Genomic DNA, 229,791 nt, shown 5'->3' on the forward strand with positions numbered 1-229,791 from the left:
GTGAGGGAGTGCGGTGTGAGCGAACGCGGTGCGACGTTCGGCGAGGTCTTCGCGGTCCGGGAGTTCCGGGTGCTGTTCGGCAGCTTCGCGCTGATGATCGCGGGCGACTCGGTCAAGATGCTGGCGCTGTCTGTGCTGGTGTACGCGCGGACCGGGTCACCGGGGCTGTCGGCCGCCGCGTACATGGCCGGGTGGCTGCCGTACATCCTCGGCGGGATGTTCCTGCTGTCGCTGGCCGACCGGCTGCCCGCCCGGACGCTCATGGTGACCGGGGAGCTGGTCAGGGTGGCGGTCTGCCTGGCGCTCGCCTACGGAGGGCTGCCGGTGTGGGCGATGCTGGCGCTGGTGCTGGTGACGGGGCTGTTCTCGCCGGTGTTCGGCGCGGCGCGCAGCGCGATGCTGCCCGAGGTGCTGCCGGGGGACGGGTTCGTGCTGGCCCGTTCCCTCATGGGGGTGACCTCGGCGGGGGCGCAGATCGCGGGGCTCGCGCTGGGCGGGGCGTTCCTCGCGGCGGCGGGGCCGGGCGGCGCGCTCGGGGTCACGGCGGCCCTGGCGGCGGTGGCCGCGGTGGTGCTCTGGGTGGGACTGCCGAGCCGGCCCGCCAGGAACGCGGCGGCCGCGGATCAGGCCGGGGACGGTCCCGTGAGCCGGCCCGCCGGCGGGCCCGGGGAGGGGACTCCAGATGGTGCGGTGCGGGCGACGCTGCGGGTGAACGGGCTGCTGCTGCGGGACCGGCGGGTGCGGGGGCTGCTGCTGGCGAGCTGGCTGCCGCCCGCGTGCCTGGCCGGGGCCGAGGCGATGGTCGTGCCGTACCTCGGCGGACAGGGACGGGCCGGGACGGTGCTGGCGGCCGCGGCCGTGGGCATGGCGGCCGGGGAGTTCGCGGTCGGCCGGTTCGCGGCGCCCGGACTCAGGGAGCGGCTGTCGCTGCCGCTGGCCGTGCTGCTCGGACTGCCGTGGCTGGGGTTCCTGGCCGGCCCGGAGATGGGGTGGGCGTCGGTGCTGGCGGCGGTGGCCACGGCGGGACTGGCGTACCAGCTCGGGTTGCAGCGCAGATTCCTGGAGGCCGTGCCGGAGGAGGCGCGCGGGCAGGCGTTCGGGCTGCTGTCGGCGGGGCTGATGACCGGTCAGGCGGCGGGCGCGGCGCTGGTGGGGGTGCTCGGCGAGGCGGCCGGGCCCGGGGTGGCGATCGCCGCGGCGGGCGCGGCCGGTGTCGTGGCGGCGCTGGCCCTCGCCCGCGTGCTGCGGCCCGCGGCCGACGGCGGTCCCGTACGGGAGGTCACGGGGGCAGCTCACCCGAGCCGCGAGGGATGAGGCGCACCGGGAGGGTGACGTGCCGCGGCTGGTCGCCGCCGCCCGACAGGCGGCGGAACAGCAGCTCGGCGGCGATCCGGCCCATCCCCGCCGGGTCCTGGGCCACCACGGTCACGCCGGGTGTCAGCAGGTCGGCCAGCTCGAAGTCGTCGAACCCGGCCATCGCGACCGGCCGCCCCGTCGTCGCTCCCGTCCCTCCTGCCGTCGTTCCGTGCGCCGCCACCCGGCCCTCCAGTGCGCGCAGCGCCGTCACCGTGAGCCTTCCGTTGCCCGTGAACAGCGCCGTGGGCGGCCGGTCCAGGGCCAGCATGCGGTCCAGGTCGGCCCGCACGCCGTCCGGCGAGGGCGTCCGCATCGACACCAGCCGCTCGTCGTACAGGTGGCCCAGCGCGGAGCGGTAGCCGTGCAGCCGCCGCGCGGCCGTGAAGATGGACGGGTCGTCGCCGAGGAAGGCGATCCTGCGGTGCCCGTGCGCGAGCAGGTGCCGGGTCGCCAGAGCCGCGCCGCCCGCGTTGTCGCACAGAACGGTGTCCACGTCGATCCCGGGCCCCGGCGGCCGGTCCGCGAACACCGCCGGCGTGCCCGCCTCCAGCTCCTGCCGCAGGTAGGAGTGGTCGTGCCCGGCCGGCACCACAATGAGCCCGTCGACCCGGCGCGCGCAGAACGTGCGCACCAGCTCCCGCTCCCTGGCCGGGTCCTCGCTCGACGACGCGCTCAGCAGCAGGCAGCCCCGGCCGATGACGACGTCCTCGACGGCCCGGCCGAGCGCCGCGTAGAAGGGGTCCGCGAGGTCCTCGATGACCAGGCCGACGGTGGACGTGTGACCCCTCCGGAGCACGCGGGCGCTCTCGTTGCGGCTGTAGCCGAGGCGGTCGATGGCCTCGCGCACCCGCTCGGCCGTGCCGGGGTGGACGCCGGGCTCGCCGTTTACCACCCGTGACACGGTCTTGAGCGCCACGCCGGCGGCCGAGGCCACGTCCTTCATCGTCGGTCTCACGCCTGGATCATTTCCCATGCCGGCGATGTGGACAACGTTGTCACCTCGGCCGGCACGGTTGACCTTGGAGTGCAGACTGCTGATACCTTAGGTAAGGCTTACCTATCGAGGCGGGGGTGCGACGGCGTGGTGACGACCGAGGTACGCGATGTCACCGAGGTGCTGGAGCGCGTCGCGGCCGAGCGGGGCGGGGTGATCGGCGTCCCGCCGGGCCTCCTCGTCACGCCCGACGAGACGTGGACGCCCGCCACCGAGCTGCTCCGCCCGCCGTACACACTGCTGGACGAGCTCGTGGAGCAGACCGCCGCCCGCTGGAACGCCCCGCGCCACGTCGGCGCGGCGCTGCTCTGGAAGACGTACGGCTACTGGCACACCATGCCGATGGCGCTGGCCTGGGCGCTCGGCGCGCCCATCCCGGTCATGCCGCTCGCCGAGACGTACTTCAAGGTCTCCGAGGCCGGGGTGACGATCGGGGCCACGCGGGTGCGCCACGGCTCCGGGCCGGAGGCGATCCGCGAGGCGCTCGCCGAGTCGCAGGCGCCGCTGGTGCGGATTCTCAGCGGGATGGCGAAGGTGGGCGAGCGCACCCTGTGGGGCTCGACCGCCGAGGCGTTCGCCCACCCGCTGACCCTCATGGTGCCCGGCGACTACATGGCGCTGCTGCGCGCGATCGGGCGGCCGGTCGACGGGCTCGTCGAGCCCGCCGGCGACGCGTACTTCCGCAGGACCTGCTGCCTGTGGGTGACCCTGCCCGACGCCGAGGCGTGCGGAAGCTGCTGCGTGCTCCGCCCGCGTCCGTAGCCTCTCCTTCCGTGGCCGGCTGTCTTCTCAGTCGGCCACGGAAGGAGAGGGCCGTCGCCTCAGGCGACGGCCGCGTCCCCCAGCTCCGGCTCCGGCGACGTCTGTGTGCCCGCGCCGCTCCGGGCGACGGCCTCGTCGGCCGGCGGCGCCATGTCGTCGAGGGGCCGCAGCTCGTCCGCGTAGCTGACCGAGACGCGGCGCATCACGCCGGTGCCGTCGATCGAGTACTGCCCGAGCCGCCACAGCGGCGGCGAGTACGCGTGGATGGAGACGCTGCCGTCCGTCGCGCCCGTCAGCCGGTGGATGTGGTCAGGACCGAACGAGAACGAGCGCCCCTCGGGCACCACCGTCTCCAGGTGCTCTCCGCCGATGCGCGGGTTGCACTCCAGCAGCGCGCCCCGCACCACGTGCACGGCCCCGGACGACACGTCGTGGTCGTGCCAGCCCGTGTCGTCCTCGGGCCGCCAGCACAGCAGCCACACGTCCACGTACGCGTCCCGGTAGAGCGAGGCGTAGTGCCGGCCGCCGTCGGCGGGGAAGTCCACCTCGTGCTCCCACTCCTCCGGGTGGGCGGCCAGCGTGTCGACCAGGCCGCGCAGCTCCCGCCGGTCGAGCGTCCGCTCCGGCAGGTCGGCACAGACGCCCCCGTCCTGGGGCTGGCGCGCGCTGCCGTGGTCGATGGCCGGGCCACTGGCGGTGTCGACGGCCAGGTCGCTGATGGTGCCGGTGGGTCGAGTGCCCTCGTTCACGTACGAGTCTCCTTTCTGGCGAGTAGACGACGGGGGTTGGTGACCCGGATGGCGTGCGCGGCGGCCTCGCCGAGGCCCGGGTCGGGTGCGGTGGCGTAGGGGGCGTCGGAGCCGTTGACGACGACGTCGACGCCCAGTTCACGGACGATCGCGTCGATCGCCCTCGGGCCGTACGAGGAGGTCTCCACGAAGATGCCGGGATCGACCCGGCCGCGCCCGCCGCCGCCCCGGGCGATCAGGCGCTCGGAGTGGAGCGGCGCGAGGCCCGCGAGCAGCGCGAAGCACACGCGCAGCGCGGGGTGGCGGGGGCGGACGACGGCGTGGAAGTGGTGCCAGGCCGCGTGCATCTGCTGCACGTACGGCACGACGGCCGGCCACCACGGCGGCGTCTCGCCCGCCTGCGGCTGCACCGGGCCGCCCGGCTGGGGCGGGACAGCGGGGCCCGGGTGGACGAAGAGGGGCAGGTCGCGGTCGGTGAGGACCTTCAGGAGCCGGTCGTCCGGAACCGCCGTGGCCGGGATCTGCAGCCCGGCGAACCCCCGGTCGAGGTCGCGCGCCAGGCGGCCGGGGTCGGGGTCGGCGTGGCAGGTGGCGGCCCACGCGCCGAACGGCTCGCCCAGGCCGAGCGCGCCCTCGTGGTAGGCCTCGATCAGCGGCCAGGACTCCTCCGGCGGCAGGAGCTCGATGCCGAGCGGGCTCGACAGCGACACCAGCGCCAGCTCCAGCCCCGTGGTGTCGCGGGGCCCGTGATCGGCCGGGTTCACCTCGTAGGGAGGCTCGCCGTCGAGGTGCAGGGTCCAGCCGTCGAGGCGGGGAGGGGCCGTGCGGGCGCGCAGAGCCTCGATGAACTCGGGCGTCCACAGGTGCTGGTGCACGTCGATGGTCACGCTTGATCACCTCCTCCCGGCATTTCCTACTGATAATATAGGTTACTGATCGACCGGAACGCCACGAAGGGTGGTGAACCGTTTCAGTGATACGGTTCAGTGAACCGCTTCACCCGCGACATGTCAACGGGTGAGGACCGCGACTCTCCGCGGATGCGGGTTTCTGTCGGCGCCACGCAATAGGCTGATTCAATGCCCCGGAAGAGAGCGACGATCCGGGAAGTGGCCAAGGCGACCGGCCTGTCGCCGGCGGCCGTTTCCTACGCGCTACGTGGCCTGCAGGTCTCCGAGGAGACCATGGAGCGGGTGCGCGCCGCCGCCGACGAGCTCGGCTACGAGGCCGATCCCATCGCCCGCGCCCTGGCCAGCGGGCGCACCGGCATGATCGGGCTGCTGTGCGGCTCCCTCGAAGACCTCTGGCAGCAGTCGCTGGCCGTCGGCATCAGCAGAGGGCTGCGCGAGAAAGACCGCTACGCCCTCATCCTCGACGCCGTCGGCGACCCGGCCCGCGAGCGGGCGCTCGCCCAGCAGCTGCGCGACCAGCGGGTCGACGGCATGATCGTGCAGCCGCTCGACCCGGCGGCGCCGTTCTGGCCGGAGCTGTGCGAGACCGTGCCGGTCGTGGCGATCGGCGACTCGCTGGCGGGCACGGCCGCCGAGGTCGTCTTCGACAACCGCAGCGGCGTCACGCTGGCCCTGGAGCACCTGCGCGAGCTGGGGCACCACCGGGTCACCGTGCTGACCCCGACCCGCGACAGCACCCCCGACCGCCCCGCCGACGTGCACGTCACGGCCGAGGCCGAGCGGCTGGGGCTCGACATCGAGGTGGTCATCTCCGCCCACGGCCTGACCGCCGCCACCGAGGCCGCGCACCACGCGCTGCGTCCGGGCGGCCCCTCGGCGGTGTTCTGCTTCTCCGACTCGATCGCGTACGGGGTCTACGCGGCGGCCCGGGATCTCGGCCTGTCGGTGCCCGGCGACATCTCGGTCATGGGATACGACGACCACCCGATGTCCGGGCTGCTCACGCCGGGGCTCACCACGGTGGACTGGAACATCGACGGCATCGTCAAGGCGGCCGTGCGGCTGGTGTCCGCGGCGGCCGACGGGGGCGCGCGCCGCCGCCGCGTCGTCCAGCGCCCGACCCTCAAGGAGCGTGGCTCGGTCCGCGACCTGACCTGATCGGGAGGGAGCGCGGCTGGTTCCGTGGCCTTGCCTGAGCGGGAAGGAATGCGGCTGGTTCCGTGGCCTTACCTGAGCGGGCCTGGCGTCAGGTGGCGGTGGCGGGGGTGAAGAGGGCGGCGGCGCGGGCGGCGACCGACTCGCCCGCGACCTCCAGAGGCTCGGTGGTGCGCAGCGCCCGGCTCAGCACGAACGCGCCCTCCAGCGCAGACAGCAACGTGATCACCAGCTCGCGGGCCTCCCGCTCGCCGGCCCCCGCCCGGGTGAAGAAGCCCGTGCCCAGGGCGATCCACTCGGTGAAGACGTCGGCGGTGGCCTGGCGCAGCGGCTCGCTGGTGCTCGCCACCTCCAGGGCCACGGTGGCGATCGGGCAGGCGTCGGCGTAGCCGGTCTCCACCAGGGTGCGCGCCGCGCCCGCGAAGAAGTCGCGGACCCCCGTCGCCGGATCGGGCGCTTCCTCCATGACGGCGGTGAACAGTCGCCCGTACCCGGCTCCCGAACTGCGCACGACCTCGGCCCCGAGCTGCTCCTTGCCGCCGGGGAAGAAGTGGTAGACGGAGCCGAACGGCGCTTCGGCCTCGGCCACGATCTGCTTGAGCCCGGTGCCGGTGTAGCCCTGACGCCGGAACAGCTCGGCGCCGGCGGCCATGATGCGCTCCTTGGTGGACGGTCTGCCCGTCGCGGGGCCTGCGTTCATGGTCGCTACTCTATCGCTAGAGCGATCTATCAAAAACGATCATGTGTCGTGTACGGAACGGAGGCGGGAGTGCCGGAGATCGAGCTGAGCGCGGGAGTCATCGAGTACGAGGACACCGGGGGAGAGGGGCCGGTCGTCGTCTTCCTGCACGGGCTGACCATCGACTCCACGGTCTGGCGGAAGGTCGTCCCCGGGCTGGCGGGGGAGTACCGGTGCGTGCTGCCCACCCTGCCGCTGGGCAGCCACCGGCGGCCGATGCGGCCCGGCGCCGACCTGTCGCTGCGCGGCCTCGCGTCGCTCGTGGGCGAGTTCCTGGAACGGCTCGACCTGCGGGAGGTGACCCTGGTGCTGAACGACTGGGGCGGCGCGCAGGTGCTCGTCTCCGAGGGCCGGGCCGAGCGGGTCGGGCGGCTGGTGCTCACAGCGTGCGAGGCGTTCGACAACTACCCGCCGGGCCTGCCGGGCCGCGCCATCGCCACCGCCGCGAAGATCCCCGGCGGGCTGTGGCTGACCATGCGGGCGTTGCGGCTTCGGGCGGCGCGCCGGGCGCCCGGCGGATGGGGATGGATGAGCAAGCGGCCGATCCCGGACGAGATCATGGACGGCTGGTTCCGGCCGGCCACGACCGACCCGGCGATCCGCCGCGACCTGGCCGCGTACGTCCGCTCCACCCCGCCGAAGGCGGTGCTGCTCGAATGGGCGGAGCGGATGCGCGCCTTCGACCGGCCGGTGCTGGTGGTGTGGGCCGCGGAGGACCGGCTGATGCCACGCGAGCACGGCCGCAGGCTGGCCGCGCTGTTCCCGGACGCCCGGCTGGTGGAGATCGGCGACAGCTACACGCTCATCCCGGAGGACCGGCCCGAGGCGCTGGTGGAGTCCCTCCGCGACTTCCTGACCGACTGAAGACCGAGCCGCCCAGGGGAGCTCACAAGGCGGCGGGCGTGCGGAGGGCGGACAGGGCGGCGTCGAGGTCCTGCGTCAGGGGGCGGTCCGGGGCCGGACCGTGCAGGGCTCGGGTCGCGGCGACGCGTTCGCAGGCCAGCACGATCTCGTACGGCTCCACGCACCGCAGCGCCTGCCGGGCCGCCTGGGTGGCGAAGCCCGCGTGGTCCTCCGTGCCCAGGGAGATCACCGCCGTGCCGGTCGTCACCGGGGCCGCCAGGTGGCGCAGCTCGGCGAGGGCGTCCTGGGCGACGTACTCCAGGATCATCGCCCCGGACGCCCCCGGACGGTCGGCCAGGAACGGCAGCCCGCCCGTGTGGGCGGGGTCCATCAGCGTGGCCAGCCGGGCCGTGCCGAGCTGCGCCGTCTGGACCAGGGCGGCGCGCAGCGCGTCGAGCGCGAGGGCGACCGGGGCCGAGTGGAAGTTGCCGTTGTGCCAGGCGAGGGAGCCGGAGATCAGGGGGTTCTCGGTGGCGGCGTTCAGGTCGGTTTCGACCGTCTGCTCGGCCCGGCCCAGGACGTCCAGCACGGCCCCGTGGACCTGGGCGAACGCCCGGTAGCCGTACGGGTCCTGGACGCGCGCGGGCGGGCCGGGGGCGTGCAGCGCGCGCAGGCGCTCGGCGACGGCGGCCTGCCCCGGGTGCGGGCGGGCCTCCTGCACGGCGGCCGCCAGCGGCTCAGCCGAGGCGCCGGCCGCCGCGAACGACAGGGCGGCCACGCCGACGGCGGCGTCGAGCAGCTCGCGCAGCCGGTGGCAGGCGATGGCGGCGTCAGCCAGCGTGGCGGCGCCCGAGCTGATGAACGGCAGCGCGTCCTCGGGAGCCAGCGCGAAGAGGGGCGGCCCAGCCGTGACGGCCGGGGCGTCCGCAGCGGACCGCGTCTGTGAGTGGTGCCAGGGGAGCTCGCCGACCAGGCACAGCGCCGTGGTGGCCAGGGCCGTCAGGTCGCCGGTGCCGATGGCGCCGTACGTGCGGACCGGCGGCGTGAACCCGGCGTTGATCGCGTACGCGAGCACCGGCAGCACCTCGGGGTCCACCCCCGCTCCGCCCGCCAGGAGCTGGTTGAGCCGTACCGCCAGCATGGCCCTGGCCCGTTCGGGCGGCACGGGCGGCCCGGCCCCGCACGCGTGGCTGCGCAGCAGGTCGTGGCCGCCGTGCTCGACCACCACGTCCTTGTTGGCGCCGACGCCCGTGCCCCGGCCGTACACCGGCCCGGTCAGCTCCCGGGCGGTGGCCCACGCGGCGCGCGCCAGTCCGGCCGGGCCGGCGACGACCTCCACGCGGCGGTGCGCGGCCGCGTGGACGCCGGCGCAGCTCAGCCCGGTGCCGTCGAGGGTCAGCCGGTCCACGTCGTCAGTCGCCGTCCGGGATGATCATCCCGAGCACCCAGCTCACGACGCTGATGATGATCGCGCCCCAGAACGCGGCCGGGTAGAAGTCGTCCACGTGGAAGGGGATGTCGAGCTGCCCCGCGATCCAGCTCGTCAGCAGCAGCATCGCCGCGTTGATGATGAGCAGGAACACCCCGAGCGTCAGAACGATGATCGCGCAGCCGAGTGTCTTGACGATCGGCTTCACGATGGCGTTGACGATCCCGAAGATCAGCGCCACGACGAGCAGCGTGCCCCAGTACGTGGGGGAGTTCTCGGCGGTGGTGACCCGGATGCCGTCGAGGAACTGGATGGCGACCCACAGGGCGACCGCGGCCGCCAGGGTCCTGATGATGAATCTCACGCTGGGAGATCCTCCCATTCCGGCAGGTGGGCCGATAGGGGGCGAGGGGCTTCGACACTACGCGGTCGGCGATCACGCCGCGCCGTCGCGGTCTTTACGGACTCCGGGGACAGGGCGGGGCGGCCGGGGTGGTGGCCGCCCGTTATCGCGTGCTCTCGGAGGGAATGAGGGCCCTGGGAGGAGATCAGATGAACACCGAGGGCCTGGAGTCGTTGCCCGCCAGCGAGCTGCACGATCGCGCCGTCCGTTACGCCGTGCGCCACGGGGATCTGGGGTTCCTGTGGAACCTACTGAAGGTCATCCCCGCGGCGGAGGCGAGCACCGGGAACGAGCCAGAGACGGCCGCCGACCTCAGCCGCGTCTCCGCCCTGCTCAGCGACGCCCTGGCGGCCGGCGAGGGTGAGCTCGGCGACGCGCTCCGCCCCATCTACATCGAGTACCTGACCAGGCACCCGGACGCCTAGCGCCGGCCCGCCCGGGGTGGCCGGCCGTCATCCGGCGAGACGGGTCTCCACGGTCTGCGCGGCGAAGCCCGGGGTGACGTACTCCTGCCCGTCCCGCTCGATGATCATGGTCTGGTACGGCCCCCGCGAGGCGGTCTCGGCGGCGAAGCGCCGGGCGCGGACCGGCCCCATGGCGTACATGGCGGTGGCGTAGGCGTCGGCGACGCCCAGATCGGGGCCGATCACGGTGACGGAGTTGAGGGTGGCGAGCCGCGCTCCCGTACGGGGATCGACGACCGGTGAGGCGCCCGAGGTGGCGATCCCGAGGTCGTGCGCGGCCACCACCGCGCGCACCAGGCCGGTGCGCGGGTCGCGGACGCCGACCTCCCAGCGGCGGCCGGGCGCGGCCGAGCCGCGCAGCCTGATGTCGTCGCCCGCGTCGATGCGGTGGTCGCCCGCGCCGGTGTTGGCCAGGGCGCGCGACAGGCGCTCCAGCGCCCAGCCCTTGACGTAGCCCGACGGGTCGATGACGCCGTTGATGCGGGGCTCGAACCAGCCGTCGGTGGCGGCGCTCAGCTCGTCGCAGCGGTGCAGCACCTCGATCAGCTCGGGGATCTGCTCGATGGTCCGGCCGCGGTTCAGCCGCGCGATCTGGCTGCCCTCGTGGCGCGGGTCGAACGTGTCCCCCACCCAGCGCAGCCAGGCGAACGCGTTGTCGAGCAGGGGCGCGAGCTCCCGGGTCGGCAGCGGGGTGCGGATGTCCACCTTGACCCGCATGCCGGCGATCATCTCGACGCGGGTGCTACCGGGAAAAGTCGTCACCTTGCCTCCTAAACCGCCTGCCGGGCTGTAACCCTCCCATATCGTGCGTAATGCGGCGCTAAACCCAGGTGACCGGCGCAGGCCTGGACATGGAGACGGGCACGTCGCCGGCACCGCGGCCGGCGACGTGCCCGATCCGTGTGGTGCTAGCCGAGCCCGTAGGCGCGGGCGACGGTCTGGTCGGTGGTGTTGCCCTCGGTGTCGGTCGCCTGGACGCGGAGACCGACGGTGCCGGTGCTGCCGGCCAGCGGGGGATGGACGATGACCGCGGTGTAGGAGGTGGCGTTCTTGCGGGCCGTGGCGACCGGCTGCCAGTGGGCACCGTCGTCGAAGGTGGCCCAGAGCTTGAGGCCGGTGAGCTTCGCGTCGGGCCGGTCGTAGGACCCGTGATAGCCGGTGATCGTGATCCGCTGCGGCCTGGCCGCCGGGGCCCGGTTGTCCAGTCCGAGCCCCGCGTCGTAGCGGAGGTTGAGCTTGCGGACCGGCTCGCACGGGGTCAGCGCGCTCGAGTAGAACCAGCCGACGCACAGGCCGTCCGCGGGTGTCTGCATCCCGCCCGTCGGGCGCTTCGAGCGGAACGTCCAGGTCGTCGCCACATCGGTCGCGTAGCGCTGCAACGGGTTGGGCGTGTGGAAGGTGTCGGTGAGCCGGTACTCGGCCTCCCCCTCCGGCAGGGCGTACCTCGGCATGGTGATCATCACGGGCCCGCTGATATCGCCGGTCTGGAGCGGGATCTCCTGCCCGTCACGGGAGAGGTGGAGTTCGTCCTTGCCGCCGACCGCGGAGTAGAAGTTCGCGTTCCAGGTGAACGCCTCCTGATGGTTGCGCTCCGGGTCCATGACCGGCAGCGCCGCCAGGAAGAGGTCACCGGTACGGCAGGGGAAACAGGTGGTCGTGCCGCTGTTGTTCACCTGGTCCGTGAACACCGGGGTGCCGGGCACGCGCGGCTGGGCCCCCCAGCTCTCGGTCTTCGCGCCCGCGGACGGGAAGATGTCGACGGCGGTCGCCCACAGCGCCCTGCGGCGGTCGTAGTCGTCGCCTCCCTCGTCGTAACCGACCTGGGTCTCCCGGGTCCACGCCACGTCAGGTGAGACGGGGCCCACGTACTCGGTCAGCTCGCTCTGCGCGCGCCGGGTGTTGGACAGGCCCCACGATCCGAGCAGCAGCCCGGGACGGGTCAGGACGGTCGTCGACCAGGTCAGGGCGGCCGTGCCCGGCCGGTCGGCGTGGATGCGGTTCGCGATCTCGTACAGGTTCCGCCTGCCGACCTCGTAGTCGAGCCGGGCGGGGATGCGGTCGCGCTCGTGGAAGAGCAGCGAGTAGACGTACGGGCTGTTCGTGACGCCCTCGGCCTGGACGGTCGCCGGCCGCCGGGCGAGCAGGCCGGCCAGCGCGCGGCCCTCCTCCGCGGGCAGGCTCATGGTCGGGATCGGATAGGTCGGCCAGTACCCGGCCGGGTCGAGGAAGGCCCGGTTGACCGCCCCGTAGCCGAGCACCCCGACGGCGCCCGCGGCGGCGGCGGCCTGGATCCGGTCGAGGCCGTCGCCGGTGCAGATCATGGTGGGGCACAGGTCGCCGAGGTCGAGCAGGACGAGTTTCCCGCGGACGTCCACGCCGGCCAGGTCCGCGGCCTGGCCGTGGCCCGCGTACGCCAGAGGGATGGTGCGGCGCCCGTCGAGCTTGGGCCGTTGCGGCTCCAGGTCCTGGTAGCGCGGATGCAGGGTGCGCCTGTCGCCCTCCCGCACGGTCATGCTGATGACGGGGGCGCCGCGCATGAACTGGCCCGCGACGTGGAAGGTGCCCTGAGTGATCTTGCGCGTGGGCAGCAGCCAGTAGTTGTGGAGTCCGTACGCGGGGTAGGAACTGTCCACCCGCACCCAGCCGATGCCGTTCGCCGCTCTCCGCTCGTAGGAGTACTGCGAGGTGTAGATCTCGGAGGGCCGTGGCGTGCGCTGGGTGACCCGCCGCGCGCGCCGCAGGTCAAGGGTGACCGTGGTGTCCTTCGTGACCTCGAACTGCGGATCCGTCGGCAGGGAGATGTTCCACTCCCCGTCGCCGCCCCGCCACGCGACCGCCGAGTTCACGCTGTAGGTGCCGGGGTAGACCTTCACCTCGGCCTCGGGGCCGGGCTCGGGGTAGTGCTCGATGTCGAGGTCGTCGCGCTCGTCGGTCCGCAGGATCGCCCAGGGGATCGTCGTCACGTCGGTCGCCCCGTCCGGGAGCACCATCCGCGTCCGCACGGTGACCTTCCTGGGCTCGACGAACGCGCCCACCGCAGCGTTCACCCGCACGTCGCCGCTCTCGTCCGACGCGTGCACGAAGCCCTCGTACCACGTGGCGGGGCCCGACGGATCGAAGGTGACGGTCACGGGCGCGCTGCCGTGGGCCGGGACGGTGACGGTGTCGCGGTCCAGGGAGAGCGCGCGTGCGGGTGCGGTTCCCTGGTGGGCGGTGACGCCGGCGCGCAGGGTCAGCGTCACCGGCTGGTCGCCGTCGTTGGTGTACGTGAGCGTCCTGGTGACCGGCCCGGTCTGCGGGTACGGCAGGAATCCGAAGTCGAGGTTGCCCGGCCCGTGGACGGACTGGCGTACGGCACGGGCCACGTCGACCCGGCCGGCGCCCTGCTCGTAGGCGGAGCGGCCGGTGTCGCGGGCGGTGCCGATGAGGGCGGCCTTGAGCCGGGCGCCGGTCCAGTCCGGATGCGCTCCGGCGAGCAGCGCCGCGGCGCCCGCGACGTGCGGGGTGGCCATCGAGGTGCCCGACGCGCTCGTGTACCTGTCGTCCACGGGCGTGCCCATCCTGGTTCCCGCGGCGCGGGCCGCCACGATGCTCACGCCGGGGGCGACGATGTCGGGCTTGAGGCCGTAGTCGCCCGGTACGGGGCCTCTGCTGGAGAAGTCGGCGAGCTCGTCCGACCCGTCGACGGCGCCGACGGTCAGGGCCGACGCGGCCGCGCCCGGCGTGTTGATCGTCCGGCTCTCGCCGTCGTTGCCCGCGGCGATGACGAACAGCGACGTCGACTGCGCGCTGAGGTTGTCGACCGCCTGGTTCATCGGATCGTCCCGGCTCGGACAGCAGCCGCCGACACTGATGCTGATCACTCGGGCCTGCTGGGCGACCGCCCACTCCATGCCGGCGATGATCGCCGAGGCGGTGCCCGTCCCGGAGTTGTCGAGCACCTTGCCGACGAGCAGCGAGGCCTCCGGCGCGACGCCGGTGTACTTGCCGCCGGAGGCGGCGCCGGTGCCCGCGATGATCGAGGCGACGTGGGTTCCGTGTCCCTGCCCGTCCTGCACGCTCGTCTCGTCGGTGAAGTTCGCGGTTGCCTTGACGTGGCCGGCGACGTCCGGGTGGGCGAGGTCGACACCGGTGTCGAGCACCGCGACCTTGACGCCCGCCCCCTTCTGCCCGGTGGCCCACACCTCCGGCGCGCCGATCTGCGGCACGCTCCGGTCGAGCGCGACCCGGATCCTGCGGTCCAGCCAGATCGACGACACGCCGCGGTCGAACGTGGCCGCGCCGCTCCTGGCCGTCTGCGGGGAGTCGACGGCCGACCAGAACTGCCCGGCCGCCTTCTTGTCGACCCGCACCGCCGCGCCGTCCACGCTGGGCAGCCCGCGCGGAGCGGAGGTGGCCGGGAGGGCGTCCGCCTGCGCCGACAGGGCGCCCGCGGCCTGCCTGGCGTGGCCGTACCGCACGATCAGCGGCAGACCGGCGCTCTCCCGGTCGGTGTAGCCGTTCTTCGCCAGGTACGCGACGTCGAACAGGCTCTTGTCCAGCCGGCCGGCCGCCACCAGCCCCATCACATCGGCGGGGAACACGTAGGAGGCGTCCCGCTCCCGTACGGAGATGAAGGCCACCGGAGCGCCGTCCGCACGCCTGGCGGGTTTCACCTGGGTGCGCGGGCTGCCGTCGGCCGCGGTGCTGTAGGAGACCACGTCGCCGGTGATCAAGGTGACCTTCTCCGGCTCCTGACCCGGCAGCCCGGCCGGTGGGGACGGGAGAGCGGTCCGGCTGGAGGCGGACGGGCCGGGAGACGGCGACGGCGTCGGGGGCACGGCCATGGCGGTGGTCAGCACCAGCCCCAGCGCCGTCAGCCCGGTGGTTGGTTGTCGCCAGCGGTGACGAGTCATGGTTCTCCTCGCGGGGGTGGCAGGCGTGATCGACTCCCCGCACCATGACAGGCCCATAAATATCTTGAAAAGACGACCTGTTGTCCTTTTCCCGCCAATGACGGGAAAAGGACGGCGTGAGCGCCTCGCTGTGGCTGATCATGGATGCATGCTGCGCATCCTCGGCCTGTCAGCGTCGGAGCAGGCCCTCTACGAGGCGCTGGTGGAGCACGCCCCCGTCACCGTCGAGGAGCTGGACCGGCTCGCCGCCGCGCACGCGCCGCCCGGGCTGGCCGGCACCGTCGCCGTCAGGCTGGAGGACCTCGGCCTGATCGCCCGCCTGCCCGAGGACCCGCCGCGGTTCGCCGTCGTACCGCCGGAGATGGGGCTGGAGGCGCTGATCAGCGAGCGGGCCCGCGAGCTCGCCGACGCCCGGCTGCGCGTGGCCCAGCTCGCCGCCCGCTATCACCGGAGCACGGCCGCCCAGGGCGCGGGCGGCCTGGTCGAGGTGGTGATCGGGCGGGAGGCGGTGCTGGACCGGTTCGAACAGCTCCAGCGCGGCACGCGCGGGGAGATCCGCGTCTTCGACGCGCCGCCGTACGTCGGCGTCGTAGGAGGCAACAGCCAGGAGTTCGACCTGTTGCGGCGGGGAGTCGACTACCGCGTGGTCTACGACCGGCGGGCCATCGAGGTGCGCGGAACCCTGCGGGCCATCGCGGACTACGTCGCCGCGGGCGAGCAGGCGCGTGTCGGCGACGTGCCGATGAAGCTGGTGCTCAGCGACTACCCCATGGCGCTGGTGCCGCTGCGCCACGACCTGCACATGGTCGAGTCGGCACTGGTCGTGCACGAGTCGGTCCTGCTCGATGCCCTGGCGGCGCTGTTCGAGATGTACTGGGAACGCGCGGTCCCCCTGCACGTCAGCCACGGCCGCGCCCGGCTGGCCGAGACGACGAGCCCGACCGGCACGCAGCGGGACCTGCTGGCCCGCCTCGTGGCAGGCCAGACGGACAAGGCGATCGCCGCCCATCTCGGCTGGAGCGACCGCACGGTACGCCGCCACGTCCACGCCATGATGATCCGGCTGGACGCCCGGACCCGCTTCCAGGCCGGTTACCAGGCCGTCCGGCGGGGCTGGCTCGCCGACCAGAAGGGCTCCCAGGATGACCCGGCCTGACGCGCCCGGCGACCGGCCGCCCCGAGCCCTGGGCGCGGCCGGGCAACCGGGGGCTCTGGGCCCGGCCGGACTCGGCCCGGAGGAGGAGGCGGTGTACGAGCTGCTCGTCGACCGCTCCCCGGCGACCCTCGCGGCGCTGTGCGCGGCGGCCGGCCTGCGCCCGGATCTGCTCCTGACCGTGCTCGGCTCCCTGGAGGCCAAGGGGCTGGTCACCAGATCGTCGTCCGGCGAGCAGGCCCGCTACGCCGCGGTCGCGCCGGAGGTCGCCCTCGACGTGCTCCTGGTGACCACCGAACGGCAGCTCCTGCGGGCCCGCGAGCACGCCGCCGAGCTGGACCGGGCCTTCCAGCGCCGCAACACCCGGAACACGCCTCCGGTCATCGTCGAGGTCGTGACGGGGAGGCGGGCGGTGCACCAGCGGTACGCGCAGATCCAGCGCGCGGCCCGCCACCGGCTGCGCTGCCTGTCCAAGCCGCCGTACTTCGACCCGTCGGGCAGCATGGCGGCGCAGCGCGAGCTGCTCGGCCGGGGTGTCGCCACCCGCATGATCTACGAGCGGGAGTTCGTCGACCGGCCCGGGGCGCTGCGCCAGATCGAAACCATGATCGGGGCGGGCCAGCAGGCGCGCGTGCTGCCCGCCCTGCCGATGAAGCTCTACCTCATGGACGACCGGCTGGCCCTGCTGCTCCTGCGGCACCAGCCGGACGATCCGGACGCCGACGCCGCACTGGTCGTTCACCCCTCCGGCCTGCTGGAGGCGCTGAGCAGGCTCTTCGAAGGGCTGTGGCAGCGAGCGCTGCCGCTGGGCCTGCGCTCGGCGGCCCCCGGCCAGGCGCCCTCCCGCACGTCTCCGGCCTCGCCCGACGACGAGCGCCTGATCGCCCTCCTGGTGGCGGGCCTCACCGACGAGGCCATCGCCCGCCAGCTGGGCATCGGCTACCGCACCGCGGAGCGCCGCATCGCCGACCTGATGAGCAGGCTCGGCGCCCACACCCGGTTCCAGGCCGGGGTCCAGGCGGCCTTCCGGTACCCGCATTCGGCGGAGGGCTGAGTCCCGTTCGCGGCTGGGCGGCTCCGGGCGTCCTCGGCCCCGCGGTGGGCGCTCCGGGTGTCCTCGGCCGGGCGCTAGGCGCTCTGGGTGTCCTCGACCCGGCGCGGGGTGAGGCGGAAGAGGCCGGCTTCGGCGTCGGCGGTCCTGATCCGCGCGCCGGGCACGGCCAGGCGGGACAGGGCCCCGCGGACGTACCTCCGGAAGGGGCGCGGGCCGGCCACGACCACCTCGCGGGTGGCGATGTCGGGCACCTGGCGCCGTAGTCCCGAGGCGCTCACCCGCTCCTTGACGCGGGGGTCGTGCTCGTCGCCGACGACCACCAGCAGGCCGTACTCGGCCTGGAGATCGCGCAGCTCGGGGGTCAGCCGGTCGGCCCGGTAGATGACCACGGTGTCGTCCGCGCGGCTCGCCAGCAGCTCCCGCAGCCGGGCCGGGACGAGGCCGGACGCGACGACCAGGACGCCCTGCGCCGGGGGCGGCGTGGTGTGGTGCCAGACGGCCATCACGGCCGCCATGCCGTACAGGATGAGGGAGCCGGTGCGGCTGAGACCCGTCACGTACGCGGTGGAGCTGAGCTGGTGCACCGGCACGAGCACGCCCGCCAGGTACGTCGCCAGCCGCAGCCGCTGCCGGGCCGCCTCGGAGCGCAGCAGGTCCGCGGCCTTGACCGACAGTAACCCGAGGGTGACGAGTAAGGCCGCCATCGCGTAGGCCGTGGGACGCCACGGGTACCCGAAGCCGGGCTGGATCGCACCGAACTCCGCCACGGCGACCCCGCACCAGAAGAGGACGGGCCACTGATCCGTTTTCGCCTTACCAACCATGACATTAACGATGCGTGCCGAACATGAGAGGTATCTGAGTAGGGTCTAAATCATGGCTAACGTGCGTGTTGAGCGGACCGATGACGGCGGATTCAGGGCGACCAACGCCCGCGGCGCCGAGGTCCGGATGGGCGGCGGCGACGAGGACGGGGTCTTCACGCCGGTCGAGCTGTTGCTGGCCGCCGTGGGCGGCTGCAACATCGTCACGGTGGAGCCGCTGACCGCTCAGAGAGGGCACCGGCTGGTGCGCCTGGCGATGACGGTGGCGGCCGAGAAGGCGGAGCCGAACCGCCTCGGTCCCGTGACGATCACCTACGACGTCGAGCTGCCGTCGGAGGAGGCCGGCGAGGTTTACCGGGCCGTGGCGGAGCGGGTGCACGAGAAGTACTGCACGGTGAGCCGGTCCCTCCAGGAGGGCACGGAGGTCCGGTTGGAGCTTTCATAGCCGGATTAGGGCGATATTCGACCCCGTTATGACGCGTCCGTTGCATTCCGCTCGGTAGTGTCGAGGCAGGTCAGAAGGTACGCCGACTGGCCGGAACAGGCTTTTACCGAGCGGACGCGGAGGGGGACCGTGGTCCGCAAGTGCGGGACCGCCGGCGTTTTGGGGGAAGCGTCGGCCTGGACCGCCTTCGATCGGGGCCGGGCAGGTTTTGGGGGAACTGCCCGGCCCCGATTCATGCCCGGAGCCAGGCGTCACGGCCGTCCCGTGAGCTCATAAGGTTCATCCGTGACAAAACTCCTCATCGACTGTGACCCCGGCATCGACGACGCCCTGGCCCTCGCCCTCGTGGCCGGCTCCCCCTCCCTGGAGCTCGCCGGCGTCACCACGGTCGGCGGGAACGTGGACCTCGCCCTCACCACCGCCAACGCGCTGGCCCTGAGGGAGTTCCTCGATCTCGGGGAGGTGCCGGTCGTGCCGGGCAGCCCCGGCGCGCTGCTGCGGAACGTCATCCGCGCCGACCGGGTCCACGGCAGCTCCGGCCTCGGCGACGCCGTCCTGCCCCCGGCCACCCGCCCCGCCGGGGACGGGCACGCGGTCGACTTCATCGTGGAGACCCTGCGCGCGGCCCCCGGCGAGATCACGCTCGTGGCCATCGGCCCGCTCACCAACATCGCGCTCGCAGTGCGCAAGGAGCCGCGCGTGGTGGAGTGGGCCCGCGACTTCGTGATCATGGGTGGCTCGTACACGCGGGGCAACACCAACCCGGCGGCCGAGTTCAACATCCTCGCCGACCCCGAGGCCGCCGCCATCGTCTTCGACGCCGGCTGGACGGTCACGATGCTCGGCCTGGACGTCACGCTCACCGCCCTGGTCACCACCGACGTCCTGGACCGCGTGCGCCCCTTGGGCCGGCTCGCCGAGCTGCTGGTGGTGCCGGCCGCCACGGCGTACGGCATGGTCACGGCCGACGGCGGCCCGGCCATCCACGACGCCTGCGCGATCGCCTACGTCCTGGACCCGTCGCTGTTCACCTGCGTGCCGGCCGTGGTCCAGGTGGAGACGGCCGGCCGGTACACGTCCGGGATGACCGTGACGGATTTCAAGGTGGGCGACCGCCGGTCGAACGCCCTGGTCGCGACGTCGCTGGACGTCAAGAGGTTCTGGGACGTGGTCCTGGACGCGTACGCCGGGCTGGCCGCCCGCCTCGGCTGAGTGTGCGGGTGGTCCGTGGCGGCTGCTACAGTTACACCTGTTGCGGGCGCCGCTAGCTCAGTTGGTTAGAGCAGCTGACTCTTAATCAGCGGGTCCGGGGTTCGAGTCCCTGGCGGCGCACCTCGATGAGGAAGCCCCGGCTCACCTTGAGTGAGCCGGGGCTTCTTTCGTCACCCGCCGTCCCGTCGTTCATGTCGCCCGAAAAAGGGCTATGTCGCATGTCGTGTCCCCTCGCCTGGTGAAGAGTGTCTCCTGACGAGTTTCCTGACGAGAGGACTGACATGGGTCTCCAGGCCAGCCGGCGTGACGTGTTGAAGGCGGCGGCAGGGGTGGCCGTGCTCCCCGCCCTCGCGGGCCGGGCATGGGCGGCGGAGCGGGTGGCGGCGCCGTTCCGGCATCCCGGGCTGCTGCACACCCAGGCCGACTTCGACCGGATCGCCGCGGCCGTGCGGGCCGGGGCTCAGCCGTACAAGGCGGGGTGGGAGAGGCTGGTGGCCAACGGGCGCTCGGCGAGCACCTGGAAGCCGCGCCCGCTGGCGACCGTGGTGCGCGGCGGCGACGGGCAGAACTACCCGCAGCTCTACAACGACATCCACGCGGCGTACCAGAACGCGCTGCGCTGGCGGATCAGCGGCGACAAGGCGCACGCCGACACCGCGAGCGCCATCCTCAACGCCTGGTCCGCCACGCTCAAGACGGTCACCGGCAACGCCGACCGGTTCCTCGCCGCCGGCATCTACGGCTACCAGTTCGCCAACGCCGCCGAGCTGATGCGCGACTACCCCGGCTTCGAGGTCGCGCGGTTCCGCACGATGCTGCGCACGGTCTTCCACCCGCTGAACGAGGACTTCCTGACCCGGCACAACGGCGCCTGCATCACCAACTACTGGGCCAACTGGGACCTGTGCGCCATCGCCTCGGTCATGGCCATCGGCGTCTTCTGCGACGATCGGGCGATGTTCGACCGGGCCGCCGACTACGTCAGGAACGGCAAGGGCAACGGCTCGATCATGAACGCGATCCCGTTCCTGCACCCCGGCGGCCTCGCCCAGTGGCAGGAGAGCGGACGCGACCAGGGGCACACCATGATGGGCGTCGGCCTGATCGGCACGATCGCCGAGATGGCCTGGAACCAGGGCCTCGACCTGTACGGCCACGCCGACAACCGGATCATGAAGGCCGCCGAGTACATCGCCCGGTACAACCTGGGCCAGTCCGTGCCGTTCACCACCTACACCTGGGGCACCGGCACGAACTGCGCCCGCCGCGAGCAGACCGTGATCTCGGACGCCGGACGCGGCCAGGACCGGCCGGTGTGGGAGCTGCTGTACAACCACTACGCCAACCGCCGGGGCCTGGCGGTGCCGTACACCAAGGCGTACGCCGAGCGGGTGCGCGCCGAGGGCGGCGGCGGCGACTACGGGCCCAACAGCGGAGGGTTCGACCAGCTCGGCTTCGGCACGCTGCTGTTCACCCGCCCCGCCGCCACCACCGGCGGGGCCCTCCTCCAGACGGGGACGACCCGGCGGCTCCTGTCGATCAACTTCTGGGACGAGGGGATCGGCGCCTCCGGGGCGCTCGGCGTCCTGGGCGCGGCCGCGCCCCTCCAGGTCGTGCCGGGCCTGGCCGACGCCAAGGGCTACTCGTTCGTGGACGGGGACGGGCGCTTCCTGCGGCACAAGGACTTCCGGCTGAGGTTCGACGGCGACGACGGCAGCGCGCTCTTCGAGCGGGACGCGACCTTCCACGCCCGCGCGGCGGCGGGCTCAGGGAGGGTGCGGCTGGAGTCGGCCAACTATCCGGGCCGCTTCGTCCGCCATCGCCACCACCAGCTCTGGCTCGACAAGGACCAGGACACCTCCGCCTTCCGCGCCGACAGCACCTTCCGGCCGGCCGCTCCCTGACCGGCCGCACCTACCGGCCCTTCGGCGACCGCCAGGCGGCCGCGGGGTGGACCTGCGACAAGGCGCTTATGGTTCGGTTGCAGGTCCACACCGAGTGCTTCACCGGCGTGCGGGATCAGCCGCCGACGCCGCCGTCGGGGCCCTCCCGCATCACGGGGCCGCCGGGAACGACCTCGCATGGCGTCACCGGGCCGGTCGCGACCCGGTAGCGGGCACTGGCCATGCTGTTGTCCCCATCTTCCTCGTACCACATGGTGTAGACGAAGGTCTGCTCCGGCTTGATCTGCTCCGGATGCAGCCTCCAGTAGTCATCCTCCCCTTCAGCCGGTGGTTCGGTGGTGAGCAGGGCCGGATTGTCCGGCAGGTACGTGCCCCGGGGCTCCTTGCATTGCTTGCCGGCCGGCAGGAAGGTCACGCTCGCCTGCACGCCGAGGTTGCGCAACTGGTGTTCGATCACCTCGGGTCGCTTGTAGTCCCTGACGTAGATCTTGATGGACCCGTCCGATTCGCGGATCACCGCGTTCGCCGGGGCGGCACCCTGGCCCAGCAGCACGGGGACGCCGATCGCCAGTGCGGCGGCGGCTGCGGTCCCCAGGACGGCCAAGCCCAGCCAGCGACGGCGCGGGCTTACCGGTGCAGCTGCGGGCTTCTGCTCGATCATGGCCATGAGGTGTGCCTTTCGGAGTGAGTGCCGGGCGGCAGGAAGGTCGCGTTCTTCCGGAAGCTCGTGGTCAGTCACAGCTCCTCTCCCTTCTTGCGGAGCGCTGAGAAGCGCTCACTCCATCTGTGTCCGGGCCGTGGTTCGGGTTCCTTTTCCAGGAGCCTTTTCAGGCGGCTTCGAGCCCGGGACAGCCGCGAGCGCACCGTGCCCACCGGGACGCCCAGGGCGACGGCCGCTTCCTCGTAGGTCAACTCCGACCAGACGCAAAGGGCGAGGACTTCCTGGTCCGCCGGCGGCAGCCGGTCCATCAGCGCCAGGATCTCGCGCATCCGGTGCTCGTCGTCGATTCGCCCGGCGATGTCCTCGGCAGGGTCGGGTTCGTACGCCTGGGGCGGGAGCTGTTCCAGTGCCGCCTTGTGGCGGCGCAGCGACCGGTGCCGGTTGCGCAGAACGTTGTTGGCCACGCCGAGCAGCCAGGGGAGCGCGCTTTCGTGGCGGATCCGCACCTCGCCCCGCCGCCGCCACGCCTCCAGGAACACCACCGAGGTGAGATCTTCGGCGGCCGACCAGTCCGCGGTACGGCGGAAGCAGTGGTTGTAGACGTCGCGCGCGTACTTGTCGAACAAGGCCCCGAAGGCATCGCTGTTCCCCTCGGCCGCGCGGGACCATAATTCGAGATCAGTGCTCACGCCAGGTCTGTGTCCGCACGTCGGGTCCAGTTCCCTGTGACAGCCGCCACAGGCGATCAAGCTCCCGCTGGCCGATTTCGGACCGGCGCCATGCTTCCCGCGCCGTGGGTGTCCAGGGCCGACGGGCGTCCACCGACGCGGCCGCGCCCCGGTACAGTCCTCCAGGGCCGCTACCAGGACGGCATTTGCGCCCGGATGCAAGATCTGTCTCTCCAGCGCTAACGGTGGAGACCTACGACGGGGCCGCGTATGTCGGGCTCCCGCCGTCCCTGATGAAGGACGTGCGGGTGCCTGGCGTGCCGGCTCTGCCGTGGGTCTCCGAGTTTCCCGAGACCAACGTCCGGACGTATGTCCACGAGGCCCAGGGACGTAGCGGGCTATGGTTCCTCTCGCCGGACGCCGGGCGGTTGCCGGCCGCGTTGGGGGGCCGGGCCGGGTTCTGGCTGCCGTACTACCGGTCTGAGGAGCAGTCCTTCTAGAGCTCGCTGCCGGGGCACTTCGCGAAGTTGATGCCGGGTCCGTACTTGACATTCGCGGCCGACATCCAGCCCCACGTGCGGGTGCCCTTGATCTGCATGTAGCCCCACGGTGTGCCGTAGCTGTTGATCACCCAGCAGTGAACCCACAGCTTGGTGCCTTTGGGGACGTTCCTGATGGTGGCGCACCTGCTGCCCTGGTAGGGCCCGGCCTTGAGGTTGAACGAGCCGGTCATGGTCACGTAGCCGGGGTCCCGGTTGGCCACCCGGGGATGCGGGCAGCCGAGCTCGGTGGTGGTGGCGCTCGCGGCGGGGGCGGCGACGAGGGCGGTGGCGGTGATGGCGCCGGCCGCGACGAGGGCCTTGAGTGTCTTCATGGTTGACCTCCTGCTTGAGTTCGTGGTGACATCGTGCGTTCCGGGCTGTTGAGACGGCGTTGAGTCCGTGTTGAGGCCGGTGGACCCCGAAGGGAGCGACCCTTCCGGTTCGCCTTCTTCTCCTGTGCCTCTCGCCGCGCCCGATGGCCAGGCACATGTCGCTCGCGCCGTTGACGTATGCCCCGCCGGGCCCGGCGGCGGCCAGGTCACACGTGCGTGTGACTTGGCCCCCTGGCGGTTCTCAGCGGCAAGCGGTCCCGTGACCGCTTGCCCGCCGAGGCCTGTGCCACCAGGATCGTGGCGGCAAGATTGTTCGGCATCCCTCATCGGGCAGGCGAACAATGCTTTCTCGGCGAACGGATACTCTCCGCGCCTCCCCAATCGGTGGCAGCGGCTCCTGACTACCTGATCGACCTTCCCGCGGGCTCTGGTCAACGGCCCGATCCCGGCAACCGCAGACCCTCGTCGCCCTCGCCGAGGAGGATCGGTGGCGGTACCGGTGCCGGCGGCTGTGGGCCGGGTCCACGGGGGCGCGGGAGGACGCCGACGCCGAGGTACTGCGGTTGCCCGTCGAGCCACCACGTTGTCGCACCCGCGAAGGCTAGCTGGTCGTGCCGGGCGGCTGGACGCCGGCGGCGAGGGTGGCGCGGACGGTCATCAGGGCGAAGCCGAGCAGGTTGGTGCCCCGCCACGTCGAGGGGCGGGCGGCGCGTTCGTCCGTGGCCGTGAGGCCGATGCCCCACACCCGGTCGTTCGGGGCCGCCTCCACCAGGACGCGCCCGGCCGTGCCCGCAAGGAAGCCGCCCAGCTCCGCGTCCTGGCCGAACTTGGCGAGGTTGCCCCGGACCACGATGTCGAAGCGGCGGGCGTTCCACTGCTCCTCGTCGAAGTTCCGCACGGTACGGCCGAGCTTCTTGGCCTCGCCCGGGTGGCTCGCGGCGAGGATCGCCTCCGCCGTCTCGTCGTCGCCGAACAGCCACGCCTTGCCGGCCATCATGTAGTGCTCGGCCGAGGCGAACGTGTGCCCGTCGCAGGTGAAGGCGGCCGGCCACCACTGCGACAGGCAGCCGGGGCCGACGCCGCCGTCGCGAGCCGGGCGGTGGCCCCAGAAGTAGAGGTAGCGCAGGGTGCGACCGGCCTGCTCGGCGGCGACGGCCTCGTCGAGGCTGAGCGGGAGGGGGAGGGAGCTGGACATGGGGATCACCGTGGCACAGGCGCGCGTCCACGGTCGAGGGATATTTCGTTGGTGAAGGGGGAGCACACCCCGCACCTCCGGGACCGTCGTGAGTGGTCGCGCGCGGCCGCGGTCGGGTGGCTGCGCCGGAGGTGGGGGCGTCGCTCGTCGTGAGGCGAGAAGCGGCGTCAGGTGCCGTCGATGAGGCGGATGGCGATGGCCGGGCTGAACTGGCCGGCCGGGACGCCGGACGCGATGCCGCAGTTGCCGTCCGAGTCGCCGGGCACCTTCACCCACAGCAGCATCTCGGCCGCCCCGCCCGCCTGGGCCGGGACGCCGAGCTTGCGGCCGGCCGGGTTGCACCACTCGCCGTTGGAGCCGTTGCCGTTGCGGCTGGTGTCGATGACGTACTTGGCGGTGCCGCCGAGCGCGGAGTTGACGGCCTTGGCGTAGGTCGCCGACTCGCTGGTGGTGTAGTAGTTCGAGACGTTCACCGAGAAGCCGCGGATGTTGCGCACTCCCGCGTTGGCCAGGCGCGTGGCCATGGTGCCCGCCGCCACCCAGCCGGAGTTGCCGCCGTCGAGGTAGGCCCACGTGTTGGCGGCCTTGTCGCGGAACTGCTGGGTGGCGTACGTGAGCATGCGGTTGCGCTCCTGGACGGCCGCGTCGCTCATGCAGTTGAAGTCGCCGAGGCTGTCGGGCTCGATGACGACGACCGCGGGGCGGCTGCCGACGGCCGAGGCGAAGGCGGAGATCCACGTCTTGTACGCGGCCTCGCTCCCGGCGCCGCCGCCGGAGTGGCCGCCGCAGGCGTCACGCCCGGGGATGTTGTACGCCACGAGGACGGGCAGCTTGCCGGCCTTGTCGGCGGCGGCAACGTAGGAGGACACGGCCGAGCCGATGTCGCTGTTCCAGTTGCCGAACCAGCGGGCCATCGGCTTGGACGCGATGGCGGACTTGATGCGGGCGGCGCGGGAGTCACCGGAGTTGTCGCGCACCCAGATGGCCGGGTTGGAGCCGGGGTCCACGTAGAAGCCGTCGGTCTGGGCGAGCGGGCCGGAGCCGGGCTTCGGGGTGGTGGTCGCCGTGGACGTGGGCGTCGGCTTCGGCGTGCTCGTCGGCTTGGGGCTCCCGGTCGGCGTAGAAGTCGGCGTAGGAGCCGGGGTGGCGGAGGACGTCGCGGTGAGGGAGATGTTGTCCACGGAGAAGGTGAACCCGGCGTTCTTGCCGAGCTGGAAGGACACCTGCCCGCCGGTCGTGGCGAGGGTGGAGGTGAAGGGGAAGCTGTAACGCTTGCTCGTGGTGCCGAGCGAGAAGGTCTTGGTGAGCGTCCGCGTGTACGGCGAGGCGGCGAGCTGCACGGTGGTGACGGCGCTGACCGGCGCCGAGGCGGAGGCGTCGAAGGAGAGCGTGTAGGCCTTGTCCTTGGCCAGCGTGATGGCGTTCTGGCCGATCATGGCGTCCCAGGGGTTGGCCGTGCCGCCGGTCACCTTGACCTGGAGCCGGCCGCCGCTGACGGCCATCGAGGTGCCGGCGGAGCCCCACCAGGGTGTGGTGCCGCCGGCGAAGGTGCCGTTGACCACGAGCTCGGTCGCCGCGGAGGCGGGTGTGGTGACGGTGGCCGTGGCCACCGTCGCGGCCGAGGCGGTGATCGCCAGCACGCGGGTTAACAACCGCATGTATTCGTCCTTTCGGGCGATGCAATAACGGAGCCCCCACTATCACAGGAGACCAATGATCATGTGGCGAAATGTCGGAACATGGGGTGGGGCGGGCTAAGGGGGCCTCGCGCCGGGTAAGGGGTATGGGCGCTGGTCGGAAGGGGTTCAAGCGGCCCGGGTGATCTGGTAAGAATGATCCACGCTGAGGAGGGTCCGCGCATGGATCTCGTACCGCTCGAACTCGAAGCGCTGGACCCCCGGGTCGCCGTTGTCGGCGGCGACAGGTGGCTCGAACGCCTTCACCGGGGCGCCCGCTGGACCGAGGGCCCCGTCTACTTCCCGGCGGGCCGCTTCCTCGTCTGGAGCGACATCCCGAACGACCGCATGCTGCGCTGGGACGAGCTGACCGGCGCCGTCGGCCCGTTCCGCGAGCCGGCCGGCTACACCAACGGCAACACGCTCGACCGCGAGGGTCGCCTGGTCTCCTGCGAGCACGGCGCCCGCCGCGTGACCAGGACCGAGCACGACGGCTCCATCACCGTGCTGGCCGACCGATGGCGGGGCAAACGGCTCAACAGCCCCAACGACGTGGTGGTCCGCTCCGACGGGTCCGTCTGGTTCACCGACCCGCCGTACGGGATTCTCAGCGACTACGAGGGACACCGCGCCGACCAGGAGATCGACGGCTGCCACGTGTACCGGATCGACCCGGTCACCGGCGAGCCCCGCGTCGTGGCCGACGACTTCGCCCGGCCGAACGGGCTGGCGTTCTCCCCGGACGAGAGCCGCGTCTACATCGCCGACACCGAGCGCGACCACGTGCGGGTCTTCGACGTCGACGACGACGGCAGCCTGTCGGGCGGCAAGGTGTTCGCCGAGCACACCGGCAAGGGCGGCTTCGACGGGCTGCGGCTCGACGACGCGGGCCGGGTGTGGGCGGCCGTCGGCAGGGCGATCCACTGCTACGACCCCGACGGCACGCTCCTCGGCCGGATGATCCTGCCGGAGGCCGCCTCCAACCTCGTCTTCGGCGGCCTCAAGCGCAACAGGCTGTTCATCACCGCGACGACGTCCGTGTACTCGATCCTGCTGAGCGTCAGAGGAGCCCGCCCGGTGTGGGCGAGCTCCTGAAAGACGTCCCGGCAGGCTAGGCGAACGCCCACGCGAACAGGTGGATCTCCCCGTCCTCAGGGGTGGAGAACGTCACGCTCTTCACCGTCTTGGCCGGGTCCAGCGCGATCGGCTGCGCCGCGAAGACGTGCGCGCCGATCGGCTGCAGCGCCCACGACCCCCAGAACAGCCGGTACGGCGCGCTGGCCACGATCTCGTTGCCGAACGCGGGCTGCTCTCCGCCGAAGTCGAGGATCCACTCGCTGAAGCCGAGCTTCCCGGTGCCGGTCGAGCCGTCGGTGTAGGTGACGGTCACCTCCGACTCGGGCCAGCCGTTGACCCCGGCCCCGAGGAAGGCGAGCTTGGTGGCCCCGGCGGGCGCGGCCATCTCGATCGGCTGGGTGCCGGGCCGCAGGTTGTCCCACTGGCCGGGCTTGCGGCTCGGCCAGGTGAACGTGAAGCCCTTCCAGGCGAACGTGCCGCCCGGCTTGAGCCCGGCGTCGGCCAGGGACTGCGCCGGGTAGCTGAAGCCGGGGCCGTCGATGTTGGCCTCGTCGGGCACGGCGGCGTCGCCGATGCCGGAGTTGTTGTGGTACCAGGCGATCGTGCCGCGCTTGGCCACGTTGAGCCGGGTACTCGCGGTCACTCCGCTGCTGCTGCTCCCCGCCGGGTTGTCCACACTGATGGGCACGGTCACCAGGTTCAGCGCGGTGCCCGCGGCCACGGAGATCCGCACCTTCACGGCGGCCCTGCCGCCGGCCGGCACGCTCAGCGTCCCGCTCCCCGGTGACACGATGATGCCCGCAGGCGGCTTGGCCTGCCATGTCACGGTGGCCGCCGCGCCGAGCGACTGCACCGACAGCTCCGCGTCGACCGCGCCGCCGGGCTCGACGGGCGCGGCGCCGGGGGTGAGGCCGGCGACGTACGGCTTGGAGCCCTGGCCGAACGAGGGCGGGGCGTTGCGCGGGTCGGCCCCGAAGGTCAGGTTCGGCGACGAGCCGAGCGTGAAGTCGAGCCGCCCGCCCTGGGTCGCGAACGACTCCGGCAGCCACGCCTTACCGGTAGCCACGCCGTTGACCCGTAGCGTCTGGATGTAGCGGTTGGCCGGGTTGGGCGCGCTGACCACGATGTCGCCCGCCGGCCGGGAGACCGTGACCTTGTCGAACAGCGGTGTGCTGACCAGCAGCTCGGCCCGGCCGGGGATGGCCGGGAACAGGCCCATGGCCGACCACACGTACCACGCGCCCATGGTGCCGAGGTCGTCGTTGCCGACGAGCCCGTCCGCGCCGGAGGTGAACAGCTCCTGCTGCACCCGGCGCACCACGTTCTGCGTCTTGTACGGCTGCCCCGCCCACGCGTACAGCCACGGCGACGGCAGCGCGACCTCGTTGCCCAGGTACGCGTACGCCTCGGCCGGGCCGGCGTTGAGCTTCTTGAAGTAGCCGTCGAGCCGCGGGATGACCTTGCTCAGGCCGCCCATCGCGGTGAACAGGCCCTGCGGGTTGTGCGGCACCATCCAGTGGTACTGGGCGCCGTTGCCCTCCATGTAGACGCTGGGCGCGGCCGGGTCGAACGGCGCGATGAACGACCCCTCACCCATGCGCGGCTGGATCCAGCCGTTGCCCGGGTTGTAGAGGTTCTGCCACGACTGGGCGCGCTTCATGAACTCCGTGGCCGTCGCCTGGTCGCCGAGCCGGGTGGCGAGCTGCGCGATCCCGAAGTCGGCCACGGCGTACTCCAGCGTGGAGGACGGGTCGGACGGGACGAAGCCCTTGGCCATGTAGTCGGCGTTGCCGGGGCGCTCGTCGTACTGGGCCTCCGGGTGGCCGATGTCCTGCGGACCGACGCGCCGGGCGGCGGCGGCCATCGCCTTCAGCGCCGCCGCCGAGTCGAAGCCGCGCGCCCCGAAGGCGTACATCGTGGACAGGATGGAGTGGTACGGGTCGCCGACCATGACCCCGGTGACGGCCGTCTGGTGCGACCAGCGGTCCCAGACGTTGCCCAGGGCCTGGGCGTTGTCGTACATCGACTGGGCGATGTCGGCGGCCACGTCCGGCACGAGCAGCGCCAGGAGCTGCACCTCGGTCCGGTAGATGTCCCAGCCGGAGAACGTGGCGTACTGGTGGTGCCCCGCGCGCACGGTCCTGGGCTTGCCGTCGAAGCCGGTGTAGGTGCCGTCCACGTCCTCGAAGACGTACGGCTGGAGCAGCGTGTGGTACAGGTTGCTGTAGAACGTGCGGCGCTGGTCCTCGGTGCCGCCGGCGACCCGGATCTGGCCGAGGCGCTTGTCCCAGACGGCGGTGGCCTCCTGGCGCACCTGGTCGAGGGCCTTGTCGCCGATCTCCTTGTCCAGGTTGTTCCGCGCGCCGTCGATGCTCACGTACGACAGGCCGACGCGCATCTGCACCGGCTTGGCGGGGTCGAACTCCAGGTACGCCCCGGAGCCGGGCCCGTTGACGGTGACGTCGGTGCCGGTGACCAGGTCGGCCCGGACGCGGGCCTTGGAGGCGTCGTTGGAGATGGTCTGCGTCCCCGGCCGCACCTCGTCGTTCTTCCACGTGCCGTAGCCGGTGAACGGCTGGTCGAACGTGGCGTGGAAGTACACCTTGTACCGGAGGGGCGGGCCGCAGAAGCCGCCCGTCTTCACCCAGCCCTCGACCGTGTTCTGGCCGATGCGGGTCTCGCCGTCGTCGATGCCGTTGATGGAGCCGCTGGTGTTGAGCAGCAGCGTGGCGGGCTTGCCCTGCGGGAAGGCGAAGCGGGCGACGCCGGCGCGGGCGCTGACCGAGATCTCCGTGGAGATTCCGGTGTCGAGCGTGCTGCTGTAGTAGCCGGGCGCGGCCTTCTCGTTCTCGTGCTTGAACGTCTGGACGTAGTCCATGCCGTGGGTGGCGGGCGAGCGGGCGATCTTCCCGGAGAACGGCATGACCGGGAAGTCCTGGGCGCCGTTGCAGCCGGGCCCGGAGATGTGCGTCAGGGAGAAGCCGCGCAGCCGGTTGTCCTCGTACTGGTAGCCGCCTCCGGCGTCCTCGACCGTGTCGGGACTCCACTGCATCATGCCGAACGGGAGAACGGCGCCGGGGAACGTCATGCCGCCGCCCCCGCCGTGGCCGAAGTCGGTGGCCGCCTCCTTCGTGCCGTGGAAGACGTTGACCAGCTCGGTCGGGCTGACGTCGACGCCCACCTCGGCGGCGGCGGTCACGGGGGGCGGGGCGCCGGGCGGCAGGGCCAGGGCTGCCAGCAGAACGGTGACGGTAGGTAAGGACCATGGGGACATGGCGGGCCTCCAGAAGGCGGTTTGCAGCATCGAAACGCCGATCACCGGAGGCGGTCAACGAGCAGAAACGGCGGGCAGAGCCTGCCATCGGCGGGGGCCGTCCGCGGCTCGAATAGGGGTTGGCGCGCGCCCGGGGTCGTTGGCACATTCGCAGGAGGCCCCTGTGTCGCACCCAGCCGGAGGAGATCCCGCGATGACCGTCCCGCCCAGGCGCCGGCCCGCGCGCCGCGGGAGCCGCTCCGACATCCCGCTGTGAACCCTGCCGTCCAACAGGAGGCACCATGTCCCATCTCGCCCCGTCCCATCCCGCCCCGGCCCAGGCTTCTTTCACGCAACAGGTCACCGCCGTCCTCGTGGGCGGACCCGACCACCTGCCGGGGGACCGGCGCGTCCAGCGGGTCAGCGCCGGCACCGACACGCTCAAGCTGCCGCACGGCGCCGGGTACGAGCACTTCCGGCACCACGGCGAGAGCACCACGGTCGACGGCGTGGACGCCCTCGTCTTCCAGTGGGTCATGCACACGGCCATCGCGGAGTGACCCGCCGCCTCCCCGGCCCCTCCGGGGGCCGGGGTCCGGCCGCGTCAGGCCTGGCGGCTCATCAGGTCGGCGGGCAGCTCGGTCCGGCGGGTGACGTTGAGCTTGCGGTAGATACGGGTCAGGTGCTGCTCCACTGTGCTGACCGTGATGAACAGCTTGCCGGAGATCTCCCGGTTGGAGTAGCCGTCGGCGGCCAGCGCCGCGACGCGCCGCTCGGCGTCGCTGAGCACGGGCCGCACGCCGCCCTGCTCCGCCTCGCCGTCCTCGTCCTCGCCCGGCGCGAGGTCCGGGTCCAGGACCGTGATCCGGCACTCGTCGGCCAGGGCGCGCGCCCGCCGTCCCACCATCCACGCGCGCCGGAACTCGCCCATCGCCCGGTACGCCTCCGTGAGCTCGCCGAGCGTCCTGGCCAGCTCGTACCGGTCGCCGCTCGACTGGAGCAGCTCGGCCGACTGGCGCAGCATCATGACGCGGTGGCGCGGCTCGCCGACGGCGGCCAGCAGCCGCAACCCCGCCCCGTGGACGCGAGCGGAGCGGCGGTCGCAGCGGGCGAGCTGGTCCTCCACGAGCACCCGCGCCTCCTCCGGCTCCTCCAGCCGGATCAGCGCCTCGGCCACGTCCAGCCGCCACGCGATGAACCCCGGCGCGTCCAGCCCCCACGCCCTCATGAGCTCGCCGCACAGCCGCAGGTCGCGCAGCGCCTGCCGGGGCTGGCCGGCCATCAGGTGGAAGCGGCCCCTGCCGTACAGGTAGTGCAGGCCGAACCGGGTCTCCAGCATCGCCTCCGGCACCGGCCGGTCCGCCTGGGGCAGGAACTCCTCGAACCTGCCCATGGCCGCGCCCGCCAGCAGCAGGCTGCCGATCGGGCCGCCGACGGCCACGCCCCAGCTCCCCGGCGGGATGATCTCCAGAGCGCGCCGCGCGTCGTCCACCGCGCCCGCGAGGTCGCCCCGCCGCAGGTGGATCTCCGCGCGGATCGCGGACAGCCGGGCCTGTCGGCTGGGGGCGTGGCGGGAGGCGGCCTCGGCGATGAACGCGTCGCACCACGGCGCGGCCCGATCCGCCCGGCCTGTGTAGGTGAGGGTGAGCAGTGCGCTCTCGACGGTGTCCATGGACATCTCGTCCAGGCGGCAGCCGCGCAGCACCCGCTCGGCCGTGGCCGCCGGCTCGTCGGGGCACTCGTCGGCCAGCGCGCGGGCCAGCGCCCCCGCCGACTCCAGGCGGCGGCCGACGCTGAGCGAGTGCGCCGCGCCGCTGGCCTGCTCGTCGCTGAGCTTCGGCAGGTGCGGCAGGAACGACGGGTAGCTGCTGCGGAACCAGGCGCGGGCGGCCGCCAGCTCGGCCACGGTCTCGCGGTCCGGCTCCGCCAGCTCGCCGAGGCGGGCGAGCACGTCCTTGGCGTCGGTGTCGTGGCCGTGCCACAGCAGCGCCTTGGCCAGCACCACGGCGTCGCCGCCGCCCAGGTGGCCGTTGCGCAGCGCGGTGGTCAGCTCGGCGAGGTGGCCGGCGGGGGTGCTCGGGTTGATGCGCCACTTGGCGCGGACCAGCGTGGTGGTGATCCGGGCGCGCCGCCGCTCGTCGGCGCACGCCTGCCAGGCCAGCTTGAGGTACTCGATCGCGGGCTCCACGTCGCCGTCGCGCAGCGCCTGCTCGGCGGCCTCCTCCAGGACGGGCAGCGCCCACGGGTGACCGGCGTGGCCGCCCCGGATGAGGTGGTCGGCCACGGCCGCCACGGGGGCGCCGTCGTGGTAGGCCAGCTCGGCGGCGCGGCGGTGCAGGAGAGCGCGCTCGGCGCCGTCCAGCCCGGCCAGCACCGCGGCCCTGGCCGCCTCGTGCCGGAACCGGCCGCCGTCGAGCAGCCCGGCGCCGGTCAGCGCCTGCTCCGCCCGCGCCGCGTCCAACTCGCCCTCCAGCCGGTCCGGCTCACCCCCGTACAGCCGGTCCGTCTCCACACGTGCGGTCGTGTCTCCACGCCCAGCCGTCTCCGCACGTGCGGTCGTGTCCCCACGCCCAGCCGTCTCCCCAGCTGCGGTCGTCTCCGCGCGTCCGGTCGTGTCCCCGGTGTCGGCGCGGCCGAGGAGGCGGGCCGCGGCGGCGGTGGTCCCGGCCACGGCCAGCGCGCGGGCCATGAGCAGGGCCTCCGGGCCGGCGCGGTGCAGGCAGGCGACGACGGCCTCGCCGTACCTGTCGCCCGGGGCGCCGGTGTCCTGGAGGTCCTCCAGCGCGGCGTCCACGAGCAGCCGGTTGCCCCCGCTCACCTCGTGGCAGCGCGCCGCGAACCGGGCCGCCGCCTCCTCGCCCGCCAGCCGCGCCACCCGCTCGGCGACGCCCTGCTCCGTCAGGTGGCCGAGCCGCACCTGCCGGCAGTGCGGCTGCCTGAGGACCTCGGTGTGCAGGAGGTTCGGGAGGCGGGCCTGGTGTCCGGGCGTGCCGAACACCAGCATGATCCGCGCGTACTTCACCCGCCGCGCCAGGTACGACAGACAGAGCTGGGAGGCGCGGTCGGCGTGGTGCATGTCGTCGACCGCGATGACCAGCGGGCAGCGCTCCGACAGCTCCAGCAGCACCGTGCAGAGCGCGTCCACGATCTGCACGTCCACGTGCTCGATCGAGTCGGCGCGCGGGTCGCTGGAGATGTGCGCGCGGGCGCCCTCCTGCAGCAGGCGCAGCGTGGTGGCGCGGTGCTCCTCGGTCATCGGCGCGTTGTGGAGGAGCTGCGACAGCACGCCGAGGGGCAGGTCGCGCTCGGCCCGCGAGCCCATGGCGCTCAGCGGCAGCGCGCCGTGCTCGAACGCGTCGTCGGCGAAGCCGTACAGCAGCCGGCTCTTGCCGGTGGCGATGGCGCCCGTGACCAGGGCGATCCGGCCGCGGCCGGCCACCGCCTCCGCCAGGAGCCCGTGCAGCAGGGCCATGGCCTGCCGTTCGTCGTCCACGGCCATGATGGCCCTCCTCGGTGTCGTCGGTGGTGGGGCTCGCGGCCGGTCAGTGACCGGCCGGTTCCAGCGGGCGCCGCCGGGTGGGGCGGGCCGGGGCGGCGCCGCTCGCCGGGGCGGCGGCCGTCCGGTCCGCGAAGGCGCCGTCAGCGAAGGCTCCGTTGTCGGTGAGGCGGCCCTCGGCGGCGTGGTGGTCGCCCGCGTGGTGGTCGGCGGTGTGATGGTCGTGGGTGTGGTGCTCGCAGATGTGGGACTCGGCGGTGTGGCGCTCGGTGGTCGCGAGCAGGCGGGCGCCGGCGGCGCGGACCGCGGCGTACGCGGCGGCGGCGACGTCGCGGCCGATGCCCGCCCCCCACGCCACGGCGCCGCCCGCTCCGCACTCGGCGTAGATCACGACCTCCTCCGGCGCCCGGCCGCCCAGCGCGGGCCGGTGGGGCGTCAGGTGCTGGTCGTCCAGCGCCGGCGCGGTGCGGTGGACCGCGCGCACCTCGATGCCCCACGGCGCGAGCACCGACCCGATCGTGCGGACCGCGTCCGCGCGCGCCCCGCTCACCTCGAACCCGCCGTCGACGTACAGCGTCGCCGTCACCGGCTCGCCGCCGGCCGGCAGCGGCTCGGCCGGGTCGCCGCGGCGCAGGTACTCCTCCTCGAACAGCGCGCCGATCCGGCTCGGCGACAGCTCGCCGCCGCCGTCCTCGGCCGTGGCCTGGACGCGGGCCGCCAGGTCGGCCTGCAGGCCGCGGGGCAGGTGCAGGCCGTGCCAGGCGCTCATCACGTACGCGACGCCGCCCTTGCCGGACTGGCTGTTGATCCGCACGACCGCCTCGTACGTGCGGCCCACGTCGGCGGGGTCCACCGGCAGGTACGGCATCCGCCAGGGCAGGCCGGCGGCGGTGACGCCGTCCTCGGCGGCGCGGCGCTCCCGGTCCTCGAAGCCCTTGTTGATGGCGTCCTGGTGCGACCCGGAGAAGGCGGTGTAGACCAGGTCACCGCCGTAGGGGTGGCGGGGGTGGACGGGGAGCTGGTTGCACAGCTCGACGGTGCGCCGGACGGCGTTGATGTCGGAGAAGTCGATGCCCGGGTCGATGCCGTGGGCGTACATGTTCATGCCGAGCGTCACCAGGCAGACGTTGCCGGCCCGCTCGCCGTTGCCGAACAGGCAGCCCTCGATCCGCTCGGCGCCGGCGAGCAGCGCGAGCTCGGCGGAGGCGACGCCGGTGCCGCGATCGTTGTGCGGGTGGACCGACAGGCACACGTGCTCGCGGCGCGACAGGTGCCGGCCGAGCCACTCGATCTGGTCGGCGAAGACGTTCGGCAGGGACCGCTCGACCGTCGTCGGGAAGTTGAGGATGATGCCCCGGCCGGCGGCGGGCTGCCAGACGTCCATGACGGCCTCGCAGACCTCCAGCGAGAAGTCCAGCTCGGTCTCGTTGAACAGCTCGGGGGAGTACTGGTAGCCGAGGTCGCAGTCGCGCAGGGTCCGCTCGGCGTGGTCCATCATCACCTGTGTCGCCCGGACCGCCAGCTCCTTGCAGCCGGCCCGGTCGAGGTCGAAGACCACCTGGCGGAACTGCGGCGACGTCGCGTTGTAGATGTGGATCATGGCGCGGGGCGCGCCCCTGAGGCAGTCGAGGGTGGCCGTGATCAGCTCCTCGCGGGCCTGGGTGAGCACGGTGATCCGCACGTCGTCCGGGATGTGCTCCTGCTCGATGAGCAGGCGGACGAAGTCGTGGTCGTCCTGGCTGGCCACCGGGAAGCCGACCTCGATCTCCTTGTAGCCCATGGACACGAGGAGGTCGAACATCATGAGCTTGCGCTCGGGGCTCATCGGGCGGGCCAGGGACTGGTTGCCGTCGCGCAGGTCGGTGGACAGCCAGCGCGGCGCCGAGCCGATCCGCCTGCTCGGCCAGGTGCGGTCGGTGAGGTCGAGAGGGGTGAATCCGGTATAACGTTCTGCACCCTGCATCGTCGGATTTCCTTTCCGGGAACACGGCTTCGCCAGGAGGATCGCAACGGGACAATCGCGTGCGTGGTCGCGGGTCTTCCGCTTTCGCCGGCCCTGGAGCTAGAGTGCAAATTCCGGAATAACACGGTGTTGATGTTCGGTGCCACTGGGGGAGAGGGGCCGGTCATAATCTCGTGTGATGGCCCTGAAGCTATAGGGGTCGCCGGGGCCCGGCAAGAAGGTGGACCAGGAGTTCAGGGGCGATATCCAGGGGGAGTACGACCGGGTATCGAAAGGCGCATCCCGGCCTACACCTTTCGGGTTACTCCCTTAACCGCTGCCCGGTCCTGAGGTCACAATCCGGGCTATGGCCGCTCCTTGGACACCTCCGGCCCCCCGTCCCCTTCTCTTTCCCGTCGGCGTTCGCGTGCTCCTGCTGTGCGTCGCCGAGGCCCGGCCCGGAGTGCTCGCCGTGTCGGCGCTGCGCTACCTGTCCGGAATGGCGCTCGTACTGCCCGCCGTCCCGGCTCCCGAACCTGCGAAGGTCGTGCAGGGCGCGATCGCGTGGGTCCTGTCGATCTTCGCGGTCTACCTGTTCAACGGCGTCACGGACGTGGCCGAGGATCGCATCAACGGGTCCGGCCGGCCCATCGCGCGGGGCGACCTCGATCCGCGGGTCGCGGCGGTGGTGGCCGCGGCGGCGGGCGCGCTGTCGCTCGCGGTGACGGCCGGCCTGCCGCACCCGATGGTGTGGATCATCGCGGGCAACCTCGTGCTGGGATTCCTGTACTCGGGGCCGCCGCTGCCGCTGAAGGACAGTTGCGGCGGCACGGTCGCGGTCCTGTGCCTGTCGGGGCTGCTGTCGTACGCGGGGGGAGCAGTCGTGGCGGGCTCGGCCACGTATGAGGTCGTGGCGGGCTCGGCCACGTATGAGGTCGTGGCGGGCTCGGCCATGGTGCGCGTCGTTCCCGTGTCGCCGTCGCTGCTGGTCTTCGCCGCGGCGGCGACCTGCTGGATGGTGCTGGTGGGCGTGCCCGCCAAGGACCTGTCGGACATCCCGGGGGACACGGCGGCGGGCCGGCGGACGCTCGGGGTGCTGATCGGTGAGCGGAGGTCGCGGCAGGTGATGATCGCGGCGGCGCTGGCGGTCCTGGCCGCGTTCGGGCTCGCGGTGGTACTCCTGGAGGTGCCCCTGGTGGCGGTGCTGGCGGTCATGGCTGCCGGGGTCGCGGCCGTCGCGGTGGCCGGAACGGTGACCGGAAGGATGGCCGGAACACTTGCTGCCGGAAAGCGTACAGGTAGTGCCGGTCGTGGCGCTCGACGCCGCCCTTACCGGGCATTCATGTTAACGCAGCATCTACTACACATTACCCCTCTTCTGACTAATATATGGCCATAAGTGTTGCATTAGTGTGCCCGCTGCGCGATGCTAGGGTCACTCGTGCACTCCCCATGGCGGAGGGTGGACCTTGGACGCGGCACACGGGGCGGCGGAGGATCCGGCGAGATTCGTCGAAGCATGTCGCGAAGAAGTTCTGACGGAATTCGAAATCGCACTTCGGACCAGCGGAAACGCCCTCTTCACCGATCCGGTCGCCAGGGGCCAGGCGCTGTCCACGGCTCGATACGTGCTCGACGACGTCGCGGCTACGCTACGCGCCGGAAAGATACAGATAAGTAGTCTTTCCAAATTGCATGCATGGGAGGTCGGGAACGCCCGGGCGGCCAGCGGTGTGCATCCGAAAACGTCACTTGAGGCGGGCTCACTTTTCTTCCGGATAGCGCTTTCGCACCTCACCCGGTGTATCACCGCTGAATGCGTCTCGCCGGCCGAGGGATTCGTGCTGGCCGCGACCGGCCTGGAGGCGAGCCTGTCGCGCCGCATCCGCGAGGCCGCCGACAGCTACCACGGCTTCCTGCTCAACCAGGTGCACGAGGCCCAGGAGGACGAGCGCCGCCGGATCGCCCGTGAGCTGCACGACCGCATCGGCCACGGCACGAGCGTCGCCCACCAGCAGCTCGCCCTGTCGGAGGCGTACCGCGCGACCGATCCCGCCCGCGCCTCCGCCAAGATCGTGGTCGTGCAGCAGGCCATCCAGGAGACCATGGAGAACCTGCGCCAGATGACCTCCGAGCTGCACCCGCAGACCCCGGTGAAGAACCTGGAGAAGTCGCTGCTGGACTTCCTGGAGGCGGTGGGCGACGACTCCGTCTCCATCGCGTTCGACGTCAACGGCGACGAGTCGTGGGTGGGCCCCCACGTGCTGGACGAGGCGTTCCTCATCCTGCGCGAGGCCGTGCGCAACGCGCTCACCCACGGCGACCCGACGATCATCCTGCTCAAGGTGGACATCGCCCCGCACGAGCTCGTCGCGTCGGCCCGCGACAACGGGCGGGGCTTCGACCCGGCGAACGCGCGCGAGCGCGGCGGCGTGGGCCTCACCTCCATGCGCGAGCGCGCGGAGCTGCTCGGCGGTACGGTGACGGTCTCCAGTGAGCCCGGCGGCGGATGCCTCGTCGAGCTGTACATCCCACTCAGAGGACAGGCCGGTGGACCGGACGACGCCTAAGCCCATCTCCGTCGCCTTGGTGGACGATCACACGCTGTTCAGGGAGGGCCTGCGCGAGATCCTCGAGACCTTCGGCGGCATGGACGTCGTGGGCGAGGCCGGCGACTCGGGGGCTGCGGTCGCCCTGGTCGAGGCGACGGAGCCGGACGTCGTGCTGCTCGACGTGGAGATCCCCGGGGACGAGGTCACCGAGACCGTGGCCCGGATCCGGCGGCTGTCGCCGGAGACGCGGATCATCATCCTCAGCATGTACGACGGGCCGCAGCTCCTCACCCGGCTGCTCGCCGCCGGCATCCGGGGTTACCTGCACAAGAGCGTCCACCGGGACGAGCTGATCGCGGCCGTGCGCAGCGTGTACGACGACCAGTCCAGGCTGGTGCTCGCGGTGTCGCGCAACAGCCTGGCCCACGTGGAGGCGCCGACCGCCGGGGTGCTGTCGGACAAGGAGCTGGAGGTGCTCCAGCTCGCCGCGCAGGCGCTGAGCAACAACCAGATCGCCCGCCGCCTGGGGCTGGCCGAGGCGACGGTGAAGCGCCACATGCGCAACATCTTCCTGAAGCTGAACGCGGTCTCGCGCATCGACGCGGTCAACAAGGCGCTCGCCGGCTCGCTCATCATGCCTCAGACCAGGGGGGACGGCGACTGATCCCAGCCGTCGAGGGGGAAGACGCCGGCCAGCTCGTCGCGGGCCTCGGACGGCAGCTCGACCGCGCAGGCGGCGAGGTTCATCTCCAGGTGGACCTGGCTGCGCGTGCTCGGCACCGGGACGGTGTACTCGCCCTGCGCCAGCAGCCAGGCCAGCGCCAGCCGCCCCGCGCTCAGGTCGAGCCGCGCGGCCACGGCCTCCAGCGCCTGCAGACCGGTGCAGCGCCCGCTCTGCCCGGGCCCGAAGCGCGGGTCCGCGAGCCGCCAGTCGCCCGGCTCGAAGCGGGCGTCCACCCTGACCCGGCCGGTGAGGAAGCCGCGGCCGAGGGGGCGCGCCGCCACCAGCGCGATGCCCAGCTCGCGCACCGCGGCGAGCAGCGCGGGGTCGGCGTACCGGCCCCAGACGGAGTACTCGGCGCTCAGCGCGGTGACCGGGTGGACGGCGTGGGCCTCGCGGAGCTGCCGCAGCGTGCCGTTGGTCAGCCCGACGTAGCGGATCTTGCCGGCTCGCACCAGCTCGGCCAGGCGGCCCATGCTCTCCTCGACCGGCACGCGGCCGTCGCGGCAGTGCAGGTAGTACAGGTCGATGCGGTCGGCGCCGAGCCGTTGGAGTGAGGCGTCGCAGTCGCGCTCCAGCGCGCCGGGGTCGTCGTCGTAGCGGACCCGGCCGCCCGCCTCCACGGCCCGCACGCCGCCGCGCGTGCACAGCACCACCTCGTGCCTGCGCCTGGCGACGGCCCGCCCGATGAGCCGCTCGACCCGGCCCGCCGCGTAGAAGGCGGACGTGTCGACGAAGGTCACCCCCGCGTCGAGCGCCCTGCGGATCAGCCGGTCGGCCTCGCCGTCGTGCACCTGGCCGTACGCGCCGGCCAGGGCCAGCGAGCCCAGCCCGATGGAAGAGACGACCGGCCCCGTCCGGCCCAACCTCGTGTAACGCACCGAAATCCCTCCGTGCGCCTTTCCCGATCACCGGAGCCGACGGGGACCGGGGAAATCGGGCAGCGAATGCGGTCTTGCGCGAGAGACCAGGCGCGGCTGTCGATTAGCGAGCTTCAGTGTTACCCAATGGTAGGGGAAGCTGAAGCAGAAGCAACGGCACCACCCCCTATTCACCCCCTAATTGTCAGCATGGACCCATAAAGAGTTTTGTCGGCCTTTTGGGTTATCGGTGGGATTAGCTACTGTGCGGGTGTTCCGTGCTGACGGGCGTGAGGAGGTCGTGTGATCGAGAAGATCCTGCCCGCGACCGTCAAGGCATTCGACGCCTTCAACGATCCACCGGAGGCCGCCCTCTTTCCCGAGGAGGCCGAGCTGGTGCGGCGGGCCGCGGACAAGCGCCGCCGCGAGTTCACCACCGGCCGCCACTGCGCCCGCAAGGCCATGGAACGGCTCGGGCTGCGCCCCGTCCCGGTGCTCAGCGGCGCCCACGGCGAGCCGTGCTGGCCGCACGGCACCACCGGCAGCATCACCCACTGCGCCGGCTACCGGGCCGCGGCCGTCGGCGCGTACCCGGCGCTCATCGGCATCGACGCCGAGCCGGACGCCCCGCTGCCGCCCGGCGTGCTGGAGGCCGTCTCGGTGCCCAAGGAGCGGGACATGGTGCGCCGGCTGGGCGAGCGGCACCCGGGCACCGCCTGGGACCGCCTGCTGTTCAGCACCAAGGAGTCGGTCTACAAGGCATGGTTCCCGCTGGCGGGGCGGTGGCTGGACTTCCAGGACGCCGCCGTCACCGTGGACCCGCTGCGCGGCACGTTCACCGCGCACCTCATGGTGTCGGGGCCGCGCTGGCAGGGGGAGCGGCTGACCGGCTTCACCGGGCGCTGGACGGCCGGCCGCGGCCTGCTCCTCACCGCCATCGCCGTGGTGGGCGTCCCCCGGGCCGCCGCCGCGGCGGGCTCGCGCCGGGTGGAGGCCCGGTCATGAGGTTCGGGGTGGTGCTCATCAGCGAGGGCGGCACGCGCGCCCGGTGGACGGCCACGTGCCGCCGGGCCGAGGCCCTGGGTTACGACGTCATCGCCGTGCCCGACCATCTCAACCTGATGGCGCCGTTCCCCACCGCCGTGCTCGCCGCCGAGGCCACCGAGCGGCCGGTCATCGGCACGTACGTGCTCAACGCCTCCTTCCACCGGCCCGCGCTGCTCGCCCGGGAGGTGGCCACCGTGGATCTGCTCATCGGCGGCCGGCTGGAGCTGGGGCTCGGCACCGGGTACGTGCGGGAGGAGTTCGAGGCGGCCGGCCTGCCGTTCGGCGCGGGTCACCGCGTACGGGCGCTGGAGCGGCTGGCCGGCGAGCTGGACGGGCTCCTGGGCGGCCGGACGCCGCCGCTCATGATCGGCGGCCACGGCGACCGCGTGCTGCGCCTGGCCGCGCGGCGGGCCGAGATCGTCAGCTTCACCGGCGCGCCGTTCCGCCCCGAGTACGGCAGGACGGCGCTCGTGGACGCGGCCGAGCTGACGCGGCGCGTCGTCTTCACCCGGGAGGCGGCCGGGCCGCGCGCCGCGGGCCTGGAGCTGAACGTGCTGTCCAAGGCCACGGTGCTGACCCGCGACCGCCGGGCGGGCGTGGAGAGCCTGCGGCGCTACGCCCCCGACCTGACCACCGAGCAGCTCCTGGAGGTGCCGACGCTGTTCGCCGGCACGCCGGAGGACATCGCCGAGCAGGTGCGCCGGCACGAGAAGACGTTCGGCTTCACCTACTTCACGGTCATGGAACCGGCCATGGACGACTTCGGGAAGGTCATCGAGCTCCTCCGCTGAGCAGCGGCACGCGCGGCTCGTACGGCGTCGCGGGCGGCCGGCCACCCGGCACCCCGTACGAGGGGCCGTGGGCCAGGCCGTGCAGGCAGGCCGTCAGGCTGCGGGCCTCCACGTTGAGGTAGTAGCTGTGCCGCAGCAGCTCGTCGATCTGGTGCAGCGCGAGCCAGCGGAACCCCGGGTGGTCCGGCAGCGGGTCCTCGTCCGTCTCGGCCACGACGTAGCGATTGCGCGCGTGGTAGAACCGGCCGCCCTCCTCCGACAGCACGGTGTCGAACCGGAGCCGGGCCCGCGAGGAGCCCCGTACGGCGTCCAGCACGACGTCCACCAGCGGCGGGCGGGCGGCGGCCGGCAGGTGGTCGTAGTTACCCGGCGTGCACTGCACGGTCGGCGCCAGCTCGACCACGTCGGTGTAGCCCGGGTCGACGCGTGCCTGCACCAGGGCGTGCACCACGCCGCCGATCCTCCTGACCAGGAACGCCACCAGGCCCGTGCCCACCGGCGCGAGCATCGGCTGCGACCAGCCGGCCACCTCCCGGCCGCGCGCCTCCACCCGCACCCCGATGACGTCGAAGAACCGGCCCGTCTCGTGGGAGATGCGCCCGCCGGAGCGGCGCCAGCCGCGCACCCGGTCGAGCGGGACGAGCGCGGCGCGGACGTCGGCCGTGGAGCGCAGCCCGCTGAGCCAGCTCAGGATCTCGCCCAGCTCGTGGCGGGCCCCGCGCGAGGCGTCGCGGGAGCGCGCCACCGCGCCGGCGAAGCCGGCCTGTCCGGCGCCCTCCGCCACCCGCTGGGGCGGCAGGCAGGACAGCACGGTCCTGGCGTCCATGTTGACCCGGTCCGGCACCCCGAGCAGCCCGTACACCCGCGCCAGCGGCAGCCAGCGGAACCCCTCGGCGGCCTCCACGTGCCCCGGGGCCTCCACGACCATGTTGCGGTTGCGCTTGCGGTAGAACCACGCGCCCTGCTCCGACTGGCGCGTGTCGGCGAGCACCCGGCCGCGCGGCTCCCGGAAGAGGTCCAGGTACGGCACCGCCCGCCCCTGGTGCACCCGCGTGTAGTTGCTCCGCGTGGCCTGCACCGTCGGCGACACCTGCGGCCCGTCGGGGTTGCCCGGCTCGTTCTTGGCCTGCATCAGCGCGTACGGCACCCCGTCCACCCGCTTGAGCAGGATGCCCAGGATGCCCGTCTCGGGCTGGTTGATGATGGGCTGCGTCCAGGCCGGCACCGGACCGGCGGGGCGGTGGACGTCGAGGCCCTCGACGGTGAAGAAGCCGCCGCTGTCGTGCCGCAGATTGCCCGTCGCCGGGTCCGCGTGCCAGCCGGGCAGCTCCTCCAGCGGCAGCCGCGCCACGTCCATGAAGGTGTGCCCGGCGACCTCCTGGAGCCAGTCGTGAACGTCGATGATGGCAGGCTCCTCACCACGGCGGTCCCGTCACGGCGGGCCGTTCCAACCGTCCGTGGCCGAAGCTGTCACGCCCCGCGGCGCCGCTCAACCCCTGCCCGCCCCGTCCCCCACCCCAGGCGCGGGCACGGCCCGGGAGCCCCGGCAGGATAGGGGTTCTTCGGTGGGCGGCCCCTTCGTAGCCTTCTAGGGTGGACGCCATGACCGATCATCGGGACGTGCGAGCCAGTGACCAGGACCGCGAACGGGTGGCGGAGACGCTTCGCGTCGCGGTCGGCGACGGACGGATCACGCTGGAGGAGCTGGACGAGCGGATCGACCGGACCTACCGGGCGCGCACGCTCGGGGAGCTCGACGAGGTCGTGGCCGACCTGCCGCGGGACGGCGCGCTGCCCGCGGTCGTCACCACCGCCCCGCTCCAGGGCTTACCCGGGCCCGCCGAGCTCCAGCTCCACACGGGCAGCGGCAAGGTCGCGCAGGTGGGCCGCTGGGCGGTGCCCCGGCACATCAGCGCGAAGGCGGGCCGATGGGGCACGGTGCGGATCGACTTCACCCTCGCCGATTGCCCGCACCCGGAGGTCCATCTCGACGTGGAGATCACCTCGTGGTTCGGCGACATCGTGGTCGCGGTCCCACGCGGCTGGCAGGTCCGTGACGAGCAGGTCGTCCGGCGATGGATGGGCGCCGTCCACAACCGCCCCCCGGCGCCCCTCGCGCCGGACGGCGTCACCGTACGGCTCACGGGCTACGTGCAGACGGGAGACGTCTGGGTGAGGTACCGCCGGCCGGCCACGTGACGGCCGCCCGCAACCTGAGGAGGAACGCATGGCGTGCCGGATCTGTTCGGGCCGTCTCCACCAGTTCGCCGACTTCGGAAGCCAGCCGGTCTCGGACGCCTTCGTCACCCCCGGGGACCCGCGGGAGGAGTACGTGTTCCGGCTGGCCGTGGGCGTCTGCGAGGACTGCTCCATGGTGCAGCTCCTGGAGGAAGTGCCCCGGGAGCGCATGTTCCACGACGGCTACCCCTACCTGTCCTCCGGCTCCGCCGTGATGCGCGAGCACTTCTGGAGCCTCGCCGAGCGGTTCCTCGCCACCGACCTGGCCGGCGACGACCCGTTCATCGTCGAGCTGGGCTGCAACGACGGCACCATGCTCCAGCGCGTGGCCGAGGCCGGGGTGCGGCACCTCGGCGTGGAGCCGTCCGGCGGGGTCGCCGACCTGGCCGCGGCCAAGGGCGTGCGGGTGCGCAAGGACTTCTTCGAGGCCGCCACGGCCGCCGCCGTGCTCGCCGAGGACGGGCCGGCCGATGTGATCTACGCGGCCAACACCCTGTGCCACATCCCGTACATGGACTCGATCCTCGGCGGCGTCGCCACGCTGCTGCGCCCGGACGGCGTGTTCGTCTTCGAGGACCCCTACCTCGGCGACATCGTCGAGCGCGCCTCCTACGACCAGATCTACGACGAGCACTTCTACTTCTTCTCCGCCCGCTCGGTGCGCGGCATGGCGCGGCGGCACGGCTTCGAGCTGGTCGACGTGGAGCGGCTGCCGGTCCACGGCGGCGAGGTCCGCTACACGCTGGCCCGGCGGGGGGCGCGGACGCCGAGCCCGGCCGTGGCCGAGCTGCTCGCGGCCGAGGACGCCGCCGGCGTCAGCGACCTCGCCACGCTGACGGCCTTCGCCGCCCGCGTGGCCGACAGCCGCGACCGGCTCGTGGCGCTGCTCACCCGCCTGCGCGACGAGGGCGCCCGCGTGTACGGCTACGGCGCCACGGCCAAGAGCGCGACCGTGCTCAACTACTGCGGCATCGGCCCGGACCTCGTGTCGTTCGTGTCCGACACCACCCCGGCCAAGCAGGGCAGGCTCACGCCCGGCTCGCACATCCCCGTGCGCGGTCCCGAGGCGTTCGCCGACCCCTATCCGGACTACGCGCTGCTGTTCGCCTGGAACCACGCCGAGGAGATCATGGCCAAGGAGGAGGGGTTCCGCGAGGCGGGCGGCACGTGGATCCTCTACGTGCCCGAGGTCCGGCTGGTCCGCGCCTGATGAGCGCCCTGACGAGCAACGGCATGAGGCACCGGCGGCTCGCGGTGGAGGGGGCGGTCGAGTTCGTCCCCGAGGTGTTCCACGACGAGCGGGGCGACTTCGCCTCGCCGTACGAGGAGCACGTCTTCGCGGGCGCCGTCGGGCGCCCGCTCTTCCCCGTGGCGCAGGTCAGCCGGAACGTGTCGCGGCGCGGCGTCGTGCGCGGCGTCCACTACACGCTGGTGCCGCCCGGCACCGCCAAGTACGTCTACTGCGCGGCGGGCCGGGTGCTCGACATGGTGGTGGACCTGCGCGTGGGCTCGCCCACGTTCGCCCGGTGGGAGGCGGTCGAGCTGGCCGCCGACACCGCCCGCGCGGTGTACGTCCCGCCGGGGGTCGGCCACGCGTTCGCCGCGCTGGAGGACGGCTCGGTGGTCAGCTACCTGCTGTCCAGGGAGTACCGCAAGGAGCACGAGCTGACGCTGTCGGTCTTCGACGAGGAGCTCGGGCTGCGGCTGCCGTCCGGACTGGGGCCCCTGGTGCTGTCCGAGCGCGACCGGCTCGCGCCCACCCTCGCCGAGGCGGCGGCGCGCGGACTGCTCCCCGAGTACACGCGCTGACCAGGCCGGCGCCCGCCTGGGATGACCTGCGGAAAACCACAGGTATGTCCGGGTGCGCGCTGGTGGCCCGCCGCAGGCGGCTGCTCAGCCTGCCGCGGCTGCTCGCCGCCGCGGCGTCGGCCGCCGTGCCGCCGGTCGTGTCGGTGATCGCCGCGCAGGGGCTGTGGGAGCTGCTCGTGGCCTGGCGCCCGGCGTACGACGGGATGGGCGGGCTGCTGCATCGGCCGGAGGCGTTCGAGGCAGCCGTCGCGGTGCTGTCGGGCCTGGCGTTGCTGGGCTGGTACCTGCCGCTGCGGCGCAGGCTCGGGCCCGCCGCACTGGCCGTCGGGGCGCTGGCGTGGCCGGCCGGGCTCGGCCTGCTGTGCGCCCAGGTGGCGCCCGGGGCCTCCTACGTCTTCACGCTGCCCGCGCTGCTCTGCGCGCTCGGCGGGCTGGCGGCCCTCCTGCTCCCCGGACCCGCCTGGGCGCGGGTCGCCGCGACGACCCTGGGCATGGTGACGGCCGTGGCGCTGCTGCCCGTCCTGGCCGGCAACGCGTTCGACGGGATGGGGCTCGCGCTCGGCGGAGCCGGCGCGCTGGTGCTGACGATCTTCGGGATGACGGTGCTGCCGGTCGCGGAGCTGTTCCTGCCCGGCCTCGACCGGGGGCTGCGGCGCGGCGCCGCCGCCGCCGTGCCCCTGACCGCCGCCGGGCTGGCCGTGGCGCTGGTGGGCTGCGGGCTGGCGGTGGACGGGTTCGACGCGGACCATCCGCGCCGCACGCACCTGGCGTACGTCATGGACGCCGGCACCGGGACCGCCCGGTGGGTCAGCGCCGACGAGGAGCCCGCCGCCTGGACCAGACGGTACCTGTCCGGGCGCGACGTCACGGCGCTGCCGCCCGGCTACGCCCGGGGCACCCTGTGGACCGGCGCCGCACCGGCGATCAGGGCCGACGGCCCACGGGTGTCCGTGCTGGGCCGCGACGGTGACACGATCCGGCTGCGCGTGACCGGCGAGCGGGGGACGCGCTCCGTGACGCTGCGGGCCGACCGGCCGATCAGCGAGGCCACGGCGTCCGCCGGCGGGGCCCGCCCGGTGACCGTCCCCGTCACGGGCACGCGGGCCGGCACCTGGCCCGCCAAGATCCGCTTCCGGGGGATCCCCGCGACGGGGGCGCGGATCACGCTGCGGGTGCCGGGCGGTGGCCGGCTCCGGCTCACCGCGATCGGCGAGTCCGACGGGCTGTCCACGGTGCCCGGCTTCGTCCCCAGGCCCCCGGGGCTGGTGGCGGCCACGCGGGAGGACGGCGACCTCGTCGCCGTCACGCGCACCTACACCCTCTGACCAGGCACCCTCTGACCAGCCACGCTCTGATCAGGACCAGCGCCGGAGGACCTCGCGCAGGGCGTCGATGACCTTGTCCTGGACGCCCCGCGGCAGCGACGGGTACATCGGCAGCGAGAAGATCTGCCCGGCCAGCTCCTCCGTCACCGGCAGGCTGCCCGGCCCGTAGCCGAGGTGGGCGAAGCCCGACATGGTGTGCACCGGCCACGGATAGCTGATGTTGAGGTGGATGTCGTACGCCCGCAGCGCCTCGATGATCTCGTCGCGGCGCGGGTGGCGGACCACGTACACGTAGTGGACGTGCTCGTTGCCCGGCGCGGTGACCGGCAGCACCAGGCCGGTGCCCGCCAGGCCCTCCTCGTAGCGGGCCGCCACCGCCCGCCGGTCCTCGACGTAGCGGCCGAGGCGGCGCAGCTTGCGGCGCAGGATCTCCGCCTGCACCTCGTCCAGCCGCGCGTTGTGGCCGGGCGTCTCCACGACGTAGTACGTCCGCTCCATGCCGTAGTAGCGCAGCCGCCGCAGTGCCGCGTCCACCGCCTCGTCCGAGGTGATCGTCGCCCCGCCGTCGCCGTACGCGCCCAGCACCTTCGTCGGATAGAACGAGAAGGCCGCCGCGTGGCCCATCGAGCCGGCGTGCCGCCCGTGGTGCAGCGCCCCGTGCGCCTGCGCGCAGTCCTCCAGCACCGCCAGGCCGCGCTCCTCCGCCAGCCGGAGGAGCGGGTCCATGCCCACGCACTGCCCGTACAGGTGGACCGGCAGCAGGCAGCGCGTGCGCGGCGTGACGGCCGCCTCCACCTGCGACACGTCCATCAGGTACGTCCCCGCGTCGACGTCCACGAAGACCGGCGTCGCGCCGACGGCGTCGATGGCCACCACGGTCGGCGCGGCGGTGTTGGACACCGTCACCACCTCGTCGCCGGGCCCCACGCCGAGCGCCTGCAACCCCAGCTTGACGGCGTTGGTGCCGTTGTCCACACCCACGCAGTGGCGCGCGCCGTGGCTGGCGGCGAACTCCTCCTCGAAGCGGCGCACGCTCTCACCGAGGACGAGCTGCCCCGAGCGGAACACGGTCTCGACCGCGTCCATGATGTCGTCCCGTTCGGCTGCGTATTCCGGCAGATAATCCCAGACGCGGGTGGGCATCGGCGGTCCTCCTCCAAGGGTCGGCCCAGGATAAACACCCTCCTCCAGGCCGGTGGAACCCCTAGAAAAGGGGGCCGGTTGAGGGGGCGCCTAGGGGTGACGCGGCTCGCCGGCGGTCCTTTAGCTTTGCGGTGGAGAAATCCTCACGCGCACCAAGCCGAGAGAATTCACATGACGCGGCATTATCTCTTCATGTGTCAGCCCGATCACGGCCATGTCATTCCCAGTCTCGCCGTGGTCGCAGAATTGGTTCGCAGAGGGCACAGGGTCACGTACCTCACGGGGGGCGGCATGGCGCCGCTGGTGGAGGAGACGGGCGCCGGCCTGCTCTGCTACGACTCGATCTACGCGGGGGCCGACCTGCGGGCGCTGGAGAGCGACCCGCTGGCCCTCGTCTCGCTCTTCCTCGACGAGAGCCGGGCGATGCTCGACGCCGCCGACCGGCTGCTCACCGACCGCCCGGACCTGGTGGTCTACGACCTGACGGTGCTGCACGCCGGACGCCTCCTGGCCAGGAAGCTCGGAGTCCCGGCGACGCAGCTCATCCCGATCTTCGCCTCCAACGAGCACTACTCCTTCCTCGGCTCCGTCTACGCCGGCGAGCGCTCCGGCCCGGACCTGCCCGGATGGGTGGACGGCATGCTGGCCAGGACCCGGGCCCTGGCCTCCGACCACGGCGTCGAGGCCGACCCGGCCGAGCTGTGGTGGGAGGTCCAGGACTCCAACCTGGTCAGCCTGCCGCGCTCGTTCCAGCCGTCCGGGGACACCTTCGACGAGCGGTTCGCGTTCGTCGGGCCCTGCCTGGGCGAGCGCGGCTTCCTGGCCGGGTGGGAGCCGCCGGACGACGGGCTGCCGGTCGCGCTGCTGACCTTCGGCACCGTCGCCGCGGGCCGGCCCGAGCTGTTCCGGACCTGCGTGCGGGCCTTCGCCGAGCTGCCCTGGCGCGGCGTGGTCACCCTGCCCCCGGGCATGGACCCCGGCTACCTCGGGCCGCTGCCGCCCACCATCGAGGTCCGGCGCTGGGTCTCGCACGTGAGCGTGCTCCGGCACGCCACCGTCGCGGTCACCCACGGCGGCCTGGGCACCGCCATGGAGGCCCTGCACTGGGGCTGCCCCATGGTCGTCGTCCCCGCCACCCCCATCGACCGGGTGGCCGCGCGCCGCGTGGAGGAGCTGGGCCTCGGCCGGGCCATCGACCCGGACACGCTCACCCCCGAGGGGCTCGTCGAGGCGGTCCTCGCGGTCGCGGGCGACGAGCGCGTACGGCACGGCGCGCAGGCCATGCGGCGCGACATCCGGCGGGCGGGCGGCACCGGGCGAGCCGCCGACCTGCTCGAAGGCCGCCTGACGGAGGTGATGGCCTGATGGGGTCGCCGTCGTTCGAGTTCCGGGTGCTCGGGCCGCTCACGGTGCTGAAGGACGGCGCCGAGCTGCCCATGAGCGCCAACCGGGAGCTGGCCATCCTGGCCAGCCTGCTGCTGAACGCCAACCGCGTCATGAGCGTCGAGCGCCTGATCGAGGCCGTCTGGGCCGGCTCGGCGCCGCGCAGCGCCTGGCGGCAGGTCGCCATCTGCGTCTCCCGGCTGCGCCGGAACCTCGGCGCGGGCCTGATCGAGACCTCCAGCCCCGGCTACCTGCTGCGGGCCGCCCCGGACAGCATCGACTGGGTCAGGTTCAAGGCGCTGGTGGCGCAGGCGCGCGGCCACGCCGCCGCCGGGCTGCGCGAGCAGGCCGTCCAGGTGCTGCGCGAGGCGCTCGCCCTGTGGCAGGGCACCCCGTTCGAGGACATCAGGGGGCTGCGCTACGACGTGGCCCGGATGGCCGAGTCGCGGCTGGAGGCGCTGGAGACGTGCCTGGAGCTGGAGATCGAGCTCGGGCGTCACCACCAGGTGATCCCCGAGCTGCTGGCCCTGGTCGCCGAGTCGCCGTTCCGTGAGCGGGTGCGCGCCCAGCTCATGCTGGCGCAGTACCGCGCCGGTCGCCGCGCCGAGGCGCTGCGCACCTACCAGGAGACGCGCCGCTACCTGCTGGAGCAGATCGGCCTGGAGCCCGGGCCAGCGCTGCGGCGGCTGCACGAGCAGATCCTGCGGGACGAGTCCGCGCTGATGCGGGCGCCCGCCCAGCGGCCCGCGCCGGGGCACGTCGTGCCGTGCCAGCTCCCGCCGCAGGTGCTGCCGTTCGTGGGACGCGAGGAGGAGCTGGACGCGCTCAACACCGCCCTGCGGCCCGATCCGGGTGTGGCGGTGCCGGGCGTGATGGTGCTGAGCGGGCCGGCCGGGGTGGGCAAGAGCACGCTGGCGCTGCGCTGGGCGCACAGCCGGATCGACTGGTTCCCCGACGGGCAGCTGCACGCCGACATGGCCGAGGTGGGCGCGGGGGGTGACGGGCCAGGCGGCGGCCTGGACGCGGTGCTCGACCGCTTCCTGCGGGCGCTCGGCGTGGCGGGGGCCGACCTCCCGGCCGGGCGCGCGGAGAAGCTCGCGCTCTACCGCAGCTGTACGGCGCGGCGGCGGCTGCTCGTGGTGCTGGACGACGTCCGCGACGGCGACCAGGCGCGGGCGCTGCTGCCCGGAGGCGCCAACTGCCGCGTGGTCATCACCAGCACGGACCCCCTGGACGACCTGGTGGCCCGGCAGGGGGCGCACCGGGAGTTCCTGCGGCCGCTGCCGGAGGACGAGGCGCGGGAGCTGGCCGACCTGCTGGTGGACACGGCGGTGGGGGCGCAGGCGGTGTCGGAGCTGGTGGCCACGTCCTGCGGGAGCCCCTTGTCGCTGCGGCTGGGCGCCGCCCGCCTCCAGTCCCGCCGCCCGGCGCGCAGCGGCTTCGGCTGACGGTCCACCGGCCGGGTTCCGGGGGCGCGCCACGGTCTCGTGACCGCGGCGTGCCTTCGCCGTACGGTTCGGGGCGGTCAGGGGGTGCGGGCCAGGATGGCGGCGAGAGCGGCGGCCAGGGCGTCGGGGGAGGCCGGGCCGCCGGGGCAGCGCCAGCCGACGTGCCCGTCCGGCCGCACCAGGACCGCGCCGCCGGCCTCCAGGCCGTACTCCTTGGCCCACGTCGGCGAGGTGAACGGGCCGGACACGTGACCTTCGGAGGCGGGGGCAGGGCGGGTGGAGGCGCCCGTGGTGGAGACATCCGTGGTGGTGACCTCCACCGCCGTGACCGGCACGCCCGCCCGCGAGGACGCCTCCGACGCGGCGGCCGGCCAGCCGGCGTCCGCCGTGGCCAGCAGCGTGAAGCACGGCCCCAGCAGGTCGAGGGTCGAGACCGGGCCGTACGGGCTCGACAGCCAGACGTGCGGAGCCCGGTGGCCCGGCCGCGCCGTGGGCACGTACGTGCGGTAGGGGTCGTCGGGCGCCGGGGCGGGCGTCCCGTCCGGGACCACGGCCGCCGAGTCGTAGTGGAAGCCCAGCACCAGCCCCTCCGAGCTGCGCCGCCCGGCCTGCTGCTCGATGGCCTCCCGCATGGACAGCCGCCCCTCCATCATCTGGAAGGTGATGAACGCGTTGTGCAGGCTCTCGTCCACCGTGCGGGCGCCGATGGGACGGCGCTCGGGCGCGTAGGTGTCGAGCAGGGCCGGGCCGGCGGCGCCGCGCAGGACGGCAGCGAGCTTCCAGGCGAGGTTGTGGGCATCCTGGATGCCGCAGTTCATCCCGAAACCGCCCTGCGGCGTGGCCACGTGCGCGGCGTCACCCGCGAGGAACACCCGCCCCGCGCGGAACGAGGCCGCCACCTTGGCCTGCTGGAGCCAGGGCAGCACGCCCAGGATGGTGACCGGCAGGTCGGGCACGCCGACGGCGGCGCGCACGGCGGCCAGGCAGACGTCCTCGGTGAAGTCGTCCGGGCTGCCGCCCTCCTCGGGCTCGTAGCCGGTCTGCACCATCCACCGCCGCCGGTGGTCGACGGCCTCCACCGCGCACGGCGGATCGGTGAGGAAGGACAGCGCGGCCCGCCGCTCGGGCGGCAGGAAGCCCAGGTCGGCCTCGAACATGATGCTGATCATGTGGCCGAGCGGCGGCGGCCCCTCGGTGGCGATGCCCAGCTCCTCGCGGATGCCGCTGCGGCTGCCGTCCGCCGCCACCAAGTACGAGCAGCGCACCAGCGTCTCGCCGGACGCCTCCGACACGACCGCCTCGACGCCGTCCGGCGTCGCGCGGAAGCCCGTCATGGCGGCGCCGTACCTGACCTCGGTGCCGGGCCGCGACTCGGCCAGCCGGCGCAGGATGACCTCCAGCAGGTCCTGCGAGCACAGGAACATGTAGGTGGGGCTCTGCGGGGCGTCCCGGCGCAGCGCGGCGGCGGACCTGACGAAGTCGTCCGCCGTCAGGGAGCTGCCGACTCCCACGGCGAGGAACTCCTCGCGCGGCATGCCGGCCCGCTCCACCTCCTGCTGGATGCCCCAGGCGCGGAAGAGCTCCATCGTCCTCGTGGTCACGAGCCGGGCCTTCGGGAAGATTGACGTGCCCTCATGTTTTTCGACGAGCAGCGTCGATATTCCGTGCCGGGAGAGCTCGATGGCGGCGGACAGGCCGACCGGGCCGCCGCCGACAATCAGAACTTCCACCTCCCGTATTTCTGTGTCAACCACCTTCATGGCGCCAGAGTCATTCATCGCCATTGTTCCAGTCAATGCGCGGATAACCGAGTGATACAGGCGTGATGTCAGCGCTTAGTAGCTTACTGACTGAAGATCCGGATAAGCCGATCCGCGATTGTCTCAATTCCTGGAGACGGATGATGCTTTTCGCACAGGGCTCCGTGGCCGTGGTGACGGGCGGCTCACGCGGCATCGGCCGGGCCGTCGCGCTGGACCTGGCCCGTGAGGGCGCCCACGTCGTGGTCAACTACTCCCGCTCCGAGAGCGACGCCAAGGAGGTCGTCGCCCGGATCGAGGAGGAGGGCGGCAGCGCCACCGCCGTGCAGGCCGACGTGACGGACGAGGAGTCCGTACGGCGGCTCTTCCGCGGCGTGCGCACCGACCACGGCCGGCTCGACGTCCTCGTGACCAGCGCCGGCATCACCCTGGACCGCTACCTCCTCACGATGAGCCTCGACCAGTTCCGCGCCCCCGTGGACACCAACCTCGTCGGCACGTTCCTCGCCTGCCGCGAGGCGCTCAAGCTCATGCAGCACCAGCGCCGCGGGGCGATCGTGACCCTGTCGTCCTCCAGCGGGCTCGACGGGGGCTTCCCCGGCCAGACCAACTACGTGGCCTCCAAGGGCGCGATCATCGCCTTCACCCACGCGCTGTCCAACGAGGCCGCGCCGCACGGCGTGCGGGCCAACGTCGTCGCACCCGGGTTCGTCGAGACCGACATGACCCGCAAGGTGCCCTCCGGCATCAAGAAGCAGTACGAGTCGCGGATCATGCTCGGCCGGATGGGCCGCCCCGAGGAGATCGCGTCGATCGTGAGCTTCCTCGCCTCCGACAAGGCGTCGTACATGTCCGGCTCCGTGGTGGTCGCCCACGGCGGCGGCCTCGGCTGAGCCGTCCCCCCTTCCCCCCGGTTCAAGGAGGACCAGATGACGATCGACGAGCTGCGCGCGCGGGCCGCGGAGCGGCAGCAGACCTGCAGCCAGATCAAGAAGATGATCGTGTCGCGGCTGGACCTGGAGATCGACCCTGACTGGATCACCGACGACCAGCCGCTGTTCGGCCGCGGCCTGGAGCTCGACAGCCTCGACGTGCTGGAGCTGTACGTGGCCATCGAGGCGGAGTTCGGCGTCGCCCTGTACGACAGCGAGATGGCCGTCTTCGGCTCGGTGTCGCGGCTGGCCGAAGAGGTCAACCCCGCGCTGCGGGCGTCGGCATGACGGTCGCCGAGGCGCCCCCGACGGCCGGGACGGTCAGCGGGCTGACCCACGACCAGGTGCGCGCCGTCCTGCCGCACCGCTGGCCGATGCTGCTGCTCGACCGGGTCGGCAAGGTCGAGCCCGGCGTCAAGGGCACGGCCGTCAAGAACGTCGCCGGCACCGAGCTGTGGTTCCAGGGCCACTTCCCGGGCGAGGCCGTGCTCCCCGGCATCGTGATCACCGAGGCGCTGGCCCAGCTCGCGGGCGTGGTCTTCGCCCTGGCCGGGGCCAGCGAGATCAGCTACCTGGCGGGGGTCAGGTCGATGCGGTTCCGGCGCCCCGTCGTCCCCGGCGACCAGCTCACGCTGACGGCCGAGCGGACGGGCGGCGGCGCCGGCTTCGCCGAGTACCGGGTCTCGGCCCGGGTGGACGGCCAGGTCGCCGCCGAAGGAAACCTGACGATCGCCGACCCGGCCCGTCAACGTCCCGTGCGAAAGGTGTGAACGTGACTCCTCCGCTCGCTGAAGGGAGCGGCTTCTCGCTAGGCCGCTTCCGCAGCCTGGCGAAGGGCAAGCCCTGCCCTCAAGATGTTGACCGCCGCATTCACGTCGGCGTGCGCGGCATGCCCGCACCCCTGGCATCGGAACTCGGCCTGGGTGACGCGATTCTCCTTCGCGCAGTGCCCGCATCGCGAGCAGGTGCGGGAAGTGTTGCGGGGCTCGACCGCGATCAGCTCGCGACCGGCGCTTTCAGCCTTGTCCGCAAGGATCGTCAGGAACACCCCCCAACCCGCGTCCAGGATGCTCCGGTTCAGCCCGGCCTTCTGGGCGACGTTGCGGCCGGGGTGCTCGACCGTGCCGGATGCCGAGCGGGTCATACCGGTGATCCGCAAATCTTCGTGCACGATCACGTCGTAGGCGCGCACCAGCGCGAGCGCGGCTTTGTGCGCGCCGTCCAGGCGCCCACGCCGCACCTTGGCGTGCAGCGCGGCCACCCGGGCCACCGCCTTACGACGCCGCCTGGACCCGCGCTGCTTGCGGGCCAGATCGCGTTGAGCCGCCGCGAGCCGGTCGGCGCAGGCGGCCAGGTGCCGCCGGTTGTCGATGTGCTCGCCGTCGCTGGTGGTGGCCAGCGAGACGACGCCCAGGTCGATCCCGGCCACGACACCCGTCGCGGGCAGCGGCTCGGCCGGCACCTCATCGCACGACAGCACGACGAACCAGCGGGCGCCCTCCCGCTTGACGCTGATCGTCTTGACCGTGCCGGACACACGCCGGTGCTGGTGGACCCGCACATGCCCGATGCCGAGCAGGTAGACGCGCGTCACCGGATCACGCGGTTGGGAGTCCCACGCCGCCCCGTTCTTGAGGGCGGGCCACTGCACGGTGTCGAACCGGCCCCGGCCCTTGAACCGCGGGTACCCGGCTTTGTGCCCGGCCTTGATCCTGCGGAAGAACGCTGCGAACGCCCTGTCCAGACAACGCAGGGTCTGCTGCTGGGAGCCTGCGGACCAGCGGCCCTGACCGTGGGGGTCGGCCTTGCGGATCTCCTTCAGCTCCGCCGATTGCTCGCCGTAGCCGACGGTCACGCCGGCTTTGCGGTAGGCGGTGCGGCGGTGCTCCAACGCGGCGTTGTACAGCTCCCGGTGGTTCTCCAGGCACTGGGTGAGCGCGGCGGCCTGCTTGCTGGTGGGACGGAGCAGGAATTTGACCGACCTGTGCACGCCCACCTCCCACGTTCTGTGACGACAAGACCACGATATCGCCGGGCGGCGACAAAAGTCGGAAGGACATCTGTGATGCGCAGATCTGGCAGTTCAGGGCACGCCCGGGCTTTGGCGGCCCTCCCGCTCCCGATTTCCCCGACGGCTGAAGCCGCCGGCCCCCTAGGGAGGTTCTGATGGCAAGCGTCCTCGCGTCCGCGCATCCCCAGGAGACCGTCTACGGTCAGGTCGGCGACGCCACCGTCGCGCTGCGCTTCTCCTCCCTGGCGGAGGAGTACAAGGTGCTCAGGGAGCGCGCCGCGGTCCTCGACCTGGGCGGCCACGGCCTCATCGAGATCACCGGCCCCGACGCGGTGGCCTTCGCCCAGCGCCTCCTGGCCCGCGACGTCGAGTACCTGACGTCCGACCGCTGCATGATGTCTCTCCTCCTCGACGCCGAGGGCGGGGTCGTGGACCAGGTCCTCGCCTTCGGCCGGGAGGACGGCATCCTGCTGGAGAGCTCGTGCGGCGCCGGCGCGCGCCTGCTGGAGCACCTCAGGGCGCACAACGACGAGGGTGTCGAGATCACCGACCGCTCCGGGGACCTGACCGTCCTCGGGCTGGAGGGCCCGTACGCCTGGGGCGTCGTCGGCCGGCTCATCGACGCCGAGCTGGCGTCGCTGCCGTTCGAGTCGGTCGTGGACACCACCTGGAACGGCGCCGACATCGTCTTCGCCAGGACCGGCTTCACCGGCGAGTACGGCTACCAGATGATCGTGCCCATCGAGCACGCCGCCGACCTGTGGGGCCAGGCGCTGGAGCACGCCCAGGCCGCCGGGCAGGAGGCGCTGGAGCTGGCCATGCTGGAGGTGCGCCAGCCCATCCCGCGCCACGAGGTCACCGACGGCGCCACGGTCATCGAGATCGGCGCCAACTGGCTGGTCGACGTCACCAAGGACGAGTTCCTCGGCCGGGACGCGGTGCTGGAGGCGTTCGAGTCGGGCGGCGGGCGGCGCACCGTCGGCTTCACCGGCGGAGAGGGCGTGCCCGCGGCCGGCACCCGCGTCTGGGTGAACGGGCAGGACATCGGCGAGGTCGTCCACGCCGTCCACAGCGTCGGTCTCGGCACCACGCTCGGCCTCGCCCGGGTGGACCAGGACCTGGCCGCCGCCGGGCTGGAGCTGACCGTCGGCGGGGCCGAGGTCACCACGCTGACCAGCCCGTACATCGTGCCCAAGAGCTGGAGCATCCCGATCATCTGATCGGCCGGTGCGCTGAGAAGGAGACAAGCATGGCGCTGCGGCCCGTCGTCGTCACCGGCCTGGGCATCATCTGCGCGGCCGGCCGCGACCCAGCCGAGTTCTGGCAGCGGCTCACCACAGGTCAGGGCGGACTCACGCCGGTCGAGGACGAGGCGTTCGCCGTGTTCACGGCCCGGCACGCGGGCCAGGTGCCCGACGAGTGGATCGCCGGTCAGCTCCCCGACTCCGACGCCGCCCTCGACCGGACGGCCCGGCTCGCGCTCGTCGCGGCCCGCCAGGCGGTCGAGATGGCCGGCCTGACGGCCTCCGGGGCGGGGGACGAGCGGTTCGGCATCATCCTCGGCAAGTGCCAGGCCACGCCCGACGCGGCCGGCCGGTACCAGCCGATGCACCGCACCCAGGACGTGGTGGCCGAGCGGCTCGGCCTGCGCGGGCCGCGCGTCCTCGTGTCCACCGCCTGCGCCGCCGGCGGCAACGCCGTCGGACTGGCCAAGGACAAGATCCTCACCGGCGAGGCCGACGCCGTCCTCGCGGGCGGGGTGGACCCCCTGCTGTTCGGCACGTACGCGGGCTTCGCCGGGCTCCAGGCCCTCAGCACCGGCCCGTGCCGCCCCTACAGCCACTCCGACGGCCTGAACCTCGGCGAGGGAGCCGCGTTCCTGCTGCTGGAGCCGCTGGACCTGGCGCTCGCGCGGGGCGCGGTGCCGCTCGCCGAGGTCGCCGGCTACGGCCTGTCGGCCGACGCCTATCACGCGACCGCGCCCGACCCGACCGGCCGCGGCGGCGCCAGCGCCGTACGGCGGGCCCTGGCCGACGCCGGGCTCACCCCGGACGACGTCCACTACGTCAGCGGGCACGGCACCGGCACCCCGGCCAACGACGCCATGGAGGCCAAGGTCATGCGCCTGGTCTTCGGTGAGCGGGCCGGTCAGGTGCCGACCAGCAGCATCAAGTCGTTCGTCGGCCACACGCTCGGCGCGGCGGGCGCGGTCGAGGCGGTGGCGAGCGTGCTCGCGCTGCGGCACGCGGTGGCCCCGCCGACGATCGGCTTCGACGAGGACGGCCAGGGCCGGGCCGGGGACCTCGACTTCGTGCCGAACGTGGCCAGGCCGATGCGCATCGGCACCGTCGTGTCCAACAACTACGCGTTCGGCGGCAACAACGTCTCCCTCGTGCTGACCCGGCCCGGCGAGCCGCGCCCGTACGAGGAGCTGCCGCGCCGCGAAGCCGTGATCACCGGGCTCGGGCCCGTCACCGGAGCCGGCACGGGTGTCGCCGAGGTGACCGAGGCCATCCTGGCCGGCCGCCAGGGCGCCGGGCGGGCCCCGTCGCTGGAGGGCCGGACGTTCGCGCCGCGCTCGCTGTGGCGGCACATGAACCACCTGTCGCGCCTGGCCATCGCCGCCTCCCGGCTCGCCTGGGAGGACGCCGGGCTCAAGCTGCCGCGCAAGGACCTGGACGACGTCGGCCTGGTCTTCGCCACCGGCGCCGGCTCGGCCGAGAGCACCGGCGGCTTCGACGAGAGCATCGCGGTCAACCCCAACAAGCCGGCCGTGCTCAGCTTCTCCAACGTCGTGCTCAACGCAACCGGCGGCGCGGTCTGCCAGACCCTGGGGCTGCGCGGGCCGACCACCACGATCTGCAACGGCGGCGCCTCGGCCTCGATCGCGCTGGACTGCGCGCTGGAGCTCATCCGGTCGGGCAAGGCCGAAGTGGTGCTCGTGGTGGCGGCCGACGAGAGCCCCGGCGCGGCCGGCCTGCCGGGTCTCGACGGTGACGGCCCGGTGCCGTCGCCGTACGACGCGGGCTCCGGCGGGGCGGTGCGGGGGTCGGCGGCGGTGGCGTTCGTCGTCGAGTCGGCCGGGCACTGCGCCGCCCGGGGCGGCCGGCCGTACGCGAAGGTGCTGGGGACGGGGCACGCGAGCGGCGGCGACGCCGGCTCGGTGGCCCGCAGCATCGCCCGGCTCGCCGACTCGTACGGCTCGCGCGGCTCGTCCGGCTCGCCCGGCGTGGCCACGGGCACGGACGCCGGTCCGGGTGCCGGGCTGGTGGTCGGGGCCGCGAACGGGACGGCGGACGACGGCGCGGAGGCCGCGGCGGTGCTGGCCGGCGTGCCCGGCGGGCGGCTGACCGCCTCCACCGCGCTGGCCGGCGACTGCCAGGCCGCCACCGGCGCCATGAACATCGCCCTCGGCGCCCTCGCCGTCCGCGACGGCGTCGCCCCCGCGCTGACCGGCCTCGCCGACCCGCTCGCCGGCGACCTCACCGCGTACGTGACCAAACCGGGCCTGGACGGTCCGGTGGAGCGGGCGCTGGCGCTCACGGCGGCGCCCGGCTCGGTCCGCGGCGCGGTTCTCCTGGGGCCGGCGTGAACGGCCCGCCCGCCGCCGCTCCGGCCGGTCTGACCGGCCTGCCGTTCGACGTCGCCGAGACCGACCGGCTGCTGACCACCACCCGGTCCGTGCGCCGCCGCCTCGACGTGGAGCGGCCCGTGCCCCGCGAGGTGGTGCAGGAGGCGCTGGAGGTCGCCGTGCAGGCGCCCACCGCCAACAACCACCAGAACTGGCGGTGGCTGGTCATCAGCGACGCCGCCGTCAAGCAGGAGCTGGCCGGGATGATCCAGTCGTCCTGGACGTTCCACCGCAACGACATGTGGACCAACGCCGGCCGCCGCCGCAACGACGCCCAGGCGCGCCGCAACTACGCCTCCGCGCAGGCGCTGACCGAGACCATCGCGGCGGTGCCGATCCTGGTCATCCCGTGCGTCCTCGGCCGCCCGCCCGACATCACGGCCATCAACGAGGCCTGGCGCCGGCGGATGTCCGACAAGGTCGCCGAGGACCCGGGCCACCAGGTGCAGCACGGCGAGACGCGGGCCAGCATCTTCTACGGCTCGATCTTCCCGGCCATCTGGTCCTTCCAGCTCGCGCTGCGCAGCCGCGGGCTCGGCAGCACGATCACCTGCCTGCACGTCCCGCACGAGCGGCAGGTCGCGCGGATGCTCGGCATCCCCTCGGGGGTGACCCAGGTGTGCATGATCCCCGTCGCGTACACCGTGGGCACCGACTTCCGCCCCGCAGAGCGCTACAGCGCCAAGGAACGCACCTACTGGGAGAGGTGGGGGACGTGACCGTACGACCCGAGCAGCCCGACGTCGTCATCGTCGGAGGCGGCATCTCCGGGGCGTCCGCGGCGTGCAGGCTCGCCGCGGGCGGCCTGTCCGTGGTGCTGCTGGAGAAGCAGGACGCCTACAAGGACCTCGTGCGCGGCGAGTGGCTCGCGCCCTGGGGCATCCGGGAGGCCCAGCGCCTCGGCGTCTACGACTGCTTCTCGGCCGGCGGCGCCTGGGAGATCCGCGAGTGGATGACCTGGGACGAGGCCGTGACCGACGACGAGGTCGAGGCCGTGGACATGACCAGGTTCATCCCCGGCATCGGCGGGCCGATGTCGTTCCCGCACCACGCGGTGTGCGAGCTGATGGCCGAGCAGGCCGTGGCGAGCGGCGCCCGGCTGGTGATGGACGCCTCCCGCATCGGCGTCACCGCCGGCACGCCGCCCGTGGTGACGTACCGGACGCCCGACGGCGACCACGAGCTGCGGCCCCGCCTGGTGATCGGCGCCACCGGCCGCGGCTGCACCGTCGGCCGCCAGGTCGGCATCACCATGAGCAACTCCATGCACCACTGGGGCGGCGGCATGATGGTGGAGGGCATGGCGGGTTGGCCGCCCGACGTGCAGGCCATGGGCACCGAGGGCGACGTCATGTTCATGGTGTTCCCCCAGGGCTACGGCCGGGCCCGCCTCTACCTGAACTTCCCCACGGTCAACAAGCACCGCTACCGGGGGCCGGGCGGCGTCGAGCGGTTCCTCGCCGCGTTCGAGCTGAACTGCCTGCCCGACCGCGGCAAGGCCGTCACCGAGGCGACCCCGGCCGGACCGCTGTCGGTGTGGCCGTCCGTGTCCAGCGTGCCCGAGGGGCCGCCGCTGGCCGAGGGCGTCGTGCTCATCGGCGACGAGGCCGGCAACGCCGACACGGTCCTCGGCACCGGCCTGTCGTGCGCCATGCGCGACTCGCGGACCGTCTGCGAGATCCTGCTCGCCTCCGACGACTGGTCGCACGAGGCGTTCGCCCCGTACGTGAAGGAGCGCGAGTTCCGGCTGGAACGGCTGGACTTCGGCGCCTCCATCATCAGCAGGCTGCACGTCGAGTTCGGGCCCGCGGCCGTCGAGCGGCGCCGCCGCGTCCGCAGGCTGATGGCGAAGAACTTCGCCGCCCAGGTGACGGGGCTGCTCAACATGGTCGCCCCGGAGGACGTACCGGAGTTCGGCTTCAGCGAGTTCTTCGCTGAGCGGTTGTTCAGGGAGACAGCGTGACCGAGAAGAAGACCGTCCACATCAACGGTGTCGACATCGCCTACGTCGACGAGGGCGAGGGCGACCCCGTCATCCTGCTGCACGGCTTCCCCGACTCCTCCTACCTGTGGCGGCATCAGATCCCGGCGCTGGTCGAGGGCGGGTTCCGGGTCATCGCGCCCGACCTGCGCGGCTTCGGCGACTCCGGCAAGCCGCAGGAGATCGAGGCGTACGGCATGCAGACGATCGTCAACGACGTCGTCGCCCTCACCATGCAGCTCGGCGTCAAGCGCCCGCACATCGTCGGCCACGACTGGGGCGCGGCCATCGCCTGGATGTACGCCTTCATGATGCCGCGCCGGCTCGACCACCTCGTCGTGCTGTCCGTCGGGCACCCAGGTGTCTTCGCCACCCCGTCGATCGAGCAGCGGGCGGCGTCCTGGTACATGCTCTTCTACCAGTTCCCCGGGGTCAGCGAGGAGCTGCTGCGCCGCAACGGCTGGCGGCTGTTCAAGGAGATCATGGGGCGGGACGGCGACTACGACCGCTACCTGCGTGACCTGGCCCGGCCCGGCGCGCTGACCGCCGGGCTCAACTGGTACCGCGCCAACCGCTCGCCCGCCTCCGAGCTGCGGCCCGCCCGCCCGTTCCCGCCGGTGCTCGCGCCGACCCTGGGCATCTGGGGCGCCGGCGACAAGGCGCTGCTGGAGGAGGGCATGACGGGCTCCGGCAAGTTCGTCAAGGGGCCGTGGCGCTACGAGCGCGTCGAGGACGCCGGGCACTGGCTGCCGCTCGACGCGCCCGACGAGGTGAACAAGCTGCTGCTCGGCTTCCTCGGCACGGAGCGGCCCGCCCACCAGGAACGGCGGCCCCGGCGCCGGTTGTAGCCGGGACCGGCTTGTCGGAGCGGCCGGCTCGTGGAGCGACCGGCCTGTCGATGTGGCCGGCCGGCGGAACGGCCGGCCTGTGAAGGGAGCGACGCATGCTGGGCTACCTCTTCCCCGGGCAGGGGACGGTGCGAGTCGGCATGGGCGCGTGGCTGCGCCGCCGGCCGGCCGCGCGCGACCGGCTGGACGAGGTGGACGCGCTGCTGTCGCGCCCCGTCTCGCCGCTGTGCGCGCGGGGGCCGCTCGACCGGCTGGTCGCCACGGAGCACGCGCAGATCGCGGTCACGGCCTGCAACCTCGCGGCGCTCGCCGTCCTGGAGGAGGAGGGGTACGAGCCCGCGATCGTGGCCGGGCACAGCGTCGGCGAGCTGACCGCGCTGCACGCGGCCGGCGTCCTGGGGCTGGCCGACACGGTCCGCCTGGTGGAGACCCGGTCACGGCTCATGGCCTCGGTCGGCGTCATCGGCGGGATGCGGGCCGTGATGGGCCTGCCCGTGGAGGACGTCGAGGCGCTCGCCGCAGCCGCCTCCTCGCCGGGCGAGCCGGCCGTCGTCGGGCTGGAGAACGCCCCGGGCCACGTCGTGGTCTCGGGCGCGCTGCCGGCGCTCGACCGGCTCACGGAACTCGCCACGGCGGCCAGCAAGATCGTGCCGCTGTCGGTGGGCAACGCCTTCCACTCGCCGCTCATGGGGCCCGCGGTGGCGGGGTGGGCGGCGGCGGTGGCGGCCGTGCCGATGCGGGAGCCGCGGGTGCCCGTCGTCCCCAACGTCACGGGCGAGCCCACCACGGACCTCGGCACGCTGCGGGAGGCGCTGGTCGCCCAGCTCACGGGGCGGGTGCGGTGGACGCGCACGATCGCCGCGGTGGACGCCACGGCCTCGGGCGTGGAGGTCGGCGACAGCAAGGTCCTCACGGGCCTGTCGCGGCGCGCGGAGGCGCGCTGCCTCAGCATGGCCGACCCGGCCACCCTGCGCCGCCTGGCCAAGGCGGTGGCGGCGTGACGGGTGACGGCGTGCGGAGGGGTGGGCGGGTGAACCGGTGGGGGAGCGCGCTGGTCTGCTTCGCGGGGCTGGCCCGGCCGCAGGAGCTCGTCGGCGCGATGCCGCTGGACGAGGTCTACACGGCCGCCGAGCGCGTCCGGTCCGGCGGCGCCACCGTGCAGCACTGGGCGGGCCGGCTGGCGGGCAAGCGGGCGGTCCTGCGTCTGCTCGGCCTGGCGCCCACGGCGGCGCGGCTCGGCCAGGTCGAGGTGCTGCCCCGGCCCACCGCGGCCTGCCGCGCGACGGCCGCCTGCCTCGACGGCCATCCGCCCGCCGTACGCCTGGCCCCGGAGCTGGCCGAGCTGGTGCGTCCGGACGGCCGCGTCCGCGTCTCCATCAGCCACACGGACCGGCGCGCGCTGGCCGTGGCGATCTGCTCCACCCGCCTCCCCGAGGACGAGGAGACCTGACATGACCGCCCAACCCCCCACTCCTGCTCATGGAGCCGACGCGGACGTGCGGAAGGCGGCGGAGGCGCACCTGGACGCGTGGCGGGCCGGTGACGCCGGGGCCGTGGCGGCGGCGGTGGCCACGTACGAGGACCCCGACTCCGGCGGCGCGCTGGCCGGCGCGGCGCTCGCCGAGCACGTGACCCGGACGACGGCCCGCTTCCGTAACGCGCGCTTCGCCGTGGACCGCGTGACCGGCGACGCCGACGCGGCCACCGTCTCCTGGACGCTGCTGGCCGACCACCGCGAGTCCTACCTCGGCATGCCCGCCACCGGCGGCGCCGTCGCCGTGAGCGGCACCGACCTGGTCACCCGGGACGAGCGCGGGGTCCACGTGCGCCGCCTCTTCGACCGGCTCGCCCTGGCCGAGGCGCTCGGCTACACGGCCCGGTTCGTGCCCGGGGCGGACGAGGCCCGGGAGTTCGGGGTCAGCGCCCGCGCCGCCACCGGCCGTACCGACAAGCCGGGCGCGCTCGTGCTGACCTGGCTGGAGATCCGCGACGACGCCGAGGCCGCCGACGTGGACCTGTTGAGCGTCGAGATCGTCAAGTCGCTGCGGTCCTCGAAGGGGTTCCTCGGCGTGACCACGTTCGACGTCGGCGCCCGCAAGTTCACGCTGAGCGCCTTCGACCGGCCCGAGTCGCTGCGCGCGGTCCACGCCCGGCCGCACCAGCGGGCCATGCGCCGCTTCTTCAAGGGCGGGCTGTGCACACGGGTGCACACCAGCGTCTGGTACCCCGCCACCATCCGCGACTACGCCCGCTGCCCCTCCTGCGGCACGGTCGTGGCGGCGGGCAAGGACGCGGCCTGCGCGTGCGGATGGGCGCCGGAGGACGCGTCCACGCTGTGATCCACCCTCGCGAACCACGGGAGCACCTGATGATCGACTTCACCGCCGAGTACAGGATCGGCGACAGGACCGGCTCCGTCCCGGGGCCGCCCGGCGACGCCGGGCACGCCTCCGGCGGGCTGGGGAGCGGCGGCGAGGGCAGGCCCGCGGTGGCGTTCATGTCCGCGCTGTTCGCGGGCGGCTGGATCTGGGAGCACCCGTACCGGCGCCTCGGGGCGGCCGGATGGCCGGTGATCCGTACCCACGAGGCGATCTGCGCGCTCGACCGGCGGGTGGCCGGGTCGATCGAGCAGCTCGGCGACGCGCTGCTGCGCGCCTGCGACGCGGCCGGGGCGGACGACGTCATCGTCTGCGCCAACTCCCTCGGCGGTCTCGTCGCCATCGACCTGGCGGGCCGGTACCCCGACCGGGTCCGGGGCATCGTCGTCAGCGGAGCGCCCGGCCTCACCGCCGACCCCGACGTCGGGCTCAGCTTCGACCGGCGGGGCAGCGTGCGGCCGTTCGGCGACGAGTTCGGCGAGCGGATGGTGGCCGCGCTCTTCCACAGCGGGCGCAGCCTGTTCTCCGACGAGCGGATGGCCGAGGTGGGCGAGATGCTGCGCCGACCCGAGGCCATGGTGAGCATGGCGCGCAGCCTCAAGGCCACCCGCCGCTACTCGGTGCGGCCCGCGATGGACAAGGTGCGGTGCCCGTCCCTGTACGCCTGGGGGCGGCACGACCGGATGACGCCCGTGGACCCGTGGCTGGAGCTGCTGGCCGACTACCCGGGCAACGAGGTGCTGGTCGTGGAGGGCAGCGGGCACATCCCGATGGTCGAGCGGGCGGAGGAGTACACCGGGGCCTTGGAGTCCTTCGTGACGCGCTGCGCGGGTGCCCTGGCATGAGCGCCGTCGTCGCCCCCGCCGCCCTTTCCCGGGCCGCCGCGTCCGCTCCCGGCGAGCCGGCCGTGCCCTTCGGCGCGGACGTCCCGGCCGTGCTCGTCGGCGTGGACACCCCGGCCGTGCTCGTCGGCGTGGACATCGTGGAGGCCGGGCGGCTGGCGCGGGCGGTGGAGCGGGGCGGCGAGGTGCTCGCGCGGCACGTCACCACCGCGGCCGAGCGGGAGCTCGTCCCCGAAGCCCCGGCGTTCTCCGTCAAGGAGTGCCTGATCAAGGCGGTCGGCGGGCGGGCGCCGGGGTTCGCGTGGCACGACTTCGAGGCGGTGGCCGCGGCGCCGGACGCCTGGGCGCTCCGCCTGCTGGACGAGGCCGCCGCCGAGCTGGCCGCCTCGACCGGCGTCCGGCTGGACGGGTGCGCCGCGTACGCGGTCCGCGGCGCCTCCCGCGACGCGGCCCTGAAGCGCCTCCACCCGGGCGACCCCGCCGAGGTGGCCGGGGCGGCTCGGTGGGGGAACGGGGGCGGGTTGTCCGCAGCGCTGGCGATCGTCTACGTCGACAGGAAGGGAAGTACCCGATGTCCCAGGTGATGACGGTACGACCGGGGGAGTCGATCCAGCGGGCGCTGGACGAGGCCGGTTCGGGAGCGAGGATCGTGCTGACGGAGGGCACGTACACCGAGGGCGTGTGGATCCGGCACGGCGGTGTGTCGCTGACCGGCGCCGGCCCCGGCCGGACCGTGCTGGCGCCCGGCGAGGGCGCCCCGGCGGACGTGCCGAAACTGCACGACGCCTCCGAGGACGTCGTCAGCGGCGTCACCGTCTTCGGTGGCGCGGTCGCGGGCGTGCGCGTCGAGGGGCTGACCGTCACCGGCTTCTCCGGCGCCGGGATCTACGCCCACTCGGTGGCCGGGGTGAGTGTCCGCGACGTGGAGGCCCGCGGCAACGCCGTCTGGGGCGTCTACCTGCGGGAGTCCAGCGGCTGCGAGGTGGCCGGCTGCCGCGCCTCCGGCAGCCAGTACGGCGGCGTCGCGCTGAGCTTCTGCCCCGATTCGGACGGCCTGGTCGCGGACAACGAGACGACCGCCAACGCCTTCGGGATCTTCATCGACAACTCCTCGGGCGCCCGGGTGGTGCGCAACGACTGCCACGGCAACGCGATCGGCATGCTCCTGCTCAACCAGGTGTACGAGGGCGAGCCGGCGGGCGGCGTCCGGGACTGCCTGGTGGCGGGCAACGACCTGCACGGCAACGACCTGGCCGCCGGGGCGGAGCCCGACGGGCTGGGCGCGGCCGGGCCGCCCATCTCCGGCGTCGGCCTCGCGCTCATCGGCACGCACCGGGTCACCGTCGTCGACAACCACATCCACGACAACCACCCGAGCGGCGAGTCCGTCATGGGCGCGGGCTTCGTCATCGGCTCCTCCAAGGACTGGGGCGGCGACGACGCCCTGGACAACCACGTCCTGTGGAACCGGATCACCGGCAACACCCCGCTCGACTTCCAGCTCGGCGCGGACCCGGCCCGGCAGACCTGCGCCGGGAACGTGGCCGGCAAGGGCGACCCGGCCGAGCTCCTGGACCGCGACGACGCCGCCGGGGGGTGGCGCCGATGAGCGCGCCGGCCGCCGCCCTGTCCTGCCAGGGGTTGAGCAAGCGCTACGGCGACGTCCTCGCCGTCGAGGACGTCGGCTTCGCCGTCGCGCCCGGCCAGGCGTACGGGCTGCTCGGCCCCAACGGCGCCGGCAAGACCACCACGATCTCCATGCTCGTCGGCCTGCTGCGCCCCGACTCCGGCACCGTGCTGGTCGGCGGCGTGGACCTGGCGGCCGAACCGACCCGCGCCAAGGCGAGGATCGGGTACGTCCCCCAGGAGATCGCCCTCTACCCGGAGCTGACCGGCCGGGAGAACCTGCGCTTCTTCGGCCGCCTGTTCGGCCTGTCGCGCCGGCGGCTGGCGGCGCGCATCGACGAGGTGCTCGCCCTCATCGGCCTGACCGACCGGGCCGACACGAGGCTCAGCACGTACTCCGGAGGCATGAAGCGTCGCATCAACATCGGCGCCGCGCTGCTGCACCGGCCCGAGGTGCTGATCCTGGACGAGCCGACCGTCGGCGTCGACCCGCAGAGCCGCAAGGCCATCCTCGACGGCGTGGAGCGCCTGGTCCAGGACGGCATGGCGCTGCTGTACACCTCCCACTACATGGAGGAGATCGAGCGCGTCTGCGACCGCGCGGCGATCATCGACCACGGCCGGATCATCGCCGACGGCACCCGCCACGAGCTGGTCTCCCTGGTCGGCAGCGCCGACAAGGTGGAGCTGGTGCTCGACGGGGACGTGGAGACGGCCTTCGCCAAGCTGCGCGCCGTCGAGGGCGTGGTGGAGGCTGCCCGGACGGGCTCCTCGTCGGTGCGGCTGATCGCCGAGGGCGGCAGGTACCTGCTGCCGGCCCTGATCACCGCGGTGGAGGGCAGCGCCACCGTCACGGCCACCCAGGTCATCGAGCCCGACCTGGAGGCCACATTCCTGCACCTCACCGGCAGCACACTCAGGGACTGACCATGGGACGGGCGATGTGGCGGGCGATGTGGACGGTGAGCGCGCTGGAGCTGCGCGCCCGGTTGCGCGACGGCACGGCGATCGTGATCGCGCTGATCGTGCCGGTGACGCTGGCGACCCTGTTCGGCCTCGCCCTGGGCGGCGACGACCCGCCGCTGAAGGCCACGGTGGGCTTCGTGGACCTGGACGGCGGCGAGTTCCCGGCGAGCGTGCGGCGCGAGGTGCTGGCCGCCGAGGAGCTGAAGGGCTCCGTGACGCTGCGCGACCTGCCGAGCAGGGACGAGGCCCGGCGGGCGCTGGACTCGGGCGCCATCGGGTCGGCGATCGTGTTCCCGGCCGGGTTCAGCCGGAGCGTGGGCGCCGGCAAGGGAGGCGACGTGGCGGTGCTGAAGACGCCCGAGTCGCCGCTGGCCGGGGTGGTGGCGGGGGCCATCGTGGACCGCATCTCCGCCGTGGTGGACGCCCGCACCCTCGCCGTACGGGCCGTGCTGCGCGCCGGGGTGCCCGGTGACCAGGTCAAGGAGTTGGTGGAGCGGAACGGCGCGGCCGGTCCCGCCCTCAGCCTGGCCGACGACCCGCTGGCCGGCGGCAAGATCGACCTGTCGGTCTACTACGGCTCCGGCATGGCGGCGCTGTTCGCGTTCTTCGTCGTGGGGGCGTCGTTCCGGGGGCTGCTGACCGAGCGGAAGCTCGGCACGCTCGACCGGATCCGCGCGGCCCCGGTCGCGGCCTGGGTGCCGGTCGCCGGCAAGGCCGTGGTCGGCTTCGCGCTGGCCGTCGTCGGGGTGTTCCTCAACTGGGGCGCCTCGGTGCTCATCTTCGGCTCCACGTGGGGCGACCCGGCGGCCGTGGCCGTGGTGCTGGTCACGCACGTGCTGGCCGCCGCGGCGATCACCATGCTGGTGACCAGCCGGGTCAGGACCGACGCCCAGGCCGACGGCGTGATCATGGTCGTGTCGTTCGTGATGGCGTTCTTCGGCGGCAGCCTGGTGCCGATCTACAACCTGCCCGGCGCGCTCCAGGCGGTCGCGCTGCTCACCCCGAACGGCTGGACGTCCAAGGCGCTGACCGAGCTGGCCGGCTCGGGCGCGGGCCTCGCGGCCGTGGCCCTCCCGGTGGGCGTGCTGTGCGGGATCGCGCTGGTGGCGGGCGGCCTCGCCGTCCTCGGCTTCCGGAGAGGACTGCTGTTATGACCCCAGTGGAGGTGCCCGTGGACGTGCCCGTGGAGGCCGAGAAGCTGCGGCCGCGGCCCGTGCTGGCGCTCGTGGCCGCGAACCTGCGCCGCCACACCCGCGACCGCGTCGGCCTGTTCTTCATGGTCGTCATGCCGTTCGTCTCCATCGTCTTCGTCGGCATGGCGCTCGGCGGCGGCACGGCGGGCTCGTCCCGCCTGCCGGTCGGCGTGGTCGCCCAGGACTCCGGGCCTACGACGACCGCGCTGCTCGCCGAGCTGCGCCGCCACCCCGACCTGGAGGTCACCGTCATGACCTCGGCCGCGGACCTGCGCTCCGGCGTGCGGGAGGGCTCGCTCGCGGCGGGCCTGGTCATCCCGGCCGGCTCCACGAAGCTGGACCTGGTCGTCACCGAGACCAACGGCAGCGGCCTGGCGGCCCGCAGCGCCATCGACGTCGCCGTGGGCAAGGTCGCCGCCGTCGAGGAGGCCACCCGCGCCGCCAGGACCGCGGGCGCCACCCCGGAGCAGGCCGCCCGCTACGTACGGCAGGCGCAGGCCGAGTCCGGCCGCGTCGCCGTGACCGACAGCTCCACCTCGGCCGGCGACCCCCGCGGCTTCGCCTACACCGCCCCCGCGAACCTGCTGCTGTTCACCTTCATCAACTCCATGGCCGTGGCCGCCGCGCTGGTGGAGAGCCGCCGGCTCGGCATGCTCCAGCGGGCGCTGACCGCCCCCGTGCGGCGGCGGTCGGTGCTGCTCGGCGAGGCGCTGAGCCGGTTCCTCGTGGCCATCGCGCAGGCCACGCTCATCATGGTGGTGAGCTCGCTCGCGTTCGGTGTCCGCTGGGGCGACCCGCTCGGGGTGGCGGCGGTCGTGGGGACGTTCGCGCTGGTCGCGACCGGCGCGGCGATCCTCGTCGGCACGCTGCTGCGCACCCCCGACCAGGCCCCGGCCATCGGCCCGCCGCTCGGCGTCGTTCTCGGCATGCTGGGCGGCTGCCTGTGGCCGCGCGAGTCCTCCGGCGACCTGATCAACGCAGTCGGCCACGTCTTCCCGCACGCGTGGGGCATGGACGCGCTGCTGGCGCTGGCCGTGCCCGGCACGGGCGTCGCCGCGGTGCTGCCGCAGCTCGCCGTGCTCGCCGGGATGGCCGTCCTGCTACTGGGCGCCTCCCTCGTCCTGTTCAGCCGCCGCACCCGGGCCCTGGGGTGAGCGCCATGCGGGTCCTCGTCACGGGAGCGGCCGGCTTCGTCGGCTCCGCGTACGTCGCGAACCTGCTCGGCGGCGCCTACCCCGGCTGGGACGACGCCGAGGTGACCGTGCTGGACGCGCTCACCTACGCCGGCGACGTCGCCAACCTGGCGCCGGTGCTGGGCGGGCCGCGGCTGACGTTCGTCCGCGGCGACATCGCCGACGCCGCGCTCGTCTCGTCGCTCATGCCGGGCCACGACCTCGTCGTCAACTTCGCCGCCGAGAGCCACGTGGACCGTTCGATCGCCGCCGCCGACCGGTTCGTGCGCACCAACGTCGCCGGCGTCGAGACGCTGCTGCGGGCCGCCCTCGACGCGGACGTGCCCACGTTCGTCCAGGTCTCCACCGACGAGGTGTACGGCTCCGTCGAGACCGGCTCGTGGGGCGAGGACAGCCCGCTCCGGCCGAACTCGCCGTACGCCGCCTCGAAGGCCGCCGGCGACCTGATGGCGCTCGCGTACGCCCGCACCCACGGCATGGACGTGCGCGTCACCCGCTGCGGCAACACCTACGGCCCGCGCCAGTACCCCGAGAAGCTCATCCCGCTGTTCGTCACGAACCTGCTGGCCGGCCGGCCCGTGCCGCTGTACGGCGACGGCGGCAACGTCCGCGAGTGGATCCACGTGGACGACCACTGCCGGGGCGTCCACCAGGTCGTCGAGAAGGGCGTGGCCGGCGAGGTCTACCACGTCGGCGGCGGCACCGAGCTGACCAACAGGGAGCTCACCGCGATGCTGCTGCGGGAGTGCGGCGCCGGGCCGGACCTGGTCCGCCGCGTCGCCGACCGGCCCGGTCACGACCGGAGGTACTCCCTGGACGACTCCAAGCTCCGCGGCCTCGGCTACCGCCCGCGGGTGCCCTTCGCCGAAGGGCTGGCCGAGACCGTCGCGTGGTACCGCACCAGACAAGAGGGGGTCACATGAAGGGCATCTTGCTCGCCGGGGGCAGGGGCACGCGGCTGCTGCCCACGACGCTGGCGGTGTCCAAGCAGTTGCTGCCCGTCAACGACAAGCCGCTCATCTACTTCCCGCTCTCGGTGCTGATGCTGGCCGAGATCCGGGACATCCTGGTCATCTCCACGCCCGAGGACCTGCCGCAGATCCGCCGACTGCTCGGCGACGGCTCCCGCCTCGGGCTGCGCATCACCTACACCGAGCAGGACGAGCCGAACGGCATCGCCGAGGCGCTCGTCCTCGGGGCCGACCACATCGGCGACGACTCGGTGGCGCTCATCCTCGGTGACAACGTCTTCCACGGCTACTCCTTCCAGGAGATCCTCCGCCAGGAGTGCCGCGACATCGACGGCTGCGTGCTGTTCGGCTACCCGGTGCGCGACCCCGAGAGGTACGGCATCGCCGAGACCGACGCGGCCGGCCGGCTGCTGTCCGTCGAGGAGAAGCCCGCGGCGCCCCGCTCCAACCGGGCGGTCGTCGGCTTCTACCTCTACGACAACGAGGCGGTCGACATCGCCAAGAACCTCTCGCCGTCGGCGCGCGGCGAGCTGGAGATCACCGACGTCAACCGCGCCTACCTGGAGCGGGGCCGGGCCAAGCTGGTCGACCTCGGCCGGGGCTTCGCCTGGCTCGACGCCGGCACCCCGGAGTCGCTGCTCCAGGCCGGGCAGTACGTCCAGCTCCTGGAGCAGCGGCAGGGCGTCCGGATCGCGTGCCTGGAGGAGATCGCCCTGCGGATGGGCTACATCGACGCGGAGGCCTGCCACCGGCTGGGCGTCGAGCTGGAGAAGTCGGCCTACGGCCAGTACGTGATCTCCGTGGCGGAGCAGTTCGCCGCCCGGTGACTCGTGAGCAAGGAGGCAACCCATGACCATGACAGCACTGTTCACCGGCCGTTCGGCGGCCGGCGGCGACCATGTGACGGACGTGTACCGCTACGCCGCCCGCAAGGGCGCGATCGAGACGGTCGAGGCGGCGGCCGAGGACCTCGGCCTGGCCGTGCGCGAGGTGCGCGAGGCGGTGGAGCACCTGGTGGAGAGTCGGCTCCTCCGCATCGACGACAACGCGGGCCTGCGGTTCGTGCCCGTGGACCCGGAGCTGGCCGCGGCCTCGCTGGTGTCCTCGGTCGAGCGGGAGATCTACCAGCGGCGCGAGCTGATCGACCAGATCCGGGAGCGGATCGGGGTGTTCCAGCAGGACTACACCGCGGTGGAGGCGGGCGCCGCGCCGCGCGCCGTGGACTACCTGGTGGGCTCGATGGAGGTGCGCGGCTTCCTGAAGACGGCCGGCGACGCCTGCCGCGACGAAGTGCTGGTGCTCCAGGCGGGCGGCGGCGTGACCGGCGACCTGTCGGAGACGTTCCTCACGCTGCTGGCGCGGGGAGTGGTGGTGCGCATCATCTGCCAGCACCGAAACCGCGGGGACGTGTCCACCCGGATGCGGATGAAGCGGCTGACCGATGCCGGCGCCGTCGTCTACACGCTGAGCCACATCCCGCGCTCGGCGGTCGTCTTCGACCGGTCGCTGGTCGTCATGTTCGGGTCGAACGGCGAGGAGGCGAACGTGGCGCGGGTGCGCGACCACGGCATCGCGCAGTTCTTCCTCGACCTGTTCAACCACCTGTGGGAGATGGCCACGCCGCTGGAGGGCATCGAGTTCGGCTACGCCGACGTGGCCGACGACCTCCAGCAGGCCATCGCCGCGCTGATGGCCAAGGGCTACACCGACGAGGTGGTGGCCAGGAAGCTCGGCATGTCGGTCCGGAGCTGCCGCCGGCACATCGCCACGCTGATGCGCGACCTGGAGGCGACGAGCAGGTTCCAGGCGGGGGTGGCGGCGGCCAGGAGCTTCCTGCGCAACGCCGGCTGACCGCCACCCCGTGGAAGGAACATCAGACGACCTGGTGACCGCGCATCGCGGCGGCCACCCCGGCCAGCCCCCGGGCCCGCTCGACGACCGTCTCGACGCCGGCCACCAGGTCCTCGTACGCCATCCGCGGGTCCAGGCAGATCCGGACCGAGCTGTTGGCGTCCTCCGCCTCCACCCCGATGGCGGTCAGCACGTACGAGGGCTCCTGGGAGCCGGAGTTGCACGCCGACCCGGTCGACAGCGCGACCGTGGTCAGACCGGAGACCAGGCTTTCGCCGCGTACCCCCGGCAGGACCACGTTGAGCACGTGCGGCACGCCGCCCCGGGGATCGCCGTTGAGCCGCAGGCCCGGGATGCCCGCGCGGAGGATGTCCAGCGCCGTCGCGCGCAGCTCGCGCACCCGCAGCAGATCCGCCTCGGCCCGCGCCAGCGCCAGCTCCGCCGCCTTGCCCATGCCCACCACGAGGTGGGTGGGGATCGTGCCGCTGCGCAGCTCGTACTGCCCGCCGCCGAACATCACCGGCCGCAGCCGGTGCCGGATCTCCGGCCGGACGTACAGGGCGCCGACGCCCTTCGGGCCGCGCAGCTTGTGCGCCGACAGCGACAGCAGGTCGATCTCCGCCTCGCGTACGGCGACCGGCACCCGGCCGGCCGCCTGCGCCGCGTCCACGTGCAGCAGGGCGCCCACGTCGTGGCAGATCGACGCCATCGCGTGGACCGGCTGCACGGTGCCGATCTCGCTGTTCACCCACGCGGCGGTGGCCACGCGCGTGTGCAGGTCGAGCAGCTCGGCCAGGTGCACCAGGTCCACCTGGCCGTCCCGGCCGACCCGCACGGTCCGCGCGTCCACGCCGCGCGCCGCCAGCGCGCGGCCGATCGACAGCGACGACTTGTGGTCGGTCGGGCAGAACACCCCGTTGACCGGTGCCCGGTCGTCGTGGCCGAACGCGCCCAGCAGCGCGATGTTGTTGCTCTCGGTCGCGCCGGAGGTGAACAGCACCGCGTCCGGGTCGGCCCCGATCAGCAGCGCCACCGACTCGGCCGCCGCGTCCACGGCCCGGCGGGCCCGCTTGCCGAGCACGTGCGGCGACGACGGGTTGCCGAACTCCTCACGCAGGTACGGCAGCATCGCGTCCAGCACCTCGTCGTCGACGCGGGTCGTGGCGCAGCCGTCCAGGTAGATGACCTTCATGGCGTGTCAGCTCCTCAGGGTGCTGACCGTGACGAGCTTGGCGTAGATCTCGTCGGTGGACGTCTCGCCGCTGCCGCCCGGGTCGGCGATGACCACGCGCATGTCCGGCAGGCCGTACAGGTTGAGCGCGATGTCCACGCCCGTCTGGACCGGCATGAGGCACTCGCCGGGCGCGAAGATCAGCAGGTTGCGGTAGCCGGCCTTGTGGACCTCCGACACCATCTCGGTGATCTCGCCCGCGCAGCCGGTGATGCCGCAGCTGATCAGCGTGCGGTAGTTGCCGTCGGCGTCCACGAACGCCACCTCGGCGTCGCGTCGCCCGGTCTCGCCGGCGGAGTCGAGGTAGCGCTTCTCCAGCAGGCCCTGCTTGACGAACTTGTCGGCGGCCTTCTGGAAGCGGTACTTCAGCCAGGTCTCGGGGAAGGCGAGCTGGTGCTTGCGGCTCGGCAGCACCAGCTCCGCCGGCAGGCCGTAGTCGCACAGCGCCTTCTCGTACGAGGTCGGCAGCGTGGTGAAGCCCTGGAAGAACTCGGCCCGCAGCTCGCTCGCCGGGCGGTCGTGGGCCGGCACGTACTGCCAGTCGTTGATCAGCAGCAGCAGCCGGCCGGAGACCCCCGCCTCGGCGTACTCGCCGAGCAGGTCGAGCGACAGCTCCCAGGTGTAGCCGGGGAAGATGCCGACGCGGCCGGCGACGCGGCGGCGCATGGTCTCGTCCTTCTGCTCCTCGACGACGCCCGGCACGAGCCGTCCGGACGCCTCGTCCTCGAACAGCATGAAGTGCCCGCCCATGACGACGAGGTCGCCGAGCTCGGAGGCGGGCAGCTCGCGGGCGATCGCGTCGCGGAGCTCCTGCTCCGAGGCGACCAGCCTGTGGGTCTTGCTCACTCGGTCGGTGACGGCGTGGTTCATCGAAACTCCTTGAGGCTGGAGACCCGGGGCTTCAGTGCTGTGGGGAAAGCCGGACACTATCCGTGATTGATATATCCACGGTGTGTGATTCTCTTAGGATTGATCTATGAGGACGGCGTACAGGTGCCGGGCGTACCCGACGCCTGAGCAGGCCAACGTGTTGAATCGCACGTTCGGCTGCGTGCGCGTCGTCTGGAACCGCATCCTGGCCTGGCGGCAGGGCCGATACCGCACCGAGCGGGCGAAGACCGGTTTCAGGCAGGCCAACGCCTACCTCACCGCGATGAAGGCCACCGAGGCGCTGGCGTGGCTGAACGAGGTGTCCTCGGTGCCGTTGTAGCAGGCGATCCGGCACCAGCAGGCGGCGTTCACGAACTTCTTCGCCGGACGCGCCCGGCACCCGCGCTACAAGTCCCGCACCGGGCGGCAGTCGGCCGAGTACACCCGTTCCGGGTTTCGCTACCGCGACGGGCGGCTGTTCCTGGCGAAGATGGACATGCCGCTGGCATTCGTCTGGTCCTGGCCGGAGGTGGATCCGGCGTCGATCAACCCGAGCACGGTGACCGTCTCCCGGGATCCGTGCGGGCGGTGGTACGTCTCCTTCGCCGTCGATGTCGCCGCCCCTGACCGGCTTCCACCGACGCATGCCGTGGTCGGCGTCGATCTGGGGGTGAAGGACTTCGCCGTCACCTCCGACGGCGAGAAGATCCCGAATCCGCGTCATCTGGTCCAGCGGGAACGCAATCTGGCTCGCTACCAGCGCCGCCACGCGCGGAAGGTCAAGGGGTCGAACAACCGCAGGAAGGCGAAGGCCAAGGTCGCCCGCGCCCACCGGAAGGTGCGCGCGTCCCGAGCGGATTTCCTGCACAAGACCAGCACGCGGCTGGTCCTCGACCACGACGTGATCGTGGTCGAGGACTTGGCCGTGGCCAACATGGTTCGTAACCGCACGCTGGCCAAGGCGATCTCCGACTGCGGGTGGGGCACCTTCCGCCGCATGCTGGAATACAAAACAACCAGATACGGGCGTCACCTCATCGTGGTCGACCGCTGGCTGCCCAGCTCCAAGACCTGCTCGGCCTGCGGGCACCTGCTCACCCAACTCCCGCTCAGCACCCGGACGTGGCAGTGCCCGTCCTGCGGCACCCGGCACGACCGGGACGTCAACGTCGCGAAGAACATCCTGGCGGCAGGTCTTGCCGTGTCCGCCTGTGGAGGTGACGTCAGACATTCCGGGTCCCCCCAGGTGCAGTCGCCCGTGAAGCAGGAACCCCAACCTGTGAAGGTCGGAATCCCCCGCCGTTAGGTATGGGGAAAAAGTCAAGACTGCACTCCGAGCGCGTGAGATCTGATGGACGGTGGTCATCCGCGGGCGGCCGGATCGGTACGAGCAGGCCGGCGAGGACGCCGAGCGGGACCGGCCCGGCGAGCTGCTGGAGGGTCAGGCCCTCCCAGCCGCTCTCGCGGAGCTCGGCCAGCACCCTGGGGATGCGCAGGGCGCGCCCTCCGGCGAGGGTGTAGCTGTCGGAGAGGTCGAGAGGGGGCAGCCCGTGGACGAGTCGCACGGCGCAGGCGAGGGCGCGGGCGGCCTCGCCGGCCGGAGCGCCGTCCCAGGAGGGGAGCGCGGCCGGAGCGGCCGTCCGGGGCGGATCGGGCAGCCCGGCCAGCCGGGCCACGTCACCGAGGCGGGGACCTGCCGTCGCGCTGGTGTCGCAGGCGAGGATGAGGGCCTCGTGGCCGCGCAGGAACGCCTCCACGGCCGCGCCGTCCATGACCGCGGACGACGCCTGGAGGGACACGGCGACCGCGTCGCGCCACTCGTCCACCCGCAGGTACGTCTCGGACCCGGCGTGCGCCCACGCCTCCGGCACCGGATGCCAGGTGACGGCGGTGCGCCGGCCCCCGTAGTCCTTGGTGCGCTGCTTGATGAAGTTGACCTCCGAGCCGAGCCGCACCACCTGGCCGCGCCGCGAGCCCTCGCGCGACACCAGCTCGGTCACCTCGTCGTACGGGAGGTAGGAGTGCTCCTTGGCCCGCTCGAAGGCGGCCGCCACCCGGGCGAGCAACTCGGCGAACGTGGGAGCGCCGGAGCAGTCCACACGCACCAGCGTCGGCGAGAACATGCAGGTCAGGACGTCCGGGTACGGGTGGGACTCGCGGTTGCTGACGAACGACAGGAAGCCGGCCGAGTCCAGGCCGGTGTAGGCGGCGGTCAGCGCGGTGTGGGCGGCCAGGTGGACCAGCGACGGCCACACGCCGTACCGGGCGGCGACCCGCCGGGTGGCCTCCAGGAGGGCGGGAGAGGTCAGCGTCGCGTGCCCGGCCGGCTGCTCATCGGCCGCACCCGTACCCTCCCGGCGGCGGGCGGCGAAGGGGTCCGCGGGCAGCGCGGCGACCTGCTCCTGCCAGTACGCGACGGAGCGGGCGGCCACCACGGTGGCGTCGGCCGACGTCTCGTGACGGGCCAGGTCCGACGGCCGGTGGCGGACCGGCATGAGCGTGGCGGGCCGGCGCGCGGCCAGACCGGCGCCCTGCGTGCGCAGCTCCCGCTTCAGCTCGCCCAGCGTCCACACGTCCACCGCCAGGTGGTTGAGCACCACGACGGCGCGCTTGGCCACGCCGCCCGCCGTGATGACGACCGCCCGGATGGGCCACTCGCCGGCCAGGTCGAACGGCCGCGTGCTGAGCTCCTCGATCACCTCGGCGGGCGCGGCGGTGCCGTCCCGCTCCGCGGTGACCTCCGGGACCTTCAGGGCGCCCGGCGGGTGGATCCGCTGCACGGGCCCGGTCCCGGGCTCGCCGGCGTCGAGGTGGTACGTGGTGCGCAGCGTCTCGTGCCGGCGGACCAGAGAGGTGAACATCGCGCGGCAGTGGGCGAGCGTGACACCGGGCGGCACGTCGAAGGTGAGGACGACGTGCGTCTCGTGCTGGTGTCCGGGCGGGAGCTGGTGGACGCGCAGCCACATGTAGCGCTGCCCCCAGCACAGGTTCGCGGATCTCACAGCGGACAACTCGGCCTCCACCGCCGGCGATGGTTTTCGGGATGACGCGTCAGACTTTCGGATAACACCGAGGATTGGCTTTTCCCGGGACCGTGACAAGCAGCCCGCGCTGGCAGGTTGGGCGTGCGACAAGCTGCCAGCGTGCTCTTTCCCGGTCTTCTTGACCGCTGCTCCGCCATTCCCTGAAGCTTTGTATGAATGGATATTTCTGGCAGATTGGCGGATGACGATGTCTGAAATTCCGAGCCAGTTCCAGAGCCTTCTGCGCGCGCACCTGCCGTACGCGGACGCGGCGGAGCTCTCCGCCCGGGACGAGCTCGCCGGTCTCGGCCTCGACTCGATGGGCGTCGTGCGGCTGCTGGTCGACATCGAGAACGGCTACGCGGTCGAGCTGCCCGACGAGATGCTGGACGAGTCGACGTTCGCCACGGTCGGCTCGCTCTGGCAGGCGCTCACCATGCTCCCGGCGTTCCCGCCGGTCCACTGACGCACGGACGTCAGAAGGGCGGGGGCCGGTTCGCCGGCCCCCGCCCTCTCCTTTCCCCGGACGTCAGGGCTTGAGGGTCGTGGCCAGCGCGCGGCGGTCCACCTTCCCGTTGGCGTTGAGCGGCAGCTCGCCCAGCACGGTCACCGCGCGCGGCACCATGTACCCCGGCAGCACCTCGGCGACGCCCTTGACCAGCGCCACCGGGTCGAGCGCCGTCCCGGTGCAGGCGGCCTCCAGCTCCAGCTCGCCGTCCGCCCCGGGCAGCGCCAGGACCACGGCCTCGTCCACTCCGGGCCTGGCCCGCAGGGCGGCCTCCACCTCGCCCAGCTCGACCCGGTGCCCCGAGATCTTCACCTGCTGGTCCAGCCGCCCGAGGTGGACGAGCAGCCCGTCGCGCCAGGCGACCCGGTCGCCGGTGCGGTACCAGAGGTCGCCGGCCATGGTGGCGGCGGCCGGGGCGGGCACGGCCCGGCCGCCGTCGAAGGCGACGAAGCGGCCCTCGTTGACCGCCGGGTCCGTGTACCCCGGGAAGCGCTGCGGGCCGCGCAGGCACAGCTCGCCCTCCGCCGCCGGCCGCCCGTCCGCGCCCAGCACCACGTGCTCCACCCCCCGGTACGGCAGGCCGATCGGCACGGTGCCGTTGGCCGTCTCCGGCCAGCGGGCCCGGTCGGCGGGCAGGCGGTACTCGGCGCAGGAGATGGTCAGCTCCGTCGGGCCGTACAGGTTCTCCAGCACGCTGTGCGGCGCCGCCTCCCGCCACGCGTCCGCCTGCCGCAGCGTCAGCGGCTCGCCGCAGAACAGGCTCCAGCGCAGCGACGGCATCGAGCCCGGGGCCAGCCGGCGCAGGCGCAGGGCCAGCGAGACCACCGACGGCACCGAGAACCAGTGCGTCAGCCGCTCCCTGGCCACGAACGCCACCGGCTTGAGCAGGTCGTACCGGCTCGGGACGACAAGCGTCGCCCCGCCGCCCCAGGTGGCGAACATGTCGAAGACCGACAGGTCGAAGGTCAGGTCGAACGTCTGCGACGTCCGGTCGCCCGGCCCCAGCCCGTAGCGGGGGACGACGTGCGACAGGTACGCGCCGACGGAGCGGTGCCGCAGCGGCACGCCCTTGGGCGCGCCGGTCGAGCCCGAGGTGAACAGGACATAGGCGAGCCCGTCCACCCCGTCCGGCGGCGCCAGCGGCTCCGCCCGGTCGCCGCCCGGGTCGTCCAGGGTGACGGCTAGCGTTCGCGAGGGGAACGGCGGCAGGGGGCCGCGGGCGGCGTCGGCCAGGACGACGTCCAGGCGGGCGGCCCCGGCGACGGCGAGGTTGCGCGCCGCGGGCATGGCGGGGTTGAGGGGGACCGCGGTGGCGCCGATCCGCTGGACGGCCAGGTACCCGGCGTAGGCCAGGGTGTCGCGGGCCGCGTACAGGCCGACCCGCGACGGGCGCCCGCCGGGGCAGGACGCCAGGATCCGCGCGGCCAGGCGCGCCGCCAGGTCGTCCAGCTCGGCGTAGGTGTGGCGGACGCCGCCCGCCTCCAACGCCACCCGGTCGCCGAAGCGCGCCACCGAGCCGGCGAACCACTGGTGAAGGGTGCGTTCCACAGTCGTCTCCACGTCGTCTCCACGTCGTCTTCACGGTCGTCTTCACGGTCGTCTCCACGGTCTTCCCGGGCCTGCGGCACTACCCGGGGTGCCGCGGCGGGTCGGGGAGGTCGCGGGGGAAGAGCGACGGCGGGAGATCCTGCCCGGACCGGCCGGAGCCCTCCCACAGGTCGGCCAGACGCCGGTCAGGGTCGGCGACGGCGAGCTGCGTGCCCAGGGCGAGCGTCCGCATGATGTCCACCATCGCCTCCGCGGGCAGCACCTCCGGGTCCGCCAGCATGAGCACGCTGGTACGGCCGCCCTGCACCGCCACCCGCACCCGGAACGCCTGCCCGTACTGCTGCGCCAGCGGCGTCCAGGCCAGCTCCGCCGGGCTCTGGTCGGCCGGGTCCGAGGGACGGCGGTCCACCTGGATGTAGTTGAACCACGCCCGGAACAGGTGGTTGACCCAGCAGTCGTGCCCCGGGTCCCGGCCGGTCCTGGCCGCGTCGCCCGCGGCCAGCTCGGCGACGCGGTCGAAGTCGTAGCAGGAGTACCGGTACGACTTCGCGCCCGCCCAGTGCAGCCGCCTGATGTGCTCGGCGAGCGTGGCGCCGGGGTCCACGCCGGTGACGAAGGGGATGAGCTGGTTCATCGTGCCCACGTTGTGCTGGTCCTCCTGGGCGAACCGGTTGGAGGACATCAGGCTCATCGTCACCCGGTCGGTGCCCAGGTGGCGGGCCAGCCCGGCGGCGACGAACGCCATGACCACGGCCGGCGCGGTGACCCCGTGCCGGCGGCCCGCCTCCGCCGCGAGCCCGCCGAGCCGCCGCGAGTGCAGCGTGAGCTCCAGCCGGTTGCGCTTGACGCGTGCCGGCAGCGTGGGCAGCCGGTCCATGAGCCCCTCGGCCAGCACGTCCTGCCAGTACCGCTCGGAGCTCTCCTGCCGGGGCCGCCACGCCTCATCTCGCTGCCGCCGTGCCAGCTCGCGCGGGGCCAGGCCCGTCACGGCCGTCGCGTCCGGGTCGGCCACCAGCGCCTTGAACTGGTCCTGCAGGTGGTGGATCGACCACAGATCGAGGATGAGATGGGAGAAGGCCAGGCTGATGTACAGGGGCGCGCCGTCGGGGGAGCGGACCAGCCGGCCCCGCCAGTTCAGGTCGCCGCTCATGGCGAACGGCCGCGCCACCAGCTCCGCCTTCGTCTGCTCGTGCTCGGCGGGGTCGGTGACGACCCGGTCCACCGTCTCGACGGGCAGGGGCACGTCGTCGTGGACCACCTGGACCGGCCGGTCGCCGCGCGGACGGTAGGTCGTCCGCAGCGCCTCGTGCCGGTCGGCCAGCCGCCGCAGAGCGGTCGTGACCTGCCCGTTCGACAGGCCGCGCAGGTCCCAGGTCGTCGCCAGGTTCGCCTCGTGCAGCCAGTCCTCCGGATACCGCTCGATCTCCCGCCAGCTGAAGAGCTGGCCGTTGCTGAGAGGCGCCTCGACGGACATGTGGTCTCCTCCCGGCGGCTTTCTCCGTCCGACATTCATTGCGCGGGCGAACGCCCGGGGTCAAGGCCGGCGGGGGTGGCCGGCGCTGGCCACTAATGGCGGCCACAAGGTGCCAGTCGGCGACCGTGTCCCCGAATTGTGCACGCCCTTAGTGTCTTATCGACAACTATGCGAAAGCCGCTAGACCAGAACGCCGCGGATTAATTGTCCGCGCGGTCCGAATAAACCGGCGGCGCCATGTCGAATGGCGCCCGAGGCTTGAGGTGGCGCATTGATGGCTGGTGAGTCGACACAGCGGGCGGGGACCGGCGGGCCGGACGCGATCGCCGTCGTCGGCATGGCGTGTCGGCTGCCGCGCGCCGCCGGTCCGGCGGAGTTCTGGCGGCTCCTGAGCGAGGGCGTGGACGCGGTCACCGCCGCCCCCGAGGAGCGCTGGCCCGGAGCCGGTCACCGGCGGGGCGGGTTCCTGGAGTCCGTGGACGGGTTCGACGCCGCGTTCTTCGGCATCTCGCCGAACGAGGCCGCGGCCATGGACCCGCACCAGCGCCTCGTGCTGGAGCTGGCCTGGGAGGCGCTGGAGAACGCCCGCGCCGTCCCCACGGGCCTGCGCGGCAGCGCCGCCGGCGTCTTCCTGGGCGCCATCTCGAACGACTACGCCGCGCTCCAGGCCAGGCTCGGCGCCGAGGAGCGCGGCCGGCACGCGTACGTCGGCGCCAACCGCGCCATGATCGCCAACCGGGTGTCCTACTTCCTCGGCCTGCGCGGTCCCAGCCTCACCCTCGACACCGGTCAGTCCTCGTCGCTCGTCGCCGTGGAGATGGCCTGCGAGAGCCTGCGCCGGGGGGAGACCGCGCTCGCGCTGGCCGGCGGCGTCAACCTCAACCTCCTCGCCGAGACCACCGACGCCATCGCCGGGCTCGGCGCCCTGTCGCCCGACGGCCGGTGCCACGTCTTCGACAGCCGCGCCAACGGCTACGTGCGGGGCGAGGGCGGCGGGCTGGTCGTCCTCAAGCGGCTGTCCGACGCGCTCACCGCCGGCGACGCCGTACACGCCGTGATCCTCGGCGGGGCGGTCAACAACGACGGCGGCGGCGAGGGCCTGACCGTGCCCAGCCGGGACGCGCAGGCGGAGGTCATCCGCCTGGCGTGCGCGCGGGCCGGGGTGGACCCCGCCGACGTCCGGTACGTCGAGCTGCACGGCACGGGCACCAAGGTCGGCGACGCGGTGGAGGCCGCGGCGCTCGGCGCCGCCTACGGCGCCGCCCGCCCGGCGGACGACCCGCTGCTGGTCGGGTCGGCCAAGACCAACATCGGCCATCTGGAGGGCGCGGCGGGGATCGCCGGGCTGCTCAAGGTGGTGCTGGCGCTGAAGCACCGCACGGTGCCCGCCAGCCTGCACTTCGAGGCGGCGCCGCCGGAGATCCCGCTGGGGGAGCTGCGGCTGGAGGTGGCGCGGGCGCGCCGCGACTGGCCGGGGGACGGGCGGGCGGCGGTGGCGGGGGTCAGCTCGTTCGGCATGGGCGGCACCAACTGCCACCTCCTCCTGACCGAACCTCCGGCCTCCTCTGGCGCGTCGTCCACCACCCCTCCCTCTCCTCTGTCCTCCTCCTCGCCCCTGCCCTCCGCTTCGGTCCCGGCCATCGCCGACCCGTGCGCGCCCGCCGCCCCGGTGGGCCCCGACCCCTTCGCCGTCCCACGCCCGCCCAGCCCGGCAACGCCCAGCCCGACAACGCCCACGACGCCCGCCACCACCGCGTCGGCCACCGCGTCGGGCACCGCGACGCCCGGCACCTCGACGCCCGGCACCGAAGCGCGGAGGATCGCCGACGCGGAGGACGCGGGGGCGCCGTGGGTGGTGTCGGCGCGTGACGGGGCGGCCCTGCGGGAGCAGGCGCGCCGGCTGCTGCCTCTCGCCGAGGACGCCGCCGTCGCCCCCGGCGACGTCGCCCTCAGCCTGGTACGCAGCCGGGCGATCTTCGAGCGGCGCGCCGTCGTCCTGACCCCCGACCGTCCCACCCGACTGGCCGCGCTGCGCGCCCTGGCCGCCGGGCAGCCGCACGACGACGTCGTGGTCGGAACCGCCGCGAACGGCGTGAAGGGGAGCGCCGCGCGTGGAGACGCAACCGGGACCGGTTCGAGCGGAGAAGTCGCCTTCGTCTTCCCCGGTCAGGGGTCCCAGTGGCCCGGCATGGCCCGCGAGCTCCTGGCCTCCTCGCCCGTCTTCGCCGCGCGCCTGGCCGAGTGCGCCGCCGCCCTGGCCCCCTTCACCGGCTTCTCCCTCATGGACGTCCTCCAGGAGGCCCCCGGCGCCCCGGGCCTGGAGCGGGTGGACGTGGTCCAGCCCGCCCTGTGGGCCGTCATGGTGTCGCTGGCCGAGGTGTGGCGCTCCCACGGCGTCGAGCCCGGCGTCGTCATCGGCCACTCCCAGGGCGAGATCGCGGCGGCCACGGTCGCCGGGGCCCTCACCCTGGCCGACGCCGCCCGTGTCGTCGCCCTGCGCAGCCGCGCCATCGCCGGCATCACCGGCCGCGGCGGCATGCTGTCGGTGGCCGCCCCTCTCGACCTCGTACGGCGGGTGATCGCCGAGGTCGAGGCCCCCGTGTCGGTGGCCGCCGTCAACGGCCCCCGATCCGTGGTGGTCTCCGGCCCGAGCGACGCGCTCGCCGTGCTCGCCGACCGGCTCTCGGAGCACCGGGCCAAGCTCGTCCCCGTCGACTACGCCTCCCACTCCGCCGAGGTCGAGGAGGTACGCGACGAGGTGCTCGCGGCCCTGGCCCCGGTACGGCCGGTGAGCGTCGCCACGACCTTCGTCTCCACGCTCACGGGCGAGCCGATGGACACGGCCGGACTCGACGCTGGCTACTGGTACCGCAGCCTGCGCCACCAGGTGCGCTTCGCCCAGGCGGTGGAGACGGCGCTGGCGGGCGGCTGCTCGCTGTTCGTGGAGTGCAGCCCGCATCCCGTACTGGTCACCGGCACCGAGGAGACGGCCGAGGCCGCCGGGCGGGACGTGGCGGTCACCGGGACCCTGCGGCGCGGCGAGGGCGGGCCGGAGCGGGTGCTGCGGTCGCTGGCGCAGGCGTTCACGCAGGGCGCGCCGGTGGACTGGTCGGGTCCGTGCGCCACGCCGGGCGCGCGGCCGGTGGACCTGCCGACGTACCCGTTCCAGCGCGAGCCCTGCGGCCCCGCCATCGTCCCCCTCCGCCCCGCCACGCGCGTCGACCACGCCGCCTCTCCTGGCGGGCGCGCCGTTCCCGTTGCTGAAGCAGGGGGAGCCGTCGCGGGAAGCGGCGGCGCGGGCGGGTCCCGGGCCGAGGCGCGGGAGCTGGTGCTGGGTGCGGCCGCCCGCGTGCTCGGGCACCGCGACCCGGGCGGGATCGAGGCGGGCAGGACGTTCAAGGACCTCGGGTTCGACTCGGTGGCGGCGGTGGAGCTGCGCGACCGGCTGCGCGCCGCGACCGGCCTGCGGCTGCCGGCCGGTGTCCTGTTCGACCACCCCACCCCGGAACGCCTCACCGACCACCTGCACACCCTTCTCGCCTCGACCGGAACGCCCGGAACAGGCCAGGCGGCCGGCACCGGCCCGGTCCCCGACGCCCCGACCGCGGACGTCCCGACCGCGGACGACCCGGCCGATGACGAGCTGGTCGCCGTGGTCGGGATGGGGTGTCGCTACCCCGGTGGCGTGGCGTCGCCCGACGACCTCTGGCGGCTGGTCAGCAGCGGGATCGACGCCATCGGTGACTTCCCCGCCAACCGCGGATGGGACCTGGGCGCCCTGTTCGCCACCGGCTCCGACCGGTCCGGCACCAGCGACACCCGGCTGGGCGGCTTCCTGCACGACGCCGACCGGTTCGACGCCGCGTTCTTCGGCATCAGCCCCCGTGAGGCGCTGGCCATGGACCCGCAGCAGCGCCTGCTGCTGGAGGTCTGCTGGGAGACTCTCGAACGCGCCGGCCTGGACCCGGCCGCGCTGCGCGGCTCGGCGACCGGCGTGTTCGTCGGCGCGATGGCCCCCGACTACGGCCCCCGCCTGGACCAGCCCGACAGCGCCGCCGAGGGGCATCTGCTGACCGGCACCGCGCTCAGCGTGGTCTCCGGCCGCATCTCGTACCTGCTGGGCCTGCGCGGCCCGGCCATGACGACCGACACCGCCTGCTCCTCCTCGCTCGTCTCGATCGTCCTCGCGGTGCAGGCGCTGCGGCGCGGCGACTGCGCGCTGGCGCTGGCCGGCGGGGCGACGGTGATGTCACGGCCCGGGATGTTCGTGGAGTTCAGCAGGCAGGGCGGACTTTCGCCCGACGGCCGGTGCAAGGCGTTCTCGGCCGCGGCCGACGGCACCGGCTGGGCCGAGGGCGCGGGGATGCTGCTGCTGGAACGGCTGTCCGACGCCCGCCGCCTCGGGCACCCGGTCCTGGCCGTGATCAGGGGCGGCGCGGTCAACCAGGACGGCGCCAGCAACGGCCTGACCGCCCCGAACGGCCAGGCGCAGCAGGACGTCATCCGCCTCGCGCTGGCCGACGCCCGCCTGTCCGCGGCCGACGTGGACGTGGTCGAGGCGCACGGCACCGGCACCAGGCTGGGCGACTCCATCGAGGCCGAGTCGCTGATCGCCGCGTACGGCTCCGCCCGCGAGGGGCATCAGGCAAGCGGTCCCGTCTGGCTGGGGTCGTTGAAGTCGAACATCGGGCACACCCAGGCCGCGGCCGGCGTCGGCGGCGTGATCAAGATGGTCAAGGCGCTGGAGCACCGGACGCTGCCGCGCACCCTGCACGTGGACGAGCCGACCCCGCACGTGGACTGGGACGCCTCCGGGGTGCGGCTGCTGGCCGAGCCCGTCGAGCTGCCGGACGGCCCCCGGCCGGTACGCGCAGGGGTGTCCAGTTTCGGCATCAGCGGCACGAACGCGCACCTCATCCTGGAAAGCGCCCCCGGCGCCGGTGACCCCGGTACCCCCGCCGGTGACGACCCGCTGGTGTGGGCGTTCTCGGCGAAGAGCGAGGCCGCGCTGCGGGCGCAGGCCGTACGGCTGCGCGGCCACGCGGCGCGCCTCGCCGAGGAGGAGCTGGGCGCGGCCGGGAGGGCACTGGCGCGCAGGGCCGGGTTCGCGCACCGCGCCGTGGTCGTCGCCCGGGACCGTGACGAGCTGCTCGCCGCCCTGGACGCCCTCGCCGCGGACGCCCCGCACGCCGCGCTCACCACCGGAACGGCCCTCGACGACCCCCGCCCCGTGTTCGTCTTCCCTGGTCAGGGCTCCCAGTGGGCCGGCATGGCCGTGGACCTGCTCGACGCCGACCCCCGCTTCCGCGAGCGGCTGGAGCACTGCGACCGGGCGCTGGCCGCGTACAGCGGCTGGTCCGTCGTGGACGTGCTGCGTGGCGCGGACGGCGCGCCCCCGCTGGAAGGGACGGACGTCATCCAGCCCGCGCTGTTCGCCGTCATGGTGTCGCTGGCCGGGCTGTGGCGCTCGCTCGGCGTGAACCCCGCCGCCGTGCTCGGCCACTCGCAGGGCGAGATCACCGCGGCGTGCGTCGCCGGCGTGCTGCCCCTGGAGGAGGCCGCCCGGGTGGTCGTGCTGCGCAGCCGCGCGCTCCTCCGGCTCGGCGACCGCGGCGGCATGGTGGCCGTGTCCCTGCCGGCCGAGCGGGCCGCGGAGCTGCTGGGGCCGTGGAGCGGCCGGCTGTGGCCCGCCGTCCACAGCGGTCCCGCCAGCTCGGTGGTCGCCGGCGACGCGGACGCGGTGGAGGAGCTCGTCGCCGCCTGCCCCGACGGCGTGCGGATGCGCCGCGTCGCGGTCGGGTACGCCGCCCACACCCCGCACGTCGAGGAGCTGCGCGAGGAGCTGCTGACCACGCTCGCGGACGTGCGTCCCGGCCCGGCCGACACGGCCTTCTGCTCCTCGTACGCCGGTGACTTCCTCGACACGGAGGGCCTGACCGCCGAGTACTGGTTCACCAGCCTGCGCAACCCCGTGCTGTTCCGGCAGGCCGTCGAGACGGTCGCCGGGACGGGCACGACCCTGTTCGTCGAGGCCAGCCCGCATCCGACGCTGGTCGGCCACATCCAGGACACCCTGGCCGCCGCCGGGCTGCCCGGCGGCGCCACCGGCACGCTGCGGCGCGGCGACGGCGGCCGGCAGAGCCTGCTGCGGGCGCTCGGCCAGGCGTGGGTGCTCGGCGCGAGCCTCGACTGGACGGCGGCCCTCGGGCCCGCGCCCCGCCACGACGCGGGACTGCCGACCTACCCGTTCGAGCGCCAGAGGTTCTGGCTCGACCCCGGCCCCGCCGGCGACTCCTCGACCTCCCGCCACCCGCTGCTGGGCACGGCCGTGCCGCTGGCGGCCGACGACGGCTTCCTGCTGGCGGGCCGGCTGTCGCGGGCCGCCGCCCCGTGGCTGTCCGACCACGCCGTGGACGGCGCGGTGCTGCTTCCGGGCACCGCGTTCGTCGAGCTGGCGCTGGAGGCCGCCGCCACGGCCGGGTGCGAGACGGTCGAGGACCTGACGCTGGAGGCGCCGCTGTACCTGCCGGAGACGGGCACCGTTCACGCGCAGGTCGCCGTGGGCGGGCCCGACGCGGAGGGGCGGCGCACGCTCGCCGTCCACGCCCGCCCGGCGGACGACCCGGACGCGCCCTGGACACGCCACGCCACCGGCCTCCTCACCCCGACCCTGACCACCCCGACCGTCCTGCCGGGCGCGAACGCGGCCTGGCCGCCGCCCGGCGCCGAGCCGGTGGACCTGGACGACCTGTACGGCCGGCTCGCCGAGCGCGGCTACGACTACGGGCCCGCGTTCCAGGGGCTGCGCGCCGCCTGGCGCGGGGACGGCGTCGCGTACGTCGAGGTGGAGCTGCCCGAGCCGGTGCGCGACGACGCGGAGCGCTACACCCTGCACCCCGCGCTCCTGGACGCCGCCCTGCACCTGGTGGTGCTGGAGCGGGCCGGGGACCCGGCGACCGTGCTGCTGCCGTTCTCCTGGAACGGGGTACGGGTGACTGCCGGGGGCGCGAGCACGCTGCGCGTCCGCGTCACCGACGGCGACGGCGACACGATCTCCCTGGCCGCCCACGACGCGGCCGGCCGACCGGTCGGCGAGGCCGCCGGCCTGGCGCTGCGCCGGGTGCCCCGCACCGGCGACGCCGCCCGAGCCGGGAACGGCGCCGCCTCCTACGCCCTCGACTGGACGCCCGTGCCGGTCACCCCGGCGGACCCGGCCGGGCAGCGGTGGGCCGTCGTCGGCGTCGACGACCTGGCCGACGAGATCGACGCCGAGCTGGCGGCGGCCGGGATCGGCGCGCCCCGCTACTACGACCTGGCCTCCGTGGCCGACATGAGCACGGGGGAGATCCCCGGCCTGGTGCTCGCCCCCTGCCGGGGCGACGCCGCCGACCTGCCGTACTCCGCGCACGACACTCTGCACCAGGCGCTCGACCTGGTGCAGAGCTGGCTCGGCGACGAGCGGTTCGCCGGGTCGCGGCTGGTGTTCGTCACCCGGCCCGGCGACGCGGCGGGGGCCGCGGTGTGGGGGCTGGTGCGGTCGGCGCAGTCGGAGCATCCGGAACGGTTCACGCTGGCGGAGCTGCCGGAGGGCTTCTCCGCGTGGGACGCGCTGGCGGGCGGGATCGCGGCGGGCGAGACGCAGCTCGCCACGGGCGAGGACGGCCTGCTGGCGCCCCGCCTGGTCCGCCGCGTCCCGGCCCCCGCCTCTCCGGAAGGCCCCGCTTCCCGGGATGTCTCCGCAGAGTCCGCTTCCCCGGAGGAGCGGGACGGCTGTGTGCTCGTGACCGGTGGCACCGGAGGGCTGGGCGCGCTGGTGGCGCGGCGGCTGGTGGAGCGGCACGGCGTGCGCGAGCTGGTCCTGGCCTCCCGCCGCGGCCCGGACGCCCCGGGAGCCGAAGCGCTGGCGGCCGAGCTGGCCGAGCTGGGCGCGAGCGCCCAGGTGGTGGCCTGCGACGTGTCCGACCGGCGGGCGCTGGCCGCCCTGCTGGAGCGGTTCCCGTCCCTGACGGGAGTGGTCCACACCGCCGGCGTGCTGGACGACGCGGTCGTCGAGGGCCTGTCGGCGCAGCGGCTCGACGCCGCCCTGGCCCCGAAGGCGGACGCCGCCTGGCACCTGCACGAGCTGACCCGTGACCTGCCGCTGACGTCGTTCGTGCTGTTCTCGTCCGTCGCCGGCCTGCTCGGCAACCCCGGGCAGGGCAACTACGCCGCCGCCAACGCCTTCCTCGACGCGCTCGCGCGGCACCGGCGCGAGCACGGCCTGCCCGCCGTGTCCATCGCCTGGGGGCTGTGGGACACCGGCGCCCACGGCATGGCGGGCGCTCTCGGCGGCGCCGACGTGGCCCGCCTGGCACGGGGCGGCATCGCGCCGCTGACCGTCGAGGAGGGCCTGGACCTGTTCGACCTGGCGCTGCCCGGCCAGGCCGATCCGCTGCTCGTGGCGGCCCGCTGGGACCGGGCCGGGCTGCGCGACCGGGCCGAGGCCGGCGACCTGCCGCCCGTGCTGCGCGGGCTGGTCCGCGGCTCCCGCCGTACCGTCCGGAGCGCGGCGTCCGCGCAGCCGGCCGCGGCCGGGCAGGGGCTCGGCGAGCGCCTGGCCGCGCTGACCGAGCCGGAGGCCCACGCCCACCTGACCGCGCTGGTCCGCTCGCACGTCGCCACCGTCCTCGCGCACAGCAGTCCCGAGCAGGTGGACGTGGACCGCGCGTTCAACGAGCTGGGGTTCGACTCGCTGACCGCCGTGGAGCTGCGCAACCGGCTCAACGCCGAGACCGCCCTGCGGCTGCCGGCGACCCTCGTCTTCGACCACCCGACCGTCACCGCGCTCGCCGGCTACCTCTACCGCACCCTCGCGCCCGACACCCCGTCACCCGAGGACGCCCTGCGAACGGCGGTGGACCAGGCCGAGTCGGTGCTGCTGGCCGCCAACGGCGGGGCGGACGCGCTGCGCGGCCAGCTCGTCGCCATCCTGCAGAGCGCGCTCGGCCGCATCGGGACCGCCCCCGCCGCCGCGCCGGCCGCCACGCGGAGCCGGCCCGGCGGGGCCGCCGAGGAGATCGTCACCGCCTCCGACGAGGAGATCTTCGCCTTGATCGACAACCGGGCCATGACGGCCCCCCTGAAGCCCGCGGTGGAAAGGCCTGGCCATGGCGAGTGAGGACAAGCTCCGCGCGTACCTGAAGCGCGTCACCGTCGAGCTGGCGGAGACGCGGCGGCGCCTGGCCGAGGAAGCCGGCCGCCGGCACGAGCCGGTGGCGATCGTGGGCATGGCGTGCCGGTACCCCGGCGGCGTCTCCGGCCCCGACGAGCTGTGGGAGCTGGTGGCCTCCGGACGTGACGCGATCAGCGAGTTCCCCGCCGACCGCGGCTGGGACACGGACCTGTTCGACCCCGACCCGGAGGCGCTCGGCAAGACCTACACGCGGCACGGGGGATTCCTGGAGGGGGCGGCCGACTTCGACGCCGCGTTCTTCGGGATCAGCCCGCGCAGCGCGCTGGCCACGGACCCGCAGCACCGGCTGTTCCTGGAGTCGTGCTGGGAGGCGCTGGAGCACGCCGGGATCGACCCGTCGACCCTGCGCGGCAGCCGCACCGGCGTCTACGCGGGCAACATGTACAACGACTACTCCTCGCGCTTCGTGCACGGCTCGATCCCTTCGTCGGTCGAGGGCACGCTGCTGTCCTCCAGCACGCCGAGCGTCATGTCGGGCCGCGTCTCGTACACGCTGGGCCTGGAGGGCCCGTCGCTGACGGTCGACACGGCCTGCTCGTCGTCGCTGGTCACCCTGCACCTGGCCGTGCGGGCGCTGCGCCAGGAGGACTGCTCGCTGGCGCTGGCCGGCGGCGTCACGCTGCTGGTATCGCCGGACGCGTTCGTGGAGTTCAGCCGGCAGCGGGCGCTGTCGCCGGACGGGCGGTGCAAGTCGTTCTCCTCGACCGCCGACGGGGCCGCCTGGTCGGAGGGCGTCGGCGTCCTCGTCCTGGAGCGGCTGTCCGACGCCCGCCGCAACGGGCACCGCGTGCTCGCGGTGGTCCGCGGCTCGGCCGTCAACCAGGACGGCGCCAGCAACGGCATGACGGCGCCCAGCGGACCGGCCCAGGAGCGGGTCATCGAGCAGGCGCTGGCGGACGCCCGGCTCGGCGCCGACGAGGTGGACGTCGTGGAGGCGCACGGCACAGGCACGACGCTGGGCGACCCGATCGAGGCACAGGCGCTGCTGGCCACGTACGGCCGGGAGCGCGGCGCGGACCGGCCGCTCTGGCTGGGATCGGTCAAGTCGAACCTCGGCCACACCCAGGCCGCCGCGGGTGTGGCCGGGGTCATCAAGATGGTCAAGGCCCTCGAACACGAGACGCTGCCGCCCACCCTGCACATCCAGGAGCCGACGCCGCACGCCGACTGGGACTCCGGCGGCGTCCGGCTGCTGACCGCCGGCCGCGCCTGGCCGCGCGGCGAGCGCCCGCGCCGCGCGGCCGTCTCCAGCTTCGGCATCAGCGGCACGAACGCGCACGCCATCATCGAGGAGTACGTCCCCGAGACCGAGACCGAGACCGAGACCGAGACCGAGACCGAGACAGAGACAGAGGCCGGGCCGGACCGCATCCCGGAGGCCGGTGGGCCGCTGGCATGGCCGGTCAGCGCGCACAGCGCCGCCGCCCTGCGCGGCCAGGCCGCCCGCCTGAGCACCCGCGTCACGGCCGCCGACGGCGCGACGGGTCAGCGCCCGGACGCCGCCGACGTGGCGCACTCGCTCGTCACCACCCGGGCCCTCTTCCCGCACCGCGCCGTCGTCCTCGGCCGCGACGGTGACGAGCTGGCCGCCGCCCTCGGCGCGTACGCCCGCCGGGAGCCGGCCCCCGCCGTGATCGAGGGCGTCGCCCCCGAGCACCCGCGTGCCGCGTTCCTGTTCACCGGCCAGGGCGGCCAGCGGCCCGGCATGGGACGGGAGCTGGCCGGGGTCTCGCCGGTGTTCGCCGCCGCCCTGGACGAGGCGTGCGCCGCGCTCGACCCGTACCTCGACCGGCCGCTGCGCGAGGTGATGTGGGCCGCGCCCGGCACGCCCGAGGCGGCGCTGCTCGACGAGACCGCCTACACGCAGCCCGCGCTGTTCGCCTTCGAGGTGGCCGCGTTCCGGCTGCTGGAGTCGCTGGGCCCGGCGCCCGCGGCGGTCGCCGGGCACTCGGTCGGCGAGTTCGCCGCCGCGCACGTGGCGGGCCTCTGGTCGCTGGCCGACGCCGCCCGGCTCGTCGCGGCCCGCGGCCGGCTGATGCAGCGGCTGACCGCGCCCGGCGCGATGGCAGCCGTGGCGGCGAGCGCGGACGAGGTCCGGCCCACGCTCGACGGGCTGGAGCACCTGGTCTCCGTCGCGGCCGTCAACGGGCCCGCGAGCGTGGTCCTGTCCGGCGACGCCGACGCCTGCCTGGCCGTGGCCGGCCAGTGGCGGGACCGGGGCCGTCGCACCCGCAGGCTCGACGTCAGCCACGCCTTCCACTCGCCGCTCATGGAGCCGATGCTCGACGCGTTCGCCGCCGAGCTGGCCGCCGTCCGGTTCGGCGAGCCCCGCCTCGCGTACGTCACCGGCCTGACCGGCCTGGCCGGCACCCCCTGGACCTCGCCGGGCTACTGGCTGGAGCAGATCCGGCTGCCGGTCATGTTCCAGGCCATGGTGGAGCGGCTGGAGAGCGAGGGCATCGGCGTCCTCGTCGAGGTCGGGCCGAAGGCCGTGCTGTCCGGCATGGCGCACGACTGCGTCACCCGCGAGGACACCGTCGTCATCCCGCTGCACCGGCGTGACACCCCGGAGCCGGACGCGCTGACCGCCTGCCTGGCCCGCGCCTGGGTCGCCGGACTCCCGGTCGACTGGCCCGCGCTGTTCCGCCGCGGCACCCGTACGGACCTGCCCACGTACGCCTTCGACAAGCGGCGCTACTGGCTCGACCCGCACGCCCGCGCCGCGGCCCTGTCCGAGGCGCTGCCCTCGGCCGGGCTGGCCGAGGCCTCTCACCCGCTGCTGGGCGCGGTCGTGGACCTGGCGGAGGACGGGCCGACCGTGCTGACCGGCCGCCTGTCGGTGGACGCCGCGCCGTGGCTGGCCGACCACCGGGTGGGCGGCACGGTCGTCCTGCCCGGGGCGGCCATGGCCGACCTCGTCCTGGAGGCGGGCGCGCGGACCGGCTGCGAGCTGGTCGAGGAGCTGATGTTCGAGGCGCCGCTGGTGCTGCCCGCCCGGGGCGGCGTCGTCGTCCAGGTGGTCGTGGAGCGCCCCGACGCCTCCGGCGCCCGGCCGGTGCGGCTCCACTCCCGGCCCGCCGGAGACCCCGAGGCGGGGTGGACCCGGCACCTGTCCGGCACGATCACCGGCAGGGCTTCCCTCAGCCAGGACGCCGCTTCGTGGGCGGTGGCGTGGCCGCCCGCCGGCGCGGTGGCGGTGGAGGTGGAGGGTGGTTACGAGCGGTCGGCGGAGCGGGGTTACGAGTACGGTCCGGCGTTCCAGGGGTTGCGGGCGTTGTGGCGGCGCGGGGACGAGCTGTTCGCGGAGGTCGCTGCTCCGGAGGGGGTCGAGGTCGCCGGGTACGGCGTCCATCCGGCGCTGTTCGACGCGGTGTTCCACCCGCTGGTGGTGGTGGCGCCCGACGGGGAGCTGCGGTTGCCGTTCGAGCTGCGGGGCGCGCGGCTGCACGCGGCCGGGGCCACGGACCTGCGGGTGCGGCTGAGGGAGCTCGGCTCCGACGGGTGCGCCGTCGAGGCCGCCGACCCGTCCGGGCGGCCCGTGCTGTCGCTGGGCTCCCTGCGGGTGCGGCCGGTGCCTGCGGGCGCGCTGGGCGGGCCGTCCGCCGTTCCGGTGTCGTACGGGGTGGAGTGGGTGGAGGCCCCCGCGGCCGGTGCCGCGGCCGGGGTGCCGCCGGTGGTGTGGTGCGTCTCGGAGGGCCAGGACGTGCCGTCGTCGGTGCGGGCGCTGACCGGGCGGGTGCTGGAGGCGGTGGCTTCGGCTCCGGCCGACGGGGTGGTGGTGTTCGCGACCCGGCCCGGTGACGTGGCGGCGGGCGCGGTGCAGGGTCTGGTGCGCACCGTCCAGTCGGAGCAGCCGGACCGGTTCGTGCTGGCGGAGGTGGAGGAGGGGTTCTCGGACTGGGCCCGGCTGGTGGTCGCGGGGGAGCCGCAGGTGCGGGTGGCCGGGGGCGAGGTACTCGTGCCGCGCCTGGCCCGCCGCACGCCGCCGGCCGCCTCGCCCCGCGAGGTGTCCGGGACGGTGCTGGTGACCGGCGGCACCGGAGGGCTGGGCGCGCTGGTGGCGCGGCGGCTGGTGGAGCGGCACGGGGTACGGGACCTGGTGCTGGTCTCGCGCCGGGGGCCCGAGGCTCCGGGGGCCGGCGCGCTCGTCGAGGAGCTCTCCGGGCTGGGCGCGAGCGTCAGGGTGGCGGCCTGCGACGTGGCCGACCGGGCGGCGCTGGCCGCGCTGCTGGCCGAGGTGCCGTCACTGGCCGGAGTCGTCCACACGGCCGGTGTGCTGGACGACGCGGTCGTCGAAGGGCTGACGCCGGACCGGATGGCCGCCGTGCTGGCGCCCAAGGCGGACGCCGCCTGGCACCTGCACGAGCTGACCCTCGACCGGCCCGTGGGACCGTTCGTGCTGTTCTCGTCGCTGGCCGGGGTGCTCGGCAACGCGGGTCAGGGCAACTACGCCGCGGCCAACGCCTTCCTGGACGCCCTGGCCGGGCACCGGCGTGGCCTGGGCCTGCCGGCCGTGTCCGTCGCCTGGGGACTCTGGGACACCGGCGCGACCGGCATGGGCGGCGGCCTCGACGCCGCCGACGTGGCCAGGCTCGCCCGCGCGGGCGTCGCCCCGCTGAGCGTGGAGGAGGGCCTGGAGGCGTTCGACCGCGCCGTGGAGGACTTCGAGGACGCCGAGCCGCTGGTCGTGGCCGCCCGCTGGGACACCGCCGGGCTGCGGGCCCGCGCCGAGGCCGGTGACCTGCCGGCCCTGCTGCGCGGCCTCGTACGGACACCGCGCCGCAGCGCCGGAGAGCAGGGCGGCGGCGTCGCCGGACTGGTGTCCAAGCTCGCCGTGATGACCAGGGACGAGGCCGTGCGGCTGCTCACTGACCGAGTCCGGACGCACGTCGCCGCGGTCCTCGCCCACGGCAGCGCCGAGCACATCGAGGTCGACCGGGCCTTCAACCGCCTCGGCTTCGACTCCCTGACCGCCGTCGAGCTGCGCAACCGGCTCAACGCCGACACCGGCCTGCGCCTGCCCGCGACCCTGGTCTTCGACCACCCGACGGTCAACTCGCTGGCCGAGTACCTCTTCCGCACGCTCGCGCCCCAGGCGCCGTCGCCGGAGGACACGCTGCGCACCGCCCTGGAGCACGTCGGCTCCATGCTGGCCGGCGCCAGGGAAGACGCGGACGCCGTCCGCAGCAAACTCGTCGCCGTGCTGCAGAGCAGCCTGGCCCGGTTCGGGGCGGAGCCGGACGGCTCCGGGCCCGCCGAAACGGTGGTGGACAAGATCGACTCGGCTTCCGACGAGGAGATCTTCGCCCTCATCGACAACGAACTGTGACGCCTGACTCCCGCGACCGAAGGGTTCACCGATGGGGACCGAGGACAAGCTCCGCGACTATCTGAGGCGCGCGACCGTCGAGCTGGCGGAGACCCGCCAGCGCCTCGCCGAGGACGTGGGCCGGCGGCACGAGCCGGTGGCGATCGTGGGCATGGCGTGCCGGTATCCCGGCGGGGTGTGGGGCCCTGACGACCTGTGGGACCTGGTGGCCACGGGCGGCGACGCCATCGGGGACTTCCCCGCCGACCGCGGCTGGGACCTGGAGGGGCTGTTCGACCCGGACCCCGAGGCGTGGGGCAAGTCGTACACGCGGCACGGCGGGTTCGTGGGCGCCGTGGCCGACTTCGACGCCGCGTTCTTCGGGATGAGCCCGCGCAGCGCGCTGGCCACCGATCCGCAGCACCGGCTGTTCCTGGAGTCGTGCTGGGAGGCGCTGGAGCGGGCGGGCATCGACCCGTCGACCCTGCGCGGCAGCCGCACCGGCGTGTACGCGGGCAACATGTACGAGCACTACTCGACCCGGTTCCTGGAGGTCACCCCCGAGGCGGTCGAGGGCACCCTGTTCACCTCCAGCGCCTCCAGCGTCATGTCCGGCCGCGTCTCCTACACCCTCGGCCTGGAGGGCCCCTCGATCTCGGTCGACACCGCGTGCTCCTCGTCGCTGGTCGCCCTGCACCTGGCCGTGCAGGCGCTGCGCCGCGGCGAGTGCTCGCTGGCCCTCGCGGGCGGGGTCTCGGTCATGGCGTCGCCGGTGCCGTTCATCGAGTTCTGCCGGCAGCGGGCGCTCGCACCCGACGGGCGGTGCAAGTCGTTCTCCTCGACCGCCGACGGGGCCGCCTGGTCCGAGGGCGTCGGCGTGCTCACCCTGGAACGCCTCTCCGACGCCCAGCGCAACGGCCGCCGCGTGCTCGCGGTGATCCGCGGCTCGGCCGTCAACCAGGACGGCGCCAGCAACGGCATGACGGCCCCCAGCGGGCCGGCCCAGGAGCGGGTCATCCAGCAGGCGCTCGCCGACGCCCTCCTCGACACCCGGGACGTGGACGTCGTCGAGGCGCACGGCACCGGCACGACGCTGGGCGACCCGATCGAGGCCCAGGCGCTGCTGGCCACCTACGGACGGGCCCGCGCCGGCGACCGGCCGGTCTGGCTCGGCTCCGTCAAGTCCAACATCGGCCACACCCAGGCCGCGGCCGGCGTGGCCGGGGTCATCAAGATGGTCAAGGCCCTCGAACACCGTCTCCTGCCGCCCACCCTGCACGTCGAGGAGCCGACCCCGCACGTCGACTGGAAGTCCGGAGGGGTGCGCGTCCTCACCGAGGCGGTCGAGCTGCCCGCCGACGGGCCGGTGCGGGCGGGCGTCTCCAGCTTCGGCGTCAGCGGCACGAACGCGCACGTCATCCTGGAGAGCGCGCCCGGGCCCCGCCCCGCGGAGGAGACCCCCGGCCTGGACGGCCCGATCGTGTGGGCGTTCTCCGCCAAGTCCGCCGCGGCGCTGCGCGCCCAGGCCGGCCGGCTGCGCGAGCACGCCGGCCGCGTCACCGGCGCGGACGTGGCCGCGACCGGCCGGGCGCTGGCGAGCCGGGCCCGGTTCCCGCACCGCGCCGTGGTCGTCGCCGCGAACCGTGAGGAGCTGGCCGAGGCCCTGGAGGCCGTCGCCGCCGGCGCTCCGCACGCCGCCGCCGTGACGGGGGAGGCGCTCGCCGAGCCGCGGCCGGTGTTCCTCTTCCCCGGCCAGGGGACGCAGTGGGCCGGCATGGCCGTCGATCTGCTGGACTCCAGCGACGTGTTCCGGACCCGCCTGCGCGAGTGCGACACCGCCCTGCGGCCGTACACCGGCTGGGCCGTCGAGGACGTGCTGCGCGGCACCGGCGGCGCGCCCGAGCTGGAGGGAACCGACGTCATCCAGCCGGTGCTGTTCGCCGTCATGGTGTCGCTGGCCGCCCTGTGGCGCTCGTACGGCGTCCACCCCGGCGCCGTCGTGGGCCACTCGCAGGGCGAGATCGCGGCGGCCTGCGTCGCGGGCGCCCTGTCGCTGGAGGACGCGGCCAAGGTCGTCGCGCTGCGCAGCCGCTCCCTGACCGGGCTCAGCGGCACCGGCGGGATGCTCGCCGTCGCGCTGCCCGCCGTACAGGCCGAGGAGCGGATCGCGCCGTGGGCCGGCCGGCTGTGGGTGGCCGTGCACAGCGGCCCCGCCGGGTGCGTGATCGCGGGCGAGGACGGCGCGCTGGACGAGTTCGCCGCCGTCTGCGGGGACACCGTGCGGGTGCGCCGCATCGCGGTGGACTACGCCTCGCACACCCCGCACGTGGAGGCGCTGCGCGACGAGCTGCTGGCCGCGCTCGACGGCGTCCGGCCGCGGCCGACCGAGACCGTCTTCTGCTCCTCGCTGGCCGGCGCGGTCGTCGAGCCCGCCCGCCTGACCACCCGCTACTGGTACGACAACCTGCGCAACCCCGTGCTGTTCGAGGAGGCGATCAGGGCGTTCACCGGGACGCCGCTGTTCGTCGAGGTCAGCCCGCACCCCGTGCTCGGCGGCGACACCGGCGACATCTGCGACGACGCCGGAGTCACCGCGGGCGTCTGCGCGAGCCTGCGCCGCGGCGCGGGCGACTGGAGCCGCTTCCTCGCCGCGCTCGCCCAGGCGTGGGTGCTCGGCGCCGACGTCGCCTGGTCCGACGCGCTCGGACCCGCGCCGCACCCCCGCGTCGACCCGCCCACCTACCCGTTCGAGCGGCGCCGGTTCTGGCTCGGCGACCGCGAGCGCGTCGGCCGGCCCGCCGGCGCGGGCATCGACGACGCCCGGCACCCGCTGCTCACGGCGGTCGTCCCGGTGGCCGGCGACGGCTACGTCCTGACCGGGCAGCTCTCGCTCAGAGGTGCCCCCTGGCTGGCCGACCACGCCGTCCAGGGCGGCGTGCTGCTGCCGGGCGCGGCCTTCGTCGAGCTGGCGCTGGAGGGCGGCGTCCACGCCGGCTCACCCGTGCTGGAGGAGCTGGTCATCGAGGCGCCCCTGTACCTGCCCGACGCCGGGGCCGTCACCGTCCAGGTCACCGTGGAACGTCCCGGCGCCGACGGCCGCCGCGCCGTCGGCGTGTTCTCCCGCTCCCCGGACTCCTCGGAGGGCTGGCGGCGGCACGCCTCGGGCGTGCTCGCCGACTCCGCCCCCGCCGAGGACGCCGCTTCGTGGGCGGTGGCGTGGCCGCCCGCGGACGCGGTGGCGGTGGAGGTGGAGGGTGGTTACGAGCGGTCGGCGGAGCGGGGTTACGAGTACGGTCCGGCGTTCCAGGGGTTGCGGGCGTTGTGGCGGCGCGGGGACGAGCTGTTCGCGGAGGTCGCTGCTCCGGAGGGGGTCGAGGTCGCCGGGTACGGCATCCACCCGGCCCTCCTGGACGCCGCCTTCCACCCGGTCGTGCTGGCCGGCGGCGACGGCGACGAGCTGCGGCTGCCGTTCGCCTTCAGCGGGGTGCGGCTGCACGCCGGCGAGGCGTCGGCGCTCCGGGTCCGGGTGTCCGGGTCCGGTGACGACGTGGTCGTCGAGGCCGCGGACCCTGCGGGCGACCGGGTGCTGTCCATCGACGGGTTACGCGTCCGCGCCGCCGCTCCCCGGTCCGTCGCCCCGTCCGCTCCGTCCTCGTACGGGGTGGAGTGGGTGGAGGCTCCGGCGGCCGGCGCCCTGGGCGGGGTGCCCTCGGTGGTGTGGTGCGTCTCGGAGGGCCAGGACGTGCCGTCGTCGGTGCGGGCGCTGACCGGGCGGGTGCTGGAGGCGGTGGCCGCCGCTCCGGCCGACGGCGTGGTGGTGTTCGCGACCCGGCCCGGTGACCTGGCGGCCGGGGCGGTGCACGGGCTGGTGCGGTCGGTGCAGTCGGAGCAGCCGGGCCGGTTCGTGCTGGCGGAGGTGGAGGACGGCTTCTCCGACTGGGCCCGGCTGGTGGCCCTCGGGGAGCCGCAGGTACGGGTGGCCGGGGGCGAGGTCCTCGTGCCGCGCCTGATCCGCCGCCCCTCCCGGCCCTCCTCCCCCGAAGGACCGGAGGTGTCCGGGACGGTGCTGGTGACCGGCGGCACCGGAGGGCTGGGCGCGCTGGTGGCGCGGCGGCTGGTGGAGCGGCACGGCGTACGGGACCTGGTGCTGGTCTCGCGCCGGGGGCCCGAGGCTCCGGGGGCCGGCGCGCTCGTCGAGGAGCTCTCCGCGCTGGGCGCGAGCGTCAGGGTGGCGGCCTGCGACGTGGCCGACCGGGCGGCGCTGGCCGCGCTGCTGGCCGAGGTGCCGTCACTCGCGGGAGTCGTCCACACGGCCGGTGTGCTGGACGACGCGGTCGTCGAAGGGCTGACGCCGGACCGGATGGCCGCCGTGCTGGCGCCCAAGGCGGACGCCGCCTGGCACCTGCACGAGCTGACCCTCGACCGGCCCCTGTCGGTCTTCGCGCTCTTCTCGTCCCTCGCCGGGGTGCTCGGCAACGCGGGCCAGGGCAACTACGCCGCGGCCAACGCCTTCCTCGACACCCTGGCCGGGCACCGGAACGCGCTGGGCCTGCCGGCCGTGTCCGTCGCCTGGGGACTCTGGGACACCGACTCCGGGATGACCGGCGGGCTGACCGGGGCCGACCACGCCCGGCTGGCCAGGGCCGGCATCGCCCCGCTGAGCGTGGAGCAGGGCCTGGAGCTGTTCGACGGCGCTCTGACCGGCGCCGAGCCGCAGGTGGTGGCCGCCCGCTGGGACACCGCCGGGCTGCGGGCCCGCGCCGAGGCGGGCGACCTGCCGGCCCTGCTGCGCGGCCTCGTCCGGGCGCCCCGCCGTACCGCTGGGAACGCCGGGGCAGCCGGCGGAGCCGGACCCGCGGCGCTCACCCGGCGCCTGGCGGACCTGCCCCGCCCGGACGCCCAGCGGCTGCTCACCGACACCGTGCGCGCCCACGTGGCGGCCGTCCTGGCGCACGGCAGCGCCGAGCACATCGAGGTCGACCGGGCCTTCAACCAGCTCGGCTTCGACTCCCTGACCGCCGTCGAGCTGCGCAACCGGCTCAACGCCGACACCGGCCTGCGCCTGCCCGCGACCCTCGTCTTCGACCACCCGACGGTCAACTCCCTGGCCGACTACCTCTTCCGCACCCTCGCACCCCCGTCACCCTCGCCGGAGGACACGCTGCGCGCCGTCCTCGACCGGGTCGACGACATGATCGCCGCGGCGAACGGCGAGGGGGAGGCCCTGCGCGACCGGTTCGTGTCGCTCCTGCAGAGCACCCTCGACCGGCTCGGCCCCGGCGCCGACGGCGTCGGGGACGTCGCCGACAAGATCGACTCGGCTTCCGACGAAGAGATCTTCGCCCTCATCGACAACGAACTGTGACCCGTGAAGCCCACGACCGGAAAGGCTCGCCCGATGGGGACCGAGGACAAGCTCCGCACCTACCTCAAGCGCGCCACCGTCGAACTCGCCCAGGCCCGCCACCGCCTCACCGAGGCCGAGGAGCGCCGCCACGAACCCATCGCCGTCATCGGCATGGCCTGCCGCTACCCCGGCGGTGACACGGTCGAGGACTTCTGGCGCCTGCTGTGCGACAGCAGGAACGTCGTCCGCGAGGTGCCGCCCTCCCGCTGGGACGTCGACGCCTACTACCACCCCGAGCCGGGCGTGCCGGGCGCCATGTACACCAGGTACGGGGCATGGCTGGACGACGTCTCCGGGTGGGACGCCGAGTTCTTCGGCCTGTCGCCGCGCGAGGCGCTCCGCATGGACCCGCACCAGCGGCTGCTGCTGGAGCTGGCCTGGGAGGGCCTGGAGAACTCCGGCATCTCGCCGTCCCGGCTGGCGGGCAGCCGCACCGGCGTGATGGTCGGCTACATGGACACCCTCCAGTACGGCCGGCTGCAGATGGAGCGGCAGGGCGCCGACGCCGTCTCGGACCCGTACCTGGGGCAGGGCGCGGTGTCGAGCGTGGCGGCCGGGCGGATCGCCTACCAGCTCGACCTGATCGGCCCCACGATGACGATCGACACGGCCTGCTCCTCCTCGCTCATCGCGGTCCACCTGGCCATGGAGAGCCTGCGCAGAGGCGAGTGCGACCTCGCCATCGCGGCGGGCGCGTCACTGACCCTGCACCCCACCACGTTCGTGCAGGCGTGCGCGGGCCTGATGATGAGCGCCGACGGGCGGTGCAAGACGTTCGACGAGGGGGCCGACGGCTACGTCATGGGCGAGGGCGGCGGCCTGGTCGTGCTGGAGCCGCTGTCGAAGGCGCTCGCCAACGGCCGCCGCGTCCGCGCCGTCCTGCGCGGCTCGGCGGTCAACCAGGACGGCCGCAGCAACGGGCTGACCGCGCCCAGCCGCCGCGCGCAGGCCGACGTCATCGGCCGGGCGCTCGCGGCGGCCCGCGTCACCCCCGACGACATCGACTACGTCGAGGCGCACGGCTCCGGCACCCACCTCGGCGACGCCATCGAGCTGTCCGCCCTGCACGACGTCTTCGGCGGACGCGGACCCGACCGGCCGCTCCGGGTCGGCGCCGTCAAGACCAACATCGGTCACACCCAGGCCGCCGCGGGCATCGCCGGCCTCATCAAGACGGCGCTCATCCTGGAGAACGGGGTCATCCCGCCGAACCTCCACCTGACCACCCCCGCGACGGCCATCCCCGAGGACGGCAGCGTCCAGCCGGTCAACGACCCCGTGCCGCTGCCCCGCCAGGACCGGCCCCGGCTCGCGGGCGTCAGCTCCTTCGGCCTGTCGGGCACGAACGCCCACGTGATCGTGGAGGCGGCCCCGGACCCCGCGCCGCCCGACCCCGCGGTCCCGGCCGGACCGGTCCCCGCGTACGTGCTGCCGGTGTCGGCGGCCGGCCAGGAGGCGCTGCGCGAGCAGGCCGACCGGCTCGCCGCGTGGCTCGACGAGCGTCCCGAGACGCCGCTCGCCGACCTCGCCCGCACCCTCCAGGCCGGGCGCGCCGAGCTGGACCACCGCCGCGCCCTCCTCTGCTCCGGCCCCGGCGACGCGGTGGAGCGCCTGCACGCCACCGCCCGGCAGGACAGCGGGCACCGGGTGAAGGGCCGCCCACGGGTCGCGTTCCTGCTCCAGGGGGTCGGCGACCAGTACGCGGGCCTGGGCAGGGAGCTGTACGCCAGGGAGCCCGTGTACGCGCGGGCCGTGGACACCTGCGTCGAGCTGGTGTCCCGGCGCTCCGGAGTGGACCTGCGCCCCCTGTTCTTCCCCGAGGGCGACGCCGGCCCCGAGCCCGCGGGCGACGACCTGGCCGCCCTGCTCGGCCGCCGCCCCGCGCCCGGCGACGCGTCCACCGGGCACGACCCGCTGGACCAGGCCGCCATCGCCCACCCGTTCCTGTTCACCGTCGAGTACGCGCTGGCCAGGCTGCTCCAGCACTGGGGCGTCACCCCCGACGTGCTCGTCGGCTACAGCCTCGGCGAGTACGTGGCCGCCTGCCTGGCCGGCGTCTTCACCCTGGAGGACGCGCTGCACGTGGTCGTCGAGCGCGCCCACCTGATCAGCGCGGTGCCCGCCGGCCGCATGGTCGCGGTCGCCGCCCCGGAGGAGCGCGTCACCGCCGCGCTGACCGGCGCGGGGATCGAGGTGGACGTCGCGGCCCGCAACGGCCCCGCGATGACCGTGCTCAGCGGCCTGCCCGCCGACATCGAGGCCGCCACGGCCGCGCTGACGGGAGCCGGCATCGCGTGCCGCCCGCTGCGCTCGGCCCACGCCTTCCACTCGGCGCTGCTCCAGCCCGCCCGCGAGAAGCTCGCCGCGGTGCTGGAGTCGGTGCCGCGCCGGGCACCCGCCGTCACCATCGTCTCCAACCTCACCGGCCGGCCGCTCACCGCCGAGCAGGCCACCAGCACCTCGTACTGGGCCGACCAGCTCGTCGGCACGGTCCGCTTCGCGGACGGCGTGCGGCACTGCGTCGAGCAGGACGTGGCGGCGTTCGTGGAGCTCGGGCCGGGGCAGACCCTCGGCGGTCTGGTACGGCAGAACCTCACCGGCGGGGCGGCCCCGGCCGTCCTCGGCACGCTGCCGCCCCGCTGGACCGCGGGGGAGCGCCGCGACGCGCACCAGGAGCTGCTGGCCGCCTGCGCCGCGCTGTGGGAGCTGGGCGTGGCCGTCACCTGGGACCTCACCCGGCCCGGCGACGGCCAGGTGCTCAGCCTGCCGACGTACCCGTTCCAGCGCACCCGCTTCTGGCCCGACGCCGGCCCTGATCACAGCTCGGGCTTCGGCCCCGACCTCAGGCCCCGCCTCTCTGCCGGGGCCGGCATCGGGACCGGCCTCGCTTCCGGGGCCGGCATCGGGTCGCGCCGGCCGGAGAGCGCCGACTCCACCACGGCGGCCGTCGGACGGCCGGACCGCTCGGGTGCTTGCGAGGCGGCGGGCGCGATCCCGGCCGGTGAGTCGGACGGCGACTTCGTGTTCGTCCCGGACTGGCGGCAGGACCCGGCCCGCGCGCCGCTTCCGGGGTCCGTGCGGCTGCCCGGCCCGCTCGTGGTCTTCGTCGACCCCGGCGGCGCCGGCACCGCCCTGGCCGACCTCGCCGAGGCGGCGGGAACGCCCGTCGTGGAGGTGGTCGCCGCCCCGCCCGGCTCCGGGACGACCGGGCCGCGACGAGAAGGGCGCCGCCTGACCGTCGACCCGGCCGTGCCCGAGCACCACGCCGAGGTCTTCGCCGGTCTCGGCGACGGGCCCGTCCACGTGGCGTACCTGTGGGGACTCGGCGGCGGCCCCGCCCCGTCGGACGCCTCCGGGGCGGCTCCGGCGGCGTTCGCCGGGGACGCGGAGCTGCGTGCCGCCGTCGAGCACGGCTTCACCGGGCTCCTCCTGGCCGTCCAGGCGCTCGGCGACCTGCCCGCCCGCCAAGGCGTACGGCTGCTGACCGTCACCAGCGGCGCCACCGAGATCCTCGGCCGGGACGCGCCGGCCCCCCACCAGGCGCTCGCCCACGGGCTCGGCCGCGCGGTGCGGCACGAGTACCCGGGCCTGACCTGGAGCGGCGTCGACCTCGACCCGGAATCCGGCGTCCAGGCACCGGCACGTCCGCCCCACCAGCCCGCCTCCGCACCGACCACCGGACCGACCACCGGGCAGATCTCCGCACCGATCTCCGGGGGGACGACCGGGCGGATGGCCGAGCTGGCTGCCGTGCTGATGACGGAGCTGACGGCCGCGCCGCCCGACGGAGCCGACCCCGACGCCCGCGACGCACTCACGGGATGGCGGCGTGGCCGCCGCTGGATCCGCGGATGGGCCCAGGCACCGGCCACGAGCCCCGAAGCAACGGCGAGCGGCGCGGGAACGGCGACCGAGCGGCCTGCGAGCGGCGACGGCACGGCCGAAGCCGTGTGGCGGCCCGACGGCGCGTACCTCATCACCGGCGGCACGCGCGGACTCGGCATGGCGCTCGCCAAGCACCTCGTCCGCGCCGGCGTCCGCCGCCTCGCCCTCGTCGGCCGAACCCCCATCCCCACGCAGGCCGCGACCGGTGAGATCGACGCCCGGGTGGCCGCGACCCTCCGGGACGTGGCCGAGCTGGAGGCCGCCGGGGCCGAGGTGCTGCTGCTCGCCGCCGACACCGGCGTCCCCGACCAGTTGCGCGACGCCCTGCGACGGGCCCGCGAGCGCTTCGGCCGGCTGCACGGCGTCGTCCACGCCGCCGGCCTCCCCGCCGGCGGCCTGACCCAGCGCCGCACGGTCGCCGACGCCACCGCGGTGCTCGCCCCCAAGGTCCTCGCCATGGGCCCGCTCGCCGAGCTGGTCGGCGCGGGCACACCCGCTGCCGAGCGGCCCGAGCTGCTGGTCCTGTACTCCTCCGCCGTCACCGCGTTCGGCGGCATCGGCGAGGCCGACTACTGCGCCGCCAACACCGTCCTCGACGCGTACGGCCAGGCGCTGGCCGCCACCGCCCCGTCGACCCGGGTCGTGTCGGTGGCGTGGGGCCCGTGGCGGCACGACGTGTGGCAGTCCGAGGGGCTGAAGGCGACCGGCGGCCTGGCCGAGCGGGTGGCCGCCTACCGCGACGCGCACGGCTTCCGCGACGAGGCCGGTTGCGCGCTGCTCGACCGCATCCTGGCCGGCGGCCACGGCGGCGTCATGGCCGTACGGCAGCCGCTGCGGGAGGTCCTGAACGCCTGGTCGAGCATGCTCGACCTGGACGACCTCGTCGGCGCGGCGGTGGCGGCCGGGCCGAAGGGGGAGCGGTTCCCGCGCCCCCGGCTGCGCGCCGACTACGCGCCGCCGCGGACCGACGCCGAGGCCCGGATGGCCGACCTGTGGGGCGCGTTCCTCGGCATCGACGGCGTCGGCGTCCACGACCCGTTCTTCGACCTCGGCGGCAACTCCCTGGTCGGCATGGCCATGGTGCTCGCCATCGAGAAGGAGCTCGGCCGGCCGGTGCCGCCCGCGCTGCTGTTCGAGCACGCGACCGTCGCGGAGTTCACGGCGGCGCTCGGAGCGGCGGAGGGCGGCGGCGCGAACGGCCAGGAGCCGCTGGCCGGCAGTTCGGCACGGGGGGAACGGCGGCGCAGGGCCCGTTCCGGCAGACGGAGATGAGCGGGGGAGGCGAGTCCGTGGACCAGCGGCCCCCGACGCGGCCCGACAGCAGGCCCGACACGAGGACGGTAGACGTGATCGACGACATCGACGAGATCGACGGCGAAGGCTCCGGGACCGACATCGCGATCGTCGGCATGTCCGGGCGCTTCCCCGGGGCGTCCGACGTGGCCGAGCTGTGGTCCGCGATCCGGTCCGGCGCGTCCGGCGTCACCCGGTTCACCGACGCGGAGCTGCGCGCCGCCGGGGTCCCGGAGGAGCTGATCGCCGACCCGTCGTACGTGAAGGCGAGCCCGGTGATCGACGGCGTCGAGCTGTTCGACGCGGGCTTCTTCGGGATCGGCCCGAAGGAGGCGCAGATCCTCGACCCGCAGCACCGGCTGTTCCTGGAGCACGGGTGGACCGCGCTGGAGGACGCCGGGTGCGACCCGACGAGGTTCGACGGGGCCATCGGCGTGTTCGCCGGGTGCGCGCACAGCTCGTACATGCAGAACAACCTGCTGCCGAGCGGCGTCGGCGCCGTCATGGGCGACCTCGCGGTCGGGCTGGCCAACGACAAGGACTCCCTCACCACCCGCGTCGCGCACACGCTCGGGCTGTCCGGCCCCAGCTACGGCGTGCAGAGCTACTGCTCGACGTCGCTGGTCGCGGTGTGCGCCGCCGCCACCAGCCTGGCGGCCTTCGAGTGCGACCTGGCCCTGGCCGGCGGCGTCGCGGTGAACGTGCCGCACCGCGTCGGCTACCTCTACCAGCAGGGCGGCATCGCCCCGCCCGACGGCGAGTGCCGCGCGTTCGACGCGGCCGGGATGGGCGCACCCCTCGGCAGCGGCGTCGGCGTGGTCGCGCTGCGGCGGCTGGAGGACGCGCTCGCCGACGGCGACCAGATCTACGCCGTGCTGCGCGGCTGGGCGGTCAACAACGACGCCGGTCGCAAGGCCGGCTTCACCGCCCCCGGCGTGCAGGGGCAGGCCGCGGTCATGGCGGAGGCGCTGGCGAGCGCCGGGCTGACGCCCGCCGACATCGACTACGTCGAGGCGCACGGCACCGGCACCGCCCTGGGCGACGCGGCCGAGCTGGCGGCGCTGCAGCAGGTGTTCCGGGACGAGTCGGTGCTCATCGGCTCCGTCAAGACGAACCTCGGCCACCTCGACCGCGCCGCCGGCGTCACCAACCTCATCAAGGTCGCCCTCTCCCTGCGCCACGACGAGATCCCGCCCACCATCAACCTGACCGACCCCAACCCGCAGCTCGCCTCCGGCCAGGCCGGGCTGGAGATCGTCACCGGGCTGCGCGGCTGGCCGCGCGAGGCGGGCCGTACCCGCCGCGCCGGGGTCAGCGCTTTCGGCATCGGCGGCACCAACGCGCACGTCGTGGTCGAGGAGGCCCCGCTCGTGCCGCGCACCGAGGAGCCGCCCCGCCCTGAGCTGCTCGTCTGGTCCGCCCGTACGGCCGCCGCCGCCGACGCGATGACCGAACGCCTGGCGGAACACCTGGCCGGACACCAGGCGGAGACGGAACGCCCGGCTGGGCACCCGGTCGGACAGGCAGTGGCCGATCTGGCCGGTGGCGGCTCCGGACACCGGCTGGCCGACGTCGCCCACACCCTCCAGACCGGGCGGCAGGTCTTCGCCCACCGCCGGACGGTGGTGGCCTCCTCCGCGGCCGAGGCCGCCGAGAGGATCCGGTCCGGCGCCGCGCTCGGCCGCGCCGAGAGCCGCGCGGACCGGCCCGTCGCCTTCCTCATCGCCGGCACCGGCGAGCAGTACCCGGGGATGGCCGCCGAGCTGTACGAGACCGAGCCGGTGTTCCGCGCGGCGCTCGACCGGTGCCGCGCCGAGCTGCGCCGGCGGACGGGCGACGACCCGCTCGCCGAGATGATCGGGCCGCGGCGGGACGGTGAGGGGGACGCGCTCGGCCGGCTGCTCGGTCGCGCCTCCGCTCCCGCCGCGGCGCCCCCCACCCGGGTGCTCCAGCCCGCGCTGTTCGCCGTCGAGTACGCGCTCGCGCGGCTCGTCCAGTCGTGGGGCGTCGAGCCCGCCGCCCTGGCCGGCTACAGCCTCGGCGAGTACGTCGCGGCCTGCCTGGCCGGAGTGATGTCCCTGGAGTCGGCCATCGCGCTGGTCGCCCACCGGGCGAGCCTCATCGACGAGCTGCCTCCTGGCGGGATGTGCGCGGTGCCGCTCGCCGCCGCGGACCTGCGCGAGCGCCTGGCCGGCGTCGCCGGTGTGGACGTCGCCGCGATCAGCGGCCCCCAGCTGACCGTGCTGGCGGGCGAGCCCGCGGCGATGGCGGCGGCCAGGGCGCTGCTGGAGGCGGACGGGGTGCCCTGCCGGCCGCTGGCCACGAGCCACGCCTTCCACTCCGGGATGATGGAGCCGCTGCGTGAGCGGCTGACCGCCTGGATCGCCGAGAACGTCCCCCTCCACGCGCCCCGCGTCCCCTGCGTCTCCAACGTCACCGGCGAGCTCGCCACCGCCGCCCAGCTCACGGACCCGGCGTACTGGGCCGAGCACATGTGCGCGCCCGTGCGCTTCGACGGCGTGCTGAGCACGCTGCTGCGCCTGGACGGCGACGCGGTGCTGCTGGAGATCGGGCCGGGGCAGTCGCTGGGCGCGATGGCGCGCGGCCACCGCGACTGCCCGCCGGACCGCTGGCCGCTGGTCGTCGCCACGCTTCCCGGGGCGGACGACCCGCGTCCGGCCGGCGAGGTGCTGGCGGAGGCGGCGGGGCGGCTGTGGCTGGCCGGGGTGCCGATCGACTGGTCCGGCTACCGGCAGGACCGGCCGGTGGCCAAGGTCGGGCTGCCGACGTACCCGTTCCAGCGCGAGCGCTACTGGATCGACCCGCCGTCCGCCCCGGCGACGCGGGGAACGGCCTCGAACGGCACCGCGCCCCAGGCCGCCCCGCACGGGGTCGCCTCCTCCAGCGAGTCCGCCTCTTCCAGCGGGACCGCCCCTCTCGACCTAGCCGTCTCCCTCAACGGGAGCGCCTCCGTCAACGGCGCGGACCGTAACAGCGGACCCTCCCCGGCGGATGCGGGGCGGCCCCATGTGGAGCTGCTCGTCCCGGGCTGGACCCGCGCGAATCCCCCCGGCACGGACGCCCCCGCGACCAAGGCCGCCGAGCCGGACCTACGGGTGGGCCGGTGCGTTCTGGTGGCGGGCCGTCCGGACGGGGAGGTCGCCGAGTCGCTGGGCCGGTCACTGCGCGCCCACGGCGTCGACGCCGTCACGGTCACCGACTCGGACGACCTCGCGGCGCTCACCCGGAGCCCCGACGCCGCCGCCCCGGCCACGGTCGTGGACCTCCGCCTCCTGGACGCCGCGCCTCGGACCGCCTCCGCGCGCGAGACCGCCTCTGCCGGGATCGGGGACGCGCTCGTGCCCGTGGCGGGGCTGCTGGCGGCTCTCGGTGAGGAGGGCGGTGACGGGACCCGGGTCCTGCTGGTCACGCGCGGCGGGCAGGCGGTGGCCGACGGTGAGGCGCCCGACGCCGCCCAGGCCGCCGCGGCCACCCTGCCGATGGTCGCCAACCAGGAGTACCTCAGCCTCGACTGCTCCGCCGTGGACCTCGACCCCGGCGCCGGCGCCCAGGCCGTTGCCGACGCGCTGACCGGCGAGATCCTGGCCCCGGCGGGCGAGGTCTTCGTCGCCTACCGCGCCGGAGCCCGCCTCCTCCGCACCTTCACCCCGACCGACGACACCCTCACCGACGGCTCCGCGACCGACGGCTCCGCGACCGACGACTCCGTGCCGGGCGGCTCCGTGTCCGGCGGCGAGGACACCGTGCGGGCGGGAGGGACGTACCTGATCACCGGCGGGCTGGGCGACGTCGGGCTGCAGCTCGCCGGGCACCTCGCCCGCGCCGGTGCCGCGCGCCTCGTCCTCACCAGCCGCGGCGGCCTCCCCGCCGAGGCCGGCGACCCGCGCCGGCAGGAGGTGGAGCGCCTGCGTGCCCTGGGCGCCGAGGTGCTCACCCCAGCCGTGGACGTCACGGACACCACCGCCATGCGCGCCATGCTCGCCGACCTCCTCACCGAAACACCCGCCGGTGGGAGGCGCCGGCTCGACGGGGTGGTGCATGCCGCGGCCGAGACGCGGGCCGACGGGTTCCGGCCGTTGCGTGACCTCGACGCCGAGGCCGTGGGCCGCCACTTCGCCGCCAAGGTGACCGGCGCGCTCGTGCTGGAGGAGGTGCTCGGCGAGCTCCCGGCCGGCCTCGCGCCCCGGTTCTGCCTCGTGTTCTCGTCCACCTCCGCCGTCCTCGGCGGCATCACCTTCGGCAGCTACGCCGCCGCCAACGCCGCCCTCGCCGCGCTCGCCCACCGCGGCCACGCCGCGCACCTCGCCGGCCGTACCCCCACCCGGTGGGTGGCCGCGAGCTGGGACACCTGGGCCGTCACGCTCGACCGGCTGGAAGGCGGCATGGGCGCGGCGATGGCCGCCCACTCGATGAGCGCTTCGGAGTCGCTGGCGGCGTTCGACCGGCTGACGGCCACCACCCGTCCCGGGCTGGTGGTCGCGGCGGGCGGGCTCGACGACCGGCTGCCCCGGTCCGTGCCCGCGGCGACGGCCCTGCTCGCGGCGGCCGCGCCGGACGGCTCAGAAGCGGCCGGCGGAGAGGGGCCGCCCGGCGGGGCGGGGGACCGGTTTCCGCGTCCCGAGCTTCCCCAGCCGTACAGCCCGCCGCAGTCGGCGGCCGAGCGCGGCCTGGCGGAGCTCTGGTCCGAGGTGCTGGGCGTCGAGCCGGTCGGGACCCGGGACAACTTCTTCGACCTGGGCGGCAACTCGCTGGTGGCGCTGCAGATGCTCTCCCTGGTGAAGCAGCGGTTCGGGGTCGCGGTGCCGACGGTGGCGCTGTTCGAGGCGCCCACGGTAGGCACGCTGGCCGTCATCCTCGACGAGCGCGGCGCCACGACCACTCCCGAGCCCCAGCCGCAGCAGGCGCCGGAGGGCGTGCGGGTCGTGGGGGAGCGGGCGAGGACGACCGCGGCCGACGACGACCGGCGGATCGCGATCGTCGGCATGGCGGGCCGCTTCCCCGGCGCCGCCGACGTCGCCGCGTTCTGGCGGAACCTCAACGACGGCGTCGAGTCCATCAGCTTCTTCTCCGAGGAGGAGCTGCTGGCCGCCGGGGCCGATCCCGAGCAGATCAAGGACCCCGCGTACGTGCCGGCCAGGCCCGTCCTGGACGACGTGAGCGGGTTCGACGCGGCGTTCTTCGGCATGAGCCCCCGCATGGCGGCCATCACCGACCCGCAGCAGCGCGCCTTCCTCGAAGTGTGCTGGGAGGCCCTCGAACAGGGCGGTTACGCGGCTCCGGAGCACCGGGGCCGGGTGGGCGTGTTCGGCGGCGCCAACATCAGCACGTACCTGCTCAGGATGGCCGACCACCTGCTCGGCGGCGGCCAGAAGGAGTTCAGCGGTTTCGAGGTGATCATGGGCAACGACAAGGACGCCCTGACCACCACCGTGTCGTACCTGTTCGACCTGTACGGGCCGAGTGTCGCGGTGCAGACGTTCTGCTCCACGTCGCTGGTGGCCGCGCACCTGGCCGTGCAGAGCCTGCGGGCCGGCGACTGCGAGCTGGCGCTGGCGGGCGGCGTGTCGATCCGCGTCCCCGACCGGGTCGGTCACCTGTACGGGCCCGGCGGCCAGGAGTCGCCCGACGGCCATGTGCGGGCGTTCGACGCCGGGGCCAAGGGCAGCATGTTCGGCGACGGGGCCGCCGCGGTGCTGCTGAAGCGGCTGCCCGACGCGATCCGCGACGGCGACCACATCTGGGCCGTCATCCGCGGCTCGGCCATGAACAACGACGGCGCGCTCAAGGTGGGCTACACGGCGCCCAGCGTCGTCGGCCAGTCCCGGGTGATCGCCGACGCGATGGCCGACGCGGGCGTCACCGGCGAGGACATCAGCTACGTGGAGGCGCACGGCACGGCCACCGAGCTGGGTGACCCCATCGAGGTGGCCGCGCTGACCCGGGCGTTCGGCACGACGCGGGAGCGGCGGTACTGCCCGATCGGGTCGGTCAAGACCAACGTCGGCCACCTCGACCGGGCCGCCGGGGCGAGCGGGCTCATCAAGACGTCGCTCGCGGCGCACCACGGGATCATCCCGGCGAGCCTTCACTACACCAGCCCCAACCCGGAGATCGACTTCGACGGCAGCCCCTTCTACGTCAACGCCGAGCTGTCCCCGTGGCGCACCCGTGACGGCCGGCCGCGCATCGCGGGGCTCAACTCCCTGGGAATGGGCGGCACGAACGTGCACATGGTGATCGAGGAGCCCCCCGCCCGCGACGAGGCCCCCGGGCCGGGCCGCCGGTACCAGGTGGTGACGGTCTCGGCCCGTACGGCAGACGCGGCGGACGAGGCGTGCCGGCGGCTCGGCGGGCACCTCGCGGACGGGCCGGGCCCGCGGCTGGCCGACGTCGCGTACACGCTCCAGGTGGGACGCAAGACGTTCGAGCACCGCAGGGCGATCGTCGCCGGCGACCTCGCGACCGCCGCCGCGGCGCTGGACGGGCGGCGCGCGGACGACCTGCTGGGCCGCGTCGAGACCGTGCGCGGCCGGCCGGTGGCCTTCCTGTTCGGGGGCGTCGGCGAGCAGTACCCGGGCCTGGCGGGCGAGCTCTACCGGCACGAGCCGGTGTTCCGCGCCGAGCTGGACGAGTGCCTGCGCCACCTGGGCGAGGCGCTGGACGGCGTCGTGGACCCCGCCGAGCTCGCCGACCTGCTGACCGGCGAACGCGGCGAGGCCACCGGCCTGGCCGCTCTGCTGGGAAGAGCCGGAACCGGCACGGGCGGGCGGGAGGCGGCGCTGCGGCGGACCGAGGTGGTGCAGCCCGCGCTGTTCGCCGTCGAGTACGCCCTCGCGCGCACGCTCATGGCCTGGGGGTTGCGGCCCCGGCTCATGCTCGGCTACAGCCTCGGCGAGTACGTCGCCGCGTGCCTGGCCGGCGTGCTGTCCCTGCCCGACGCCGTCGCTCTGGTCGCGCACCGGGCCCGGCTCATCGCCCGGATGCCGGCCGGCTCCATGCTCGCCGTCTCGCTGCCCGCCGACCGGCTGCGCCGCCGGTTCCGGCTGGAGGAGCGGGGGCTCGACGTGGCCGCCGTGAACGGCCCGCAGGTCACCGTCGTCGCCGGCCCGGCCGAGGACGTCGACCGGCTGGCGGAGGAGCTGCGCGCCGCGGAGGTGCCGTGCCGCCCGCTGGAGACCACCCACGCCTTCCACTCCCGCATGCTGGAGCCCCTGGCCGACGAGCTCACCCAGTGGGTCAAGGCCAACATCCGGCTCAACCCCCCGGCCCTGCCGTACGTGTCGAACCTGACCGGCGCCGTGGCGGACGCCGAGCTGGTGCGCGACCCCGGCTACTGGGCGCGGCACATGTGCGGCACGGTCCGCTTCGCCGACGGGATCGGCACGCTGCTGGCCGACCCGGGCCTGGCCGTGGTGGAGATCGGTCCGGGGCAGTCGCTGGGCGCGATGGTGCGCGGCGCGGGCTGCCCGCCCGAGCGGTGGCCGCTCGTCACGCACACGCTGCCCGCCGCGAGCGACGCCCGGCCCGGTGACGAGGTGCTGGCCGGCTGCCTGGCGCGGCTGTGGCTGTGCGGCGTCACCCTCGACTGGAACGCCTACCACGGCCGGACCGGCGACCCGGGCGAGTCAGGCCCCGGCCTGCCGGGGCGGGTGCCGCTGCCGACGTACCCGTTCCAGCGGCAGCGCTACTGGATCGACCCGCCCGCGACGCGCAGGCAGGCCGCCGAGTCCGCCCCGGACGTGCCCGCCGACCTGTTCGAGGCCATCACGAGCCTGCCCAAGCTGCCCGAGGAGCAGTGGCTGTACCTGCCGGTGTGGCGGCAGACCGCGCCCCCGGCGGCGGCCGAGCGCCGGCCGGACTCGTGGCTGGTGTTCGCCGGGGACGACGGGGCCGCCGGGGAGGCCGTGGCCCGGCTGCGCGCCGCCGTCGCGTCCACGGGCGCGCCCGTCACGCTGGTACGGCCGGGCGACGCCTATGCCGCCACCGGCGACGGCTACACGATCCGGCCGGGGGACGTGACCGACACGCTCGCCCTGCTCCGCGACCTGCGCCTTACCGGCCGCCCCCTCGACCGCGTCGTCCACCTCTGGACCCTGGACGCCCCGGCCCTGGACGCCTCGACTCCGGACGCCCCGACTCCGGAACCCGGCGGCACGCGGGCCCCCGGGAAGGACGCCGTGGACCTCGGGCTGCGGACGCTCGTGGCGCTCGCCCGAGCCGCCGGGGAGTCCGGCATCGGCGCGTGGTCGCTGGACGTGGCCGTGGCCGGGACGCAGCCGGTGCTCGGCGAGGAGGTGGCCGACCCGTACGGCGCGACGCTGCTCGGGCCGTGCGCGGTGATCCCGCTGGAGTACCCCGGCGTGACCACCCGCCTGGTGGACCTGCCGGCCGAGCCCGGCGCGCGGGACCTGACCGCCCTGGTCGCCGAGCTGGCCCGGCCGCAGACCGACCGGACCGTGGCGCTGCGCCGGGGCCGCCGCTGGGTGCCCGGCTACGACCCCCTCCCGGCCCCGCCTGTCGAGGAGCGGGCGGCGCTGCGCGAAGGCGGCGTGTACCTGGTCACCGGCGGCCTGGGCGGCATCGCGCTGGGCCTGGCCGAGCACCTGGTCCGCGAGTGCCGGGGCCGGCTGGTCCTGCTGGCCCGGCACGGCCTGCCGCCGCGCGCCGACTGGCCCGGCGTCCTGTCGGGCGACATCGCCGCCGGTGAGGTCACCCGCAGGCGCGTCGCCGCCGTCGCCGGGCTGGAGGCGCTGGGCGGCGAGGTCGAGGTCGTCACCGGCGACGTCGCCCGCCCGGAGGACGTGCGCCGGGCCGTGGACACGGCCGTGGCCCGGTTCGGCGCCCTGCACGGCGTCCTGCACGCGGCCGGCGTCCCGGCCATGGGCCTCATGCAGTTCAAGCGGCCCGAGGAGCTGGACGAGGTGCTGGCGCCCAAGGTGGCCGGCACGCTCGCGCTGGCCGAGGCGCTGCGCCTGGGCGGGCCGGACGAGGTCGAGCTGGACTTCCTCGTGCTGTTCTCCTCGATCACCTCGGCCACGGGCGGCGGCCCCGGCCAGGTCGACTACTGCGCCGCCAACGCCTTCCTCGACGCCTACGCGCACCGGCTCGCCGCGACGGGCCGCCGCGTGGTGTCCGTCGGCTGGGGCGAGTGGACGTGGAACGCCTGGGAGGCCGGGCTGGCCGGGTACGAGGAGGCGCTGCGCGACTTCTTCCGGCAGAACCGGGCCCGCGTCGGCATCGCGTTCGACGACGGCTGGCGCTCGCTGCTGCGGGCCCTGGCCACCGGCGAGCCGCGGGTCGTCGTCTCCACCCAGGACTTCCCGACGCTGGTGCGCGGCAGCGCGGAGTTCACCGTGGACGTGGTGACCTCCCCGGCGATGGGCGGCACGAGCGGCGAGCGGCACCCGAGGCCCGAGCTGCTCACCGCCTACCAGGAGCCGGACGGCCACGCCGAGGAGACCATCGCCGCCATCTGGGGCGAGTCGCTGCGGCTGGACCGGGTCGGGGTGCTGGACAACTTCTTCGAGCTCGGCGGCAACTCTCTGCTCGGCGTCGCCATCGTCGCCGCCGTGCGCCGCGCGTTCGAGCTGGACGAGCTGCCGCCGCACGTCCTGTACGAGGCGCCGACCGTGGCCGCGCTCAGCCGGACCGTCGAGGCGCTGGCCTCGGGGGCGGCCCCGGTGCTGGCCGGCGCGGGCGGCGGCAGCCAGGTACGGGCCCAGCTCCGCCGTTCGGGCCTGGAGGCGTCGGCGGCGCGTAGGCGAGGACGGTGACGACATTCCACCAAGAAGACCGACAAGGGATGAAAGACCAACGATGAGCGGAACGGAGCGGACATGACCGTTATCGGGGTTATCGGCGCCGGCGTCATGGGAGTCGGAGTCGCCCAGAACCTCGCCCAGACGGGACACGACGTGGTGCTGGTCGACAAGGATGAGCAGATCCTGGCGGACGCGCTGGCCACCATCACCCGCAACACCCGGATGAGCCGGCTCATGGGCGGCCCCGCCCTGGACCCGGACGAGGTGCTGTCCAGGATCTCCACGTCCGTCGGCGTCGCGGGCGCGGCCAAGGCGGACGTGGTCATCGAGAACGTGACCGAGAACTGGGACGTCAAGCGGGAGGTGTACGAGGCGCTGGACCGCGAGTGCGGCCCGGACACCGTGTTCGTCGTCAACACCTCCGCCATCCCCATCACCAAGGTCGGCGCCGTCACGGGGCGGCCCGACAAGGTGATCGGCGTCCACTTCATGAACCCCGTCCCGGCCAAGCCCGCCGTGGAGCTGATCCCCGGCTTCCACACCTCGCCGGAGACGATCCAGCGCACCCGGGACCTGCTGAGCGCCATGGGCAAGAAGGCCGTGGACGTCAAGGACTCCTGCGGCTTCATCTCCAACCGGGTGCTGATGCTCACCGTCAACGAGGCCGCATACCTCGTGCACGAGGGCGTGGCCGACGCCGAGTCGGTGGACGAGGTCTTCCGGAGCTGCTTCGGCCACCCGATGGGCCCGCTGGAGACCGCCGACCTGATCGGCGTCGACACGATCCTCTACAGCGTCGAGGTGCTCTACGAGCACTACGCCGACAGCAAGTACCGCCCCTGCCCGCTGCTCAAGCAGATGACCGACGCCGGGCTGCACGGCCGCAAGTCCGGCCGCGGCTTTTACACCTACGCCCAGTAACGACTGAAGGAGCCATTCGATGACCGACACCCAGGGCCAGATCCTCGGCTTCGTCCGCGACAGGTACCCGCAGGCGGAGATCACCGAGTCACAGGACATCTTCGCGCTCGGCTTCGTGAACTCGCTGTTCGCGATGGAGCTGGTGATGTTCGTCGAGAAGACGTTCGGCGTGACCATCCCGAACGAGGAGCTGCGGATCGACAACTTCCGCACCGCGACCGCCATGTCCGAGCTGGTGAGCCGGCTCGTGGCCGAGCCGGCCGTCGCGTGACGGTCACCGGCGTGGCGCCGCCCGCCGCCGCTCCACCGGCTTCGCCGCCGGTGGGGCGGGTCACCGACCGGAGCACCGCGCGGGCGTTCGTCGACACCCACGTGATGCCGTACGCCGACGCCTACGACCGGGCGGGACGCGTGCCCGAGGAGCTGCTGCGGCGGGTGGCGGAGGCGGGGCTGTGGGCGCCGTTCCTGCCGGCCGCGGCGGGCGGCGCCGGGATGGACTGGGTGACGCTCGGCGCGGTCCACGAGGAGGTGGGCCGCGGCTGCTCGTCGCTGCGCAGCCTGCTCACGGTCCACACCATGGCGGCGTGGACCGTGCAGCGGTGGGGCAGCCCGGCGCAGCGCGAGCGGTGGACGCCCGCGTTCGCCGCCGGCGACAGCCTGGGCGCGTTCTGCCTTTCCGAGCCGGGCGCCGGCAGCGACACCTCCGGCATCACCACGACCGCCGCCGAGTCCGGCGGCGGCTGGGTGCTCAACGGCGTCAAGAAGTGGACGACCGGCGGTCAGCGGGCGGACGTGTTCCTCGTGTTCGCCCGCACCGCGTCCAGCATCGGCGCGTTCCTCGTGCCGAGGGACACGCCGGGCGTGGAGGTGCGGCCGATCGACGACATGCTCGGCACCCGCGCCTCCATGCTCGCCGAGATCAGCTTCACCGACGTCGCCCTCGACCGGGACGCGCTGCTCGGCCCGAGCGGCTTCACCGCCGGCATGGTGCTCACCGGCACCCTCGACCTCGGCCGCTACAGCGTGGCGGCCGGGTCGGTCGGCATCGTCCAGGCGTGCCTGGAGGCGTCGGCCTCCTACGCCGCGAGCCGCGAGGTGGGCGGCACGCCCCTGGCGAAGCTGCCGCTCATCCAGGCCAAGCTCTCCGACATGGTGACCGACGCGCGGGCGGCCCGGCTGCTGCTGGCCGAGGCCGGCCGCCTCAAGGACGCCGGCGAGGCGTCCACGATCATGGCGACGTGGGTGGCGAAGTACTTCGCCTCCACCGCCGCCGCCCGGCACGCCTCCGAGGCCGTGCAGATCCACGGCGCCAACGGGTGCAGCACCGACTACCCCGTGGCCCGCTACTACAGGGACGCCAAGGTGATGGAGATCATCGAAGGCAGCAACGAGATCCAGCGGATGACCATCGCTGGCCAGGCCGATCGGGAGAAGACCGGATGAGCGTGACCGCCGAGAGCCCGGACGCCGGCGTCGCCCTGCTTCCACGGAAGCCGGTGCAGGGCCGCATCAAGTGCATCGTGTGGGACCTCGACAACACCCTCTGGAACGGCGTGCTGCTGGAGGACGGCGAGGTGACCGTGCGCCCGGCCGTCGTCGAGCGCATCCACGAGCTGGACCGCAAGGGCATCCTGCACTCCGTGGCCAGCAAGAACGACCGGGACACCGCGCTGGCCAAGCTGCGCGCCCTCGGCCTGGAGGAGATGTTCCTCCACCCGCAGATCGGCTGGAACCCCAAGTCGGAGTCGATCCGGAACATCGCCAAGGCGCTCAACCTGGGCCTGGACGCGTTCGCGTTCGTCGACGACCAGGAGTTCGAGCGGTCCGAGGTGGCGCACGGCGTGCCGGAGGTCACCTGCGTCGACATCCTCGACCTGGAGGAGGCGCTGGCCCGGCCGGAGTTCCAGCCGCGGTTCGTCACCGACGAGTCGGCGCAGCGGCGCCACATGTACCGGGGGCAGATCGCCCGCGACGAGCTGGAGGAGGAGTTCGTCGGCACCAACGAGGAGTTCCTGGCCGGCCTGGAGATGGAGTTCACCATCGCCCCGGCCGCCCGCGAGGACCTCCAGCGGGCCGAGGAGCTCACCGTCCGCACCAACCAGCTCAACTCGACCGGCCGCACGTACTCCTACGACGAGCTGGACGAGCTGCGCGAGTCCGACGACCACCTGCTGCTGGTGGCCTCGCTCACCGACCGGTTCGGCAGCTACGGCAAGATCGGCCTGGCGCTGGTGGAGAAGGGCGAGGACACCTGGCGGCTCAACATGATGCTCATGTCGTGCCGGGTGATGTCGCGCGGCGTCGGCATGGTGCTGCTCAACCACATCATGCGGCTGGCCGCCGAGGCCGGCGTGGCGTTGCGCGCCGACTTCGTGGAGACCGGCCGCAACCGCATGATGCAGGTGACGTACGCGTTCGCCGGCTTCAGGGAGGCCGAGAGGAACGGCGCCCACGTGGTGCTGCAGGCCGACCTGAGCACGCTCCAGCCGCCCCCGTCGTACGTGCGGCTGGAGGTGAGGGCGGCATGACCGTCGGCGAGCTGCTGAGCGACGAGACGCTGGCGCGCTGGCTGCCGTTCCGCACGCAGACCGGCGCCGAGCCGGGCGCGCTGCCGATGTACTGCCTGCCGCACGCGGGCGGGGCCGCCTCGGCCTTCCGGGTGTGGCAGCGCAAGCTGCCCGGCGTCGCGGTGCAGCCGGTGCAGCCGCCCGGACGGGAGGCCCGGCACAAGGAGCCGCCGTACCTGCGGATGGAGCCGCTGGTGTCGGACCTCGCGGACGTCGTGCTCGCCGACGTGGAGCTGTCGGCGGCCGGCCGCAGGTACACCCTGTACGGGCACAGCCTGGGCGCGATCGTGGCGTTCGAGCTGGTCCGGGAGATCCGGCGGCGGGGTGGTCCCGAGCCGGTGCACCTGTTCGTGTCCGGCTCCGACGCCCCGCACGTCACCGAGGAGCCGGGGCCGCCGGTCGGCCGGATGAGCAGGCCCGAGCTGGTGCACCTGCTGCGCGCGCTCGGCGGGACACCGGAGTGGCTGCTGGCCGACCCGGAGGCGCTCGACATGGTGCTCCCGTCGGTGCAGGCCGACTTCACCGTCAAGGAGACGTACGTCTACCAGGACGAGCCGCCGCTCGACGTGCCCGTCTCGGCGCTGTGCGGGGAGACCGACCCGCGGGTGTCGCCGGTGAAGCTGGCCAGATGGCTGGACCAGACAGCCCGCGAGTTCACGCTGCACGGGTTCGACGGCGGGCACTTCGCGGTGTTCGAGCAGGCGCAGCGGACCCACCGGATCCTGGCGGAGGCGCTGCGGCCGTGGGTGTGACGGTCGGCCCGGTGACGGTGCGGGAGTGGCGGCCACTCCCGCACCGTCCGCGTGTGGAGGACGGGCCAGCGACCCGGCCGGAGGTGTGGCCGGAGGTGTGGAAGGTGCGGCTCGACCGGCCCGAGCGGGCGGAGTGGCGGGACTGGCTGTCCGCCGCCGAGCGGGACCGGGCGGGCCGCTTCGCCGACGCGGGGGAGCGCCGCCGGTACGTGGTGGCGCACGCCGCGCTGCGGTCCGTGCTGGGCGAGCTGTGCGGCCTGCCGCCGGGACGCGTCCGGCTCACCGCCGAGGCGTCCGGCCGGCCGTGCCTGGAGCCCGGCGACGGAGGGCCCGACTTCAACCTGTCGCACTCCGGCGGCTGGGCCCTGGTCGCCGTGGCGGCGCCCGGCACGCGGGTGGGCGTGGACGTCGAGCGCGTCCGCGCCGACCTCGACCACGTGGAGCTGGCCCGGCGCATGTACCAGCCGGAGGAGGCCGAGCGGGTGCGCGAGCGCGGTCTGGAGGAGTACTTCCGGCTGTGGACCGCCAAGGAGGCGTACGTCAAGGCCACCGGAGCCGGGCTCGCCGGCCTGCGCTCCTGCCTGGTGCGCGACACGGGAACGGGGAGCGGGACGGTCTCGTCCCGCTCCCCGCGTGAGGGGTGGCCGGTGCGGTGGCTCGACGTGGCCCCCGGCTACGCCGCCGCCCTGGTCACGACCGCTTCGACACCGGCACCACGTACCGGCTGAACACCAGGTCCCGCAGCACGTCGTCGCCGCCCTCCACGATCGACACGTACCGCATGTCGCGCGTCAGCTTGCCGATGACCGACTCGTGCGTGTAGCCGAGCCCGCCGAACATCTCCGACGCCGTCGAGGCGATCTGCCAGCCGGTCTGCCCGCAGAACATCTTCGTCGTCAGCGCCTGCTTCAGCGTGCCCGTGCGCAGGAACTCCTCGCCCGCGTCCGGCCGGGCCGCGATCGCGTCGTACGCCCGCGCCGCGGCCAGGCACTGGTTGGTCATCACCTCGATCTGCATCTCGAACTGCCCCAGCCGGGAGGCGAACACCGCGTTGCCCGTCAGCGGCGCCCCCTTCACCGACTTCGACTTGCCGTACTCCATGCACACGTCCCGGATCCGGCGGGCCACGCCGAGGGCCGTGGTGGCGATGAGGATGCGGCTGGCGTTCAGGCCCACCTCCAGCAGGCGCAGCCCGTTGCCGCGCAGCACGTTCGCCGCCGGCACGCGCACCCCCGACAGCGACACCTGGTACGTGGCCGACGAGCGCAGCCCGATGACGTCCCACCGCCTGTCCACGGTGACGCCCGGCGTGTCACGCGGCACGAGCACCGCCAGGTAGCCCGACGGGTCCTCCTGGCTGCGCGCGACCACCACGAGGAACTGGGCGAAGTCCGTGTTCGTGGAGAACGCCTTCTGCCCGTCGAGGACGACCGTGTCCCCCTCGACCCGCGCGGTCGTCGTCATGCGGGCCAGCTCGCTGCCGGCCGCGTGCTCGCTGCCGAGCGTGGCGGCGAAGCCGTTCTCCGCCACCAGCCGGCCGAGATACCGCTCCCTCAGCTCCTCCGAGCCGTACCAGGCGACCATGCTCGTCGTCAGCACCGGGATGAACAGCGTGAACGCCACCCCGGCGTCGGCGTAGGCCAGCTCGCTGGTGATGCGGACGCTCTCCTCCAGCCCGAGGCCGAGCCCGCCGTGTTCCTTGGGCAGCCACCAGTTGGCCAGCCCCGTCTCCGCGAACCGCGCGTAGAGGGGCAGCGGCGCCTCGGCCAGCGAGTCGAGGTAGGCGTCGTTCCCGGACAGCTCGCGCCGGGCGAAGCCCTGGACGGCGCGCAGGTACTCGGGCTGTTTCATCGGCTCCTCACTCCTGCCCGTCGCGCGTGTCCAGAAGCTCGGCGAGCTGGCGCACCGTCGGGCACTCCAGCAGGCCGGTGACCGGCACGGACGCGTTCAGCTGCTTGCGGACCCGGGTGGTGAGCTCGATCGCGAGCAGCGAGTGACCGCCCAGCTCGAAGAAGTTGTCCAGCGCGCCGATCGGCTCGATGCCGAGCACCCGCGACCAGATCGCGGCCAGCGTCGCCTCGGTGCCCTCGCGCGGCTCCACGTACGCGTTGTTCAGCTCCGGCCGCGGATGCCGCTCCTGGTCGTCGTCATCGTCTCCGGCCTCGTGGATGTCGCCGGTGACCCACTGCGCCAGCCGCGCCTCCAGCGGGCCGGTCGAGATCACGAAGTGCCCGGCCCGGTCGGCCGCCGACAGCGCCCGCTCCAGCACGTCCACGCCCTCGGCCGGGGTCATCGCGTAGTCGATCACCGCGCCGCTGTGCCCGGCCACCCGGTCGGGATCGATGTTCCAGGTGTCCCAGTCGACGGTCACCCACCGGCCGGCGCCCGCCGTGCGGGCCGCGCGGACGTACGCGTCCAGCGCCGCGTTGGCCGCCGCGTACGGCGCGAGCGTCATGCCGCCCAGCACGGCCGCGATGGACGACAGCGTGATGCGCCGGTCCGGGCAGCGCTCGCCGAGCACCTTCTGCAGCACGTGGAAGCCGGTGACCTTGGCCGCCAGGTGCGCGTCGCACTGCTGCCGGTCCATCAGGTGCGCGAAGTTGAAGTACGCGCCGTCCTGCACGCCCGCCCCGTGGACGACCACGTCGATCCCGCCGAACCGGCTCACGGCCTCCGCCACGACGGCGCGCATCGCCTCCTCGTCGGCCACGTCGGCCGACAGGGCGAGCACCGTCGCGCCCCGGCTCTCCAGGTCGCGGATGTTGCGGATGTGCCGGACCGTGCGCTCCGCCCCTGGCGGGGCCGCCGCGAGGAACGCGTCCCACTCCTCGCGCGGCGGCAGCGCCGAGCGGGCCGTCAGCACCAGCCGGCAGCCGTACGTGCTCGCCAGGTGCCGCGCGAGCACCAGGCCGACGTCGCCGAGACCGCCGGTGACGAGCACGGTGTCGCCGTCGCGGAAGCCGCGCTCGTCCGGGCCGGGCTCCTCCACCGGGTACTGCCGGTAGTCCCGCAGCCACGTCTCGCCCGCGCGCAGCGCCACCGGCCCCTCATGCGGGCAGACCGCAGCGGCCAGCACCTGCTCGGCCAGCGCCTCCCGGCCCGGGTCGGAGACGCTGTCGACGTCCACGTGCCGGCAGCGCAGCCGCGGGTTCTCCTGCTGGAGGCTGGGCGCGAGGGCGGCGAGCGTGGAGTGCTCCGGATGGCGCAGGTCGGCGCCGGACACGCTCACCGCGTGCGAGGTGAGCAGCACCAGCTCGGCACGGGGCGCCGACCCGGTGTTGTCGACCAGCTCCCGCGCGAGGGCCAGCGCGGAGTAGAAGCCGCGCGCCTGCTCGGCGGTGAAGTGCTCCACCGGGTCCGCCTCGGGCCCCGCCTCGGGGCTCGCCAGGCTGAAGCCGTGGACGATGGCGCGCGGCGCGGCCACCAGCGAGTAGAACAACTCCGCCACGTCGTCGGCCTTGCCCGGCCGGATCGTGAAGTCACCGTTGTCGTCCTGGCCGAACCGGTCGCCCGCGCGCACGGCCGTCACCTCGGCGCCCGCCCGCGTGAGCCGCTCCACCAGCGCCTCGCCCCGCTCCTCGCCGGCGAGCACCAGCCACGGGCCCGCCAGGCGCAGCCGCTCGTCGAGGCCGGCGAGGGGCAGCGGGTGCGGCCGCCAGGTCGGCAGGTACGTCCACCGGCCGCGGTCGAAGCTCTTCCCGGGGCCCTGCTGCTGCCCCTGGGCCTGCGCCGCCGGGTTCGGCTTGATCCAGAACCTGCGCCGCTGGAACGGGTACGTGGGCAGCTCCACGCGGCGGCCCCGGCCGCCGTGCAGCGCCGGCCAGTCGACGGCGGCGCCCGCCAGCCACAGCCGCGCGACCGTGGCCAGCAGCCACTCGGCGGCCGGGGTGTCACCGTCCGGCGCGACCACGACTTCCTCGACCTGCCCGGAGACCTGCCCCGGGACCGGCCCGGAGCCCTGCCCGGTGGCCGGTCCGGACGGCTCGCCCTTCACCACGTGCACGCCGACGCCGCCCAGCCCGTCGGCCAGCGCGGCCACCGCCTGCTCGCGGTCCCCGCCCGTCGCCTGAAGCCCGGTGGAGCCCGGCGGCAGGACCTTCTCACCGCCCGCGCCCGGCCGCAGGACCGTGTCCACGGCGGCCCGCAGCTCCGCCCACCACGCGGCCGGCGCCCCGGCGTCCGGGACGCTCAGCCGTACCTTCGGGTTGCGCCGCTGCGTCTTGCCGCCGATCCACCGCGACGGGTCGCCGAGCGCCGCCACCGCGTCGGCGCGGTCACGGCACACCACCGCGCGCCGCAGCGCGAAGCCGCCCCGCGACACCTGGAGCGTGAACGCCACGTCCGCGACGTCCTCGCCTCCCTCCTCCACGCCCCCCTCCTCCACGCCCGCCTCCTCCGCGAGGTGCGCGCGCAGCCGCTCGGTCGCGTCCGTGAGAGCCTGCTCGTCGGCCGCCGAGAGCACCAGCAGGTGCGGGCCCGGCCGCGCCGGCCGCGCCGGGCGGGGCGGCGCCTGCTCCAGCACCACGTGCGCGTTCGTGCCGCCGAGCCCGAACGAGCTCACCCCGGCCCGGCGCGGATGCGGCCCCGCCGTCCACGGCCGGTTCTCCGTCAGCACCGTGAACCGGTCCTGCGCGCCGGCCAGCGCCGGGTTCGGCGTCTCGTAGCCGGGGGTGCCGGGCAGCAGCTCGTGCTTCAGCGTCATCGCGGCCCGCATCAGGCCGGTCACCCCGGAGGCGCGGTCGAGGTGGCCCAGGCTCGGCTTCACCGAGCCCAGCACGCACGGCGTCTCCCGCGTCTGCGCGAACACCCGGTTCATCGCCGCCAGCTCGATCGAGTCGCCCAGCATCGTGCCGGTGGCGTGGCACTCCACGTACCCGACCGTGTCCGGCTTGACCCCGGCCACGCCGAGCGCCGACTCGATCACCTCCGCCTGCCCGTCCACGCCCGGCGCGGTGTAGCCGGCCCGCAGCCGGCCGTCGTTGTTGGCCGCCGAGCCCAGGATGACCGCGTGGATCACGTCGCCGTCGGCCAGCGCGTCCGACATGCGCTTGAGCGCCACCACCCCCGCGCCGCTGCCCATCACGGTGCCGCTCGCCTCGGCGTCGAAGCTGCGCACCCGGCCGTCGGGCGACATGATGCCGCCCTGCTCGTACAGGTAGCCGGACGGCTGCGGCAGCGGCGTGAACGCGCCGCCCGCCACGGCGATGTCGCACTCGTACGTCAGCAGGCTCTGGCACGCCAGGTGCACCGACACCAGCGAGGTCGAGCAGAACGTCTGCACCGACACCGCCGGCCCGCGCAGCCCCAGCTTGTACGACACCAGCGAGGCCAGCGAGTCGCGCTCGTTGCCCACGGCCATGAGCAGCGCGCCGCCCGGCTGGGTGGTGAGGTGCTGGATGTTCTGCACGATGTAGTCGGGGAAGCCGCAGCCGCCGAAGACGGCGACCTGGCCGGGCACGTCGGTCGGGCAGTAGCCGGCCGCCTCCAGCGCCTCCCACGAGCACTCCAGGAACAGCCGGTGCTGCGGGTCCATGGTCTCGGCCTCGCGCGGGTTGATGCCGAAGACCGTCGCGTCGAAGCGGTCGAGCCCGTCGAGCGGCCCGCCGACGCGCACGTAGCGCGGGTCGGCCAGCTTGCCCGGCTCGACCCCGGCCTCCCGCAGCTCCTCGTCGGTGATCGCGCGCAGGCCCTTCACGCCGGCGAGCAGGTTGCCCCACAGCTCGCCGACGCTGGCGGCGCCCGGGAAACGCCCGGACATGCCGATCAGCGCGACCGCGGAGTCGTAATCGGTCTCGGTCATGACGTCCTTCCGCTCTTGAGCATGGTGCGGCGCTGGGCGATGCGGGAGCGCTGCTGGTCACGGGCGTCGGCCGGTTGCTCCTCCGGCTCCTGGCCGGCGCGGGCCGCCTCCGCCAGGGAGGCGATGGTGGGCGCCTGGTAGAGGATGTGCGGCGGAAGGTAGGCCAGCTCCAGCGCCCGCCTGACCTCGGCGATGATCTCCATGCCGAGCAGCGAGTTGCCGCCCAGCTCGAAGAAGTTGTCGTGCACGCCGACCTGCTCCAGGCCGAGCGCCTCCGCCCACACGCCGGCGATGGTCTCCTCGGTGGGCGACTGCGGCTCGACGTACGCGGTGGACAGGTCGGGCCTGGGGTGCCGGCCGAACGCGTCGCGGATCTTCTTGACCGTCGCCTGGTGGCTCTCGATGGACGACTTGCGGCTCATCGCGACGAGCGGGGCGAAGTCCTGCGTGGAGGCCACCACGTGCTTCTCGCCGCTGGCCAGCACCCGCAGCAGCGTCTGCCAGCCCTGGTCGAAGGTGAGGCCGAAGTTCTCCCGGTACCAGGTGAAGTACTGCTTGGAGCCCTCGTCGTAGTTCTCCAGGCCGTCGGTCCAGCCGTTCCACGTCCACTCGCACCAGTCGACGGAGGTGACGGTCACGCCGGGCAGCTCGTCGCTGAGCGCGAACGCGTCGAGGAAGGCGTTGGCCGCGCAGTAGTCGACCTGGCCGGCGCCGCCGCCCGTCGCCGAGGTGGTGGACGAGTACAGCGCCAGGAAGTCGACCGGCACGTCCCGCAGCACCTCGGCCAGCGCGAGCGTGCCGCCGACCTTGGGGGCGAGCACGCGCTCGATGTCGGCGGCGGTCTTGAACTGCATGAGCCCGACCGCGGGCACGCCCGCGCAGTGCACGACGCCGTTCAGCTCGCCGAACCGGTCGAGCGCGGCCCCGACCGCGCGGCGCACGTCCTCGACGCGGGACACGTCGCCGGCGACGGTGACGACCTCGGCGCCCGCCGCCTCCAGCCGGCGCAGCCCCTCCAGGCGCCTGCGCACCTCACTGACCGTGCCCTCGGAGGCGAGGATCGCGTCCCACTGGTCGCGGGGCGGCACGGGGGTGCGGCCCAGCAGGACGAGCCGGGCCTGGAACTGCTCCGCCAGCCGCTCGGCCATGGCCAGGCCGATGCCGCCGAGCCCGCCGGTGACCAGGTACGCGCCGCCGGGCCTGACCTGCGCCACGGGCGGGGACTGCTCGATGACGGAGGCGTCGAGGACCTCGTAGTCGGGGATCCAGCGCCCGCCGCCGCGCAGCGCGACGACCTGGTCGGCCGGTTCGGCGCGCAGCTCGGCCAGCAGCGCGCCGGCGTTGAGGTCGCCCGGGTCCACGTCGACGAGGCGGGTGGTGACGCGCGGGTACTCGACGGGGATCAGACGCGTCGGGCCGAGCAGCGTGCCGCGGGAGGACACGACCCGGTCGCCGGGGTGGACCTTCTGGCCGCCGCTGGCGACGATGTCCAGCGACCAGCCGGGCAGGCCGAGGTCGCCGGCCGCCTTGGCGAAGCCGACCAGCGTGTGCAGGCCGCGCTGGAGGCATTCGGCGGCGGGCTGGTCGGGGTCGGCGCACCACAGGTGGACGACCCGGTCGGGCACCCGGTCGCTCGCCGCCAGCTCGCGCAGCACGGCCAGCGCGTCCTCGGGCGAGCCGGGCCGTACCGTGATGCCGTCCTCGCCGGAGGAGAACGCGTCGCCGGGCCGGACCGTCACCACCTCGCGGCCGGTCGCGCGCAGGTGCGCGAGCAGCGGCGCGGCGACGGCGTCGGCGACGCCCTCGGCGGTGTAGACGAGCCAGCGGGCGGCCTCGTCGGCGCGGGGCGGGCGGAGCGTGGTCTGCCGCCACACGGGCGTGTGGATCCAGCGGGTGTCGGGCAGCCGGGGGTACGCCTTGGCGATGCTCGTCGGGTCGCTCTCGTCGAACACCGGCGTGCTGGCGCCGCCGCCGAGGGCCGACTCGTCGATCTCCAGCCAGTACTCCTGGTGCTCGAACGGGTAGGAGGGCAGCGGCACGCGGCCGGGAGCCCAGCCGGTGTCCTCGTGCAGGGCGGCCCAGTCGACCGCCACGCCGGTGAGCCAGAGCCGGCCGACGGCGGTGGCCAGCGCCGCGCCCGTGTCCTGCTGGTCGTTGGCGCCGGGCAGCGTGGTGACGATGAGCGGCCACTGCGCGCGGTCGCAGGCGGGGTGGCCGCGGGTCAGCGCGCCCAGCGACTGGCCGGGGCCGATCTCGGCGAGCGCGAGGTCGGCGATGCCGAGCACCTTCTCCAGCGCCGCGCCGAACTCGACGGTCTCGCACATGTGCCGCGCCCAGTAGCCGGGGTCGGTGACGACCTCGGCGGTGGCGAGCTCGCCGGTCACGTTGCTCAGGTACGGCAGGGCCGGCGGGTTCAGCGTGACGTTGTCACTGATCCAGGCGGTCAGCTCGGCGGCGATCGGCTTGAGCATCCGCGAGTGGAAGGCGTGCGTGGTCTCCAGCCGCCGGTGGCCGATCTTCAGCTCGCGCAGCACGGCCATGGCGGCCTCGACCGCCTCGGCTGGGCCGGCGAGGACCGTCTGGGAGCCGGTGCGCACGGCGATGTCCAGCTCCTCCTCGTACAGGCCGCCGAGGACGGTCCGCAGCCGCCGCTCGTCGGCCGAGACGGCGAGCATCGCGCCCTCCGGCTGGGAGGTGATGAGCTTGGCCCGGTAGGCGACCAGCCGCAGCGCGTCGGGCAGCGACAGCACGCCGGCCAGGCAGGCGGCCACGTACTCGCCCAGGCTGTAGCCGACCATGATCTCCGGGGTGACGCCCCAGCGGATGAGTTGGCGGGCCAGCGCGTACTCGGCGACGAAGACGGCCGGCTGGACGAGGTGCGCCTCGGTGGTGGAGACGGGCGCGGCGGGCTCGGCACGGCCCAGCATCCGGGCGAGGTCGCCGCCGGCGGCGCCCCGCTCGGCCGGGGTGAACACGTCCGAGAGCTGCGCGGCCTCGGTCAGCCCGAGCACGGCCAGGCACTCGTTGACATCCGCGCGGAAGCCGGGCTCGTCCGCGTACAGGTCGGCGACCATGCCCGGGTACTGCTCGCCGACCCCGGCGATGAGGAAGCCGGTCCTGCGGCCCACGGTCGCGTCGTTGCGGCCGAGCGCCGCGGCGGGGTCGGCCAGGCGGGCCGCGGCCTCCTCGGTGGTGCCGGCGACGACGAACCTGCGGTGGTTGAACACCTTGCGCCCCACCTGGAGCGTGTACGCGACGTCGCCCAGGTCGTCGGCGGCGTCCGTGAGGCGCTCGGCCAGCCGGGCGAGGGAGCGGTCGGCGGCCTCGGCCGAGCGGGCCGACACAGGCAGGATCTGCCAGCGGCGCGAGCGCGGCCGGCGTGGCTCGGGCGCGGGCGCCTCCGTCACGATGACGTGCGCGTTCGTGCCGCCCATGCCGAGCGAGCTGACACCCGCGATGCGGGGCCGCTCGCCGGTGCGCGGCCACGGGGTGGGCTCGGCGGTCACGCGGAACGGGCTGTTGTCGAAGTCGATCTCGGGGTTGGGGGAGCGGTAGTGCAGGGTGCCGGGGATCAGCTCCTTGCGCAGCGACTGGACCACCTTGATCAGGCCGGTGACGCCGGAGGCGCGGTCGAGGTGGCCGACGTTCGGCTTGATCGAGCCGAGCAGGCAGTACTGCTTGTCCGGGGTGGCGCCGAAGGCGCGGGTCAGCGCGGCCACCTCCATCGGGTCGCCGACCTCGGTGGCGGTGCCGTGCGCCTCGACGTACGAGATCTGCGTGGGGTCGACCCCCGCCCGCTTGATGGCGGCGGAGACGCAGCGGCGCTGGCCGTCGACGCTGGGCGCGAGGTAGCTGAACTTCATCGCGCCGTCGTTGTTGATCGCCGAGCCGCGGATGACGGCGAGCACCGTGTCGCGGTCGGCCAGCGCGTCCGGCAGCCGCTTGAGCGCCACCACGGCGGCGCCGTCGCCGAACATGCTGCCCCGGCCCTCGGCGTCGAACGTGCGCACGTGCCCGTCGGGCGACTCCTGGCCGCCCTCCTCCCACAGGTAGCCGATCCGGTCGGGGATGCGTACGGACACGCCGCCGGCGATCGCCATGTCGCACTCGCCGCGCCGCAGACTCTCGCTCGCCAGGTGGACGGCCACCAGCGAGGTGGAGCAGAACGTCTGCACGGACAGGCTCGGGCCGTTCAGGTCGAAGCGGAAGGAGACGTTCGTGGCCAGCGAGTCCTTGTCGTTGCCGATCATCAGGGCGGAGGTGTCGATGCCCATCTCGAACGCCCTGAGCCGGGTCAGCAGGTAACCGCTGATGTTCATGCCGGCGAACACGCCCACGCTGCCCCGGCCCTCGGGAGCCGCGTACCCGGCGGACTCCAGGACCTCCCACACGCACTCCAGGAAGATGCGCTGCTGCGGGTCGGCGAGCGTCGCCTCGCGCGGGTTGTAGCCGAAGAAGCCGGCGTCGAAGCCCCGGATGTCGTCCAGGATGGGGCGCGAGCGCACGTAGTTCGGCTGCTGGAAGGTGGCGGGGCTCACGCCGGCGCTGATCAGCTCGTCGTCGGTGAACCTCGTGAACGACTCGACGCCGGTGCTGATGTTGCGCCAGAACGTCTCGACGTCGGCCGCGCCGGGGAACCGGCCGGACATGCCGATGATGGCGATGTCGGCGTCGCCGGCCGGATTTTGCTGATCCATCAAGGTGCCCCTCTTCACTGGAGTTGCCTTGCCGTTCGCTTCATGGGGGTCCGCCGCGCGTCACATGGGCCCGCCGCGGCCCCAGCCGCGGGCGAGCCGGCGGGCGGCGAAGGCGCCGGCCACCAGGCCGATCACCAGCAGGACACCGGCGGACGGCAGCGCGCCCGCCACGTCGCCGCGGACGGCGGCCTGCATCATGCTCAGCGCCCAGTAGCCGGGTGAGACGTGGGCGGCGATCTGGGCCCACTCGGGCATGAGACTCAGCGGTACGAGCGCCCCGCCCAGCGAGCTGAGTGTCAGCGCGCCCACGTCCGAGATCACGCTCAGCTCGCCGTGGCTGCGCACCACGGCGGCCAGGGCCGCGCCGATCGCCAGCAGCGCGAACGCCCACACCATGATGGCGAGCAGGACGTACACCGGGTTGGGCGGCACGGGCAGGCCGATGACGAGACAGCCGTAGACGAGCAGGAGCGTCTGCTGGACGACCATCACCACGAACAGCGGCAGGGTCTTGCCGACGACCAGCTCCGCGGCCGGCGCCCTGCTGACGCGCAGCCGGTCCCAGGTGCGCCAGGTGCGCTCCGACAGGATCGAGTTGCCGACCAGGGAGATGGCGAACACCGAGAACATCACCATCAGGCCCGTCGCGACCTGTGTGGCGCCGCCGTCCACGGCCCGCACGTACAGGGGCTTCAGCACCAGCATCAGCACCATGGGCATGACGACGTAGCTGATCATCTGCCCGGGGTCGCGCAGGCGCAGGGTGGTGTTGTGCCGGGCCAGCGCGCCGATCCGGTACGCGGCGTCCAGCAGGCGGGATGTACGGGGCGGCGACTCCGCGTGGTGGGCCGAGTCGCGGGAGGCCGAGTCAAGGAGCATCGTGGACCGCCAGGGAGCGATAGAGGTCGTCCAGGGACGGGTTGCGCACGTCCACCGCGCTGATCGGGCGGTCGATGCGGCGCAGCAGGTCGATCAGGGTGACGGTGGGCTCCGAGGTGGAGACGCTGACCTCCTCCTCGTTGGACAGGGTCACGCGCACCTCGCCCGGCAGGTCCTTCAGCAGCTCCTCGGACGTGCCCCGGGCGATGACCCGGCCGCCGCGCGCCACCGCGATCGTGGCCCGCATCTCGGTCAGCTCGGGCAGGTAGTGGGTGGTGTAGACGACGGCCGCGCCCTCGCCCGCGCGCTGCTTGACCACGTCGAGCATGGCCTGCCGGGTCTCCAGGTCGGCGCCCGCGGTCGGCTCGTCGAGCAGGAGCAGGGCCGGCCGGTGGACGAGCGCGCTGGCGGCCTGGGTGCGGCGCTGCTGACCGCCGGAGAGCTTGCCGGCCCGCCGGTCCATGATGCCGCCGAGGCGCAGCACGGTGCTCATGTCCTCGACGGCGTCGCGCAGCGCGACCCGCCGCAGGCCGGCGAGCCTGCCGTACAGCTCCAGGTGCTCGCGGACGGTGGCCGACGGGTAGAGGGCGATGTGCTGGGGTGCGACGCCCACCTCGCCACGGGTGGCCGAGGGCGGCCTGCCGTCGATGGTCACGTGACCGCTGTCGGGGCGGATCAGGTACGACACGATCTCGACGAAGGTCGACTTCCCCGCGCCGTTGTGCCCGACGAGCCCGACGATCTCGCCGGCGGCCACGCTCAGACTGAACCCGTCCAGGGCCTGGATGGTGCCGTACCGTTTGACGAGATCGGTTGCCACCAGCAACGTGTCACCTCCTCAGCCACCCCACGAATTGATGGAGTTAGGCGGATAAGTGCGGCAAACCTATGTTCCCTAGCACGATAGCGACGAATATCCCGACGCCTGGTGGCCAGTAATGACCGGCAAAACCGGCCAATTACAAGATGCTTCGTGTAATCCATTTGACCGTCTAATCTGACTGATATGCACGTAGGCTCGTTGATCGCAGCCGGCTACGACTGCGACATCTTCCAGGCGGGGCCCGGTAAGATCATCCGGCGCGCCCGCGAGGGCCGCAGCCTCGAACGTGAGGCGTCGGTCATGCGGCACGCCTGGCGCAACGGCTTCCCCGTGCCCCGGGTCTTCGACGCCGACGGTCCCGACATCCTGATGGAGCACGTCGAGGGGACGAGCATGCGGCAGGAGGCGGCCGAGCGGCCGGAGCGGATGCCCGCCCACGGGCGTCTCCTCGGCGACCTGCTGCGCGCGCTCGCCGCCGTGCGTGCCCCCGGCTGGCTCCAGGCCGCCGACGGCTGCCCCGGCAACCGGCTGCTCCACCTCGACCTGCACCCGGCCAACGTCCTGCTCACCGCCGACGGGCCCCGGGTCATCGACTGGGCCAACGCCGCGCGCGGCGCCCCGGGCGCGGACACCGCCTGCACCTGGCTCATCCTGGCCGCCGCGCCGGTGGGCGATCCGGCCGTGGAGGCGGGGCGAGAGGGGCTGCTGGAGGGCTTCCGAGACGGCGCGGACACCGAGGCCGCGCGGCCGTACCTCAGGGTGATGGGCGAGCGGCGCGGCGCGGACGGCAACGTCTCGGCGGAGGAGCGGGCGGCGATCGACCGCTTCCTGGCCCGCGAGGCCCCCTGAGGCGAGTGGACGGGCAGCACGACAGGCGACACCCGGGAAGGCAGGCAGATGGACGAGCGGCGCGAGGTACGGGCCTCCGACGGTGACCGGGAGGCGGCCGCCGAGCGGCTGCGGGTGGCGGTGGAGGAGGGCTGCCTCGACTTCGGCGAGTTCGACGAGCGGGTCGGGCTCGCGTACCAGTCCGTGACGCGCCGCGACCTGGCCGAGCTGGTCGCCGACCTCCCGGACCCCGGCCTGCCCGCTCCGGAACCGGCCGGCCCGCCGCCTGGACGGGCCTCCTTACCCGGCTGGCTCAAGGTGGCGTGGGCCGTCTGGGGCGTGGCCCTGGTCGTGAGCGTCGCGAGCTGGGTGGTGGAGGCGCTGTCGGACCCCTGCCCGGTGGAGTTCTCGCCCGGCGGCCTGGTGGGGCCGGCGGTCGTCCTGACCGTCCTGACGGTGATCCTGCGCCGCCGCTCCGCGCCCCCGTCGGCGGGCTGACCCTTGGACCCACGACCCGTGAACCCACGACCCCTCGACCCCCGTCCCGCTCCGGGACGGGGCCGGGCCCGCGCGGACCAGGCTTCGCAGTCCCGTCCCGCCCGCGCCACGCGCCCGGACCCCGCTCCCCGCCCGAAGCCCGCACCCCGCCCGGCCCCCGCACCCCGCCCCGCGTCGTCCTCGCGCCCTCCACGCGGAGAGGACCGCGCCGGAGGGCGACCCTCGGGAGCGGAACGCGCCGAGGGCCCCCGCCCCTTCGAGGGCCGGCCGGCCGAAGAGGGGAGTGCGGGGGACGGGCTTGTCCCCGGGCGCTCAGGGGGAGCCGGGGGAGGCCCCGGGCGGGTTGCCGAGCTGGACTTCGTGCGGGTGCTCGTGGTGGTCGGCCTCGTGCTGTTCCATTCGTCCCTGGTCTTCGACGTCAACGACGACTTTTATGTGAAAAATGCGGAAACCACCGGCATAACCACAATTTTCGCTGGTTTCGGCGTTTTATGGGCGATGCCGCTGCTGTTTCTCATCGCCGGCTTCGGCGCCTGGCACTCCCTCCGCCGGCGCGGCCCCGGCGGGTTCGCCCTGGAGCGGCTGCGCCGCATCGGCGTCCCCCTCGTGTTCGGGACGGCCGTGCTCGTGCCGGTGCCGCAGTGGCTGAGGCTGCGCGCCGACCCCGCCTACCACGAGTCGTACCTGGCCTTCCTGCCACGCTTCTTCGACATCCGGGTGGAGCCGTGGGAGTTCCCGTTCGTGCTGCAGGGCGACAGCTTCGAGACGGGTCACCTGTGGTTCCTCCTCCTGCTGCTCGCGTTCGCGCTCATGCTGGCGCCCGTGGTGCGCTGGGTCCCCGCCGCGTGCGCCCGGGCGCTCGGCGGCGGGCTCGCGGCGCTGGCGCGGCGGCCCGGCGCGGTGCTGCTGCTGCCGGCCCTGCCGCTGGCCCTGGTCAGCGCCGTGCTGGGGCTTGAGGAGGAGTACGCCGGCTGGAGCCGCTGGGCGTATCTGCTGTTCTTCCTCTACGGGCTGGTGCTCGCCTCCGACGAGCGGCTACGGGACGCCCTGCGCCGCGACAGGCGCGCGGCCGTGGTGGGCGGTCTGCTGCTGCCGATGGCCGGGCTGCCGCTGTTCCTGGTCGCGGAGGGTGACGCGTTCACGGACCTGAACCCGACGGCGATGGTCGCGCGCGCCCTGTACGGCGCCGCGGGCTGGTGCTGGCTGGTCGGCATCATGGCGCTCCTCGACCGCCGCCGCCCGTCCCAGGAGGCCGGGGGCGCCGGTGGGAGGCGGCTGTACGCCTACCTGTCGGAGGGGGTGCTTCCCCTGTATGTGCTGCACCAGCCGATCGTGGTCGTGGTGGCCTTCTGGGTGGTGCGCTGGCCGGTGCCGGGCCCGGTCAAGTTCGTGGCCATCGTGGCGATGTCACTGGTGCTGATCCTGGCCGCGTACGACCTGTTGGTGCGGCGCACGGCGGTGACGCGCTTCCTGTTCGGCATGCGCCCCGCCCGCCGCCGGGGGTGACGGGCGCGACGCGACCGGAACGGCCGACCCACGCGCCGCACGGGTGACCGTCACGGGGCGGGGAGTGCGGAGGTGCGGCCGGGACCGTCAGAGCGGGGCGCAGCCGGGCTGTGGTCGTCAGAATCGCTCGGGCAGGCCGGGCCAGCCGGACTCGAGGAGGTCGAAGACGGCGTTCATGGCGGTGAGGGGGTCGGGTTCCGTGCCCGCGAGGTCGGGGATCTCCAGCACGTAGCGCACCAGGGCGCGGATGGTCATGTCCGAGGGGTCCCGGCCGGTCTCGTCGGCGATCACCTTGGCCAGGGGCTCCTCGCCGGCGATCCAGAGCTTGCGCGAGTAGGCCCGCAGGGCGGGTGTGCTCACGATCAGGTCACGCAGGCGCCGGCGCTCGGAAGGCATGTCGGGGGTGAAGGGGCCCCGGCCGGCCATGAACCGGCGCAGGGCCGCCAGGATCGGCTGGCCGGCGGGCCGGTCGCGGACCGCGGCGACCAGGCCGGCGCGCCGTTCGGCGCCGTCGTCGAAGATCAGCGCTTCTTTGCCGTCCGGCACGTGCGCGAACAGGGTGGCGATGGAGACGTCCGCCGCGTCGGCGATCTGCGCCACGGTGACCTTGTCGTACCCGTGCTCCAGGAACAGCCGCCTCGCCGCGTCGGCCAGCGCCTGACGGGTCTGTGCCTTCTTGCGCTCGCGTCGCCCCATCGTCGTCGCCATGTCTTCATCCTAGATGGGACTAGAATGGCTCTAAAACTAGAGTGATTATGACTTTATAGTGATTCCATCTCCAGCAGAAAGCCGTCCTCCATGTCCTCCCACCACAGCCCCGACCCGGCCGAGGGTCACTGGGACGTCCATCGGCTGCCGCCCGCCGAGGGCAAGACCTTCCTGGTCACCGGCGGCAACGCGGGCATCGGGTACTTCGTCGCCGAGCAGCTCGCCGGCACCGGCGCCACCGTCGTCCTCGGCAGCCGCGACAGTGCGAAGGCCGAGGCCGCGATGGCGTCGATCCGCTCACGCGTCCCCGGTGCCCGCGTCAACCGCATCCCGCTGGACCTCGCCGACCTGCCCTCGCTCAAGGCGTCCGTGGACGCGCTGGAGTCGCACAGTCTCGACGCGGTCGTCCACAACGCCGGCGTGCTGCTCGACGAGCCGCAGCGCCGTGAGACCGGAGCCGGTCACGAGCTGATGTTCGCGACCAACCATCTCGGGCACTTCGCGCTGACCTGGTGGCTGGCGCCGCTGCTCACGGCCGCGCCCGCGAGCCGGGTCGTCACCACCGGCAGCTTCACGGCCAAGTCCGTGGACCTCGACGATCTCCAGAGCACGCACGGCTACCAGCCGAAACGCGCCTACGCACGGTCGAAGCTCGCGCAGATGCTCTTCGGCTTCGAGCTCGATCGCCGGCTGCGCGCCGCCGGCAGCACGACGCTGAGTGTGGTGGTCCATCCCGGTGGCGCGCTCGACTCCCTCACCCCTTCACGCCCGCCGATCCGTGTCCGGACCACCGGAGAGCGGCTGCGTGGCCTGCCCCTGGGCGTCCTCCTTCAGGGCAAGGAGGCCGCCGCGTGGTCCGCCGTCCGAGCGGTCCTCGACCCGTCCGTCCGGGGCGGCCAGTTGTGGGGACCCCGGGTGCTCGGGATCCGCGGCCTGCCCAGACCCGAGCCCGTACGGGGAGTCCTGGCCGACACCGAGCTCGCGGCCCGCGTGTGGGACGCGAGCCGCGACCTGACCGGCGTCGATCCGAGCTCCCGTTTCGGGTGATGCGGGCCGTGCCCCGGCTGTCCGGCCGTGGCGAGGTCGCCCCGGACCACGATGTCGAAGCGGTGGGCGTTCCACTGCTCCTCGTCTGCTGCTCGTCGAAGCTCCGCACGGAACGGCCGGCCCACGCGCCGGACGGGTGACCGTCACGGGGCGGCGGCGCGCACCCGTGCGTCGTCCACGCCCAGCGGCCCGGCCAGCGCCGGGTGCACGCGCCCGGGATCGACCGTGGTGATCGTGTACGCCGCGACCCCCGCCCGCACGAACGGGTCCCCGGCCGCGAGCCGCTCCACGGCCGCCCGCTCGCCGCGCGCCAGGATGACCCCGCCCTCGTCCGAGGGCACCGTCTGCCCCGACAGCAGGAAGACGCCCTCCCGGTGATGTCGTTCGAGGTATTCGACGTGCCCGGCGACGTGCGGGCCCGCCTCCTCCTCGGTCCCGAGGTAACGCAGGACGAGCAGGTGCAGCATCGGTTCTCCCTCCTGACCAGGGCGGCTCACCGGCCGGGACGGCTCAGCGTGGACATGCCCCACAACTCGGCTATGCGCCCGTCCCGTACGTGGAAGATCTCCAGCATCGCGGGCGGCGGCTGCCCGTCGCCGCCCGGTACGCCGTGCAGCGTCGTGCGCACGGCCGCCCGGTCCCCGTCCACGATCATGTCCTCGACGTCCACTCTGATGCCGGGGAACATGGAGTGCATCCCCGACCAGGCCCGCTTCACGTGCTCGACGCCGATCGTGCCCAGCGGGTGGCTGACGAAGTCCGCGGCGAAGACCGCGTCGGCCGCGTCCAGGTCGCGGGTGTTGAACGCCTCGTACATCCGCCGCGCGACGGCGCGCACCTGATCCGTCATCTCCACCACTCCTGTCGTCATGCTCGGCGTATGTTGGCGCGCAGCCGGGCCAGCACGCGCAGCACGGTCTCCTGGTCCTGGGGAGGGACGCCGTCGAGGAGCCGCGCCTGGTAAAGCCGGTGCGCGTCCGCCAGCCCGGCGGCCGCGCGCTCGCCCGCCGGGGCCGGGGTGAGACGGGCAAGGGTTTGACGCGCTCTCCGGGCTGAAGCCCGAAGATTCTGGCCTGTGCCGCCCCGTTCACGCGGCGGCACTTCCGTGGCTTCCTGTGTACTCCAGCATGTTCACCAACGCCGACCACCCGGCATCGTGCACGCTCTTGGCCAGCCTCGTGCGCGCCAGTGCGCCCACCGCCAGGTCCTCCACGAAGATCGCTTGGTTCTCGCGAACTATCCTGGTGGATTCCTGGTGGTGGAACTCGCGCCGCGCGTCGGCGACCCGTGCGTGCGCGCGGGCGACCTTGTGCCGGGCCTTGTCGCGGTTCTTGCTGCCCTTGTCTTTGCGGGACAGGGCGCGTTGAGCTTTCTTCAGCCGTTTCTCCGCCCGGCGCAGCAAGCGCGGAGAGTCGATCTTCGTTCCGTCCGACAGGACGGCGAAGTGCCCGAGCCCGAGGTCGATCCCGGCCTCGGCTTCGAGGACGGGCAGCGGTCGCGCGGTGACCTCGACCACGAACGAGGCGAAGTACCGGCCCGCCGCGTCCTTGACGACCGTGACCGAGGACGGGTCGGCAGGCAGGTCCCGTGACCAGCGCACCGCGACCTCACCGATCTTCGGCAGCAGCAACTTTCCACCTGCCGTCACCTTGAACCGGGCGTTCCTGGTGAACCGGATCGCCTGCCGATTGTCCTTCTTGGACCGGAACCGGGGCGGGGCCAGTTTCGGGCCCCTGCGCTTGCCCGACACCGATGCGAAGAAGTTGCGGAACGCCGTCGTGCAGTCGGCGAGCGCCTGCTGCAACACCACGGCTGACACCTCGCCCAGCCACGCCCGATCGGGGCGTTTCTTCGCCTCGGTGATGACCCGGCGCGACAGCTCAGCGTCGCTCACGAACGGCAACCCGCCCTCATGGGCGTCGTTGCGCATGCGCAGTGCGTCGTTGAACACCGTCCGGGCGCACCCGAACGCCCGGCCCAGCGCGATCCGCTGGGCGGGGGTCGGATCGATCCGGTAGCTGTACCGCAACTGCACCCGACCATCATACAGTTGGGCTATGGCCGAGCCCAGCGATATCAGAACCGGCAGACACTGCCTTTTCGTGCTCCACGCTCATTTGGTTTTCGTGACGAAGTTCCGGCATCCAGTGTTCACCGACGCGCACCTGACCCGCCTGGAAGAGATCATGCGGGCCGTCTGCGCCGACTTCGAGACCGACCTGGCCGAGTTCAACGGCGACAACAACCACGTCCACCTGCTGGTCAACTTCCCACCCAAGATCGCCCTGTCGAAACTGGTCAACAGCCTCAAAGGTGTGTCCTCGCGGCGCATGCGACAGGAGTTCCCCGAACTGGCCCCCCACTACTACCGGGCCAACAAACTGTGGTCGGGCTCCTACTTCGCCGGTTCGGTGGGCGGCGCGCCGATCAGCGTCCTGCACCAGTACATCGAACAGCAGAACCAGCCCGCCTGAACGGATGGACACCGGCCCGCCCGGCGGCGAACCGGCTGCTCCTGCCCCGCCACGCCAGACGGTCGGCCTCACCCCCGAGCTGAAGCCCGGAGCACTGCCGACAATTCTGGTAGCGGTTGTCCCGCGGGTTCAGGCGCCGGGCGACCGTCCCGTCGGCCTCGAATGCCTTGACCAGCCGTGTGACGCTTCGCCGCCAGGCTGGCCCGGTGGGGCATCGACGCGCACATGGGACGGCTGTTCGGCCTGGCCAACCAGATCGTGCTGGCTGCTCTGACCGCCGGGCTGATGCTCCTGATCGGGTACGGTTGCGGCTACTGGTTGTCGACCTCCTTGACCAGGTGCCCGTCCCCGGGCTTGCCTGGCCAGGCGAATTCCAGGGGGCCGGACAGGTGCGCGCCGCGCGGCCCGGGCGATGGCGTCCACCGTCGTGTCGCCCGCCGTCGCGCCGTGTCCGCCATGGCCGCGGCGTCCGCTCTGGGAGGTGTGCGCGGCGTGGTCGCCCGAGAACGCCGACAGGCCGGGCGTGGACCAGTCGAGCGCGGTGCGCAACTCGTCCACGTTCTCGCCCGCGTACTTCGACCAGGTCAGGCCGGTGGCGGACGGCCCCATGGGGGGAACTCACCGAGGGGCCTGGGGAGAACCGGTGGTGCATGCCGTACTGGGCGGTCAAGCAGGCGGTCATCAGCGTGCCGGGATCGCGTCGCCGGCTCGTGAGCGCGAACGCCCCGCACCACGTCGCCACCATGGCCGTCGCCAGCGTGGGGACGTCCACGGCGGCGCCGGCGGTGAGCGTGTGCAGGCCCGCGGACAGCAGCACGCAGACCATCGCGAAGACGCCGGCGCGTACGGCCCGCAGAGCCGGCCGCGTGACCGGCGTGTCGGCTCCGGCGGTGTGATGGTGGGGACGGGCGCCGCTTCCGCACCGGGAAGCCACGCCCATCCCGCCACCGTTCCGCTCCTTTCTCGGCGTGTACCCGAACCGAACGCCCGAAGACTCGACCCCCCGGGGACCGGCGCCTCGCCCGAGAGGTTGCCCGGCCCCCGAGATGGGATCGCCTTCGCGTGGAGATACGGCCCCACTCGCGTTTCGGCTCAATTCCGGAACGACCCATCAGACAGGACGCGGTCCGAGGCGGGCCAGGCGGTTGCGGACCCCCTCGAAGTGGGCCTCGACCGCCGCCGTGGCCGCCGCCCGGTCGCCCGCCGTGACCGCCGCCAGGATGTCGCGGTGCCGCCTGGCCACGTCCGCCGGCGCCTCGTCCGGCGTGCCGATCTCGTCGCGGAGCTGGTGGTAGACGTCCCAGAACGCTCCGAGGAGCTGGCTCACCAGCGGATTGCCGAGCGGGCGGTAGAGCAGGTCGTGGAAGAGCCGGTCCGTCTCGGGAGGGACCGCCCCGACCTGGGCCTCGGCCTCCATCCGGGCCATCACCTCGGTCACCGGCGCGAGGTCGGCCGCGTCGCCGAGGTCGATGAGACGCACCACCAGGCCGCTCTCCAGGACCTCCCGGATCTCGGTCAGGTGGCCGAGATGGTTGCGGCCGTCCTGGAGCGTGATGCGGCTGTGGAAGGCCAGCTCGTCGACCAGGCCCGCGAGCGACATGCGCCCGACGAACATCCCGAACCCGTGGCGGATCTCCACGATGCCGACCGCCTGGAGAGCCTTCAGTGCCTCCCGGACGGAGTTGCGGCTGATGTCCAGCTCCTCCATCAGCTCCGACTCGGTCGGCAGCGGGTCGCCCGCGACCAGCCCGCGCCTGAGAATCAGTTCCTTGACGCCCTCTTGGGCCTCCACGGCCCGGCTGAGCCGGGAGCGCGGGACAGTCGTCATGAAGAATCCCTCTCTGGTTGGCGCTTAGGTAACATTCCGGAAATCTCCTGTTGACCTCAAGCGCTCCCCGCCTCTAGCGTCCACGTTACGCACAAGATAGGACATGGGATGTCCCATGTTCTACCATTCAGGAGGCATCTGTGAGCTCTGACCTCAGCCGCCGCGACTTCCTGCGTTACAGCGGGGCAACGGGGGCGGCGGCGTTCATCGCGGCCACCCTCGCCGCCTGCTCGGGAGGCCCCGCCTCCACGGGCTCGGTCGGGGCCGGCTCGAACAAGGACCTCATCACCGCCGTCATCGGGTACGGCAACGACCAGAGCTGGGACCCCACCCAGACGGCCTCGGCCTTCGCCGTGGCCGGCATCACCCACGTCTACGAGGGCCTGCTCGACACCGACCCGATCACCCGCGAGCCGTACCCGGCGCTGGCGACCGCGCTGCCGTCGGACCTGAACGCGACCACCTGGAAATTCACCCTGCGCGACGGCGCCAAGTGGCACGACGGGCAGCCCGTCACCGCCGACGACGTCGTCTTCACCTACCAGCGGGTCCTCGACCCGGAGGCCAACGTCCTCGTCGGCAACTTCTTCCGGAGCTGGCTCCAGGAGGTCAAGAAGGTCGACGACCGGACCGTGGAGCTGGTCTTCAAGTTCCCCTTCCCCGACGCCGCCCCCCGCCTCACGATCGCCAAGATCATGCCCAAGCACGTCTTCGGCCAGCCGGGCGCCTGGGACGCCGCCAAGGGCGGCAAGGCCGTCGGCTCGGGGCCGTACAAACTGACCGCGCACAACCCCAAATCCAACACCACCTTCGAGGCGTTCGACGGCTACAACGGGCCCCGCCCGGCCGCGGCCAAGAAGATGAACTGGCTGAGCATCGTGGACGCCTCCGCCCGGGTCGCCAAGATCTCCGGCTCGTCCGCCGAGGCGCAGATCGCCGACAACATCCCGTACGCCAACGTGGACCAGCTCAAGCAGCAGGGGCTCACGGTGGAGGGCGGCGCCGGCATGAACCACCTGTTCCTCATGTTCAACACCGGCGCGAAGCCGTTCGACGACGTCCGCGTCCGCCAGGCCCTGCACTACGCGATCGACAAGCGCAAGCTCATCGACGTCGCGCTCAAGGGCCACGGCACCGCCTCCAGCTCCTTCCTCAACGAGGGCCACCCCGACCACAAGCGGGCCGCGGTCGTCTACGACTACGACCCCGACAAGGCCAAGGCGCTGCTCAAGGAGGCCGGGGTGAGCGGCCTGACGGTCAACCTCATGTCGGTGAACGTGAGCTGGCTCGTGGACTGCCTGCCCACCATCGCCGCCTCCTGGGAGGCCATCGGCGTAAAGACCACGCTGGAGCCGCAGGACACGGCCGCGCTGTTCGCCAAGATGGACCAGTTCCAGGAGTACCAGGTGGTCGCCGCCGCCTCGAACCCCAACCAGTTCGGCATGGACGCCGACCTGATCATGCGCTACAACTACGTCTCCGGCGGCCTGTGGATGAAGTACAGCCACTTCGAGGGCAGCAAGGCCGCCAAGGCGCTGTTCCCCATGATGGACGAGGCCACCAAGGAGCCCGACAGGACGAAGAAGGCCGAGCTGCTCCACAAGTACCTCGACCTGATCGCCGAGCAGGCCGTCGTCTACCCGGTCGTGCACACCGAGGTGATGACCGCGTGGGACCCGAAGAAGCTGTCCGGCGTGCGCGCGCAGCCGTACCCGGGCATCAACCTGCTCCAGACCAAGCGCGTCTGAGCCGCCATGGTCCTCATCGCCCGCCTGCTCGTCCGGCGCGTCCTCATCCTGGTGCCGCTGGTGCTCGGGGTCGTCGCGTTCGTGTTCGTCGTGATGCGCTTCTCCAACAGCAAGCCGGAGTACGCGTACTTCCAGGGCGCGAACCCGACCCCCGAGCAGATCCACCAGTTCCAGCTGGAGAACGGCCTGCTCGACCCGCTGCCGCTGCGCTACCTGCGCTTCGTCGCCGACCTGGTGCGCGGGGACATGGGCACCAGCGTGCTCACCCGCAAGCCGGTCATCGAGTCGGTGACGACGGCGCTGCCGCTGACGCTCCAGCTCACGTTCCTCGGCCTGGCCGTGGCCGTGGGGCTGGCGCTCGTCCTCGGCGTCACCGCCGCGCTGTTCCGCGACCGCTGGCCGGACCAGGTCATCCGCGTCGTCTCGCTGGTCGGGGTCGCGGCGCCCGCGTTCTGGCTGGCGCTGCTGATGATCCAGTGGCTGGCCGTCGGCGAGGGCCTGTTCCCGACGGGCGGCTACATCAACCCGGCCGACTCCTTCTCCGGCTGGCTGCGCTCCATGACGCTGCCGGCCCTGTCGCTGTCGCTGCCGGCCGCCGCCCAGCTCACTCGCGTCATCCGTACGTCCATGGTCGAGGAGCTGGACCGCGACTACGTCCGCACCGCCATCGGCAGCGGCCTGCCGCCCGTCGTCGTGGTCGGCCGCAACGTGCTGCGCAACGCCCTCATCAACCCGCTGACCGTGCTCGGTCTGCGCATCGGCTACCTCATCGGCGGCACGGTCGTCATCGAGCAGATCTACGGCCTGCCCGGCATGGGCCAGCTCATGATCAACGCGGTGCGCGACGGCGACCCGGCCGTGGTGCAGGGCGTGGTGCTGACCATCGCCGTCGGCTTCATGGTCGTCAACCTCGCCGTCGACATCCTCTACCTGCTCGTCAACCCCCGCCTGAGGAGCGCCGCATGAGACGTGCCCTGGGGGAGCGCCTGTCCCGGCCCGGCATCGGCTTCCGCCGGCTGCGCCCGCTGTCGTGGGCCGCCCTCGCCGTCATCGCGCTCGTCGTGCTCGCCGCCCTGCTCGCGCCGTGGATCGCGCCCCACTCGCCGTACGTGCAGGAGGCCGCCGGCGGCGGCCCGTCCGCCGGGCACTGGATGGGCCTCGACAGCGCCAACCGCGACATCCTGTCCAGGCTCCTGTACGGCGCCCGCTGGTCCCTGCTCATCGGCCTCGGCGCGACCGGCCTCGCCCTGGTGGCCGGGGCGCTCGTCGGCGCGGTCGCGGCCACCTCCCGCAGGGGCGTGGACGAGACGATCATGCGGGTGCTCGACGTCATCATGGCCTTCCCCGGCATCGCGCTGGCCGCGGTGCTGGTGGCCGTCTTCGGCGGCAGCATCCCGGTGCTGGTCATGGCCATCGCGTTCCTCTACATGCCGTCCGTGGCCCGGGTCGTGCGGGCCAACGTCCTCGCCCAGTACGGGGAGGACTACGTGGCGGCCGAGCGCGTCATCGGCGCCCGCACCCCGCACATCCTGCTCCGGCACGTGGCCGTCAACTGCGCGGCGCCGGTGCTCGTGTTCTGCACGGTGATGGTGGCCGACGCCATCGTGCTGGAGGCGTCGCTGTCGTTCATCGGCGCCGGCGTCCGCCCCCCGAACCCGTCCTGGGGCAGCGTCATCGCCGACGGCAAGAACCTCGTGCTGCTCGGCGGCTGGTGGGCGACGGTCTTCCCCGGCCTGTTCATCCTGCTCACCGTGCTCGCCCTGAACATCCTGTCCGAGGGCGTCTCCGACGCCTGGGCCGCGCCCGCCGCCAAGAAGGCCGTGCCCGTCAAGGACGACCCGGTGGAGCGCGCCGAGCCCGGCTCCGGGGAGCTCGTCGAGCTGCCCGGCCTGGCCGAGGCCGCCCGCAGGCTCGCCGAGCGGGCCCGGCCCCTGCCCTCAGGGCCGCCGATCCTGTCGGTGGAAAGGCTGCGCATCGGCTTCACCGACGGCGTGGACATCGTGGACGGCGTCGCCTTCGACGTACGGCCCGGCGAGGTGCTCGGCCTGGTCGGCGAGTCGGGATGCGGCAAGTCGCTGACCGCGCTGACCATCATGGGCCTGCAACCCCGTGAGGCCCGCGTCAGCGGGCACGTCCGCTTCGACCAGCGGGAGCTGCTCGCCCTGCCGCGCAAGGCCCGCCGCCGGCTGCTCGGCCACGACATGGCCATGATCTACCAGGACGCGCTGTCGTCCCTGAACCCCGCCATGACCATCAAGGCCCAGCTCAAGCAGGTCACCCGCCGCGGCGGCCGCCGCTCGCCCGCCGAGCTGCTGGAGCTGGTCGGCCTCGACGCCGGCCGCACCCTGTCGGCGTACCCGCACGAGCTGTCCGGCGGGCAACGGCAGCGGGTGCTCATCGCGATGGCGCTGTCGCGCGAGCCCAGGCTGATCGTCGCCGACGAGCCCACCACCGCGCTCGACGTGACCGTGCAGGCCCAGGTGATCGAGCTGCTGCTGCGGCTGCGCGAGGAGCTGGGGTTCGCGCTGATCCTCGTCTCCCACGACCTCGCGCTGGTCGCCGACGTCACCGACCGGGTCGTCGTCATGTACGGCGGGCAGATCGTCGAGACCGGAGCCACGGCGGCGCTCGTCGGCGCGCCCGCCCACCACTACGCCCGCGGGCTGCTGGGCTCCGTGCTGTCCCTGGAGTCGGGGGCCGAGCGGCTCACCCAGATCCGCGGCGTCGTGCCGCCGCCCTCGGGGTTCCCCGCCGGATGCCGGTTCGCCGACCGGTGCCCGATGGCGACCGCCGAGTGCTGGACTGACGCGCCACCGCTGGAGGGCGACGCGCACCGGCACGCGTACGCCTGCCACCACCCGGCGACCACGCAGCCGGCCGGCCTGGAGACCGCGGGGAGTGAGCACCTTGCTTGAGCTCAAGGACGTCCACGTCGTCCACAAGGCGCGCACCGGCGGGCTGTTCTCCCGCGACCGCGTCCACGCCCTGACCGACGCGAGCCTGACCGTCGCCCCCGGCGAGACCGTCGGCGTGGTCGGGGAGTCCGGCTGCGGCAAGTCCACCCTGGCCAGGGTCCTCGTCGGGCTGCAACGGCCCACGTCCGGCACCGTGTCCCTGAACGGCCGCGACCTGTGGGCCATGAACGACGCCGAGCGCCGCACCCTCGTCGGCACCGGCGTCGGCATGGTGTTCCAGGACCCGTCCACGGCGCTCAACCGGCGGCTGCCCGTCCGGCAGGTCCTGCGCGACCCGCTCGACGTGCACCGGCGCGGCACGCCCGCCGAGCGCGAGGCCAGGGTCCGGGAGCTGCTCGGCCTCGTCGGGCTGCCCGCCGCCGTCGCCGACGCCCTGCCCGGCCAGCTCTCCGGCGGCCAGCGCCAGCGCGTCGCCGTCGCCCGCGCCCTGGCGCTGGAGCCCGCCCTGCTCGTCGCCGACGAGCCGACCAGCGCCCTCGACGTGTCCGTGCGGGCGCAGATCCTCAACCTGCTGCTCGACCTCAAGGAACGGCTCGGCCTGGCCATGGTGTTCGTCTCGCACGACATCCAGACGGTCAGGCGGATGAGCGACCGGGTGGTCAGCATGTACCTGGGGCGGATCGTGGAGCAGGCGCCGGCGCGGGCCGTACCCCTGCGGGCCCGGCACCCGTACACCCGGGCCCTGTTCTCCGCGACGCCCGGCCTGATCTCGCCCATCACCCCGATCCCCCTGACCGGCGCCGTGCCCTCGGCCACCCGGCCGCCGAGCGGCTGCCCGTTCCGCACCCGCTGCTGGCGCGCGGACGACACGTGCGCGGCGGCCTGGCCCGCCGCGACCGCCGACGGCGACGACCACCACTTCCACTGCCACCACCCGGTGGCGGCGGGAGCGACCGACTTCGACCTGATCCAGGAGCGCTCGTGACCATGCCCGACCCCGCCGGACCCGCGCCCGCGACGGGGGTGATCCCCCCGGTGTGCACCCCGATGACCCCCGAGCACGAGGTGGACGTCCGGTCGCTCACCCGGCTCGTCGACCACCTGATCGAGGGCGGCGTGGACGCGCTGTTCGTGCTCGGCTCGTCCTCCGAGGTGGCCTATCTCCCGGACGCCCACCGGCGCGTGGTGCTGGACACGGTGGTGGGGCACGTGGCCGGGCAGGTCCCGGTGCTCGCCGGAGTGATCGACATGACGACGCCCCGCGTCCTCGACCACGCGCGGGTGGCCGTCGAGGCGGGCGTGTCGGGCCTGGTCGCCACGGCGCCCTTCTACACGCGTACGCACCTGGAGGAGATCCGCACCCACTTCCGGCTCATCGCCGGCCGGACCGGGCTGCCGCTGTACGCCTACGACCTGCCGGTGTCGGTCCACACCAAGCTCCCGGCCGCCCTGCTGCTGGAGCTGGCCGCCGAAGGGGTGCTGGCCGGGGTCAAGGACTCCAGCGGCGACGACGGCGGCCTGCGGGAGGTCATCCTGGGCCGCGGACCGGGGTTCAGCGTGCTCACGGGGTCGGAGGTGACGGTCGACTCGGCCCTGTGGATGGGCGCCGACGGCGTCGTGCCCGGCCTCGGCAACGTCGACCCCCACGGCTACGTCCGGCTGGCCGCCTGCGCGGGCCGGGGCGAGTGGGAGGCGGCCCGCCAGGAACAGGAGCGCCTGGTACGGCTCTTCGAGATCGTCCGGGTGGGCGGAGCCCGCATGGGAGGCAGCTCGTCGGGCCTCGGGGCCTTCAAGGCGGCGCTGTACCTGCGCGGCATCATCGCCTGCCCGGTCACGGCCCCGCCCCAGATCCCCCTGAACGACGACGAGATCGGCCGCATCGGCAAACACCTGGCCACGGCGGGCCTGCTGTAACCCCTGGCCGCGTACGTGGAGACAAGGTCCTGGCGGGGGATGGGCCCCAAAGGCAAGGTCCTCACGGGGGCGCGCTTCGCGCGACGCGGCTCGGGCTGTGACAGTGGGGGAGCCGAGCTCCCCCACACCCCCTGGCCGGGTGCCTCCGGCCCCCGGACCCCCGCTGGGACTGCACCACCTGGAGACAGCTCCGACACTGGCATTGCCGAGGAAGCTGGTGGCCCACCATCAGCGAGGCGACGCTGTTCAACCCGGCAACGGTCAGCACCACCCGATATTGCTACCGCGGAACTGCGATCCCCTCGCCCTGGCCGCTGACGGCATGACGAACCATCCCCGTAAGGAGATCTGCGGAGAGCCTGATGCGGTGAAAGTCGCCCGTCCGGTTCGAGAGGTGCGCCGAGGAGACGGGTCGCAATCGCCTGGCCCGACCCCACCAGCTACCTCTACGTCGGTCCGGGAAGCGCTCTCACCCCGCGCCCGGTTACTCCCACCCGGCTCAGGATACTTCGCGCATGACGAGTGTCCAAGACGTGCTACCTAGTAGCACCGAATGGCACCACGCTATAAACTTGGGATGTGAGCACTCCCGAGCCTGACTACGTCCATGAGATCTCTCAACGCGACCTGCGTAATCGGTCAGCGGAGATCATGGATGGCCTGGAACGTGGGGAGCGGTACGCCGTTACGCGTAATGGCCATCACATCGGTGATCTGGTCCCTCTCCGCCGCCGGCGCCGGGCCGTGTCGCGCGCCGAGTTCGCCACCGTGTCGCGTGGCATGCCGCGACTAGACGACCGTGAATATCGCGAGGACATGGACCGCCACGTAGATGACGATCTCTACGACCCGTACGACCGCGCATACGGCAGACGCGAATTCGCGGAGGACGAGGGATGACCCATGGCCTCGGGCTGCTCGACACCAACATCCTCATCCTGCGTGCTGGTATCGATCCGGACGAACTCCCCGATGAGATGATGATCAGTGCCATCACCACCGCGGAGCTCTCGGTCGGCGTCTTGGTGGCGACAGGACCGCAGGAGCTCGCCCAGCGAATGAAGATCCTTCAGACCGCAGAAGCCGAATTCGACCCGCTCCCCTTCGACGACACCTCGGCCCGCGAGTACGGCCAGTTGTGGACGGCCGTGATCGCCTCAGGACGCAAACCACGTCCCCGCACCGCAGATCTGATGATTGCCTGTGTGGCAATCGCGAATCGGCTTCCTCTGTACACCTGCAATCCCAAGGACTTCAAAGGCCTTGATCACCTGCTCACCGTAGTGCCGGTAACCCGTCCGCAATGGGCCGGTTCATGAGATGGAAAACGCTCAGGAGGCCACAGCGAACAGCCGCCGCCACATGTAGGCATCGAATCCTTAATCCGGTCCCGTCTCCCACGTTAAGAGGGGAAGGCCATCGAGCTTTTACACCACTCTGAGGACAGGACCGACCGGTCGGCTCCGCTGGCAGAGTCGCTGATCACCAACTTCTTCATGAAGCCCAGCGAGCGCTTCGTACCGCTCGCGCGGCAGACCGGGTTGATAGAAGCGTTGAGCCGTCCTCGGTGGCGGACGGTGCGAGCCGGGGACGGATCGGCGTGGACTTCGGTTCGATCGGGCTGTGTCAGATTGCCGAGTGCGACCGGGTGGAGGTGCTGGGCGGCGGCGTCTCCAGGGAGCTGATCCCCTCCCGCTCCCGTGATCAGCCGCTGTACGAGATCCAGCCGTACTCGTACTGTGTCCAGCCGTTCTCGTCCCCGCTGTGCCTACGGCCGGTCATCACCTGGCTGGCGCCGCCCATCGAGGCATGGTTGTTCTCCCTGACCCAGCCTTCCAGTTGCCTGGGGGTGATCTGCACCGCCTTGCCGCCCAGGAACAGCGCGCCGCTGTAGTAGATGGTGTCGCCGTTCTCGTCCCCGTCGTGCCGAATCCCGGTGATGGCCTGGTTCGCCGGAGTGTGGTAATCGTGGCTGTTCTCGTCCGTTCTGGTGCCCCAGAAGTCCGCCTTGAGCACCGTGACCTGGACGTTGTCGATGTAGATGCGGCCGCAGCGGAACGTGGTGTCGCCGTTCTCGTCGCCGCGGTGCTCGCGGCCGATGAGCACTTCGTTCGTCGGGCAGCTGAACTTGCTGTTCGACTGTCTCAGGGTCGAGACCTGCCCGGGACGGATCTCGATCGTGGCGGCCGCGGCGGGGCCGGCGGGGACCAAGGTGAGGGCGGCGACAGCCGCCGCCGCGAGCGCGGCCGGCAGAGACTTCTTGAGCATGTCCGTGTCCTTCGACGAGAGCCTGCGGTGAGCGGAACCCATGGTCGCCGTCACGATGACGCCCGTCGTCCCCCTGCGGGATGAGCGCGGGTCCGCCTGCACGGTGATCCACCCGCTCCAGCGCCGTGACCGGAAACGCCTGAAGTCACGGGTCCGGCGATCCTGGGGATTCCCCTGCCGAGACACCGAGCCCGGACAGGAACGCCGCCGCCGCGGGGGAGGGCGGGAAACGGCTCCAGATGAGGTGCTCCATGCGGGCGGGGGCGTCGCGAAGCTGGAGGACGGGCAGGCCGGGGAGTTCGGACACGAAGGCGGCGGGCAGCATCCCGATGCCGAGGCCCTGCCGGATCAGGCGAGCGATGAAGTCCACGGACGTCACCTCGAAGGCGACCTCGCGCCGGACGCCGGCTGCGACGAACGCCTCGTCCGACTGGGCCCGCGCGGCGGAGCCCGGGGGGAAGTCGACGAACAGCTCGTCCGACAACTGGTGCAGATCCACGCGTTCCTGGTCGGCCAGCGGATGGCCGGGCGCCACCACGGCGACGAGCTCGCCGCGCCCCAGCTCGCGGCCGCGGACGCCTTCGGGTCGTACGCCCACCGGCAGCCCCAGGAACGCGGCGTCCAGGGTGCCCTGCCGCACGCGTTCGGTCAGCTCCTCGCTCGCGCCCGAGCGGAGGCTGATCCGCACCTGCCGATGCCGCAGGTGGAAATGCTTCAGCGCGGTCGGGAGGTCGACCGCCGCGACGGTGGGGATGGCGCCGATGGCGAGCCGGCCGCGGATCTCGCCGGCGGCGGCCGCCACCTCGGCGCGGGCTCGTTCGGCGGCGTCGAGGGCCTGGCGGGCCGCGGGGAGGAACGCCTCGCCGGCGGGGGTCAGCCGGACGCGACGGCTGGTGCGCTCGAACAGCTTGGCACCCAGCTCGCGTTCCAGGCGGGCGATCTGGTGACTCAGCGCGGACTGGACGACCAGGCACTGCTCGGCGGCGCGGGTGAAATTGCTCGTCTCCGCGACAGCGACGACATAGCGCATTTGCTGGAGCTCCATGGATCAATCGTGATGTCAGATCGCTTCGATGACAAGCATGTGTTGGACTCATCGATCCCTGGTCAACCAGGCTGGGGGCATGACAGCGATGAGACCTCACACGGACGGCGGCCTGTCACGCGGACTGCTCCTGCTCATGTCGGTGGCGACGGGGTTGGCGGTCGCGGGGAACTACTTCGCGCAGCCGCTGCTTGACCTGATCGGCCGGGAGCTGGCGATCGGGCCGTCGCGGGCGGCGCTGTTGGTGACGGCCGCGCAGGTCGGGTACGCGCTGGGGCTGATCCTGCTGGTGCCGCTCGGCGACCTGGTGGAGCGGCGGCGGCTGGCGGTGTCGCTCTACGCGGTGACCGCGGTTTTCCTGCTGGTCTCGGCCGCCGCCCCCAACGGCACGGTGCTCCTGGTCAGCACGGCCCTGACCGCGCTGACCTCGGTCGGAGCGCAGGTCGTGGTGCCGTTCGCGGCGACGCTTGCGGACCCGGCCGAGCGTGGCCGGGTGGTCGGCACGGTGATGACCGGGCTGATGCTCGGCCTGTTGCTGGCGCGCACCGCGTCCGGGGCATTGTCGGAGCTGGACGGGTGGCGGACGGTCTACTGGGTGAACGCGGTGCTGATGGCGCTGATGGCCGTGCTGCTGCGTACCTTCCTGCCCCGGCTCGGGGGAGCCGTCGGACACCGGTTCTACCTGGGGCTGCTGCGCTCGACGGTCGCGATGTTCCGGTACGAGCCGTTGCTGCGGTGGCGGGCGGGTATCGCCGCGTTGAGCCTCGCGTCGTTCAGCGTGCTGTGGACGGCGCTGACCTTTCTGCTGGTGGGCTCGCCGTACGGCTGGTCGGAGTCGGCTGTCGGCCTCTTCGGGCTGGTCGGCGCCGTGGGTGCGCTGACCGCCATGGTGGCCGGGCGGCTGGCCGACCGCGGGTTCGTCCAGATCGTGACGGGCGCCGGCACGGTCCTGCTGGCGGCGTCCTGGGCGGCGCTCGCGGCGGGCGCGCGCTCGCTGGTCTGGCTGCTCGCCGGCGTGATCGTGTTGGACCTGGCGCATCAGGCGGTGCTCAACAGCAGCCAGAACGTCCTCTACGCGCTCCGGCCCGAGGCCCGCAACCGGATCAACTCCGCCTTCATGACGTGCCTGTTCGTCGGCGGCGCGGTGGGCTCCGCGCTGGCTTCGGTGGTCTGGATGAACGGCGGCTGGACCGGCGTGTGCGTCCTGGGCGCCATCCTCTCGGCCGGGACCGTCGTGCTCTGGGCCCTGGAGCGCATCACCACCGGCCGGGCGGCGGCAGAGCCCCCGAAGACCCCGGTCGACCAAGGCCATGACCCGGCACCGGCCAAGGGCGCCGTCACCACCGAAGCCGTCACCACCGAAGGAGAATGAACATGTCGCGCACCGTGCTGATCACCGGAGCCACCGGAACCGTTTCCACCGCACTGATGAACGCGCTGCGAGGGGCCGATGTGCGCCTTCGCGCTCTCATCCGCGACACGTCCAAGGCGGACGGCCCGCGGGAGCAGGGCGCCGAGGTCTTCACCGGCGACCTCGATGACGCCCGGTCGCTGCCACCGGCCTTCGAGGGCGTGCAGGACGTGTGGCTGCTCACCCCGAACGGCCCGCGCGCGCCGGAGAACAACATGAACGCCATGTGGGCCGCCCGCCAGGCCGGTGTGGAGCGCGTCGTGCGCCTGTCCGTCGTCGGCGCGGCGCACGACGCGCCGAACCGCAGCGGCAGGCTGCACGCCCTGTCCGACCAGGAGACCGAACGATGCGGCATGCGCTGGACGACTCTGCGTCCGCACTGGTTCATGCAGAACCTGCTGAACGAGGCGGGCGACATAGCCGCCACCGGCACGTTCTCGCTGAACATGGCCTCGGCGCGGATCGGCATGATCGACGTACGCGACATCGCCGAGTGCGCTGCCCGCGTGCTCCTCGACGACCCGGATCGTCATCACGGCGAGACGTACACCCTCACCGGGCCGCGCTCGCTGACGTTCGACGAGGTCGCCGGCCGGCTGAGTCACGCTCTGGGCAGGCCCGTCACGTACCTGCCGGTCAGCGACGACGCCAAGCGCAAGACGCTGCTCGGCTACGGCGTTCCGGCCTGGATCGTCGACATGCTGGAGGAGTACGCGCAGGCGTACGTCTCCGGCTGGGGCGACTTCACCACCGGCACGGTCGCCGACCTGCTCGGCCGGCCCCCGCGCGACATCGCCGACTTCCTGCGCGACCACGCCGCGGCGTTCGAGGGCGAGGGCACTCGATGATGCGCTCGATCAAGTCCCTGGGTGCGATCCTCGCCGCACTCGTACTGGTCATCGTCATGGGCGCTCCCGCCGGAGCGGCCTCAGACGGGCAGCCGGGTCCCGGCGGACCGGGGAGATTTCCCGGATCGATCTCGTTGCCGGACGGCTTCCAGCCCGAGGGCATCGCCATCGGCCCCGGCCCGTTCGCCTTCGTCAGCTCCATGGCCGACGGCTCCATCTACCGCGCCGACCTGCGCACCGGACGCGGCGCGGTCTTCAGCCACGGGCCCGGCACGCCGTCCCTCGGGATGAAGATCGACTCGCGTGGACGGCTGTTCGTGGCGGGTGGCACGGGCGGCGACCTGCGCGTCCTCGACGTCCGCACCGGCCGGGTGCTGGCCTCCTACCGGCTGACGACCGGCCCGGCTTTCGTCAACGACGTCATCCTCACTCAGGACGCCGCGTGGGTCACCGACTCCACCAACCCGGTGCTCTACAAGCTGCCGCTGCGCGGCGGACGGCTGCCCGCCGCCGCGGTGCGGATCCCGCTCACCGGGGATCTGGTGTATCGCGACGGCTTCAACGCCAACGGCATCACGCCCACTCCGGACGGCCGGGGCCTGCTCGTCGTCCAGTCGAACACCGGCGGACTGTTCCGCGTCGACCGCTCCGGCGCCACCCGCCGGGTGAACCTGCACGGCGAGTCGCTGAAGGAAGGCGACGGCCTGTTGCTGCGCGGCCGGACGCTGTACGCGGTGCAGAACCGGCTCAACGCCGTGACCGTCCTGCGGCTGAACGCGGCGGGCACCGACGGCCGCGTCGTGCGGCGGGTGACTGATCCCCGCTTCGACGTACCGGCGACGATGGCCGCCTTCGAGGACCGGCTGTACCTCCCCAACGCTCGCTTCGACACCACCCCGACCCCCACCACCCCGTACGACGCCGTCGCCATCCCCCGCCCCTGAAACGGCGGCTACGGCGTGGCCTCCGGTCGTCGCCACAGGAGTGCGGCGCCCGTTCGGGCCGTCCGGTGGTAGGGCGGGAGGTCGTCGCCGCTCCAGTACACCTCGACCTGTGGCGAGTCCATCCCCATCTGGACCAGCTCCCGCTGGGCGTCCATGGTCAGGTCCCAGGCCGGGACGCCCGGGTCCACCTCGGCGAGGTAGACCCGCCTCCCGTCCTCCGGCGGCCCGCCCGGCCGGGACCGCCACGCGCGCCGCACGGCGACGACGCCTGAATGCTCGGTGAGGGCGTCCACCACGAGGGCGTCCAGGAGGTCGGCGGGCCCGTCGTCCGCCTCCTCGGTCAGGTCCGGAACGGCCGGGGCGAAGACGTGACCCGTCCCCGGGACGACGTCGGAGATCGGCACCCGGTCCATCGCCACCGGCTCCTCACCGGCCCCGAGGGCCACGAGCACGTCACGCAGGATCCCGGCGTCGGCCGCCGTCAGCGACACCCCGAGGCCCGCCGCCGCGCCCGACAGCGTGTCCGGAAGGTACGCCAGGTCGCCCTCGGCCAGCATGCACCGCGCATGGAACACGAGCTCGTCGGGGACGCGGCCGGCCAGCCGCACCAGCAGGCGGTGCAGACCCTGCAGGATCCGCCCGACCGTCTCGTCGGAGTCGGGCGGCTCGGCGGGCACCTCGCTCCCCGTCATTCCTCGTCCATGATCAGGATGTCGTAGCTGTCCGGGACCTTGTCCAGCTTCCCTCGCTCGATCATGTCCTCCGCGGTCCGCTCCAGGGCGGCGCGGATCCGCGCCTCCAGCTCCGGGTCGTGCCGCCGCCGGCCGGGGGAGCGAGGTGGCAGCAGGATCTCCTCCTGCTCCGGGTGGGTGGAGAAGATGGAGATGTCCCGTCCGTTGCGGCCGGTGAGCGCGTAGACGACCAGCACTCCCCGGTCTCCCACCAGGTTCTTGGAAACGTACTGCACGGCCACTTCCAGGCTCCGGCTCAGGCTCAGGAACTCGCGGGTCATCCCGTGCGGGAACCTCCTCGACCCGTAGATCGGCGAGTGCACCGGCGTCAGCCAGTCCCCCCGGAACGCGAGCACGGGCTGGTCGGGCGAGCCGACGGGAGGAAGCTGCATCAGCGCGTCGTGCGCCATGTCGGCGTGCCATCGCATCTCGGTGGCCAGCCGCGGCAGGACGCCGCCGAGGTCCTCGCGGATCTCACGCCAGGCGCTCCGCTGCTCCCTGCGGGCCTCCCGGATCCGGTCCTCGGCCTGCCGTGCCTCCGCCTTTCGGCCCGCCGCGCGGTGCTCCTCCCGCTCGCATTTCGCCTGGTCGATCGCCTGGGCGGCGTCCACCCAGACCCGGGCAGCCGGCGTCAGCGGTGACTGAGGGGTCAGGGGCCCATCGCCCGCGTGCAGCAACGGCCGCAGCGGGAACGAGAGCGCCCGCCCCTTCACGCCTTCGGCGAGCTCTCCGAGATAGCCGGCCAGCCGCCTCTCGACCTTCACGTTCAGGACCTTCCGCACGGCGGTCTCGGACATGCCGGCGGTCCACAGCTGCGTCCGGGTCACGTTGTTGATCAGGTCGTGGCTGGGGCGCGTGTACACGGTCAGCGCCATCATGTGTCCCGGCGACAGCCGCTCGCCCATCGCCCGCACAGCGGCCGGGTCCAGCGGGTCGACGCCGTTGCGGCGCAGCCAGCCGGTCAGCGTCGGATCGGTGACGCGCCCGCCGGCGAGCTGCTCTCCCAGTCGCCGGGCGATGTCCCGTACGTCCTCGAACTGCGTCTCGGCGAACCCGCCGGGATCGGTGGCGTGACGCAGGTACATGGCCTCGTGCGGGAACAGCCCGTCGCGGAGGAAGCCGGCGCGTAAGGTCCGCAGGTCCATGCCCGGCAGGTGGCGGTACACGTCCACCGCGCTGGCGTGCGCGGCCGGCCAGGGTGCCAGGTGTTCGAGGCCGGCGAGCTGCGCGCCCCGCATGATCTCGAACAGCGAATGGTCCCGGCACGGCAGCATCCAGCCCATCAGCCCACCGAGGAAGCGCTCCGTCGTGACCTTGTCCAGGCCGAGGAACCCGGCCGCCGCCATCATCTTGGTGGTCGTCACCGAGATGCCGTCGATCACGGAGTGGCCGTCGCCGGCGGTCAGCCTGGCCCACCGGCCGGTGGTGTTCTGGTGCGCGGTCCGGCCCTCACGCCAGGGCAGCGGGGTGTCCGCGTGCAGGGGGCCGCCGCCGACCGACTCGATGTACGACCGCTCGAACCGGCCGAGAGGCGTGCCCCGATTCTCGTAGTGGGCCGGAGTCGTGATGAACCCGTTCCGCTGCTGCTCCTCAAGGGTGCGGTCGCGCCGGTGCACCTGGCTCTGGACCACCTCGGCGAGGTCACGGACGCTCCGATCGGACATCATGATGACGTTGCCGGTCTCCAGCGGGTCGCGAGCGAACCGCGACCCGCCCATCACCCATTCGTCGACCTTCCCGAGAACGGCCCGGTGGCGGTTGCCGTCGAGTTGCTGCCGCGCGCGTTCCAGCAGGTCGAGGTCCACTCCGGCCAGGCGTGCCCGCTCCTGCCGCTCCGTGTCGAGGACATGGAGCAGCGTGTTGGACAGGGTGTGCGGGTGGCCGTCGTTGAAGTAGGCGGCGTTGTAGAAGGCCGTCATCAGCTCCCGGACGTTTCCGCGCGCGAGCAGGTGGTCGAGCGTGACCCGGGTGCCGACCTGTCCGGCGCTGTCGGGGGCGTCGTCGCGGAAGAACGCCTGCTCGACGCGCCGGGTGTGCTGGGCGGGGCTCTCGTCCGGCGCCCGCAGGGTGAGGGCCGTGAGAACGTCCCGCATCCTGCGCACCCCGGTGCGCGCCGCCTCCAGGGTCTGCGGGTCGTTGAAGTAGTGGGCGCCCAGCCGCAGCTCGAACCGTTCGCTGTCGGCCGCCCAGCGGGGGTCGGTGAAGAAATCCTCGAAGGCGAACGGGACGCGGGCCCTGTCGTACGCGGCACCCTCGGCGCCGCTCAGGCGTGCCGGCTCGGGGGCCGCGCTCTGCGGGCGGAGGCGCGGGGCGGTCAGGTGCTGGCCGTCGGCGCCCAGGCCGGCGGCGACGCCGCTCTTGAGGATCAGCTCCCAGTCCAGCGGCCGTCCGTCCAGCGACAGGCTGATGGCGGTGGTCGCCGCGCCCGTGACCCCGTACTGGATCGCCTGACCGGGCAGGGTGCCCGTGAGACAGGTCAGCACCTTCTCTCCCAGGGCGGCCTCCGCCCGCGACACCCCCGCCCGCAGCGCGGGTGTGGCCAGCCGGCCCAGGCCGCCGCCCAGCAGCCCGGTCAGCAGGCCGTTGATCGCGCCGTCGCGCGCGGTGGTGGCCAGCTGGTCCCAGTCGACGCCGTCCCGCCGTCCGCCCGCCACGATCTCGGAGTACTGGGCCCCGAGATCGAGTGCCGTGCCGAACGCGGCGAACACCGCGATCAGGATCGCGGTGTACCGGGCGATCTGCAGCACCGTCATCCTGGTGACCTGCAGGACCGGCCTGAGCAGCCACGGCGCCCGCCAGATCACCACGGGCAGCACCGCGAGCAGGAACAGCACGACCAGAGTGATCAGTCGCTCGGCGTGCTGGATCGCCACGCCCACGCCGTTGAGCGCGATCGCCGCGTCGACCAGCCGCTTGACGAGCTCGGCCTGCCGGCCGCCGACCTTCTCCCGGACGTGTCCGACGAACGCCTCCTGGGCCGCGCCGTCCCACCGATCTCCAAGCAGCTCCGCCGTGAACGGGTCCGCCGCCGCGGTGCCGGCCACGATCCGGTGCGCCGCGACCACGCAGGCGTCGGCCATCCGGAAGCAGCCCTCCGCCTCCCCCTTCGGCCAGGCGGTCCCGGTCACCCAGTCCACGTACGGCCGCAGTGGCTCCGGCACGACGCACCCGTCGAACTCCACCCGCGACCGCCGTCAGATCGTCCGAGAGTAGGGATCGTCCTCGCGGCCGCGCCTCGACAACGCGGCGTGCTCGGCCGCGTCGTACGTGTTCGCGGACGTGCCCAAGCCCTCATCCGTGCCGTCGAGCTCGGCGATGTACGCGTCGAAGGAGGCGAAGATCCCCTTCTCGATCCCGGGGAGTCGCCCGGCCAGCTCCGCTCCGTACGCGTCGTCGCCCAGGGTGGCGCGATCCCTGTCGAACGCCTGCCGGAGCGTCCGCGCGGCCTCCGCCACCTGATCACGGTGGTCCCTGACGACCGAGCTCTGACGCCGTAACGCCTCCCAGGCGACGGAGTAACCGTCCCGGCTCATGTCCGGCCCGGCCGGGGTGGGTGGAGGGCGAGAGCGGCCCCCTCGCCGAGCAGCTCCTCGACCGGGACGTCGTCAGGGACCAGCGGGCCCATCAGCTCCTTCGAGCTCGCCGTCACGGAGGCGGTGGCCTGCTCGATCTGCGTCATGATCTCGTGGGAGAGCTCCGAGGGAGACAGCTTGCGGTAGACCCGGGGGTTCAGCTCGATGGCCCGCACCTCTCCGCGTGGTCCCACTCTGACCGTGACCATCCCGTCGCCCGACTGCGCGGTGGCCTCCAGCTCGGCCAGCCTGCCGTAGGCGTCCCGGACGCGACTCAGCTGCTGCTCGTACTCCGCGGTCAGCTCGTCGAGCATCAGCTGAAAGGGCTCCCCCACGGGCGAATCCGCCTCTCGCGTCGGCACAAAGGTGAGGGCAACGTAATGAGCTCAGGTGACCTGCGGGTGACCACCGGGCCACAAATGATCAAGTACTGGATGACCAAGGAGATCATCTTCTTTTGAGGAAACCAGCGTTCCGCAATGCCTCGTAGCGTTCCCTGTGCACGGCAGGACGCCGCCGCCCCGAGCAGAGAAGGGAACACCCAGATGCCCCAAGGACCCGTCGCCGGCGTCATGACGTTCCGGAGCGCCACCGAGTGGGAGGCGTGGCTGGCCGAGCATCACGGGTCGGCGGCCGACGTCTGGCTGAAGATCGCGAAGAAGGGGTCGGGCACGGTGTCCGTGACGCGTGGCGACGCGCTGGACGTCGCCCTCTGCTACGGCTGGATCGACAGCCACACCCGATCGTGCGACGAGGCGTCCTACCTGCAGCGGTTCTCGCCGCGCCGGCCCAGGAGCGTGTGGTCGAAGGTGAACGTCGCCAAGGTCGGGGAGCTCGTCGCCGAGGGCCGCATGCGTCCGGCGGGCCTGGCGGCGGTGCTGGCGGCCCAGGCGGACGGGCGGTGGGACGCGGCGTACGAGTCGCCGAGGAACGTCACCGTCCCCGAAGATCTGACCGAGGCGCTGGAGGGCGACGAGCGGGCCAGGACCTTCTTCGACACCCTCGGCAAGACGGACCGGTACACGGTCATCCTGCGGCTCATGACGGCGAGGACGCCCGGGACGCGGGCGGCCCGCCTGCGCAGAATGGTCGCCACGCTCGCGGCGGGCGAGAAGGTGCGCTGACGAGAATCATGCAGGCCCCTCCTGGCTGCTCGCGGCAGCGGCAACGGCCGTGGCTCGGGGATCAGGCATGAAGGTCGGCCGGCCGGCTTTCACGGCCCGATTCACACGAGGGGCAGCACGTCATCCACCAGCCGCCGGAGTTGGGCGCGCTGATCCCATGACGCCAGGCGCAAGATGAGGTGGGTAGCGCCCTTGGCGAGCAGAGCCCGCAGATCGGTCGCGCATCGCTGGGGCGATCCGGCTGCGGTCCACGCTTCGAGCATGGGAGTGGCGACCTCGTCGTCGTCCTCGTGCTCGGCGATGAAGCGGGCGGTCTCGGCCAGGCAGTCGTCCCGGGAGTCGCCGATGTTGACGTTGTGCAGGAGGGCCACCGGGAAGGTGTCGGGATCGCGTCCTTCCTGCTTCAGATGGTCGCGCAGCCGGGGCCAGAGCCCTTCGAACAGGCCTGGCCAGCTGTTCGCGCTCATCCACCCGTCCCCCAGCGTGGCGACGCGGCGAAGGACGCGCTCGGCGAAACGGGGGTCCCAGGGGTTGGCGGCGATGAAGATCGGACACGGATCCTGCGCCGGAGTCGGGTACACGCTGACCCCCTGATAGGAGCGGAACCTCCCGTCGAAGTAGACCGGTTCTCCTGTCCAGAGCTCGCGGCACAGGGTGATGTTCTCCTCCAGTCGTGGGCCGCGCTCCTTGTCTGGTACGCCCCAGTGCTCCCCTTCCCGGCGGCTCACTCCATCGGAGATCAGCCCGGTACACGCGCCCAGGACCATGCGCCCGCCCGACAACTGGTCGAGGGTGGCCCACTGGTAGGCGAGCACCACGGGATCGCGGAGGGCGAAACTGGCCATGCAGGAAGTGCCGAGCCGTACGTGCTGGGTGGTCGCGGACAGCGCGCCCAGCAGGGAGAGCGCCTCGGGGCGCGGCTGGGCGGTGAGGCTGTCGCCCACCCAGACAGAGCTGAACCAGCCACTCTGTTCGGCCATCGCGCCAAGGTCGAGCAGGCCTCGGAGCGAGTCCACACCGAAGAGAGCACCGCGCTGGGGGATGAGCAGGCCGAAACGGGTGTCGAACATCGGTTCCCTCCTGAATCCAACAGTGTTGGTTTTGTATGCTCGTACTTTAGACCAAGAGGAGATGAATTGGTCACATCACGGCGCGGTCGGCCTGCGCCCGGTTCCGAGCTGACCGCTGCGGCGGTGGTCGCGGCTGCCCGCGAACTGCTCGGCGAACAGGGGCTCGACACGCTGAGCATGCGACGCGTGGCCGCGCGCCTGGATGTGGACGTCTCCTCTCTCTATTGGCATGTCCGCAGCAAGGAAGCCCTGCTGGACCTGCTGGCCGACGACCTGCTCGGTGAGGTCCGCCCGCCGGACCCCCGTCTGCCGTGGCGCGAGCGCGTGGAGGCGTTGCTGCTGGATTACCGCGGGGTGTTGCTCCGCCATCGCGACGCCGCGCGGATCCTGGCGGGACGCTGGGTGCTGGGTCCCAACACGCTGCGCGCCCTGGAGAACCTGCTCGCCACCCTGCGCTCGACCGGACTCGGACGTGCCGAGAGCGCCCAGGTCGCCTATCTGCTCACCAGCTATGTCAGCGGATTCGTCCTGCAGGAGCTGCGGCCGATGAACGCCGCCGAGGCAGCGGGGACCGACCCCGATCAGGCCCTCGACCAGGTGCACCGGGAGCTGAAGGCGCTGCCGCCCGAGGACTTTCCCCACCTTACGGCGGTCGCCGACGAACTGACGGCACGCACGCTCGACGAACGGTTCCGCAGAGGGATCGCCCTCATGCTCAACGGTCTGGAAACGGGCCGGACCTCAGAGCCCCTCGGGTAGCCGCCCGCCCGTGATCCGGCACGGTGGACAGGGCCGAGCACCGTGGACCCGCATGACGGGAACGGCTCAGGCGTCGCGGCGGTTGTCTCTGGACGACACATGAAGCACGTGAAGACCAGGAGTCTCCCATGACCACAGCCGAGGACAAGCCGTCCCCCGTCCGCCAGCTGCGCCTCGTCGTCGAGGCCGAGGACTACGAGGCCGCGCTGGCGTTCTACCGGGACGTGCTGGGGCTGCCCGAGCAGGCGGCGTTCTCCAACGACGGGGACGCCCGGGTCGCGATCCTCGACGCCGGTCGCGCCACCCTTGAGATCGCGAACCCGGCCCAGAAGGAGTTCATCGACGAGGTCGAGGTGGGCCGCCAGGTGGCGCCCAGAATCCGGGTCGCGTTCGAGGTCGACGACGCCCAGGCCACCACGGACCGGCTGGTGGAGGCCGGCGCCGAGCAGGTCGCGCCGCCCACCCTGACCCCGTGGCAGTCCCTGAACGCGCGCCTCGACGCCCCCGCCGGGCTGCACATCACGGTGTTCCAGGAGACGATGGGCCTTGAGGAGCGCCGCTCGCTCGACGGCTTCGGCACCGAGGCGCCCTCTCCGACAGACTGAATGTCGTGCGCTCCTCATCGCTGATCACCGTCACCCCGCTCCTGCCGGTGGCGCTGCTCGTCCTCGTCGTGCTGGCGACGCTGGTGGCCTGGCTGGGCCGGCTCGGTCACGGACGCGCCGTCGTCACCGCCTGCCTGCGCGCGGCCGCGCAGCTCGGCGCGGTGTCCGCGGTGATCGCCTGGGTGGTCGCCTTCTCCGCCGCGGTGGCGGGCTTCATCCTGCTCATGTACGGGGTCGCCGTGTTCACCGCGGGCCGGCGCATCACCCCCGGCCGGGCCGGGTGGTGGGCGGCGGTGCCCATCGCGGCGGGCACCGTGCCGGTGCTGGGCGTCCTGGCCGCCGGCCGGGTGATCACCACGACCGGGATCGTGATCATCCCGCTCGCCGGGATCCTGCTCGGCGGCTGCCTGACCGCCACCACGCTGGCCGGGCGGCGTGCCATGGACGAGCTGGTCCAGCGCAGGGGAGAGGTGGAGGCGGCCCTGTCGCTGGGGTTCGGCACGAGGGAGGCGGCGCTGGAGATCTGCCGCCCGGCGGCCGCCCAGGCGCTGGTGCCCGCCCTGGACCAGACGCGGACCGTGGGGCTGGTCACGCTTCCGGGCGCGTTCGTGGGCATGCTGCTGGGCGGGGCGAGTCCCGTACAGGCCGGGATCGTGCAGCTCGTGGTGCTGGTGGCGCTGCTGGCCGCAGAGGCGGTGGCGACCGTGGTGACCGTCGAGGTGGTGGCGCGCGGCGGGTTCGGCCGCTGAGACCGCCGTCCAGGACCCGCGCTCAGCCCGGGGCGCCGGCCGCGTAGAGGACGCCGCGGAGCCCGGGGAGGTGCACGCGGTCGGCGTGCCAGACGAGCCGAAGCTCCAGATCCGGCGCCGGGAACGGCAGCCGGGCGAGCGTGCCGGCCGCGAGCGCGGCGGACACCGCGAAGTCCGGCAGCAGCGCGACCCCCAGGCCCTGCTCGGCCCAGGCGCGCATCACCGGCACCCCGCCCACCAGGAGCCGTTCCGGCCCGGGGCCGATGAGCCAGTCGGCGGCCATGAGGAACGAGCACGCCGGCGCGTTCACCAGGAGCCGTTCGCCGGACAGGTCGTCCGGGGACAGCCGGGAGCGTTCGAGCAGCGGATGGCCGGGAGCGGCGACCAGGACGAGGGGAACGGAGTCGACGTCCAGGAAGGTCAGCGGCGCGGGCGGCGGGGCGAACCCGAGATCGCCCAGCGCCTCGCCCGTGTCGAGGAACAGCGCCGCCTCCAGCCGCCCGGACGTCACGTCGGCGAGAAGGTCGTCGCGGCTCACACTGGGACGCACCTCGACCCGCAGCCCCGGACGGCGCTCGGCCAGCCTGCCCAGCACCCGCGGCACGCACGCGGCGACGATCGTCTCCAGCGCGCCGAGCCGGACGTCCTCCGGCCGCTCGGCCACGTCCCGGCGCGCCTGCTCGGCCTGGTCGAGCAGGTGCCGTGCCCAGCCCTGCAGCCGCCGCCCGGCCCCGGTCAGGAGCATCCCCTTCGGCGTCCGGTCGAACAGCGTCACGCCGAGGGACTTCTCCAGGACGCGGATCTGCTCGGAGACGCTGGACGGGGCCAGGCCGAGGGCGTGCTGCGGCATTCCGAGGAACTTCTGCATGCAGAATGCATGCTAACATGGTGGCATGGGAGTCATTCAGATCCGTGATGTCCCGGAGGAGACCGAGCGGACCCTCAAAACGCGGGCCGAGCGCGTGGGCAAGTCACTGACGGCCTACCTCCGTGACATCCTGAACCAGGAAGCGGCCACGCCGACGCCGGACGAGGTGATGGCCAGGATCGCCGCCGACGAGCCGGTGCCCTACGACCCGGACTTCGTGCGGGAGACGATGCGCGAGGGACGCGGGTGAGCCTGGTCGTCGACGCCTCGATCGTGTTCCGCCTGCTGGCGAACGTGAAAGGCGACGATCTCCTCCGTCAGCGTCTGTCCCGCACGCTGCACGCGCCGGCGTTGATCGACGTCGAGGTCGCGTCGGCGGTGCGTGGACATGTGATCACCAGCAAGCCGGAGGTGCGCATCTCCGAGGCGCGTGGACGCGTCATGCTCGAGCGGTACGCCGAGCTCAGGATCGTCCGCCATCCGATGCGGCCACTCCAGTCACGCGTGCTGGATCTGCGTGACAATCTCACCGCCTACGACGGTATGTACGTGGCGCTCGCGGAGACGCTGGGCGTGCCGCTGCTCACCGACGACGCCAAGTTCGCCGGTTCGACGGGTCACCGAGCCGAGATCCACCGCTACCCGCCGCCCCTGGTGTAGCCGGAGCGTTCGGAGATTCCGAACGCGGGCTTCGGCACCGCCGGTGGAGGGCAGGCGGGGCCGGGCCGGACAGTGGGGCGCATGACTTCCTCCTCCATCGTCGCAGCCCCGCCGGGTCGCGGGCATGCGGCGGCGCTGCTCGGTGTGTCGCTCGGCTACTTCATGCTGCTCCTCGACATGACCGTGCTCTCGGTCGCCGAGCCGGACCTGGCCGTCTCGCTGCGCACCTCCATCGCCGGTCTGCAGTGGGCGACCACCGGCTACACCGTGGTCTTCGGCGCGCTGCTGCTGCGACCTGGCCGGGTAGCGGGCGATCTTCCTGGTGAACGTGCCGATCGGCCTGCTGGTGCTCGCGCTGACCGCCGGGCGGGGCCTGGCGTGCCCGCGCGGCGAGCGGCGGATCGACTGGCCGGCCCAGCTCGCCGCCTGCGCGGTGCTCGCGCTGCTGACCGACGCGCTCATCGCCGCGGGCTCGCGGTCCTGGGCGCACGCGGCCGTCTCCGCCGTCGCCACGGCGCTCGTCGCCCGCGCGTTCGCGGTCCTGGAACGGCGCAGCGACGCCCCCGTCCTCAACCGGCCGCTCCTGGCCAGCGGCGGCGTACGGGCCGGGCTGGCCGCCGGGGCGGCGGTGAGCTTCACCCTGAACGGCAGCCTCTTCGTCCTGCCGTTGCTGCTCCAGCAGGGTCGTCACCTCAGCGCGGTGGCCAGTGGCCTGGCGTTCCTGCCGCTCACGCTGCCGTTCGCGGTCAACCCGCCGCTGACCGGCCGGATCGTCGCCCGTGTCGGCCCCCGCCCGCCGATCCTGGCGGGGCTGGCGCTGCTCGCATGACGGCCGCCGTCTCGCCGCCGCGCCCGAGGGAACGGCCGGGGCCGCCGGAGGGCTGCTCAACGCCGTGCGCCAGACGGGCGCCACGCTCGGGGTCGCCCTCATGGGTGCCTTCGCCGGCCTGGGAACGGTGACCGGCTCCGCGCTCTCGCTCCTGCTGGCGGCCGTGCTGTGCGGGGTGGTCGCGGTCTGGTTCAACCGCGGCCCGGGGGCTCCGCGACGAGCCTGAGCAGCCGCCTGTGCGTGGACGCGAGACGATGCCCGTTAGCTGCACTTACGTGACTGATTGGCGGAGTTGGGTGGTCTCTGGGTGGGCATAAGTGGTGTTGATGAGGAAGCTGGGAATTGCCGGGATCATCGGCGGCCTGCTGCTGACGGCGGGCACCGCCTGCACCCAGACACGCCCCGCGTCCTCCGCCGCAGCGCCGTCCAGCCCCAGGTCGTCCACCACCGGGCGCCCGGCCGGCGCGGGCGGCTGCTCCTCCGGCGGCCTCCGGGTACGGCTCGGCCGGGTGGACGCCGGGGCGGGCAGCCGGTACGCCCCCCTGACCTTCACCAACGTGTCCGGCGCCACCTGCGTCCTGTCCGGCCATCCGGGCATCGCCCTGCTCGACGCGGACGGCGGCCACCTGCCGGTGAGGGTGCGGAACCTGGAGGGCCCGGGCGAGGCCGCGACCCTGGAGCCGGGCGCGAGCGTGCGCTCCGTCCTGCACTGGACGGTCGTGGAGCCGGGATGCGTCAGCCCGGCCGGGCTGCGCGCGACGCCCCCGGGCGGAGGGCCCGGCGTGACCGTCCGCCTCCCGGGAGGTCCGGTGTGCGGCGGGATCGACGTGACCCCGGTGGGCTGACGGTCGGCCGGTCTCCGGTGACGTGGGGCGCTCCCTCCCATGTCGGTCCTTCTGGGCCTAGGCTCGACATGGAAGGGATGCCGTCATGGACATCAACATCATTCTCATCGTGATCGCCTTCTTCGTCGTCGTGGTGGCGCTCAGCAGCGTTCGGGTCGTCAACCAGATCGAACGGGGCATCGTCTTCCGCTTCGGCCGGGCACAGAAGGAGGTCCGGGAGCCCGGACTGAGAGTGCTCATCCCGTTCGCGGAACGGATGAAGAAGGTCAACGTCCAGATCGTCACGATGCCCGTCCCCACGCAGGAGGGCATCACCCGCGACAACGTCTCCGTCCGCGTCGACGCGGTCGCCTACTTCAGGGTCCAGGATCCGCTGCGGGCCTCCATCGAGGTCCAGAACTACCTGTACGCGGTGGAGCAGGTGGCGCAGACGTCGCTGCGCTCGATCATCGGCAAGAGCGAGCTGGACGACCTGCTCACCAACCGTGAGGAGCTGAACAGGGGCCTCGCCCTGATGATCGACAGCCCGGCGCTGGGGTGGGGCATCCACATCGACCGGGTCGAGATCAAGGACGTCCAGCTTCCGGAGACCATGAAGCGCTCCATGTCGCGCCAGGCGGAGGCCGAGCGCGAGCGGCGCTCCCGGGTGATCGTGGCGGACGGGGAGCTGCGGGCCTCCCAGAAGCTCGCCGACGCCTCCGAGATCATGTCGAAGACGCCCGGCGCGTTGCAGCTGCGCCTGCTGCAGACCGTCGTGGAGGTCGCCGCCGAGAAGAACTCCACCCTGATCATGCCGCTGCCGGTGGAGCTGCTGCGCTTCTTCGACCGCGCCGTGCCGGCGGGCGGGGCCGCGGCGCCCCAGATGGAGGCGCCCCAGGTCGAGGCGCCACGGGACGAGGGGCTGCCGGACGAGAGCGGGCAGGCGGAGGTGCCGCAGGGGGAGGAGCCGCCCGCGCTGACGGAGGGCGCCGTGCCCGAGCTGTCCACGCCGCAGCCCCGCGAGGAGCACGCGGGGGACGCCGCGGCTCTGTCCAACTCCAGGCGGCCGGGGGCCTGAGGGCTCGTCACCCGGGGGGAACGGCTGACGCAGCCCCCTACCGGCTGACGCCGTCCGTGCGCCGCTGGAGGAGGTGCAGGTCGGAGGGGCGGGGCAGGCTCTCCCAGTCGCCCTGCGAGGTGACCGCGAACGCGCCCGCCGCGCAGGCCGTGCGCAGCCGCTCCTCGGGGTCGTGGCCCGACAGCCAGCCGGCCAGCCAGCCCGCCGCGAACGCGTCACCGGCCCCGACCGGGTCCACCTCCGTCACCCGGTACGGCTCCGCGTGCCGCACCACGCCGTCGGACAGCTCCAGGGCGCCCTCCGCGCCCGCCTTGACCAGCACGTGCCGGGGGCCGAGGGCGGCGAGGGCGCGGGCCAGCTCGACCGGGTGCTCGATGTCGGCGATCAGTCGGCCCTCGGGCCCGGTGGCGAACAGCACGTCCACGTCCGCGACCGTCTCCCGCAGCCACGCCCCGGCCTCGGCGGGCGACCAGAGCGCCGCCCGGTAGTTGACGTCGAGCGACACGAGCGCACCCGCCGAGCGCGCCAGCGCCATCGCGTGCCGGACGGCCTCGCGGGCGGAGCCGGACAGCGCGGGCGTGATCGCGGACACGTGCAGGACACGGGCGCCGCCGACGAGGTCCGGGTCGAGGTCGCCGGGCGACAGGCGGGAGCCGGCGCTCCCTGCGCGGTAGTAGCGCACGTCCACGAGCTCGGCGGTGCGCCTGCCCTTGATCATCAGACCGGTCGGCGCGCCGTGGTCGGTGATGGCGCGGGCGTCCACGCCCTCGCCCAGCAGCGTGGAGCGGATCAGGTCGCCGAACTCGTCCGCGCCGACCCGGCCCACCCAGGTCGCGCGGTGGCCGAGGCGGGAGACGCCGATCGCGACGTTGGACTCCGCGCCGCCCACCCCGAGGTCGAAGTCACGGGCGAAGCGCAGCGGCCCGGTACGGCGGGCGGCGAACAGCGCCATGGTCTCGCCGAGGGTCACCAGATCCGTGAGGGGGAAGGTCATCGAGGGGTCGCACCCAGCTTTCCGGAGATCCGCGCCGCCGCGGCGGCCACCTGCTGCCCCAGCGCGCGCACCCGTGCCGCGGTGATGCGCGAGGTGAGCCCGGAGACCGAGAGGGCGGCCACCACGGCGCCGGTGTGGTTGAAGATCGGCGCGCCGACGCAGCGCACCTCGGGCTCGTTCTCGCGGTCGTCCACCGCGTAGCCGCGCCGCCTGATGCCGGCCAGCTCCCCGCGCAGCCGTTCGGGGTCGGTGATGGTGTGCCGGGTACGGCTCTCCAGCTCCAGGCCCTCGACCGGGTCGCCGGGCTGGAACGCCAGGAGCGCCTTGCCCACGGCCGTGCAGTGGACAGAGCCGCGGCTGCCGATGCGCGAGGCCATGCGGACGTTCGTCTCGTTCTCCACCTTGTCGATGTAGACGACGTGCGGCGGGTCGTGCACGACCAGGTGGACCGTCTCCCGCACCTCGCTCATCAGCCGGTGCGACTCCTCGGCGGCCACCGCGCGCAGGTCGAGTGTGGCGAGGTACGCCTGGCCGAGACGCAGGGTGCCGTGGCCGAGCCGGTAGGCGCCGCTCCTGCGGTCGCGTTCGAGCAGCCGCGCCTCGACGAGCGGCACGGTGAGCCGCAGCACGGTGCTCTTGGACAGGCCCACGCCCTCGGCGAGCTGGGTCAGGGTCAGGCCGCTGTGCTCGCGTACGTGGTCGAGCACGTCCAGCGCGCGTCGGAGCGACGTCGACTGGTTCCGCTCTGGCACGTCGCCACCCTACGGTTCACGGTCGGGGGCGATCCAGTGTGCAGCACATCGTTCTGCATGGCACAACCCGGAGCGGGCGGAGCCGGGCGGGCGACGACGGAGGGGATCGCGGAGGACTTCCGCGATCCCCTCGGCGTTCCCGGACCGTCAGCGCACGGCCACCCGCGAGGCGGCGGTGCCGCCGCCCGGGGCCAGCCAGCCGGCCACCACGGCCGGATCGGCGCCGAGCGCCCGCGTCAGCGGCACGCTCACGGTCGTGACGCCCTTCCCGCCGACCTTGACGACCCGGGTGCCCGCCGTGCCCTGGGCGTCGCGGACGAACAGGTGCGCCTCACCGGCGCCGCCGGCCCGCAGCGTCACCTTCACCGCGTTCTGGCCTCTGGTGGCGCCGGTCACCCGGCCGCTCTCGGACGCCTTCGCCGCCGGGCCGCCCGCCAGTGGCAGCCCGAGCCGGGCCGCCTGCTCCAGTGACTGCGGCGAGTCCAGGCTCGACAGGCCGGTGGCCGGGATCACCGGGTCGGGCGGCGTCGTGGGCCGTCCCGCCGGCGGCTGGTAGCCGGGCAGCGTCGCGACGCCCCACCGGTACGGGTCACCCTGCACGCCGCCCCACGTCGACCAGCCGATGCGCGTCTGGCCGGTCTTGTCCTGGGTGTCGGAGTCGTACACGAGGATGTTCAGCCCGAGGTGGGCGGGGTCCACCGCGCCCGGCAGCTGCTCCATCGGGATGGCCAGCTCCACGGCGTACGCGCCGGACGACACCTTGGACGCGATCCGCACGCCCGTGGCCGGCCCCTGGTGGTTGTCGGCGTCGCGCAGCGCGCACGGCGGCCCCTCGGCCGTCACCGGCAGCACCGCCGTCTTGAACGTCGTGGAGGTGTTCTCGGAGGTGCCGCGCGGGTCGACCGTCACCTCGACCGCGTCGGTGCGCCAGTGCCGCTTGCAGTCGGAGGCGGCCAGCCGGGTGCCGAGCACGTCGTCCTTGACCTGCACGAGCAGGTGGAGGGTGTCGTCGTGCCAGGCGACCTTGGCCGTGCCGGAGCAGTCGGCCGCCGACGAGCACGCGGTGCCCTCCCAGAGGCGGGAGATGTCCAGGGCCTCGCCGGTGTACTCGCCGTCGCCCTCCGCGCCGTCCACGGCGGGCGCCGAGGCGGCCCGCGGAATGGCCGTCGCGGGGACGAGCTCCAGGGCCGGCCTGGTCACGCTGGAGCCGTCGGAGCTGGTCGTGGTGATCGTGTAGGCGTGGTCACCGCCGTCGTTGGACGTCTTCAGCGAGGTGTCCGTGTTGGTGACCGTGAACGTGACCGTCGCCGACGCCCCGGCGGCCAGCCCGCTGTAGGGCGCCTCCACCCGGTCGGCGGTGAAGCCCGCGGGCAGGTCCAGGCGCACGGTGCCGGACTGCGCCGCGTCGCTGACGTTGGTGACGACGACGCCGACCTGGCGCGACCCGCCGGACGGGAGCGTGAGAACCGGGGTGACCAGGCCGCGAAGCTGCGGCACGCCGACCTCGGCGGCCCACTTCTCGTACTGGCCGACCTGCGGCAGGAGCTGCTGGACGCCGCGCACGGCCGGGCTCACCTCGACCTGCCGGTCGGTGTGGCCGGTGCCCCGCTCGGTCGTGAGCGTCGCGGCGAGCCGCGCCCGGTCACCGGGGGCCGCGCCCTTCGGCGGGGTCACGGTGAACGTCGCCGTGCCGGTGCGTCCCGGCGTGAGCCGGCCCAGGTCGCCGGAGCCGTCGGCCTTCCAGCCGTCGGGCACGCGCAGCGCCACGGTGGAGCGGCCCAGCGGCTCGCGCGGCGGCGCCGTCGCGGTGACCTTGACGGTGAACGCCGCGCCGGGGCGGACGTCGAACGTGCCGGGCCGCAGGTCGAGCAGCGTGCCGAGCGGCACGGCGCCGCTCGCCCGCACCAGCGCGCCGTCGAGGATCGCGGTGGGCGCCGCGGCGGCGGCAGTGCCGGGCTCGGGGAACGGCACCCGCGCGTCCGCCTGGGTGAAGAAGTCGCAGCCGAGCTGGGCCGGGTCGGAGGGCACGTCGGGGAAGACGGCCCAGCCCTGCGAGGCGTACGCGCGCTGGGCGTCGCGCTCGATCGCGGCCCACGTCCGGCCGCCGTGGCTCGCGGAGGGGCGTCCGCTCCACACGCCGTAGACGTTCTGCGCCGGGTTGGCGGGGCGGAAGGTGGCGGCGCAGTCGGGGCCGGTGCGCGACGTGCCGCGCCCGCCGCCGAGGAGCACCCGGGCGGGCGCGTACGGCCGCAGCCCCTCGCGGGTGATCTGCTCCGGGTACGCCCTGGGGTCGGCCGCCGCGTAGAACGCCTGCACGGCCAGGCGCGCGGCCTGCTGGTGGTTGCCGTGGTTGCCGGGGGAGGGCGCGGGGTCCATGGTCAGCAGGATCTCGGGGCGGGTCTGCCGGACGATCCGGACGACCTTCTCCAGCGTGTCGTCGCCCCAGATCCGGGCGGTGAGCGGGGCGCTGACCGTGTAGTAGAAGTCGACGTCGTCGAGGTTGAACACGTCGCGGACCCCGGCCCCGCCGACGGCCGTGCGCTCCTCGGCCTCGCGGATCAGGCCGAGCGCCGGTCCCTCCTCGGGGCCGACGGCGTTGCCGCCGCCCTCGCCCCGGGTGACGGTGACGACGCCGGTGCGCACGTGGTGGTCCTCGTTCCACTGGCCGAGCGTCGAGAGGCTGAACGCCTCGTCGTCGGGGTGGGCGCCGACGAACAGCACGTCGAGGTCCGCCGCCGTCCCTGGGCCGGTCGTGGCCGGGGCCGGGCCGGCCGACGCGGGAGGGGCGGGGGCGAGCGCGAGGACGAGCGCCGCCGCGGCGGTGAGGACCGCCCATCGGCGAGGTGAGGGGGGTGGCGAGGGTCTGCGCAAAGGGACCTCCGGGTGGGTTACTCGCGGACCGCCCCCTGGAGCAGCCCGCGAACGAAGTGACGCTGCAGGAACAGGTAGAACACCACGACCGGCGTGGCCACGATGACCGATCCGGCCGCGAGGAGGGTGAAGCCCGAGGTGTACTGGCCCTGGAAGAAGGCGAGGCCCAGCGGGGCCGTCCGCAGCGACTCGCTGGTCACCATGATCAACGGGATGAGGAACTCGTTCCACGTCCACATGAAGACCAGCACGGTCAAGGTGACGATGGCGGGCCGGGCCGGCGGCACCAGCACCTGCCACAGCGTGCGCCACGTCGAGGCGCCGTCGATGCGGGCGGCCTCGGCGATCGCCCTGCTGCTCGCCCGGAAGTAGGCCCGCATCCAGAACGTGCCGAACGCCACCGACAGCGCCACCTGCGGCAGCGCCACCGACCAGAACGTGTCGATGAGGCCGAGCGTGCGCAGGTCGAAGTAGAGCGGCACCGCGATGGCCTCGCTCGGCATCATGATCCCGAGCATGAACAGGTAGAACAGCACGGTGTGGCCGCGGAAGCGCATGGTGCCGAACGCGTACCCGCTCATGATCGACAGCACCACGCTGACCACCACGACGAACGACGACACGGCGAGGCTGCTGCGCAGGTACGTGCCGAACCGGCCGGCCTCCCAGGCCGCCGTGAAGTTGCCCAGGTGCGGGCCGAACCCCTGCCCGGCCGGGCCCGCGTCGTCCGGGCCGAGCGCGGCGCCGAGGATCGTCACGACGGGGAACAGCGCGAACGCGGCGAACGCCCACAGGATGACGTAGTTCGCCACCCGCTCGGTACGCGAGATCACGACGTCCCCCTGTCGGCCAGCCGGTTGACCGCGAAGGAGATCGCGAAGATGACCACGGTCAGCGTCACGCCGATCGCGGCGGCCGAGCCGACCTGGCCGAGCCCGAAAGCCCGGTGGTAGACCTCGAACGACGGCACCGACGTCGAGTCGCCGGGCCCGCCGCGCGTGGTGACGTACACCAGGTCGAAGGTCCGCAGCGCGGCGATCACCGTCAGCGTCAGCGCGACGGCGATCTCCCCGCGCACCGACGGCAGCGTGACCGCGAAGAACTCCCTGACCGCGCCGGCCCCGTCCAGCCGCGCCGCCTCGTACAGCTCCATCGGCACGCGGCTCATCCCGGCCAGCAGCAGCACGGTCACCAGCCCCGTCTCGAACCACGTGCCCACCACGCCGACGGCCGGCAGCGCGAACGTGTGGTCGCCCAGCCAGCCCCGCGTGAGCCCCTCCAGGCCGAGCGCGCCGAGCACCGCGTTCAGCGTGCCGTCCGGCGCGTACACCCGCCGCCAGGCGACGGCCACCACGACCATGGCCACCACCTGCGGCAGGAACACCACGGTCCGGAAGAACCCGAGCCCGCGCACCTTGGCGTGGTTGAGGATCGCGGCCAGCGTCAGCCCGATGGCCAGCGGGATCACCGCGTAGAACACGATCAGCACCAGCGCGTGGCCGAACCCGGCCCGCAGCCGCTCGTCCGAGAGGATCGCGGTGTAGTTGTCCAGGCCCGCCCACCGGCCGAGGGTGAGACCGTCCCAGTCGTACAGGGAGATCTGCACCGCGCGGCCGATGGGGTAGAGCAGGAACACCGCGTAGACGGCGAACGCCGGCAGCAGGTACAGGTAGGCGATGCGCCTGGGCTCTCCCGGAGGCCGGCCCATGCTCACCCGCCTGCTCACCCGTTGCTCTCCGCGAAGGTCTTGTAGTCCTTCTCCAGCGTGTCGAGGAACTCCTTCGGCGTGACCTTCTTGGCGAGCAGGTCCTGCAGCGCCGCGCCGAGGGTGTCGGCGAAGGTGGGGGTGGCGTAGTCGAGGTACGGCACGAGCCCGTTCTCCTTGGTGGCGGTGCCGAACGCGGTGAAGACGTCCTGCTGGGGCCCGGCCTCGACGCTCTGCTGCCCGGTGTCGGCGACCGGCAGGTTACCGGTGGAGGCGAGCACCTTCATGGCGCCGGCGTTGGTGATGAAGTCGACGTAGGCCGCGGCGGCGTCCGGATGGGGGCTCTTGGCGGTGATCGCGAACGGCAGGCCGGTGCCGCCGGTCGCCACGGGCGGCGCGTCCGGCGTGGCGCCGGGCGGCAGCATGAAGCCGAGGTCCTTGCCGAGGGCCTTCTCCAGGTCGGCCAGCAGCCAGGTGCCGGCGACCAGGAAGACGCCCTGCCCCTTGCCGAACGCCTGCCAGGCCGGGTCGTAGCCCTGGCCGTTGAAGCCCTTCTCGAAGTAGCCCTGGTTCACCCAGCCGACCAGCTCCTCGGCGGCCTTGACGTTCTCCGGCGTGGTCCACGAGGCGCCCTTGCGGCCGAAGGCCAGCGTGGCGATCTGGTCCGCCGGGACGTGGCGGCCCTGCACGGTGCCGAACACGTGGATGGCCGGCCACTTGTCGAGGTTGCCGAGCTGCATGGGCACCTCGCCGGCGGTCTTGGCCTTGGCCAGCGCCGTCTGGAGGTCGGCCCACGTCTTCGGCGGTTCCAGGCCGAGCTTGGTCAGCTTGGCGCGGTTGTAGAAGACGCCGACGACCTCGCCGACCTGGGGCAGGCCGTACAGGTTGCCCTCGCCGAACACCTTGCCGTCGGCGCTGTAGCGGGAGTAGCGCAGCACCGACTCGGGGTAGCGGCTCTTCCAGCCGTACGCGTCGGCGTAGGAGTCCAGCGGCAGGAGCTGGCCGGCCTTGACGAACTGGCCCATCGACGAGCGGCCGTTGTTGGCCTCCACCACGTCGGGCGGCTCGTTGCCGCTCAGCGCCAGGCGCAGCGTGGTGTTGAGGTCGTCGAACGAGCGGGACACCCGCTTCAGCTTGATGTTGGGGTACTTGGCCTCGAACGCGGCGTTGAGCTGCTTCATCTGGGCGGCCTGCCCGCCGCGCACCTCCTGGTCCCAGACGGTGAGCGTCACATCGCCCAGGGACCCGGCGTCGGTGCGCACGGCCGAGGGAGCCGGCTGGTCGGGGGTCGGCGCGGGCGGGGCCGAGGAGCCGGGCGCGCACGCGGTGGCGGCGAGGGCCAGGACACCGGCCGCGAGCGCGGCGAGCGCGCCCCGCCTCCGCGGAGCGCGGTGGCCTCGCGTCCGGCCCTCACGCGTCGGGGTGATCATGGTGCTACTCCTTCTGAACGGGCACGCGCGGCGCGGCCGGTACGTCGGGCTCGGTGGGCGCCTCCGGAGCGGGCTTCTCCAGGTCGGCGTGCCGGGCAATCGTGGCGGCGGCCCGGCGCACCGCGCCCACCGGGACGGCCGGCACGAGCCGGTCCAGGAAGGCGTACCGGCGGGCCAGCGAGTCGCCGTAGGCGCCGCCGCTCCCGGCCGCGCCCCGCACCCCGTGCCACCAGTCCGCGATGTCGCCCCAGCCCGGCGCGGCCAGCGACCCGCCGAACTGCTGGACGGCCAGCGCGGCGCACACCCCGGCGAACGCCAGCCGGTCGGCCAGCGGCCACCCGCGCAGGGTGCCGAGCACGATGCCGGCGCCGAAGACGTCGCCGGCGCCGGTCGGGTCGAGGGCCCGCACCCGGGGGGCGGGCACGTACGCCTCCTCGCCGGTCGTCGAGTCGATGGCCATGGCCCCGTTCGCGCCGTCCGTGACGACGGCCAGCGGCACCTTGTCGGCGATGGCGTACAGAGCGTCGCGCGGGTTGTCGGTGCCGGTGTAGGCCATCGCCTCGACCGCGTTCGGCATGAAGGCGTGGCAGACCGAGAGCTGGTCCAGCAGCGACCGCGGCCAGGCGCCCGACGGGTCCCAGCCCACGTCGGCGAAGATCAGGGCGCCCTCGCGATGGGCCAGGTCGGCCCAGTTGCACGTGGCGCCGGGCGGCGCGCCGAGCGGCTCCTCGGCGGAGAGCGTCGCGATCACGGCCCGCGACCGGGGCGGCTTGCCGATCATGTCGGAGGCCGACATGGGCGCGGGATGGCCGTGGGTCACCATGCTCCGGTCGCGGTCGACGGCCATGGAGACGGTCACCGGCGTGTGCCAGTGCTCGAACCGCCGCGACTTGGACAGGTCCACCGCCTCCTGCTCGGCGAGCGTGCGCCAGCAGAAGTCACCGTAGTCGTCGTCGCCGAACGCGGCGGCCAGCGACGTGCGCAGGCCCAGCCGGCTGGTGGCGATGGCGAGGTTGGCGATGCCTCCCGGACACGAGCCCATGCCCTCGGCCCACGTCTCGGTGCCGGCGGCGGGCATCGCGGGCAGGCCGGTGAACACGATGTCGAGGAAGACGGTGCCCGCTAGGAAGACGTCGAACTGCGGGGCCCCTGGGCTCCGCTGATCGGCGAGAGGGTCGTACGCCTGGGCAGACACGGGTATGAGACCTCCTCGACAGACCGAGATGTGCGCAATCTTGCACGTTTACTCGCGTACATCAAGTGTTTCGTGTGAGTAAATGGTAGAAGATGCTCGTTCATGCGCGTGTTTGACTGTTAGAATCCGATCGTGCTCCAGCACCTCAGGCATGCGGAGATCATGCGCCGTGTCCGGCTCTCGGGGGCGACCAGCGTCCGTGACCTGGCGGCGCAGCTGGGCGTGAGCCCGTCCACCATCCGTCGCGACCTGGAGGTGCTCGACCGCGACGGCACGCTCCGGCGCGTGCGCGGGGGAGCCCTGGCGGGCGCCGACGCCGACGCCGACCGGCCCTTCGCCGAGGTGGCCGTCGTCGACGAGCAGGACAAGGAGGCCGTGGCAGCGCGCGCCGCGACGCTTGTCGGCGACGGCGATGTCGTCCTGCTCGACATCGGCACGACCACGATGCGGCTGGCCTGCCGGCTGCGCGGGCGCCGCGTCACCGTGGTCACCTCCAGCCTCGCCGTCCTCGACGTGCTCCGCGACGACCCGGTGGTCGAGCTGCTGCTGCTCGGCGGGATGCTGCGCCGGCCGTACCACTCGCTGGTCGGCGTGCTCACCGAGGAGGCGCTCGGACAGGTGTGCGCGGACCGGGTGTTCCTGGGAGGGAGCGGGGTCCGCGCGGACGGCCAGCTCGTGGACACCACCCTCGCCGAGGTGCCGCTGAAGCGCGCGATGATCGCCGCGGCCGGGCAGGTGGTGCTGGTGGTGGACCGGCACAAGTTCCCCGGCACGGGGGCACTGCGGGTGTGCGGGCCGGATGACGTCGACGTGCTCGTCACCAACGAGGGCGCCGACCCGTCCACGCTGCGCGCCTGCGCGGACGCCGGCGCCGAGATCCTGCTCGCATGACGAGCCATGTGACGACCGGTGTGACGACGCGAGCCCGTGAGGAGATCGGATGAGACTGGCCGTTCTGGGAGGCGGGGGCTTCCGGGTCCCGCTCGTGTACGGCGCGCTGCTGCGCGACACCGCCAAGCCCCGGGTGGAGGAGGTGGTGCTGTACGACGTGTCGCCCGAGCGCCTGGAGGCCGTCGGCCACGTGCTGGCGCAGCTCGCCGCCGGGCACGACGACCCGCCCCTGGTGCGCGTCACCACCGACCTCGACACCGCGCTGCGTGACGCCGACTTCGTCTTCTCCGCCATCCGGGTCGGCGGCCTGGCCGGCCGCACCGCCGACGAGCGGGTCGCGCTGGACCTCGGCCTGCTCGGTCAGGAGACCACCGGCCCCGGCGGGGTCGCCTACGGCCTGCGCACGATCCCGGTCGCGGTGCGCGTGGCCGAGCGGGTGGCCGCCCTGGCCCCCGGCGCGTGGGTCATCAACTTCACCAACCCGGCCGGCATGGTCACCGAGGCCATGCGCCGGGTCCTCGGCGACCGCGTGGTCGGCATCTGCGACTCGCCGATCGGCCTGGTCCGGCGGGCCGCCTCCGCCCTCGGGCTCGACCCGGCCCGCGTGTCGCCCGACTACGTGGGGCTCAACCACCTCGGCTGGCTGCGCGGCCTGTCCCACCAGGGCCGTGACGTGCTGCCCGGTCTGCTGGCCGACGACACGGCGCTGCGGCAGGTGGAGGAGGCGCGGATCTTCGGCGCCGACTGGGTGCGCACCCTGGGCGCGCTGCCCAACGAGTACCTGTACTACTACTACTTCACCCGCGAGGCCGTCGCCGCGACCTCGGGCCGCACCCGCGGCGAGTCCCTGCTGGAGCAGCAGGAGCGGTTCTACGCTGCGGTGCGCGAGCGGCCGGGACAGGCCCTGGCCGAGTGGACCAGGGCGCGCAGGGAGCGCGACGAGTCGTACATGGCCGAGGCCCGCGACGTCACCGACGCCGGCGAGCGTGACGCCGCCGACCTGGAGGCGGGCGGGTATGAGGGCATCGCGCTGGCGCTCATGGCGGCGATCGCCCGCGGCGAGCCCACCACGATGATCCTCAACGTGCGCAACGGCGTGGCCGTGCCGGGCCTGCCGGAGGACGCGGTGGTCGAGATCCCGTGCGCGGTGGACGGCTCGGGGGTCAGGCCGCTGGCCACCCGGCCGCTGCCCGGCCGGTTCCTGGGGCTCGTCCAGCAGGTGAAGGCGGTGGAGCAGACGGCCATCGAGGCCGCCCTGACCGGCTCGTCGCGGCTGGCGGTCGAGGCGTTCGCGCTGCACCCGCTGGTGGACTCGGTGGGGACGGCCCGCCGGCTCCTCGACGGCTACCGCGCCCGCGTGCCGCAGCTCGCCGAGATGCTGGACGGCCGTTAGCCGACGGTGCCGGCCTTCAGCCGCTCGTACAGCGCAGGGTCGCTCGACGCGCGGACGATCAGCTCGGGGCGGAGCAGCTCGCTCTCGGCCTGCTCGCCCGCGAGGACACGGACGAGCTGCCGCAGGCCCCGGCGGCCCATCTCCCGCATGGGGGAGCGGACCGTGGTCAGCGGCACCGGCAGCTCGGCCGCCAGCGGCGTGTCGTTGAACCCGACGACCGCGATGTCGGCGCCGACCCGCAGCCCGTGGTCGCGCAGGGCGCCGATCGTGCCGATGGCGCCGAAGTCGTTGACCACGAAGACGGCCGACGGCCGGGGGCCGGTCGCGAGCAGCCGCTCGGTGCCCGCGCGCCCGCCCTGGGCGTCGAAGCGGGAGTGCACGATCCGGTGCGCGGGGATCGGCAGCCCCGCCTCGCGGAAGCGGTCGGCGAAGCCGCCGGTGCGGTCGATGCCCGTGCTGGCGTACGGCTCGCCGGCCACGACCGCCACGTCCTCGTGGCCCTGCTCCAGCAGGTGGTCGGCGACCAGCCGGCCGCCCAGGTAGTCGTCGCACACCACCGCCGGATGCCCGCCGGCCCGCCGGTTGACCAGCACGAACGGCACTCCGCGCGCGGCCACCTCGTCGAGGAACACCGAGTCGGAGTGGGCGTCACCGAAGATCAGGCCGTCGACGCGGCGGCCGAGGACCATCTCGGTTCGGGCCCGCTGCACCTCGGGGACGTCGCGGGTGTTGGTGACGAACGTGGACAGGCCGTGCTCGGCGGCGGCCTCCTCGACGCCCTCGTAGATGGTCGCGAGGACCATGTCGGACAGGCGGGGGACGAGGACGCCGATGAGGTTGCTGCGCTGCGTGCGCAGGCTCATGGCATGGGGGTTGCGCTGGTAGCCGAGCTCGTCGGCGAGCCGGCGCACCCGCTCGACGGTCGGGCTGGACGCCGCCCGGAGCCCCTCGCCGGGCTTGGCGTGCAGCACGCGTGACACGGTGGAGACATGCAGGCCGAGCTGGTCGGCGATCATCTGCAGGGTTACCGGTCGTGCCTTCTTCGCACCCAATGCCCCTCGGCCTCCGGTGAACTCTGGCTCGCCTGGTTCGTGTGCCGTGGCGGGCGGCCGGCAGTTTTCTTGATTTTAACGCTGAGTTATTGACATCACATAGGCGCAGGTCAGATGCTACCAAACGTTTGGCCCAAACGTTTGGGCAATCGCGTTTTCGAGGAGGCCGTCGCGTGTCCAAGGTCATCGTCCTGTCCACGGGAGGGACCATCGCCACCCGCCGGGACACGCAAGGGGTGGGCCTGGCCAAGGACGGGGCCGGCGACCTCCTCGGGCGGCTCCCGATCGATCCCGGCGTCGAGGTGGACGGCGTGGACGTGCTGTGCGCCGGCAGCTACCTGTTCACCCCGGCCGACATGCGCGAGGTCGTCCTGCGCATCCGCGAGGCCCTCGCCGACCACCGCGTGCTCGGCGTCGTCGTCACCCACGGCACCGACGCCATGGAGGAGACCGCCTACCTGGCGGACCTCTTCCACGACGATCCCCGGCCGGTCGTCTTCACCGGAGCCCAGCGCCCGGCCGACGCCGTGGACGGCGACGGCCCGCGCAACCTCGCCGACGCGATCACCGTCGCGGCGTCCGGCGCGGCGCGCGGCCTCGGCGTGCTGATCTGCTTCGACGGCGTCGTCCACGCCGCCCGGGGGACCCGCAAGACCCACACGGTCGCGCTGGCGGCGTTCTCCGCACCCGACGGCGGCCCGCTCGGCCGGGTGCGCGCCGGCGAGGTGGACATCACGCTGACGCCGGTCCGGCCCGAGCCGCTCGACCTGGACGCGTACGACCTCGACGGCGTCCGGACCGACGTCGTGGCCCTCTATCCGGGCTGCGACGACACGGCGCTGGTCGCGGCGGCCCGCGCGGGCGCCACCGGGATCGTGCTCCAGGCGCTCGGCGCGGGGAACGCCAACCCCGCCGTCGCGCGGGAGGTGGCCCGGCTCACCGGGGCCGGCGTCGTCGTCGCCCTGTCGACCCGGGTCGACGCCGGGCCCGTCGCCGCGCTGTACGGCAACGGCGGCGGCGCGGACCTCGTCGCGGCCGGCGCGATCCCCACCGGCACCCTGCGCGCGCCCCAGGCTCGCGTGCTGCTCGGCGCCCTGCTCGGCTGCCATCGCGACCCCGCCCGGGTCCGCGAGGAGCTGGCGGCGCGCACGGGCGCCACACCCACCAAGGACCGGCCCTGGCCCGCCGGCACCACCGAAAGGACGAAGTGACCATGCCCAAGGAGATTCTCGTCGCGTACGGCGTGGACGTCGACGCCGTGGCCGGCTGGCTCGGCTCGTACGGCGGGGAGGACTCGCCGTGCGACATCTCGCGCGGCCTGTTCGCCGGGGAGGTCGGCACCCCGCGCCTGCTGCGCCTGTTCGAGAAGTACGACCTGCGCACCACCTGGTTCATCCCCGGCCACTCCATCGAGACCTTCCCCGACCAGACCCGCATGGTCGTGGACGGCGGCCACGAGATCGGCGTGCACGGCTACTCCCACGAGAACCCGATCGCGATGAGCAGGGAGCAGGAGAGCGCGATCCTCGACCACTGCATCGACCTGGTCGAGAGGTACGCGGGCCGCAGGCCCACCGGCTACGTCGCGCCCTGGTGGGAGTTCTCGCCCGTCACCAACGAGCTGCTGCTGGAGCGGGGCATCAAGTACGACCACTCGCTCATGCACGACGACTTCACCCCCTACTACGTCCGGGTGGGCGACAGCTGGACGAAGATCGACTACTCGCGGCCGGCGGCGGAGTGGATGAAGCCGCTCCAGCGCGGCGAGGAGACTGACCTGGTGGAGATCCCCGCCAACTGGTACCTCGACGACCTGCCGCCCATGATGTTCGTCAAGGCCAGCCCCAACAGCCACGGCTTCGTCAGCCCGCGCCACCTCGAGGAGATGTGGCGCGACCAGTTCGACTGGGTGTACCGCGAGAGCGACTACGCGGTGTTCACCATGACCATCCACCCCGACGTGTCGGGCCGGCCGCAGAACCTGCTCATGCACGAGCGCCTCATCGAGTACATCAGCGGCCACGAGGGCGTGCGCTGGGCCACCTTCGACGAGATCGCCGACGACTACACGACCCGCTTCCCGCGCCGGCGATAGCGCGCGAACCCCCCATCACGCTCCTCGAAAGGGCACATCGCCATGGCCACCACCTCATCCGACGTCCCGGGGAGCGGCACCGCTCCCGGCACCCGGCGTCTCCCGCGCGTCGGGGTGCGGGAGACGCGCAAGGCCACCGTGATCGCGCTGTTCGCGTGGATCTTCGCGGTCTACGACCACATCATGTTCGGCACGCTGCTGCCCGAGATCTCGACCCAGTTCGGCTGGAGCGCGGCGCAGGCGTCGCTGTACTCCACGCTGATCTCGGTCGGCACCGCGATCGTCGTCCTCGGCGTGGGGCCGGTGGTGGACCGGCTGGGACGCCGCAAGGGCATGATCATCACGGTGTCGGGAACGGCGCTCGCCTCGGCCGTCTCGGCCGCCACGATGAACGCCGCGTACCTGGTCGGGGTGCGCTCCATCGGCGGCCTCGGGCTCGCGGAGCAGTCGGTCAACGCGACGTACCTCAACGAGATCTACGCCGTGACCGAGGACGAGAAGGTCAAGAAGCGGCGCGGTCTCATCTACAGCCTCGTCCAGGGCGGCTGACCGCTCGGCACGCTGCTCGCGGCGGCGTTCATCGCGGTGTTCCTGCCGCTGGTCGGCTGGCGCGGCTGCTTCCTGCTGGCGACGTTCCCCGCCGTCGTCATCGCGCTGCTGCGGCGCGGCCTGCGCGAGACGCCCCAGTTCGAGCTCCAGCAGCGCATCGACCGGCTGCGCAAGGAGGGGCAGGCGCGGGAGGCGGCGGCCCTGGCCGAGGAGTACGGCGTCCCGGAGAGCCAGGCGGCCCCGTTCATGGAGATCTTCCGCGGGCCGGCGCTGCGCAACACGCTCGTCCTCGGCTTCGCCTGGTTCGTCAACTGGTTCGGCATCCAGGTGTTCAGCGTGCTCGGCACGACCGTGCTCACCCAGGGCAAGAGTGTCGGGTTCACCAACTCGCTGCTCATGTTCATCGTGATCAACGCGGTCGGCTACCTCGGGTACGTCTTCCACGGCTGGGCGGGGGACCGGTTCGGGCGGCGCGACGTCATCGCGTTCGGCTGGATGGTCTCCGGGGTGCTGTTCGCGCTCATGCTGCTCGTCGCGCAGGGCACGCTCGCCGTGGTCGCGCTCTACTCGCTCGGCATGTTCTTCCTGGTCGGGCCGTACTCGGCGATGCTCTTCTACATGGGCGAGTGCTACGAGACCCGCTGCCGCGCCACGGGCACCTCGTTCATCAACGCCATCAGCCAGCCGGGCGCCATCGCCGCGGGCGCGATCATCACGGCGATGCTCGTCGCGGGCTCCGACTGGAACCACGGCGCCCTGGTCGTCGGCGCCCTGGGAACGTTCGTGTCGGGCTTCGTGATGTTCGGCGCCCGCAAGGTCCCCGCACTCTCCCAGTGACCCGACCGGGTCCGTGTCCATCACGCCCGGGCCGTCGCCCGTGTCGGACCCGGGCTCATCTCACCCTTCCGGAGATCTCATGACATCCAGTGCCTGCGAGGGGCGGGTCGCCGTCATCACCGGCGCCGCCAGCGGCATCGGCCGCGCGCTCTACGTCGGCCAGACCCTCGGCCCCAACTCGGGCGACGTCATGCCGTGACCTTCCACCGGGCTCGCCCGCGTGAGGCCCCGGAGGACGGCGGCCGGCCGGAAGCGGGGGCGGGGAACCCTGAGGACGGACAGCGGCTCGCGGGTCGTGGCTCGCGGCTCGCGGACCGCGGACCGCGGGCAGACGGGAGCGGGCGGCCAGGTGCGGGCAGACGGGAGAGGGAGCGGGGACGTGACAACGGAGGGAGCGGGTGATGTGCGGGGCCTGTGGAGGTGATCGCGGGGGTGCGGACTGGGCGCGGCCGTGGGTCGCCGGTCCCGCCGCCCGCGCGGCGGTGGCCACCGCCGTCGCCCGGCTGCGCCCGTCGTCCCGTACGCGGATCTCGCCCGCCGCCGGAGGCTGGCTGGCCCGCCGCCCGACCGGTGGCTCCACGGTCTGCGCCACGCTGGCCGAGCTCGTCGCCGCCGTACGGTCCGCCTCCCCGGGCCCGGCCGCCCCGCCAGACCCGGCGCGCCCCTCCGGGCGGCTGGCCGTGCCCGCGCCCGCGGACGGCCGCACCGGCGTCGTCCTGCGCGTCGACCCCCACGCACCACCCCGCGACCTCACCGGCGCGCTTTGCGGAGGAATCCACGCACCCGCGCGAGCTTCCGAGGCCGCGCCGGGTCCCGGTCTCCCGTCGTCGCCCGCTGCGGCCGACAGCGTCCGGCCCGCAGACCCGAGCCATGGCGATCTCCCGCGGGACGCCGAGGTCGTCGTGCCCGACCAGGAGAGCGCGCTGGGCGTGCTGGCCCTGCTGGCCACCCCCGTGTGGCTCCGTCGCCTCTACCTGGCGCGGGTCGAGGGAGTCAGCGCCCCGTGGGGCGATCATGAACCGCCCCGGCCCTCGGACTTCCCGCTCTCGGCCGAGTTCGGAGCGGATGCGCTCGTCAGGCTCGAATGGGAGCGCCAGGAAGGCCGGGCCGACGACACGGCCGTGGCCCTGCGGTGGCCGCTCGGCCACGGCGCCGTGCTCGACGTGGAGATCCGCGCCGGTCACGTCGTACGCGCCAGGACCCTGCGCCCCTCACGGGGCCGCTAACCGAACACGAGCCGTTCGCGGCGCCGGTAGCCGGGCCGGGTCAGCGCCAGGAACACCCTGGACGTCCGGCCCGTCCCGGCCAGGAGCCGCTCGGTCTCGTCCCCGGTGGCGTGCCGGTCGAGCCACGGCATCCTGAACGTCATCTCCCGTACGGTGGCCCGCCCGGCGACCTGCCTCTCGACCCGGGCCCAGGCCGCGGGCGGCACCGACCCCCTGATGACCGGGAACAGCTCGGCCTCCTCCCCGGCGATGTGCTCGGCGAGGAGGTCCAGCATCGGCTTCAGCTCGCGCCCGAGCCGGGCCAGATCGCCGTCCACGGCCGCGTGGCAGCGCTCCAGCAGCGGGCTCAGCGCCTCGTGACCGCCGGTGTAGGGGGAGAGGTCCACGTCCCGTCCGGCGGCGCGCGCGACGACCGGCCACAGGGCCTCGTCGCCGTCGACGTGGTGATGGATGGCGGTCAGCAGGGACCTGGTGTACCAGCGGACCGCGCCCGCCCGTACGGAGGTGAACACGGCGGGCTGCGCGAGGAGGCCGGTCAGGCGGCGCAGGTCGGCGAGCATGGCCCGGTGGGCCACGTACATCGAGGTCAGGTCGGGCTCGCGCCCCGTGTCGGGCCGCCGGGACGCGCCCTCCACCGTGGCGACGACTGCGGGACCGGTCCCTTGATCGGCCCCGTGATCGCAGCTGCGGTCGTCCCCGGCGTGGGTCCCGGTCCCGGCGTGGGTCCCGGTTCGGGCGTGGGTTCCGGTCCCGGCGCGGGAGCCGGTCCGGGTGGGGGGACGTTCGGACGCCCAGGCGCGTAGGCGGGGCCAGGCCCGGGCGAGCGCGGCGCTGGCCGGCTCGACGCAGTCGCCGCTGACCGCCACCAGCGTGCCGGCCTCCGCCTGGGTGGGCGGCACGGCCACGCTCCGCCGTACGAGAAGACCGGCCTCCGTGAGCCGGTCCAGGACCCCGTGCGCGTCGCAGCCGACGGCGTCCCCGTCGAGCAGGCGCAGCAGCAGCACGGGCGCCTCCTCCCGCTGACGCGGCGTCAGCGACGCGAACACCCGCTCGGCCACCTCGCCGAGCGACGGCGGCCCCGCCAGCCCCGCCGGCGCCCCCAGCCGCCCCCACCCGTTCCAGGCCCCCTCGACGCCGACCTCCGCACTGCCGGCCGCCGGGCCCGGAGGGCGGGGCAGGGCGTCCGCGACCGCCAGGAGCTCCGCCGACGGCGGGCGGCCGGCCGGGTCCTTGGACAGGGCCTGACCCACCAGGGCGCGCAACGGCTCCGGCAGCACGTCCAGGTCGGGGTCCACGGCGAGCAGCCGGTGCATCACCTCGCCCAGACTCCCCCCGCGGAACGGGTCGTGGCCCGTGGCGGCGAACAGCAGCACCCCGCCCCAGGCGAACACGTCCGCCTCCGGCCCCGGCCGCCCCCCGGTGAAGACCTCGGGGGCCAGGTACGTACGGGTGCCGACCGTGTCCGGGACCGCCACGCCGAGGTCGATCACGGTGGGCCCGTGCGGGGAGAGCAGCACGTTCTCGGGGCGCAGGTCGCGGTGGGCGATGCCCACCGCGTGCAGCGAGCGCAGCGCCGTCGCCACCGCGAGGGCCAGCGCGGCCAGCTCCCCGCCCGTGTACGGCCCGTGCCGCTCCACCGCCTGCCGCAGGTCGGGCCCCTCGACGAACTCGCTCACGATGTACGGCACGGCCCCGTCGACCCCGACGTCGACCACCCGGGCCAGGTGCCGCGGCGAGACCCGCCAGACGGCGTCGGAGAGCTGGTCGGTGACCGCACCTCTGGGCACCTTGACCGCGAACCGGCGGCCCTCGTCGTCGTAGGCGTCGTAGACCACGCCCCGCCCGCCGGCACCCAGCCGTCCGGCCAGCCAGTAGCCGCCGAGGCTCACGGGATCGCCCGGCACCAAGCGCATCGTCACTGGAGCTTAGATGCCGCCGGAGGGAGATTGGTTGCGGCCCATGCCACCCGCCGCCGTCCCCGTCCCGGGGGGAAGTGGTGGTGACGGCGTTACGGGAGGGGACGTCACAGGTCCTCCGCGCGCCTCGGAGGACCCGTGCGTCATGATCATTATGCCAGCGTCCCGGATGAGGGCGACCCACGTCGGCCGGGCCGGCCGCTACGAGCCGTCGCCGTCCGCCAGTGAGCCCATCTTCCGCAGCACCTCCTCGGCCACCTCCTCGGGCGTCATCCTGCTCACGTCGCACGTCAGGTCGGCCACCTCGCGGAAGTACGGCTCCCGCCGCGCCCGCATCACCGACGGCGCGAACTCCGGCCGGTGGTCGCCGGAGCGCATCCGCTCGGCCAGCACCGCGTCGGGCGCGTCCAGCCACACCACGAACGCCTTGCTCCGCAGCTCCGCACGCACCCGGGGGTCCTCGACGGTGCTGGCCGCCGCGGTGATCACCTTGGGCTCGCCGCCCAGCTCGGACAGGACGTGCTCGGCCTCCCGCTGGTGGAGGACGTCGGTTCCTTCGTGCGCCACGATCTGCGCCGCCGTGGCTCCGTACCGGTCGCGCAGGAACGGGTCGCTGTCGCTCAAGGGCAGGTCAAGGGCCTGACTGACGAGGCGTCCCGCGGACGTCTTGCCCGAGCCCATAAGCCCGACCATCACTACTGGTTTGTTTTTTGCCATGTGGATAGAGGTTCCTCTTGTCAAGGAGGTACTAATGACCATCGCTGGAAGCATCATCCTCATCATGCTTGGCGCGATCCTCACGTGGGCCGTCGAGTTCGACCTCGCGGGCCTGGACATCAACGTCGTCGGCGTCATCCTCATGCTCGGTGGTCTGATCGGGCTCCTGTTCGGCATCTACCGGATCCAGGTCACCCGCAGGGCGGTAGGACCCATCGACGAGCCGGTGCACCGTCACGAGATCTACGAGGAGCCCGAGGCGCGCCGGACCACGGTGTACGAGGAGCGCCGCCGCTACGACGAGCCCCCGCTGTAACCGACATCACCCGGCCGCGAGGGGGGAAGAGCCCCTGTAGGAGGTGAACCGACATGCCAGCCGAAGAGGAACTGCCGTCGACGATCCGCCGTTCGCCGAAGAAGGCGCAGGACACGTGGATGAAGGCGCACGATTCGGCGGTGCAGACGTACGGCGAGGGGCGCCGCGCCCACATGACGGCCTTCGCCGCGCTGAAGCACTCGTTCGAGAAGGTCGGCGACCACTGGGAGCCCAAGTCCGGCAAGGGACCGTCGGACCAGGGCGCCAAGGATCGCTCCGGCCGCACGGCCGAGGGCGTCGACGCCAACGCCAGCAAGGACCACCTGCAGAAGGTGGCGTCCGAGCTGGGCGTCACCGGCCGGTCGAAGATGACCAAGGAGGAGCTGGTCGACGCCATCAAGAAGGCCAACCGCCGGGCCACCGCCAAGGCCCGCCGTTAGGACGCGCGCCCGGCGGGCCGGCCCGGCCCACCGGTCCGCACGCCACCGGTCCCCACCCGTCAGGCCCGCCAGGTTCGCCCCCGGCGGGCCGTTCGCCTGTCTGTCCCTGGGCAGCACCAGCGGAGCCGCTCAGAGCAGGCGCTTGACCGCGTCGATGATGGCGCGGCGGTCGATGCGCGCGTCCGCGAGCTGCTCCTCCGGCGTGGCGGACCCCGGCAGCCCCCGTACGGCCAGCTTGACCACGCGCGGCCCCAGCTCGCTCACCGCGTCCAGCACCGCGTCGCCGAGGCCGCCCTCGGGCCGGTGGTCCTCGACGGTGATGAGGTTCCCGGTCGTGGTGGCGGCGGCGGTGAGCGCGGCCGTGTCGACGGGCTTGACCGAGTAGAGGTCGATGACGCCCACGGGGATCCCGGCGGCGGACAGCTCGTCGGCCGCGGCGAGCGCCTCGTGCACGGTCACCCCGGCGGTCACGATCGTGGCCCGGTCGGCCGGTGTGTGGCGCAGCACCCGCGAGCCGCCCACGGGGAAGCGCTCGCCGGGCTGGTAGATGACGGGCGTGTCGCCGCGGGTGGTCCGCAGGTAGGACACGCCGGAGACGCCGGCCATCTCGGCGGTCAGGGCCGCGGCCTGGTTGGCGTCGCACGGGTAGAGCACCGTGCTGCCGTACACGGACCGGAACATGGCCAGGTCCTCCAGCCCCATCTGGGACGGGCCGTCCTCGCCGATCGCCACGCCGGCGTGCGAGCCGACGATCCGGATCGACGCCCGGCTGACCGCGGCCATCCGGATGAAGTCGTGCGCCCGGGTCAGGAACGCCGCGAACGTCGCCGCGTACGGCACGAAGCCGCGCGCCTGCATGCCGACGGCGGCGGCGACGAGCTGCTGCTCGGCGATGTACATCTCGAAGAAGCGCTCCGGGAAGGCCTTGGCGAACTCCTCCGTCTTGGTGGAGTCGGCCACCTCGCCGTCCAGCGCCACCACGTCGCCGCGGGCCGCGCCGAGGGCGGCCAGCGCCTCGCCGTACCCGGTCCTGGTGGCGACGCGCGTGCCCGGCTCGTACGCCGGCAGCGTGAGCGGCCCGTCGTCGAACCGGTACGGCTGCGGCATGGGCTCCGGCCGGTGCACGTCCACGGTGAGGGTGCGCACGCCGCCCAGCTCGGCGACGGCGGTGTCGGGGTCCTTGAGGGCCTTGCCGTGGGCGCCCTCGCGGTTCTCCACCTCCACGACGCCCTCGCCCTTGCGGGTCTTGGCCAGGATGACGGTGGGCCGCCTGCGGGTGTTGCAGGCGTCGCCCAGCGCGAAGTCGATCTGCCCGGGGTCGTGGCCGTCGATCTCGATGGTGTGCCAGCCGAACGCGCCGAACCGGCGCGCGTACGCGCCGGTGTCCCAGCCGTGCCGGGTGGGGCCGCGCTGGCCCAGCCGGTTCACGTCCACGATGAGCTTCAGGTTGGCCAGACCCTCGTCGCCCGCCAGCTCGGCGGCCTCCCACACGGACCCCTCGGCCAGCTCGCTGTCGCCGCACAGCACCCACACCCGGTACGGCAGGCGTTCCAGCCGCCCGGCCATCGCCATGCCCACGCCGACCGGCAGCCCCTGGCCCAGCGACCCGGTGGCCACGTCGACCCAGGGCAGGCGCGGGGTCGGGTGCCCCTCCAACCGGCTGCCACGCTTCCTGAAGGACAGCAACTCCTCGTCGCCGATGGCGCCCGCCGCCTTGAACAGCGCGTACAGCAGCGGCGAGGCGTGCCCCTTGGAGAAGATCAGATGGTCGTTGGCGGGGTTGTCGGGGTGGTCGAAGTCGTAACGCAGGTGGCAGGTGAACAGCACCGCCATCAGGTCGGCAGCCGACATCGACGAGGTGGGGTGGCCCGATCCGGCGGCGGCCGAGCTGCGCACGGAGTCCACGCGCAGCTGGGCGGCCAGCTCGGTCAGGTAGTGCAGATCGCGTTCAGGCATTGGTCAGGGCCTCCTCTGGTCGTCCGCCGACTACCCCAACTCGCCCGCTTAACGCCGTGTCCCCGCCGGCCGGGAAGACCTTTCAGCGCTTGCGCCGGAGGAGCGCCGTGACCGCCGCCGCGCCCGCCGCGAGGCCGAGGAGGACCGGCCGGCGGTGCTGGGACAGCCAGAGCTGGGGGCTGCGCGCGTGCGAGCGCCGGTCGAAGCTGCCGTGGGCGCCGTAGTCCTTGTCCTCGTCGGCCGGCTCCCACAGGTTCGCCACGCCGCTCGGCTGCTCCTCGTCCGTCACCTGCGACTTCATCCCGGTACGCGCGAGGTAGCGGTCCACCAGTGCCGGGGCGACGCGCTCCGCCATGATGGTCGCGGCGGTGGTGACGCCGACCCAGTACTCCTTGCGCTCGGGGTGCTCGGCCGCGTACACGATGCCGCGCGCGGCGACCTCGGGCTGGTAGATGGGCGGCACCGGCTGGGGATGGCGGCGCAGCTTGGACAGCACCCAGTCGAACTGCGGCGTGTTGACCGCCGGGAGCTGTACCAGGGTGATCTTGATGTCGCTGTTCTCGGCCATCAGCTCGGTGCGCACCGACTCGGTGAAGCCCTTGATGGCGTGCTTGGCGCCGCAGTACGCCGACTGCAGGGGGATGCCGCGGTGCGACAGGGCCGAGCCGGTCTGCACGATGGCGCCCCGGCCGCGGGGCCGCATGAGGTCCAGCGCCACGCGGGTGCCCCACACGTAGCCGAGGTAGGTGACGGCGGTGGTCCGCTCGTACTCCTCGGGGGTGATGTCGGTGAACTTGGCGAAGACGGAGGAGAACGCGACGTTGATCCACACGTCGATGGGGCCCATCTCGGCCTCGATCTGCTCGGCCGCGCTCCGGAGCTGCTCGTAGTCGGCCACGTCGGCCTCGAACACCTTCCCGCTGCCGCCGGCGGCGCCCACGTCCACGGCGGCGGCGCCGAGCCCGGTCGTGCCGCGCGCGATCAGCGCCACCTTGGCCCCCTTGGCGCCCAGCTCGCGTACCACGGACCGGCCCACGCCGCCGCTCGCGCCGGTGACCACGACGACCTTGCCGCGCAGGTCGTGGGGGCGCAGCCCTTCGGCCGTCTCGGCGACGGCGCCGGCCAGGGAGCCGGCCGGGTCTCCGGCCGAGGTGTCCAGTTCGGTTCGCTGCGGTGCCATGCTCAGCCTGCCTCTCCCACGTTCCTGCTCTTCTGCCGCCGTACGGCCAGCACGATGTCCACGATCGTGACCACGGCCACGACGGCCGCGACGCCGGTCAGCACCGGAATCCCGGCGATCAGCCCCAGCGCCGCCAACGCGAAGGCGAACACGAGGATGAACGAGCCGGCCCGGATGTGGACCACGTCCCTCGGCGTCGCCGGCACCATGGGCTTGCCCGACTTCGAGCGCTGTTCCCACTGGTTGTTCTCAGACATGGGGAATCACCTGCCCCTGCCGTTTGGCGCCTAACGTTGGGGGTAGCCGGGCGTCCGTGGCCGAGCTGCATCCCAGTGACCAGAACGAGCCGGGCATCCATCGCCGGCGCCGTGGGCGGGGTTTCAGCTACCACCACGCGGACGGCCGTCCCGTCGATCCGGAGACGCTGGCGCGGATCAAGGCGCTGGTCATCCCGCCCGCGTGGACCGAGGTGTGGATCTGCGCCTCGCCGCACGGTCACCTGCAGGCGGCCGGCACCGACGCCGCGGGGCGCCGCCAGTACCGCTACCACGACGTATGGCGCGAGCAGCAGGACAAGATCAAGTTCGACCGGGTGCTGGAGCTGGCCGAGCGGCTGCCCGACTTCCGCAAGGCGGTGGACGAGGCGCTGCGGGGCCGGGGCCTGACCCGGGAGCGGGTGCTGGCCGCCGCGGCGCGGATGCTGGACGTGGGGTTCTTCCGCGTGGGCGGCGAGACCTACGACACCTTCGGGCTGGCGACCCTCCGGATGGAGCACGTGACCTGCTCGCGGGGCGCGATCACCTGCTCGTACCCGGCCAAGGGCGACATCCCGCGCGAGGTGGTGATCGCCGACTCCTCGGTGTGCTCGGTGATCAGGGCGCTCAGGCGCCGCCGGCCGGACGGGGAGCTGCTGTTCTACCGGCAGGGGAACGGCTGGGCGGACGTGCGCAGCGACGACATCAACGACTACCTCCGCGAGAAGCTGGGCGGCGACTTCACCGCCAAGGACTTCCGCACCTGGCACGCGACCGTGCTGGCGGCCGTCGGCCTCTCGGTGTCCACGCACGCGGCGGAGGGGCGCGGCGAGGCCGCCCGGAAGCGGGCGATCACCCGGGTGATGCGGGAGGTGTCCGATTACCTGGGCAACACGCCCACGGTGGCGCGCGAGTCGTACGTGGACCCCCGTGTGGTGGAGGCGTACGAGAAGGGACGCACGATCGCGCCCGCCCTGACCGAGCTGGGAGCCGAGGCCGACTTCGGCCAGCTCGCCACCCATGGCGCCGTAGAACGCGCCGTTATCGACCTGATACGCGCCGTTTGAGGGATTCGTCCCCGGGCATGCGGCGTCAGGGAAGGAGGCATCCATGGAAGCTCCGCAGTACGTCGCGGCCCGCATCCAGCAGGCGCTGGCCGAGGACGCGCGGACCCACGAGCTCGGCATCCACGTCGACGTCAGAGGGGACCAGCTGTTCCTGCGCGGCCAGGTGAGCGGGAGCGATCAACGCGTACGGCTCGGGGAGGTGGCGCACGAGGCCGCCCCGGACCTGAAGGTGCACAACGAGATCAAGGTCGTCGTCGTCAACGAGCCGGGGGAGGATGAGCACCTTGACTGAAGTCCGCATAGCGGCCGTGGGCGACATCCATCTGGGCGAGGACGTCCGTGGCGAGTACCGCAAGCGGCTCGAAGGCATCGAGGAACGCGCCGACGTGCTGATGCTGGCGGGAGACCTCACCCGGCACGGCACGCTGGAGGAGGGCCGGGTGGTCGCCGACGAGCTGCGCGACCTGCCCGTCCCGGTCGTCGCCGTCCTCGGCAACCACGACTACCACTCCGACCTCCAGCACGAGATCGCCGGTGAGCTGCGCGACGCCGGGGTGACCGTGCTGGACGACGACGGCGCGGTCCTCGAGTGCGGCGGCACGAGGCTGGGCATCGTGGGCGGCAAGGGGTTCGGCGGCGGGTTCGCCGGCAAGTGCGCGAGCGAGTTCGGCGAGCGCGAGATCAAGGACTTCGTGGGACACACGCGGCTCATCGCCGAGAGCTGGAAGCTCGCGCTGAAGGAGATGCAGGCCGACCGGCGGGTCCTGCTGTCGCACTACTCGCCCATCAAGGAGACCCTTGAGGGCGAGCCGCTGGAGATATACCCCTTCCTCGGCAGCTACCTGCTCGCCGAGGCCGTGGACACGGCCGGCGCGGACCTCGTGCTGCACGGCCACGCCCACAAGGGCACGGAGAAGGGCCTGACCCCGGGCGGCATCCGGGTCCGCAACGTGGCGCTGCCGGTGCTGGGCAAGGCGTACGCGGTGTACTGCCTCGAATGCTGAGACCGGCACGCCGATGCCCCGAAACCTCGGGAACCACAGAACAGAAGGGCGGCCGCTCCGGATTGGAGCGGCCGCCCTTCCTTTCGATAGGTGATCTTTTTGGCTGATTTTCGATGGTTTGATTACATTTTCAGCTCGACGCCGGATAAAGGCGTGAGACTGGTAACACGGGATGGCACAGCCTGTCGGGTAGGTCCGCCGGGCCGGCGTTCACCGGCCGGGCGGAGAACGGATGGGGCGTCCGTAACGCCCCTAGACATTGAAGATGCTGACACCGCCGGGGCCCACCAGGAAGCCGAGGACGATGAGGACGATCCCCCAGAGGAGATCGCGACGGGCCAGAATCACATAGATACCGGCGATGACGAGAACGACCGCGATGATCCACAGCAAAGTAGCCATGGCCCGCTACTGCCCGTACCGAAAGGCATTTAACATCCATTCCTGGCGCACACCATGTTTTCCCTGAGTGCGCCGGGAAGTGGACCTTCATGACCACATTCGGATACTTCCTTTCCTGCGAAGAGCACGGCCCCCAGGAACTGGTCCGGCAGGCCAAGGCGGCCGAACGCGCGGGGTTCGAGGCGCTGTGGATCTCCGACCACTTCCATCCCTGGCTGGACGCGCAGGGGCAGAGCCCGTTCGTCTGGTCCGTGATCGGCGCGCTGGCCGAGGCCACGTCGCTGCCCATCACCACGGCCGTCACCTGCCCCCTGATGCGGATCCACCCGGTGATCGTCGCCCAGGCGGCGGCCACCACGGCGGCGCTGTCCGGCGGGCGCTTCCGGCTCGGCGTCGGCACCGGCGAGGCGCTCAACGAGCACGTCATCGAGTCGCGCTGGCCGCCGGCCGACGAGCGGCTGGAGATGCTGGAGGAGGCCGTCGGCCTGATGCGGGAGCTGTTCACGGGCGAGCTCGTGACACACCGGGGCGCCCACTACCGGGTGGACACCGCCCGCCTCTACACGCTGCCGGACGAGCCGCCGCCCATCTACATGTCCGGCTTCGGGCCCAAGGCCATCGAGCTGGCCGGCCGCATCGCCGACGGCTACGTCTCCACCGGGCCCAGCGCCGAGATGGTGGAGCAGTTCCACAAGGCGGGCGGCGCGGGCAAGCCGGCGCTGGGCGGCCTGAAGGTCTGCTACGCGCCGGACGAGGCCGAGGCGCGCCGGACCGTCCACCGACTGTGGCCCAACCAGGGCATCCAGGGCGAGGCGTCGCAGCTGCTGCCCCTGCCCCGGCACTTCGAGCAGCTCGCCGAGTCGGTCACCGAGGAGCAGGCAGTCGGCGCCAGCCCGTGCGGCCCCGACGTGGACAAGCACGTCCAGGCGATCCAGGCGTACGTGGACGCGGGCTTCGACGAGGTGTACGTCAACCAGATCGGGACCGAGCAGGACGCGTTCTTCGACTTCTACGCGCGCGAGGTCCTGCCCCGGCTGCGCTGACGAAACAGGGCTGCCGAAACAGGGCTGCCGAAACAGGGCTGCCGAAACAGGGCTGACGGCACAGCACGAGAGGGAAGGGCCTCGCCGAGGCCCTTCCCCTCAACGAGTCAGGACACGGAGCGCATCATCCTCGCGTAGGCGAGCTGGAGCCAGTCGGAAGCCGCCACCGCGGTCATCGTCGCCCCCGCCAGCCGCGTGAACCGGGGCGCGAAGACCATGCCGGCGGCGTAGGCGGTGGCCGTCCACTGCGCCAGGCAGAACGGGCACGACACCAGCTCGCCGACCGAGTTGCGCGGCTCCTCCTTCAGCTCGGCCGGGCCGCTCGTCCCCTCGTACCGGGTGAACGGCGCCCGCAGCGGGCTGGTCACCGGGTCCTTGGCGATCAGCCGCGACACCTTGTGGGTGCAGGCCGCCATCAGCGCCAGGTCCATCAGCCCCACCCGCTCCGGTGCCTTGCGCCCCATCAGCGCCGCCGCGCCCACCGCCGCGGCGATCGCCCCGCCGTACACGGTCATGATCCGCAGGTAGCCGCGCAGCGGCCGGTCGTGCTCGCCCTGGTACTCGCGTTCGGTCTTCTCCAGGAAGTCGGTCATAGGGCCTGGCGCTACCCCCGCTCCGGCGCTCTACTCGCGCGCCGGAGCGGGGACACGGGTCAGGCGCTCACCCGCCCGATCAGGGCCGACAGTCGGTCCTGCTCCTCGCCGGTGAGGTCCACCAGCGGGGGGCGCACCGGGCCGGCCGGGCGGCCGGCGGCGCGCAGGCCCGCCTTGACGATGCTCACCGCGTAGCCCCGGCGCCGGTCGCGCAGCTCCACGTAGGGCAGGACGAAGTCGTTCAGCATCCCGGTCACCGCGACGGTGTCGCCGCCGCGCACCGCCCGGTGGAAGGCGAGCGCGAACTCCGGCAGGAAGTTGAAGATCGCCGAGGAGTACGTCTGGACGCCCAGCGCGTGGTACGGCAGCGCGTACAGCTCGGCCGTGGGCAGCCCGCCGATGCAGAGCAGCCGGTCACCCAGACGGGCGCGGACGCGCGTCATCTGCTCCAGGTCGCCCACGCCGTCCTTGAAGCCGACGAGGTTCGGATGCTCGGCGGCCAGCCGCTCCAGCGTCGCGGTGGAGTAGCGGGCGTTGGCCCGGTTGTAGACGATCACGCCCAGGGCGGTCGCCCGGCACACGGCCGCGACGTGCGCGGCCAGCCCCTCCTCGTCGGCCTCGGTCAGGTACGGCGGGAACAGCAGGATTCCGGCCGCACCGGCGAGCTCGGCGGAGCGGACGAGCTGGACGGCGGTCGCGGTGCCGTGCCCGGACGGGGCCAGCACCGGCACCCCGGCGGGCGCCGCGTCCACGGCGACGGCCACCACCCGCTCCACCTCGGCCTGGGTCAGCGAGAAGAACTCGCCCGTGCCGCCGGCCGCGAACAGCCCGCCCACCTCGTGCCGGCCGAGCCAGGCGAGGTGCTCGCGGTAGGCGGCCTCGTCGAAGGACAGGTCGTCCTCGAAGTGGGTCACGGGGAACGACAGCAGCCCTGAGGCCAGCCGGGCGCTCAGCTCGTCGGGGGTCATCGGGTCTCCTTCGTTGGGGGATCCGTCCCCTTTGGGGTCGGTGTCCCGTCATGACCATAGGCAGCATGACTCATGCCGGTCCAACACTCTTTTCGCATCCTCCGATGCGTGGCGCGTATCGTTGCGGAGCATGGTGTCGATGGAGCAGCTCGTCGGGTTCGTCGCGGTCGCCGAGGAGCTGCACTACGGCCGGGCCGCCGCGCGCCTGCGCATGACGCAGCCGCCGCTGAGCCGGCGCATCCAGGCGCTGGAGCGCGAGCTGGGCGTGGAGCTGTTCGACCGGACCCGCCGGGCGGTCCGGCTCACCCCGGCCGGGCGGGCCTTCCTCGCCGAGGCCCGCAAGGTGCTGCAGGTCTCGCAGGAGGCGGTGCTGACCGCCCGCCGCACGCCGCGCGGCGACGCCGGCGTGGTCACTCTCGCCTTCACCGCCACGACCGCCTACTCCTTCCTGGAGCGCGTCGTCACCGAGGCGGGCGCCCGGCTGCCCGGCGTGGAGCTGGTGCTGCGCGAGATGGTCACCGCCGCGCAGGTGGAGGCGCTGCTGTCCGGCGCGGTGGACGTCGGCATGGTGCGCCCCCCGGTGCGCACGGCCGACATCCGCACCGCGCCCCTGACCAGCGAGCCGCTGCTCGCGGCGCTGCCCGACGGCCACCCGCTGGCGGTGCGGGCGCCGTACCCGAGCGTGGCGGACCTCGACGGCGAGCCGTTCATCATGTACTCGCCGTCCGAGGCCCGTTACTTCCACGAGGTGCTGGTCGCGGTCTTCCGCACGGCCGGCGTGCAGCCGGTCCACCGGCAGTACCTGAGCCAGGTCCACACGGTCCTGGCCATGGTCAAGGCCGGACTCGGCCTGGCGCTGGTGCCCGCGGCGGCCTCCGCGCTGCGCATGGACGGTGTCGTGCTGCGGCCGGTGACCGGGCTCGGACCCGACACGGTGCGGCTCGATCTCGCCTGGCGGGCCGGCAACGACAATCCCGCGCTGGCCCCGCTCCTGCGCGCGATCCGACGTCTAGCCGGGGACCGGGAGGGTAGCCCGATCACATGAGCAGCCACAGTCATGAAGTCACCGACGCGATCCTCGACACGCTCAAACGCGCCAGCTCGGGGATGAAGGACGCGGGAGTGCAGTTCGCCCTGGCCGGGGGGTGCGCCGCCTACGCCAGGGGCGCGGCGCCCTCACTGCACGACGTGGACTTCGTCATCACCGAGCATGACGTGCCGGCCGCCTTGGAAGCGCTGCGCGGCCTCGGCTTCGAGACGGCCAAACCGCCGGAGGACTGGCTGGTCAAGGCGTACGACGACGGTCGGCTGGTGGACCTGATCTTCCGCATCTCCGACCGGCCGGTGACCGACGAGCTGATCGAGCGGGCCGAGCCGATGAAGGCGTCGGCGGTGATCGTGCCCGTGCTGGAGGCCACGGACCTGGTGATCTCCTGGTTGATGCCGCTGTCGGAGCACGCCTGCGACTACGGCGCGCTGCTGCCGCAGGTGCGGGCGCTGCGCGAGCAGGTGGACTGGCAGCGGGTGGCCACGGTGACGGCCGGCTCGCCGTACGCGGCGACCTTCCTCACGTTGCTGGAACGCCTGGGTGTGCTGGAGGCGCCGGTCAAGCCCAAGGGCGACCCGTCCTGGCCCTGAGGACCGGCCCTGAGGACCGGCCCTGAGGACCGGCCCTGAGGACGGGCGACGACGAAGGGCCGCACCCCGAGGGGTGCGGCCCTTCACCTTGACCGAAGGTCAGTGCGGGAACCGGCCGTAGTAGTCGCCCACCCGCGTCCGGTACTCGGGCTCCTTGAAGCGGCCCTCGTCGAACTCCGGAGCGTCCTTGATCTCCGCCTTGGTACGCGAGACGTACACCTCGCGTGCCTGGGGGTCGATCCGGGTGATGACACTCGCCGGCAGCATGACCTTCTTACCGAAGATCCACGGACCGGTGTCGACGACCAGGTAACTCTCGCCGACCTCGTACGTGGCCTCGTCGACGGAACCGATCTTTCCGTCGGTGGCGTGGACGTGGTAACCGTTGATGTCCAGCGCCTGGCCGCGGTCGTAGACGTCAGTTCGATAGTCCCAGAGCTCCATGAAGCTCACGTCCTCTCTGCTTCCGTCTCGTACTCGGGCCCGCTCCAGCTACCCGGAGAACCGCGGATAAACCGCGTACCGGAAATTCGTCAAGAAGCGGTCAAGCGAGGGGGGCGAAGCCACAGGCCGGCACAGACATGGAGCCCCGATCCCGGTACGATCCGCGTCACCGACCAAAGGGGATTCCGGATGAGCCTCGGTTCCTCCAGCGCGTGGGCGAGCGGTGAGTGGTCCCATGAGGAATGGGCCCCGGCCGGGGTCGACCCGTCCACGCCCAGCGTCGCCCGCGTCCACGACGTCCTGCTCGGCGGCGTGGAGAACTTCGCCGCCGACCGGTCCGTCGCGCGGCGGCTGAAGGAGGCGGTGCCCGAGGTCGTGGACCTGCTCTGGTGCGACCGGGCGTTCGTCGGCCGCGTCGTCGACTACCTCGTCCGCGAGGCCGGCGTCCGGCAGCTCGTGGACCTCGGCGCCGGCCTGCCCACCATCGAGAACACCCACGAGGTCGCCCAGTTCGCCGACCCCTCGACGCGCGTCGTCTACGTGGACGTCGATCCGATGGTGGAGCCGCACGCGCGCGCCATCCTCAAGGGCAACCCGCACGTGGCCGCCATCACCGAGGACGCCCGCGACGTCGCCGCCGTGCTGGGCAACCCCGAGCTGCGGCGGCTCATCGACCTGTCCCGGCCCGTCGCGGTGCTCGCGATCGGGCTGCTGCACCTGTTCCCCGACCAGGACGACCCGCACGGGATCGTCCGGCGCTACATGGACGCGCTGCCGTCCGGCAGCCACCTGGCGGCCTCGAACATGCTGGCCTCGTCCAATCCGAAGGCCCAGGCGCTGGAGGCGATGCTCCGGGTCACGATGGGCACCGGCCACTTCCGCTCCCGCGAGGAGATCGGCCGCTACTTCGACGGGCTGGAGCTGGTGGAGCCCGGCCTGGTGCGCTTCCCCGAGTGGCGGCCCGACGACCGGCTGCCCCACCCGCCGGCCGCCTGGGAGGAGCTCCTCCTCGGGGGAGTCGCCCGCAAACCGTGAGGCCCGCAAACCGTGAGGCCCGCAAACCGTGAGGCCCGCAAAACCGTGAGGCCCGCGAACCGTGAGGCCGCTAGGGTGAGGCACGTGCCGCGCTTCCTGATCTGCTCCCCGCCGCCCGCCCGGTAGCGGGCGGCCTCTTCTGACGTCTCGCCGGATCTGACCGATCCGGGGGTGGTCGCTGCCCGCGTACGGGCCCCCTTCCGACCACTCCGTCCGGAGAGATCTGTCATGACGCATGTCCCCTCACCCGTCTCCGCGCGCCGGGGAGCCCTCTACATGTCCGCGGCGGCGGCCGCCTGGGGCACCGGCGGCGCCGCGGGATCGCTGCTCTTCCAGTCCGGCGGGCTCGGCCCGGCCGGCGTGTCCCTGTGGCGCTACGCCCTCGGCGCCGTCGTCCTGCTCGCCCTCACCCGGCTGACCGGCGGCGCCCTCCCGCGCCTCGACGTCCGGATGGTGGTCGTGGGCGCCGGGATGGCCGTCTACCAGGCCGCGTACTTCGCGGCCATCGAGCGGTCCGGCGTGGCCGTCGCGACCGTGGTGACGATGGGCGCCACCCCGGTCGTCACCGAGCTGGGCGGGCGGCTCTTGCTCGGCGAGCGGTCCGGCCGCACCGGCCTGCTCGCCCTGGCCGCCGCGCTGGCCGGGCTGTTCCTGCTCACGGGCGAGAGCCTGCTCGCGGGCGGCGGCCGGCTCGGGGGCGTGGCGTTCGCCCTGCTGTCGGCCGCCGGGTACGCCGCGGTGACGCTGTACTCGCGGCGGCACCGGGCGGACTCCGGCGGCATGGCCGTGGGCGGGTTCGTGGTCGGCGCGGTGTGCCTGGCGCCGTTCGCGCTGGCCGGCGGCGCGGTGCCCGAGCCGACCGTGACGACCGTGGCGCTGCTGGCCTACCTCGGCGTGGTGCCGACCGCGCTGGCCTACGCCCTGTTCTTCCGGGCGCTGACCGCGCTGCGGGCCGCCACCGTGTCGGTCATCTCCCTCGGCGAGGCCGTCGGCGCGGCCGTGCTCGGCGTGCTGCTGTTCGGTGAGCGGCTGAGCGTGACCGGCTGGGCCGGGTGCGCGCTGCTGGCCGCCGCCGTGGTGGTGCCGGCCGTCCGCCCCGAGCAGCGATGACACGATGACGGACGGTTGATCGAGGGCTGACCGGGGGGCGGGGCGGCGGCGCGGAACGCCGTGCACGTCCCCATATGGGTTAGGGTCCGGTACGGCGACGCATGCCGTACCGTCGCTCCGCTCCCCACTTCGGTCACACTCGTGGAGGTGGGCACGAGAGGAACGCTGCCGGGCAGAGCGCGCGTTGGAGGGACTGTGGCGTCTATTTCGGGAATCTTGAAGAACCTCCTGGACCGTCCGGGAGGGGTGAGTCTGGGCCCGTACCAGAAGGTCGTCAAGGCGGCCCGCGAGCTGGCCGGCCCGGTCGGCGAGCTGGACGAGCTCGCCCGCCCCGCGATGGGCGACCTGGCGAGGTTCTGCGCCGTCGCCCGGGAGGCCGCCGACCGCTCGCTCGGGCTCCGGCCGTACGACACCCAGCTCCTCGGCACGCTGGCGCTGCTCGACGGGAAGGTCGCCGAGATGGCGACCGGGGAGGGCAAGACGCTGTCCGGCGCGATGGCCGCCGCCGGCTACGCGCTGCAGGGCAAGCGCGTCCACGTCATGTCCGTCAACGACTACCTGGCCCGGCGCGACGCCGAGTGGATGGCGCCGTTCTACGAGGCCATCGGCGTCACCGTCGGCTGGGTCGGGCAGTCCTCCACGCACGAGGAGCGGCGCGAGGCGTACTCCAGGGACGTCACCTACGGCGCGGTCAGCGAGATCGGCTTCGACGTGCTGCGTGAGCGCCTGCGCACCGACGCCGCCGAGCTCATCGTGCCCGCCCCCGAGGTCGCGCTGGTCGACGAGGCCGACTCCGTGCTGGTGGACGAGGCCCGCGTGCCGCTCGTCATGGCCGGGGCCTCCGACGCGGGCAGCGCCGTCCCCGAGATGGCCGCGCTGGTCAGGCAGCTCGTCCGCGGCTACCACTACGAGGTGGACGACCAGGCGCGCAACGTCTACCTGACCCCCAAGGGCGCCGACACGGTCGAGAACCTCCTCGGCGTCGACCTCTACGACGAGAACGAGCCCGGCACCCTCATCGAGCTCAACCTCGCCCTGCACGCCCACGTCCTGCTGGCCCGCGACGTCGACTACATCGTCCGCGACGGCCGGGTGCAGCTCATCAACGCCTCCCGCGGCCGCGTCGCGCTGCTCCAGCGCTGGCCCGACGGCCTCCAGGCGGCCGTGGAGGCCAAGGAGGCGCTGGCGCCCAGCGAGAAGGGGGAGATCCTCGACTCCATCACCGTGCAGGGCCTCGTCCGCCGCTACCCGCAGATCTGCGGCATGACCGGCACGGCCGTCGCGGTCAGCGAGCAGCTCGGCGAGTTCTACGGGCTCAAGGTCGCCGTCATCCCGTCCAACCGGCCCTGCGTCCGGAAGGACGAGCCCGACCGCGTCTACCCGGACGTGCCCGAGAAGGACGCCGCACTCGTCGAGGAGATCGAGGAGGTCCACGCCACCGGCCGGCCCATCCTCATCGGCACCCTCGACGTCGCCGAGTCGGAGAACCTCGCCGGGCTGCTGCGGCGGCGCGGCCTGGACCCCGTCGTCCTCAACGCCAAGAACGACGCCGAGGAGGCCGCGATCATCGCGCGGGCCGGCGAGCGCGACGCGATCACCGTCTCCACGCAGATGGCCGGTCGCGGCACCGACATCCGCCTCGGCGAGGGTGTGGCCGAGCTGGGCGGCCTGTACGTGATCGGCTCCGGCCGCCACGCCAGCAGCCGTCTGGACGACCAGCTCCGCGGCCGGGCCGGGCGGCAGGGCGACCCCGGCGGCTCGGTCTTCTTCGTCAGCATGCGCGACGACCTGGTCACCCAGTTCGCGGCCGACGAGCGGCCGCCCGCGGCCGACGCCGACGGCGTGGTCAGGCACCGCCGCGGCGCCTACATCGTGGCCCACGCCCAGCGGGTCGCCGAGGGGGTCAACCTGCAGATCCACCGCAACACCTGGCGCTACACCCGGCTGCTGGAGCAGCAGCGCGAGCTCATCCTGGAGTGGCGCGACAAGGTGCTGCACGGCGACGCCGCCGCGCGGGCGCTGGCCGAGGGCGACCCCGAGCGGTGGGCCTCCATGCCCGAGGAGACCCGCGAGGAGACGGCCCGGCAGATCGTGCTGCACGCCATCGACCGCTGCTGGACCGAGCACCTGGCCTTCCTCACCGACCTGCGTGAGGGCATCCACCTGCGGGCGCTCGGCCGGATGAGCCCGATCGACGAGTTCCACCGGGAGGCGGTCGCCGAGTACAAGGCGATGCTGGCCGAGGTGGAGCGCCGGTCGCTGGAGGCGTTCGAGGCGCCCGAGCCCGACCTCAAGCGGCCCACGGCGACCTGGACGTACATGGTGCAGGACAACCCGTTCGGTACCGAGTGGGACCGGATACTCAAGCGCGTGGGGTCGGGCGGCCGGCGCCGTTAGGAATCGGCCGCCGTACCTGACAGAAGATGGCAGGTATGCCTGCGAGGCTTGGGCCATGACAACGAAGGCGAAGCTCCTGGCCGTCACCATCGACTGCGCGGAGCCCAAGAAGCTGGCCGAGTTCTACCACGAGATCACCGGTCTCGACCTGCAGTACGCCGAGGAGGAGTACGCCGCGGTCGGCGACGGCACCACCGCGATCTACTTCGGCCGCGTCCCCGACCGCGAGCCGGCCCCCTGGCCGGGCGCGGCCAAGCAGTTCCACCTCGACTTCCGGGTGCCCGACGTGGAGAAGGCGGTCGAGGAGTACATCGCGCTGGGCGCCACCAAGCCCGACTTCCAGCCGGGCGTCACGGACGAGGGCGTGGGCTGGATCGTGCTGCGCGACCCCGAGGGGCACCTGTTCTGCGTCTGCCCCGAGCGTTCCTGACGCCGGCTACGGCCCTGGTCACAGGGCCTGTCCGGGGACTCGGCGGGCGAATGTTGTCCAAAAGGATGATTCCTGTGCTCCGCTTCCCTCTTAAGCTGGAGCAATGCTCCTCCACACGCCCCTTCCCCTGCGTGGGCGCCGATGACCTGGGCCGGACTCCTCATCGCCCTGCTCGGTGCCCTGGGATACGCGCTCGGGGCGGCCCTGCAACAGTACGAGGCCGTGGCGGCGGGTGCCTCCCTCAAGCTGGTGAGACGCCCCCGCTGGTGGATCGGCGGTGTCATCGGGTTCACGGGGGCGAGCCTGCACGCCGTCGCGCTCAGCTTCGCGCCGCTGGTCGCGGTGCAGCCCATCAGTGTGGCCACGCTGGTGTTCGCCGTGCCGCTGGCCGCGCTCATGTACGGGCGGCGGCCGTACCGCGCCGAGGTCCTCGGCTCGCTCGCGGTCGCCGTCGGCCTGGTGTGGCTCATGCTGCTCGTCCCCGCGCACAACGTCGTCCCGCACCTGAGTGACGGTGCCGCGCTCGCGTTCATCGGCGTGATCGCGGCGATCGCGCTCGTCTCCGAGCTGGTCTCCCGCCGGCTGCGCGGCCCCGGCAAGGCGCTGGTGATGTCGGTGGGGGCGGGAGTCGTCACGGCCAGCGTCTCCACGTTCGTGCGCGTGGTGGGCGGCGGCATGCAGGGCGACTGGGGCCGGCTGCTGCACTGGTTCACGCTGGTCGTGCCGGTGCTGCTGGTCTGCGCGGTCGTGCTGCTCCAGCGCTCGTACGCCATCGGCTACTTCGGCATCGCCTACGCGGGCGTCCAGGTCGTCGACCCGGTCACCTCGGTGCTGGCCGGGGCCGTCCTGCTGGGCGAGCCGCTGCCGGCCAGCCCGTCCACGGCCGTCCCGGCGCTGCTGGCCGGCGCGCTGACCATCGCCGGCACGATCACGCTGGGGCGCCTGGCCCCCGACCACTCGCGGCCCGCCGCGGTGGAGTCCATTCCAGTACCTCCCGCATTGACCTCGGCATCCGATCGGAAGTGAGCCGGGCCGCCAGGGCCATCCCCGCGTCGCGCAGCGACACCGCGACGGGGTTGCGCACCTTCGTCGCCCGGCACACCGCCATCGAGCGCCGCACGAGCGTGGCCGTCCGCTCCACGCGGGCCGCCGAGTAGGCGGCCAGGTCGCCGCCCGCCGCGTACGCGAGCACGACCCCGTCCTCGATCGCCTGGCAGGCGCCCTGCCCCAGGTTCGGCGTCATCGGGTGGGCCGCGTCGCCCACCAGCGCCACCCGTCCCCGGTGGAAGGCGGGCAGCGGCGTGGCGAACGTGTGAATGTCGTTGCGCAGAATCCGCTCCGCCGCGACGTCGCGCAGCAGCGACGGGATCGGCTCGTGCCACCCGCCGAACCTGCGCAGCAGCTCCTCCCGCTCGTCGCCGCCCGATGCCCCGGCCGACTCCCCGGCCGGGGACACGTCGGTCGCGTAGAAGTAGACCAGGCCGCCCGCGAGGAGGTGGGCGCCGAACAGCCTGCCCCTGCCCCACGTCTCGGTGCTGGGCAGCGGGCCGCCCGTCCACGGCACCAGCCCGCGCCAGGCCGTCACCCCGGAGTACACCGGGCCCGGATGGAAGGGGAAGAGGGCGCGACGGGTCGCCGAGCGGATGCCGTCGGCGGCCACGACCAGCTCGCCCACACGCTCGCCCGCGCTCGTGCGGACGGTCCCTGTGTCCGGCTCCACCTCCGTCACCTGGACGCCCAGGTGGAGGGCGTCCGCGCCCAGCGCCTCCGCCAGCAGCTCCACGAGCGCCGCCCGCGGCAGCACCACGACCGAGTCGCTGAACTCCTTCCTGACGCGCTCCTCCGTGCTGCGCGCCAGCCACCGGCCGTCCGGCCTGCGGAGGCCCAGCGTTCCCTGGACCCGTGACAGCGCGCGCACCGGGTCGCCGAGTCCGAGGGTGTCGAGGGCCCGCAGCGCGTTCGCCGCGACGGCCAGGCCCGAGCCGACCGGCTGCAACCGCTCGGCCCGCTCCAGCACGGTCACGTCCCACCCCGCCTGTCGCAGTGCGATCCCCGCGGTAAGCCCGCCGATCCCCGCGCCGATCACCACAGCAGCCGGCATCTCCGCCTCCTTAACTACGTCTGTAGTTTGACGATACTACGGCTGTAGTACGGGAAACTACAGTGGTAGTGATCTGCCCGTAGGATCGGGTGCTGTGAAGCGTTCAGAGGCGGTGGCGGAGGCGGCGATCACGCTGCTGGCCGAGCGGGGAATGCGCGGCCTGACCCATCGGGCCGTGGACGAGACCGCCGGCCTGCCGCCCGGCTCGGCCTCCAACCTCGCCCGCACCCGCGCCGCGCTGCTCGAACTCGCCCTGGCCCACCTCGTCGAGCTGGAGGAGCGTGCCCTGGCCCCGGCCCTGGAAGCCGGGCTTCCGGCGCGCGACCGGCGCCCCTCGCGCGAGGACCTGCTGGAGCTGCTCGTGGAGGCGCTGGACGTGCAGCTCTCCGACGCCCGGCGCACGCTGGCCCGCTACGAGCTGGCCCTGGAGGCCACCCGCCGTCCCGAGCTGCGCCGCGTCTACGACCGGGCCGGCCGCCGCTTCCGCGACCCCGCCGTGGCGTTGCTGGCCGCCCTGGGCTCGCCGGATCCGGTACGGCACGCGCACCAGCTCGTGGCGTTCACCGAGGGCGTCATGTTCGACGCGATCGCCGGGGCGGGGGAGCGCCCGTCCAGGGACGACGTGCGGGCGGCGATGCGCGAGCTGCTGACCGGCATGCTGGGAGCCGGCTGAGCCCGTTCCGGCCGATCGGGCCCGTCGGGCGGGTCGGACGGGTGGGCTCGTCGGACGGGCTCGTCAGGCGCGCTCGTCAGGCGGTGAGGCGGGCCCGGTGGGGCGGCCACTCCTCCTGGAGGATGCCGAAGAAGACCGTGTCGCGCCAGGTGCCGTCCGGCCGCCTGCGGTGACGCCGCAGCGTGCCCTCGTGGACGCCGCCGATCCGCCGGATCGCGTTCTGCGAGCGCGTGTTCAGCACGTCCGTCTTGAGCAGCACGCGGTTGTACCCCAGCTCGCCGAAGGCGTGGTCGATGAGCAGCACCTTGCAGTTCGTGTTCACGGCCGTGCGCCAGACCGCCCTGCCGTACCAGGTCCAGCCGATCTCCACGCTCTCGTCGAAGCCCGGCACGTCGGCGTAGGTGGTCCAGCCCACGGCCCGGCCGCTCTCGCGGGGGACGACCGCGAGCGGGACGTGCTTGTCGTCCGCTATCAGCCCGGCGGCCACCTCCCTCAGCTCCTCCTCGGTCCGGGGGCGCGCGGGCATCCAGCGCCACACCTCCGCGTCGTCCCCGCCTGCGGCGAACAGGTCGGGCACGTGGGAGAGGGTGAGGGGTTCGAGTCGGACGACGTCGTTCTCGAGCACCACGGGAGAGGGAAGCTTGGCGGTCATGGCGGCCAGCCTAGGAGGCGACCGGAAACCGGGTTATGGCCACATGGGGCCTTTTGGCGAAGACCACTGTCTCCGACGAACACGACTGTCGACACTCATACCGGCCGGTCGGTAGGCTCGGCGGCATGGACTTCGCCTACGACAGCGTCACCCAGGAGTTGCGCGAGCGGCTGCTGCGCTTCATGGACGAGTGCGTCCACCCGGCCGAGGCCGCCTTCGCCGAGCAGGCCGCCACCAGCGGCTGGAGCGCTCCGCCGCTGCTCGCCGACCTCAAGGACGAGGCGCGCAAGCGCGGCCTGTGGAACCTGTTCCTGCCCGGCGCCGACGGGGCCGGGCTGACGAACCTCCAGTACGCGCCGCTGGCGGAGATCATGGGCCGCAGCCCGCACCTCGCTCCCGTCGCCACCAACTGCGCCGCGCCGGACACGGGCAACATGGAGGTGCTGTCCATGTTCGGCGACGACTGGCAGCGCGAGGAGTGGCTGCGGCCACTGCTGGACGGGGAGATCCGGTCCGCGTTCGCCATGACGGAGCCCGACGTGGCCTCCTCCGACGCCACCAACATCGCCACCTCGATCGTCCGTGACGGCGACGAGTACGTCATCAACGGCCGCAAGTGGTTCATCTCGGGCGCCATGAACCCCGAGTGCAAGATCTTCATCGTCATGGGCAAGACCGACCCGGAGGCCCCGTCGCACCGGCAGCAGAGCATGGTGCTGGTGCCGCGTGACACGCCCGGCATGGACATCAGGCGCGGCATGAGCGTGTTCGGCTACGACGACGCCGACCACGGCGGCCACGCCGAGATCGTGTTCGAGGACGTCCGCGTCCCGGTCGACAATCTCATCGGCGAGCAGGGCGGCGGCTTCGCGATCGCCCAGGCCAGGCTCGGGCCGGGCCGCATCCACCACTGCATGCGGCTCATCGGCATGGCCGAGCGGGCCGTCGAGCTGATGTGCCGCCGCGCGCTGAGCCGGACCACGTTCGGCAAGCCCGTCGCCCAGCAGGGCGTGGTCCAGGACTGGATCGCCGAGTCCCGCGTCCGCATCGAGCAGCTGCGGCTGCTCGTCCTCAAGACGGCCTGGCTCATGGACACCGTCGGCAACCAGGGCGCGCACACCGAGATCCAGGCCATCAAGATCGCGACTCCGGTGACCGTGGAGTGGATCCTCGACAAGGCCATCCAGGTCCACGGGGCGGGCGGCGTCTCGCAGGACTTCCCGCTGGCCGGCCTGTGGGCCGGGGCCCGCTCCCTGCGCCTGGCCGACGGCCCGGACGAGGTCCACAAGCGGTCCCTGGCCTACCGCGAGCTCAAGAAGTACATGTGACACCGATCGGAGGACCCCGAGTGGACGAAGCGCGGCTCAGGGAGCTGGTGGCGGACTTCCTCGCCCGCCACGACCCCGGAGGCGACCGGCTGGAGTTCCTGCGCGCCAGGTTCGACGCCGGGCTGGCCTGGATCTGGTACCCGGAGGGGCTCGGCGGCCTCGGCCTCTCACCCGAGCTGCAACGGGTCGTGGAGGAGGGGCTCGCCGGCACGCCGCAGATCGACACCGGCGTCCAGGGCATCGGCCTCGGCATGGCGGCGCCCACGATCCTGACGTTCGGCACCGGGGAGCAGAAGCGGCGGTTCCTGCGCCCGCTGTGGACCGGTGAGGAGGTCTGGTGCCAGCTCTTCAGCGAGCCCGGCGCCGGGTCCGACCTCGCCACGCTCGCCACCCGGGCCGTCCGGGACGGCGACGAGTGGATCGTGGACGGGCAGAAGGTGTGGACGTCCGGCGCCCACCACGCCCGGTGGGCGATCCTCGTCGCCCGCACCGACCCGGGCGTGCCCAAGCACCGCGGCCTGACGTACTTCGTGTGCGACATGCACGCCCCCGGCGTCGAGGTCCGGCCGCTGCGGCAGATCACCGGCGAGGCGGAGTTCAACGAGGTCTTCCTGACCGGTGTGCGGCTCCCCGACGACCTGCGGCTCGGCCAGGTCGGTGACGGCTGGCGCGTCGCGCAGACCACGCTCATGAACGAGCGCGTCGCCATCGGCGGCGCGCGCGTGCGGCGCGGCGGCGGCATGCTCGCCCCGGTGCTGGAGACCTGGAGCGAGCACCCCGAGCTGCGCACCCACGACCTGCACCAGCGGCTGCTCGCCCTGTGGGTGGAGGCCGAGGTCACCCGCCTGTCGGGCGCTCGGCTGCGCGAGCAGCTCGCCGCCGGCCAGCCCGGCCCCGAGGGGTCGGGCATGAAACTGTCGTTCGCCAGACTCAACCAGGCGCTGTCGGGTCTCGACGTGGAGCTCCGCCGCGACCTCGGCTACGACGACTGGACCTTCCGCCGCTCCGACACCGTCGACTTCTACGGCCGCGGCGCCGGCTACCGCTACCTGCGCGCCAAGGGCAACTCCATCGAGGGCGGCACCTCGGAGATCCTCCGGAACATCATCGCCGAGCGTGTCCTCGGCCTGCCCGCCGAACCCCGCGTCGACAAGGACGTCCCCTGGAAGGACCTGCCGCGATGACCCTGCTGTACTCGGAGGTCGAGGAGGAGCTGCGGGCCGCCGTCCGCGCCGTGCTCGCGGACCGCTGCCCGCCCGCCGCCGTCCTGGCGCGCGTCGAGTCCGAGCCGTACGACCCGGGCCTGTGGAAGACCCTCGCCGGCGAGATCGGCGTGGCGGGGCTGCTGATCCCGGAGACGCACGGGGGCGTCGGGGCCACGGCGAGCGAGGCGGCCGTGGTGCTGGAGGAGCTGGGCCGCGGGGTGGCGCCGGTGCCGTTCTTCACCAGCTCGGTCCTGGCCACGTACGCGCTGGTCCGCGCCACGGGGACGGGCGCCGGTGAGACGGCCGCGGGCGTCGAGCTGTTGCGGGGGCTCGCGGAGGGCCGGGTGACGGCCGCGCTGGCGGTCCCGTTCGCCGCCTCGCCGTACCGGCCCTGGCACGGCTCCCCGGTGCGCTCCGGAGAGCCCGGAAGCGGCGGCGAGGCGCGGCTGTCGGGGAGCGTGCGGAGCGTGGCGGGGGCCGACGTGGCCGACGTCCTGCTCGTCCCGGTCCCCGGGGCCTCGGCGGACGGCTCGGCGACCCTCCACGCCGTCGAACGCGACGCCGCGGCCGTCCAGGCGGTGCCGTCGCTGGACCTGACGCGCCCGGTGGCGACCGTGACCCTCGACGGCGCGCCCGGCACGCGGCTCGGCGTGGTGGACCTGGCCGAGGTGCTGCGGTTCGGCGCGGGGCTGCTGGCCTCGGAGCAGCTCGGCGTGGCCGAGTGGTGCCTGGAGACCACGCTCGCGTACGTCAAGGAGCGCCGTCAGTTCGCCCGGCCGGTGGGGTCGTTCCAGGCGGTCAAGCACCGGCTGGCGGACCTGTGGCTCGACGTGGTCAGGGCCAGGGCCGCCGCCAGAGGCGCCGTGTCGGCTTCTGACGAGGGAGTGCCGGGCGGGGCCGGGCTCGACCCGGTGGCCGTCGCCGTGGCCCAGGCGTGGAACGGCGGCGTGGCCGTGCACGCGGCCGAGGAGGCTCTCCAGCTCCACGGCGGGATCGGGATGACCTGGGAGCATCCCGTGCATCTCTTCCTCAAGCGCGCCAAGGCCGGAGAGATCGCTCTCGGCACCCCCGGCGACCACCGGGAGGCGCTCGCCTCACTCGCCGGTGTGCCCGGCCCCGGCGCGGAGTGAGGTGAGCAGCAGGTCGGCGAAGTGCCTTCCCACCTGGGCGCCGGTCAGCGGCCCGTCCGCGTGGTACCAGGTGCCCAGGTGGTGGACCGAGCCGAAGAAGTAGTCGACGACCAGGTCGGCCGGGACGTGGTCGCTGAAGGTGCCCTCGCGCTGCCCCTCGGCCACGAGGTCGCGGAATCGCTCGTGGTAGCGCCGGCGCTCGGCCCGCACGCTCTTCTGCGTCTCGGGCGCGAGCAGGTGCATCGACCGGAAGAAGATCTTGGAGTCGTCCAGGTTGGCGGTGGTGGTCTCGACGACGTCGGCCGCGGCGGCGTGCAGCCGCTCGGCGACCGTGCCCGAGCCGTCGGCGATCCGGGTGAGCCTGTCCATCTGCATGCGCAGCACGCGAGCGTAGATCTCGTGCAGCAGGTCATCCTTGGAGCTGAAATAGTGGTACATGGCGCCCTTGGTGACGCCCGCCGCCAGCACGATCTCCTGCACCGAGGTGCCCTCGAAGCCCCTCTCGGCGAACAACCGCGTCGCCGCGCCCAGCAGCCGGCCGCGTACCGGTTCTTCCTTCACGTGTCCCCCTTGGTCACCTCCGACAGGATACCGACTGGTCGGTTGAGCGGTCTTCCCGGTGCTATTTCCGTCACCTTAGGGTGCCCTTGCTTGGAGTGGGGTATTACTTGACTTGGCGAGGGATCTTCGGCGTGGCAGATCCCGTTTGGTTTCGGTTCCATCTCATCATTCGGGGAGTTTGCCGTGCCCGGTGGCTCTATCTACGTGCAGCAGGACGCGAAGTACGCCGGCTCGTCGCCGCAGTGGTACTACGAGAAGTTCTGGCGTGAGGCGGCCAAGAGCCGCCAGCGGTCCCGGATGGTCAAGGCGGCCGTCGGCTTCGTGGCCGGCATCGGGCTCGCCATCCGCTTCGGCCTCGACCTCGTCCCCCTGTACGGCCTCGCGCTCGCCGGCGTCGTCGCCGCCGCCGACTGGTGGCTCGCCTGGAGCTCGTTCCGGGCCACGGCGGTCTGGCGGGGCCAGCGGCGCGGCGAGGCCATCACCGGCCGCCTGCTGCGGCGCTCGCTCCGCAGGCGCGGCTACAAGGTCCTCGACGGCCGTGCCATCCGCGGCCAGGCGTCCATCGACCACCTCGTGATCGGCCCCGGCGGGCTGTGGATCGTGGACAACGAGTCGTGGAGCCCCGACACGGAGATCGCCGCGTACGGCGGCAGGCTCTTCTTCGGCGAGAAGTACGGCACCAACGTCGCGAAACCGCTGGCCGAGACCGCCGGCGCGTTCGCCGAGATGCTGACGCGCGAGACCGGCGTCCCGGTCACGATCACGGTCATGCTGGCCGCGCACTCCGGCTCGCTGCCGCGCGGCGGCAGTGTCACGGCGGAGGGCATCACGCTGATCAAGCCCCGCCTGGTGGCCCGCCGCATCAAGGCGTCGCGGGAGGTCGTCCTGGACGACGACCAGATCGAGCTGCTGACCCGCACGGCGGCCCGCGAGCTCCAGCGCTCCTGACCGTACCCCGGAGTCAGGTCAGACGCGGCCTTCGAGGTGGTCGTCGTGGCGTGGGGCGCTCCCGCCGGTGAGGTGGGCGAGGGTGCCGGTCACGTCCAGCAGCCGCTCCAGCGCGGCGCCGCGGTCGCCCACGAGCAGCAGCGCCCCCGCCTGGTCCGCCCGGCGGCGGGCCACCAGCAGCGCGGACAGGCCGCTGGAGTCGCACAGCCACAGCCCGGCGCAGCCGATCCGCAGCTCGCGCGGCGCGCCGGGCCCGGTCAGGGCGGCGGTGACGGCTTCGAAAACTCCTCCGCGGTGGTGTGGTGGAGATCACCGTGCAGGCCGATGCGCAGGCTGTGCCGGGGCGGACGTCTCCTGCGTGAGTTCCAGCGGCTCGGGAACGAAGCCGGTCACGCGCTGCCTCCAGGAGCGTCGACGGCGGGCGACGGGACAGCGGTGACGTCGCCCGGCGGGACCGGCCTCGGCGGGCACGCTGCTACTGGACGCTAACGTGGCCGCAGGGTCAGTCGAGGCTCTCGATGAACGCTGTGAGCTGGGAGACGTTGCGGCACTCGTACATGGGCACGACGCCCGCGTACGCGCTCGCGACGGAGTCGCCGGTGTCCCACTGCGCCTTCGGCTCGGGGTTCAGCCAGTAGGCGTGGCGGGCCCGGCCGGCCAGGGCCCTGAGGGTGTCGAGGGCGGGCGGCTGGTAGTTGGAGCGGGCGTCGCCGAGGATCAGCAGTGACGTCCTCGGCCCGACAGCGTCGCCGTGGCGCTCGGCGAAACGCTCCAGGGCGTAACCGTAGTCGGTACGGCCGAACCGCACCATGTCGGCCTCGTTCGCCAGCCTGGTCATGGCGTCGACCACGTCCGTGCCGGGCTGGAAGAACCGGGTGATCTCGTCCACCGTGTCCACGAACCCGAACGCCCGTACCTTGGCGAACTGCTCTCTCAGCGCGTACGTGAGCAGCAGCGTGAAGTGCGCGAACGACGAGACCGAGTCGCTGGCGTCGCACAGCACGACCAGCTCGGGCCGGTGCGGGCGGGGCGGCCGGAACGAGGGCGTCAGCGGCACGCCGCCGCTCTGCAGGGACGCGCGCACGGTGCGGCGGAAGTCGAGCCGGCCCCGCCTGCCCCGCCGCCGGCGGATCACCAGCCGGGTCGCCAGCCGCCTGGCCAGCGGATACACCTCGCGACGCAGCAGGGCCAGGTCCTCCCTGGTCGCCCGCAGGAAGTCGACCTGGTCGAGCGGCGGGCGCACGGCCGAGCGCGCGATGCGCTCCACGCCCGAGTCCTCGGCGATGCGGCGGCGCACGTCGGCGGCCACCGCCTCCTCGAAGCGCCGGACCCCGGCCGTCACCTGCTGCCGGACCGTCCGCTCCGCCAGGCCGCCGCGCTCGCGTCCCGCGAGGACCTCGCGAAGGATCCCGGCCATCAGCGTCTCGGGCGACAGGGCCCGCATGACGCTGTAGGAGAACCAGTTCTGCCGACCCGGCCCGGCCTGCTGCCGCCCGAACCGCTCCACCATGGACCGGGCGAACTCCCGCAACTCCGCGTCGCCGCCCCCGGTCACCAGCCCGGCCAGCCGCTCCCGCAACTCGGCGACCGACGCCTCCTCCAGCTCCCTGGGGCGAAGGTCACCCGACCCTCCTGCCATGACTGGTCCCGACATGACGGGCGGGAACCACAGGTCGAACAGCACGTCGAACCCCGGCCGATGCGCGGGCCGCTTGACCATCGTCGCCGCGTAGGCGGCGCGCAGCGACTCGCGCTCGGCCAGGTCGATCACCCGCAGGGCCTGTACCGCGTCCAGCCCCTCGGCCACAGACACGGGCAGTCCCGCCTCCCGCAGTGCCCGCACGAACCCGACATGCCTGCCGACCAGCGACTCACCCACCGGACAGGCCCAGTTCCTTCAACACCCGCCGGTGGTCGGAGGCGTGCTTGAGCACCACGCCCAGCGTCCCGGCGACGGTCGCCTCGTCCAGCTCCTCGCGTCCCAGAGCGAGCAGCGTGTTGGCCCAGTCCACGGTCTCCGCCACGGACGGCGCCTTCTTCAGCTCCAGCCCCCGCAGCGTCGCCACCGTACGGGCGAGCTGCTCCGCCAGGTCGGCGCGGATCGTCGGAACCTGCGCGAGCACGATGTCCCGCTCCCGCTCGGGCGTCGGGTAGCCGATGTACAGGTACAGGCAGCGGCGCTTGAGCGCCTCGGACAGCTCGCGGGTGGCGTTGGAGGTCAGCACCACGTACGGCCTGCGGACCGCCGAGATGGTTCCCAGCTCGGGGATCGTCACCTGGTAATCCGACAGCAGCTCCAGCAGCAGTCCTTCGACCTCGACATCCGCCTTGTCGGTCTCGTCCACCAGCAGCACGGTCGGCACGCCGGCCCGGACGGCCTTCAGCAGCGGCCGTTCGAGCAGGAACTCCTCGCCGAAGATGTCCTCGTCGGTGCTGGTGGCCTGGATGCGGAGCAGTTGCTTCTTGTAGTTCCACTCGTACAGGGCCCGCGCCTCGTCCAGCCCCTCGTAACACTGGAGCCGTATCAGCTCGGACCCGCTCGCCCGCGCCACGGCCTTGGCCAGCTGCGTCTTGCCCACCCCGGCGGGCCCCTCGACCAGCAACGGCCTGCCGAGCGCGGCGGCCAGGAAGACGGAGGTGGAGATGGCGTCGTCGGAGAGGTATCCCGCGGCGGCGAGCCGCTCACCGACCTGGGCGGGGGAGTCGAACATGAAGGCTCCTGTCGTCACAGCCGAACCTTATTCTAGTCTGCTTGGGTCCGGCGCTCCCGGTCCATCTGATGCCGGACTCCGGCCGATTCGACCAGGATGCCGAGTGCCGGTATATTCCTCTCAGCAACGCGCCGCTAGCTCAGTTGGTTAGAGCAGCTGACTCTTAATCAGCGGGTCCGGGGTTCGAGTCCCTGGCGGCGCACCGCAACACGAAGACCCCAGGCCGCTCCGGCGACCTGGGGTCTTCGTGTTGCGGTCAGGGAGACGGGGTCCCGTCCGGCCAAACACAGGGAGAGGCCGCTCCAAGGTAGAGACTGTCTCCTTCAACCCAGGTGAGCGTCATGGTGAAACCGTCGGGCCTGGACTCTCCGGTCACTCCTGGATTGCCGGTGCCGCCGATCGAGGTGATGCGATGACCGTGGGCCTCCCAGTAGGCGCGGACCTGCCGTGAGATCGCCACGTTTTCGCTCTTGGGAACACCACGAAGCCAGTAGGCGCGGCTGACAGTGATCTGGTCCTGTGACTTGTCCTCATCCAGGCAGGCGGTGGGCGCGGTGAACATGGGAAGCTGCTCCAACTCCGGCCGAGGGGTGAGCCCGTTGGCCGTGTCACGGATGAGCTGCTCGACCCGGGTGAGCGCCTGAGTCTGATTGATGGTCACTCCATTCGCCGAACATCCGGAGACGAGGAGAACAGAGGCGGCGAGGAGGCGCAGCACAGCGTCATCCCTTCGTGGGAGGCGGGTCAGTCCCGAACTGAGGCATGAGCAGCTGAGGGCGCTGATCAAGAGGCAGAGGAACGGCGAACTTGCCGTACTCACCGTTGATGATGTGCCCGATGTTCTGCAGTGAAGGCGAATGAGGCTTCCAGTAGCTGCTGTGCGCCTCCGTGAACAGCTCTCGTCCCACCGGAAAACGCCTCGCCCCGAACGACTCGTCCCCCGGGTCCCTGCCGAACCTGCCCAGTGCCGCCACCGGGTCGTTGCCGGCCTCGCCCACCCACACGTGCGCCGGGTCGACGCCGAGCCGCGAGGCGTGGTCGACGCCGGTCCCCGGGCTGCCGATGAGGATGAGGTCGTCCGCGAGCCTGCCCGGGCGCAGGGCGGCGGCGTGGCCCGTGGTGAGCGAGCCGTAGCTGTGCCCGATGACGACGCTGCGTGCCGTCCCCGAGGGCGCGTGCGCGGCGTGCAGGCCGTCGGCGAACGCAGCGAGCGCCCTGCCGCCCCTGGCTGCCGCGTTGTCGGCGGCGACGGACCTGGTGAAATCGAACAGGCCCGGGTCGATCTGCGGGGCGTCATAGCCGAGCCAGGTGATCGACGCTATCGAACGTTCTCCGCTGGTCGCGCGCGCCTGCTGCCACAGCGCCCGGGACCGCTCCAGATCTCCCCGCGCGGCGTCCAGCCCCGACGTGAGCCCCGACACAGACGTGACGGTGATGTCCGCCGTGTCCGGATCCCCCCAGGAGACGACGAGCCGCCCCTGGCCCGTCACGTCGAACGCCAGCAGCAGCGGCGCCGGATGCCCCGCCACCGGGCGGAGCTCCGACTCGATGAGGTCCATGCGCCGCAGCCGGGCGGCGATGCGTTCCCAGCCGCCCAGCAGGCCCGGGTCCGCGAGGCGGCCGAGGTCGGCCGTGGCCGTCTCCAGCTCCCGCTCCAGCCGGGTCCGCTCCTCGGCCAGCCCGCGGCGGTTGGCCCGGTCCCGGACCGTGGCGGGCAGGCCGTTCAGCAGCCCGGACCACGGGAGCGTCACCAGGCGTTCCCGCGCCTCGGGCGGCAGCGTGTGCCACCATGCGGCGACCCGCGCCGCCAGGCCCGCGTCGGCCCCGCTCTCCTGGACGGTCAGCAGCCGCGTCACCGCGTGCTCGTCGCCCGCCGCGATGCGCGCCAGCAGGCGCTCCGCGCCGCCCGGGTCGGGGGCGTGGCCGCCGAACAGGCCGTACGCCGCGAGCCCCGCCGGCAGCGACGGGCCGGGCACTGTCTCACGGATCAGGTTCAGGCGGCGCCGCAGGTCGTCGCCGTGGGCGGCGGTCCAGGTGGCGATGCGGCGGAGCTCGTGACCGGGCTCGGCGGGCAGGCCGTGGGCGGACAGCTCGGCGGCGAGGCGCGCCCCGGCGACCGGCAGCGTCTGTGCGGCATGGCCCAGGGACGCCACCAGGGCGGTCATGGTGTTCTGCTCGATGCCCTGGAAGCGGCCCGGGGCGGGCGTCAGGGCCGTGACGGACGTGGTCAGCGCGGGAACGGCCGGGGCCGGTCCGCCGTGCCGTACGACGAGGAGGGCGAGCGCGTGCAGCGCGTCCGCGAGCGAGGACTGGAGGCGGGCCCGGTGGCGGGCCAGGTCCTCCGCGAAGGCGGGGGCGCCGCCGCCGACCCAGGCGTGGGCGTGCGCGAGCCGGGCCGCCGGGTCGAGGTCGGCATGATGGCCCGCCGCGAGTGCCGCCGCCCGCCCGTACGCGGCGAGTGCCGCCGCCGCCCGCTCGTACGCCACGAGAGCCGCCGCGCTGTGATCCGCCATGACGCGGCCAAGAATGCCAGGGCAGCCCCGGGGCCCTCAGCCGATCGGCGACTCCTCCGGGTATCGGGGCATGCGGTGTGAATCTCCGGTGGGGGCGGGGTACTGCCGTGTTCATGGCTTGTCGTATCAGTGAGTTGGTGCTGGATTGTCACGACCCCGAGCGGCTGGCGGCGTTCTGGTGTGAGGTGCTTGGGTTCGTGGTGATAGGCCGGGAGGAGGGGAGCGTGGAGATCGGGCCGGAGAAGGGTGGGTTCGGGGGGCTGCAGCCGACCCTCGTGTTCAGCCCGTCCGACGACCCGAGGCCAGGGAAGCTCCCGCTGCACATCGACGTGAACCCGACCGATCGCGACCAGGCCGCCGAGTTGGAGAGGCTGCTCGCGGCGGGGGCCCGGCCGGCGGACGTGGGGCAGACCGGCGAGGAGTCGTGGCACGTGCTGGCCGACCCGGAGGGCAACGAGTTCTGCCTCCTGCGCCGAAGACTGGACGGTTGAGCAGGCTTCACGGCCGTGGCGGTCCGTAGAGGTCTGAGGCGGTCCGTGGCGGTCCGAGTTGGTCTGAGGCGGTCCGCGTCCGCCCGGTTCCTGTACGACTTCGACAACCTGCTGCTGTCACACCACGACCGCTCCAGGGTGGTCACCGACGGCCTCCGCCGGCAGAACCTCGCTCCGCACGGCCCGGTTCCCCGTCTGGTGCTCCTGGACGGCTTCACGGCGGCGACCTGGACGTTCGCCACCGTACGCGGCGCGGCGACTCTGACCGTGCACCTGTTCGCGTCGCTGTCCGCTCCCGACCGCGAGGCGTTGACCGTCGAGGGCGGGAGCCTGCTGGACTTTCTCGCCCCCGAAGCGTCACACGAGATCCGCTTCACCGCCCCAGGTCGCCACCACGTGGAGGAGGTCATACCGGCACCGTGATGCGGCGGTGCCTGGGCGCGGTCTCCGCCGGCCACCGGATCACTGCTGACCGTACGCGACCGGGCACGTCTCGGATTGAAAGACCCGCCCGAAGCCGGCGAAGACATCACTGACCAGGCTCGACATGCCCGCGTGTGCTTGGTGGCGGCTTCTGGCCGAGGAGGCGGAGGAGCAACCGGGGCTCGCCCGGCCAGGCGTCCAGCAGCACCTCGCGGGGCACCTGCCGGGCGGCGTACCGCAGTGCCAGGGCGACCACCACGATGTCGTCCAGCGGGCCGATGACCGGCAGGAACTCGGGGATCAGGTCGACCGGGCTGGCCACCCACACACCCGCGACCATGATCGCAATCTTCGCCCGGCGCGGCACCGCGGGGTTGCGGCGGAGCCTGCGGACGGTGGTCAGGCAGTCGGGGATGAACGCGGCGAGGTCCCGCGCGAGCCCGGGCGGCAGGCGGCGCGCCAGCAGGACGAGCACACCCCACGTGGCCATCACGCACACGACCGTGACCGCCGGCACGATCAACCAGCCACTCACGACGTCCCCGCCCTCTTCGGAGCCGCGGCGATCACCGCCCGGCCTCCAGCCAGTACGACCTCACATCACTGTACGGCGACCCCCTGCACGCCCGCCCCGTGCCCACGTCCACCGGGTCCACGCGCCCGCCCGGCGACCGTCCGCCGGTGGTCCACGCGTCCGCCCTGTACGTACACACCCGCACCCCGCGCCGCCTCACCACAAGCGTCACCCCCGGCTGGCGAAACCGGTAGGGTCGCCTTCCTCTTTCGGTCACCCCAGGGGGAGGATGGTCCGCATGAACACGCGACCACTCGGACAGACCACCGTCAGCTCCATCGGTCTCGGCGCGATGCCCATGTCAGTGGCCGGGCACATGCCCGACGAGGCCCAGTCGGTCCGGACGATCCACGCGGCGCTCGACGCCGGCGTGACGCTGATCGACACGGCCGACGCCTACACTCCCGCGTCCGACGAGGTGGGTCACAACGAGCGGCTGGTCGCCAAGGCGCTCGCGAGCTGGGGCGGTGACAGCGACGCGGTGCTGGTGGCCACCAAGGGCGGCCACACGCGGCCCCCGGAGGGCGGATGGGGGCTGGACGGCCGGCCGTCGTACCTGGTCGAGGCGTGTGAGCGGTCCCTGAAGGCCCTGGGCGTCGAGGCGATCGGCCTCTACCAGCACCACCGGCCCGACCCGGCCGTGCCGTACGAGGAGACGATCGGCGCGCTGCGCGACCTGCTCGACGCCGGCAAGATCCGGATGGCGGGCATCTCCAACGCGAACCCGCGCCAGATCAGGATCGCCTACGACATCCTCGGCGGCCGGCTGGCGAGCGTGCAGAACCAGTACTCGCCCGCGTTCCGCTCCAGCGAGCCGGAGGTGGACCTGTGCGAGGAGCTGGGCGTGGCGTTCCTGCCGTGGTCGCCGCTGGGCGGGATCAGCGCGGCGGGGCGGCTCGGCGGCGCGTACGAGGGGTTCGCCAGGGTGGCCGAGCAGCGCGGGGTGTCTCCGCAGCGGGTCTGCCTGGCCTGGGAGCTGGCGCGCAGCCCGGTCATGGTCCCGATCCCCGGGGCGAGCCGGCCGGAGAGCATCCTCGACTCTGTGGCGGCGGCGGACCTGGTCCTCACCTCCGAGGAGCTCGCCGCTCTCGGCGGCTGAGGCGGCCCGCCGGTTTCGCGCGGCGGGTTCGGGCGTGCGAAGCTTTGAATGTCCCCAACACCAGGAGGTCCTCATGACGGAAACACCGGAGCCGGAAGCCAGCGAAACTCCCGAGGACGAGTTGAAGCGCAAGTTCCGTGAGGCGCTGGAGCGCAAGCGTGCGCGGCAGGCCGACTCGGGCGCTGGTGGCAGGGGCGGCGACGCTTCCAAGATTCACGGCGCTCACGGACCGGCCGCCAGCAAGCGTTCCTTCCGGCGCAAGAGCGGAGGCTGAGGCGTCCGGAGCACGGGCTGAGACCTGGTTTCCTGGAGGGGTACGGCATGCCGTACCCCTCTTTTTCTTTGCCTGCAAGGTAGATCTTCGCCCGATTTATGGGCTTACCTTTGCTTTTGTCCGGTTCGCTGGCTAGAGTCAAGCGCATTCCGGTCAGTGACCTAGCCCTTCGTCAGGAAGCGGCGACTGGCCGGCGCCGAATCCCGCGCCGCGCGGGAACCGGGGACCCACCTCTGGGGTGAATCCGGCCGCACCTTGGCCGGTAGGGCATCTCCACGTCCGAACCCGTCAGCTAACCCGGTAGGCGAGATGGAGAGGACAAGACTTCATGCGCTACCGCGTACCCCCGGACGGGACAGTGTCACCAGCCGCCTCCTGAGCGGCACCCCTTCCCCCTGACCTTCTCTCGCGCTCTCGCGTAGTGCCCGTTCGGCGTTCTGCCCGGCTACGCGTCCCCATCTCTTCTGAGCGCGCCCCTCTGTACCCCACGTAAAGGACTTTTTCAACACATGTCCGAACGACTTGGCATGCGTTCCTTCAGCCTCTTCACGGCGGCCGTACTCGGCGCGCTCACCATCGGCGCCGGCACCACGGCGGCGCACGCCGACACCGACGAGGGCCAGCAGGTTCTCCTCAAGGGCTCGACCACCGCCTCCTACTTCTGGGACGACTCCTCCGGCCGCGCCGGCGACACCGGCCTGCCGGCCAGTGGCAAGCCCATGCAGAAGGGTCTGGCCGCCAGCCCCAGCTGGCCGCTCATGACCGAGGGCTACGTCATGTACAAGGGCAAGAAGGCCCCCTTCTTCGTCGGGGACCGCGGCCCGGGCGTGCCCTCCAGCAGCGGCGTCATGCTCGACCTCGACGCCAAGACCTTCGCCCAGCTCACCGGCGGCCGCTTCAACTCCAGCACGCTCGGTGTGGACGGCGTCGGCGGCCAGGGCCACATCAAGGTGAGCTACGTCATCACCAAGTGGGGCAACGGCGTGGGCAAGAAGAACCACCCGGTCGCCTTCTCCACCGGCGCCTGGCGTCGCGTCGACCACAACCCGGCCAAGCCGCCGGTGCTGGCCGAGGACAAGTCCACCGCTCCGGAGGAGTCCGGCGCCGGATCCGCCGGCAAGGGCACCTCCGTCTCGTCCCGTGACAAGGACCACGCCCGCGTGGTGAACGCCTCCCAGGCCACCACCCGCACCGAGGCCCGCGACGCCACCCCCGGCGACGAGGGTCTGAGCACCTCGGCCAGCCTCGCCCTGGTGGGCGTGGCCGCGGTCGGCGGCGGCCTGTACCTCGGCCGCGACCGCCTGCGCAAGCTCGTCCAGCGCTGACCCCCTCGTCCAGCGCTGACCCCCTCGGCCTGCGGCCGCCTCCCCCGGGCGGCACGCCGGCCGGCACCCGACCATCGGCCGGGTCCGGACGCCACCCCGTCCGGTCCGGCCTCCCCTGGGGGCCTGCCTGCCTCTCCATCCAGGCCCCCACCTCGCCACCCCGTTCCGGAACCGCCGCCGCCCCGGCGGTTCCGGGGCGGGGTGCGCGCATCTCAGCGCACACGGCCCTCCACGCACAGGGTCTCCGCGCACAGGGTCTCCGCGCACAGAGTCTCCGCACACAGGGTCTCCGCGCACAGGGATCGGCGTGGAGGCTTTACCGGCCCGCGATCCGAATGTCATTCTGTTTCTCGTGACCATGCGAGCGAAGGCCAACGGCATCGAGATCGCCTACGAGAGCTTCGGCACGGCCGGTGCCCGTCCCCTCCTCCTCGTCATGGGCCTCGGCGCCCAGCTCATCCACTGGGACGACGACCTGTGCCGCCTCCTCGCCGAGCAGGGGCACCACGTCGTCCGCTTCGACAACCGCGACGCGGGCCTGTCGACGCACCTGCACGACCTCGGCCAGCCCGTGTTCGGAGGCCCGGCGCCGTACCTGCTGGACGACATGGCCGACGACGCCGCCGGGCTGATGGACGCGCTCGGCTGGAGCGCCGCCCACGTGGTGGGCGCCTCGATGGGCGGCATGATCGCCCAGACGCTGGCCATCCGGCATCCCGGCCGGGTGCTCACGCTCACCTCCATCATGTCCACGCCCGGCTCGCGGGTCGCCCCTCCCACGCCGGCGGCGAGCGCGGTGCTGCTGGCCACGCCGCCCGCCGGGCGCGAGGAGGTGATCGCGCGGGCCCAGGACGCCTGGGCGGTGATCGGCTCACCCGGCTTCGAGCCGGACCGCGCGCGCATCGCGGACGTGGCCGCCCGCGCGTTCGACCGCTGCTTCGACCCGCCGGGCACCGCGCGCCAGCTCGCGGCCATCATGGCCTCCGGCGACCGCACCGAACGGCTGCGCCGGCTCGACGTGCCGGCGCTCGTGGTCCACGGCGAGGCCGACCAGCTCGTCCCCCTCGAAGGCGGCCGGGCCACCGCCGAGGCCATTCCCGGGGCCAGGCTGCTGACCTTCCCCGGCATGGGCCACGACCTGCCGCGTCCGCTCTGGCCGGACCTCGTCGCCGCCATCACCAAGCTGACCGCCGGATGACCTCGCCGGCACCGCCGGGCTAGACGTCCAGCTTCTCCTCGATGGAGCGGAGCTGGTGCCTGGCCAGCGCCAGGTTGGCCCGGGCCCGGTCCAGGGCCAGGTAGAGGAACAGGCCCTTGCCGCCGCGCCCGCTGATGGGCCGGATGATGTGGTACTGCGAGCCGAGCGTGATCAGGATGTCCTCGATCGCGTCCTTGAGCCCGAGCGAGTCCATCGTGCGGAGCTTGGCCTTGACCACCTCGGTGTTGCCGGCGCCCGCGACCTGGAGGTCCAGCTCCTTGGAGCCGCCGAGCGAGCCCAGCGTCATGCCGCTGCCGTGGTCGACGACCGCCGCCCCGATGGAGCCGTCGATCGTCATCATCTCCTTGAGAGAGACGTCCATGCTGGCCATGTCACTTCTCCGTTCTCTGCTGATTTCTCTGGTGGTCGGTCATCGCGTCCGTGCCGCGATGGCGGCCAGGGCGGCCGCGGTCTTGCGGCCCTCCAGCCGGAGCAGCCCGAGGTTCGTGCCGGGCTGGGCCAGGACTGTGAGGACGATGGTGGGGCCCGCGGCGTAGAACGCGGCGAACCCGGCCGTGCCCGAGATGAGCGTCTCCTCCAGGTCGCCCCTCCCGGCGATGGCGAGCATGCGCCTGCTCATGGCGAGCAGGGCGGCGGTGAGCGCGGCCGTCCGCTCGCCGTTGTCCACGGCGGGGTCGCAGGCGACGGCCAGTCCGTCGACCGTGCAGGCGACGCTGCCGCTGACGTCCGGGGTGCGCTCCCGCAGGAGCACCATCTCCTTGAGCACCTCGTCGTGCAGCTCCACCGGTGGCCTCCTTCTGAACGAGGGCAGTCTCACGACGGTGAGTGGGGGGAACCTCATGCCAGCTCCTCCAGGGCCTTCTTCAGCCGCATGAGCAGGGCCAGATCCCTCGGGTCCGCCGTCACGGGAGGGCCGAGGGGGCGGGCCGCGTGCGGCTGCGCGCCGGCCGCGTCCGGGAGGAGAGGCGGCGGACCGGCCGGCGCCGCGAGCGGCATGCCTGACGGCCCGGGGAGCGGGGCGGTGAGAGGGCCGGCCGGATCCGGCGGCTGAGGCGGCGCATCCGCCGGATCCGGGGTCTGGGGGGAGGGGCGGGAGCGCCGGCCGCCGCGTGCCCGCCTGGGCAACGGGGCGTCGTGCTCCCCGCCCGCCACGGGCGCCGACCCCGCGGGCGAGGGCGGCGACTGCGGTTGCACGGGCGCCTGCGGAGATGCGGGCCGTACGGGCGACGGCTCCACGGGCGGGGGCGGGGCGGGGTCGGCGGGCGCGAGCAGCCCGGCCGCCGCCAGCCGTCGTACGGCCAGCAGCACCGAGTACCCGGAGCGGCCCAGCCGCCGAGCCAGGTCCAGCGGCGCGGCCTCGCCGTCGGCGCGGGTGACGACCTCCCACTGGACGGCGCTGAGCGTCACCCCCTGCCCCGGCAGCCACGGCGCGAGCCGTACCGGAGCGGTGTCCACGTCGGCGGACGGCCAGATCCGCGCCAGGTGCGCCCGGCGGCGGGCGCACTCCCGCACGAGCCCGGACACCTCGAAGTACCACCGGCCGCCCAGCCAGTGCCGCTCGCCGGGCCGGAACTTGGGCCGCGTCCCCGTGGTCGGCAGCAGGAAGAACGCGGCGTCCAGGACGGCGCCCAGCACGCAGTACTGGAGCTCCCCGAGCGTGACCGGGCCCTCGGCGAGCAGCCGCTCGCAGCCGCCGTCCGCCTGGAGGCGGCGCAGCGCGGCCTCGGGGATCCGGCCGCGCGCGGCCAGGAGCCGCTCGACGCCGGGCGTCTGGGCGCACTCCATGTACGTGATCCGGCCCTCGTCGAGGAAGACGGTGCCGGTCCGGCCGACGCGCAGCGCGCCGGTGGGACGGTCGTTGGCGAGGCTCGCCAGCAGCGTGTCGAGGGTCCCCATGGGTCACGCCAGCAGCCGGCCGGAGATGTCCCGGAGGCGGTGGCGCGCGAGCGCGAGGTTCGAGCGCTCCAGGTCGAGGCGGACGTAGATGACCAGCGGCCCCTCGAACACGGTTTCCATCAGCCTGAGCAGGTGGTGCCCGCGGTCGGTGGTGACGAGCATGTCGTCGATGCGGACCGTGTCGCCGGGGCAGGAGCGCGCCAGGCCCTCCATGGTGGCGCGGAGGGTCTCGGTCAGGGCGGCGGCGGAGTGCTCGGTGTCGACACCCTGGGGCGCGCCGCTGGCCGCCACCGCCATGCCGCTGGTCTGGTCCAGCAGCATGGCGTCCAGCGCGCCCGGTATGGCCATGACCTCGGTCAGGCAGTCGTCCAGTCCGAGCACGGATCCTCCCCTCGCCGTCCTGAAGCCTCGACTTGAAGACTGGGACAGCGTAGGAGCGCGCCGGTGTCACACAGGGGAGCCGGTCGGCAGCGGTACGAGAGCTATACGGCGTGGAAGGAGAAAAACCCCTCCGCGGCGCAGCTTTCTCCGAGTTATCCGTATTGGGGATGACTTAGGCGAATATTCTTCGCCTTTTCGCAGGTCAGAGCCTCAGGTAAGAGCCCCAGGCCGGCGGCTCAGGCGGGCTCGTCCGGGAGGACGGCCGCCTCGTCCGGCTTGTGGACGAGGACGTTCTCGATGTACGACTTCACGGCGGTCGCCAGCCCCACGTCCGCGCCCGCCGCCTCCGACAGGTACCACCGGTGGTCGAGGACCTCGTGGAAGAGCTGCGCCGGGTCCAGCTTGGCCCGCAGGCCGGCCGGCAGCGCGTCGACCGTCGGCTGGAACACCTCGGCCAGCCACCGGTGCGCCACGATGGCCTCGTCCTCGTGCCGCAGCCCCTTGGCCACGCGGAAGCCGTCGAGGTCGTTGAGCAGCCGCCGCGCCTGGTTCTCCTCCACGTCGAGGCCGGTCAGGCGGAGCAGGCGCCGCTGGTGGTGGCCCGCATCGACCACCTTGGGCCGGACGATGAGCCGGCCGGTGCCGACCTTGCGCCGCACCATCATCTCGGCCACGTCGAACCCGAGCAGGTTCAGCCGCCGGATCCGCTGCTCCACCCGGTGCCAGTCGACCTCCTCGATGATCTCGTCCTGGGTGATCTCCTCCCACAGCCGGTGGTAGCGGGTGACGATGTCCTCGGCCGTGTCCATGGGGTCCACCGACGGGTGCAGCAGGCCGCCGGCCTCCAGGTCGAGCATCTCGCCGAAGATGTTGGTGTGGACGACGTCGATGTCGGCCAGCCGCTGCCCCTCGCTGATCATCGGGTGCATCTCGCCGGTCTCGGCGTCCACCAGGTACGCGGCGAACGCCCCGGCGTCCCGGCGGAACAGCGTGTTGGACAGCGAGCAGTCGCCCCAGTAGAACCCGTTGAGGTGCAGCCGTACGAGCAGCACGGCCAGCGCGTCGAGCAGCCGGGTCAGCGTGTCGGGCCGCAGCGTGCCGGACATGACGGCCCGGTAGGGGAGCGAGAACTGGAGGTGCCGGGTGATCAGCGCCGCGTCCAGGCCCTCGTCCCGGCCGGTGACGTAGGCGACCGGCTCCACCGAGGGGGCGTCCAGCCGGGCCAGGTCCCACAGGAGCTGGTACTCGCGGCGCGCGTACCGCTCGCTGATCTCCTTGATCGCGTACACCTTGCCGGAGAGCCGGGCGAAACGCACGACGTGCCGGGAGATGCCCCGGGGCAGGTCGACGAGGTGGTGCTGGGGCCACTCGGCCAGCGGGCGGTCCCAGGGAAGGCCGATGAGGTCAGGATCCTCAAGCGCGCCGGTGATCTGCAGGGGCATTTCTACAGGATATTGTGCGGCGGTGGACGAGTTTCTCAAATGGTACTTTTCCGGTCGTCCGGTCATCGCCAGCAACCTGGGGGCCGACGGCTACGACCACACACTCGGCGACTTCTCCGCCGAGGCCTGGACCGCCCGCGCCCGCGAGGAAGAAGCCTGGCTGGAACGGCTGTCCGCGACGGAGACCCCGACCCTGGACGACGAGCTCGACAGAGACCTCGTCGTCTCCCAGCTGAGAGGCTCGGTGGCGCTCGCCGCCTGGCCGGAGTGGCGCCGCGACCCGGCCGCGTACCTCGGCCCGATCTTCAACGCCCTCTACACCCCGTTCCAGCAGCGGCTCAAGCCCGAGCCGGAGCTGGTCGCCGCCGCCGTCTCGCGGCTGGCCGAGGTGCCCGGCGTGCTGGCCGCCTGCCGGGCCAACCTCGACCCCGACCTCGCCGCCCCCCTCCTGGTGCAGCGGGCGCTCGGGCAGGCGCGGACCGGCCGCAGGTTCCTCACCGAGACCGTGCCCGCCATGGTCGGCGACGCCGGCGCGCGGGCCCGGCTGGCCGAGGCCGCCAAGCCCGCCGGCCGCGCCTTCGACGAGCTGGTCACGTTCCTGGAGGGCTTCGAGTGCGGCGGCACGTGGCGGATGGGCGAGAGCCTGTACTCCACGCTGCTGCGCGAGCGCGAGCTGCTCGGGTACGGCGCGCCCGAGCTGCACGAGAAGGGCAAGGCCGCCTGGGCGGCGCTCGACGAGCGCATGCGCGAGGTGGCGCGCGGCGTCAACGGCACCACCGACTGGCGGGCCGCCATGGAGTCGCTCATGGACGACCATCCGCCGACGCTGGCGGACATGCGCGCCGAGTACGAGGCCGAGACGCTGCGCGCCCGGGAGTTCGTCCGCGAGCGCGACCTGGTCACCTTCCCCGAGGGGGAGGAGTGCCTGGTCCTGCCGTCGGCCGAGTACACCCGGCCCATCCTGGCCGTGGCCCACTACCTGGCGCCGCCGCCGCTGACCAGCTCGCGCACCGGCGTGTTCTTCGTGCCGTACACCCCGGACGGTTTCACCGAGGAGCAGGTGCGGCAGCGGCTGCGCACGAACTCGCGGGCCCAGATGCCCTCCATCGCCGTCCACGAGGCGTACCCGGGCCACCACTGGCACCTGTCGCACATGGCCGGCAACCCCCGGACGGCGCGCAAGGTGTTCCGCACGCCGTACTTCACCGAGGGCTGGGCCCTGTACGTGGAGAAGGTCCTGCACGAGGAGGGCTACTTCGACACCCCCGCCACCGAGCTGGCCCATCTGGACTGCCGCATCTTCCGGGCCGCCCGGATGGTCGTGGACACCGCGCTGCACTGCGACGACATGACGATCGAGCAGGCCGAGGAGTTCATGTCCACGAAGGCGTCGCTCACGCCGGGGACGGCCCAGGGCGAGGTCAGCCGCTACTGCGCCTGGCCCACCCAGGCGCCGTCGTACCTGACGGGCGCCATCGAGATCGACCGCATCAGGCAGTCGTACGAGGGCTCCCCGAAGGTGTTCCACGACCTGATCGCCGGCTCGGGCGGCCTGCCGCTCGGCCTGGCGGAGAAGGCCGTCACCGGAGCCTCACGAAGCTGAGCTCCGTGCCCGGTAGCTCCGTGCCCGGTAGCCCCGTGCCGTGTTCCGGCGCCGGCCTCAGGCGGGCCGGCGCGGGAACTCGGGCGGGCTGACCGCCCGCTCCACCACCGCGTCGAGCTGCTCGGGCGTGAGGACGGCCGGCCGTCCCACCCCGAGCGCCCGCACGTACACCTCGCACAGCCACTCCAGCAGCCGCGTCGCCTCGAACGCCTGCTCCAGCGTGGCGCCGATGGTCACCCCGCCGTGGTTGGCCATCAGCGCCGCCTGCCGGCCGTCGAGCGCCTCACGCACGTGCTCGGCCAGCTCGGGCGTGCCGTACGTGGCGTAGGGGGCGACGCGGACCGTGCCGCCGAGCAGCAGCGTGTTGTAGTGGATCGGCGGCAGCTCCGTCATCGTGGTCGCCACCACCGTGCCGAACACCGAGTGCGTGTGGACCACCGCCTGGGCCTGCGTGCTCGCGTAGACGGCCAGGTGCATCGGGGTCTCCGACGACGGCTGGAGGTCGCCCTCCACCAGGTGTCCCTCGACGTCCACGACCGGGCACATCTCGGGAGTGAGCCGGTCCAGCGCCACGCCCGACGGGGTGACGGCGACCAGATCTCCCTGGCGGACGCTCAGGTTGCCCGAGGTGCCGATCACCAGGCCCAGCTCGACGGCGCGTCTGCCGTACGCGCACAGCTGCTCACGGGGGCTCATGAGCGGCAATGTAGTCGGTCGTCCGAAATACATCAACGACCCGGCGGGCACGGGCCGGAGGGTTCAGAGGCGGTCGAGGTGGGTGAGCATGAGGCGTTCGAGGTCGACCCGCGTCAGGCGGCCGGGGTAGAGGAGCAGGTGCAGACTCAGGCCGTCCACCA

190 protein-coding genes, 2 tRNA genes, 3 pseudogenes and 1 riboswitch (1 of these 196 only partly in view) are annotated in these 229,791 nt (G+C 73.3%); of the genes and pseudogenes, 117 read left to right on the forward strand and 78 right to left on the reverse strand.

Annotated elements, in window-relative coordinates:
- Positions 1-15 precede the first annotated feature (15 nt).
- A complete protein-coding gene (locus tag AB0H64_RS05210; protein ID WP_357620277.1) occupies positions 16-1,314 on the forward strand; it encodes an MFS transporter in 1,299 nt (432 codons plus the stop codon).
- On the opposite strand, the gene AB0H64_RS05215 is transcribed toward AB0H64_RS05210, so the two are convergent.
- Positions 1,280-2,311, reverse strand: a complete 1,032-nt coding sequence (locus tag AB0H64_RS05215; RefSeq protein WP_357620279.1) for a LacI family DNA-binding transcriptional regulator — start codon at positions 2,309-2,311, stop codon at positions 1,280-1,282. The genes AB0H64_RS05210 and AB0H64_RS05215 overlap by 35 nt on opposite strands.
- 126 nt (positions 2,312-2,437) lie before the next feature.
- Between AB0H64_RS05215 and AB0H64_RS05220 the strand changes: the two genes are divergently transcribed.
- Positions 2,438-3,112, forward strand: coding sequence for a (2Fe-2S)-binding protein (locus AB0H64_RS05220; protein ID WP_357620281.1), 675 nt, complete (start codon positions 2,438-2,440; stop codon positions 3,110-3,112).
- A gap of 59 nt (positions 3,113-3,171) precedes the next feature.
- Here the strand turns inward: AB0H64_RS05220 and AB0H64_RS05225 are convergent, their stop codons facing one another.
- Positions 3,172-3,861, reverse strand: a complete 690-nt coding sequence (locus tag AB0H64_RS05225) for a cysteine dioxygenase family protein (RefSeq protein ID WP_357620283.1) — start codon at positions 3,859-3,861, stop codon at positions 3,172-3,174.
- Positions 3,858-4,748, reverse strand: a complete 891-nt coding sequence (locus AB0H64_RS05230; RefSeq protein ID WP_357620285.1) for an amidohydrolase — start codon at positions 4,746-4,748, stop codon at positions 3,858-3,860. Before AB0H64_RS05230 ends, AB0H64_RS05225 begins: the two co-directional genes overlap by 4 nt.
- A 192-nt stretch (positions 4,749-4,940) precedes the next feature.
- Between AB0H64_RS05230 and AB0H64_RS05235 the strand changes: the two genes are divergently transcribed.
- Positions 4,941-5,930 (forward strand): LacI family DNA-binding transcriptional regulator, encoded by a 990-nt coding sequence (locus AB0H64_RS05235; RefSeq protein WP_357620287.1) that lies wholly within the window; start codon positions 4,941-4,943, stop codon positions 5,928-5,930.
- A gap of 88 nt (positions 5,931-6,018) precedes the next feature.
- On the opposite strand, the gene AB0H64_RS05240 is transcribed toward AB0H64_RS05235, so the two are convergent.
- Positions 6,019-6,627 (reverse strand): TetR/AcrR family transcriptional regulator, encoded by a 609-nt coding sequence (locus tag AB0H64_RS05240; RefSeq protein WP_357620289.1) that lies wholly within the window; start codon positions 6,625-6,627, stop codon positions 6,019-6,021.
- 48 nt (positions 6,628-6,675) lie between these two features.
- Here AB0H64_RS05240 and AB0H64_RS05245 point away from each other — a divergent pair, with 48 nt between their 5' ends.
- Positions 6,676-7,530, forward strand: coding sequence for an alpha/beta hydrolase (locus tag AB0H64_RS05245; RefSeq protein WP_357620291.1), 855 nt, complete (start codon positions 6,676-6,678; stop codon positions 7,528-7,530).
- A 22-nt stretch (positions 7,531-7,552) separates the two neighbouring features.
- On the opposite strand, the gene AB0H64_RS05250 is transcribed toward AB0H64_RS05245, so the two are convergent.
- Both AB0H64_RS05250 and AB0H64_RS05255 read right to left on the reverse strand, forming a co-directional pair.
- A complete protein-coding gene (locus AB0H64_RS05250) occupies positions 7,553-8,917 on the reverse strand; it encodes an aromatic amino acid ammonia-lyase (protein WP_357620293.1) in 1,365 nt (454 codons plus the stop codon).
- A 4-nt stretch (positions 8,918-8,921) separates the two neighbouring features.
- Entirely contained in the window at positions 8,922-9,302 is a 381-nt protein-coding gene (locus AB0H64_RS05255) for a phage holin family protein (RefSeq protein ID WP_357620295.1), read from the reverse strand.
- A 188-nt stretch (positions 9,303-9,490) separates the two neighbouring features.
- Here AB0H64_RS05255 and AB0H64_RS05260 point away from each other — a divergent pair, with 188 nt between their 5' ends.
- Complete coding sequence (locus AB0H64_RS05260) at positions 9,491-9,766, forward strand: hypothetical protein (protein WP_357620297.1); 276 nt, start codon at positions 9,491-9,493, stop codon at positions 9,764-9,766.
- A gap of 27 nt (positions 9,767-9,793) precedes the next feature.
- Here AB0H64_RS05260 and AB0H64_RS05265 read toward each other — a convergent pair whose 3' ends face one another.
- The gene (locus tag AB0H64_RS05265; RefSeq protein WP_357620299.1) at positions 9,794-10,567 is read right to left on the reverse strand and encodes an FAD:protein FMN transferase; all 774 of its coding nucleotides are present in this window, start codon (positions 10,565-10,567) and stop codon (positions 9,794-9,796) included.
- A gap of 146 nt (positions 10,568-10,713) precedes the next feature.
- On the reverse strand, positions 10,714-14,700 hold the full coding sequence (locus AB0H64_RS05270; protein WP_357620301.1) for a S8 family serine peptidase: 3,987 nt from the start codon (positions 14,698-14,700) through the stop codon (positions 10,714-10,716).
- 148 nt (positions 14,701-14,848) lie between these two features.
- Here AB0H64_RS05270 and AB0H64_RS05275 point away from each other — a divergent pair, with 148 nt between their 5' ends.
- Both AB0H64_RS05275 and AB0H64_RS05280 read left to right on the forward strand, forming a co-directional pair.
- On the forward strand, positions 14,849-15,856 hold the full coding sequence (locus tag AB0H64_RS05275; protein ID WP_357620303.1) for a LuxR C-terminal-related transcriptional regulator: 1,008 nt from the start codon (positions 14,849-14,851) through the stop codon (positions 15,854-15,856).
- Positions 15,843-16,907, forward strand: coding sequence for a LuxR C-terminal-related transcriptional regulator (locus AB0H64_RS05280; RefSeq protein ID WP_357620306.1), 1,065 nt, complete (start codon positions 15,843-15,845; stop codon positions 16,905-16,907). The genes AB0H64_RS05275 and AB0H64_RS05280 overlap by 14 nt, the downstream gene beginning before the upstream one ends.
- A 74-nt stretch (positions 16,908-16,981) precedes the next feature.
- On the opposite strand, the gene AB0H64_RS05285 is transcribed toward AB0H64_RS05280, so the two are convergent.
- The gene (locus tag AB0H64_RS05285; RefSeq protein ID WP_357620308.1) at positions 16,982-17,674 is read right to left on the reverse strand and encodes a hypothetical protein; all 693 of its coding nucleotides are present in this window, start codon (positions 17,672-17,674) and stop codon (positions 16,982-16,984) included.
- A 109-nt stretch (positions 17,675-17,783) separates the two neighbouring features.
- Between AB0H64_RS05285 and AB0H64_RS05290 the strand changes: the two genes are divergently transcribed.
- From AB0H64_RS05290 to AB0H64_RS05305, 4 genes are all read left to right on the forward strand, one after another.
- A complete protein-coding gene (locus AB0H64_RS05290; protein WP_357620310.1) occupies positions 17,784-18,176 on the forward strand; it encodes an OsmC family protein in 393 nt (130 codons plus the stop codon).
- A gap of 285 nt (positions 18,177-18,461) precedes the next feature.
- Complete coding sequence (locus AB0H64_RS05295) at positions 18,462-19,388, forward strand: nucleoside hydrolase (protein ID WP_357620312.1); 927 nt, start codon at positions 18,462-18,464, stop codon at positions 19,386-19,388.
- 46 nt (positions 19,389-19,434) lie between these two features.
- Positions 19,435-19,508 (forward strand) — tRNA-Lys (locus AB0H64_RS05300).
- Positions 19,509-19,669: 161 nt separating this feature from the next.
- Positions 19,670-21,292 (forward strand): AbfB domain-containing protein, encoded by a 1,623-nt coding sequence (locus AB0H64_RS05305; protein ID WP_357620314.1) that lies wholly within the window; start codon positions 19,670-19,672, stop codon positions 21,290-21,292.
- Positions 21,293-21,407: 115 nt separating this feature from the next.
- Here the strand turns inward: AB0H64_RS05305 and AB0H64_RS05310 are convergent, their stop codons facing one another.
- A complete protein-coding gene (locus AB0H64_RS05310) occupies positions 21,408-22,031 on the reverse strand; it encodes a hypothetical protein (RefSeq protein WP_357620316.1) in 624 nt (207 codons plus the stop codon).
- Positions 22,028-22,642, reverse strand: a complete 615-nt coding sequence (locus AB0H64_RS05315) for an RNA polymerase sigma factor (protein ID WP_357620318.1) — start codon at positions 22,640-22,642, stop codon at positions 22,028-22,030. The genes AB0H64_RS05310 and AB0H64_RS05315 overlap by 4 nt, the downstream gene beginning before the upstream one ends.
- A 224-nt stretch (positions 22,643-22,866) precedes the next feature.
- Here AB0H64_RS05315 and AB0H64_RS05320 point away from each other — a divergent pair, with 224 nt between their 5' ends.
- On the forward strand, positions 22,867-23,121 hold the full coding sequence (locus AB0H64_RS05320; protein WP_357620320.1) for a DUF2071 domain-containing protein: 255 nt from the start codon (positions 22,867-22,869) through the stop codon (positions 23,119-23,121).
- Here AB0H64_RS05320 and AB0H64_RS05325 read toward each other — a convergent pair.
- From AB0H64_RS05325 to AB0H64_RS05335, 3 genes are all read right to left on the reverse strand, one after another.
- Entirely contained in the window at positions 23,118-23,495 is a 378-nt protein-coding gene (locus AB0H64_RS05325; protein WP_357620322.1) for a hypothetical protein, read from the reverse strand. The two genes, AB0H64_RS05320 and AB0H64_RS05325, sit on opposite strands and share 4 nt — an antisense overlap.
- Before the next feature lie 601 nt (positions 23,496-24,096).
- Positions 24,097-24,690, reverse strand: coding sequence for an NADAR family protein (locus AB0H64_RS05330; RefSeq protein WP_357620324.1), 594 nt, complete (start codon positions 24,688-24,690; stop codon positions 24,097-24,099).
- Between the two features lie 167 nt (positions 24,691-24,857).
- On the reverse strand, positions 24,858-26,348 hold the full coding sequence (locus AB0H64_RS05335) for a glycoside hydrolase family 6 protein (protein WP_357620326.1): 1,491 nt from the start codon (positions 26,346-26,348) through the stop codon (positions 24,858-24,860).
- A 201-nt stretch (positions 26,349-26,549) separates the two neighbouring features.
- Between AB0H64_RS05335 and AB0H64_RS05340 the strand changes: the two genes are divergently transcribed.
- The gene (locus AB0H64_RS05340) at positions 26,550-27,461 is read left to right on the forward strand and encodes an SMP-30/gluconolactonase/LRE family protein (RefSeq protein ID WP_357620328.1); all 912 of its coding nucleotides are present in this window, start codon (positions 26,550-26,552) and stop codon (positions 27,459-27,461) included.
- A gap of 16 nt (positions 27,462-27,477) precedes the next feature.
- Here AB0H64_RS05340 and AB0H64_RS05345 read toward each other — a convergent pair whose 3' ends face one another.
- Positions 27,478-30,717, reverse strand: coding sequence for a GH92 family glycosyl hydrolase (locus AB0H64_RS05345; RefSeq protein WP_357620330.1), 3,240 nt, complete (start codon positions 30,715-30,717; stop codon positions 27,478-27,480).
- Positions 30,718-30,998: 281 nt separating this feature from the next.
- Between AB0H64_RS05345 and AB0H64_RS05350 the strand changes: the two genes are divergently transcribed.
- Complete coding sequence (locus AB0H64_RS05350) at positions 30,999-31,256, forward strand: DUF5988 family protein (RefSeq protein ID WP_357620332.1); 258 nt, start codon at positions 30,999-31,001, stop codon at positions 31,254-31,256.
- A 44-nt stretch (positions 31,257-31,300) separates the two neighbouring features.
- Here the strand turns inward: AB0H64_RS05350 and AB0H64_RS05355 are convergent, their stop codons facing one another.
- Both AB0H64_RS05355 and AB0H64_RS05360 read right to left on the reverse strand, forming a co-directional pair.
- Entirely contained in the window at positions 31,301-34,195 is a 2,895-nt protein-coding gene (locus AB0H64_RS05355; protein ID WP_357620334.1) for an AAA family ATPase, read from the reverse strand.
- Positions 34,196-34,238: 43 nt separating this feature from the next.
- Positions 34,239-36,155 (reverse strand): 2-isopropylmalate synthase, encoded by a 1,917-nt coding sequence (locus AB0H64_RS05360; RefSeq protein ID WP_357620336.1) that lies wholly within the window; start codon positions 36,153-36,155, stop codon positions 34,239-34,241.
- Positions 36,156-36,561: 406 nt separating this feature from the next.
- Here AB0H64_RS05360 and AB0H64_RS05365 point away from each other — a divergent pair, with 406 nt between their 5' ends.
- The 3 genes from AB0H64_RS05365 (at position 36,562) to AB0H64_RS05375 (ending at position 39,350) form a co-directional block, all read left to right on the forward strand.
- On the forward strand, positions 36,562-37,533 hold the full coding sequence (locus tag AB0H64_RS05365) for a UbiA family prenyltransferase (protein ID WP_357620338.1): 972 nt from the start codon (positions 36,562-36,564) through the stop codon (positions 37,531-37,533).
- A 442-nt stretch (positions 37,534-37,975) separates the two neighbouring features.
- Entirely contained in the window at positions 37,976-38,704 is a 729-nt protein-coding gene (locus AB0H64_RS05370; protein ID WP_357620340.1) for a sensor histidine kinase, read from the forward strand.
- 19 nt (positions 38,705-38,723) lie between these two features.
- Positions 38,724-39,350 carry a response regulator transcription factor gene (locus AB0H64_RS05375; protein WP_357620342.1) on the forward strand — a complete coding sequence of 209 codons (627 nt, stop codon included), beginning with the start codon at positions 38,724-38,726 and terminating at the stop codon, positions 39,348-39,350.
- Here AB0H64_RS05375 and AB0H64_RS05380 read toward each other — a convergent pair.
- A complete protein-coding gene (locus AB0H64_RS05380) occupies positions 39,326-40,288 on the reverse strand; it encodes an aldo/keto reductase (RefSeq protein ID WP_357620344.1) in 963 nt (320 codons plus the stop codon). The genes AB0H64_RS05375 and AB0H64_RS05380 overlap by 25 nt on opposite strands.
- Positions 40,289-40,570: 282 nt before the next feature.
- Here AB0H64_RS05380 and AB0H64_RS05385 point away from each other — a divergent pair, with 282 nt between their 5' ends.
- Together AB0H64_RS05385 and AB0H64_RS05390 are read left to right on the forward strand one after the other, a co-directional pair.
- Complete coding sequence (locus tag AB0H64_RS05385) at positions 40,571-41,272, forward strand: 4'-phosphopantetheinyl transferase superfamily protein (protein ID WP_357620346.1); 702 nt, start codon at positions 40,571-40,573, stop codon at positions 41,270-41,272.
- Complete coding sequence (locus AB0H64_RS05390; protein WP_357620348.1) at positions 41,269-42,105, forward strand: TIGR03621 family F420-dependent LLM class oxidoreductase; 837 nt, start codon at positions 41,269-41,271, stop codon at positions 42,103-42,105. The genes AB0H64_RS05385 and AB0H64_RS05390 overlap by 4 nt, the downstream gene beginning before the upstream one ends.
- Here AB0H64_RS05390 and AB0H64_RS05395 read toward each other — a convergent pair.
- Positions 42,086-43,510, reverse strand: coding sequence for an NDP-hexose 2,3-dehydratase family protein (locus AB0H64_RS05395; RefSeq protein WP_357620800.1), 1,425 nt, complete (start codon positions 43,508-43,510; stop codon positions 42,086-42,088). The two genes, AB0H64_RS05390 and AB0H64_RS05395, sit on opposite strands and share 20 nt — an antisense overlap.
- A 197-nt stretch (positions 43,511-43,707) precedes the next feature.
- On the opposite strand from AB0H64_RS05395, the gene AB0H64_RS05400 reads away from it, so the two are divergent.
- From AB0H64_RS05400 to AB0H64_RS05415, 4 genes are read left to right on the forward strand one after another with little or no spacing between them, the layout of a single operon-like run.
- Positions 43,708-44,304 (forward strand): DUF1707 domain-containing protein, encoded by a 597-nt coding sequence (locus AB0H64_RS05400; RefSeq protein ID WP_357620350.1) that lies wholly within the window; start codon positions 43,708-43,710, stop codon positions 44,302-44,304.
- A gap of 28 nt (positions 44,305-44,332) precedes the next feature.
- Positions 44,333-45,553, forward strand: a complete 1,221-nt coding sequence (locus AB0H64_RS05405; protein WP_357620352.1) for a class I SAM-dependent methyltransferase — start codon at positions 44,333-44,335, stop codon at positions 45,551-45,553.
- On the forward strand, positions 45,553-46,152 hold the full coding sequence (locus AB0H64_RS05410; protein ID WP_357620355.1) for a dTDP-4-dehydrorhamnose 3,5-epimerase family protein: 600 nt from the start codon (positions 45,553-45,555) through the stop codon (positions 46,150-46,152). The genes AB0H64_RS05405 and AB0H64_RS05410 overlap by 1 nt, the downstream gene beginning before the upstream one ends.
- A gap of 44 nt (positions 46,153-46,196) precedes the next feature.
- Positions 46,197-47,477 (forward strand): hypothetical protein, encoded by a 1,281-nt coding sequence (locus AB0H64_RS05415; RefSeq protein ID WP_357620357.1) that lies wholly within the window; start codon positions 46,197-46,199, stop codon positions 47,475-47,477.
- A 30-nt stretch (positions 47,478-47,507) separates the two neighbouring features.
- Here AB0H64_RS05415 and AB0H64_RS05420 read toward each other — a convergent pair whose 3' ends face one another.
- Positions 47,508-48,620, reverse strand: coding sequence for a DegT/DnrJ/EryC1/StrS family aminotransferase (locus AB0H64_RS05420; RefSeq protein ID WP_357620359.1), 1,113 nt, complete (start codon positions 48,618-48,620; stop codon positions 47,508-47,510).
- 192 nt (positions 48,621-48,812) lie between these two features.
- Here AB0H64_RS05420 and AB0H64_RS05425 point away from each other — a divergent pair, with 192 nt between their 5' ends.
- Positions 48,813-49,985: a macrolide family glycosyltransferase gene (locus AB0H64_RS05425; RefSeq protein ID WP_357620361.1), complete on the forward strand. Its 1,173-nt coding sequence runs from the start codon at positions 48,813-48,815 to the stop codon at positions 49,983-49,985.
- On the forward strand, positions 49,985-51,451 hold the full coding sequence (locus AB0H64_RS05430) for a BTAD domain-containing putative transcriptional regulator (protein ID WP_357620363.1): 1,467 nt from the start codon (positions 49,985-49,987) through the stop codon (positions 51,449-51,451). The genes AB0H64_RS05425 and AB0H64_RS05430 overlap by 1 nt, the downstream gene beginning before the upstream one ends.
- 77 nt (positions 51,452-51,528) lie before the next feature.
- On the opposite strand, the gene AB0H64_RS05435 is transcribed toward AB0H64_RS05430, so the two are convergent.
- Complete coding sequence (locus AB0H64_RS05435) at positions 51,529-53,181, reverse strand: FAD-dependent oxidoreductase (RefSeq protein ID WP_357620365.1); 1,653 nt, start codon at positions 53,179-53,181, stop codon at positions 51,529-51,531.
- A gap of 170 nt (positions 53,182-53,351) precedes the next feature.
- On the opposite strand from AB0H64_RS05435, the gene AB0H64_RS05440 reads away from it, so the two are divergent.
- The 3 genes from AB0H64_RS05440 to fabZ are packed head-to-tail and all read left to right on the forward strand — an operon-like array spanning position 53,352 to position 54,913.
- On the forward strand, positions 53,352-54,104 hold the full coding sequence (locus AB0H64_RS05440; protein ID WP_355439397.1) for a 3-oxoacyl-ACP reductase family protein: 753 nt from the start codon (positions 53,352-53,354) through the stop codon (positions 54,102-54,104).
- A gap of 36 nt (positions 54,105-54,140) precedes the next feature.
- Complete coding sequence (locus AB0H64_RS05445; RefSeq protein WP_175601782.1) at positions 54,141-54,431, forward strand: phosphopantetheine-binding protein; 291 nt, start codon at positions 54,141-54,143, stop codon at positions 54,429-54,431.
- A complete protein-coding gene (fabZ, locus tag AB0H64_RS05450) occupies positions 54,428-54,913 on the forward strand; it encodes a 3-hydroxyacyl-ACP dehydratase FabZ (RefSeq protein ID WP_357620367.1) in 486 nt (161 codons plus the stop codon). The genes AB0H64_RS05445 and fabZ overlap by 4 nt, the downstream gene beginning before the upstream one ends.
- Positions 54,914-54,951: 38 nt before the next feature.
- On the opposite strand, the gene AB0H64_RS05455 is transcribed toward fabZ, so the two are convergent.
- On the reverse strand, positions 54,952-56,133 hold the full coding sequence (locus AB0H64_RS05455; protein ID WP_357620369.1) for a transposase: 1,182 nt from the start codon (positions 56,131-56,133) through the stop codon (positions 54,952-54,954).
- A gap of 176 nt (positions 56,134-56,309) precedes the next feature.
- Between AB0H64_RS05455 and AB0H64_RS05460 the strand changes: the two genes are divergently transcribed.
- From AB0H64_RS05460 to AB0H64_RS05540, 17 genes are all read left to right on the forward strand, one after another.
- Complete coding sequence (locus tag AB0H64_RS05460) at positions 56,310-57,374, forward strand: glycine cleavage T C-terminal barrel domain-containing protein (RefSeq protein WP_357620371.1); 1,065 nt, start codon at positions 56,310-56,312, stop codon at positions 57,372-57,374.
- A 29-nt stretch (positions 57,375-57,403) separates the two neighbouring features.
- Positions 57,404-59,746, forward strand: a complete 2,343-nt coding sequence (locus AB0H64_RS05465) for a beta-ketoacyl-[acyl-carrier-protein] synthase family protein (RefSeq protein WP_357620373.1) — start codon at positions 57,404-57,406, stop codon at positions 59,744-59,746.
- Positions 59,743-60,504, forward strand: a complete 762-nt coding sequence (locus AB0H64_RS05470) for a nitroreductase family protein (protein WP_357620375.1) — start codon at positions 59,743-59,745, stop codon at positions 60,502-60,504. The genes AB0H64_RS05465 and AB0H64_RS05470 overlap by 4 nt, the downstream gene beginning before the upstream one ends.
- Entirely contained in the window at positions 60,501-61,748 is a 1,248-nt protein-coding gene (locus AB0H64_RS05475) for an NAD(P)/FAD-dependent oxidoreductase (protein WP_357620377.1), read from the forward strand. Before AB0H64_RS05470 ends, AB0H64_RS05475 begins: the two co-directional genes overlap by 4 nt.
- The gene (locus tag AB0H64_RS05480) at positions 61,745-62,614 is read left to right on the forward strand and encodes an alpha/beta fold hydrolase (RefSeq protein WP_357620379.1); all 870 of its coding nucleotides are present in this window, start codon (positions 61,745-61,747) and stop codon (positions 62,612-62,614) included. The genes AB0H64_RS05475 and AB0H64_RS05480 overlap by 4 nt, the downstream gene beginning before the upstream one ends.
- A 95-nt stretch (positions 62,615-62,709) precedes the next feature.
- Positions 62,710-63,615: an ACP S-malonyltransferase gene (locus AB0H64_RS05485; RefSeq protein WP_357620381.1), complete on the forward strand. Its 906-nt coding sequence runs from the start codon at positions 62,710-62,712 to the stop codon at positions 63,613-63,615.
- A gap of 29 nt (positions 63,616-63,644) precedes the next feature.
- Positions 63,645-64,064 (forward strand): phosphopantetheinyl transferase, encoded by a 420-nt coding sequence (locus AB0H64_RS05490; protein WP_357620383.1) that lies wholly within the window; start codon positions 63,645-63,647, stop codon positions 64,062-64,064.
- A gap of 1 nt (position 64,065) precedes the next feature.
- The gene (locus AB0H64_RS05495; RefSeq protein WP_357620385.1) at positions 64,066-64,953 is read left to right on the forward strand and encodes an ester cyclase; all 888 of its coding nucleotides are present in this window, start codon (positions 64,066-64,068) and stop codon (positions 64,951-64,953) included.
- Positions 64,954-64,982: 29 nt separating this feature from the next.
- Positions 64,983-65,837, forward strand: coding sequence for an alpha/beta hydrolase (locus AB0H64_RS05500; protein ID WP_357620387.1), 855 nt, complete (start codon positions 64,983-64,985; stop codon positions 65,835-65,837).
- The gene (locus AB0H64_RS05505) at positions 65,834-66,418 is read left to right on the forward strand and encodes a 4'-phosphopantetheinyl transferase superfamily protein (RefSeq protein ID WP_357620389.1); all 585 of its coding nucleotides are present in this window, start codon (positions 65,834-65,836) and stop codon (positions 66,416-66,418) included. Before AB0H64_RS05500 ends, AB0H64_RS05505 begins: the two co-directional genes overlap by 4 nt.
- Positions 66,406-67,443, forward strand: a complete 1,038-nt coding sequence (locus AB0H64_RS05510) for a right-handed parallel beta-helix repeat-containing protein (RefSeq protein WP_357620391.1) — start codon at positions 66,406-66,408, stop codon at positions 67,441-67,443. Before AB0H64_RS05505 ends, AB0H64_RS05510 begins: the two co-directional genes overlap by 13 nt.
- The gene (locus tag AB0H64_RS05515) at positions 67,440-68,387 is read left to right on the forward strand and encodes an ABC transporter ATP-binding protein (RefSeq protein ID WP_357620393.1); all 948 of its coding nucleotides are present in this window, start codon (positions 67,440-67,442) and stop codon (positions 68,385-68,387) included. The genes AB0H64_RS05510 and AB0H64_RS05515 overlap by 4 nt, the downstream gene beginning before the upstream one ends.
- 2 nt (positions 68,388-68,389) lie before the next feature.
- Positions 68,390-69,580, forward strand: a complete 1,191-nt coding sequence (locus tag AB0H64_RS05520; protein WP_357620395.1) for an ABC transporter permease — start codon at positions 68,390-68,392, stop codon at positions 69,578-69,580.
- The gene (locus tag AB0H64_RS05525) at positions 69,577-70,773 is read left to right on the forward strand and encodes an ABC transporter permease (RefSeq protein ID WP_357620397.1); all 1,197 of its coding nucleotides are present in this window, start codon (positions 69,577-69,579) and stop codon (positions 70,771-70,773) included. The genes AB0H64_RS05520 and AB0H64_RS05525 overlap by 4 nt, the downstream gene beginning before the upstream one ends.
- 5 nt (positions 70,774-70,778) lie before the next feature.
- Positions 70,779-71,735, forward strand: coding sequence for a dTDP-glucose 4,6-dehydratase (gene rfbB / locus AB0H64_RS05530; protein WP_357620399.1), 957 nt, complete (start codon positions 70,779-70,781; stop codon positions 71,733-71,735).
- Positions 71,732-72,610, forward strand: a complete 879-nt coding sequence (gene rfbA, locus AB0H64_RS05535) for a glucose-1-phosphate thymidylyltransferase RfbA (RefSeq protein WP_357620401.1) — start codon at positions 71,732-71,734, stop codon at positions 72,608-72,610. The genes rfbB and rfbA overlap by 4 nt, the downstream gene beginning before the upstream one ends.
- Before the next feature lie 22 nt (positions 72,611-72,632).
- On the forward strand, positions 72,633-73,634 hold the full coding sequence (locus AB0H64_RS05540; RefSeq protein WP_357620403.1) for a hypothetical protein: 1,002 nt from the start codon (positions 72,633-72,635) through the stop codon (positions 73,632-73,634).
- 22 nt (positions 73,635-73,656) lie between these two features.
- Here the strand turns inward: AB0H64_RS05540 and AB0H64_RS05545 are convergent, their stop codons facing one another.
- The gene (locus tag AB0H64_RS05545) at positions 73,657-74,826 is read right to left on the reverse strand and encodes a cysteine desulfurase family protein (RefSeq protein WP_357620405.1); all 1,170 of its coding nucleotides are present in this window, start codon (positions 74,824-74,826) and stop codon (positions 73,657-73,659) included.
- 6 nt (positions 74,827-74,832) lie between these two features.
- Entirely contained in the window at positions 74,833-75,735 is a 903-nt protein-coding gene (locus tag AB0H64_RS05550) for an LPD16 domain-containing protein (RefSeq protein ID WP_357620407.1), read from the reverse strand.
- Positions 75,736-75,841: 106 nt separating this feature from the next.
- Between AB0H64_RS05550 and AB0H64_RS05555 the strand changes: the two are divergent.
- Positions 75,842-77,041: pseudogene (locus AB0H64_RS05555) on the forward strand (RNA-guided endonuclease TnpB family protein).
- On the opposite strand, the gene AB0H64_RS05560 reads toward AB0H64_RS05555, so the two are convergent.
- Complete coding sequence (locus tag AB0H64_RS05560; RefSeq protein WP_357620409.1) at positions 76,959-78,737, reverse strand: condensation domain-containing protein; 1,779 nt, start codon at positions 78,735-78,737, stop codon at positions 76,959-76,961. The pseudogene AB0H64_RS05555 and the gene AB0H64_RS05560 overlap by 83 nt on opposite strands.
- A gap of 229 nt (positions 78,738-78,966) precedes the next feature.
- Here AB0H64_RS05560 and AB0H64_RS05565 point away from each other — a divergent pair, with 229 nt between their 5' ends.
- Positions 78,967-79,224 carry a phosphopantetheine-binding protein gene (locus AB0H64_RS05565; protein WP_357620411.1) on the forward strand — a complete coding sequence of 86 codons (258 nt, stop codon included), beginning with the start codon at positions 78,967-78,969 and terminating at the stop codon, positions 79,222-79,224.
- A 63-nt stretch (positions 79,225-79,287) separates the two neighbouring features.
- On the opposite strand, the gene AB0H64_RS05570 is transcribed toward AB0H64_RS05565, so the two are convergent.
- Both AB0H64_RS05570 and AB0H64_RS05575 read right to left on the reverse strand, forming a co-directional pair.
- Positions 79,288-80,814, reverse strand: a complete 1,527-nt coding sequence (locus tag AB0H64_RS05570) for an amino acid adenylation domain-containing protein (protein WP_357620413.1) — start codon at positions 80,812-80,814, stop codon at positions 79,288-79,290.
- 79 nt (positions 80,815-80,893) lie between these two features.
- Complete coding sequence (locus tag AB0H64_RS05575; protein WP_357620416.1) at positions 80,894-82,288, reverse strand: condensation domain-containing protein; 1,395 nt, start codon at positions 82,286-82,288, stop codon at positions 80,894-80,896.
- 274 nt (positions 82,289-82,562) lie between these two features.
- On the opposite strand from AB0H64_RS05575, the gene AB0H64_RS05580 reads away from it, so the two are divergent.
- The 11 genes from AB0H64_RS05580 to AB0H64_RS05630 all read left to right on the forward strand — a co-directional run bounded on the left by AB0H64_RS05580 (position 82,563) and on the right by AB0H64_RS05630 (position 122,163).
- Complete coding sequence (locus AB0H64_RS05580) at positions 82,563-91,445, forward strand: SDR family NAD(P)-dependent oxidoreductase (RefSeq protein WP_357620418.1); 8,883 nt, start codon at positions 82,563-82,565, stop codon at positions 91,443-91,445.
- A complete protein-coding gene (locus AB0H64_RS05585) occupies positions 91,435-96,849 on the forward strand; it encodes a type I polyketide synthase (protein ID WP_357620420.1) in 5,415 nt (1,804 codons plus the stop codon). Before AB0H64_RS05580 ends, AB0H64_RS05585 begins: the two co-directional genes overlap by 11 nt.
- Positions 96,850-96,880: 31 nt before the next feature.
- The gene (locus tag AB0H64_RS05590; RefSeq protein ID WP_357620422.1) at positions 96,881-102,193 is read left to right on the forward strand and encodes a type I polyketide synthase; all 5,313 of its coding nucleotides are present in this window, start codon (positions 96,881-96,883) and stop codon (positions 102,191-102,193) included.
- Between the two features lie 33 nt (positions 102,194-102,226).
- Entirely contained in the window at positions 102,227-107,392 is a 5,166-nt protein-coding gene (locus AB0H64_RS05595; RefSeq protein ID WP_357620424.1) for an SDR family NAD(P)-dependent oxidoreductase, read from the forward strand.
- A 74-nt stretch (positions 107,393-107,466) separates the two neighbouring features.
- Positions 107,467-117,207 (forward strand): SDR family NAD(P)-dependent oxidoreductase, encoded by a 9,741-nt coding sequence (locus AB0H64_RS05600; protein WP_357620426.1) that lies wholly within the window; start codon positions 107,467-107,469, stop codon positions 117,205-117,207.
- A gap of 63 nt (positions 117,208-117,270) precedes the next feature.
- Complete coding sequence (locus AB0H64_RS05605; protein WP_357620428.1) at positions 117,271-118,116, forward strand: FAD-dependent oxidoreductase; 846 nt, start codon at positions 117,271-117,273, stop codon at positions 118,114-118,116.
- A 19-nt stretch (positions 118,117-118,135) separates the two neighbouring features.
- The gene (locus AB0H64_RS05610; RefSeq protein WP_310713276.1) at positions 118,136-118,387 is read left to right on the forward strand and encodes an acyl carrier protein; all 252 of its coding nucleotides are present in this window, start codon (positions 118,136-118,138) and stop codon (positions 118,385-118,387) included.
- The gene (locus tag AB0H64_RS05615) at positions 118,384-119,559 is read left to right on the forward strand and encodes an acyl-CoA dehydrogenase family protein (protein WP_357620430.1); all 1,176 of its coding nucleotides are present in this window, start codon (positions 118,384-118,386) and stop codon (positions 119,557-119,559) included. Before AB0H64_RS05610 ends, AB0H64_RS05615 begins: the two co-directional genes overlap by 4 nt.
- Positions 119,556-120,644: an HAD-IIIC family phosphatase gene (locus AB0H64_RS05620; RefSeq protein WP_357620432.1), complete on the forward strand. Its 1,089-nt coding sequence runs from the start codon at positions 119,556-119,558 to the stop codon at positions 120,642-120,644. The genes AB0H64_RS05615 and AB0H64_RS05620 overlap by 4 nt, the downstream gene beginning before the upstream one ends.
- Positions 120,641-121,435, forward strand: coding sequence for an alpha/beta fold hydrolase (locus AB0H64_RS05625; RefSeq protein WP_357620434.1), 795 nt, complete (start codon positions 120,641-120,643; stop codon positions 121,433-121,435). Before AB0H64_RS05620 ends, AB0H64_RS05625 begins: the two co-directional genes overlap by 4 nt.
- Positions 121,436-121,488: 53 nt before the next feature.
- Complete coding sequence (locus tag AB0H64_RS05630; RefSeq protein ID WP_357620436.1) at positions 121,489-122,163, forward strand: 4'-phosphopantetheinyl transferase superfamily protein; 675 nt, start codon at positions 121,489-121,491, stop codon at positions 122,161-122,163.
- On the opposite strand, the gene AB0H64_RS05635 is transcribed toward AB0H64_RS05630, so the two are convergent.
- From AB0H64_RS05635 to AB0H64_RS05655, 5 genes are read right to left on the reverse strand one after another with little or no spacing between them, the layout of a single operon-like run.
- Entirely contained in the window at positions 122,126-123,286 is a 1,161-nt protein-coding gene (locus AB0H64_RS05635; protein WP_357620438.1) for an acyl-CoA dehydrogenase family protein, read from the reverse strand. The two genes, AB0H64_RS05630 and AB0H64_RS05635, sit on opposite strands and share 38 nt — an antisense overlap.
- A 7-nt stretch (positions 123,287-123,293) precedes the next feature.
- Positions 123,294-127,235 (reverse strand): SDR family NAD(P)-dependent oxidoreductase, encoded by a 3,942-nt coding sequence (locus tag AB0H64_RS05640; protein ID WP_357620440.1) that lies wholly within the window; start codon positions 127,233-127,235, stop codon positions 123,294-123,296.
- Positions 127,232-131,932, reverse strand: a complete 4,701-nt coding sequence (locus AB0H64_RS05645; protein ID WP_357620442.1) for an SDR family NAD(P)-dependent oxidoreductase — start codon at positions 131,930-131,932, stop codon at positions 127,232-127,234. Before AB0H64_RS05645 ends, AB0H64_RS05640 begins: the two co-directional genes overlap by 4 nt.
- Before the next feature lie 60 nt (positions 131,933-131,992).
- A complete protein-coding gene (locus AB0H64_RS05650; RefSeq protein WP_357620444.1) occupies positions 131,993-132,811 on the reverse strand; it encodes an ABC transporter permease in 819 nt (272 codons plus the stop codon).
- Positions 132,801-133,631: an ABC transporter ATP-binding protein gene (locus AB0H64_RS05655; RefSeq protein WP_357620446.1), complete on the reverse strand. Its 831-nt coding sequence runs from the start codon at positions 133,629-133,631 to the stop codon at positions 132,801-132,803. The genes AB0H64_RS05650 and AB0H64_RS05655 overlap by 11 nt, the downstream gene beginning before the upstream one ends.
- A gap of 186 nt (positions 133,632-133,817) precedes the next feature.
- Here AB0H64_RS05655 and AB0H64_RS05660 point away from each other — a divergent pair, with 186 nt between their 5' ends.
- The 3 genes from AB0H64_RS05660 to AB0H64_RS05670 all read left to right on the forward strand — a co-directional run bounded on the left by AB0H64_RS05660 (position 133,818) and on the right by AB0H64_RS05670 (position 136,466).
- Positions 133,818-134,483, forward strand: a complete 666-nt coding sequence (locus tag AB0H64_RS05660) for a phosphotransferase (protein ID WP_357620448.1) — start codon at positions 133,818-133,820, stop codon at positions 134,481-134,483.
- 48 nt (positions 134,484-134,531) lie between these two features.
- The gene (locus AB0H64_RS05665) at positions 134,532-134,960 is read left to right on the forward strand and encodes a DUF1707 domain-containing protein (RefSeq protein WP_357620450.1); all 429 of its coding nucleotides are present in this window, start codon (positions 134,532-134,534) and stop codon (positions 134,958-134,960) included.
- Positions 134,961-135,311: 351 nt separating this feature from the next.
- Entirely contained in the window at positions 135,312-136,466 is a 1,155-nt protein-coding gene (locus AB0H64_RS05670; protein ID WP_357620801.1) for an acyltransferase family protein, read from the forward strand.
- 117 nt (positions 136,467-136,583) lie between these two features.
- Here the strand turns inward: AB0H64_RS05670 and AB0H64_RS05675 are convergent, their stop codons facing one another.
- On the reverse strand, positions 136,584-137,174 hold the full coding sequence (locus AB0H64_RS05675) for a TetR family transcriptional regulator (RefSeq protein ID WP_357620452.1): 591 nt from the start codon (positions 137,172-137,174) through the stop codon (positions 136,584-136,586).
- A 90-nt stretch (positions 137,175-137,264) separates the two neighbouring features.
- Here AB0H64_RS05675 and AB0H64_RS05680 point away from each other — a divergent pair, with 90 nt between their 5' ends.
- Positions 137,265-138,221 carry an SDR family NAD(P)-dependent oxidoreductase gene (locus AB0H64_RS05680; RefSeq protein WP_357620454.1) on the forward strand — a complete coding sequence of 319 codons (957 nt, stop codon included), beginning with the start codon at positions 137,265-137,267 and terminating at the stop codon, positions 138,219-138,221.
- Positions 138,222-138,364: 143 nt separating this feature from the next.
- Here the strand turns inward: AB0H64_RS05680 and AB0H64_RS05685 are convergent, their stop codons facing one another.
- From AB0H64_RS05685 to AB0H64_RS05695, 3 genes are all read right to left on the reverse strand, one after another.
- Positions 138,365-138,688, reverse strand: a complete 324-nt coding sequence (locus AB0H64_RS05685; protein ID WP_357620456.1) for a YciI family protein — start codon at positions 138,686-138,688, stop codon at positions 138,365-138,367.
- A 26-nt stretch (positions 138,689-138,714) separates the two neighbouring features.
- A complete protein-coding gene (locus tag AB0H64_RS05690; RefSeq protein WP_357620458.1) occupies positions 138,715-139,092 on the reverse strand; it encodes a nuclear transport factor 2 family protein in 378 nt (125 codons plus the stop codon).
- 216 nt (positions 139,093-139,308) lie between these two features.
- Positions 139,309-140,256 (reverse strand): transposase, encoded by a 948-nt coding sequence (locus tag AB0H64_RS05695; RefSeq protein WP_357620460.1) that lies wholly within the window; start codon positions 140,254-140,256, stop codon positions 139,309-139,311.
- Between the two features lie 22 nt (positions 140,257-140,278).
- On the opposite strand from AB0H64_RS05695, the gene tnpA reads away from it, so the two are divergent.
- From tnpA to AB0H64_RS05710, 3 genes are all read left to right on the forward strand, one after another.
- Positions 140,279-140,695 carry an IS200/IS605 family transposase gene (gene tnpA / locus AB0H64_RS05700; protein WP_357620462.1) on the forward strand — a complete coding sequence of 139 codons (417 nt, stop codon included), beginning with the start codon at positions 140,279-140,281 and terminating at the stop codon, positions 140,693-140,695.
- Positions 140,696-140,893: 198 nt separating this feature from the next.
- Positions 140,894-141,409: a hypothetical protein gene (locus AB0H64_RS05705; protein WP_357620803.1), complete on the forward strand. Its 516-nt coding sequence runs from the start codon at positions 140,894-140,896 to the stop codon at positions 141,407-141,409.
- Entirely contained in the window at positions 141,346-141,591 is a 246-nt protein-coding gene (locus AB0H64_RS05710; RefSeq protein ID WP_357620464.1) for a hypothetical protein, read from the forward strand. The genes AB0H64_RS05705 and AB0H64_RS05710 overlap by 64 nt, the downstream gene beginning before the upstream one ends.
- A 215-nt stretch (positions 141,592-141,806) precedes the next feature.
- Here the strand turns inward: AB0H64_RS05710 and AB0H64_RS05715 are convergent, their stop codons facing one another.
- Positions 141,807-142,523 carry an FCD domain-containing protein gene (locus AB0H64_RS05715; RefSeq protein WP_357620466.1) on the reverse strand — a complete coding sequence of 239 codons (717 nt, stop codon included), beginning with the start codon at positions 142,521-142,523 and terminating at the stop codon, positions 141,807-141,809.
- 140 nt (positions 142,524-142,663) lie between these two features.
- On the opposite strand from AB0H64_RS05715, the gene AB0H64_RS05720 reads away from it, so the two are divergent.
- The 7 genes from AB0H64_RS05720 to AB0H64_RS05750 all read left to right on the forward strand — a co-directional run bounded on the left by AB0H64_RS05720 (position 142,664) and on the right by AB0H64_RS05750 (position 150,419).
- Positions 142,664-144,271: an ABC transporter substrate-binding protein gene (locus AB0H64_RS05720; protein ID WP_357620468.1), complete on the forward strand. Its 1,608-nt coding sequence runs from the start codon at positions 142,664-142,666 to the stop codon at positions 144,269-144,271.
- 6 nt (positions 144,272-144,277) lie between these two features.
- Complete coding sequence (locus AB0H64_RS05725; protein ID WP_357620470.1) at positions 144,278-145,237, forward strand: ABC transporter permease; 960 nt, start codon at positions 144,278-144,280, stop codon at positions 145,235-145,237.
- Positions 145,234-147,186, forward strand: a complete 1,953-nt coding sequence (locus tag AB0H64_RS05730; RefSeq protein WP_357620472.1) for a dipeptide/oligopeptide/nickel ABC transporter permease/ATP-binding protein — start codon at positions 145,234-145,236, stop codon at positions 147,184-147,186. Before AB0H64_RS05725 ends, AB0H64_RS05730 begins: the two co-directional genes overlap by 4 nt.
- Positions 147,170-148,171 (forward strand): ABC transporter ATP-binding protein, encoded by a 1,002-nt coding sequence (locus AB0H64_RS05735; protein WP_357620474.1) that lies wholly within the window; start codon positions 147,170-147,172, stop codon positions 148,169-148,171. The genes AB0H64_RS05730 and AB0H64_RS05735 overlap by 17 nt, the downstream gene beginning before the upstream one ends.
- Before the next feature lie 2 nt (positions 148,172-148,173).
- Positions 148,174-149,100 carry a dihydrodipicolinate synthase family protein gene (locus AB0H64_RS05740; protein WP_357620805.1) on the forward strand — a complete coding sequence of 309 codons (927 nt, stop codon included), beginning with the start codon at positions 148,174-148,176 and terminating at the stop codon, positions 149,098-149,100.
- 579 nt (positions 149,101-149,679) lie between these two features.
- Complete coding sequence (locus AB0H64_RS05745) at positions 149,680-150,000, forward strand: prevent-host-death protein (protein ID WP_357620476.1); 321 nt, start codon at positions 149,680-149,682, stop codon at positions 149,998-150,000.
- A complete protein-coding gene (locus tag AB0H64_RS05750; RefSeq protein ID WP_357620478.1) occupies positions 149,997-150,419 on the forward strand; it encodes a type II toxin-antitoxin system VapC family toxin in 423 nt (140 codons plus the stop codon). The genes AB0H64_RS05745 and AB0H64_RS05750 overlap by 4 nt, the downstream gene beginning before the upstream one ends.
- A 385-nt stretch (positions 150,420-150,804) precedes the next feature.
- Here the strand turns inward: AB0H64_RS05750 and AB0H64_RS05755 are convergent, their stop codons facing one another.
- Together AB0H64_RS05755 and AB0H64_RS05760 are read right to left on the reverse strand one after the other, a co-directional pair.
- Positions 150,805-151,368: a hypothetical protein gene (locus AB0H64_RS05755; protein WP_357620480.1), complete on the reverse strand. Its 564-nt coding sequence runs from the start codon at positions 151,366-151,368 to the stop codon at positions 150,805-150,807.
- A 145-nt stretch (positions 151,369-151,513) separates the two neighbouring features.
- Positions 151,514-152,413 carry a LysR family transcriptional regulator gene (locus AB0H64_RS05760; RefSeq protein ID WP_357620482.1) on the reverse strand — a complete coding sequence of 300 codons (900 nt, stop codon included), beginning with the start codon at positions 152,411-152,413 and terminating at the stop codon, positions 151,514-151,516.
- A gap of 88 nt (positions 152,414-152,501) precedes the next feature.
- Between AB0H64_RS05760 and AB0H64_RS05765 the strand changes: the two genes are divergently transcribed.
- The 3 genes from AB0H64_RS05765 to AB0H64_RS05775 are packed head-to-tail and all read left to right on the forward strand — an operon-like array spanning position 152,502 to position 155,616.
- Positions 152,502-153,785, forward strand: a complete 1,284-nt coding sequence (locus AB0H64_RS05765) for an MFS transporter (RefSeq protein WP_357620484.1) — start codon at positions 152,502-152,504, stop codon at positions 153,783-153,785.
- Between the two features lie 2 nt (positions 153,786-153,787).
- Positions 153,788-154,672 carry an SDR family oxidoreductase gene (locus AB0H64_RS05770; protein WP_357620486.1) on the forward strand — a complete coding sequence of 295 codons (885 nt, stop codon included), beginning with the start codon at positions 153,788-153,790 and terminating at the stop codon, positions 154,670-154,672.
- Positions 154,669-155,616, forward strand: coding sequence for a superoxide dismutase (locus AB0H64_RS05775; protein ID WP_357620488.1), 948 nt, complete (start codon positions 154,669-154,671; stop codon positions 155,614-155,616). Before AB0H64_RS05770 ends, AB0H64_RS05775 begins: the two co-directional genes overlap by 4 nt.
- Before the next feature lie 8 nt (positions 155,617-155,624).
- On the opposite strand, the gene AB0H64_RS05780 is transcribed toward AB0H64_RS05775, so the two are convergent.
- Genes AB0H64_RS05780 through AB0H64_RS05795 form a run of 4 tightly spaced genes read right to left on the reverse strand, consistent with a single transcriptional unit; the run spans position 155,625 to position 160,254 of the window.
- Entirely contained in the window at positions 155,625-156,308 is a 684-nt protein-coding gene (locus tag AB0H64_RS05780; protein ID WP_357620490.1) for a hypothetical protein, read from the reverse strand.
- Complete coding sequence (locus AB0H64_RS05785; RefSeq protein WP_357620492.1) at positions 156,305-159,508, reverse strand: hypothetical protein; 3,204 nt, start codon at positions 159,506-159,508, stop codon at positions 156,305-156,307. Before AB0H64_RS05785 ends, AB0H64_RS05780 begins: the two co-directional genes overlap by 4 nt.
- Positions 159,509-159,541: 33 nt before the next feature.
- On the reverse strand, positions 159,542-159,880 hold the full coding sequence (locus tag AB0H64_RS05790) for a hypothetical protein (protein ID WP_357620494.1): 339 nt from the start codon (positions 159,878-159,880) through the stop codon (positions 159,542-159,544).
- The gene (locus AB0H64_RS05795; protein WP_357620496.1) at positions 159,877-160,254 is read right to left on the reverse strand and encodes a YbaB/EbfC family nucleoid-associated protein; all 378 of its coding nucleotides are present in this window, start codon (positions 160,252-160,254) and stop codon (positions 159,877-159,879) included. The genes AB0H64_RS05790 and AB0H64_RS05795 overlap by 4 nt, the downstream gene beginning before the upstream one ends.
- Positions 160,255-160,464: 210 nt before the next feature.
- Between AB0H64_RS05795 and AB0H64_RS05800 the strand changes: the two genes are divergently transcribed.
- Positions 160,465-161,043: a YdeI/OmpD-associated family protein gene (locus AB0H64_RS05800; RefSeq protein WP_357620498.1), complete on the forward strand. Its 579-nt coding sequence runs from the start codon at positions 160,465-160,467 to the stop codon at positions 161,041-161,043.
- A gap of 101 nt (positions 161,044-161,144) precedes the next feature.
- Here AB0H64_RS05800 and AB0H64_RS05805 read toward each other — a convergent pair whose 3' ends face one another.
- Positions 161,145-162,113, reverse strand: coding sequence for an LLM class flavin-dependent oxidoreductase (locus tag AB0H64_RS05805; RefSeq protein WP_357620500.1), 969 nt, complete (start codon positions 162,111-162,113; stop codon positions 161,145-161,147).
- 66 nt (positions 162,114-162,179) lie between these two features.
- Between AB0H64_RS05805 and AB0H64_RS05810 the strand changes: the two genes are divergently transcribed.
- The 3 genes from AB0H64_RS05810 (at position 162,180) to AB0H64_RS05820 (ending at position 164,226) form a co-directional block, all read left to right on the forward strand.
- Positions 162,180-162,872 (forward strand): TetR/AcrR family transcriptional regulator, encoded by a 693-nt coding sequence (locus AB0H64_RS05810; protein ID WP_357620502.1) that lies wholly within the window; start codon positions 162,180-162,182, stop codon positions 162,870-162,872.
- Between the two features lie 128 nt (positions 162,873-163,000).
- Positions 163,001-163,477: a VOC family protein gene (locus AB0H64_RS05815; protein WP_357620504.1), complete on the forward strand. Its 477-nt coding sequence runs from the start codon at positions 163,001-163,003 to the stop codon at positions 163,475-163,477.
- A gap of 5 nt (positions 163,478-163,482) precedes the next feature.
- A complete protein-coding gene (locus AB0H64_RS05820) occupies positions 163,483-164,226 on the forward strand; it encodes an ABC transporter permease (protein ID WP_357620506.1) in 744 nt (247 codons plus the stop codon).
- Positions 164,227-164,248: 22 nt separating this feature from the next.
- Here the strand turns inward: AB0H64_RS05820 and AB0H64_RS05825 are convergent, their stop codons facing one another.
- The gene (locus AB0H64_RS05825) at positions 164,249-165,094 is read right to left on the reverse strand and encodes a LysR family transcriptional regulator (RefSeq protein WP_357620508.1); all 846 of its coding nucleotides are present in this window, start codon (positions 165,092-165,094) and stop codon (positions 164,249-164,251) included.
- A gap of 25 nt (positions 165,095-165,119) precedes the next feature.
- On the opposite strand from AB0H64_RS05825, the gene AB0H64_RS05830 reads away from it, so the two are divergent.
- The 6 genes from AB0H64_RS05830 to AB0H64_RS05855 all read left to right on the forward strand — a co-directional run bounded on the left by AB0H64_RS05830 (position 165,120) and on the right by AB0H64_RS05855 (position 168,485).
- Positions 165,120-165,344 (forward strand): hypothetical protein, encoded by a 225-nt coding sequence (locus AB0H64_RS05830; protein ID WP_357620510.1) that lies wholly within the window; start codon positions 165,120-165,122, stop codon positions 165,342-165,344.
- The gene (locus AB0H64_RS05835) at positions 165,341-165,754 is read left to right on the forward strand and encodes a type II toxin-antitoxin system VapC family toxin (RefSeq protein ID WP_357620512.1); all 414 of its coding nucleotides are present in this window, start codon (positions 165,341-165,343) and stop codon (positions 165,752-165,754) included. The genes AB0H64_RS05830 and AB0H64_RS05835 overlap by 4 nt, the downstream gene beginning before the upstream one ends.
- A gap of 322 nt (positions 165,755-166,076) precedes the next feature.
- Positions 166,077-166,583 carry a hypothetical protein gene (locus tag AB0H64_RS05840; RefSeq protein WP_357620514.1) on the forward strand — a complete coding sequence of 169 codons (507 nt, stop codon included), beginning with the start codon at positions 166,077-166,079 and terminating at the stop codon, positions 166,581-166,583.
- Positions 166,584-166,647: 64 nt separating this feature from the next.
- The gene (locus AB0H64_RS05845; RefSeq protein WP_357620516.1) at positions 166,648-166,809 is read left to right on the forward strand and encodes a hypothetical protein; all 162 of its coding nucleotides are present in this window, start codon (positions 166,648-166,650) and stop codon (positions 166,807-166,809) included.
- A gap of 100 nt (positions 166,810-166,909) precedes the next feature.
- Positions 166,910-167,428, forward strand: coding sequence for a DUF4232 domain-containing protein (locus AB0H64_RS05850; protein ID WP_357620518.1), 519 nt, complete (start codon positions 166,910-166,912; stop codon positions 167,426-167,428).
- Positions 167,429-167,513: 85 nt separating this feature from the next.
- The gene (locus tag AB0H64_RS05855) at positions 167,514-168,485 is read left to right on the forward strand and encodes a slipin family protein (RefSeq protein WP_357620520.1); all 972 of its coding nucleotides are present in this window, start codon (positions 167,514-167,516) and stop codon (positions 168,483-168,485) included.
- A gap of 37 nt (positions 168,486-168,522) precedes the next feature.
- Here AB0H64_RS05855 and AB0H64_RS05860 read toward each other — a convergent pair whose 3' ends face one another.
- The 7 genes from AB0H64_RS05860 to AB0H64_RS05890 form a co-directional block, all read right to left on the reverse strand.
- The gene (locus AB0H64_RS05860) at positions 168,523-169,479 is read right to left on the reverse strand and encodes a sugar kinase (RefSeq protein WP_357620522.1); all 957 of its coding nucleotides are present in this window, start codon (positions 169,477-169,479) and stop codon (positions 168,523-168,525) included.
- The gene (locus tag AB0H64_RS05865; protein WP_357620524.1) at positions 169,476-170,231 is read right to left on the reverse strand and encodes an IclR family transcriptional regulator; all 756 of its coding nucleotides are present in this window, start codon (positions 170,229-170,231) and stop codon (positions 169,476-169,478) included. The genes AB0H64_RS05860 and AB0H64_RS05865 overlap by 4 nt, the downstream gene beginning before the upstream one ends.
- A 147-nt stretch (positions 170,232-170,378) precedes the next feature.
- Positions 170,379-173,102 (reverse strand): sugar-binding protein, encoded by a 2,724-nt coding sequence (locus AB0H64_RS05870; protein ID WP_357620526.1) that lies wholly within the window; start codon positions 173,100-173,102, stop codon positions 170,379-170,381.
- Between the two features lie 17 nt (positions 173,103-173,119).
- Complete coding sequence (locus tag AB0H64_RS05875; protein WP_357620528.1) at positions 173,120-173,935, reverse strand: carbohydrate ABC transporter permease; 816 nt, start codon at positions 173,933-173,935, stop codon at positions 173,120-173,122.
- The gene (locus AB0H64_RS05880; protein WP_357620530.1) at positions 173,932-174,828 is read right to left on the reverse strand and encodes a sugar ABC transporter permease; all 897 of its coding nucleotides are present in this window, start codon (positions 174,826-174,828) and stop codon (positions 173,932-173,934) included. The genes AB0H64_RS05875 and AB0H64_RS05880 overlap by 4 nt, the downstream gene beginning before the upstream one ends.
- Positions 174,825-176,237, reverse strand: a complete 1,413-nt coding sequence (locus tag AB0H64_RS05885) for an extracellular solute-binding protein (protein WP_357620532.1) — start codon at positions 176,235-176,237, stop codon at positions 174,825-174,827. The genes AB0H64_RS05880 and AB0H64_RS05885 overlap by 4 nt, the downstream gene beginning before the upstream one ends.
- 4 nt (positions 176,238-176,241) lie before the next feature.
- Positions 176,242-177,432 carry a carbohydrate kinase family protein gene (locus AB0H64_RS05890; RefSeq protein WP_357620534.1) on the reverse strand — a complete coding sequence of 397 codons (1,191 nt, stop codon included), beginning with the start codon at positions 177,430-177,432 and terminating at the stop codon, positions 176,242-176,244.
- Positions 177,433-177,564: 132 nt separating this feature from the next.
- On the opposite strand from AB0H64_RS05890, the gene AB0H64_RS05895 reads away from it, so the two are divergent.
- The gene (locus tag AB0H64_RS05895) at positions 177,565-178,323 is read left to right on the forward strand and encodes a DeoR/GlpR family DNA-binding transcription regulator (protein WP_357620536.1); all 759 of its coding nucleotides are present in this window, start codon (positions 177,565-177,567) and stop codon (positions 178,321-178,323) included.
- A gap of 49 nt (positions 178,324-178,372) precedes the next feature.
- Positions 178,373-179,716, forward strand: a complete 1,344-nt coding sequence (locus tag AB0H64_RS05900; RefSeq protein WP_357620538.1) for a 6-phospho-beta-glucosidase — start codon at positions 178,373-178,375, stop codon at positions 179,714-179,716.
- On the opposite strand, the gene AB0H64_RS05905 is transcribed toward AB0H64_RS05900, so the two are convergent.
- The gene (locus AB0H64_RS05905) at positions 179,713-180,732 is read right to left on the reverse strand and encodes a substrate-binding domain-containing protein (RefSeq protein ID WP_357620540.1); all 1,020 of its coding nucleotides are present in this window, start codon (positions 180,730-180,732) and stop codon (positions 179,713-179,715) included. The genes AB0H64_RS05900 and AB0H64_RS05905 overlap by 4 nt on opposite strands.
- A gap of 209 nt (positions 180,733-180,941) precedes the next feature.
- Between AB0H64_RS05905 and AB0H64_RS05910 the strand changes: the two genes are divergently transcribed.
- The 4 genes and pseudogenes from AB0H64_RS05910 to AB0H64_RS05925 all read left to right on the forward strand — a co-directional run bounded on the left by AB0H64_RS05910 (position 180,942) and on the right by AB0H64_RS05925 (position 185,475).
- Positions 180,942-181,979 (forward strand): asparaginase, encoded by a 1,038-nt coding sequence (locus AB0H64_RS05910; protein WP_357620542.1) that lies wholly within the window; start codon positions 180,942-180,944, stop codon positions 181,977-181,979.
- A 2-nt stretch (positions 181,980-181,981) separates the two neighbouring features.
- Positions 181,982-182,863, forward strand: a complete 882-nt coding sequence (locus AB0H64_RS05915; protein ID WP_357620544.1) for a polysaccharide deacetylase — start codon at positions 181,982-181,984, stop codon at positions 182,861-182,863.
- A 42-nt stretch (positions 182,864-182,905) separates the two neighbouring features.
- Positions 182,906-184,249: pseudogene (locus AB0H64_RS05920) on the forward strand (MFS transporter).
- 401 nt (positions 184,250-184,650) lie between these two features.
- The gene (locus AB0H64_RS05925) at positions 184,651-185,475 is read left to right on the forward strand and encodes a hypothetical protein (protein ID WP_357620546.1); all 825 of its coding nucleotides are present in this window, start codon (positions 184,651-184,653) and stop codon (positions 185,473-185,475) included.
- Here AB0H64_RS05925 and AB0H64_RS05930 read toward each other — a convergent pair.
- The gene (locus AB0H64_RS05930; RefSeq protein WP_357620548.1) at positions 185,472-187,379 is read right to left on the reverse strand and encodes a protein kinase; all 1,908 of its coding nucleotides are present in this window, start codon (positions 187,377-187,379) and stop codon (positions 185,472-185,474) included. The two genes, AB0H64_RS05925 and AB0H64_RS05930, sit on opposite strands and share 4 nt — an antisense overlap.
- A 213-nt stretch (positions 187,380-187,592) precedes the next feature.
- A complete protein-coding gene (locus AB0H64_RS05935) occupies positions 187,593-188,084 on the reverse strand; it encodes a shikimate kinase (RefSeq protein ID WP_357620807.1) in 492 nt (163 codons plus the stop codon).
- 58 nt (positions 188,085-188,142) lie between these two features.
- On the opposite strand from AB0H64_RS05935, the gene AB0H64_RS05940 reads away from it, so the two are divergent.
- Positions 188,143-188,424, forward strand: a complete 282-nt coding sequence (locus AB0H64_RS05940; protein ID WP_310713359.1) for a hypothetical protein — start codon at positions 188,143-188,145, stop codon at positions 188,422-188,424.
- Positions 188,425-188,477: 53 nt separating this feature from the next.
- The gene (locus AB0H64_RS05945) at positions 188,478-188,864 is read left to right on the forward strand and encodes a ChaB family protein (protein WP_357620551.1); all 387 of its coding nucleotides are present in this window, start codon (positions 188,478-188,480) and stop codon (positions 188,862-188,864) included.
- A 129-nt stretch (positions 188,865-188,993) separates the two neighbouring features.
- Here AB0H64_RS05945 and AB0H64_RS05950 read toward each other — a convergent pair whose 3' ends face one another.
- The 3 genes from AB0H64_RS05950 to AB0H64_RS05960 form a co-directional block, all read right to left on the reverse strand.
- A complete protein-coding gene (locus AB0H64_RS05950; RefSeq protein WP_357620553.1) occupies positions 188,994-190,820 on the reverse strand; it encodes a transketolase in 1,827 nt (608 codons plus the stop codon).
- 82 nt (positions 190,821-190,902) lie between these two features.
- Complete coding sequence (locus AB0H64_RS05955) at positions 190,903-192,000, reverse strand: SDR family oxidoreductase (protein WP_357620555.1); 1,098 nt, start codon at positions 191,998-192,000, stop codon at positions 190,903-190,905.
- A 2-nt stretch (positions 192,001-192,002) separates the two neighbouring features.
- On the reverse strand, positions 192,003-192,257 hold the full coding sequence (locus AB0H64_RS05960; RefSeq protein WP_357620558.1) for a hypothetical protein: 255 nt from the start codon (positions 192,255-192,257) through the stop codon (positions 192,003-192,005).
- 56 nt (positions 192,258-192,313) lie between these two features.
- Here AB0H64_RS05960 and AB0H64_RS05965 point away from each other — a divergent pair, with 56 nt between their 5' ends.
- From AB0H64_RS05965 to AB0H64_RS05975, 3 genes are read left to right on the forward strand one after another with little or no spacing between them, the layout of a single operon-like run.
- Positions 192,314-193,321, forward strand: a complete 1,008-nt coding sequence (locus AB0H64_RS05965) for a DNA topoisomerase IB (RefSeq protein ID WP_357620560.1) — start codon at positions 192,314-192,316, stop codon at positions 193,319-193,321.
- A 43-nt stretch (positions 193,322-193,364) separates the two neighbouring features.
- A complete protein-coding gene (locus AB0H64_RS05970) occupies positions 193,365-193,613 on the forward strand; it encodes a BON domain-containing protein (protein ID WP_357620562.1) in 249 nt (82 codons plus the stop codon).
- A complete protein-coding gene (locus tag AB0H64_RS05975; protein ID WP_357620564.1) occupies positions 193,606-194,325 on the forward strand; it encodes a metallophosphoesterase in 720 nt (239 codons plus the stop codon). The genes AB0H64_RS05970 and AB0H64_RS05975 overlap by 8 nt, the downstream gene beginning before the upstream one ends.
- Before the next feature lie 252 nt (positions 194,326-194,577).
- On the opposite strand, the gene AB0H64_RS05980 is transcribed toward AB0H64_RS05975, so the two are convergent.
- Entirely contained in the window at positions 194,578-194,727 is a 150-nt protein-coding gene (locus AB0H64_RS05980) for a GPGG-motif small membrane protein (RefSeq protein ID WP_175593845.1), read from the reverse strand.
- A gap of 89 nt (positions 194,728-194,816) precedes the next feature.
- Here AB0H64_RS05980 and AB0H64_RS05985 point away from each other — a divergent pair, with 89 nt between their 5' ends.
- Positions 194,817-195,770: an LLM class F420-dependent oxidoreductase gene (locus tag AB0H64_RS05985; RefSeq protein ID WP_357620567.1), complete on the forward strand. Its 954-nt coding sequence runs from the start codon at positions 194,817-194,819 to the stop codon at positions 195,768-195,770.
- A gap of 107 nt (positions 195,771-195,877) precedes the next feature.
- On the opposite strand, the gene AB0H64_RS05990 is transcribed toward AB0H64_RS05985, so the two are convergent.
- Complete coding sequence (locus AB0H64_RS05990) at positions 195,878-196,363, reverse strand: DUF1360 domain-containing protein (RefSeq protein WP_357620569.1); 486 nt, start codon at positions 196,361-196,363, stop codon at positions 195,878-195,880.
- A 59-nt stretch (positions 196,364-196,422) separates the two neighbouring features.
- Positions 196,423-197,331 (reverse strand): 5-dehydro-4-deoxyglucarate dehydratase, encoded by a 909-nt coding sequence (kdgD, locus tag AB0H64_RS05995; RefSeq protein WP_357620571.1) that lies wholly within the window; start codon positions 197,329-197,331, stop codon positions 196,423-196,425.
- 130 nt (positions 197,332-197,461) lie between these two features.
- On the opposite strand from kdgD, the gene AB0H64_RS06000 reads away from it, so the two are divergent.
- Positions 197,462-198,376 (forward strand): LysR family transcriptional regulator, encoded by a 915-nt coding sequence (locus AB0H64_RS06000; RefSeq protein ID WP_357620573.1) that lies wholly within the window; start codon positions 197,462-197,464, stop codon positions 198,374-198,376.
- Entirely contained in the window at positions 198,373-198,969 is a 597-nt protein-coding gene (locus AB0H64_RS06005) for a nucleotidyltransferase (protein WP_357620575.1), read from the forward strand. Before AB0H64_RS06000 ends, AB0H64_RS06005 begins: the two co-directional genes overlap by 4 nt.
- Positions 198,970-199,068: 99 nt before the next feature.
- Here the strand turns inward: AB0H64_RS06005 and AB0H64_RS06010 are convergent, their stop codons facing one another.
- On the reverse strand, positions 199,069-199,413 hold the full coding sequence (locus AB0H64_RS06010; RefSeq protein ID WP_357620809.1) for a PRC-barrel domain containing protein: 345 nt from the start codon (positions 199,411-199,413) through the stop codon (positions 199,069-199,071).
- A 189-nt stretch (positions 199,414-199,602) separates the two neighbouring features.
- Here AB0H64_RS06010 and AB0H64_RS06015 point away from each other — a divergent pair, with 189 nt between their 5' ends.
- The 5 genes from AB0H64_RS06015 (at position 199,603) to AB0H64_RS06035 (ending at position 205,411) form a co-directional block, all read left to right on the forward strand.
- Positions 199,603-200,448 (forward strand): SAM-dependent methyltransferase, encoded by an 846-nt coding sequence (locus tag AB0H64_RS06015; RefSeq protein WP_357620577.1) that lies wholly within the window; start codon positions 199,603-199,605, stop codon positions 200,446-200,448.
- A gap of 228 nt (positions 200,449-200,676) precedes the next feature.
- Positions 200,677-201,558, forward strand: a complete 882-nt coding sequence (locus tag AB0H64_RS06020; RefSeq protein WP_357620579.1) for an EamA family transporter — start codon at positions 200,677-200,679, stop codon at positions 201,556-201,558.
- A 204-nt stretch (positions 201,559-201,762) separates the two neighbouring features.
- On the forward strand, positions 201,763-203,955 hold the full coding sequence (gene secA2 / locus AB0H64_RS06025) for an accessory Sec system translocase SecA2 (RefSeq protein ID WP_357620811.1): 2,193 nt from the start codon (positions 201,763-201,765) through the stop codon (positions 203,953-203,955).
- Positions 203,956-204,010: 55 nt separating this feature from the next.
- Positions 204,011-204,385: a VOC family protein gene (locus AB0H64_RS06030; protein WP_357620581.1), complete on the forward strand. Its 375-nt coding sequence runs from the start codon at positions 204,011-204,013 to the stop codon at positions 204,383-204,385.
- A gap of 141 nt (positions 204,386-204,526) precedes the next feature.
- Positions 204,527-205,411 (forward strand): hypothetical protein, encoded by an 885-nt coding sequence (locus tag AB0H64_RS06035; protein ID WP_357620583.1) that lies wholly within the window; start codon positions 204,527-204,529, stop codon positions 205,409-205,411.
- Here AB0H64_RS06035 and AB0H64_RS06040 read toward each other — a convergent pair.
- Positions 205,314-206,486 carry an FAD-dependent monooxygenase gene (locus AB0H64_RS06040; protein ID WP_357620585.1) on the reverse strand — a complete coding sequence of 391 codons (1,173 nt, stop codon included), beginning with the start codon at positions 206,484-206,486 and terminating at the stop codon, positions 205,314-205,316. The genes AB0H64_RS06035 and AB0H64_RS06040 overlap by 98 nt on opposite strands.
- 94 nt (positions 206,487-206,580) lie before the next feature.
- Between AB0H64_RS06040 and AB0H64_RS06045 the strand changes: the two genes are divergently transcribed.
- Positions 206,581-207,159, forward strand: coding sequence for a TetR family transcriptional regulator C-terminal domain-containing protein (locus AB0H64_RS06045; RefSeq protein WP_357620587.1), 579 nt, complete (start codon positions 206,581-206,583; stop codon positions 207,157-207,159).
- A gap of 76 nt (positions 207,160-207,235) precedes the next feature.
- On the opposite strand, the gene AB0H64_RS06050 is transcribed toward AB0H64_RS06045, so the two are convergent.
- Complete coding sequence (locus tag AB0H64_RS06050; RefSeq protein ID WP_357620589.1) at positions 207,236-207,811, reverse strand: GNAT family protein; 576 nt, start codon at positions 207,809-207,811, stop codon at positions 207,236-207,238.
- A gap of 125 nt (positions 207,812-207,936) precedes the next feature.
- Between AB0H64_RS06050 and AB0H64_RS06055 the strand changes: the two genes are divergently transcribed.
- The 3 genes from AB0H64_RS06055 to AB0H64_RS06065 are packed head-to-tail and all read left to right on the forward strand — an operon-like array spanning position 207,937 to position 211,474.
- Complete coding sequence (locus tag AB0H64_RS06055; protein ID WP_357620591.1) at positions 207,937-209,139, forward strand: acyl-CoA dehydrogenase family protein; 1,203 nt, start codon at positions 207,937-207,939, stop codon at positions 209,137-209,139.
- Between the two features lie 20 nt (positions 209,140-209,159).
- Positions 209,160-210,323 carry an acyl-CoA dehydrogenase family protein gene (locus AB0H64_RS06060; RefSeq protein WP_357620593.1) on the forward strand — a complete coding sequence of 388 codons (1,164 nt, stop codon included), beginning with the start codon at positions 209,160-209,162 and terminating at the stop codon, positions 210,321-210,323.
- Entirely contained in the window at positions 210,320-211,474 is a 1,155-nt protein-coding gene (locus AB0H64_RS06065) for an acyl-CoA dehydrogenase family protein (RefSeq protein WP_357620595.1), read from the forward strand. Before AB0H64_RS06060 ends, AB0H64_RS06065 begins: the two co-directional genes overlap by 4 nt.
- Here the strand turns inward: AB0H64_RS06065 and AB0H64_RS06070 are convergent.
- The gene (locus tag AB0H64_RS06070; protein WP_357620598.1) at positions 211,439-212,035 is read right to left on the reverse strand and encodes a TetR/AcrR family transcriptional regulator; all 597 of its coding nucleotides are present in this window, start codon (positions 212,033-212,035) and stop codon (positions 211,439-211,441) included. The two genes, AB0H64_RS06065 and AB0H64_RS06070, sit on opposite strands and share 36 nt — an antisense overlap.
- Before the next feature lie 183 nt (positions 212,036-212,218).
- On the opposite strand from AB0H64_RS06070, the gene AB0H64_RS06075 reads away from it, so the two are divergent.
- Entirely contained in the window at positions 212,219-212,983 is a 765-nt protein-coding gene (locus tag AB0H64_RS06075; protein WP_357620600.1) for a nuclease-related domain-containing protein, read from the forward strand.
- Between the two features lie 18 nt (positions 212,984-213,001).
- On the opposite strand, the pseudogene AB0H64_RS06080 reads toward AB0H64_RS06075, so the two are convergent.
- The 3 genes and pseudogenes from AB0H64_RS06080 to AB0H64_RS06090 form a co-directional block, all read right to left on the reverse strand.
- A pseudogene (locus AB0H64_RS06080) lies at positions 213,002-213,253 on the reverse strand (hypothetical protein); the annotation flags it as partial.
- Positions 213,254-213,485: 232 nt separating this feature from the next.
- Entirely contained in the window at positions 213,486-214,862 is a 1,377-nt protein-coding gene (locus tag AB0H64_RS06085; RefSeq protein WP_357620602.1) for a VWA domain-containing protein, read from the reverse strand.
- Positions 214,855-215,694, reverse strand: a complete 840-nt coding sequence (locus AB0H64_RS06090; RefSeq protein ID WP_357620813.1) for a MoxR family ATPase — start codon at positions 215,692-215,694, stop codon at positions 214,855-214,857. The genes AB0H64_RS06085 and AB0H64_RS06090 overlap by 8 nt, the downstream gene beginning before the upstream one ends.
- Before the next feature lie 128 nt (positions 215,695-215,822).
- Here AB0H64_RS06090 and AB0H64_RS06095 point away from each other — a divergent pair.
- A tRNA-Lys gene (locus tag AB0H64_RS06095) sits at positions 215,823-215,896 on the forward strand.
- 54 nt (positions 215,897-215,950) lie between these two features.
- Here AB0H64_RS06095 and AB0H64_RS06100 read toward each other — a convergent pair.
- Together AB0H64_RS06100 and AB0H64_RS06105 are read right to left on the reverse strand one after the other, a co-directional pair.
- Positions 215,951-216,412, reverse strand: a complete 462-nt coding sequence (locus tag AB0H64_RS06100; RefSeq protein ID WP_357620604.1) for a hypothetical protein — start codon at positions 216,410-216,412, stop codon at positions 215,951-215,953.
- A gap of 4 nt (positions 216,413-216,416) precedes the next feature.
- A complete protein-coding gene (locus AB0H64_RS06105) occupies positions 216,417-218,207 on the reverse strand; it encodes an alpha/beta hydrolase (RefSeq protein ID WP_357620606.1) in 1,791 nt (596 codons plus the stop codon).
- A 113-nt stretch (positions 218,208-218,320) separates the two neighbouring features.
- On the opposite strand from AB0H64_RS06105, the gene AB0H64_RS06110 reads away from it, so the two are divergent.
- Together AB0H64_RS06110 and AB0H64_RS06115 are read left to right on the forward strand one after the other, a co-directional pair.
- Positions 218,321-218,698: a VOC family protein gene (locus tag AB0H64_RS06110; RefSeq protein ID WP_357620608.1), complete on the forward strand. Its 378-nt coding sequence runs from the start codon at positions 218,321-218,323 to the stop codon at positions 218,696-218,698.
- Positions 218,699-218,743: 45 nt separating this feature from the next.
- Positions 218,744-219,121 carry a crosslink repair DNA glycosylase YcaQ family protein gene (locus AB0H64_RS06115; RefSeq protein ID WP_357620611.1) on the forward strand — a complete coding sequence of 126 codons (378 nt, stop codon included), beginning with the start codon at positions 218,744-218,746 and terminating at the stop codon, positions 219,119-219,121.
- A gap of 106 nt (positions 219,122-219,227) precedes the next feature.
- Here the strand turns inward: AB0H64_RS06115 and AB0H64_RS06120 are convergent, their stop codons facing one another.
- Positions 219,228-219,656: a DUF1232 domain-containing protein gene (locus AB0H64_RS06120; protein WP_357620613.1), complete on the reverse strand. Its 429-nt coding sequence runs from the start codon at positions 219,654-219,656 to the stop codon at positions 219,228-219,230.
- 277 nt (positions 219,657-219,933) lie between these two features.
- On the opposite strand from AB0H64_RS06120, the gene AB0H64_RS06125 reads away from it, so the two are divergent.
- The 4 genes from AB0H64_RS06125 to AB0H64_RS06140 all read left to right on the forward strand — a co-directional run bounded on the left by AB0H64_RS06125 (position 219,934) and on the right by AB0H64_RS06140 (position 223,591).
- Entirely contained in the window at positions 219,934-220,794 is an 861-nt protein-coding gene (locus tag AB0H64_RS06125) for an aldo/keto reductase (protein WP_357620615.1), read from the forward strand.
- A 73-nt stretch (positions 220,795-220,867) separates the two neighbouring features.
- Positions 220,868-221,068 carry a DUF5302 domain-containing protein gene (locus tag AB0H64_RS06130; RefSeq protein ID WP_357620617.1) on the forward strand — a complete coding sequence of 67 codons (201 nt, stop codon included), beginning with the start codon at positions 220,868-220,870 and terminating at the stop codon, positions 221,066-221,068.
- Between the two features lie 184 nt (positions 221,069-221,252).
- Positions 221,253-221,390: riboswitch (cyclic di-AMP (ydaO/yuaA leader) on the forward strand.
- Positions 221,391-221,577: 187 nt separating this feature from the next.
- Positions 221,578-222,393, forward strand: coding sequence for a hypothetical protein (locus AB0H64_RS06135; protein ID WP_357620619.1), 816 nt, complete (start codon positions 221,578-221,580; stop codon positions 222,391-222,393).
- Positions 222,394-222,751: 358 nt separating this feature from the next.
- The gene (locus AB0H64_RS06140; RefSeq protein WP_357620815.1) at positions 222,752-223,591 is read left to right on the forward strand and encodes an alpha/beta hydrolase; all 840 of its coding nucleotides are present in this window, start codon (positions 222,752-222,754) and stop codon (positions 223,589-223,591) included.
- Positions 223,592-223,610: 19 nt separating this feature from the next.
- Here AB0H64_RS06140 and AB0H64_RS06145 read toward each other — a convergent pair whose 3' ends face one another.
- The 5 genes from AB0H64_RS06145 to AB0H64_RS06165 form a co-directional block, all read right to left on the reverse strand.
- Positions 223,611-223,982, reverse strand: a complete 372-nt coding sequence (locus tag AB0H64_RS06145) for a hypothetical protein (RefSeq protein ID WP_357620621.1) — start codon at positions 223,980-223,982, stop codon at positions 223,611-223,613.
- 39 nt (positions 223,983-224,021) lie between these two features.
- Positions 224,022-224,453: a roadblock/LC7 domain-containing protein gene (locus AB0H64_RS06150; protein ID WP_357620623.1), complete on the reverse strand. Its 432-nt coding sequence runs from the start codon at positions 224,451-224,453 to the stop codon at positions 224,022-224,024.
- Positions 224,450-225,508, reverse strand: coding sequence for a hypothetical protein (locus AB0H64_RS06155; protein WP_357620625.1), 1,059 nt, complete (start codon positions 225,506-225,508; stop codon positions 224,450-224,452). The genes AB0H64_RS06150 and AB0H64_RS06155 overlap by 4 nt, the downstream gene beginning before the upstream one ends.
- Before the next feature lie 3 nt (positions 225,509-225,511).
- The gene (locus AB0H64_RS06160; protein WP_357620627.1) at positions 225,512-225,889 is read right to left on the reverse strand and encodes a roadblock/LC7 domain-containing protein; all 378 of its coding nucleotides are present in this window, start codon (positions 225,887-225,889) and stop codon (positions 225,512-225,514) included.
- A gap of 236 nt (positions 225,890-226,125) precedes the next feature.
- Positions 226,126-227,331 carry a DUF4032 domain-containing protein gene (locus tag AB0H64_RS06165; protein ID WP_357620629.1) on the reverse strand — a complete coding sequence of 402 codons (1,206 nt, stop codon included), beginning with the start codon at positions 227,329-227,331 and terminating at the stop codon, positions 226,126-226,128.
- Positions 227,332-227,353: 22 nt separating this feature from the next.
- On the opposite strand from AB0H64_RS06165, the gene AB0H64_RS06170 reads away from it, so the two are divergent.
- A complete protein-coding gene (locus tag AB0H64_RS06170) occupies positions 227,354-228,934 on the forward strand; it encodes a DUF885 domain-containing protein (protein ID WP_357620632.1) in 1,581 nt (526 codons plus the stop codon).
- Positions 228,935-228,991: 57 nt separating this feature from the next.
- On the opposite strand, the gene AB0H64_RS06175 is transcribed toward AB0H64_RS06170, so the two are convergent.
- Together AB0H64_RS06175 and AB0H64_RS06180 are read right to left on the reverse strand one after the other, a co-directional pair.
- Positions 228,992-229,630 (reverse strand): class II aldolase/adducin family protein, encoded by a 639-nt coding sequence (locus tag AB0H64_RS06175; protein ID WP_357620634.1) that lies wholly within the window; start codon positions 229,628-229,630, stop codon positions 228,992-228,994.
- A 63-nt stretch (positions 229,631-229,693) separates the two neighbouring features.
- A protein-coding gene (locus AB0H64_RS06180; protein WP_357620636.1) for a TetR/AcrR family transcriptional regulator crosses the window boundary here: on the reverse strand, positions 229,694-229,791 show its end. 487 nt of this gene lie beyond the right edge of the window; the window shows 98 of its 585 coding nt (coding positions 488-585); the start codon falls outside the window, past its right edge — the gene reads right to left on this strand; it ends in the stop codon at positions 229,694-229,696.

Origin of the sequence: Nonomuraea sp. NPDC050733, from assembly GCF_040654215.1 — a bacterium.
GTDB lineage: Bacteria > Actinomycetota > Actinomycetes > Streptosporangiales > Streptosporangiaceae > Nonomuraea.

Coding starts and splice junctions, on each gene's coding strand:
- AB0H64_RS05235 (WP_357620287.1), top strand. CDS start 4,941: ATGCCCCGGAAGAGAGCGACGATCCGGGAAGTGGCCAAGGCGACCGGC.
- AB0H64_RS05240 (WP_357620289.1), bottom strand. CDS start 6,627: ATGAACGCAGGCCCCGCGACGGGCAGACCGTCCACCAAGGAGCGCATC.
- AB0H64_RS05260 (WP_357620297.1), top strand. CDS start 9,491: ATGAACACCGAGGGCCTGGAGTCGTTGCCCGCCAGCGAGCTGCACGAT.
- AB0H64_RS05270 (WP_357620301.1), bottom strand. CDS start 14,700: ATGACTCGTCACCGCTGGCGACAACCAACCACCGGGCTGACGGCGCTG.
- AB0H64_RS05275 (WP_357620303.1), top strand. CDS start 14,849: ATGCTGCGCATCCTCGGCCTGTCAGCGTCGGAGCAGGCCCTCTACGAG.
- AB0H64_RS05280 (WP_357620306.1), top strand. CDS start 15,843: ATGACCCGGCCTGACGCGCCCGGCGACCGGCCGCCCCGAGCCCTGGGC.
- AB0H64_RS05290 (WP_357620310.1), top strand. CDS start 17,784: ATGGCTAACGTGCGTGTTGAGCGGACCGATGACGGCGGATTCAGGGCG.
- AB0H64_RS05305 (WP_357620314.1), top strand. CDS start 19,670: ATGGGTCTCCAGGCCAGCCGGCGTGACGTGTTGAAGGCGGCGGCAGGG.
- AB0H64_RS05325 (WP_357620322.1), bottom strand. CDS start 23,495: ATGAAGACACTCAAGGCCCTCGTCGCGGCCGGCGCCATCACCGCCACC.
- AB0H64_RS05330 (WP_357620324.1), bottom strand. CDS start 24,690: ATGTCCAGCTCCCTCCCCCTCCCGCTCAGCCTCGACGAGGCCGTCGCC.
- AB0H64_RS05335 (WP_357620326.1), bottom strand. CDS start 26,348: ATGCGGTTGTTAACCCGCGTGCTGGCGATCACCGCCTCGGCCGCGACG.
- AB0H64_RS05340 (WP_357620328.1), top strand. CDS start 26,550: ATGGATCTCGTACCGCTCGAACTCGAAGCGCTGGACCCCCGGGTCGCC.
- AB0H64_RS05345 (WP_357620330.1), bottom strand. CDS start 30,717: ATGTCCCCATGGTCCTTACCTACCGTCACCGTTCTGCTGGCAGCCCTG.
- AB0H64_RS05350 (WP_357620332.1), top strand. CDS start 30,999: ATGTCCCATCTCGCCCCGTCCCATCCCGCCCCGGCCCAGGCTTCTTTC.
- AB0H64_RS05355 (WP_357620334.1), bottom strand. CDS start 34,195: ATGGCCGTGGACGACGAACGGCAGGCCATGGCCCTGCTGCACGGGCTC.
- AB0H64_RS05360 (WP_357620336.1), bottom strand. CDS start 36,155: ATGCAGGGTGCAGAACGTTATACCGGATTCACCCCTCTCGACCTCACC.
- AB0H64_RS05390 (WP_357620348.1), top strand. CDS start 41,269: ATGAGGTTCGGGGTGGTGCTCATCAGCGAGGGCGGCACGCGCGCCCGG.
- AB0H64_RS05400 (WP_357620350.1), top strand. CDS start 43,708: ATGACCGATCATCGGGACGTGCGAGCCAGTGACCAGGACCGCGAACGG.
- AB0H64_RS05405 (WP_357620352.1), top strand. CDS start 44,333: ATGGCGTGCCGGATCTGTTCGGGCCGTCTCCACCAGTTCGCCGACTTC.
- AB0H64_RS05410 (WP_357620355.1), top strand. CDS start 45,553: ATGAGCGCCCTGACGAGCAACGGCATGAGGCACCGGCGGCTCGCGGTG.
- AB0H64_RS05415 (WP_357620357.1), top strand. CDS start 46,197: ATGTCCGGGTGCGCGCTGGTGGCCCGCCGCAGGCGGCTGCTCAGCCTG.
- AB0H64_RS05420 (WP_357620359.1), bottom strand. CDS start 48,620: ATGCCCACCCGCGTCTGGGATTATCTGCCGGAATACGCAGCCGAACGG.
- AB0H64_RS05425 (WP_357620361.1), top strand. CDS start 48,813: ATGTGTCAGCCCGATCACGGCCATGTCATTCCCAGTCTCGCCGTGGTC.
- AB0H64_RS05430 (WP_357620363.1), top strand. CDS start 49,985: ATGGGGTCGCCGTCGTTCGAGTTCCGGGTGCTCGGGCCGCTCACGGTG.
- AB0H64_RS05440 (WP_355439397.1), top strand. CDS start 53,352: ATGATGCTTTTCGCACAGGGCTCCGTGGCCGTGGTGACGGGCGGCTCA.
- AB0H64_RS05445 (WP_175601782.1), top strand. CDS start 54,141: ATGACGATCGACGAGCTGCGCGCGCGGGCCGCGGAGCGGCAGCAGACC.
- fabZ (WP_357620367.1), top strand. CDS start 54,428: ATGACGGTCGCCGAGGCGCCCCCGACGGCCGGGACGGTCAGCGGGCTG.
- AB0H64_RS05460 (WP_357620371.1), top strand. CDS start 56,310: ATGGCAAGCGTCCTCGCGTCCGCGCATCCCCAGGAGACCGTCTACGGT.
- AB0H64_RS05465 (WP_357620373.1), top strand. CDS start 57,404: ATGGCGCTGCGGCCCGTCGTCGTCACCGGCCTGGGCATCATCTGCGCG.
- AB0H64_RS05485 (WP_357620381.1), top strand. CDS start 62,710: ATGCTGGGCTACCTCTTCCCCGGGCAGGGGACGGTGCGAGTCGGCATG.
- AB0H64_RS05495 (WP_357620385.1), top strand. CDS start 64,066: ATGACCGCCCAACCCCCCACTCCTGCTCATGGAGCCGACGCGGACGTG.
- AB0H64_RS05500 (WP_357620387.1), top strand. CDS start 64,983: ATGATCGACTTCACCGCCGAGTACAGGATCGGCGACAGGACCGGCTCC.
- AB0H64_RS05505 (WP_357620389.1), top strand. CDS start 65,834: ATGAGCGCCGTCGTCGCCCCCGCCGCCCTTTCCCGGGCCGCCGCGTCC.
- AB0H64_RS05510 (WP_357620391.1), top strand. CDS start 66,406: ATGTCCCAGGTGATGACGGTACGACCGGGGGAGTCGATCCAGCGGGCG.
- AB0H64_RS05515 (WP_357620393.1), top strand. CDS start 67,440: ATGAGCGCGCCGGCCGCCGCCCTGTCCTGCCAGGGGTTGAGCAAGCGC.
- AB0H64_RS05520 (WP_357620395.1), top strand. CDS start 68,390: ATGGGACGGGCGATGTGGCGGGCGATGTGGACGGTGAGCGCGCTGGAG.
- AB0H64_RS05525 (WP_357620397.1), top strand. CDS start 69,577: ATGACCCCAGTGGAGGTGCCCGTGGACGTGCCCGTGGAGGCCGAGAAG.
- rfbB (WP_357620399.1), top strand. CDS start 70,779: ATGCGGGTCCTCGTCACGGGAGCGGCCGGCTTCGTCGGCTCCGCGTAC.
- rfbA (WP_357620401.1), top strand. CDS start 71,732: ATGAAGGGCATCTTGCTCGCCGGGGGCAGGGGCACGCGGCTGCTGCCC.
- AB0H64_RS05540 (WP_357620403.1), top strand. CDS start 72,633: ATGACCATGACAGCACTGTTCACCGGCCGTTCGGCGGCCGGCGGCGAC.
- AB0H64_RS05545 (WP_357620405.1), bottom strand. CDS start 74,826: ATGAAGGTCATCTACCTGGACGGCTGCGCCACGACCCGCGTCGACGAC.
- AB0H64_RS05550 (WP_357620407.1), bottom strand. CDS start 75,735: ATGAACCACGCCGTCACCGACCGAGTGAGCAAGACCCACAGGCTGGTC.
- AB0H64_RS05565 (WP_357620411.1), top strand. CDS start 78,967: ATGTCTGAAATTCCGAGCCAGTTCCAGAGCCTTCTGCGCGCGCACCTG.
- AB0H64_RS05575 (WP_357620416.1), bottom strand. CDS start 82,288: ATGTCCGTCGAGGCGCCTCTCAGCAACGGCCAGCTCTTCAGCTGGCGG.
- AB0H64_RS05580 (WP_357620418.1), top strand. CDS start 82,563: ATGGCTGGTGAGTCGACACAGCGGGCGGGGACCGGCGGGCCGGACGCG.
- AB0H64_RS05585 (WP_357620420.1), top strand. CDS start 91,435: ATGGCGAGTGAGGACAAGCTCCGCGCGTACCTGAAGCGCGTCACCGTC.
- AB0H64_RS05590 (WP_357620422.1), top strand. CDS start 96,881: ATGGGGACCGAGGACAAGCTCCGCGACTATCTGAGGCGCGCGACCGTC.
- AB0H64_RS05595 (WP_357620424.1), top strand. CDS start 102,227: ATGGGGACCGAGGACAAGCTCCGCACCTACCTCAAGCGCGCCACCGTC.
- AB0H64_RS05605 (WP_357620428.1), top strand. CDS start 117,271: ATGACCGTTATCGGGGTTATCGGCGCCGGCGTCATGGGAGTCGGAGTC.
- AB0H64_RS05610 (WP_310713276.1), top strand. CDS start 118,136: ATGACCGACACCCAGGGCCAGATCCTCGGCTTCGTCCGCGACAGGTAC.
- AB0H64_RS05620 (WP_357620432.1), top strand. CDS start 119,556: ATGAGCGTGACCGCCGAGAGCCCGGACGCCGGCGTCGCCCTGCTTCCA.
- AB0H64_RS05625 (WP_357620434.1), top strand. CDS start 120,641: ATGACCGTCGGCGAGCTGCTGAGCGACGAGACGCTGGCGCGCTGGCTG.
- AB0H64_RS05635 (WP_357620438.1), bottom strand. CDS start 123,286: ATGAAACAGCCCGAGTACCTGCGCGCCGTCCAGGGCTTCGCCCGGCGC.
- AB0H64_RS05640 (WP_357620440.1), bottom strand. CDS start 127,235: ATGACCGAGACCGATTACGACTCCGCGGTCGCGCTGATCGGCATGTCC.
- AB0H64_RS05645 (WP_357620442.1), bottom strand. CDS start 131,932: ATGGATCAGCAAAATCCGGCCGGCGACGCCGACATCGCCATCATCGGC.
- AB0H64_RS05650 (WP_357620444.1), bottom strand. CDS start 132,811: ATGCTCCTTGACTCGGCCTCCCGCGACTCGGCCCACCACGCGGAGTCG.
- AB0H64_RS05660 (WP_357620448.1), top strand. CDS start 133,818: ATGCACGTAGGCTCGTTGATCGCAGCCGGCTACGACTGCGACATCTTC.
- AB0H64_RS05665 (WP_357620450.1), top strand. CDS start 134,532: ATGGACGAGCGGCGCGAGGTACGGGCCTCCGACGGTGACCGGGAGGCG.
- AB0H64_RS05675 (WP_357620452.1), bottom strand. CDS start 137,174: ATGGCGACGACGATGGGGCGACGCGAGCGCAAGAAGGCACAGACCCGT.
- AB0H64_RS05680 (WP_357620454.1), top strand. CDS start 137,265: ATGTCCTCCCACCACAGCCCCGACCCGGCCGAGGGTCACTGGGACGTC.
- AB0H64_RS05685 (WP_357620456.1), bottom strand. CDS start 138,688: ATGCTGCACCTGCTCGTCCTGCGTTACCTCGGGACCGAGGAGGAGGCG.
- AB0H64_RS05690 (WP_357620458.1), bottom strand. CDS start 139,092: ATGACGACAGGAGTGGTGGAGATGACGGATCAGGTGCGCGCCGTCGCG.
- tnpA (WP_357620462.1), top strand. CDS start 140,279: ATGGCCGAGCCCAGCGATATCAGAACCGGCAGACACTGCCTTTTCGTG.
- AB0H64_RS05710 (WP_357620464.1), top strand. CDS start 141,346: ATGCCGTACTGGGCGGTCAAGCAGGCGGTCATCAGCGTGCCGGGATCG.
- AB0H64_RS05715 (WP_357620466.1), bottom strand. CDS start 142,523: ATGACGACTGTCCCGCGCTCCCGGCTCAGCCGGGCCGTGGAGGCCCAA.
- AB0H64_RS05725 (WP_357620470.1), top strand. CDS start 144,278: ATGGTCCTCATCGCCCGCCTGCTCGTCCGGCGCGTCCTCATCCTGGTG.
- AB0H64_RS05730 (WP_357620472.1), top strand. CDS start 145,234: ATGAGACGTGCCCTGGGGGAGCGCCTGTCCCGGCCCGGCATCGGCTTC.
- AB0H64_RS05740 (WP_357620805.1), top strand. CDS start 148,174: ATGCCCGACCCCGCCGGACCCGCGCCCGCGACGGGGGTGATCCCCCCG.
- AB0H64_RS05750 (WP_357620478.1), top strand. CDS start 149,997: ATGACCCATGGCCTCGGGCTGCTCGACACCAACATCCTCATCCTGCGT.
- AB0H64_RS05755 (WP_357620480.1), bottom strand. CDS start 151,368: ATGCTCAAGAAGTCTCTGCCGGCCGCGCTCGCGGCGGCGGCTGTCGCC.
- AB0H64_RS05760 (WP_357620482.1), bottom strand. CDS start 152,413: ATGGAGCTCCAGCAAATGCGCTATGTCGTCGCTGTCGCGGAGACGAGC.
- AB0H64_RS05765 (WP_357620484.1), top strand. CDS start 152,502: ATGAGACCTCACACGGACGGCGGCCTGTCACGCGGACTGCTCCTGCTC.
- AB0H64_RS05770 (WP_357620486.1), top strand. CDS start 153,788: ATGTCGCGCACCGTGCTGATCACCGGAGCCACCGGAACCGTTTCCACC.
- AB0H64_RS05775 (WP_357620488.1), top strand. CDS start 154,669: ATGATGCGCTCGATCAAGTCCCTGGGTGCGATCCTCGCCGCACTCGTA.
- AB0H64_RS05780 (WP_357620490.1), bottom strand. CDS start 156,308: ATGACGGGGAGCGAGGTGCCCGCCGAGCCGCCCGACTCCGACGAGACG.
- AB0H64_RS05790 (WP_357620494.1), bottom strand. CDS start 159,880: ATGAGCCGGGACGGTTACTCCGTCGCCTGGGAGGCGTTACGGCGTCAG.
- AB0H64_RS05800 (WP_357620498.1), top strand. CDS start 160,465: ATGCCCCAAGGACCCGTCGCCGGCGTCATGACGTTCCGGAGCGCCACC.
- AB0H64_RS05805 (WP_357620500.1), bottom strand. CDS start 162,113: ATGTTCGACACCCGTTTCGGCCTGCTCATCCCCCAGCGCGGTGCTCTC.
- AB0H64_RS05815 (WP_357620504.1), top strand. CDS start 163,001: ATGACCACAGCCGAGGACAAGCCGTCCCCCGTCCGCCAGCTGCGCCTC.
- AB0H64_RS05825 (WP_357620508.1), bottom strand. CDS start 165,094: ATGCAGAAGTTCCTCGGAATGCCGCAGCACGCCCTCGGCCTGGCCCCG.
- AB0H64_RS05830 (WP_357620510.1), top strand. CDS start 165,120: ATGGGAGTCATTCAGATCCGTGATGTCCCGGAGGAGACCGAGCGGACC.
- AB0H64_RS05850 (WP_357620518.1), top strand. CDS start 166,910: ATGAGGAAGCTGGGAATTGCCGGGATCATCGGCGGCCTGCTGCTGACG.
- AB0H64_RS05855 (WP_357620520.1), top strand. CDS start 167,514: ATGGACATCAACATCATTCTCATCGTGATCGCCTTCTTCGTCGTCGTG.
- AB0H64_RS05860 (WP_357620522.1), bottom strand. CDS start 169,479: ATGACCTTCCCCCTCACGGATCTGGTGACCCTCGGCGAGACCATGGCG.
- AB0H64_RS05885 (WP_357620532.1), bottom strand. CDS start 176,237: ATGATCACCCCGACGCGTGAGGGCCGGACGCGAGGCCACCGCGCTCCG.
- AB0H64_RS05900 (WP_357620538.1), top strand. CDS start 178,373: ATGAGACTGGCCGTTCTGGGAGGCGGGGGCTTCCGGGTCCCGCTCGTG.
- AB0H64_RS05905 (WP_357620540.1), bottom strand. CDS start 180,732: ATGATCGCCGACCAGCTCGGCCTGCATGTCTCCACCGTGTCACGCGTG.
- AB0H64_RS05915 (WP_357620544.1), top strand. CDS start 181,982: ATGCCCAAGGAGATTCTCGTCGCGTACGGCGTGGACGTCGACGCCGTG.
- AB0H64_RS05925 (WP_357620546.1), top strand. CDS start 184,651: ATGTGCGGGGCCTGTGGAGGTGATCGCGGGGGTGCGGACTGGGCGCGG.
- AB0H64_RS05935 (WP_357620807.1), bottom strand. CDS start 188,084: ATGGTCGGGCTTATGGGCTCGGGCAAGACGTCCGCGGGACGCCTCGTC.
- AB0H64_RS05940 (WP_310713359.1), top strand. CDS start 188,143: ATGACCATCGCTGGAAGCATCATCCTCATCATGCTTGGCGCGATCCTC.
- AB0H64_RS05945 (WP_357620551.1), top strand. CDS start 188,478: ATGCCAGCCGAAGAGGAACTGCCGTCGACGATCCGCCGTTCGCCGAAG.
- AB0H64_RS05950 (WP_357620553.1), bottom strand. CDS start 190,820: ATGCCTGAACGCGATCTGCACTACCTGACCGAGCTGGCCGCCCAGCTG.
- AB0H64_RS05955 (WP_357620555.1), bottom strand. CDS start 192,000: ATGGCACCGCAGCGAACCGAACTGGACACCTCGGCCGGAGACCCGGCC.
- AB0H64_RS05960 (WP_357620558.1), bottom strand. CDS start 192,257: ATGTCTGAGAACAACCAGTGGGAACAGCGCTCGAAGTCGGGCAAGCCC.
- AB0H64_RS05970 (WP_357620562.1), top strand. CDS start 193,365: ATGGAAGCTCCGCAGTACGTCGCGGCCCGCATCCAGCAGGCGCTGGCC.
- AB0H64_RS05980 (WP_175593845.1), bottom strand. CDS start 194,727: ATGGCTACTTTGCTGTGGATCATCGCGGTCGTTCTCGTCATCGCCGGT.
- AB0H64_RS05985 (WP_357620567.1), top strand. CDS start 194,817: ATGACCACATTCGGATACTTCCTTTCCTGCGAAGAGCACGGCCCCCAG.
- AB0H64_RS05990 (WP_357620569.1), bottom strand. CDS start 196,363: ATGACCGACTTCCTGGAGAAGACCGAACGCGAGTACCAGGGCGAGCAC.
- kdgD (WP_357620571.1), bottom strand. CDS start 197,331: ATGACCCCCGACGAGCTGAGCGCCCGGCTGGCCTCAGGGCTGCTGTCG.
- AB0H64_RS06000 (WP_357620573.1), top strand. CDS start 197,462: ATGGTGTCGATGGAGCAGCTCGTCGGGTTCGTCGCGGTCGCCGAGGAG.
- AB0H64_RS06005 (WP_357620575.1), top strand. CDS start 198,373: ATGAGCAGCCACAGTCATGAAGTCACCGACGCGATCCTCGACACGCTC.
- AB0H64_RS06010 (WP_357620809.1), bottom strand. CDS start 199,413: ATGGAGCTCTGGGACTATCGAACTGACGTCTACGACCGCGGCCAGGCG.
- AB0H64_RS06015 (WP_357620577.1), top strand. CDS start 199,603: ATGAGCCTCGGTTCCTCCAGCGCGTGGGCGAGCGGTGAGTGGTCCCAT.
- AB0H64_RS06020 (WP_357620579.1), top strand. CDS start 200,677: ATGACGCATGTCCCCTCACCCGTCTCCGCGCGCCGGGGAGCCCTCTAC.
- AB0H64_RS06030 (WP_357620581.1), top strand. CDS start 204,011: ATGACAACGAAGGCGAAGCTCCTGGCCGTCACCATCGACTGCGCGGAG.
- AB0H64_RS06035 (WP_357620583.1), top strand. CDS start 204,527: ATGACCTGGGCCGGACTCCTCATCGCCCTGCTCGGTGCCCTGGGATAC.
- AB0H64_RS06040 (WP_357620585.1), bottom strand. CDS start 206,486: ATGCCGGCTGCTGTGGTGATCGGCGCGGGGATCGGCGGGCTTACCGCG.
- AB0H64_RS06050 (WP_357620589.1), bottom strand. CDS start 207,811: ATGACCGCCAAGCTTCCCTCTCCCGTGGTGCTCGAGAACGACGTCGTC.
- AB0H64_RS06055 (WP_357620591.1), top strand. CDS start 207,937: ATGGACTTCGCCTACGACAGCGTCACCCAGGAGTTGCGCGAGCGGCTG.
- AB0H64_RS06065 (WP_357620595.1), top strand. CDS start 210,320: ATGACCCTGCTGTACTCGGAGGTCGAGGAGGAGCTGCGGGCCGCCGTC.
- AB0H64_RS06090 (WP_357620813.1), bottom strand. CDS start 215,694: ATGTTCGACTCCCCCGCCCAGGTCGGTGAGCGGCTCGCCGCCGCGGGA.
- AB0H64_RS06105 (WP_357620606.1), bottom strand. CDS start 218,207: ATGGCGGATCACAGCGCGGCGGCTCTCGTGGCGTACGAGCGGGCGGCG.
- AB0H64_RS06110 (WP_357620608.1), top strand. CDS start 218,321: ATGGCTTGTCGTATCAGTGAGTTGGTGCTGGATTGTCACGACCCCGAG.
- AB0H64_RS06125 (WP_357620615.1), top strand. CDS start 219,934: ATGAACACGCGACCACTCGGACAGACCACCGTCAGCTCCATCGGTCTC.
- AB0H64_RS06130 (WP_357620617.1), top strand. CDS start 220,868: ATGACGGAAACACCGGAGCCGGAAGCCAGCGAAACTCCCGAGGACGAG.
- AB0H64_RS06135 (WP_357620619.1), top strand. CDS start 221,578: ATGTCCGAACGACTTGGCATGCGTTCCTTCAGCCTCTTCACGGCGGCC.
- AB0H64_RS06140 (WP_357620815.1), top strand. CDS start 222,752: ATGCGAGCGAAGGCCAACGGCATCGAGATCGCCTACGAGAGCTTCGGC.
- AB0H64_RS06145 (WP_357620621.1), bottom strand. CDS start 223,982: ATGGCCAGCATGGACGTCTCTCTCAAGGAGATGATGACGATCGACGGC.
- AB0H64_RS06150 (WP_357620623.1), bottom strand. CDS start 224,453: ATGAGGTTCCCCCCACTCACCGTCGTGAGACTGCCCTCGTTCAGAAGG.
- AB0H64_RS06155 (WP_357620625.1), bottom strand. CDS start 225,508: ATGGGGACCCTCGACACGCTGCTGGCGAGCCTCGCCAACGACCGTCCC.
- AB0H64_RS06165 (WP_357620629.1), bottom strand. CDS start 227,331: ATGCCCCTGCAGATCACCGGCGCGCTTGAGGATCCTGACCTCATCGGC.
- AB0H64_RS06175 (WP_357620634.1), bottom strand. CDS start 229,630: ATGAGCCCCCGTGAGCAGCTGTGCGCGTACGGCAGACGCGCCGTCGAG.